The organism is Streptomyces sp. NPDC021020, from assembly GCF_044333285.1.
In the GTDB taxonomy this organism is placed as follows: domain Bacteria; phylum Actinomycetota; class Actinomycetes; order Streptomycetales; family Streptomycetaceae; genus Actinacidiphila.
Window position 1 is genome coordinate 56419 of sequence record NZ_JBIRQQ010000005.1, and the last position, 228850, is coordinate 285268.

Consider the following 228850-nt stretch of genomic DNA (forward strand, 5'->3'; position numbering starts at 1 on the left):
GCGGCAGGACGACGACCTGCGCCGCGAACGTGCCGTCCGGCTCGACGAGCGCGGGGTCGGTCCGGGCGGTGATCCCGCGGCTCCACGAGAGCGGGACGGCCGTGCCGGGCGGGAAGTCCGTGCCGCGCACCACGACCACGTCACCGGGGCGGACCACCGCCGGGGTGACCGTCAGCTTCGGCTGGAGGACGCGGACCGTGGCGGTCGCGGTGTTGTCGGCCGTCCGCGGGTCGGCGGGCGAGCCGTGCACGGCCACCTTCACCGTGCCGGTGAGCGGCACGTGGTAGACGGCCTGCTGGAGCAGCGTGACCCGGCCGCCGGGCGGGATCGTGCACGGCTTGGCGCTCGTGCACGCCGTCGGCGCCCCGACGCTGCTCCCGCCCGCGGCGGTGGCCGGCCACACCGACGACACGACGACGCCGGTCGCGGCCCGCGGGCCGGCGTTGGTGAGCGTGACCTGCGCGAGCGTACGGCCGCCGGTGTACGTCGGCGTGGGACCGACCCCGATGTGCACGGCGAGGTCCGCCTGGTCGGGGATGGGCTTGGGGAGGACCGTGAACGTCGCCTGCGCCGAGCCGGTGTTGCCCGCGCCGTCGGTCGCCGTGCAGGTGACGGTGGTGGCGCCGAGCGGGAAGAGCGAGCCGGAGGCGGGCGTGCACGCGACGGGGAGCGGTCCGTCGACGCCGTCCACGGCGGTCGCGGTGTAGCTGATGTGCGCGCCCCCGGAGCCCTGCGCCTCGACCGAGCGGCTGTCGAGGGTCACGACGGGGGCGGTGACGTCGCGGACGGCGATGCCGATGATCTCCTGGTAGTCGTTGGCGGGTTCGGGCGGCGGGGCCGCAAGGGCCGTACGGGCCGGGCCCGTTCCGGACCTGTTGCGTACGGGGGCGGCCGTCGCGACGGCGGGAGCGTCGGCGCCGGGCACCTTGCCGTCGAGCAGAAACTGCACCGCGCAGGTCAGTTCGGCGCCCTGCGGCGCGTCGGGGGCGACGGAGATCGTCTCGTCGAAGGACGCGGTCTCGCCGCTGGTGACCTTCCGGGAGGCGGGGGCGAGGCTCACCGTGAGGGCGGGGTCGCAGTTGACGGCCTCGTACGTGACGGTGGTGGGGAGGTTGGTCAGGCCGCTGCTGATGGCCTGGGTGACGGCGTTCTGGTCGACGCCCGACATCAGCTTGCCGCCGGTGGCGTTCACGACCTTGGTGGCCTCGTCGGGGTCGTGGGTGCCCTCGTGGTTCTCGGGGGTCTTGCCGTCGCCGTCGAGGCCGTCGCCCAGGTCCGTGTGGATGTCGATGGCGAGAACGCGCACGCCCGCGCTCTTGAGCGCGCCGATGGCGCTGTCGAGCGAGTGGTCCACGCTGGGGTCGTGGCTGGAGGCGTCGCCGATCAGGACGACGATCGGGCTGGCCTCCGGCCGGAAGGTGATCCGCCCGTCCGCGCCGTTGGCGATCTGCCAGAGCCCGTTGATCCAGTCCTCGGCGGGACCGTCGCTCTTGTAGCCGCGCTCCGCCGTGAGGTTGTGGAACCAGGTCTTTTCCATGTCGCTGACGTCCGAGGTCAGTTGGTGCTCCACGGTGAAGACGTCCGCGCCATCGGTCACGTCGCCGTACGCGGTGAGGGCGAAACGCGCGTCGGGCTGCTGCTTGAGGATGTCGTTCGCCACCCCCTGCATGGAACCGGCGACGTTGCTGATGCTGCCCTTCATGCTCCCGGTGTCGTCGATCATCAGCACCACGTCCGGCCGCGGCGGGATCGTCGGCGTGTCCACCGTCTTCGCCACGTGCGTGGACTCCCCGGGCGCGAGTGCCTGGTCCACCACCTGGGGCTGTACCGGTGGGCCGACGACCGAGGGGGACGCGGAGGGCCCCGCGGCCATGCCCGGGGCGGCTCCGGCGACGAGCAGGAGCCCGGCGACCAGGGCGCCGAGCCGCAGCGCGCGGCTCGCGGACCGGCCGGGCCGCGCCCCCGGGCCACCGGCACCGGCTTCCTTGCCGCCGACGTGCTGACGCATGCGCACCGAACCCCCAGCCCCCAGCTCCCGGAAACCGCACCAGCCGACACCGTCGCGTGCGCGGGCCGGAATGGGCAGCGCGGAGCGGGTCAAACCATCGGGTACGAAAGGGCTGCCTCTTCGGACACCCGCCCTCCGGGACCGCAGGACGATGGGCTGCCAACGCCTCTGTTTCTGCGGGGCGTTGACGCCTCTGACATGGGCGTGTTATTCAACTGGGGCGCACCCTTTGGACTAGACCATCTAGGCAAAGGACCCCCACCCATGGCATACCTCTCGAAACTGCTCGCGGCCGTCAGCGCCGCGGGTATGGCCGGTGCCGCCGGGCTGCTCGTCGCACCCGCGGCAGGCGCGGCGACCTCCGGGCCGATCACCGGGCTCGGCGGCAAGTGTGTGGACGTCGCCGCCGCGTCGACCGCCAACGGCACGGCAGTCCAGCTCTACGACTGCAACGGCACCTCGGCGCAGAGCTGGACCACCGGCAGCTCCGACAGCACGGTGCGGGCCCTCGGCAAGTGCCTCGACGTCGCCGCCGGTTCGACGGTCAGCGGCGCGAAGGTGCAGCTCTACGACTGCAACGGCACGGCCGCGCAGGCGTGGACGTACAGCGGCGGCCAGCTCGTCAACACAGGCTCGGGCAAGTGCCTGGACGCCACGGGCAAGTCCAGCGCCAACGGCACCCAGTTGCAGATCTGGACGTGCACGGGCGCGTCCAACCAGCAGTGGTCGGTGGGTGGTTCGTCGTCGCCCGGCGGCCGGCTCAACACGGGCGTGGCGCCCGGCGGGAATTTCGACCTCGGGGTGTGGGAGCTGCAGGAGCCGGTCGGCTCGCCCGGCTCGCCGACGACCATCTCCTCGTCCCGCCTCCAGGGCGCGGGCGGCTTCCAGGACTCGTACTTCTACACCGACGGGTCGGACGGCGCCATGACCTTCTGGGCGCCGGAGAAGGGCGTCACGACGCCGAACTCCAACTACGCGCGCTCCGAGCTGCGCGAGATGAACCGCAGCGGCAGCGCCGCGGACTGGTCGCTCGCCGGGTCGCACCGGCTGGACGCGACCCTTCGGGTGGTGTCGGTGACCTCCAACGTGTGCGTCGGCCAGATCCACCTCGGCTCCGGCGGCACGTCCACCAAGCCGCTCATCGAGCTCTACTACCACTCCAACGGCGACATCGTCGCGGGCGTGGAGAACTCCCCGGACGGCGGCCAGACCACGCACACGGTCGGGCACGTCGCGGTCGGGACGAAGTGGAGCTACACGATCGCCGTCTCGGGCGGCAACACGATCGACCTGACGGTCAACGGGAGCGTCACGCACTACCCGATCCCGTCGTCCTTCAACGCCTACAAGCAGTACTTCAAGGCCGGTTCGTACAACCAGTCGTCCTCGGACAGCACGACGAAGGGCGCGCGCGTCGCCTTCTACTCGCTCACCGTCGCCCACAGCTGACGGGAGCGGGCGAGACCGGCGGGCCGGGGACCGTACAACGGCCCCGGCCCCCCGGGCTGTTCAGGAGGCCTTCGCCGCGGGCGCGGCGCTGCCGAAGATGTCGACGGCGTGGTAGTACGTCCACGCCGTCGAGTCGCACGCGGACTTGGTCACGCCCGAGTAGCCGGCGCAGACCCGCTTGAGGTCGGCGTAGAGCATGTTGTCCAGCCGGGCCTTGTTGGCGGTGAAGGTGCCCGCCTTCTTGTAGTTGCGGTAGCCGAAGTCGTGGCGGGCGCAGGAGAGTTTGAAGGGGAAGCCGAGCGGGTTGTCGGGGGAGTCGGAGCAGTAGTCCGTCGACCAGTCGAAGCCGTAGGCCGACCAGGCGCCCTGGTTGTTGCGGGCGGCGAGCCAGGCGTTGTAGCTCGCGGCGCTGGTCTGCGTCCAACTGCTGAGCACCTGCGGCTTGTCGGCGGGCGCGGCCCCGGCGGGCGCGGCCGCGGTCAGGACGGCGGGCAGCGCGAGGGCGGCTGCGGCGAGGGGAAGGGCCAGACGGCGGGCGGGGCGCATGGGAACCTCCGGGCGGTGGTGGGGCACTGACGGGGTGTCCGGTTCTTCGCACGAGCCGACGAGTCAACGCGGTGGGGGTGACGTACGGGTCTACGCGCGAAGAGCCGCGCGGGAATGTTTCCCGTCATCTACGCGCCGGTAACCGGCCGGCGCGGGTGAATCCGCGAGAAGTTGACGTGCGGTCAGGAGCCGGTACGCGCCCGTGCGCGCCCGCCCGGCGCGATGTGCGCCGGGCCTTCCGGAGGGTCTTGCGGGGGCCTTGCGGGGGCCTTGCGGGAGGTCTTCCGGGGCTTTGTGCAGGCCGGGAGGCCGCTACTGCACCCGGTGGACCTTGTAGTTGGACGCCTGCGCGCGCGGGCGCAGCACCAGCAGGTCGACGTTGACGTGCGCGGGGCGGGTGACGGCCCAGCAGACGGTGTCGGCGACGTCGTCCGCGGTCAGCGGCTCCGCGACGCCCGCGTAGACGGCGTCGGCGCGGTCGGAGTCGCCGCGGAAGCGGGTGAGGGCGAACTCCTCGGTCTTGACCATGCCGGGCGCGATCTCGATGATCCGCACCGGGTGGCCGTTCAGCTCCAGCCGCAGCGTCTCGGCGATGACGTGGGCGCCGTGCTTGGCGGCCACGTAACCGCCGCCGCCCTCGTACGTCGCGAGGCCCGCGGTCGAGGACAGCACCACGATCGTGCCGTCGCCGGAGCCGCTGAGGGCGGGCAGCAGGGCCTGCGTGACGTTGAGCACGCCGAGGACGTTGACCTCGAACATCGCCCGCCAGTCGGCGGGGTCCGCGGTCGCGACCGGGTCCGTGCCGATGGCGCCGCCCGCGTTGTTGACCAGGACGTGCACGGGGGGCAGCTCCGCCAGATCCGCCGCGAAGGCGTCGACCGCCGCCCGGTCCGTCACGTCCAGGGCGTGCGTGGAGACGCTGTGGCCCGCGGCCGTCAGTTCCTTCGCGAGCGCGTCGAGGCGGTCGGTGCGGCGCGCGGTGAGCACCACGTGGAAGCCGGCGCCGGCCAGCCTGCGCGCGGTCGCGGCACCGATCCCGCTGCTCGCGCCGGTGACCACTGCGGTACGGGTGCTCATGGTGCCGCCTTCCGTGAGGGACGAGTGCGGTGCGTACGTGGGCTACGTGCGTCCTGCACGCAGCATATGCGGCGCGTCCGGCGGCCCCGGGCGCGGCCCCGGGCGATCACCGGCCCGCGGTCGCGGCCTGCTCCGCGCACAGGGCCCGCAGCATCACCCGCTGGTCGAAGGCCAGCAGCCCCACCGTGGCGGCGCACATTCCCACGGCGAAGGCCAGGTGCGCCCAGCCGGACGTCGCGTGCATGCCGATCGCGCCGAGCACGACGTGCATCCCGAGCCGCAGCGCGATCAGCCCGAGCGCGATCTTGCGGGTGCGCTTGCCCTTGAGCATCGCCTTGGCCATCTTCAGCCGGGGGCGCAGCACGGTGGCGGCCAGCACCATGTTCACGGCCGCGCACGCGGCGATCACCATCCACCCGTCGGGGTGGGCCTTGAGGATGTCGAAGGACGCGCCCATGAGGCCCTCGAAGGCGAAGAACCACACCGGGACGGGACGGAAGTCCGCGGTGGCGCTCGGCGCTTCGGCCTTGTCCATTGCCACGTCGTGGCCTATTGCCGAGCCGTTTGTGGTGGCGGTTTCGGCCGCGGCCGACAGGGCGTCAGGAGTGGTGTCCGTCGCGGGAAGTGCCTCGGTGATCGTCATGGCACGAGCATCGCCGCCGGCGGGGTGCCGGCGGCAGAGCCGTCCGTCCGGACCCGGCCATGACAGATGTCACGCCCGCGGTGCGACCTGCGTGCCCTCCGGGTGCTGCGCGGCCTCGGCCGCCAGGGCGGTGTGCCGCAGCAGCAGCGCGGTGGTGACCGGGCCGACGCCGCCGGGCACGGGGGAGAGGGCCGCGGCGACGCCCCGCACGGAATCCGCGTCCACGTCGCCGGTCAGGCCGCCGTCCTCGGTGGGGTTGGTGCCGACGTCGACCACGACCGCGCCCGGCGCGATGTGCTCGGCGGTGACGAGCCCGGCGCGCCCGGCCGCGGCCACCACGACGTCCGCGCCGCGCGTGACGGCGGCCAGGTCGGCGGTCCTGGAATGGCAGACGGTCACGGTCGCGTCCCGGTCCAGCAGCAGGTGGGCCAGCGGCTTGCCGACGACGGTGGAGCGGCCGACGACCGCGACCGTACGCCCCGCGAGCGCGAGCCCGTGCGCGTCCAGCAGCCGTACGACCGCCTCGGCGGTGGCCGGGGCGAAGGCAGGCAGTCCGGCGGCCAGCCGCCCCAGGCTCAGCGGGTTGGCGCCGTCCACGTCCTTGCCCGGCGCGATGGCCCCGGCCAGGTCCGCGGCGGACGCGCCGGGCGGCAGCGGCGTCTGCAGGATGATCCCGTGCACCGTGGCGTCGTCGCTCAGCGTCGCCAACTGCTTGCGGATGACGGCCGGTTCGGCGTCCGAGGGCAGGGTGACGGTGTCGCAGACGATGCCGGCCTTCGCGGCGGCGCGGGTGATCGAGCGTACGTACCACGCGCTGCTCTCGTCCTCCGTCGCGACGACCACCACCAGCCGCGGCGCCGCACCGCCCTCGCGTACCAGCCGCTCGGCGATCTCCTGCGCCTCCGCGCGGAAGCCGGCCGCGCACTCGGCGCCGGTGAGGGATGCGGTGGGGTCGCTCATGGGGGCGTCTCCTCGGGTACGGGGTGCGGGCGCGGCGCCGCCAGCGTATGCGCTCGGCGCTCCGCGGGTGGGTGACGGGGCGCCTCCCCGCGCCCGGCGTTTCCGGCGGGGGCCTCGCGCTTCCGCGTGCGGCGTGGAGCGTTTCCGGCGGGGCCGGGGCCTTGGGTTTGCGCGTGCGGCGCTCGGCGCTTCCGGCGGGGGCGGGCCCCTGGGCATACGTGCCCGGCGCGCGGCGCCTCCGGCGCGGGGATTCCCACCCCCACCACCCGTGCGGGTGGGACGTCGGCTTTCGGTTCGCCTGTGGGGGTGCGCCGCGGTTGGGGGCTGTGCCGCCGTGCGGGGTGGGGGTGGGTGCGGGTGGGACGTCGGCTCTCCGTCCACCTGTGGGGGTGCGCCGCCGTTGGGGGCTGTCCCGTCGGGCGGGGTGGGGGTGGGTGCGGGTGGGACGTCGGCTCTCCGTCCACCTGTGGGAGTGCCCCGCCGTCGGGGGCTGTCCCGTCGGGCGGGGTGGGGGTGGGTGCGGGTGGGACGTCGGCCTTCCGTCCACCTGTGGGAGTGCCCCGCCGTCGGGGGCTGTGCCGCCGTGCGGGGTGGGGGTGGTGCCCCGCGGTTGGGGGCTGTGCCGTCGTGCGGGGGTGCCCCGCCGTCGGGGGTGTCGCGTCGCGCGGGGGTGGGCGCGCGCGGGTGAGAGGAGGCGCAAGCCCTTCCGGGGTGCGGGCGTAGGGCGGCGCCGCCCCGCGGGCGCGGAACGTGGCTACGTCAGGGACGCGCGGACGGAGTCGGTTACCGCTGCGGCGCGGGTCGCGAGGGTGTCGACGTCGGTGACGGTTGCGGCGAGGTCCGCGCGGGTCGCGGGGTCCTTGATGCCGGCGAGGTTGATCTCGACGTTGACGCGGGCGGTGGTCGCGGCGGCGCGGGCGGCCTCCGCGGCGGCGGCGACGTCGGTGACGACGTTGCGGTTGCCGATCGGGAGCAGCTCCTCGGCGAGGGCGACGAGCCGCCGGGCCACGGCGACGACGGCGCCCGGCGGGTGGGCCGCGCCCACCAGGGCGCGCGCGATGGCCGCCGAGCGCGCGGCCTTCTGCGCGTCGTCCCCGCGCGGCAGCGCGTACGCGTCCGTCACGGCGGTGAAGGCGGCGGCGTCGGCCGCGGCCAGGTCGAGGGCGGTCGCGCGCAGCCGGTCGCTCTCGTCGGTGATCCGCGCGATCGCCTCGGCGTGGGCGGCGTACTTCTCGCCCGTCGAGTAGCGGGCGACCATCGCCAGCAGCGCGGCGCCCTGCGCGGCGTGCAGCGCCGCGGCGGCCCCGCCGCCGGGGGCCGGTACGCGGGCGGCCAGCCGCTCCAGATAGCCGCCGACCGTGTCGTCCTGGATCCGCGCCGACTCCGCCGCCGTGTCCACCGCGCCGTCCTCCCCTGCCGCGTGCCGCCGTCCGGCGGTCAGCCCGCCTGGTGCGTCCGAGCCTATCGTGCGCGCCGAAAGCGCTGGTGGCGGCGCATTGTCGGACCCGCGCGGCACAATCCGGGACAGGGATACCCAGATAGCGGAAGCGCGAACGCGGGGCGCGGCGGCGGAGAGAGGAGAGTGCGGGCGCGATGCGGAAAATCGTATACGCGATGTCGGTTTCACTCGACGGTTTCATGGAGGGGCCGCAGAGGGAGATCGACTGGCATCTCGTGGACGACGAGCTGCACGGATACTTCAACGATCAGCTGCGTGACATGGGCGCATTTCTCGACGGCCGCGTCACGTACGAACTCATGGCCGAATACTGGCCGACCGCGGACGAAGATCCGCAAGCCCCCGCCCCCGTCCGGGAATTCGCCCGGATCTGGCGGGAGATGCCCAAGATCGTGTATTCCCGCACGCTGGAGAAGGGGAAGGCGGCGTGGAACACGACGGTGGTACGCGAGGTGGTGGCCGCCGAGATCGAGGCGCTCAAGGCCCGGGCGGGCGGCGATCTCGCGCTGGGCGGCGCGGATCTGGCCGCCGCGTTCGCCGCGCACGACCTGATCGACGAGTACGTGATCTACGTCCACCCGGTGCTGCTGGGCTCCGGCAAACGCCTCTTCCCGGCGGCCGCCGACCGGACGCGGCTGCGGCTGACCGAGAGCCGGACGTTCGGGAACGGGGTGGTGCTGCTGCGGTACGCGCGCGAGCGCGGCTGACGGAAGGCCGGCGGTCGGCGGTCGGCGGAAAGATCACCGGAGTGACTGGGCGGGCTGTTCCCGTCCCGCGACCCGTGCGAGGTTGACGGCGACTTCGCCGGAATTGGGCGGGGGGATCTTTTCGAAAGCCTCACAACCGCCCCGCAATGCCTTACGGTGCCGCTGTTAGCGTTTTGTGGTCACCCCGAGGCAGCCAGAACGCATGGCAGGAAACAGGACGATGGACTACTGCTACCAATGCCGTCGCACCCTCAACGGGGCGTTGGTATGCCCGGATTGCGGTGCCTATGCGCCTGATATCGCGCCGCCCGCGTCCGCCTACCGGGCGCCGTATTTCGCGGACGGGCCGATACCGGAATCCGCCGCGGGTCCCGAGGTGCACCTGACTCCGGCCAGGTCGGCGCTGTCCGCGATACGGACGGAGGCACCGGTAGCGGAACCGCCGCTGCCGGCGCCCGCGTACAGGTACCCGATACCCGAGCCGCTCCCGTACGACGTGGAGCCCGGCGGTACGGACGCCTACGCGGCTGAGATCGAGCCGGAGCCCGAGCCCTTCGCGGCGCTGCCCGCCTCCGGCGGCCGGGCGGCCCGGCGGCACGCGCAGGCCCGCTGGCGGCGGAACCGCCGCCGGGCGGTCGCGGCGACCGCGGTCGCGCTGGCCGGCGGCGGCCTGGCCATCGCCGCGCTGCCGACCGGCGGCTCCGGCGACGCGACGAACGCCGCCACCGCCCCCGACGCCCCGGTAGGCGACACCCTGCCCACCGCGACCTCCCCGGCCGCCACCCCGCCGCCCGGCACCACGGCCCCGTCCCGCACCGGCACCCCGGCGCCCCCGCACCCGGCGGCCACGTCCACGCCCGGCCACACCCGCTCCGTCCCGCTCGTGCCGCGCACGCGGGCTCCGCAGCAGACGGCGGACCGCACGCAGCGGCCGCAACCGTCCCCGTCGGCGTCCGCGTCGCGGCCCGCCTCCACGACCCCGGCCCCGCAGCCCACGGCGACCACGCCCCCGCCGGAGACGAGCACGCCGACCGCCACGCCCACCGACCCGGTGACCCCGTCGCCCGCGAGCAACGGGACGACACCGCCGGGCGAGATCTGCGTCCTGATCCTCTGCCTGTAGCCCGACAGGGCCGTCCGGGTGGTGTACGCGACACGCTGCGGTTATGTGCGCCACGTCGCTCGTACAAACGTTCGACCGTGTGGTTGAATCCCGGGCATGCACCACCACACCTTTCCCGCCGACCTCGTCCAGGCGCAGCGCGAGTGGTACGTCACCTATCGCCAACTCGCCGCTTCCGCAGGCCCGCAGACCACGGTGCTGCGCCGCCGCCTGGTGCGGCTGTCCGTCCTGGTCGCCGCGCACCCCTTCTGGGCGACCGTGCCCGACTGCGGCCCCGCGGCCCGTATGCAGCTCAAGGCGCTCGCATGGGACGCGGCGGAGGAAACCCCGGGCACGGCGGCAGGCACCGGCGGGCGGTGAAGAACCCCGGAAGGCCGGAGGAGCGGTGAAGAACCCCGGAAACCCCCGGGGTGGGGATCAGGGCCAGACCAGGCAGTAGAGCTGGTGGCCGGATTCCTGGCAGCGGCGGGCGAAGTCCTGCCATTCGTGGAGCATCTGGTAGATGACGAAGGCGTCGCGCGGGCCGCGGCGGTCGGGGACCGTGGACCAGATGAAGGCGGCGGCGCCGAGGGATTCCTCGTTGGCGCTGCGCAGGGGTTCGACGACGGAGGCGGGGAGGCGGACGACGGCGTAGTCGGGGTGGAGGACGACGAGTTCGAGCGGGGGGACCTTGTGCGGGGGTATGCCCTCGATGCCGGTGAGAACCATCGCGGCCATCGTCTCCGGCTTGACCTTGGTGTACATGCCCTGGCCGAGTTCGTCGCCGCCGAGCTCCTCGGGGCGCATGGAGATCGGCACGCGCGCCGCGGTCGCTCCGTCGGGCGCGCCGAAGTACTTGTAGGTCACCCCCACTCGGCCACCCCTGCTCCTGCCCTCTGCGGTCGTTCGGCGTCCGTGCCCGCGCCCGCGCCGGTCTCGCTCGTCGCGCGGCTCGCGGTGTTGCTGTTGCTCGTGGTGTTCTGGATCGCGTGGTGCGGGACTGCTCGGCTTGATGTCTTCGGAGTCGGGTACGTGTTCTCCTGGCTCCTCGCCCGGAACGCCACCCCGCTGCTGCATTCCACTACCCGACCATCTGCCGCCCCAACCATGCAACCCGATCATCGTGTCAGATGCACGGTTGAGACGTTGTCGCGCAACGCCCGGCGTTTGAGACCATGTATCCGTGAGCTACCCGTACGAAGCACCAGTGTCCCAGGAACTGTTCGACCGCGCGGCGGCCGTGACCCCAGGAGGCGTGAACTCCCCGGTCCGTGCCTTCCGCGCCGTGGGCGGTACGCCCCGTTTCATGGTGTCCGGTACGGGTCCGTACCTGACCGACGCCGACGGCCGCGAGTACGTCGACCTGGTCTGCTCGTGGGGCCCGATGATCCTGGGCCACGCGCACCCCGAGGTCGTCGCGGCCGTACGGGACGCCGTGACGCGCGGTACGTCCTTCGGCACCCCCGGTGAGGGCGAGGTCGCGCTCGCCGAGGCGATGGTGGCCCGGGTCGAGCCGCTGGAGCAGGTGCGGCTGGTGTCGTCCGGCACCGAGGCGACGATGTCCGCGATCCGGCTCGCGCGCGGGTTCACCGGGCGCGCGAAGGTGGTGAAGTTCGCCGGGTGCTACCACGGTCACGTCGACGCGCTGCTGGCCGCCGCCGGTTCGGGCGTGGCGACCTTCGGGCTGCCCGACACCCCGGGCGTGACCGGCGCGCAGACCGGCGACACGATCGTGCTGCCCTACAACGACCTGGACGCCGTACGGGCCGCCTTCGCCGCCCACCCCGGCCAGATCGCCTGCGTCATCACCGAGGCCTCGCCCGGCAACATGGGCGTCGTCCCGCCCCGCGACGGCTTCAACGCCGGCCTCAAGGAGCTGTGCGCGGCCGACGGCGCCCTCTACGTCTCCGACGAGGTCATGACCGGCTTCCGGGTCAGCGCCGCCGGCTGGTACGGCCTGGACGGGGTGCGCCCCGACCTCATGACCTTCGGCAAGGTCATGGGCGGCGGCTTCCCGGCGGCGGCCTTCGGCGGCCGCGCCGACGTCATGGCCCTGCTCGCCCCGGCCGGCCCCGTCTACCAGGCGGGCACCCTGTCGGGTAACCCGGTGGCCACCGCCGCCGGCCTCGCGCAGCTGCGGCTGCTGGACGACGCGGCCTACGCGCGGCTCGACGCCGTCTCCGCCGAGATCCAGGCGCTGGTCACCGAGGCCCTGGCCAAGGAGGGGGTCGCGCACCGGATCCAGACGGCGGGCAGTATGTTCTCCGTCTTCTTCACGGACGAGGACGTCCGTGACTTCGAGGCGGCCAAGCGGCAGGCGGCGTACCGCTTCACCCCGTTCTTCCACTCGATGCTGGCGCAGGGCGTGTATCTGCCCCCGTCCGCGTTCGAATCCTGGTTCGTGTCCACCACGCACGACGAGCGGGCCGTGGAGCGCATCGCCGCCGCGCTGCCGGCCGCCGCACGAGCCGCAGCGGAGGCGCGCGCATGAGTTCCGGGACTGACGGGACCGACGGAATCGACCGGACCGACCGGACCGACGAGCTCACCGTGGTGCACCTGATGCGCCACGGCGAGGTCCACAACCCCGACGGGGTGCTGTACGGCCGCGCGCCCGGCTACCACCTCTCCGAGCTGGGCCGGAAGATGGCCGACCGGGTCGCCGAGCACCTCGCGGACCGCGACATCACGTACGTCGTCGCCTCGCCGCTGGAGCGCGCCCAGGAGACGGCGACGCCGGTCGCCGCCGCGCACGGTCTGGAGCTCGCGACGGACGGCCGCCTCATCGAGGCGGCGAACATCTTCGAGGGCAAGACCTTCGGCATCGGCGACGGGGCGCTGCGCCGCCCGGCGAACTGGAAGTACCTGACCAACCCCTTCCGCCCCAGCTGGGGCGAGCCGTACGTCGACCAGGTCGTCCGGATGAGCGCGGCGCTCGCGGCCGCGCGGGATGCCGCGCGGGGGCACGAGGCGGTGGCCGTCAGCCACCAGCTGCCGATCTGGGTCGTGCGCTCGTGGGCCGAGCGCAGGCGCCTGTGGCATGACCCCAGGCGCCGGCAGTGCACGCTGGCCAGCTTGACGAGTTTTACGTATCGGGGGGACGAGATCGTGTCCGTGGGCTATTCGGAGCCCGCGCTCGATCTTGTGCCTGCGCATCTGCGCGGGGGCGGGGCGAAGGCCCCGAAGGGGGCGAGCAAGGCGTTCGGGGCGTAGGCCCCCGGGAGCCCCCCTTACGCAGGGGCCGTGCCCCGTAGGGGCGCGGGGAACTGCGCGCTCAGCCCTCCACCGGCCGGTGGTCCGGTACGGACCGTACTGCCCCTTTGGGTCGGTGGCGACGTGACGGTACGTCGTGGCTGGTCGCGCAGTTCCCCGCGCCCCTAAAAACGCTCGCCCCGCGCCGCAGCGCAAAACGCTCACCCCGCGCGGCAGCGCATGTGCGTACCCCGGGAGGGGGAAGGGGTCCCGCCATGTGGGGGTAATTAATAGGATTTGACCACAATCATATAAAGCGTGAGGAACGTGTGGACGGCAAGGCGGGCGTCCACACGTAGACCGCCCGGAGCCGCACGGCAAGTGCATCGTGCCGAGAGACGGGACCCACGCATGAGTGGAATGAGCCGAAGGAGTCTGCTGACGACAACCGCGGGGGCCGCGGCCGGGCTGGCCGTCGCGGGGTGCGGGGCCGGGAAGGGTGGCGGCGGCGAGGGGGGCGGTGCGCGGCGGACGGGGGAGCCGTCGGGGGCCAGCGGGGCGCACGCCCCGACGCGGACGGTGACGCTCATCGGGGACGGGTCGACCGCGCACACCGGCGCGCAGCCGTACCAGCCGACGGTCGACCGGCTGGAGCCCGGGCAGACGCCGCCGCAGTTCGTGGTCTTCTCGTGGGACGGCGCCGGCGAGATCGGCAACGGGCTCTTCCCGCGGTTCCGCAAGCTCGCCTCCGACCACGGCGTGTCCATGACCTTCTTCCTCAGCGGGCTCTACCTGCTCCCGGAGGACAAGAAGCTGGACTACGCCCCGCCCAACAGCCCGCTCGGCGCCTCCGACATCGGCTACCTCGCCGACGACCACCTGCGGATGACGCTCGACAACATCCGGCAGGCGTGGCTGGAGGGCCACGAGATCGGCACCCACTTCAACGGCCACTTCTGCACCGGCACCGGCAGCGTCGGGCGGTGGACCCCGGCGGACTGGAAGAGCGAGATCGACCAGGCCAAGACCTTCGTGACCACCTGGAAGACGCAGACCGGCTGGCACGGCGAGGAGCCGCTGCCCTTCGACTACGAGAAGGAGCTGGTCGGCGGCCGCACCCCGTGCCTGCTCGGGCAGAACAGCCTGCTGCCGACGGCGGCGGCGCTGGGCTGGCGGTACGACGCCAGCTCGCCGGGCGGCAACCAGAGCTGGCCGTCGAAGAAGCTGGGCCTGTGGGATTTCCCGCTCCAGCTCATCCCCTTCCCCGGGCACACCTTCGAGGTGCTGTCGATGGACTACAACATGCTGGCCAACCAGTCGCACGCGGCGACGCAGTCCGACCCGCGCAACTACCCGTACTGGCGCGAGCAGGCCACCCAGTCGTACATCGCGGGCTTCGAGCGGGCCTACCAGACGAACCGGGCGCCGTTCTACATCGGCAACCACTTCGAGGAGTGGAACGGCGGGATCTACATGGACGCGGTGGAGGCGGCGTTCAAGTACATCGCGGCCGCCGGGCACGACGACGTGCGCATGGTGTCCTTCCGGCAGCTCGCGGACTGGCTGGACGCGCAGGATCCGGCGGTGCTGGAGCGGCTGCGCGGACTGGAGGTCGGGGAGAAGCCGTCGCAGGGCTGGAAGGAGTTCATGACGCTGCCCGCCTCCCGCACCACGCCGAAGCCCGCGGGCACCACCGCCTCGCCGCCCGCCCCCGTCGTCTAGCCGTCCGCCCGAAGTCCGCCCGGCGGCCATCACCTGGTCCTTACTTGGGGCGATTGCCGCTTTTGGTGCCGGTGTCGGGGGTGTGGAAGATCGCCCCGGGGCCCATGCGAAACTTTTCACATGAGTCCTACCCGCGCCCCCCGGCGCCGTACGCCGCGCCGTGCCGCGGCGCTCGCCTGTGTCGCGGCCGTGGCGTCGCTGCTGAGCGCGTGCTCGTCGTCGAGCGGGTCGACGTCGTCCAGCGGCTCGAACTACGTCAGCGGCAGCGGCGTGATCACGTACGTCAAGGCGGGCGACCGGCAGACGGCGCCCGAACTGGCGGGCAAGACCGTGGACGGCGGGCACGCGGACCTTGCGGCGTACAAGGGCAAAGTCGTCGTCATCAACATCTGGGGCTCGTGGTGCGCGCCCTGCCGCGCGGAGGCGCCGCACATGGCGTCGGTGTCGCAGGCCGACGTGTCCAAGGGCGTGCAGTTCCTCGGCATCAACACCCGCGACCTCGACATGTCGCCCGCGCAGCAGTTCGTGAAGCACTACAAGATCCCCTACCCGAGCCTGTACGACCCGGCCGGGAATCTGATCCTGAAATTCCCCAAGGGCAACGTCAACCCCGCCTCGCTGCCCGCCACGCTGGTCGTCGACCGGCACGGGAAGATCGCCGCGCGGGTGCTCGGCGCCCTCACCGAGGACGGGCTCAACGAGATGATCGACAAGATCGTCGCGGAGAAGTGACGTGGGCGGGAACGGCGCGCTGACCTCCCTGGCGTTCGACCAGACGCACACGGTCCTGACCGGTGCGCTGCTCGCCGCCATACCGGTCGCGATGTTCGCCGGCCTCATCTCCTTCTTCTCGCCCTGCGTCCTGCCGCTCGTCCCCGGCTACCTGTCGTACGTGACCGGCGTCACCGGCACCGACCTCGGCGACGCGCGGCGCGGGCGGACGCTCGCGGGCGCGGCGCTGTTCGTGCTCGGCTTCAGCGCGGTCTTCGTGTCCGGCGGGGCGCTGTTCGGCAACTTCGGGCAGACGCTGCAGGTGCACAAGGACGTCCTGACGAAGATCTTCGGGTCGCTGACCATCGTGCTGGGCCTGGCCTTCATGGGCATGGTCGGCGGGGTCACGCAGCGCGAGTTCCGCTTCCACGTCCGGCCCACGATGGGGCTGGCCGGGGCGCCGCTGCTCGGCGTGCTGTTCGGGCTGGGCTGGACGCCCTGCGTCGGGCCGACCCTGACGGCCGTCAACACGCTGGCCTTCAGCGACGCCAGCGCGGTGCGCGGCGCGGTGCTGATGGCCTTCTACTGCGCCGGGCTCGGCGTGCCGTTCATCGTGGCGGCCATAGCTTTCCGCCGTACGCTGGGCGCCTTCGCCTGGGTCAAGCGGCATTACGCGTGGGTCATACGGACCGGCGGAGTCATGCTCGTGGCGGTCGGCATCCTGCTGGTCACCGGAGTGTGGGAACACATCACCTACCAGATGCAGATCTGGTCGAGCGGCTTCACTTCAGGGGTCTGAACCCATGAGCATCACGGAGAAAACCGGGAACGCCGGGACGGACGGGGGCGCCCCTGGCGCCGACCGGTCCGAACGCGACGACCTCGGCGCGGCGGGCGCGCAGCTGAGCACCGCCCCCGCCGACAGCCTCAACGAGGCGCCGGGCCTCGGGGTGCTGGGCTGGCTGCGCTGGATGTGGCGGCAGCTGACCTCGATGCGGATCGCGCTGATCCTGCTCTTCCTGCTGTCGCTCGCGGCGATCCCCGGCTCGTTCTTCCCGCAGCACAACGACCAGCTCAAGGTCGACGCCTTCAAGGCGCGGCACACCGTGATGGCGCCGCTGTACGAGCGGCTCGGCCTCTTCCACGTCTACAGCTCGCCGTGGTTCTCGGCGATCTACATCCTGCTCTTCGTGTCGCTCGCGGGCTGCATCGTGCCGCGCACCTGGCAGTTCGTCGGCCAGCTGCGGGCCCGCCCGCCGGCCGCGCCGCGCAACCTGACCCGGCTGCCCGCGTACAGCACCTGGCGCACCGAGGCGAGCCCGGAGGAGGTCGCCGAGGCGGCCCGCAAGGTGCTGCGCGCGCGCCGCTTCCGCACCAGCGTGACCGGCACCTCGGTCGCGGGCGAGAAGGGCTACCTGCGCGAGTTCGGCAACCTGCTCTTCCACGTCTCGCTGTTCGGCCTGCTGATCGCCTTCGCGCTGACGTCGCTGGAGAAGGCCGAGGGCGGCAAGCTGATCGTCGAGGGCGACGGCTTCGTCAACAACCTGACGTCGTACGACGACTTCAGCGGCGGCACTTGGTACGGCGGGGACGACCTCCAGCCCTTCGGCTTCAAGCTCGACAACTTCGAGTCGAAGTACGCCACGAGCGGCCCGGAGAAGGGCACCGCCCTCAAATTCCAGGCGAACATCCGCTATTACACCGGCACCGACGACTCGAAGACGACCAAGGGCGCGATCTCGGTCAACCACCCGCTGAGCATCGGCGGCGAGAAGGTCTACCTCATCTCGCACGGCTACGCGGTCAAGGTCACCATCACCGACGGCCAGGGCAACGTCGTGCACACCACCGTGCCGTTCCTGCCGCAGGACTCCGCGCTCACCTCGGTCGGCGTCATCAAGGCCCCGGACGCGATCGGCAAGGACGGCAAGGAGGACCAGCTCGGCTTCCGCGGCATCTTCGCCCCGACCTTCGCCACCAGCACCACGCTCGGCATGTACTCGACCTTCCCGACGCTCCAGAACCCGCGGCTGGCCCTCAACGCCTTCCACGGCGACCTGGGCCTCGACTCCGGTCTCCAGCAGAACGTCTACAAGCTCGACGAGACGCACCTGAAGCAGTTCACGAACCCCGACGGCTCCCCGCTGTCCGACCTGCTCGGCGTGGGCGACACCATGAAGCTGCCGGACGGCGCGGGCACCCTGCGGCTCGACGGCGTCGCGACCTGGGCCAGCTTCACCGTCTCCCACCAGTCCGGCAACCTCGGCGCCCTGGTCAGCGGGATCGGCGCGATCCTGGGCCTGGCCGGCTCGCTGTTCATCCAGCGCCGCCGGATCTGGGTGCGGGCGAGCGCCGGGAAGGACGGCGGGACGGTTGTCGAGCTCGGCGGCCTGGGCCGCAGCGAGTCCGCGAGGATCGCCGACGAGCTGGGCGACGTGGCCGTCCAGATGCTGCCCGACGCGCCCGTCACGCCGGAACCCGGCAGCGACGGGGACGACGGCACGCCACCCACCGAGTCCAAGTCAGGACCTGACACCCCAGCGACCGACGACGAAGGAGCGCGCGCGTGAACATCGCGGCCGCGGTCAACGAGAACTTCGCGAACTACAGCAACTACATGATCCGCTCGGCGATGTTCGTGTACGCGCTCGCCTTCCTCGCCCACCTCGCCGAGTGGGTCTTCGGCGGGCGCAGCAAGGTCGCGGTGCAGTCCGCCGCGCTCACCGAGGAGGCGCGCGCCGAGCAGGCCGCCGCCGAGGCGGCCGAGACGGCCCGCAAGAAGGCGGCGCAGCAGGTCACGGTCAAGACCGCGGGCGGTACCGTCACGCTGGAGCGCCCGACCGTCGTCACCCGCGCCTCGGCGAGCGACCGCGGCATGGAGGACGGCCCCGGGGCCGCGGGCGGCGACGAGAAGGGCGACCTCTACGGCCGGATCGCGGTGTCCTTCACGGTGCTCGCGTGGCTGCTGCACGCCGGCGGCGTGGCCTTCCGGGCCGCCTCGGTGGAGCGCGCCCCGTGGGGCAACATGTACGAGTTCTCCACCACCTTCGGCGCGGTCGCCGTGGGTATGTACCTGCTGCTGCTCGCGCTGCGCAAGAACGTCCGGTGGATCGGCCTGTTCCTGACCACGTCAGTGCTGCTGGACCTGGGCCTGGCCCTGTCCGTCCTCTACACCAGCAGCGAGCAGCTGGTCCCGGCGCTGCACTCGTACTGGCTGTGGATCCACGTGTCGTGCGCGATCATCTCCGGTGCGATCTTCTACCTCGCGGCCGTGGGCACGCTGCTCTTCCTCTTCCGCGACCACTACGAGGTCGCGGTCGCCGCGGGCAAGGACGGCAACGGGCGCTGGGGCGACATCATGCGGCGGCTGCCGGCGGCGGCGACGCTGGACAAGTTCGCGTACCGGATGAACGCGCTGGTCTTCCCGCTGTGGACGTTCACCATCATCGCCGGCGCGATCTGGGCGCAGGCCGCGTGGGGCCGCTACTGGGGCTGGGACCCCAAGGAGACCTGGGCGTTCATCACCTGGGTCGCGTACGCCTGCTACCTGCACGCGCGCGCCACCGCGGGCTGGAAGGGCCGCAAGGCCGCCTACCTGGCCCTCGTCGCCTTCGCGTGCTTCCTGTGGAACTACTACGGCGTCAACATCTTCGTCAGCGGCAAGCACTCCTACGCCGGGGTCTGACCCGGCGCCGCCGGGCGGGATGCGAGACTGGGGCCCATGGCTTACGACGATCTCCGCTCGTTCCTCCGGGCTCTGGAGAAGGAGGGCGACCTGCGGCGGATCACCGCCGAGGTCGACCCGTACCTGGAGGTCGGCGAGATCACCGACCGGGTCAACAAGGCCGGCGGCCCCGCACTGCTCTTCGAGAACGTGCGGGGCTCGGTCGCGCCGCTCGCGATGAACGTCTACGGCACCGACCGGCGGCTGCTCAAGGCGCTCGGACTGAAGTCCTACGCCGAGATCGGCGAGAAGATCGCCGGGCTGCTCAAGCCCGAGCTGCCGCACGGCTTCGTCGGCGTCCGGGAGGCCTTCGGCAAGCTGTCCGGGATGCTGCACGTGCCGCCGAAGAAGGTCAAGGACGGGCCCGTCCAGGAGGTCGTGCTGACCGGCGACGACGTCGACCTCGACGCGCTGCCGGCGCTCTTCACCTGGCCGCAGGACGGCGGCTCCTTCTTCAACCTGGGCCTGACCCACACCAAGGACCCCGAGACGGGTGTGCGCAACCTGGGCCTCTACCGGCTCCAGCGGCACGACCGGCGCACCATCGGCATGCACTGGCAGATCCACAAGGACAGCCGCAACCACTACCAGGCCGCCCAGCGGCGCGGCGAGCGGCTGCCCGTCGCGATCGCCTTCGGCTGCCCGCCCGCCGTCACGTACGCGGCGACCGCCCCGCTGCCCGGCGACATCGACGAATACCTCTTCGCGGGCTTCGTGCAGGGCAAGCGGATCGAGCTGGTCGACTGCAAGACCGTGCCGCTCCAGGTGCCCGCGCACGCCGAGGTCGTCATCGAGGGCTGGCTGGAGCCGGGAAAGACGCTGCCGGAGGGTCCGTTCGGCGACCACACCGGCTTCTACACCCCGCAGGAGCCCTTCCCGGCGCTCACCGTCGACTGCGTGACGATGCGGAAGAAGCCCGTCGTGCAGTCGATCGTGGTGGGCCGGCCGCCGACCGAGGACGGGCCGCTGGGCCGCGCCACCGAGCGCTTCTTCCTGCCGCTGCTGAAGGTCATCGTCCCGGACATCGTCGACTACCACCTGCCGGAGGCGGGCGGCTTCCACAACTGCGCGATCGTCGCGATCGACAAGAAGTACCCGAAGCACGCCCAGAAGGTCATGCACGCGGTGTGGGGCGCCCACATGATGTCGCTGACCAAGCTGATCATCGTGGTGGACGCCGACTGCGATGTCCACAACCTGCACGAGGTCGCCTGGCGGGCGCTCGGCAACACCGACTACTCCCGCGACCTCACCGTCGTGGAAGGACCCGTCGACCATCTGGACCACGCCTCCTACCAGCAGTTCTGGGGCGGCAAGGCCGGGATCGACGCGACCCGCAAGCTGCCCGAGGAGGGCTACACGCGGGACGGGGGCTGGCCGGAGATGGTGCTCTCCGACCCGGAGACGGCGGCGAAGGTCGACCGCCGATGGAGGGAGTACGGCCTGTGAGCGCGGACCTGGCGACCCCGGATCTCGTCGGACCCCAGCCCCGGCCCGACGGCAGGGTGCGGGCCTTCCTGCGGCTGGTGATGATCGAGCACTCGGTCTTCGCCCTGCCCTTCGCCTACATCGCGGCGCTCACCGCGATGTTCCGCGACGACGGCCATGTGCACTGGGGCGAACTGCTGCTGGTCACCGTGGCGATGGTGGGCCTGCGGACCTTCGCGATGGCCTGCAACCGGATCATCGACCGGGAGATCGACGCCCGCAACCCGCGTACCGCGACCCGCGAACTCGTCACCGGCGCCCTGTCGGTGCGCACCGCGTGGACGGGCGCGCTCGTGGCGCTCGCGGTCTTCCTGGGTGCGGCCGCGCTGCTCAACATGCTGTGCCTGGCGCTCGCGCCGGTCGCGGTGGTGCCGATGGTCGTCTACCCCTACGGCAAGCGCTTCACGAACTTCCCGCACGCGATCCTGGGCCTGGCCCAGGCCATGGGCCCGATCGGGGCATGGCTCGCGGTGACCGGCTCGTGGTCCTGGCCGCCCGTCGTCCTCGGCCTCGCGGTGGGCGTGTGGATCGGCGGCTTCGACCTCATCTTCGGCTGCCAGGACGTGGCCGCCGACCGGGCGCACGGCGTGAAGTCCGTCCCCGCGCGCTTCGGCATCCCGGCGGCCCTGCACGGCGCCCGCGGCAGCCATGTCGTGACGACCGCGCTGCTCGTCTGGTACGGCACCCTGACCGACGCCGGGGGCTTCTGGTGGACGGGCCTGGCGATCGTCGCCGGGGCCTTCCTCTACGAGCACTCCATCGTCCGGCCGCACGACCTGAGCCGGCTCAACCGGGCGTTCTTCACCGTCAACGGCGTCATCGGCATCACGCTCTTCGCCTTCGCGCTGTGCGACCTGCTCGCGCGCGGCCTCGGCGGCTGAACCACCGGGACCGCGCGCGGGCGGCGACCGTCCGGGCTGTCAGGACAGTCCGGACCGTCCTGGCTAGAGGTTGCTGAAGTCGCCGAAGTCGCCGGTGTCGTCGGCGTTGTCCGAGCCGTCGTCGGAGCCGCCGAGCTGCGCCATGACCAGGCCCATCAGATCCTGCGGGTTGAGCTGCTGGGCGCCGGAGGGCGCGCTGACCGGGTCGGCGTCGCCGTCGATCGACAGGTCCAGCGGCAGCTTGCCGTGGATGGTGTCGTCGAGCTGCGCGAGGTCGACGGTGATGTGGGTGAGCTTGCCGCCCTTGATGGCCAGGTCCACGTTGACCGTCTTGTTCGGGACGTCGTCGAGGTCCTTGGTCACGTTGCCGGGCAGCGACTTGGAGAGCGAGCCGAGGCCGTTCTCCAGGTCCTTGACGAGGGTGCGGGCCGGGATGGACGCCTGGATGTGGTCCGCGCCGTCCGTCGTGCCGAGGTCGGTGAGCTTGGCGTCGCGGGTCAGCGACTCGCGCAGCGGGCCGATGAGCTGCGTGAGGCTCTTGCCGGCGAGGTCGGTGGGCAGCGCCGTCGGCAGGCCGCCGGGCAGGCCGAGGCCGGCCAGCGGGTCGTCGTCGCCGGAGCTGTCGGAGTCGCCGGAGGTGTCGCCGCCCTGCGAGCCGAGGGACTTGAAGAAGTCCTCGAAGGCCTTCGGGTCCAGCGACACCCAGCCGCCCTTGACGAGGGCCTTGACCGAGGCGTAGTTGGACGGCATCTGGTCCGCCGACCCCACGATGCTGTCGAGTTCCTGGAAGTCCTTGTCGGACGGGTCGAGCTTCGCGATGGCCTTCAGGTCCACCTTGACGTACACCTTCTGGTCCACCGACCGCAGGCCGACGAGCGTGGTGCCGTCCTTGCCGTCCGAGGCGCCGGAGGCGACGCTGAGGCCGAGGTTGCCGCCCTTGTCGCCCTGCTTGACCTGGGCGAAGGGCTTCGGGGAGCTGAGCGCGGCGCTGATCCTCAGCCCGGCGAGCATCTTGGCGTCGGACAGGTCGAAGTCGTCCTGGTCCTTCATCGCCGCGTAGATCTGCTGCGCCGAGCCGTCGAAGGACAGCCCGACGGTGACGGCCTTCTGGTCGCCGAGGTTGGTGAAGGCGTTGGTGACCTTGCCCTGCGGGGTGCTGGGCTCGTCGTTGCCGCAGGCGGCGGCGCCCGCGGTTATCAGTGCCACGACTGCGGCGGCGGCAAGACCCTTGCGGATGCTGTTGATGTCGAACTCCTCGTTCGCCGCCGAGCACTTCCGTACTCGCGGACTTTGCACAATCTTGACTGAAGGTTACCTGTGCGGGCGCTGTGCTTTCGACGGGATATGTGTGCTGATGTCACGCCCTTCCGCTGCCGGGACCCGGCAGCGGAAGCGGGCGCTCCGTCAGGGGGCCTGCGCCGCCGAGCGGTCGCGGAAGAGGAACGCCGCCGCGACACCGCCGGCCAGACCGAACAGATGCGCCTGCCAGGACACCCCGGTGGCCGTCGGCAGCACGCCCCACAGGATCGACCCGTAGAGGACGCCGACGATCAGGCCCACGATCACGTCCAGCGCCCGGTGGTCCACGAAGCCGCGCACCACCAGATAGCCGAACAGGCCGAACACGAGCCCGGACGCGCCGAGCGTGACGCTGTGCGCGGGAGCCGTCAGCCACACGCCGAGCCCGCTGACCAGCACGACCGTCAGGGCCACCGCGAGGTAGCGCGCTATGCCGCCGAGCGCGGCGATGAAGCCGAGCACGAGCAACGGCAGGCTGTTGGACGCCAGATGGGAGAAGCCGACGTGCAGGAAGGCCGCCGGGACGATGTCCAGCAGCTCGCCGCCCTGCCGCGGGGAGATGCCGTAGGTGTCCAGCCGCTGACCGCTCAGCGCGTTGACCACTTCGATACCCCACAGCAGCGCGAGCCAGCCGGCCATGAGGATGCCCGCGGCGGCCACTCGGCCGCCGGCCCGCACGGGGGCGAGCAGCGCGCCCGACACGCTCATGACCGCCCCCCGCCGTCCGCGGTGTGTCCGTGACCCACGGCCAACCCCCCTGACTCCCCCGAGACTCCCCGGCCGCTCCCCTTACCCCTGGAAGACGCGGGCAGCCCCCGCCGGGTTCCCTCCGCGGCGGCCCTCCGGCGCGCCGGTTACCCTCGTCGGCGTGGACGACGACCAGCAGGGGCAGCCCCGGGAGGGCCGGAAACCGCAGGCCGGACGGCCCCGCACCCCGTGGGTGGTGGGCATCTCCGGCGCCTCGGGCACCCCGTACGCCGCCGCCGTGCTGCGGGCGCTGCTGGCCGCGGGCGAGGACGTCGACCTCGTCGTGAGCCGCGCCGCCCGGCTCACCCTCCTGGACGAGACCGGCGGGCCCTTCCGCGACGCCCACTGGCGCGAGGACCTTGCCCGGCTGCTCGCCCGCGGGGCCGACGGCGACCCGGCCGCCTACCCCGTGCCCGGCCTGGACCGGGTACGCCACTGGCCGGCCGGCGACCTGGCCGCCGGACCGTCCTCCGGCTCGTACCCGGCCCGGGGCATGCTGATCGTGCCGGCCAGCACCGCGTGCGTGGCCGGGGTCGCGCTCGGGCTGTCCAAGGACCTGCTGCAACGCGCCGCGAGCGTGACCCTCAAGGAGCGCCGCCCGCTGGTCGTGGCGGTGCGCGAGACGCCGCTGAACGGCCAGACGCTGCGCCACCTGGTCGCCCTCGACGACGCCGGGGCCGCGGTCCTGCCCGCCTCGCCGGCCTTCTACACCGGCGCTGCGCACATCCAGGACCTCGTCGACTTCGTCGCCGGCCGCGTCCTGGACGCCGCCGGGGTGCCGCACACCCTCTACCGCCGCTGGCAGGGCGGCCTCGGACAGGCACATGCGCAGGGCGCGGGACCCGCCATGCCTTAGATTCGTGTCCAGCAGGCGCAGTCGCGGCACGAACAGGAGGGTCCCCCCTGATGGACGCGGTGGACAGACAGCTCATCCAGGCGTTGCGTGAGAACGGCCGGGCGTCGTACGCCGAACTGGGCCGGCTGGTGGGGCTGTCCGGCCCCAGCGTCACCGACCGCATCAACCGCCTGGAACAGGCCGGGGTGATCACCGGCTACCGCGCCACGGTCGCCCCTGCCGCCCTCGGCCTCGGTGTGACCGCGCTCGTCGGCCTCCAGCTCAGCGACGCGGCCGACCACGAGGACGTCGCCGAGCGGCTGCGCGCCCTGGACGAGATCGAGGACTGCTGGTTCATCGCCGGGGACGACTCGTACATGCTCAAGGTCCGGGTCAACGACGTGGACGGTCTGGAGGCCACGATCCGCCGGCTGTCCGGCACCGCGGGCGTGGCCCGTACCCGTACCACGATCGTGCTGTCCACGAAGTGGGAGAACCGGGTCGGGGCGCTGCCCGAAGAGACCGGAGCGTAGGGTCGGAGGCCGGGACGCCGGTCCCCGGCAGGAGGAGAAGCACATGGACGCGGGGCTCAAGCGGGAGCTGGAAGAGAAGGTCTACGCGGGCGAGCGGCTGACGCGTGAGGACGGTGTCGCCCTCTACGAGTCCGACGACCTGGCGTGGCTCGGCGGGCTCGCGCACCACGTGCGCACGCAGAAGAACGGCGACGTCGTCCACTTCAACGTCAACCGCCACCTCAACATGACGAACGTGTGCACCGCCTCGTGCGCGTACTGCTCCTTCCAGCGCAAGCCGGGCGAGAAGGACGCGTACACCATGCGCATCGAGGAGGCCGTCCGGCTGGCCAAGGCCATGGAGGGCGACAACCTCACCGAGCTGCACATCGTCAACGGCCTGCACCCCACGCTGCCCTGGCGCTACTACCCGCGCTCGCTGAAGGCCCTCAAGGAGGCGCTGCCGCAGGTCTCGCTCAAGGCCTTCACCGCGACCGAGATCCACCACTTCGAGACCATCTCCGGGATGTCCGCCTCCGACATCCTCGACGAGCTGATCGACGCGGGCCTGGAGTCCCTCACCGGCGGCGGCGCGGAGATCTTCGACTGGGAGGTGCGCCAGCACATCGTGGACCACCGCACCCACTGGGAGGACTGGTCCCGCATCCACCGGCTGGCGCACTCCAAGGGCCTCAAGACCCCCTGCACCATGCTCTACGGCCACATCGAGGAGCCCCGGCACCGGGTCGACCACGTGCTGCGGCTGCGCGAACTCCAGGACGAGACCGGCGGCTTCCAGGTCTTCATCCCGCTGCGCTACCAGCACGACTTCGTGGACATGAAGGACGGCAAGGTCCGCAACACCCTCCAGGCCCGCACCACGATGGCCACCGGCGCGGAGGCGCTGAAGACCTTCGCGGTCTCGCGGCTGCTCTTCGACAACGTGCCGCACGTCAAGGTCTTCTGGGTCATGCACGGCCTGTCCACCGCGCAGCTCGCCCTCAACCACGGCGCGGACGACATGGACGGCTCGGTCGTCGAGTACAAGATCACCCACGACGCGGACGACTACGGCACCCCCAACAAGCTCACCCGCGACGACATCCTCGACCTCATCCGCGACGCGGGCTTCCGCCCGGTCGAGCGCAACACGCGCTACGAGACCATCCGCGAGTACCCGGGCCCGGACGGCTCCCGCCGGGACTCCCCGCAGCCCATGCGGGTGTGACCCGCCTCACGGGGACCCAGCTCCGCGTAATGGTTACGCTGCATCTATGACCCTTACGTGCGAGCTGGACCCCGTGCTGGACGACGCGCTCCGCGAGGGCGTCCTCGCGCTCTGGACGGACGTGACCGAGGCGGGCGGCGCGGTCGGCTTCGTGCCGCCCGTCACCCCCGAGGACATCCGCCCCACCCTCGACGCCTCCCTCGCCGCGGTCGCGGCGGGCAGCCGCCGGCTGCTCGTCGGCCGCGACGAGGACGGCGAGATCGCCGGGACGGTCTTCCTCGCCTTCAACGAGCACCGCCTCATGCGGCACTGGCTCTGGCTCTACACGGTGATGATCCACCCCCGCCACCAGGGACGCGGCTACGGCCGCGTCCTGATGTCCGCGGCGGAGGCCGCCGCCCGCTCCTTCCCCGGCATCGAGGCGATCCGCCTCACGTGCCGGGGCGGCACGGGCGTCGACGCCTTCTACGCCGGGTGCGGCTACAAGGAGGTCGGGCGCGTCCCCGACGCGATCCGGGTGTCCCCGGGCGACGACCGCGACGACATCATGATGCTCCTGACGCTGTGAGCGCACGGCTGCGGCGCCGGGCGAGCGTTTTTAGGGGCGCGGGGAACTGCGCGGCCAGCCAGGACGTGCCGTCACGTCGTCACCGGCCCGAAGGGGCAGTTCGGTGCGTACCGGACCACCGGCCGGTGGTGGGTTGCTCGCGCAGTTCCCCGCGCCCCTGGTGGTGCCCGGCGCGGCAAGCGCATCCTCCCCGCGCCCCTAGAGTGCGCAACGCCCCGCGCGAGGGCGGGGTTCGGGGGGCCGCCCCCGGCGGGGAGGGGGCGGCGTGCTTCACTGGGAGCATGCTTAGGTACACCGCCATGCGCTTCGGCCTCATCGTCGCGAGCTTCGGTGTCATCTGGGGACTGGTCCGGCTGCGTGTCCTGCCGGCAGGGCTCGGTGACTCGAACTACCTGTGGGTCGCCCTGCTGGCCCTCGTCGTGTCCGCCCCGCTGAGCTTCGTCCTGCTGCGCAACGTGCGCGAGCAGGCCGCGACCCAGGTGTCGGACAAGGTCGAGCGCACCCGGCGCAACCTCGCCGCGAACCAGCAGCAGGAGGACGCGGCGGACGACGCCGCGCGGGACGGCGCCGCGCGCGCCGCCTGATGCCCGCGGCGGGGGGCAAGCGGGTCCCGCGGGCCGAGCGCGAGCGGCAGATGCTCGACGCGGCCGTCGCGGTCTTCGCACGCCGCGGCTTCCGCGCCGCGTCGATGGACGAGATCGCGGAGGCTGCGGGCGTCAGCAAGCCGCTGGTGTATCTGTACCTGGAGTCCAAGGACGCGCTGTTCACCGCGTGCATCCGGCGCGAGGCCGACGCGCTGACCGCGGCCGTACGCGACGCGGTCGAGGCGGACGCGCCGCCGGAGCGGCAGCTGTGGAGCGGGCTGCTCGGCTTCTTCGAGCACACCGCGGCCCACCCCGACGGCTGGACGCTGCTGCACACGCAGGCCCGTACGGTCGGCGAGCCGTTCGCCGCGGAGGTGGCGGGGCTGCGGGCGCGGATCGTCGACTTCGTCGCGGGGCTGGTCGCGGCGGCGTGCGGCGCGCCGGACACCCGGACCGTCGCACCGTACGCGTACGCGCTGGTGGGAGCCGCGGAATCGCTCGCGGCCTGGGCGTCGACCACCCCCGAGCCACTGCCCGCCCACGACCTGGCCGCCTCTCTCATGACCTTCGCGTGGACGGGCCTGGCCCAGGCGGTCTAGGGCGTCGGCTCCCCGGGTGGCCCCGCCGTCAGGGAGCCTTGGGCGGCCACCCGCCCGGACGCGTGGTCTGCCCCACTTCGATCAGGTACCCGTCGGGGTCCCGCAGGAAGCAGCGGATCTCCGGGTGGCCTCTCTCGATCGGGGGCGTGATGAACTCGGCGCCCCGCGCGGACCAGTCGGCGTACACGGCGTGGATGTCCGAGACCCGCAGGTTCAGGAAGCTGCTGACCCGGTCCGGGTCCTGCGGCGTCTCCAGTACGACGGTCGGCTTGTCGTCGGTGGGGCCGCCGCCTTCGTTGATGATGATCCAGCCGTTGTAGAACTCGACGATCGACGGGACGCCCGAGCGCAGGGCCCGGCCGCCGAGGACCTCGGTGTAGAAGCGACGCGAACGTTCGACGTCGTCGGACACGATGAAGTGCGTCATGGCGACGTCGTAGGCGGGTGCATTCTCGCCTGTCACAGTGCCTCCGGGGGTTCGTTCCGGCGTTCGAGGAATCAGGTCCCTTCCACCGTATCGATTCGCGGTGGTTCTGCCGATGACGCCGAGCGCCTAGTCCGGGGTGCGGCCCAGCCAGGAGAGGATGCGGGTGAGCGCGTCGGCGTCCGGCGCGGCAGGCCGCGGTGCGGCGAAGACCGGCGAGGCGGGCGGTACGGCCAGGGCGATCGGCAGCGCGGCCTCGGTGAGGTCGGCGTCCGGGGTGAAGGGCAGCCCGAGGGCCACCGCGACGTCCCAGGCGTGGACCACGTAGTCCAGGAAGTGGAAGCCGATCGCCAGGCGGGCGGGGAAGTCCGGTCCGGTGCTGAACTCCGGCAGCGTGAAGGGCTGTCCGGGGTCGGCGACCTCGGCGAAGGCGGTGACGACGTCCGCGGCGGCGGCCTCGTACGCGGCCGCCGGGTCGGCCTCCCGCGTGGCAGCCCAGACCGCGGCATCGCCGCCCGCCCCCCGTGCGGCGGCGGCGAAGCCGCGGTGCTGGGCCGTCATGTGCCCGAGCAGATCCGCGAGGTCCCAGCCCTCGCAGGGGGTCGGACGGCGCAGATCGGCTACGGTCGACTGCCGGACGAGCCCGGTGCTCAGGCGCACCGCGCGTGCGTCGAGGACACGGAGCCGTTCCAGTTCGATAGGCATGTGCTTATCGTCTGCGAGCGCTTATCATCTGTCAAGGGAGTTCCTGCGATGTCCGCTGCCCGCCGCCCGCCCCGCAAGGACCTCGCCGCGATGATCGTCCCCGTCGGCCGCGCGCTCGTGGCGGCGGAGCTGCCGTTGCTGCGCGAGCACGGGTTGAGCATGTGGGCGTACTCCGTGCTCCTCGGGCTCGACCCCGAGCCGCTGCGCAGCCAGGCCGCTCTCGCGGAGGCCATCGGCGCGGACAAGACCCGCATCATCGACGTGCTCGCCGAGCTTGAGGCCCGGGGCCTCATCACGCGGACGCCTGACCCGTCCGACCGCCGGGTCCGCCTGCTCGCCCTCACCGCGGAGGGCGTCCGCGTGCGCGATGCCGCGCAGGCCGCGATCCAGTCCCGCGAGGATGCGCTCCTGTCGCGCCACCTGCCGCCCGAGCAGGCCGCTGCGCTGCTGGCCGCGCTCTCCACCCTCTCCGCGCTTCCTGCGGAGGCTTTGGGGGCACCGTGAGCTCCCCTCCTGCGCAGGGGGGGCGCTCTGCGCCCGCGGCGCCGGGCTCTGCGCCCGCGGCGCGGGGAGGTTGCGCTTGCCGCGCCGGGCATCACCAGGGGCGCGGGGAGGCCGCGCTTGCCGCGCCGGGCATCACCAGGGGCGCGTGGAGGTTGCGCTTGCTGCGCCGGGCAACCACCAGGGGCGCGGGGAACTGCGCGCTCAGCCCTCCACCGGCCGGTGGTCCGGTACGGACCGAACTGCCCCTTCGGGCCGGTGACGACGTGACGGCACGTCGTGGCTGGCCGCGCAGTTCCCCGCGCCCCTAAAAACGCTCACCCCGCGCGGCAGCGCAGACGCTCACCCGGTGCAGCCTGAAAACGCTCGCCCGGCGCGGCGCGGGCCCCGGGGGAGGGGCCCGACCGGCGAGGTCAGCTCATCGTGCCCGCCACGTGCAGGTGGGAGCCTGACCTCACTTCGAAGCGGCCGCCGGCCATGGCGTATTGGACCGTCGAGGGCAAAAGCACCGGCGCCCGGAAGTCCGCGTCGAGCGCGTGCGCGTCGGGATCGAGCGACGCGACGCGCGCCGCCGTCCACATGCCGTGGACGATCGCGCGGCGGAAGCCGAAGGGGCGGGCGGTCGGGCCCGAGAGGTGGATCGGGTTGTAGTCGCCGCTCACCCGCGCGTGCCGGCGCCCGAGGTCGCCGGGCAGCTCCCAGGTCCCGACCGGCGGGAGGAGGGGCGCGGGGGCGGCGGCCCCCGGGGTGTCCTGGTCCGGCACCCGGTGCCTGGCCAGGTACGTGCTGACGTCCTGCCACGCCAGCTCACCGGCGAGGTGCGCCTCGGTCACGACGACGACCTCCGTACCGCGCCGGTGCGGCCGCAGCTCCTGCGTACGGACGGTGAGGTCCGGGCGGTCGGCGACCGTCAGCGCGTGCAGGCGGCGCAGCGTGATCGACGTGTGGACGAGCCCCAGCAGCGGCAGCGGGAAGGACCTGGCGGCCATGAGCCGCGCGGCGAGCGGGAAGCCCAGGATGTGCGGGTAGGTCAGGGGCAGCACGGGCCCGGGCGCGTACCCGCACACGCGGGCGTACGCGGCGGCTCGCGCGGGGTCGACGCGGACGGCCTCGCGGGTGAGCCGCGCGGGCGTGAGGCGGGAGTCGGCGGAGGGGCGCTTGGCGAGCCCGGTGAGCGCGCCGCGGCCCAGCGTCAGGATGAGCGGCGCCATGTCAGGCGCCCAGCAGCGACTGGCCGCAGACGCGGACGACCTGCCCGTTGATCCCGCCGGAGGCGGCGCCCGCGAGCCAGCTGACGGTCTCGGCGACGTCGGCGGGGAGGCCGCCCTGGCCGAGGGAGTTCATCCGGCGGCCCGCCTCGCGGATGACCAGCGGGACGGCCGCGGTCATCGCGGTCTCGATGAAGCCGGGCGCCACCGCGTTGGCGGTGATGCCGCGCCCGCGCAGCTCCGGGTCGGCGGCGAGGGCGCGTACCCAGCCGATGATCCCGGCCTTGGAGGCGGCGTAGTTGGTCTGGCCGACGTTCCCCGCGATGCCCGCGATGGAGGCCGTGCCGACGATACGGGCGTGGTCGGCGACCGCGCCCGCGGTGAGGAGCGCGGCGGTGGTGCGCAGGACGCTGCCGAGGTTGACGTCGACGACGGAGTCGAAGCGGTCGGCGGCCATGTTGGCGAGCTTGCGGTCGCGGGTGATGCCCGCGTTGTGGACGAGGACGTCCAGGCCGCCGGGCAGGGCGGCGGCGATGCGCTCGCCCGCGTCGGGGGCGGTGATGTCGAGCGTGAGGGCCTTGCCGCCGAGCCGGGCGGCGACCTGGGCGAGCGCGTCGCCCGCCTGCGGTACGTCGAGCAGGACGACGGCCGCCCCGTCGCGGGCCAGCGTCTCGGCGACGGCCGCGCCGATGCCCCGCGCGGCGCCGGTGACCAGCGCGGTACGCGGGCGCTCCGAAGCAGGAGCCGCGGGCCCCGCCGGGCCGACCTCGACGGCCTGCCCGCTGACGTACGCCGAGCGCGGCGAGAGCAGGAAGTCCAGCGCCGCGTCGGGCTCGGCGCCCGGGGCGAGCCGTACGAGGTTGACGGTGGCGCCCCGGCCGACCTCCTTGCCGAACGACCGGACGAAGCCCTCCAGCGCCTGCTGCGCGGCGGCCCACGCGAAGCCGCCGTCCTGCGGCCGCCCGCCGAGCACGACGACCCGCCCGCAGGGCGCCAGCGCGCGGGCGAGCGGGTGCAGGCTCCGGTGCAGCCCGGCGAGTCCGCCGGGCTCGGTGATCCCGGTGGCGTCGACGACGATCCCGCCGTAGCGCGTCCCGTCGCTCGCGGGCGGGGCCTCGCCCGCCGCCAGGCGCAGGACCGGGCCCGGCAGCTCGGGCGCCTCGGCGGAGTAGCGGCGCAGCGGGACGGGCAGGGGAAGGCCCAGGCGGCGGGCGAGGAAGCGGCCGGGGGCGGTGCCGGTGGCGCGGAGATAGCGGTCGGCCATTGGCCTTCTCCTTACTCTGGAGTAAGTTTACCGGCGGTAAGGCTACTGGTGAGTCACGCAGATCGGAAGATCGGGAGACCGCATGCAGACCGTCCGCCGCGTCGCCGTCGTCGCCGGCAACCGCATCCCCTTCGCCCGCGCCTCCCCCGGAGCTGCGCCCGGGGGTGCCCCCAGCCCCTACGCCACCGCGTCCAACCAGGACATGCTCACGGCGGCGCTGAACGGCCTCGCCGAGCGCACGGGTCTCGCGGGCGAGCGGGTGGGGGAGTTCGCGGCCGGCGCCGTCCTCAAGCACAGCCGGGATTTCAACCTCGCCCGCGAGACCGTCCTCGGCTCCGTCCTCGCCCCCGACACCCCCGCGTACGACGTCCAGCAGGCCTGCGGCACGGGCCTGCAAGCCGTCTTCGCCGTCGCCGCGAAGATCGCCCTCGGCGTCGTCGACAGCGGCATCGCGGGCGGCGCCGACACCACCAGCGACGCGCCGCTCGGCGTCAACGACCAGCTGCGCCGCACCCTCCTCGCCGCCCGCCGCGCCAAGACCCTCGGCGGCCGGGCCCGCGCGCTCGCCGCCGTACGCCCCCGGCACCTCGTCCCCGACATCCCGCGCAACGCCGAGCCGCGCACGGGCCTCTCCATGGGCGAGCACGCCGCGCTCACCGCCGCGCGGTGGGGGATCAGCCGCGAGGCGCAGGACGAGCTGGCCGCCGCCAGCCACCGGCGGCTCGCGGCCGCGTACGACCGGGGCTTCTTCGACCCGCTCGTCACCCCCTTCCGCGGGCTCACCCGCGACCAGAACCTCCGCCCCGACTCCACGCCCGAGAAGCTCGCCCGGCTCCGCCCCGTCTACGGCGGCCCCGACGGCACGATGACCGCGGGCAACTCCACGCCGCTCACCGACGGCGCCGCCGTCGTCCTGCTCGCCTCCGAGGAATGGGCCGCCGCCCGCGGCCTCGAACCCCTCGCCTTCCTCACCGCCTACGAGACGGCCGCGGTCGACTTCGCCTCCGGCGCGGAGGGGCTGCTCATGGCCCCCGCCTACGCGGTGCCGCGCATGCTCTCCCGTGCCGGGCTCGCCCTGGGCGACTTCGACTACTACGAGGTGCACGAGGCCTTCGCCTCGCAGGTGCTCGCCACGCTCGCCGCGTGGGAGGACAAGGACTACTGCGTGTCCCGGCTGGGGTTGGAGGGTCCGCTCGGCGCCGTCGACCGCGCCCGGCTCAACGTCGCCGGGTCCTCCCTCGCGACGGGCCACCCGTTCGCCGCGACGGGTGCGCGCATCGTTGCCACGCTGGCCCACCACCTCGCCGGTGAGGCTGGGCCTGCGCGCGGGCTCATCTCGATCTGCGCGGCGGGCGGCCAGGGCGTCACCGCGGTCCTGACCCGCCCCTGAGCGTGCTGCTGCGCAGGGCGAGCGTTTGGGGGCGCGGGGAACTGCGCGCTCAGCCCTCCACCGGCCGGTGGTCCGGAAACGACAGCAACTGCCCCTTCGGGCCGGTGGCGACGTGACGGTACGTCGTGGCCGGTCGCGCAGTTCCCCGCGCCCCTAAAAACGCTCGCCCGGCGCGGCAGCGCGAAACGCTCGCCCGGCACGGCAAACCCACCCTCAAGGAGCCGTACGTATGCCCATACGCAAAACGCTCCCCCCGCCGGGGGAAAGGCCCGAGGTCCAGGCCCAGGACGGCCGCGCCGTCATCGCCTCGGTCAGACCGTTGGCGGACCCGCCGCAGCGGGGCTCCCTCGCCGACATCCCGTTCACGAACGCCGACGAAGCCCCCGACGACGTCGTCCTCAGCCGTAAAGCGCCGGACGGCACATGGCACGACGTCACGGCGGTGGGCTTCCGCCGCGAGGTGGTGGCGCTCGCGAAGGGGCTGATCGCCGCCGGGCTCAGGCCCGGCGACCGGCTCGCGGTCATGGCGCGGACCTCGTACGCGTGGACGCTGCTGGACTTCGCGGCGTGGGCCGCGGGCCTGATCACCGTGCCCGTCTACCCGACGTCCTCCGCCTCGCAGACGGAGTGGATCCTCGCGGACTCGGGCGCCGCCGCCTGCGCGGTGGAGAGCGTCGACCAGGCGCGTACGGTCAGCGCGGCGCGCGGGCGGCTGCCGGAGCTGCGGGAGCTGTGGCAGCTCGACACCGGCGTGCTGGACCAGATCGCCGCGGACGGCCGTACGCTGCCGGACGCGCTGGTCACCTCGCGGCGGCAGTCGATGGCGCCGGACACGGTCGCGACGCTCATCTACACCTCGGGTACGACGGGCAGGCCCAAGGGCTGCATCCTCACGCACGGCAATTTCTTCGCCGAGGTCGACAACGCGATCGAGCTGCTGCACCCGGTCTTCAAGTCGGTGAGCAGCGAGCCCGCGTCCACCCTGCTGTTCCTGCCGCTGTCGCACGTCTTCGGGCGGATGGTCGCGGTGGGCTGCCTGCGGGCCCGGGTGCGGCTGGGGCACGCGCCGAGCATCGCGACCGAGGACCTGCTCGCCGACCTCGCGGGTTTCCGGCCGACCTTCCTGCTGGCGATCCCGTACGTGCTGGAGAAGGTCTACAACACCGGCCGCGCCACCGCGGAGAAGATCGGCCGGGCCGCGTCCTTCGACCGGGCCGCCCGCATCGCGCAGGCGTACGGGCGGGCGCAGGTCGCCCGGCAGACGGGCACGGGGGAGGGGCCGGGCCTGGGGCTGCGGCTCGCGCACGCGCTGTACGACCCGCTGGTCTACCTGGGGGCACCCCCGCCGAAGGCAGGGGGAGGATCCGGGCGGCGCTGGGCGGCAGGGTGCGGTACGCGATCTGCGGCGGCTCCCCGCTGGGCGCCCGGCTCGCGGCCTTCTACGCGGGCGCCGGGGTGATGGTCTTCGAGGGCTACGGCCTGACGGAGACCACCGCGGCCGCGACCGTCACCCCGCCGCTGCACCCGCGGCTGGGCACGGTCGGCTGGCCGCTGCCCGGTACGGCGGTGAAGATCGCCGGGGACGGCGAGGTGCTGCTGCGCGGCGGGCAGGTCTTCGCCGGGTACTGGAACGACGAGGGGCCTTATCCCGCGGTCGAAGGATGGTTCCCGACCGGGGACGTCGGCGAGCTGGACGCCGAGGGCTATCTGACGATCACCGGACGGAAGAAGGAGATCATCATCACCGCGGGCGGCAAGAACGTCGCCCCGGCCCCGCTGGAGGACCGGCTGCGGGCCCACCCTCCCCCTGCCTTCGACGGGGGGACCCCCAGTCGGCCAGTGCATGGTGGTGGGCGACAACCGCCCGTACGTCGGCGCGCTGCTCACGCTGGAGCCGGACGGGCTCGCGCACTGGCAGCGGATGCGGCACAAGGAGGGCCTGGGCCCGGCGGAGCTGGCCGGGGACGCGGAGCTGCTGGCCGAGCTGCAGAAGGCGGTGGACGACGCCAACGCGACGGTCTCGCGCGCGGAGTCCATCCTCCCCCAGAGCTTCGCCTGGGAGGTGCCCCCTGCTTCCGGGTGCTGGCGGTGGACTTCACCGAGGACGGCGGGCACCTCACACCGTCCATGAAGATCCGCCGCGCGGCGGTCGCCAGGGACTTCGCCGCGGACATCGACGCGCTCTACGCCCGCCGTGCCGAATGAGCCGGACCCGCCCGTAGAGCGGAAGGCAAAGGCAGGGGCCGCCTCACCGGAGTGAGGCGGCCCCTTGGTACTACAGGTTCTGGGCGCGGTGTTGCGCCGCCGGACTGACTAGTAGGTCAGGCGACCGACTAGGCGGGGGTGACGTTCTCCGCCTGCGGGCCCTTCGGGCCCTGGGTGACGTCGAACGACACGGCCTGGTTCTCCTCGAGGGAGCGGAAGCCGGAGGCGTTGATCGCGGAGTAGTGAACGAAGACATCCGGGCCGCCGCCGTCCTGGGCGATGAAGCCGAAGCCCTTTTCAGCGTTGAACCACTTGACGGTTCCGGTAGCCATTTAAAGCCCTCCTTGGGCCAAAGGGTCGCCCTGCTCCAGAACCTGCAACTGCGAAGCCTGAAAACGACAAAAGCCTGCGGGTTACATGCTCCGCAGGCTCTGTACTGCAAGGGAAACCAAACTGCAACTTGCGTTGAGCCTAGCATGACCCCTCCCGGCGGCGGAAGGGATCCATGATCGATTCTCCGGCTCGCGCGGGGGCTCGCGCAGGGGGGCCTGCGCGAGCTGCGGCGACACCAGGAGTAGCGTCCACCAGGTGGACACTTCAGCGCGCACCGACGGCCCCGGACCCCTCCGCCCCAGGGTGGGGCACATCCAGTTCCTCAACTGCGTCCCCCTCTACTGGGGCCTGGCCAGAACCGGCGCGCTGCTGGACCTCCAGCTCACCAAGGACACCCCGGAGAAGCTCAGCGCCCAGCTCGTCGCGGGCGACCTGGACATCGCCCCCGTCACGCTCATGGAGTACCTGCGGCACGCCGACGAGCTGGTCGCCCTCCCGGACATCGCGGTCGGCTGCGACGGCCCGGTCATGTCGTGCGTCATCGTCAGCCAGCTCCCGCTGGACCGCCTCGACGGCGAGCGCGTCGCCCTCGGCTCCACCAGCCGCACCTCCGTGCGCCTGGCCGAACTGCTGCTCACCGAGCGGTACGGGGTGCGGCCGGACTACTACCGCTGCCCGCCCGACCTGTCGCTGATGATGCAGGAGGCGCAGGCCGCCGTCCTGATCGGCGACGCCGCGCTGCGGGCCTCGCTGCACGACGCCCCCCGGCTCGGCCTGGAGGTCCACGACCTCGGCCAGATGTGGAAGGACTGGACGGGGCTGCCCTTCGTCTTCGCGATCTGGGCCGCCCGCCGCGACTACCTCGCCGCGCACCCGGAGACCGTGCACGAGGTCCACCGCGCCTTCCTCGACTCCCGGAACCTCTCGCTGGAGGAGGTCGAGAAGGTCGCCGAGCAGGCCGCCCGCTGGGAGGCCTTCGACGCCGACCTGCTGCGCCGCTACTTCACCACCCTCGACTTCTCGCTGGGCGCCGAGCAGTTGGCGGGCATCGCGGAGTTCGCCCGCAAGGTCGGCTTCCCCCGCGAGGCCGAGGTCACCCTCCTGCCCCCGAACTGACCGCTCGGGCGGCGTACGCTGGCCCGTGTCGTGCCCGTGCCGTCCGCGGCCCCCGCCTGCACCTTTCCGGAAGGGACTCCCTGGTGAGCGACCACGCTGCCGTCCTCGAACGCGCCGCCGCCGGCGGCCGGATCACCGCCGAGGAGGCGCTCGCGCTCTACCGCGACGCCCCCCTGCACGCGCTCGGCGCCGCCGCCGACGCCGTACGCCGCCGCCGCTACGCCGGCACCGAGCACATCGCGACGTACATCATCGAGCGGAACATCAACTACACCAACGTGTGCGTCACGGCGTGCAAGTTCTGCGCCTTCTACGCGGCCCCCAAGGACACCGCCAAGGGCTGGAGCCGGGGCCTCGACGACATCCTGCGGCGCTGCGCCGAGACCGTCGAGCTGGGCGGCACGCAGATCATGTTCCAGGGCGGGCACCACCCGGACTACGGCGTCGAGTACTACGAGGAGCACTTCGCCGCGATCAAGCGGGAATTCCCGCAGCTGGTGATCCACTCGCTGGGCGCCTCCGAGGTCGACCACATGGCCCGTATCTCCGGCGTCACCGCCGAGGAGGCCATCCGCCGCATCCACGCCGCCGGCCTCGACTCCTTCGCCGGCGCCGGCGCCGAACTCCTCCCCGAGCGCCCGCGCAAGGCCATCGCGCCGCTCAAGGAGTCCGGCGAGCGCTGGCTGGAGATCATGGAGACCGCGCACCGCCTGGGCGTGGAGTCCACCACCACGATGCTCATGGGCACCGGCGAGACCAACGCCGAGCGCATCGAGCACCTGCGGATGATCCGCGACGTCCAGGACCGCACCGGCGGCTTCCGCGCGTTCATCCCCTACACCTACCAGCCCGAGAACAACCACCTGAAGGGGCAGACGCAGGCGACCCTCTTCGAGTACCTGCGGATGATCGCCATCGCCCGGCTCTTCCTCGACAACGTCGCCCACATCCAGGGCTCCTGGCTCACCACCGGCAAGGAGGTCGGCCAACTCTCCCTGCACTACGGCGCGGACGACCTCGGCTCGGTCATGCTGGAGGAGAACGTCGTCTCCTCCGCGGGCGCCAAGCACCGCTCCAACCGCATGGAGCTGATCCACCTCATCCGCTCCGCCGGCCGTGTCCCCGCCCAGCGCGCGACGACGTACGAGCACCTCGTCGTCCACGACGACCCGGCCGACGACCCGGTGGACGACCACGTGGTCTCCCACCTGTCCTCCACCGCGATCCCCGGGGGCACCGCGCACCCCGAGCTCCAGATCACCCCCGCGTGACACCCCTTAAGGTGGGATCGTGACGCGAGCATCGCTGGAGAAGCAGCCGCAGGACGTCGCCGGGATGTTCGACGACGTCGCGGCGCGGTACGACCTGACCAACGACGTGCTGTCGCTGGGGCAGAGCCGGCTGTGGCGCAAGGCCGTGGCGCAGGCGCTGGCGGTCGGACCCGGGGAGCGGGTGCTCGACCTGGGCGCCGGGACGGGGACGTCGTCGCTGCCGTTCGCCGCCGCCGGAGCGACCGTCGTGCCCTGCGACTTCTCGCTGGGGATGCTGCGGGAGGGGAAGAAGCGGCATCCCGAACTGCCGCTCACCGCCGGGGACGCGACGCGACTGCCCTTCGCGGACGGGGTCTTCGACGCCGTCACGATCTCCTTCGCGCTGCGCAACGTCCAGGAGACGGACGCCGCGCTGCGCGAGATGCGGCGGGTCGTCAGGCCCGGCGGGCGGCTGGTGATCTGCGAGTTCAGCCAGCCGACCTTCCGGCCCTTCGCCACCGTCTACACCGAGTACCTGATGCGGGCGCTGCCGCCGGTCGCGAAGGCCGTGAGCAGCAACCCCGACGCGTACGTCTACCTCGCCGAGTCGATCCGCGAGTGGCCCGACCAGCGCGCGCTCGCCGGGCGGTTGCAGAAGGCGGGCTGGGGCGGTGTCGCGTGGCGGAACCTGACGGGCGGCATCGTGGCGCTGCACCGCGCGACACGCCCGGCGGTCTGAGCCGTCCAACTGCTTGCGGGAGTGGGCGAATCCGGTGTCCGGAAAGGGAACTGACCCCTAGGCTGCGGTGTCTGTGCTGGGGAGCGCGTATCCCCCCGACCGACGGAGTAGCCCCGTATGCTGTATTGCCCCACGTGTGGGAACCCTGTGTCGGACGCCTCCGCCCGCTTCTGCATGAAGTGCGGCCGCGAACTTCCCGCGGCCGCGCCGCCCGCGGCCGGTCCGGCGCCCGCGTCCCCGCCCCCGGTGCCACCGGCGGCGCCGCCCGTGTCCCCGCCCGCCGCACCGACGCCCACGCAGGTCACGCCCGTACCGCCACCGCCCCCACCGGCGTACGCCGCCCCCACCGCCACCTTCCCGGGGGCCGGGGGACCGCCGCCGGGGATGCCGGGAGTGCCGGGGGCGCCCGTACCGCCGTCGCCGGCCGCGCTGTTCGTCCGCCGGGTCTTCGCCGGTGGCTGGGGCCCGGCGGTGCTCGCCGCGCTCGTCCCTGCGGTGGTGCTGCTCGTCATCGCGGCCGGGCTCGGCACCTGGTCGCAGCACTCGCTGAAGAGCGACGAGGTCAGCTGGCAGACCCGCAGCCGGATAGCCCTGGCGCTGACCGTGCAGGGCCTCGGCGGGCACGCCTCCGTGCCGAATCCGGACGGTTCCCGCTACAGCGACGGCTGCTCGTCCGGCGACGACGACTCCGGCTCCGGCTTCTCGGACGGCGGTGACGACGGCGACGACTACAGCGACGGCGGCAGCGACTACGGCGACAGCAGCGGCGACGACGGTTACGACAACGGCGACGACTTCAGCGACGGCGGCAGCGACTTCGGTGACAGCAGCGGCGACGACGGCAGCGGCGACTACTTCGGTGACAGCAGCGGTGACGACGGCAGCGACTACTACGGCGACGACAGCGACGGCAGTACCTTCGGCAGCTACCGCACCGACAGCTCGCCCCGCCACTACTCCACCTACCTGGCCGCCGACAGCTGCTCCACGAGCGACGGCGCCGTGGCGCACCTGTCCGTCGTCCCGCTGGGCATCACGCTGGTCTGGCTGCTCGCGCTGATCCTCACGCTGCGCTCGGTGCGCGCGCGGTACGCCGGGCCCGAGGCGGCCGTCCGGGTCGCGCTGCTCAGCGGTGTCGCGTCGACGGCCCTGGCCTTCTACGCGCAGCCGTCCCTCAACGGTATCGAGCTGCACTCCGGCCCCTGGCGCGTCCTGCTGTGGTCCTTCCTGCTCAGCCTGGTGACCGCGATGGCGGTCCTCAACGGCCCCGCCCTGCGTACCCGTTTCGGCGCCGTCCACCGCGTGCTGAGCACGGCGCTGCTCGCGCTCGTCGTCACCGTCCTCTTCGCCGGTGTCGTCGTCTACGCGATCGGCCTCGGCTACCCCGACGAGCTGGAGACCCCCGGCTTCATCGCGGCCGCGCTGCTGCTGCCGAACCTCGGGCTGTCCGGCCTCGGCCTCGGCTGGGGCGCGCCCCTCAAGGTCACCGCGAGTGCCGAGGACCGGTCGCAGAGCGTGTCCTTCGGCCTGAGCAAGCTCAACGACTACTGGGACGGCTCGGCCACCCCGCTCGCCGTCCTCGGCGGCGTCCTGTGCGCGCTCGCGATCGGCCTGATCACGGCGCGCCGGATTCCGGACCGGGCCCAGCAGTTCGCGGTGGCGGGCGCCTTCACCGCGATGTTCTGGGTACTGATCATGATCGGTGGACTGGGGATGAGCGGCTTCTACGGCTTCCTCTCCGGCGGCTCCGGCGTCCACGAGCACCTCGGCACCGACGCCGGGCAGGCACTGCTGTTCGCGCTGCTGTGGTCCTTCGGCGGCATCCTGGTCGCGCCGTTCCTGCGGCGCGTCCTCGGCGGCGGCGGACCGGGCACCCCGGGGTACGCGGGCCCGTCACCGTACGCGCCCCCCTCGCCGTACGGTGGCGGGCAGGCGTACGGGCAGCCGCACGGCGGGGCGTACCTGCCGACGCAGCCCGCGCCCGGACCGGCCTCCCCGCCGGCTCCCGCTCCCGCCCCGGCCCCCGCGCCGCAGCCGCCCGCGCCGACGCAGGAGGTGCACGACCTCGGGGTGGTCCAGCCCGACCGGCTGACCAAGCGCGAGGCCACGCAGCGCAACGAGCCGGAGGACACGCCGCCGGAGGCGTGAGGACGGGTTCCCGTCCCCGGTCCCCTTGAGGACCGAAGCTGTCCGCAAGGGCTCCTAGCGTGGGTGTCGCACCCCAAGGAGAGCCCTTGCGGACAGCGGAAGGCGGACCACCATGACCGGGACCGGCACCCACGACCAGCAGCAGACCGGTGACGCGGCGGCCACCGCCCCCGTACCCACCGGGGAGCGCGCCGACCTGCTGGAAGTGCTCGGCAAGCACCGCCACTTCCTGCGCTTCACCGCCCGCGACCTCACCGACGAGCAGGCCGGGCGGCGGACGACCGCGAGCGAGCTGTGCATCGGCGGCCTCATCAAGCACGTGACGGTGTGCGAGCGCAGCTGGGCCGCCTTCGTCGCCGAGGGGCCGTCCGCGATGCCCGACTTCACGGCCATGACGGAGGCGGACTTCGCCCAGCGCGCGGACGAATTCCGCATGCTGCCCGGTGAGACGCTCGCGGGCGTCCTCGCCGCGTACGACGAGGCGGCGCGCCGCACGGACGAGCTGGTCGCGTCGCTGCCGGACCTCGACGCCTCGCACCCGCTGCCGAAGGCGCCGTGGTTCGAGGGCGACGCGCGGTGGAGCGCGCGCCGGACGTTCCTGCACATCGTCGCCGAGACCGCCCAGCACGCCGGGCACGCGGACATCATCCGCGAGGCCCTGGACGGCGCGAAGTCCATGGGCTGAGGCCCCGCGAACGGCGGACTCGCCCGGTCCGTACGCCCCCGCCGCCGCCCGGCCGCGGCGGGGGCTCATAGACTCGTGGGGAACCGGGCCCGCGGCCCGGCACCGTCATGCCGTCCTCGCCGCACTACGGGAGAGCCACCGTGCCCGACACCGCCCTGTCCGAGCGCACCGCCGACGTGATCGTCGTCGGCGCCGGCCCCGCCGGCTCGACGACCGCGTACTACCTGGCGAAGGCCGGGCTCGACGTCCTGCTGCTGGAGAAGACGTCCTTCCCGCGCGAGAAGGTGTGCGGCGACGGCCTCACCCCGCGCGCCACCAAGCAGCTCGTGTCGATGGGCATCGACATCTCCGAGGAGGCGGGCTGGCTGCGCAACAAGGGCCTGCGCATCATCAGCGGCGGCCTGCGCCTGGAGATGGACTGGCCGGACCTGGCCTCCTACCCGGACTACGGCCTTGTGCGCCGCCGCGAGGACTTCGACGAACTCCTCGCCCAGCAGGCCGTGAAGGCGGGCGCGCGGCTGTACGAGCGCTGCAACGTCTCCGGGCCGATCATCGACGAGCGCACCGGCCGTATCACCGGTGTGACGGCCAAACTCGGCGTCGAGAAGACCCCGCTGGCCTTCAACGCCCCGCTCGTCGTGGCCGCCGACGGCAACTCCACCCGGCTCTCCCTCGCGATGGGCCTGCACCGCCGCGAGGACCGCCCGATGGGCGTCGCGGTGCGCACGTACTTCACCTCCCCGCGGCACGAGGACGACTACCTGGAGTCCTGGCTGGAGCTGTGGGACCGGCGAGGCTCCGTCCCGCGCCAACTGCCCGGCTACGGCTGGATCTTCGGCCTCGGCGACGGCACCTCCAACGTCGGGCTCGGCATCCTCAACTCCTCCGCCGCCTTCCGCGAGCTGGACTGGCGCGAGGTGCTCAAGGCGTGGGTCGCCGGCATGCCCGAGGACTGGGGCTACACCGAGGAGAACATGACGCAGCCCATCCGCGGCGCCGCCCTCCCGATGGCCTTCAACCGCCAGCCGCACTACACCCGCGGCCTGCTGCTCGTCGGCGACGCGGGCGGCCTCGTCAACCCGTTCAACGGCGAGGGCATCGCCTACGCGATGGAATCCGGGCAGCTCGCCGCCGACGTCATCACCCAGGCGCACGCCCGCACCACCCCGGCGCAGCGCGAACTCGCCCTCCAGCGCTACCCGAAGATCCTCAAGGACACCTACGGCGGCTACTACACGCTCGGCCGCGCCTTCGTGAAGCTCATCGGCAACCCGAAGGTCCTCCAGCTGTGCACCGAGCGCGGCCTGACCCACCCGATGCTGATGCGCTTCGCGCTCAAGCTGCTCGCCAACCTCACCGACCCGACGGGCGGCGACGCGATGGACCGCATCATCAACGGCCTGACGAAGATCACGCCCCGCGCCTGACGCCCCCGGCGTGAGGCATCCGCGACCCCAACCGCCCCTTCGGCCACCGGCGTTCCACCGCCCGGCCGAAGGGGCGGTGTCCGTACGGAGAACGGCCGGAAAACGGCCACGGGCGACCGTTCCGTGCCCTATCGGTGATGTCGGGTGCTTCCTATCCTGTGCCTACTCGCCGGAGCGCCGCGCAAGCAGAGCCGCGGAAGATCCCGCAGACGCGCCCCGGGCGGGCAGTTCGCCGCACCCTGTACGCACGACCGTACGCATGACGCGCACGCGAGAGCCGCGCACGCGAGCCCCACCGGTCCCGAGTCATGGAGGCAGACGTATGCCCACGCACGCCCTTTTTGTCCCGCTGAGGCGGTTAATGTCCTTACGGTCGGCGGGACTTCTCCTGCTGTCCGTGCTGGCCGCCCTCGCGGCCGCGCTGGTGCCGACCGGCCGGGCCGCGGCCGCGGTGCCCGACCAGTGGGGCTTCGCCTACCTGGACGACGCGACCCCGCCCCCCGGCTACGCCCCGGACCCGACCCGGCAGTGGGGCAGTTGGCCCTCTCCCGCGAGCACCCTGGTCACCGTGGACCAGACCGGCCTGGGCACGTACACCGTGCACTTCCCGCAGATCGCCGGCAAGAACGGCATCGCGCACGCCACGGCGGTGAACTCCTTCGGAGATTCCTGCCAGGTGGCCGGCTGGGTCGTCAACGGACCCAACGAGGACGTCGGCGTGAGCTGCTTCTCCCCGGCGGGCGCCCCCGACAACTCGCAGTTCACCGTGCTGTGGACCACCAGCAGCGGCACCCTCCCGGCCGGCGCCACCGGCTACGGCTACGTCTACTCCGACATCTCGGGGAGCCTGCTGTCCACGTACAACTCGTCGGGCGGCGCCAACGCCGTCTCCAAGGGCGGTGTCGGCCAGTGGAAGGTGTGGCTGCCGAACCTCGGCGCTGCCACCCCGCTCGGCAACCTCCAGGTCACCGCGGTCGACCCGCGGCAGGACGCGCACTGCAAGCCGGTCGGCTGGTCGCCGACCGCCACCGGCCAGATCGTGAGCGTCGTCTGCACCGACGCCAACGGCAAGCCGTACGACACCCGGTGGACGCTCAGCTACGCCGTCCAGCGGGCCGTGCAGGGCCCGGCCTTCCCGCCGAAGTCCTTCGGCTACCTCTGGTACAACGGCTCCGTCCCGCCGGGCACCACGTACAACTCCACCGGCGCCGCCAACGGCCTGGCCACGGTGGGCGGGGCATGGCAGGTCACGCTGCCGAACGTCGCGGTGCCCTCCGACCACGCCCAGGCCACGGCCTACGGCAACGACCCGGGCTACTGCACCTTCCTCGCACCCTGGCTGCGGTCGTCCGGCACCGCCGTCCTCGACATCGCCTGCTGGCTGCCGGGCGGGGCGGCCGCTCCCAAGGAGCAGTTCTTCGCCGCCTTCACCTCGGCCTTCTGACCGCGCTTCCGGGGGCCGTGGGAAGCACCTGCTTCCCGCGGCCCCCTTCCCGCGGCCCCCGGCTACTCGTCGTCGTCGGACGGCGGGAGCGCGTTGCGCCACAGGGTGATGTCCAGCACCACGTACGTGCTCGTCTCGGTGGCCTTCGACGCGCTCTTGTAGGTGACCAGCGCGACCGTGCCCTGCGGGGTGCGGGCGCAGATCTGGCTGCCGGGGGACACCCGGGCGACGCTGATCTCCTGCGTGAAGCGGGTGTCGTGCAGGCACGTGTCGAGCGAGCCCTCCTCGCCGGTGTCGAGCAGCACCAGCTTGGTGTCGTACGCCTTCAGGCTGCACGGGTCGTTCGCGCAGCTGTAGGCGAAGTCGTTGTCGATGTCGTTCTTCGGGGTGATGTCGCTGTCGGCGAAGCTCAGGTGGTAACCGGCGGGCAGCTGGACGCCGTTGTGCGGCTCCGGCTGCGGATTGGGGTCGGCCTGGCTGGTCGGCCCGTCGGTCGGACCGTCCGTCTCCGTCGGGTCGTCCGTGGGCTCCGGCTCGGTCGTCCGCGGCGCGGTGGTGGCGGGGGCGGCGGAGTGCGTCGCCGGCTTGTCGGCCTCGTCGTCGCTCTTCCCGCCGCCGTTCAGCGCGACGGCGGCGCCGACCGCGGCCGCGATGACGACGACGGCGACGCTGACGGCGATCGCGACCCGCTTGCCGCGGCCCATGCGCTGGGGCGGCGGGGCACCCGCGCCGCTGCCGGTCGCGGGGGTGCCCGGGGCGTGCGGGGCGCCGAACTGGCCCTGGGGCGCGTAGGGCGAGCCGCCCTGCGGGTAGCCGTACGCCGGGGCGCCGCCCGGACCCGCGGGGTGCGCGGCCGGGTAGGCGTACGCCGCCGGGACGCCCTGCGCGCCGCCGGGCTGGGGCTGCGGGGAGGCGTACGCCGCGGGCTGCGCGGGCTGGACCGGTTGGGCCGGCTCGACCGGGGGCTGCGCGGGCTGGACCGCGGGCTGCTCGGCGGCGGGGGCCTGCGGCTGGGCCTGCGGTTGCGGCGGGGCCTGGGCCGGGGGCGGGGTCGGCGCGACGTCGGGGCGGGTCGGCGTGGGCACGGGTGCGGGCGTGGGCGTGGGCGCGGGCGTCGGCGGGGCGGCCTCCGCCGGGGTGGCCGCGGGGGTCACCGGAGCCGCCGCGGGCGGCGGGGGAGTGGCCGGGGCGGGCGGCACCGCGGGCGCGGCCGGCGGCGGGGTCGACGGGGCCGGCGGTGCGGCGGGCGACTCGGGCGCGACGTGCCGCGCCGGGATCTCCGCCGCCAGCGCCATCGGCAGCCACTGGTCCGGGCGGCGCAGCTCCGTCTGCTGCGAGGCCGCCCGGCACATCCCCACGACGTCGGCCAGCGACGGCCGTTCGGCCGGGTCCTTCGCCAGGCAGCGGCGCACCAGCGGGCGCAGCTCCTCCGGCAGCGTCGCCAGGTCCGGCTCCTCGTGCACGATCCGGTAGAGCACGGCGTGCGACGGCCCGTCCCCGTACGCGGGCGCGCCGAGGGCCGCGTAGGCGGCGACCTGGCCGAGCGCGAAGATGTCCGTGGCGGGCGTGATCTCCCGCCCGGAGGCCTGCTCGGGCGCCATGAAGGCGGGCGTGCCGATCGTGACGCCGCTGCCGGTCAGCGCGGTGGCGTCGGCGGCGCGGGCGATGCCGAAGTCGATGACGCGCGGGCCGTCGGAGGCCAGCAGCACGTTCGACGGCTTCAGGTCGCGGTGCACGAGCCCGGCGCCGTGCACGGCCTCCAGCGCCTCCGCGATCCCGGCGACCAGCAGCAGCACCGTCGGCACCGGCAGCGGCCCGTGCTCGGCGACCGCGGAGGCCAGCGTCGGACCCGGCACGAAGGCGGTGGCCAGCCACGGCCGCGTACCGTCCGCGTCGCTGTCGATGACCGGCGCGGTGTACAGGCCCTGCACGCGCTGCGCGGCCTGCACCTCCTGCTTGAACCGGCGCCGGAATTCCGCGTCCTCCGCGAATTCCGGCCGGATCACCTTGACGGCGACGGGCCGCCCGGCGGGCGTGTGGGACAGATAGACCTTGCCCATCCCGCCCGCACCCAGCCGCGCCGCGAGCCGGTACGCCCCCACCGACGCCGGATCGTCCGCCTCAAGCGGCTGGAAAACCTCGCCGGACCCTCCGGCCCCGCCCGCCCCGCTCATCCCTTGACCGCCTCGTCCCCGAAGTTGCTGCTGGCGGCATGGAGACTACCGGCCACGGCGCCGGACGCGGTGCGCTGTCTCCCAGTTGTGCCCTGACAGGCACTCACCGGTGACGCACCGCACCAGCCGCGGCCGGCTCCGCTTCACCCCCTGCGGGCGGGCGCGACGCAGAATTCGTTGCCCTCCGGATCTCCGAGGACGCAGTGGTCGTCGTCCTGCCACACCAGCCGGGCGCCGGCGGCGATCAGGCGGGCGGTCTCGGCCTCGATCGCCGGGCGGCCGCCCGATACGCGTATGTCCAGGTGCAGCCGGTTCTTCGCCGTCTTCGGCTCCGGTACGCGCAGGATCGACAGGCGGGGGCCGAGGCCGTCGGGGTCGCACAGCCACGCCCCGTCGTTGGCGGAATCCGCCGGGTCGATGCCGAACGAGGCCAGCCACTCGTCGCGCGTCGCGAACGGCGCGGGCGGCGGCTCGTCCACGTAGCCGAGCGCGGTCTTCCAGAACGCGGCGAGGACGGCGACGTCCCCGGCGTCCAGCGTGAGATCGATACGTGCACCCATGCCGACGACGCTACCCGCCGCCACTGACAGAGCGGCGCCGCCGCCTTCCGCTTCGGCCCCCGCGCCTCACCTTCCGCTCGGGCCCCGCGCCTCCTCGTTCCGGCCCGCGCGGGGCCGCCGCGTGAGTAGGGTTCGCGCCATGCAGCCCATGGAGCTTCCCCGGGTCGACGCGGCGCTGCTCGGCCAGTGGTGCGCGCGCCACCTCGCGTCGCCGGTCGCCGCCGAGCGCTTCCGCGCCGGGCGGCTGTCCCTCGTGGTCGGCGCCCGGCTCGCCGACGGGCGGCAGATCGTCGTGAAGGTCCGCGCGCCCGAGCCGCGGGTCGTGCACTGCTTCGCCGTCCACAGCGCGCTGTACGCCGCCGGCTTCCCGGCGCCCGAGCCGATCCTGCCGCCCACCCCGCTCGGACGGTGGACGGCCACGGTCGAGGCGCTCGTCGAGGGCGGCGGGCAGGCCCCGACCTCGGGCCGCGACCCCCGTCCGTACGCCGCCGCCCTCGCGTCGACGGTACGGCTCGCCGCCCCGCTGGCCGCCCGCGTCGACCTCGACCCGAAACCGTCCTGGAACCGCTGGGATCACGACGAGCCCGGCGTGTGGCCCACCGCCGCGGACGCTTTCCCCACGGCGACCGGCCCCGAATGGCTGGAACGCGCGGGCCGGGCCGCGCGCGAGCGCCTGGCGGCCTGCCGGGAGCCGTACGTCATCGGCCACGGCGAGTGGCTGCCGGAGAATTTCCGCTGGCGGGGCGAGGAGTTGTACGTCGCCTACGACTGGGACAGCCTGATCCTGGCCCCGGAAGCGGTCCTTGCCGGTTTCGCGGCGGCGTACGTGGCCCCGTCCGCCGAGGAGTCCGCCGCCTTCCTCGCGGCGTACGAGGCAGTGGCGGAACGGGAGTTCGGCCCGGACGAGCGCGCGGCCGCGTGGGCGGCGAACCTGTGGGTGCGCGGCGGGAAGGCGCTCCGCGAGGTGGTGGCGGGGGAGCCGGTGCGGGCGCTGGAGGAGGGCGAGGCGCGGCGGCTCGCGAAGCTGGCGGGGGCCTGAACCAGGTCTGCTCCGGCGGGCGTTGCGGTAGCGGAGGCCTGAACCGGGCCTGCTGCGGCGGGTGTTGCGGCGGCGGGTGCCGGGCGGGCCGGTTCTTTCCGCGGCGCCTCCTGGCGCGGTCAGCGGAAGTCCTTCCCGTCGCGCAACTCCCAGCTGTGCGCCCCCGGATGAGCTGCGAATTCGCAGCAGGGCTCGCACGCGGGCGGCGGGCCCGTACCCGTGCAGTCGGGCAGGACGAAGACGGTCGCGGGCCGCCGCCCGCGGATCCAGCGCGTCCACACCGCGCCGTGCGCGCGGCCCGGCAGCTCCATGACGAAGGCGTGGTGGTCGCCCAACGCGTGCCGTTCCAGCGTGCAGCGCAACTGCCGCTCCACGTCGTCCGGCACCGTGCTGGCGAAGGGCGCGAGCCGCCGGGCGGCGCCCACCAGCGCGGCGGGCAGTCCGACCCGCTCCCCGCAGATGACACGGACTTCGGTCGAGGTCATGCGGCGCCGCCCTCCTCGCGTGCTCCCCCCGCTGCCTCCCGCGGGGGACCCCGGCCGCGCGCGGTCGCGGCCGTCACCCTCCCAAACGATCACGCCCCGTCCGGGGGTACCGTCCCTCGCCCCTATGGCCGGTAGCGGACCATACGCGGCGTACGGATCCGGGGCCGGTCCGCGCCCTGCGGCTCCTGCGGCCCCCGCGGCTCCAGGAATTCGAGCCGGTTGCCGAAGGGGTCGGCGGCGTAGAAGCGGTCGTGCCCGGGGAAATCCCCGTCCCACGTCACGGCGTGCCCGCCCGCCTCCAACCGCCGGGCCAGCTCCGCCAGCCCCCGCACGAGGATCCCCGGATGCGCCTTGCGGGCAGGCCCGAAATCCGCCTCCACCCCGAGATGGACCTCCAGCCCCCCACCTCGGAACCAGCACCCGCCCCGCGCGGCGAGCACCGCCGGCTTCTCGACCTCCGCCATCCCGAGGACCCCGCCCCAGAACTCCCGGCACCGCTCCTCACCCCCCGCCGGAATGGCGAGCTGCACATGGTGGAGCCCCGCGAATCCGTACCCGCCGGATCCGGTCCCGTACGCGCTGGTCCCGCCCGTGCCCGTCCCGTCCGTGCCCGCGCCGCCCGTGCCCGTCCCGTCCGTGCCCGTCTCGCTCGCGCCCGTCTCGTCCGCCGTCATGGCCGCCTCCCTCTTCTGCGGGCCTGGCCGTCCAAGCTCGGCGGCATCCTGCCACGCGGGCTCCGCTCCCGGCTCGGCCGGCTGCGCGCCCGGCTCAGCTCCGCGGGCTCAGGCCCGCCACCGCCAGCCGGAACAGGCGGTCCGCCTGGGCGGCGGGGTCGGGGTAGTGCTCCGTGGCCAGGGTGATGCCGACGATCAGGGTGATCAGGTCGGCGCAGGTGATGTCCGCTGCCAGGGCGGCGCTGCGCAGCAGAGGCTCCGCGGCTTCCTCCAGTGCCGCTGAGCAGCCGTTCTCGTGCACCGGGCCGTCGTATGCGATCGCGGCCGCGAGCCCTCGGGCGGAGACGCAGTAGGCGACGACGTCGCCGAGCCACTCCAGGAGCGCGTTCCGGCTGTCGTCCCTGCCGGTCAGCTCGCGGGCGCGGGCGCACAGGGCCTCGATCCGCTCCCGGGAGACCGCCTCCAGCAGCGCGCGGCGGGTGGGGAAGTGGCGGCGCACCGTTGCCGAGCCGACCCCCGCGGTGCGGGCGATCTGCTCCAGGGAGGCGTCGGCGCCGTGGGCGGCGACCTCGTCCTCGGCCACGGCGAGGATGCGCGCGTAGTTGCGTCGGGCGTCCGCCCGTCGGCGCTCGGGCATGGCATCAGCTCCAGGATTGATAAGTGGCGGGCCCCGCCGTATCGTACCCGGAGCATAAACGGCGGGCCCCGCCGTTTAGCCGCCGTGCATCTCGGAGGAGCGTCATGTCCGCACATTCCGCACCCGTCCTGGTCACCGGCGCCACCGGCAGGCAAGGCGGCGCCACCGCCCGCGCACTGCTCGCGGCGGGCGTTCCCGTCCGCGCCCTGGTACGCGACCCGGCCGCCGACCGAGCCGAGGCCGTCCGGGCCGCCGGCGCCGAACTGGTCACCGGCGACCTCCACGACCGCGATTCCGTGACCCGGGCCGCCGAGGGCGCCCGCGCCGTCTTCTCCGTGCAGATGCCCGCCGCCACCGCGGAGGGCTTCGACTTCGAAGGGGAGGTGGCCCAGGCCGTCAACCTCATCGAGGGCGCGAAAGCCGCCGGGGTGCCGCAGTTCGTGCACACCTCCGCCTCCGGCGTCGGCCGGCACACCGAGACCCCCGGCTGGGCCGAAGGACGCTGGGCCTCGATGGAACCCGCGCTGGGCGCCAAGAGCGCGATCCAGGACCGGGTCCGCGCGGCCGGCTTCCCCCACTGGACGCTCCTCAAGCCGGGCTTCTTCATGGAGAACTTCCTCCCGTCCATGGCGTTCCTCTTCCCGCGCGGCATCGCGGGCGGCCTGGTGAGCGTCCTCCACCCGCGGACCCGGCTGTCACTGGTCGCGGTGGACGACATCGGCAGCGCGGCCGCGGCGGCCCTGACCGCCCCGGAGCGATTCGACGGGGTCGAACTGGAGCTGGCGAGCGACTACTTGTCGATGACGGAGATCGCGGACGTCCTCTCCCGCACGCTGGGCACGCCACTGTCCGCGCCGGACATGACCGAGGCCGAGGCCCTCTCCGCCGGAATGCCGCCGATGGGCGCCACCCACGAGTGGCTGAACGTCGCCGGCCAGCCGGGCCGCCCGCAGTACGCGAGGGACCTCGGCATCCCCCTCACCGGCTTCGAGGAATGGACGCGGCGGTACCTGCGCCCCACCCCCTGACGGCCCCGGGCCGTGCGGCGCGTCCGCCGCCCGCGGGCGGGAGCGGGCACCGGGTATCGTCGCTCTCTTCGGCCGGGACGCCGGCCGGAGTGTGACGGGATGCCGTATGACGCTCAGGAACGCCGACCCCGTTGGTACGGCCGTGGCCCGCGTGGCGGACGAGTTCGCGGGGATGACGGCCCGGCGGGACGAGGCCGGTTGCGGCCGGTGCTTCGACGAGGACGAGATCGCCCTGCTGCGGCGGCCCGCCGTTCCGCTGCCCGAGGATCTCGTCCGGCGGGTCGCGCAGAAGGAACCCGGGCACTGGGGCGACCAGGCGGCGGTCGTCCGCCGGGTGCTGCCCCAGCTCGTCGTGATGCTGTCAGACGGCGCGGACGAGCCGGAAACCATGGCCCGCGGACTGGCCGCTGCAGGCTGGCCCCGATGGCCTGCCGGGCAGGCGGACGCGGTAGCCGCATTCCTGGACGCATGGTGGGCGCGAACCCTGCGCACGGCGTCCCCGCCGACCCCGCCGTACGAGGTCTTCGCGACCTGCGCGACCGCGACGTCCACCGTCACCCCCTGGCTCGCCCGCTGGTCGGCCGAGCCGGGCCCGACCGCCCGCCACCACCTGCGGGAGTGCGTGGAGTGGTGGCAGGAGGACCTGGAGTCCGACACCTCGCCATTCTCGTGGTGGTGGGGGGACGAGACGGAACGGCGTGCGGCTTGGGCGGAGTTGATGACGTGGCTCGGCGTTCGGCCGTGAGGGAGCGGGGGTCCGCCTCGGTGCGGTGTCACCGCGCAGGGGGTGGGCCCAGAGGCCGGACGCGTCCGCTTCCAGTGTTTCGGCCCGCTTCGTGAGGCTCGCGGCGATGGCGTCCCATTCCGGGCCGTGCAGCCGCAGGTTCTGCGCGGCCTCGCGCAACAGGGCGGGGTCGTCGGGTTCGCCGTCGGGAACCGCGTCGCCGCGCCGGCGAGGCGCGCTCAGGCCGCCCGCAGGTCCGCCGCCGTCAGCAGGGCGTCGAGGCGGACGCCCTGCGCGGCGAGGGTTTCGGTGCCGCCCTGGGCGCGGTCGATGACGCAGAGGGCAGCGTCCACGCGGGCGTCCAACGCGCGGAGTTCGGCGGTGGACAGGACGATCTGACCGCCGCTCGTCACCACGTCCTCGACGACGAGCACCCGGCGGCCGGCGACCTCCGCTCCCTCGGCGAGACGGCACGTGCCGTACGCCTTCGCCTCCTTGCGGACGAACGCGCAGGGCAGGCCCGTGTGGCGGCCGAGCGCGGTCACGACGGGGATGCCGCCCATCTCCAGCCCGGCCAGCACCTCTGTTCCGGACGGCACGAGCGGGGCCATGCGGGCGGTGATCTCGTCGAGCAGGACGGGGTCGGCCTCGAAGCGGTACTTGTCGAAGTAGTCGGTGGCGGTGCGCCCGGACCGGAGCGTGAACCGCCCCGTGAGATGGGCGGCTTCGCGGATCCGGCGGGCGAGGTCGGCGTGCGTGGGGGGAGTGGTCACGAGCCCCTACCCTTTCAGGCTGCCCCGGGCCGCGCCACGCCGCCGCCGTACGTCCGGGCCGGGGCCGGTCCTGTTCGCGTTCGGGGGCAGGCGAGGGTTCGGCCCGGGGCCAGTGCGGGGCCAGAGCGGGTCCGGCCCGGGGGCCAGCGCGCGACCAACCGCGACTCCCGCCGCCCCCGCCCGGTCCGCGAGGGCGACCGCCTGCCCAGCCCCACCCCCCATAGACCAAGCACCGCGTGCGCGGCCTATTGACGTGGCCCTGCCACGGGGCGACACTCCACGGCAGTCGGGTTCTTGAGAGCGCTCTCAGGGGCCCGTGCGACCACCTCCCCCCACCGCCCGGAGAAAGGTCATCAGGCCATGAGCCCGCTCATGAGAGACCACGCAACACCTCGCCCGCCGCGCAGCGTTCGGGTCCGTGCCCGGCGCGGCCTCACCGCCGGACTCGGCGCGCTGCTGCTGGCGATCGGCGCCGCGCTCGGGGTGTCGCTGACCGGCGGGTCCGCCGCGGCGGCCGTGCCGAATCCGCCGTCCGGCTGGACCACCGTGTTCAGTGACGACTTCAACGGCGCCGCAGGCACCGGCCTCAACCGCGCGAACTGGCTCTACGACACCGGCACCGGCTACAACTACCCCGGCGCTGCCGGGAACTGGGGCACCGGTGAGATCGAGACGGCCACCGACTCGACCACCAACGTCTACCAGGACGGCTCCGGGCACCTCGTGATCAAGCCCGTCAAGGAGGCGTCCGGGCACTGGACGTCGGGCCGGATCGAGACCCAGCGCACCGACTTCGCCGCGCCCGCGGGCGGGCAGTTGGAGATCAGCGCGTCGCTCAAGCAGCCCGCACCGGCGAGCGGCCTGGGCTACTGGCCCGCCTTCTGGGCGATGGGCGCCGACGCCCGGCCGGTCGGGGCGACGAACTGGCCCGGCATCGGCGAGCTGGACATCATGGAGGACGTCAACGCGCTGAGCCAGCACTCGACGACCTTCCACTGCGGGGTGTGGGCCGGGGAATGCCACGACCCGGACGGCATCAGCAGCGGCCTCCAGCCGTGCGGCGGCTGCCAGAGCGGCTTCCACACCTACTCCGTGGTCATCGACCGCACCAACACCTCCGCCGAGCAGCTCCGCTTCTCCCTCGACGGCGCGGTGACGTACACGGTCAACGAGAACCAGGTGTCGACGGCGACCTGGCAAGCGGCCGTCGACCACGGCTTCTTCGCCATCTTCGACGTCGCGATCGGCGGCTCGTACCCGAACAAGGTGTGCGGCTGCACCTCCCCCTCCGCCGACATCAGCTCCGGCGCGGGCATGACGGTCGACTGGATCGCCGTCAACCGCACCACGAGCGGGAGCGGCACCGGCGGTACGTCGACCGGTACGTCCACGGGCACCTCGACGGGAACGAGCACGGGTACGAGTACGGGTACGAGCACGGGAACGAGCACCGGTACGTCCACCGGCACCAGCACCGGCACCTCAACCGGTACGAGCACCGGCACCACCGGCGGCAGCACCACCGCCCCCGACTACACCGCCGGGGCGTCGACCACCGGCACCGGCCAGGTGCGCATCACCTTCACCCCCACCACGCCCGCCGCGTACGTCGACGTCCACTACCTCGTCAACGGCGGGGGCCAGCAGAACTTCCGGATGGCCAACAGCGGCGGCACCTGGACGCAGACGGTCAGCGGCCTGTCGTCCGGCGCGGTGGTCACCTACTGGTTCACCTACGAGAAGAGCGGCCCGCAGTACGACACCCCGCACTTCACGTACACGTACACCGGGTAGCGCGGGGAAGGGGCGGGTGGACGGCGCGGCCACCCGCCCCCGACGCCCGGGGTGCGCTCACGCCTGCGCGTTCGCCCGGCTCAGGGCGGCGTGCACAAGAGGGAGGTCGAGGGCGGGTACGGCCAGGGCCCAGGGCGTGGCGGCGGCGGTGAAGGTCACGAGGGTGAAGGCGCGGCGCGGGGTGCCGGGGGTCACCGCGAGGACGTCGAAGGGGGCGGAGAGAGGGACGGGGGAGGGGCCGGGCCGGGGGCGCATGGTGCGGTGCCAGGTCACGGGGGTGGGGGACGCGGGGTCCAGGACGAGCAGGCCCTGCCGGAGGCGGCGCCCCTCGTGGGCGAACGCCGTCACCACCCGCGCCTCGCCCGCCGCGAAGGCCGCCGCGTCGGCGTCCGCGGCCCGGGCCGCACTGTCGCCCCCGAACCGCCCCAGCAGCCGCCTCGGCTGCCGCAGCAGGTCCGAGAACGTCACCGTCCCCGCTGCCCGCCGTATCGCCTCGCTCATCCGCCCGTCCCCTTCCGTGCAAGCAACTCTGCCCGGAATCATCGCGCCTGGGGCGGGAGGACGGGCCCGTTCCGCCGACGCCGCCACCGGCTACGTGTCGCCGCGCACGATGATCTTCCCGGTGTTCGTGCCGCGCAGCATGCCCAGGAAGGCGTCCACGATGTGGTCGAAGCCGTCCACCACCGTCTCGTCGAGGGCGAGCCGGCCGCTCTGGAGGTGCGGGACCGCGAATTCGTACAACTCCTCTTGGAGATCGCGGTAGTTGCTGACGAGGAAGCCCTCCATGCGGAGGCTCTTCTCCACGATCTGCGCGTGGTCGACGGCGGGCGGAGGTGCGTCCGGGGTGTTGTAGGTGCTGATGGTGCCGACTCGGACGATACGGCCGAACTCGCGCAACGCGCCGACCGCGGCGGCCAGTTGGTCGCCGCCGACGTTGTCGACGAAGACGTCGACGCCGTCCGGCGCGGCCTCGGCGAGCAGGGCGGCGGCGGGGCCTGCGTGGTGGTCGAAGGCCGCGTCGTAGCCCACCTCCCGGGTCAGGTGGGCGACCTTGGCCGCCGTGCCCGCGCTGCCGACGAGCCGGCCGGCGCCCAGCAGGCGGGCGAAGCGGCCGGTGGCCGTACCGACGCCGCCGGCTGCGGCGGACACGAAGAGGTCTTCTCCCGGGCGGAGTTGGGCGATGCGGGTGAGGCCGACGTAGGCGGTCAGCCCGGTGCCGCCGAGGACGCTCAGGAAGGCGGTCAGGGGGACGCCCTCGAAGCGCGGGAGGCGGCGGACCTCCTCGGGGCGGACCACGGAGTGCGTACGCCAGCCGCGCCGGTGGAAGACGATCTCGCCCTCGGTCAACTCCGGTGTCCGCGAGGCGACGACGCGCCCGATGGTCCGGCCTTCGAGCGGGGCGTGCAGCGCGAAGCCGCCGGGCACGTCGTCCATCAGCTCGCGGTGGTAGGGGTCGACGGACCAGTAGAGATTCGCCACGAGCGCCGTGCCGGGCGCGGGGGTGGGGACCGCCGACTCGACGAAGGCGAAATCCCCGGCGGTGGGGAAGCCGTGGGGGCGGGCGGTCTGCTGGACGGTGATCGCGTGCTCGCTCATGGCCGGACGGTAGGCCGGGAATGGCGCCCCGGGGCAGCGGGTTGGGCTCATACGACGGCCCGTTCCATGAGCGGTGCTCATACGTACGGGGAGGGTGCTCGGGCGTACGGCCCCGCGCGCCCGTTCCCCTTCCGCCCGCCCCCCGCACCTCCGAGGTGAGCGACCCGTGTCCCGTACGCCCGGCAACGGCACCCCCGCCCCCACCGGCGGAGCCGACGGCACCGACCTCGCCCCGCGTGAGCTGCGCGTCCTCGTCGCGGTCGCGGACACCGGCGGCTTCTCGGCGGCGGGCGCCGCGCTCGGCCTCACCCAGTCCGCGGTCTCCCACTCGGTGCGCGGCAGCGAGCGCAAGATCGGCGCCGTCCTCTTCGACCGCGGCCGCCGCGGTGCGAGCCCCACCGCGGCGGGGGATAAGGCGGTGGCGCACGCCCGCCGCGTCCTGCGCCTGCTGGACGTGCTCGCCGCCGAGGCGCGAGAGGCCGCCCGGCCGGAGGGCCCGAGCGGCCCGCTGCGGATCGCGGCCTTCCGCAGCACCGCGCTGCACCTGCTGCCGCAGGTCCTGGAGCGGCTGCGCGCGCGGCACCCGGGGATCGAGCCGCGGGTGCGGATCGTCCGCGAGGTGGGGCGCGGCACGGCGGGCGAGGTGGCCGACGGGCGCGCGGACCTCGCCCTCGCCACCCTGGGCGGCGCGCGGCTGCCCGCCGGGCTGGTGGCGGGCGGGCTCTTCGAGGAGGGCTACAGCCTGGTGCACCCGGCCGGACACCCGGCGCCGCGCTCGCTGCCGCTCGTCGACTGGGCCGAGAACTGCGGTTCGTACACCCGCGCCTGGTGGGCGGCGCAGGACTGGATCCCGCGGGCCACGGTCGAGGCCGAGGACGACGGCGCGGTGCTCTCCCTCGTGGGCGCGGGCCACGGGATGGCGATCATGCCGGCCCTCTCCCTGACCGGCGCCCCCGACACGGTCGAGCTCACCGACCTCGGCCCGCGCCGCCCGACCCGCCGGATCGGCTACGTGACCACGCCCGAACTCGCCGCCTCCGCCGCCGTACGCGCCCTGGTCCGCGAGTTGCGGGCGGCAGGTCACGCGGGCGGCCTACGCCCCGCGACCGATGTGCCCGGCGGTCGGCGGGGCTAGCGTCGTCCCGCATGACGACGAACGAGACGACCGGCGCGACCACTTCCACCTCCACCTCCACATCCGGCAACGGCAACGGCCCCCGCTCCCGCGCCGAGCGCAAGGCCAACGCCCTGCGGATCCTGGCGGAGGAGGGGGACGTGTGGGTCGCGACGGCCGACCCGGCGGGCGGTGGGCCGACGTTGATGCCGCTCGCGTTCTGGTGGGACGGCGAGGCCGTGTGGCTCTCGACCCGGCCGACCAACCCCACCGGCGCGAACCTCAGGGCGTCCGGCACCGTCCGGCTGTGCTTCGGGACGACGCGTGACGTCGTGCACGTCGAGGGGGACGTGACCGCCTTCACGGTGGACGCGCTCCCGCCCGGCGTCGGTGATGCCTTCGCCGCCAAGGACGGCTGGGATCCGCGCAAGGACCCGGACCCGTACGACTTCTACCGTGTCGCCCCGCGGCAGTTGCGCGCGTGGGGGACGGTCCCCGAGCTCAGGGACCGCCTCCTCATGAAGGGCGGGCGCTGGCTGCTCTGAACGCCTCCCGGCGTGCCGTTCCGTGGAGATGTGGTGTGTGCGCGGCCAACGAGGCACCTGTATCCGCCATTTGTCCTACAGTGAAAGACCGTCAGATTCCGGGGCCCGGTAGTCGGACCGCAGGGAGCAGGCATGGATCCGCAGTTCGCCGCCTTGTCGGCAGGTGCAAGCAGCACCTTGGTCACGCTCATGGTCACCGACGGGTGGCAGCGGACGCGGGACGGAGCCGTGCGGCTGTGGCGGCAGTTCCGGCCCGAGGGGGCCGAGGACGTCGCGGCGGACCTCGACACGGCGCAAGCCGCCGTCGTACAGGGCCGGGTGGCGGGCACGCCGGTCGACGAGGCGGCGCTGGGCGGTGAATGGGCCCGGCGGATCGGGGAGTTGCTCGCCGCGCGGCCGGACGCCGAGGCGGCGCTGCGGGCGGCCCTCGCCGACTGGGAGGCGGCGGCCCGCGGGCAGGCGGTGAGCGGCGGCATCCACCAGGAGGCGCGCGCGACCGGCAGCGGCCGCGTCTACCAGGCGGGCCGCGACCAGCACATCACCGAGCGGTGACCACGGGGGAGGGGCCGGTCCCGCCCGGCCGCGGACCCGACGGCGGGACGGAGGGCCCGCCGCCGTTCGTCCCGTACGCCCGCGCCTCGGACGAGGCGCGCGTCTACCAGGCGGGCCGCGACCAGTACATCGTCGAGGTACGCGATCTGCGGGCCACCTTCGTCATGGCCGAGGGCCGCCTCCACCGGGTGGGCCGCCCCGCGGAGGACGACGACTGCCCGTACCCCGGCCTGGAGCCTTTCGGACTCGACCAGGCCGACTGGTACTTCGGGCGGGAGGGGCTGGTCGCCGACCTGGTCGTACGGCTGGACGGCAGCGTCGCCGACCGCGCCCCGCTGGTGGTCGTCGCCCCCTCGGGCGCGGGCAAGTCCTCGCTGCTGCGGGCCGGTCTGCTGCCCGCGATCGGGCGCGGCGACCTGCCCGCGGCGGGCTCGCGGCACTGGCGGCGGCTGGTGTTCACCCCGACCCACAGCCCGATGCGCGCGCTGGCCGCCCACTTCGCCGTGCTGACCGGCGAGCCCGCGGCCGCCGCGCCGCCGGACTGGCGGGCGGAGGACCGCGACGCCCGCCGCTCCGCCCTGCGCCGGGCCCTCGGCCGAATCGACCCGCGCACCGATCCGCAGACCGACCCGCACACCGACCCCCGCACCGAGCCGCGGACGGGCCCGCGCCCCCGCCCCCACCCGCGCGTCATCGTCGTCGTCGACCAGCTCGAAGAGATCTTCACGCAGTGCGAGGACGAGGCGGAGCGGCGGGCCTTCGTCGAGGAGCTGGCGTGGCTCGCGGACCCGCGCGACGGGCAGGAGCCGCTCGGCCTCGTCGTGCTGGGCCTGCGGGCCGACTTCTACGCGCAGTGCGCCGCCTACCCGTGGCTGCGCGGCGCGGTGCAGCGCAACCAGGTCTTCCTCGGGCCGATGTCGCGCGCCGAGCTGCGGGACGCCATCGTGCTGCCCGCCCAGCGGGCCGGCCTCATGGTCGAGACGGGCCTGCCCGAGGTGCTGCTGCGGGACCTGGGCGCTCACGGCGCCGAGCCCGGCGGGCGGGCCGGGGCCGCCGAGAAGCCCGGGGATTACGAGGCGGGCCGTCTGCCGCTGCTGGCCCACGCGCTGCGCACCACCTGGACGCAGCGCGACGGCGGCGTGCTGACCGTCCGCGGATACCAGGCGACCCGCGGCATCGAGCACGCGGTGGCCGACACCGCCGAGCGCGCCTTCGCCCGGCTCGGAACGGCGGACGTCGACGACCAGGCGGACCCCGCGAGCCCCGCCTCCGCCCCCGCGAGCCCCGCCCCCGCGGCCCAAGCCCCCGCGCCTCCCGACGCCGGCGGCGCGAGCCCCGCCTCCGACGCGGCCCGCAGCCTCTTCCTCCGGCTGGTCACCGTCACCGAGGGCGCCGAACCCACCCGCCGCCGCGTCCCGCGGGACGACCTGCTGCGCTTCGCGGCCGATCCGCAGGCGGCCCGTACCGTTCTCGACACCTTCACCGCGGCGCGGCTGCTGACGCAGGACCGGGACACCGTCGCGATCACCCACGAGGTGCTGCTGCGGGCGTGGCCGCGGCTCAAGGGCTGGCTCGACGACGACCGGATCGGCACCGTCGTACGGCAGGAGCTGCGCGACGCCGCCTTCGCCTGGGAGCGGGCCGGCCGCCCGGGGGACCTGCTCTACCCGGCGAGCCGGCTGGAGGCCGCGGAGGGCGCGCTCGCCGCCCGCGACCCCGGCGACGACGCGACGACCGGGCCCTTCCTCGCCGCCTCCACCGCCCGCGTCCGGCGCACCGCGCGCGTCCGCCGCGCCGTCACCGCCGTCCTGGTCACCCTCGCCCTGCTGGCCAGCGGGGCCGCGGCGCTCGCGTACGAGCAGCGGGGCAAGGCCCTGGACGAGCGGAACACCGCGATCTTCAGCCAGATCACCGCGGAGGCCGACCGGCTGCGCAGCACCGACACCGCGCTCGCGGCGCAACTCGACCTGGTCGCGTACCGGATGCGCCCCGACGACGACCTGCGCGCGCATCTGGTCAGCAGCGCCGAGCAGCCGATGTCCGAGCCGCTCGCCTCCGGCATCGGGGGCGTCGTCTCGGTGGCGGTCACGCGCGACGGGCGCACGATGGCCACCGGCAGCAGCAGCAACGCGATCCAGCTGTGGGACATCGCCGATTCGCTGCACCCGGCGAAGCTGGGTCCGCCGGTCAAGGTGTTCGCCAACATCGTCGAGTCCCTGGCGTTCAGCCCCGACGGCCGCACGCTGGCGGCGGGCGGCAACGACCGGACGGCCCGGCTCTGGGACGTCACCTCCCCGGCGCACCCGGTCCCGCTGGGCGAGCCGCTGACCGGTTTCGCCAACACCGTGGGAGCGGTGGCGTTCAGCCCGGACGGGCGGGTGCTCGCCACCGGCGACGCCGACGGGAAGATCTGGTTGTGGAGCACGGCCGACCCGGTCCACCCGGCGCCGCTGGGCAAGCCGCTGACCGGCCACACCGACGCGGTCGACTCGGTCGCCTTCCGCCCGGACGGACACACCCTCGCCAGCGGCAGCTTCGACCACTCGGTCCGGTTGTGGAACGTGACCGACCCGGCGCACGCGGCGGCGCTGGGCAAACCTCTGTACGGACACGGCACCGACACCGTGGCGTCGGTGGCGTTCAGCCCGGACGGGCACACCCTGGCCAGCGGCGGCGGCGACTTCCGGGTGCGGCTGTGGAACACGACCGACCCCGCCCATGTCGTCATGCTGGGCGAACTCCTCGGGCAGAAGGGGATCATCACGTCGGTGGCCTTCAGCCCGAGCGGGCAGACCCTGGCCAGTGCCAGCTACGACGGCTCGATCGACCTGTGGAACGTCGCCTACCCCGACAACCCCGTCTCGCGCGGCACGGCCCTGGTCGGCCACACCGCGGCGGTCCTCGGGACGGCCTTCACCCAGGGCGGCAGCACCCTGGTGAGCGGCGGCGCCGACAGCACGGTGCGGGTGTGGACCTTCCCGCAGCGACTCCTCACGTCCGGCAGCCGCTCCCTGGACGGCGCCGTGTTGAGCCCCGACGGCCACACGATGGGCACCGCCGGCAGCGACGGCAAGGTCCGGCTGTGGGACGTGGGCGACCCGGACCGTACGACGGCGCTCGGCGTGCCCCCGGCCGTCGCCGCCCCCGCGTCGGTGCGGTCGCTGGCGTTCAGCGCGGACGGGAAGGTGCTGGCCGGCGGCAGTTTCACCAACGGAGACGTGGAGCTGTGGGACACCGCGAATCCGTCGCGTCCCACCCTGCTGGGCCGCAAACTGGACACGAAGATGAGCCATGTGTCGACCGTGGCTTTCAGCCCGAGCGGCCGGACGCTGGCCGTCGGCGGCCTGGACCTGCGGATCGAGTTGTGGGATCTGACCGACACGGCGGATCCGGTGTACCTGGGCAAGCTGACCGGCTTCGAGAACGCCACCGCCAAACTGGTCTTCAGCCCGGACGGGCGGACGCTCGCGAGTGCGAACGGCGACGGGACGGTGCGGCTGTGGGACGTGAGCGACCCCGCCCATGCGCACGCTCTCGGCAAGCCGCTCACCGGCCACACCGGGCTCGTCCTGTCGGTGGCGTTCAGCCCGGACGGCCGCACGCTGGCCAGCGGCGGCTACGACAGCACCGTCCGGCTGTGGGACGTGAGCGACCCCGCCCACGCGCACGCCCTCGGCGCGCCGCTGACCGGCCACGCCGCCCCCGTGGGCACGCTGGCGTTCAGCAAGGACGGCCGCACGCTGGCCACCGGCGCCATCAGCGACGGCACGATCCGGCTGTGGGACGTCGCCGACCCGGCCCGCGCGCACGCCCGGGGCGGGCCGCTGACCGGGGCGTCCGGCGACGTCGCCGCGGTCGCCTTCCACCGCGACGGCCGCCTGCTCAGCGCCGGGTCGGACGGCGTGATCCGGCTGTGGGACCTGGACCCCGAGCACGCCGCGCGGTGGATCTGCTCCACCACCCGCGACGTGCTCACCACCCAGCAGTGGAAGACGTACATCCCCCAGCTGCCGTACGACCCGCCCTGCGCATGAGCCCTACAGGACGCGGACGGCCCAGTCCGGCTCGGAGTAGGTCAGCGGCTTGATGCCCACCGGGGACGACGGGTTGGCCGCGTCCAGGTACTGGCCGTCGCCGATGTAGACGCCCACGTGGTAGGCGCTGCCCTCGCCGCCCCAGAAGACGAGGTCGCCGGCGCGCAGAGAGCTCATCGAGACGGGGGTGCCCACCGTCGACTGCTCCTGCGAGGTGCGCGGCAGCGAGATGCCGACCGTGGCGTACGCGGTCTGGGTCAGGCCCGAGCAGTCGTACGACGAGGGGCCGGTGGCGCCGTAGACGTACGGCTTGCCGATCTGCGCCTTCAGGAACGCGATGAGCTTGTCGACCTTGGAGGCGGAGGGTGCCGCGGCGCTCGACGAGGAGGACGCGGAAGAGGAGGAGGCGGCGGCCGGGGTCGCGGTGAGCTTCGCGCGCTTGGCGCTGCGCGAGGCGGCCAGCGCGGTCGCGGTGGCCCGCGCCTTCGCGGCCTTCGCGGCGACGGCGGCCTTGTGCCGGGCCGAGGCGGCGGCAGCGGCGGTGGTCGCGGCGTGCTCGCGGGCGGCGGCGAGGGTGTGGGCGAGCGCGTTCTGCGCGACGGCGTCGGCGGCCTGCCGGGAGGTCACCGCGGTCGACAGCGGGGAGGCGTCGAGCGCGGTCGGCTTGGCGGCGTCGGGACGCCCGTGGTTGTCGGCGAGGGCGGGTGCGCCCGCGCCGCCGAGTGCGATGGCGCTGACGACACCGCCGACGAGTCCGGCCCTGCGCGTCCAGTTGGGGCGCGCCGGCGCGGCGTGCCGCCGGCGGCCGCTATGGGACGGCGCGGCCCCGGGCGATATCTGCGGTCTGTTCTGGGACATGCGTCTCTGGCTATCAGGAACGAATGGTTCCGTTCAAGAAAGGTGGGATGCGCCACAGTTGACGTGCTCACGGCTCAAATGCCCGTTTCGCGATCTTGGTCTTCCGCCGGTTTGACGCGCTTTCACATGAGTGGCCCGATTTGCGCTCGTGCACGCTTTCACGCGGCGGATTCCCCGCCGCCGGACGGGCGGACGGCGCCCCTCCCGGTGTCCGTCCGCGCGCTATCACGCGGTCGCGTCCAACTCCAATTTGCCCGTCCCCACTCCCGCTTGATAATGAGCCCACCTCTCTGACCAGCGAGAATTAACAGGGATGTGACATGAAGTGATCGTTTGGGAGTGATCCGCCTCAAGATCACCGCTCATCCGACTTCATGATCATTGGCCGGGTGGTGGAGATCACAAAGGTGAGCCGGTACCCCGTGTCGCAGATCACAGACCGGGAGGCATAGGATGCAGGCGACTTGGGCTTGTGAACTGCCTCACATAGACGCGATCTTGGTCGTAAGGTGAGGCGGCTCACACCGCGAGTCGGTCCGTACATGTCAGTCACTGCCGACTGGAAGGAGCGGGGGACGGTGAACGCCTACGCGCCCATCCTCGTGCTGGGGGGCATCGCGGCCGGCTTCGCGATCTTCTCCGTTTTCATGGCCTCGATCATCGGGCCGAAACGGTACAACCGGGCCAAGTTGGAAGCGTACGAGTGCGGCATCGAGCCCACCCCGCAACCGGCCGGCGGCGGGCGCTTCCCGATCAAGTACTACCTGACGGCGATGCTCTTCATCGTCTTCGACATCGAGATCGTCTTCCTCTACCCCTGGGCCGTCACCTTCGACCGCCTGGGGATGTTCGGGCTCGTGGAGATGCTCCTCTTCGTGCTCACCGTCTTCGTCGCCTACGCCTACGTGTGGCGGCGCGGCGGCCTGGAATGGGACTAGGGACCGAGGGGACAAGGGGAGCCAACCCATGGGTATCGAAGAGAAACTGCCGAGCGGATTCCTGCTCACCACGGTGGAGCAGGCGGCCGGCTGGGTACGCAAGGCGTCGGTCTTCCCGGCCACCTTCGGCCTGGCCTGCTGCGCCATCGAGATGATGACCACCGGCGCGGGCCGCTACGACATGGCCCGCTTCGGCATGGAGGTCTTCCGCGGATCCCCGCGGCAGGCCGACCTGATGATCGTCGCGGGCCGGGTGAGCCAGAAGATGGCGCCGGTGCTGCGGCAGGTCTACGACCAGATGCCGAACCCCAAGTGGGTCATCTCGATGGGCGTGTGCGCGTCCAGCGGCGGGATGTTCAACAACTACGCGATCGTGCAGGGCGTCGACCACATCGTGCCGGTCGACATCTACCTGCCCGGCTGCCCGCCGCGCCCCGAGATGCTGCTCGACGCGATCCTCAAGCTGCACGAGAAGATCCAGGGCGGCAAGCTCGGCGTGAACCGCGAGGAGGCGGCCCGCGAGGCCGAGGAGGCCGCCCGCAAGGCGCTCCCCACCATCGAGATGAAGGGGCTCCTGCGATGAGCGACGCCAGCAACCCGGCCGCCGTTCCCGCGCCCCGCGAGCAGCAGCCCGGCGAGGTCGTCGGGGTGCGCCGCGGCATGTTCGGCGCCAACAACGGCGGTGACACCTCCGGTTACGGCGGCCTGGTCCGCACCGTCCGGCTGCCCGGCGCGAGCACGCGGCCCTACGGCGGCAAGGACGGGGTCTTCGACGAGATCGCCGACGAGCTGGAAGGCGCCCTGGAGGAGACGGGGCTGCCGCCGGCCGACGCGATCGAGAAGGTCGTCGTCGACCGCGGCGAGATGACGCTGCACATCGCCCGCGAGCACCTGGTGCGGGTCGCGCAGACGCTGCGCGACGACCCGGCGCTGCGCTTCGAGCTGTGCACGGGCGTCAGCGGGGTGCACTACCCCGGCGACGAGGGCCGCGAGCTGCACGCCGTCTACCACCTGCGGTCGATCACCCACGGGCGGCTGATCCGGCTGGAGGTGGGCGTGGCCGACGCCGACCCGCACATCCCCTCGCTCGTCGGCGTCTACCCGACGAACGACTGGCACGAGCGCGAGACGTACGACTTCTTCGGCATCGTCTTCGACGGCCACCCCGCGCTCACCCGGATCATGATGCCGGACGACTGGCCCGGCCACCCGCAGCGCAAGGACTACCCGCTCGGCGGCATCCCCGTCGAGTACAAGGGTGCTCAGATCCCGGCTCCCGACCAGCGGAGGTCGTACTCATGACGAACGGATACGCGTCCCCGCAGCAGGCCGAGGAGCGGGAGACCACCGAGGGCCGGGTCTTCACGGTCACCGGCGGCGACTGGGACGAGCTGGCCGAGCAGGTCACCGGCACCGACGACGAGCGCATCATCGTCAACATGGGCCCGCAGCACCCGTCGACCCACGGCGTGCTGCGGCTGATCCTGGAGATCGACGGCGAGACCGTCACCGAGGCGCGCTCCGGCATCGGCTACCTGCACACCGGCATCGAGAAGAACATGGAGTACCGGACCTGGGTCCAGGGCTCCACGTTCGTCACGCGCATGGACTACCTGACGCCGCTGTTCAACGAGACGGCCTACTGCCTCGCCGTCGAGAAGCTGCTCGGCATCGAGGACCAGGTCCCGGACCGCGCCACGGTCCTGCGGGTGCTGCTCATGGAGCTCAACCGGATCTCCTCCCACCTGGTGTGCATCGCCACCGGCGGCATGGAGCTGGGCGCCACCACGATCATGATCTACGGCTTCCGCGACCGCGAGCTGATCCTGGACATCCTGGAGCTGATCACCGGCCTGCGGATGAACCACGCGTACGTCCGCGTCGGCGGTCTCGCGCAGGACCTGCCGCCCGGCGCGGTCGACCAGATCCGCGAGTTCGTGAAGAAGTTCCGCAAGAACCTGCCGGAGTACGACAAGCTCGCGACCGGCAACCCCATCTTCAAGGGCCGTATGCAGGACGTCGGCTACCTCGACCTCACCGGCTGCATGGCGCTCGGCGCGACCGGCCCGATCGTGCGCGCCGCGGGCCTGCCGCACGACCTGCGCAAGTCCGACCCGTACTGCGGCTACGAGAACTACGACTTCGAGATCCCGACGGCCGACTCCTGCGACTCCTACGGGCGCTTCGTCGTCCGGCTCGCGGAGATGCACGAGAGCCTGAAGATCGTCGAGCAGTGCCTGGACCGGCTCGCGCCCGGCCCGGTCATGGTCGAGGACAAGAAGATCGCCTGGCCCGCGCAGCTCGCCCTCGGCCCGGACGGCATGGGCAACAGCCTCGACCACATCAAGAAGATCATGGGCACCTCCATGGAGGCCCTGATCCACCACTTCAAGCTGGTCACCGAGGGCTTCCGGGTGCCGCCGGGGCAGGCCTACGCGGCGGTCGAGTCCGCGAAGGGCGAGCTGGGCGTGCACGCGGTCAGCGACGGCGGGACGCGCCCCTACCGGGTGCACTTCCGCGACCCGTCGTTCACCAACCTGCAGTCCATGGCGGCGATGTGCGAGGGCGGCCAGGTGGCCGACGTCATCGTCGCCGTAGCGTCCATCGACCCCGTGATGGGAGGCGTCGACCGATGACCGACGTGTCACTGGGCATCCCCGAGATGCCCGCGCCCGACTACCCGGCCGACGTGCGCGCCCGGCTGGAGAGCGACGCGAAGGAGGTGATCGCCCGCTACCCCGGCTCGCGCAGCGCGCTGCTGCCGCTGCTGCACCTCGTGCAGTCCGAGGACGGCCATGTCACGCGCACCGGCATCCGCTTCTGCGCCGACATGCTCAACCTGACCACCGCCGAGGTCACCGCGGTCGCGACCTTCTACACGATGTACCGCCGCAAGCCGAGCGGCGACTACCAGGTGGGCGTCTGCACCAACACGCTGTGCGCGGTCATGGGCGGCGACGCGATCTTCGACGAGCTCAAGCAGCACCTCGGCGTCGGCAACGACGAGACCACCGCGGACGGCAAGGTCACGCTGGAGCACATCGAGTGCAACGCGGCCTGCGACTTCGCGCCCGTGGTGATGGTGAACTGGGAGTTCTTCGACAACCAGACGCCGGAATCCGCCAAGGCGCTGGTCGACGACCTGATCGCCGGCCGCGAGGTGCGGCCCACCCGCGGGGCGCCGCTCTGCACGTACAAGGAGACGGCGCGCATCCTGGCCGGCTTCCCCGACCAGCGCGAGGGCGCCGTCGAGGCCGGCGGCGGCGCGGGCCCCGCGTCGCTCGCGGGCCTGCGGCTGCACCGCGGCGAGGCCCCGGCGCACACCGTGCCGCAGCAGGCCGAGCCGCACCGCACCGAGAGCGGCGCCTTCGACACGCCGACCTCGCCCTCGCCCGCCGCGCACCCCAGCTCGCACGACGCCCCGCAGCAGACCGCGGTCTCCGACCCGGACAACCCGGCGGGCGGATCGACCGAATCGACCCGCGGGGAGGACGAGTGATGACCGTGGAATCGGCCGAGAAGCTGCTCGCGCCCGTCCTGTCGGCCTTCTGGGACGACCCGAAGTCATGGACGCTGGACACCTACCGCCGGCACGACGGCTACCAGGGCCTGGCCAAGGCCCTCGCGATGCCGCAGGACGACGTCATCGCGTACGTCAAGGACTCGGGCCTGCGCGGCCGCGGCGGCGCGGGCTTCCCCACCGGCATGAAGTGGCAGTTCATCCCGCAGGGCGACGGCAAGCCGCACTACCTCGTCGTCAACGCCGACGAGTCGGAGCCGGGCACCTGCAAGGACATCCCGCTGCTCTTCGCCAACCCGCACTCCCTCGTCGAGGGCATGATCATCGCGTGCTACGCGATCCGCTCGCATCACGCCTTCATCTACCTCCGCGGTGAGACCGTCCCCGTCCTGCGCCGGCTGCACGAAGCCGTCCGCGAGGCCTACGCGGCCGGCTACCTGGGCAGCAACATCCTCGGCAGCGGCTTCGACCTCGACCTCACCGTGCACGCCGGCGCCGGCGCGTACATCTGCGGTGAGGAGACCGCGCTGCTGGACTCGCTGGAGGGCCGCCGCGGCCAGCCCAGGCTGCGCCCGCCCTTCCCCGCCGTCGAGGGGCTCTACGCCTGCCCCACTGTGGTGAACAACGTCGAATCCATCGCGTCGGTTCCCGCGATCATGCTGCGCGGCAAGGAGTGGTTCCGCTCCATGGGCAGCGAGAAGTCCCCGGGCTTCACGCTCTACTCGCTGTCCGGCCACGTCGCCCGGCCGGGGCAGTACGAGGCCCCGCTCGGCATCACGCTGCGGCAGCTGCTGGACATGGGCGGCGGCATGCGCCCCGGCCACCGGCTGAAGTTCTGGACGCCGGGCGGCTCGTCCACCCCGATGTTCACCGAGGAGCACCTCGATGTGCCCCTGGACTACGAGGGCGTGGGCGCCGCCGGGTCGATGCTCGGCACCAAGGCGCTCCAGTGCTTCGACGAGACCACGTGCGTGGTGCGCGCGGTCACCCGCTGGACGGAGTTCTACGCCCACGAGTCGTGCGGCAAGTGCACGCCGTGCCGCGAGGGCACGTACTGGCTCGTCCAGTTGCTGCGCGACATCGAGGCCGGGAAGGGCTCGATCGGTGACCTGGACAAGCTGAACGACATCGCCGACAACATCAACGGCAAGTCCTTCTGCGCGCTCGGCGACGGCGCCGCCGCGCCGATCTTCTCCTCGCTCAAGTACTTCCGCGCGGAGTACGAGGAGCACATCGAGCGCAAGGGCTGCCCCTTCGACCCGGCCCGCTCCACCGCCTGGGCCGACAAGTACCGTACGGAGGCCCACGCGTGACCGTCACCACAAGCAGTGCGTCCTCCGGCGCGGGGCAGCCCGCGGTGCCGCCGGAGGACCTGGTCTCGCTGACCGTCGACGGCATCCCGGTGTCGGTGCCCAAGGGCACCCTGGTCATCCGGGCCGCGGAGCTGGTCGGCGTCGAGATCCCGCGCTTCTGCGACCACCCGCTGCTGGACCCGGTCGGGGCCTGCCGGCAGTGCATCGTGGAGATCGAGGGGCAGCGCAAGCCCGTCGCGTCCTGCACGATCACCTGCACCGACGGCATGGTGGTGACCACCCAGCTCACCTCGCCCGTCGCCGAGAAGGCGCAGCGCGGCGTGATGGAGCTGCTGCTCATCAACCACCCGCTGGACTGCCCGGTGTGCGACAAGGGCGGCGAGTGCCCGCTGCAGAACCAGTCGATGAGCCACGGCGACTCCGACTCGCGCTTCGACGGCAGGAAGCGCACGTACGAGAAGCCGGTGCCGATCTCCGCGCAGGTGCTGCTGGACCGCGAGCGCTGCGTGCTGTGCGCACGCTGCACGCGCTTCAGCAACCAGGTCGCGGGCGACCCGATGATCGAGCTGCTGGAGCGCGGGGCGCTCCAGCAGGTCGGCATCGGCGCGGGCGACCCCTTCGAGTCGTACTTCTCCGGCAACACCATCCAGATCTGCCCGGTGGGCGCGCTCACCTCGGCCGCGTACCGCTTCCGGTCGCGGCCCTTCGACCTGGTGTCGTCGCCGTCGGTGTGCGAGCACTGCGCGGGCGGCTGCGCCACCCGCACCGACCACCGGCGCGGCAAGGTGCTGCGGCGCCTGGCCTCGAACGACCCGGAGGTCAACGAGGAGTGGCTGTGCGACAAGGGCCGCTTCGGCTTCCGCTACGCGCAGCGGCCCGAGCGCCTCACCCACCCGCTGGTGCGCGGCGCCGACGGTGAACTCGCCCCCGCCTCCTGGCCGGAGGCGCTGGCCGCCGCCGCTGCCGGGCTCGGCGCGGCGCACGGCCGGGCGGCGGTGCTGCCGGGCGGCCGGGTCACGGTCGAGGACGCGTACGCGTACGCGAAATTCGCCCGGGTCGTGCTCGGCACCAACGACGTGGACTTCCGGGCCCGCCCGCACTCCGCCGAGGAGGCCTACTTCCTGGCCTCCGCGGTCGCCGGACGCGGCCTGGACCTGGACAGCACGGGCGTGACCAACCGCGCGCTGGAGGCGGCCCCCGCCGTCCTGCTCGCCGGACTGGAGTCGGAGGAGGAGGCCCCCGGCGTCTTCCTGCGGCTGCGCAAGGCCCACCGCAAGCGCAAGCAGCAGGCGTACGCGCTGGCCACCCACGCCACCCGCGGCCTGGAGAAGGCCGGCGGCATCCTGCTGCCCGCCGCCCCCGGCACGGAACCGGAGTGGATGGACGCGCTCGCCGGCGGCGTCGGCCTCGACGAGGCCGGGCGGGCGGCGGCCGACGCGCTCCGCAAGGAGGGCGCGGTCATCCTGGTCGGCGAGCGGCTCGCGACCGTGTCCGGCGGCTACACCGCCGTCATCCGGCTCGCCGCCGCGACCGGCGCGGCCCTGGCGTGGATCCCGCGCCGGGCCGGCGAGCGCGGCGCGGTCGAGGCGGGCGCGCTGCCCGGGCTGCTGCCCGGCGGCCGCCCGGTGAGCGACCCGCGGGCCCGCGACGAGGTCGCCCGGGTCTGGGGCCTGCCGACGCTGTCCGGCCGCTACGGCCGCGACACCGGCGAGATCCTCCAGGCCACCGCGAGCGGTGAGCTGGGCGCGCTGGTCGTCGGCGGCGTCGAGCTCGCGGACCTGCCCGACCCGGCGGCCGCCCGCGCGGCGCTGGACGCGGCGGGCTTCGTGGTGAGCCTGGAGCAGCGGCCGAGCGAGGTCACCGAGCGCGCCGACGTGGTGCTGCCGGTGGCCGCGGTCGCCGAGAAGGCCGGCACCTTCCTCAACTGGGAGGGCAGGGCGCGGATGTTCGAGACCGCGATCAAGCCCGACCAGGCCACCGCGCGCCACCAGCTCTCCGACGCCCGCGTCCTGACGATGCTCGCCGACCGGATGGACGTGGCGCTCGGCCTGGCCGACGTGCGGTCCGCGCGGATCGAACTGGACCGGCTCGCCGGATGGTCCGGCCCGTACGCGGCCGCGCCGCTGGACTCCTCGGTGCCGCTGCCCCGCCCGGAGCCGGGCCAGGCGGTGCTCGCCGGGCACCGGCTACTGCTCGACCGGGGCCGGCTCCAGGAGGGCGACGACGCGCTCGCCGCCACCCGGCACGCCGCGGTGGCCCGGCTGTCCGCCGCGACGGCCGCCGAACTGGGCGTCGCCGCAGGCGACTTGCTGACGGTGACGGGACCCGCGGGGGCGACCACGCTGCCGCTGGCCGTCACCCCGATGCCCGACCGCGTGGTCTGGCTGCCGCTCAACTCGACGGGCTCCGGCGTCGCTTCCGACGTGGGCGCCCTCCCCGGACAGGTCGTCGCGATCGCCGCTGCCGCGCAGGGCCAGGAGGTCACGTCATGAGCAGCCAACCGGCCGTCAGCCAACTGGCCGCCACCGCCGAGAACCTGTCGTTCTTCGGCGACGACGTGTGGTGGCTGATCCTCCTCAAGGCGGTCTTCTGCTTCGCCTTCGCGATGCTGACCGTGCTCTTCTCCATCGTGTGGGAGCGCAAGGTCGTCGCGTGGATGCAGCTGCGCATCGGCCCCAACCGGCACGGCCCCTGGGGCATGCTCCAGTCGCTCGCCGACGGTGTGAAGCTCATGCTCAAGGAGGACATCACCGTCAAGCGGGCCGACAAGGTGGTGTTCGTCCTCGCGCCGGTCGTGGCGGCGATCCCCGCGTTCATGGCCTTCGCGGTGATCCCCTTCGGCCCGGCCGACAACGAGGTCTCCATCTTCGGCCAGCGCACCGCGCTCCAGCTGACCGACCTGCCGATCGGCATCCTTTACATCCTGGCCACGGCCTCGGTCGGCATCTACGGCATCGTGCTCGCCGGCTGGTCGTCCGGCTCGACCTACCCGCTGCTCGGCGGCCTGCGCGCGTCGGCCCAGATGATCTCCTACGAGATCGCGATGGGCCTGTCCTTCGCCGCGGTCTTCCTCTACTCCGGGTCGATGTCGACGTCGACGATCGTCAACGCCCAGCACGACCGCTGGTACCTGGCGCTGCTGCCGGTGTCCTTCCTGGTCTACATCTGCACGATGATCGGTGAGACCAACCGGGCCCCGTTCGACATGCCCGAGTCCGAGGGCGACCTCGTCGGCGGCTTCAACACCGAGTACAGCTCGATCAAGTTCGCGCTGTTCATGCTCGCCGAGTACGTCAACATGGTGACGGTCTCCGCGGTCGCGACGACCCTCTTCCTCGGCGGCTGGCGCGCCCCGTACCCGATCAGCAGCTTCTGGGAGGGCGCCAACCACGGCTGGTGGCCCATGCTGTGGTTCGTCATCAAGGTGCAGCTGCTGCTCTTCTTCTTCATCTGGCTGCGCGGCACGCTCCCCCGGGTGCGCTACGACCAGCTGATGAAGATCGGCTGGAAGATCCTCATCCCGGTCTCCATGGTGTGGCTGATGCTCGTCGCCGCTGTCCGCGCGATGCGCAACGAGGACTACAGCTCCACCAAGATCGTGCTGTACGTCGGCGGCGCCGTCCTTGTGCTGCTGCTGGTCTCGCTGCTCGCCGACCTCTTCCGCGAACGCGAGGAGCAGAGCCGGCCGCCCGAGGGCGGGCAGCTCGCCCCGCCGGAGCGGTTCGACCCGATGGCCGGCGGCTACCCCGTACCGCCGCTGCCCGGACAGCAGGTGCAGCGGGCGCCGCGGCGACCCAGCCGCGCGGAGCCCCAACTCGTCGGAGCATCCGGCCAGGACGCCCCGGAGCAGGAGAAGCAGGAGGACGGCGATGCCTGAGTTCCTCGGCCCGGTCGCAGGCTTCGGCGTGACCTTCAAGGCCATGTTCAAGAAGCGGCTGACCGAGCAGTACCCGGAGTACAAGAAGCCCACGGCGCCCCGCTTCCACGGCCGTCACCAGCTCAACCGGCATCCGGACGGGCTGGAGAAGTGCGTCGGCTGCGAGCTGTGCGCGTGGGCCTGCCCGGCGGACGCGATCTACGTGGAGGGCGCGGACAACACCGACGAGGAGCGCTACTCGCCCGGTGAGCGCTACGGCCGCGTCTACCAGATCAACTACGCCCGCTGCATCCTGTGCGGGCTGTGCATCGAGGCGTGCCCGACCCGCGCGCTGACGATGACCAACGAGTACGAACTCGCCGACCGCACCCGCGAGTCGCTGATCTTCACCAAGGAGCAGCTGCTCTCCGGCCTCACCGAGGGCATGGTCGAGTCGCCGCACGCGATCTTCCCCGGCATGGACGAGGGCGACTACTACCGCGGCCTGGTCACCGAGGCGGCGCCCGGCACCGAGCGGCAGGTCGCGGTCTCCAAGGGCGAGAAGCCCGACGAGAGCGTGGCCGACGTCAAGGACGCCGAGGTCGCCCCGGCCCCCGGCGGTGCGGCCCCGGCCGGAACGGGGGCGGAGGCATGAGCGCCGCCACCGCTGTGACCCTCGCCGCGGACGCCGCGTCCAAGACCTCCACCGGCGAGGCCGTGCAGTTCTGGATCCTGGGCACGGTCGCCGTGCTCGGGGCCCTGGCCACCGTGCTGATGAAGAAGTCGATCCACAGCGCCCTGTCGCTGGCCGGCACGATGATCGTGCTCGCCGTCTTCTACCTGGCGCAGGGCGCGTACTTCCTCGGCATCGTGCAGATCGTCGTCTACACCGGCGCGATCATGATGCTCTTCCTCTTCGTCGTCATGCTCGTCGGCATCACCGCGGCCGACTCGCTGAAGGAGACGCTCAAGGGCCAGCGCTGGATGGCCGCGCTGTGCGGGATCGGCTTCGGCATCCTGCTCATCGCCGGCATCTCCAACGCCTCCCTCGACACCTTCGAGGGCACGGGCGCGGCGAGCGCCGCGGACGGCGGCAACGTCCAGGGCCTCGCGCACCTGCTCTTCTCGCAGTACGTGTGGGCCTTCGAGCTCACCGGCGCGCTGCTCATCACCGCGGCCGTCGGCGCGATGGTGCTCACCCACCGGGAGCGCACCGAGGAGCGCCGCACCCAGCGGGAGCTGGCCGAGGCCCGCTTCCGCGAGGGCGGCCACGTCACCCCGCTGCCGGCGCCCGGCACGTACGCCCGGCACAACGCGGTCGACATCCCGGCGCTGCTGCCGGACGGCTCGATCTCCGAGCTGTCGGTCAGCGCGACGCTGCGCGAGCGCGGCCAGATCCGCGACGTGTCCGGCGACGCGATGGAGCGGCTGGCCGGTCTCGACCAGAGCGCGACCCGCTGGCTGGAGCGCGAGGTCGACCTGCCGTCCCGGCCCGCGGTCACCTCGGGCGCGAAGGCCAACGGCAGTGACGGGGCGGACAACGACCAGGCCGAGGAGGGTGCCAAGTGAATCCGGCCAACTACCTTTACCTGGCCGCGCTGCTGTTCACCATCGGCGCCGCCGGGGTCCTGATCCGGCGCAACGCGATCGTGGTCTTCATGTGCGTGGAGCTGATGCTGAACGCCTGCAACCTGGCCTTCGTCACCTTCTCCCGGCTGCACGGCAACCTCGACGGGCAGGTCATCGCGTTCTTCACGATGGTGGTCGCCGCGGCCGAGGTCGTGGTGGGGCTCGCGATCATCGTGTCGATCTTCCGTTCGCGCCACTCGGCCTCGGTCGACGACGCCAATCTGATGAAGCTGTAGAGGGGCTGCGACAGTGGAAACCCTGATCGGACTGCTCGTCGCGGCGCCGCTGCTCGGCGCGGGCGTGCTGCTGACCGGAGGCCGGCGGCTGGACCGCACCGGCCACCTGCTCGGCACGCTGCTCGCCCTGCTGTCCTTCGTCCTCGGTGCGGTCCTGTTCGTCAACATGCTGGGCAAGAGCGCGGACGACCGCGCCCTGCACTCCCACCTGTTCACCTGGGTGCCGGTCGACGGCTTCCAGGCCGACGTCGGCTTCCAGCTCGACCAGCTGTCGATGACGTTCGTGCTGCTGATCACCGGCGTGGGCACGCTCATCCACGTCTACTCGATCGGCTACATGGCGCACGACGAGCGCCGCCGCCGCTTCTTCGGCTACCTCAACCTCTTCCTCGCGGCGATGCTGCTGCTGGTCGTCGCCGACAACTACCTGCTGCTGTACGCGGGTTGGGAGGGCGTGGGCCTCGCCTCGTACCTGCTGATCGGCTTCTGGCAGCACAAGCCGAGCGCGGCGACCGCGGCGAAGAAGGCCTTCATCGTCAACCGCGTCGGCGACATCGGCCTGTCGGTCGCGATCATGCTGATGTTCACCACCTTCGGGTCGTTCGCCTTCAACGAGGTGCTGCCCAGGGCGCAGGACGCGTCGGCCACCCAGCACGCGACGATCACCGGTATCGGCTTCATGCTGCTGCTCGCCGCGTGCGGCAAGTCGGCGCAGGTGCCGCTGCAGTCCTGGCTCGGCGACGCGATGGAGGGCCCGACCCCGGTCTCGGCCCTCATCCACGCCGCGACCATGGTGACCGCGGGCGTCTACCTCATCACCCGCTCCGGTGCGATCTTCAACGCCGCGCCCGCCGCGCAGACCGCGGTGGTCACCGTCGGCGCGGTCACGCTGCTGTTCGGTGCGATCGTCGGTTGCGCCAAGGACGACATCAAGAAGGCGCTCGCCGGATCGACGATGTCGCAGATCGGCTACATGATCATGGCCGCGGGCCTCGGCCCGATCGGCTACGTCTTCGCGATCATGCACCTGGTCACGCACGGCTTCTTCAAGGCCGGGCTGTTCCTCGGCGCGGGCTCGGTCATGCACGGTATGAACGACGAGGTCGACATGCGCCGCTACGGCGGCCTGCGCAAGTACATGCCGATCACCTTCTGGACCTTCACCTTCGGCTACCTCGCGATCATCGGCTTCCCGGGCCTGTCCGGCTTCTTCTCCAAGGACAAGATCATCGAGGCCGCCTACGCCAAGGGCGGCACCGAGGGCTGGATCCTGGGCAGCGCGGCCCTGCTGGGCGCGGCGATCACCGCGTTCTACATGACCCGCGTGATGCTCATGACCTTCTTCGGCGAGAAGCGCTGGCAGCCGGACGCGGAGGGCCACGAGCCGCACCCGCACGAGTCGCCGTCCTCGATGACGATCCCGATGATCATCCTGGCCTTCGGTTCGGTCTTCGCCGGTGCGATCTTCAGCCTCAACTCCCGCTTCCTGCACTGGCTGGAGCCGGTCACGGGGCACAACGAGGGCGACTCGCCGCTCAGCACGCTGACGGTGACAGCGGCGACCATGGTGTGCCTGGTCGTCGGCGTCGGCATCGCCTGGCTGATGTACGGGCGCCGGTCCGTCCCCGAGGTCGCGCCGCGCGGCTCGCTGCTGACCCGGGCGGCCCGCAGGGACCTGCTCCAGGACGACTTCAACCACGTCGTACTGGTCCGCGGCGGCGAGCACCTGACCCGCTCGCTCGTCTACCTCGACCACTCGCTGGTCGACGGCGTCGTCAACGGCACCGCCGCCTCCGTCGGCGGCCTGTCGGGACGGCTGCGCAAGCTGCAGAACGGCTACGTGCGCTCGTACGCCGTCTCGATGCTCGGCGGCACCGCGGTGCTGGTGGCCGCGACTCTTCTCATGAGGGCGGTCTGACGATGTCCTTCCCACTCCTGACCGTGACCGCCGTGGTCCCCGCGGCCGGTGCCGTGGTCACCGCGGCGGTGCCGGCGGCGCGGAAGACCGCCGCCAAGTACACGGCGCTGCTCTTCGCACTCGCGACGCTGGTCCTCGCGGCCGTCGTCCTGGTCCGCTTCGACCCGGACGGCGCCCGCTACCAGCTGACCGAGTCGCACGCCTGGATCAAGGACTTCGGGCTCCGCTACGACCTCGGCGTCGACGGCATCGGGGCGGTGATGGTCGCGCTCACCGCGCTGCTCATCCCGTTCGTGATGCTCGCCGGCTGGCACGACGCCGACCCCCTGGAGGAGACCAGCAGGCGCTGGCGGCCCACACAGGGCTTCTTCGCGCTGATCCTGCTCGTCGAGGCCATGGTGGTGCTGTCGTTCGAGGCCACGGACGTCTTCCTCTTCTACATCTTCTTCGAAGCCATGCTCATCCCGATGTACTTCCTCATCGGCGGCTTCGGCGACCGGGCGCACGCGGCTGGCGAGGAGGAGGCGGCCCGCCAACGCTCCTACGCGGCCGTGAAGTTCCTGCTCTACAACCTCGCGGGCGGCCTGATCATGCTCGCCGCGGTGATCGGCCTCTACACCGTCACCGCGCACCAGCTCGGCACCGGCACCTTCTCCCTCCCGGAGATCCTCCAGGCCCGCGCCGACGGCAAGCTCGACATCGCGACCTCCACCGAACGCTGGCTCTTCCTGGGCTTCTTCTTCGCCTTCGCGGTGAAGGCCCCGCTGTGGCCGCTGCACACCTGGCTGCCCAACGCGATGGGGGAGTCCACCGCGCCGGTCGCCGTCCTCATCACCGCGGTCGTCGACAAGGTCGGCACCTTCGCGATGCTGCGCTTCTGCCTCCAGCTCTTCCCGGAGGCGTCCAAGTGGGCCACGCCGGTGATCCTGGTGCTCGCGCTCATCAGCATCGTCTACGGCGCGCTGCTCGCCGTGGGCCAGCGCGACATCAAGCGGCTGATCGCGTACGCGTCCGTGTCGCACTTCGGCTTCATCATCCTGGGCATCTTCGCGATGACCAGCCAGGGCCAGTCCGGCGCGACGCTCTACATGGTCAACCACGGTATTTCCACCGCCGCGTTGATGCTCGTCGCGGGCTTCCTCATCACCCGGCGCGGCTCGCGCCTGATCGCCGACTTCGGCGGGGTGCAGAAGGTCGCCCCGGTGCTCGCCGGCACCTTCCTGATCGGCGGGCTCGCCACCCTCTCGCTGCCGGGGCTCGCGCCCTTCGTGAGCGAATTCCTGGTGCTGGTCGGCACGTTCAGCCGCTACCCGGCGATCGGTATCGTCGCCACGCTGGGCATCGTGCTCGCCGCGCTGTACGTGCTGGTGCTCTACCAGCGCACGATGACCGGCCCGGTCAAGGCCGGCATCGAGGGCATGTCCGACCTCAAGGCACGTGAACTGCTGGTGGTCGCACCGCTGATCGCGCTGCTGCTCTTCCTCGGCGTCTATCCGAAGCCGGTCACCGACATCGTCAACCCGTCGGTGCACCACACGCTCTCCGACGTGCACAAGACCGACCCCAAGCCCGCGCTGGAGGCGAAGAAGTGAGCGCAAGTGCCACGGGCCCCGCTGTCCACAGCCTGTGGACGGCGGCGGCATCCACCGACAAGTTCCCCTCCCCGCACATCGAGTACGCCCAGCTCTCGCCGGTCCTGATCGTCTTCGGGGTCGCGGCGCTCGGCGTCCTGGTCGAGGCCTTCCTGCCGCGCCGCTCCCGCTACACCGCGCAGGTCGGCCTGGCCGCGGTGGGCCTGGCCGCGTCCTTCGCGGCGGTCGTGGCCCTCGCCGAGAAGGGCTACGGCACCACCAAGGCCCACATCGCGGCGATGGGCGCGGTCGCGGTGGACGGCCCCGCGCTGTTCCTCCAGGGCACGATCCTGCTGGTCGGCCTGGTCGCCGTCTTCACCTTCGCCGAACGCCGCCTGGACCCCCGGGCGCACGGCAACCGCGTCGACTCCTTCGCCGCGCAGGGCTCCGCCGTCCCCGGCAGCGACCAGGAGAAGGCCGCCGTCCGGGCCGGGTTCACCAGCACCGAGGTCTTCCCGCTGCTGATGTTCGCCATCGGCGGCATGCTCGTCTTCCCGGCCGCGAACGACCTGCTGACGCTCTTCGTCGCCCTTGAGGTCTTCTCGCTGCCGCTGTACATCCTGTGCGCGCTGGCCCGCCGCAACCGCCTGATGTCGCAGGAAGCCGCCGTCAAGTACTTCCTGCTGGGCGCCTTCTCGTCGGCCTTCTTCCTCTTCGGCATCGCGCTCCTCTACGGCTACTCCGGCACGGTCACGTACAGCGGCATCTCGTCCGTCGTGGACGGCACCGCGCCCATGACCCCGGCGCTGGCCAACACCACCGGCAACGACGCGCTGCTGCTCATCGGCCTCGCGATGGTCGCCATGGGCCTGCTCTTCAAGGTCGGCGCGGTGCCCTTCCACATGTGGACCCCGGACGTCTACCAGGGCGCCCCGACGCCGGTGACCGGCTTCATGGCCTCGGCCACCAAGGTCGCCGCGTTCGGCGCGCTGCTCCGGCTGCTCTACGTCGTCCTGCCCGGCATGCGCTGGGACTGGCGCCCGGTCATGTGGGGCGTCGCGATCCTCACGATGCTGGCCGGCGCGGTCATCGCGGTGACCCAGACCGACGTCAAGCGCCTGCTGGCCTACTCGTCGATCGCCCATGCGGGCTTCATCCTCGCGGGCGTCATCGCGACAACGCCGAACGGCATCTCCTCCGTCCTCTTCTACCTCGCCGCCTACTCCTTCGTGACGCTCGGCGCCTTCGCCGTCGTCACCCTGGTCCGCGACGCGGGCGGCGAGGCCACCCACCTCTCCCGCTGGGCCGGCCTCGGCCGCCGCTCCCCGCTGGTCGCGGCGGTCTTCGCGGTCTTCCTCCTCGCCTTCGCCGGCATCCCCCTGACGTCCGGCTTCGCGGGGAAGTTCGCCGTCTTCAAGGCGGCCTCGGAGGGCGGCGCGATGCCGCTGGTCATCGTCGGCGTGATCTCGTCCGCGATCGCGGCGTTCTTCTACATCCGCGTGATCGTCCTGATGTTCTTCAGCGAGCCCAAGCCGGACGGCCCCACGGTGGCCGTCCCCTCCCCCCTGACGTCCACCGCGATCGCCCTGGGCGTCGCGGTGACCCTGGTCCTGGGCCTCGCCCCGCAGTACTTCCTCGACCTCGCGGACAAGGCGGGGGTGTTCGTCCGGTAGCGGCTGTTCTCCGTCCGCACGGGGCGCGGGTCCTCCGGGACCCGCGCCCCGTCGGCGTTCAGGCGGCCCACTCCCCGAAGGTGAACGCGCCGCCCGCGCGGCGGACTTCTACCGCCCCCGCACCGGCGAAGTGCGCGGGGACGAGCAACGCGCGGGTGTCCGCGGCACGTTCGAGGATGCGGCGGCGGGAGGTGGCGGCCCGGGCCGGGGCCAGGCAGAGGCAGCTGCTGCACTCGGGGGCGAGGATCTGGACGGGGGAGTGCAGCAAGTCGCCTGCGAAGACGGCGCGTTCGCCCGCGGAGTCGAGGTGGAGGACGGACGAGCCGGGGGTGTGGCCGGGGGTGGACTCCAGGGTGAGGCGGGCGTCGATGCGGTGGGTGCCGTGCCACAGCTGGGCCTGTCCGGCCCGGTGGAGCGGGGCGATGCTGTCCTGGTAGAGGAGTCGGTCGTCGAGGCGCCGCCCGCCCCCGTAGGAGTTCGACGGGCCGAAGTGGAAGTCGTCGGCGGCGGGCAGCAGGTAGCGGGCGTTGGGGAAGGCCGGGGTCCAACCGCCCGCGGGGCCGGTGGTGTTGCCGCCGACGTGGTCGGCGTGGAGGTGGGTGTTGACGACGAGGTCGACGTCCGCGGGGCGGATGCCCGCCTGCCGGGTCAGCCGGTCGAGGAGGTCGCTGCGGCGGTGGTGGAACATCGGTGAGCCCGGCCGCTCGCGGTCGTCGCCCACCCCCGGGTCCACCACGATCGTCGTGCCGCCGCTGCGCAGGACCCACGTCTGGAGCGCGACCACCGCCTGGTCGCCGTCCGGCCGCCAGTGGTCCGGGGCGAGTCGGTCCTCGTGCTCCTTCCACAGCCGCGCCGGGGCGTCCGGGACCAGCGTGCGGGCGGGCGCGTACGGCCCCTGCCACTCCACGAGCCGGATGATCTCCACGTCCCCCAGCCGGAGGCGCTGTGCGTTCTCGGTGTCCATGCGAGCGACCCTAGGAAGCGCGGGGTGATGCGCTCAATGCCCGTCCGGCTCATGCGGATACGTGTACGTCTCACGCCTGCGGCGCCTCGGTACGCTGGCGCGATGGATGTCGTGAGCGACGCGATCGCCGCCGTACGCCTCGGGCGTGCGTCCTCGACCCGTGTGGAGGCCGGCGGGAGGTGGGCCACCCGGTTCGCCCCGTACGCCGGGGCGGGCTTCCACGTCGTGCTCAAGGGGGGATGCCGGCTCGTGCCCGAGGACGGCGGGCCCCCGCTGCCGCTCGGCACGGGTGACGTGGTGCTGCTGCCGCACGGTGCGGGGCACGTACTCGCCCACGCCGGTGGCGAGGCCGTCGTACCGGAGGAGGCCGTGCCCTTCGAGCGATGGCGCGAGACGGGTGCCCCGGGCGCCGGGGAGGTGCAGATGCTGTGCGGGAAATACCGGCTCGACCGCAGCCGGATGCACCCGCTCATGGCCGAACTGCCGCAGGTCGTGCACCTCCCGCACAAGGTCGGCGGGCATCCCGCGCTCCGGGCCGCCGTCGACCTGCTGGGGCAGGAGCTGGGGGAGCGGCAGCCCGGGGCGTGCGTCGCGGTGCCGAGCCTGCTGGATCTGCTGCTCGTCTACATGATCCGCGCGTGGCTGGCCGAGGACACGAAGGGCGTCTGGCCCGCGGTGCTCGGCGACCCGGTGGCCGCCGCCGCGCTCCGCGCCCTGCACTCGAACCCGGCCGCCGGATGGACCAACGACCGCCTCGCCGCCGGGATCGGGGTCTCCCGCGCCACCCTCGCGCGCCGCTTCACCGGCCTGGTGGGCCGCCCTCCGATGGGCTACCTGACCTGGTGGCGCCTCACCCTCGCCGCCACCCTCCTGCGCGACACCTCCGACCCGCTGGCCGCGGTCGCCCGCCGGGTCGGCTACGGCACGCCGTACGCCCTCTCGCACGCCTTCAGCCGCGAGTTCGGTACGACGCCGGGGCGCTACCGGGAGGCGGCCCCGGCGGGGTGAACGCTACGTTCAGGGAGCGGCGGGCGGGCTCGCCGGCGGAGGCGTGCCGACCGTCACGTCACCCATGCGCAGGGCGGCCACCGAGCCCGCGCCCTCCGCCCGGACCGTGACGTCGCCGCCGACCGCGATGCCGTCGCCCGACGCGCTGACGGACGTGCCCTGCGCGGCCTTCGCGGCGGCCACCGCCTCCTGAAGGGCCTGGGCGAAGGCGGGGTCGCGCTCGACCTCGTCCTCCAGGGCCAGTTGCAGCCGCTGGCGGGTGCGCGGGGACAACTCCGCGGCGCCGGAGGCGGCTTCCTCCTCCACGCGGGCCAACGTGCCGTCGCCGCAGATGCGTTCGGTCACGAGCCGGTGCACGCGCTCGATGCCCGCGTCCACCGCCTGGTCCACGATCTCGTCGGCCGTACCCGCCGCCCTGCGGGCCTTGCGGACCGCCCACGCGAACACGTACCCGACCGCCAGCTCCAACCCGAACATCCGGCTCCCTCCAACGCCCGCCGCTCCGCCCTTCGTTGAACCGTAGCGCCGTACGGTGGCCCGGCGCGCCCGAAACGCGCACCCGGCGGCGGTCCTCAGCGGCGGACCGCGTACGCGCCCAGCCCGTTCTCCACGAGCGCGAAGACCTCCTGCGCGAGCGCGGCCACGACCGGGTGGATGTCGTCGACGGACTCGCCCTCGCTGCGGCGCCGGTGGATCTCGTCCTGGAGGGAGACGCGGGCCGCGGCGATCTGCATGGCCGCGCAGCGCGCGAGCGCCTCGTCCGCGGGCTCCCCGCCCGCCTCGGCGACGAGTTCGTCCGCGAGCAGGCGCGTGCTCCTGGCGCTCCAGGCGTAGGTGCGGGTCAGCAACGCCGGTGTCGCCAGGATCAGTTCGCGGACGCGGACGTTCAGCGGGTCGGGGCTCATCCCGATCGACGCGTCGCGCTCCGCCAGCTTCTCCAGGAAGTGCCGGTGCACCGCCGCCACCGCGGATTCGCCCGGCGGCCGTTCGCGTACCGCGCGGGCCAGGTCGCCGGTGTGCTCCTCCATGGGCCGGAAGATCAGGTCTTCCTTGGTGCCGAAGTAGTTGAAGACCGTCATCTTCGAGACGTCCGCGGCCTCGGCGATCTCCGCCACCGACACCTTGTCGAAGCCCCGCTCGATGAAGAGGGCGATGGCGGTCCGCCAGATCCGCAGCGCGGTCTCCCGCTTCTTGCGCTCGCGCAGCCCCAGGGGTTCGGTCATGAAGCTCACCTTACCAGGATCAAATTTGAGCCCGGATGAAATATTGACCCGGTACACAAATATCTGCCAGGGTGGCCGCATGGCCCCTTCACCCATGACTCCCGCCCAGCGGACCGTCGCCCTCGTCGCCTGCCTGGCGACCGTGATCCTCGCCGTCCTGGACATGCAGATCGTCTCGGCGGCGACCGTGCCGATCGCCCGCGACCTCGACCCCGTCCACGGGGTGGACCGCATCCCCTGGCTGATCAGCGCGTACAGCCTGGCGGCCACCGCCGTCCTGCCGCTGTACGGCAAGCTCTGCGACGTCATCGGCGCCAAGCGCGTCCTGCTCGGCTCCCTGACGGTCTTCCTCGCCGGTTCCGCCCTCTGCGGCGCGGCCCGGACGATGGGCGAGCTGATCGCCTTCCGGGCGCTGCAGGGCATCGGCGGCGGCGGCCTGATGAGCGTCACCCTGGTCGTTCTGGCCCAGCTCATGGCCGCCGCCGGGAAGAAGGGCTCGAACGGCGGCAACATGGGCGGCGTGATCGCCGGAGCGGGCATGGCGCTCGGCCCGGTCCTCGGCGGCACCCTCGCCGACCACGCCGACTGGCGCTGGATCTTCTACATCAACCTGCCGTTCGGCGTCGCCGTCGTCGTCGCCCTCGCCTGGGCCCTGCGCCTGCCGCGGCAGACCGTCGCCCGCCGCATCGACTTCCTCGGCGCCGCCCTCGCGGCCGCCTTCGCCGCCGCGCTCCTGCTGGTGACGGAGTGGGGCGGCACGCAATACGCCTGGTCCTCGGCCGTGATCCTCGGGCTCATCGGCGCCGCGATCCTGCTCCTCGCGCTCTTCCTCCGGCGGCAGGCGACCGCGCCGGAACCGATCCTGCCGCTGTCGCTCCTCAAGCACCCGGTGCTGCGCAGCTCCTTCGCACTCCAGGGCCTGCTCGGCGTCGCCCTGACCGGCTCGATCGTCTACGTCCTGATGTATCTGCAACTCGCCCGGGGCGTCGCCGCGACCCAGGCGAGCCTGTACCTGATCCCCATGGCGCTCGGCATGGCCGCCGTCGGCCTCACCTCGGGACGGCTGGCCCGCCGGGGCTGGACCACCCGGACCTTCGTGGTGTCGGGCACGGCGACCGCGACGCTCGCCCTGGCCCTGCTGTCGACGAGCGGCGCGAGCACCGGCCTGTGGTTCCTGCGCGGCGAGATGCTGCTGCTCGGCCTCGGCTTCGGGCAACTCCTCGGCCAGCTCGTCCAGCTCGCCCAGGAGACCGCCCCGGCGCACCAGTTGGGCGTGGCCACCACCGCCACCCGCTTCTTCCAGACGCTGGGCAGCGCGCTGGGCACGGCCCTCTTCGGTACGGTGCTGGCCCGGGTGTACGCGGCCCACGTGCCCGGCTCGACGACGGGCGCGATCACCCACCTCACCGGCGCGGCGCGGACCGAGGCCGTACACGGCTTCGTCACCGCCACCCACTGGGTGTTCCTCTGCGCGGCCGGCGTGATGGCGCTCGCCCTGCTCCTGTCCGTCCTGCTGCCGAAGCAGACCGGTCCGGCGCGGCGGGAGCCGGAGCCGCAGCCGCAGTCGGAGCGGGAGCCGCAGTCCGAGCGGGAGCCGCGGTCGGCGTCGCAGTCGGCGCCGGGGCCGGAGCCGGAGCGCGAGCACGCCGGTACGGTCGCGGCCGAGAGGGGCTGAGAGGGGCTGAGGGCGCCCGCCCGTACGCCCCGCCCGTACGCCCCCGGTCGGCGGAGGACCGTCAGCCGGGGGCGAGGAGACCGGCCACCAGGGCCCGGAGCCCGTCCCGGTAGGTGTCCTCGGCGGTCAGCGCGGCCCAGCGGTCCGCGACCTGCGCCAGCCGGGGCAGCTCGTCCGGGTCGATCTCGCCGAAGACCTGCTCCCGGTAGGTCGCGCGGTCGTCGCCCTCGCGCCGCCGGGCCGCCGTCGCCCGGACCACGATCTCTCCGGCGGTGTAGTACCAGATCGCCCGGTAGCCGTGCACGGCCCGCTCGGGGGACAGCCCGCAGCCGACCAGGCCGTCCACGATCTGCTCGACGAACCACAGCGCCGATGTCGACATCAGGTCGTCGGCCGTGAGCACCTCCACGATCCAGGGGCAGGCGGCGAGCGCCTCGTGGATCGCGGCGGCGGCGACGACGACCCGCTCGCGCGGATGGTCGGGCAGTTCGGGACGGCGCAGCGCCCGCGCGGCGTAGTCGTCGAGCAGCAGGACGAGGAGTTCGTCCTTGTCGCGGACGTGGTGGTAGAGGGCCATCGGCGTGCTGCCGACCTCCGTGGCCAGCCGCCGCATGGTCAGCCGGTCCACGCCTTCCTCGGTCACGATCCGGCGGGCCGTCGCGATGACCTCCGCGCGGGAGATGCGGGGAGGTCGGCCGGGGGATCTGCGCGGTACGGACGGCTGCGGCATGCCCCCATCCTTCCCCAGGTGTCGACAGCGGCGGTCACCGGCGCTAGTTTCTATACATGTATAAAAACTCACGGGGGCGACCCGGCGTGGTCCTTGCGGCAGCGGCCGTCGCCCAGTTCGCCTTCGCCCTGGACATGTCGGTGGTCAACGTCGCACTGCCCGCGATCCGCACCGCGCTGGGCTTCGCGCCGCTCGACCTGTCGTGGGTCGTGCACGTCTACGCGCTCACCTTCGGCGGACTCCTGCTCCTGGGAGGCCGCGCCTGCGACCTGTACGGCCACCGCCGGTTGTTCGTGGCGGGCCTGGCCGTCTTCGGACTGTGCTCGCTCGCGGGCGGGCTGGCCCAGGCGCCCTGGCAGCTGATCGCCGCACGCGCCGGTCAGGGGATCGGCGCCGCCGCGGCCGCACCCGCCGCGCTGGGCATGCTCACCACGACCTTCTCCGAGGGGCCCCGGCGGGTCCGGGCGCTCGGCGTGTGGAGCGCAGTGAACGCGGCGGGCGGAGCGCTGGGCGTGCTGGCGGGCGGCCTGCTGACCCAGTACGCCGGGTGGCGCTGGGTCATGCTGATCAACCTGCCCATCGTGGCGGCGGCCCTCGCGCTGGTCCTGGCGGGCGTGCCCGCCGGAGCGCGGCCCGGCCGGCGCGAGCGGCCGGACGTGCTCGGCGCGGTCCTGGCGACCGGCGGAATCGGGCTGCTGGTGTTCGGCGTCGTCCGCACCGACACCCGCGGATGGGGATCCCCGGCCACCGTGGCGACCCTCGCCGCCGCGGCCGCGCTCCTGGCCGCCTTCGTCCTCGCGGAATCCAGAACCTCCGCGCCGCTGCTGCGCCTCGGCCTGCTGCGCAGCCGCTGGGTGGCCGGGGCCAACGTGCTCGTCTTCCTGGCCGCGGCCGGGCAGTTCACGGCGTTCTACTTCGTGTCCCTGTACATGCAGCAGGTCCTGGGCATGGGCGCCGCCGCGACCGGCGCCGCGTTCCTGCCGTTCTCCGCGAGCCTGGTCGCGGGCTCCGTCGTCGCGACCCGCGTCACCACGGCACGCGGCCCCCGGGCCGCCCTGGTGCCCGGCGCCCTGCTGGCCTCCGCCGGTCTGGGCTGGCTGGCCTTCATCAGCCCCGGCGGCGGCTTCCTCACCGACGTGCTCGGCCCCTGCGTCGTCTCCGGTGTCGGCGTCGGGCTGGTGCTGGCCCCGGTCGCCGCGGCCGCGACCACCGGCGTGGCCGCCCGCGAGGCGGGCATGGCCTCCGGCCTCTTCAACAGCGCCCGCCAACTCGGCGCCTGCGTCGGCCTGGCGGCCCTGGCCACCGTCGCCGCACACCGCACCGGCGCGGCCGCCGACCCCAGCACCCCCGCCGCCCTCAACGACGGCTATGCGCTGGGCCTGGCCGTCACCGCCTGCCTTTTCGTGCTCGCGGCGGCCGTGGCGATCGTGGTGCTGCCCCGCCGCCGGGCCGCGCCGCCCGATCCGGCACCCGCCGTCCCCGCGGGGAATCGGCTGGAGGGGACACCGTCATGACGCTCCCGGCGACCTGACGCCGTCAGCCCCCGCGACGGTCCTCGCGGGGGGCCACCGCGCCCTCGCCGAAGGACGCGGTGAGCGCGCGGGCGATGAGGTCGGGCAGCGCTGTCCGCCCGTCGTCCTCGGCCCAGCGGGTGAGCGCCGTGTGCATCGCGGCGAGGCAGGCGCTGGTCGCGGCCTGGGCGCGGAAAGCGGCGTCGGGGTCGGCGGTGGGGTCGGGGTCGGGGCCTGAGCCACGGTCGGCCTCGGGGCCTGAGCCACGGTCGGGGTCGGCGGCGTCGGGGTCGGGGCCGTCGGGGTCGGGGGCGGAGCCCGAGCTGCCGAGGGCGTCGACGATCGCCTGCTGGAGGGCGTACTGGCTGTCCAGGTGGCGGGCCCGCAGTGCAGGGGTCGCGACCATGAGGCGGAGGCAGTCCAGCAGGAAGCGCTCGTCCGCCTCCCGGCTGTCTCCGCCGTCCCCGCCATCCCCGCCGGTGAGGGCCCTCGCCGCCTCGACCAGCGCGCCGCCGACGCGGCGTACCAGCGGCTGCGACGGGGGAGAGGCCGCGACCAGCTCGGCGATGATCCGGGCGGGCCGGTCGACGAGGACGAGGTCCTCCTTGGTGGGGAAGTGCCGGTAGACGGTCATCGCCGAGACACCCGCGGCCTCGGCGACGTCGGCCACCGTCACCTCGTCGTAGCCGCGGTCGGTGAACAGCCTTACCGCGTGCGCCTGGATGAGGCCGCGCGTCTCAAGTCGCCGCCGTTCGCGCAGAGTTGGGTGCCGCTCGCTCATGTGGTAGACACTACCATTATGTTAGTGACTCACATATGGGCGAGGTGGCGACGTGGGTGAACTCATGGGCAGAACAGCCCTGGTGACAGGCGCGTCGCGCGGCATCGGGCAGGCGGTCGCGGTCCGGCTAGCGGCTGAAGGGGCCACGGTCGCCGTGCACTTCGGGACGGACGTGGGCGGGGCGGCGGCGACGGTCGAGGCGATCGAGCGCGAGGGCGGGACCGCGTTCGCCGTCCAGTCCGAACTGGGCCTGGACGGCGACGTGGACAGGCTCTTCGACGGTGTCGAGGCGGGGCTCGCCGGGCGCCCGCTCGACATCCTCGTCAACAACGCGGCGGCCGCGCCCGCCGGTCCGCTCGGCGCGACGACCCGCGAGCAGTTCGACCACCTCTTCGCGGTGAACGTGCGGGCGCCGTACTTCATCGTCGAGCGCGCGCTGCCGCTCATGCGCGAGGGCGGCCGGATCGTCACCGTCTCCTCGGTGGCGACCCGGATGGCCAACCCGACACAGACGTCCTTCGCCATGACGAAGGGCGCGGTCGAGACGATGAGCCGGACCCTCGCCGCCCAACTCGGGCCCCGGGGCATCACGGTGAACGCCGTCGCCCCCGGTGCCACCAGGACGGCGACCAACGGGGTCGTCTTCGACGCGGTGCCGGGCCTGTCCGAGATGATCGTCGGCATGACGGCTCTCGACCGGCTGGGCGGGCCCGACGACGTGGCCGACATCGTCGCCTTCCTCGCCTCCGACGCCTCCCGGTGGGTGACCGGCCAGGTGATCGACGCGAGCGGCGGCCTGTTCCTCGGCCCGCGCGTCTGACCCGCCCCGGCGCGTCCGGTTCTTTGTCGAGCGCGGCGCCCCGGAGGGGGAGGCGTCGCGCTCGACGGGGGGCTACGGGCGGGGCGTCCGCGCGGAGAGGCGGGCGTGCGCCTTGGTCAGCGCCGGGACGAGGACGTACGCGGCGACGGGGACGACGATGCCGGTCAGGATCAGCGTGCGCAGCAGCAGCGGCAGGGTCGCGATCCGCGGCCCGAGCAGGCCCAGGACGAGGGTGATCACGGGGTAGACGGCGAGCCAGGTGATGAGCGCGCGCCGGTGCGCCGAAGGGGCCGGGGCGGCGGCGGGAGCGTTCGCGGACATGGCGGATCTCTCCTCGGGGGTCGTGATCGGAGTCCATCTCCAACCGGACGGTTGGAAGTGTGGCACAGTCGCGCCCAGAATTCCAACCACCCGGTTGGGATTGGGCTAGACTGCCTCCATGGCCTGGGACACAGCACGGACGAAGCAGCTGCTGCTCGACGCCGCCGTGGCGGAATTCGCGGAGTACGGCCCCGAGGGCGCGCGGGTGGCGCGGATCGCCGAGCGGGCGGGCGTCAACAAGGAGCGGATCTACCCCTACTTCGGGGACAAGCAGAAGCTCTTCGAGGCCGTGCTCGCGGCCGAGCTGGAGAAGATCGCGGCGGCCGTCCCGCTGACCCCCGACCACGCCGCCGACCTCGGCGACTACGCGGGCCGCGTGTACGACTACCACCGCGCCCACCCGCACTTCGTCCGCCTCCTGGCGTGGGAGGGCCTCCAGGCCACCCCGCACGTCCCCGCGGAGCCCGCCCGCGCCGCGCACTACGCGCAGAAGGTCGCCTCCGTGGCCGCGGCCCAGCAGTCCGGCGCCCAGGCCCCCGACCTCACCGCGGGCCAGCTCATGCACGCGGTCATCGCCCTCACGGCCTCCTGGTTCACCCTCCCCCAGCTCGCCCGCATGCTCCTCCCCGAGATCACCGCCGCGGGCCCGGCCTCCGAACGCGACTCCCTCGTCACCCTCGTCCGCCGCCTGACGGCTCACTGAGGCGCGCGCGACGGGGGCGGTCCCCTTCCTGTGGGAGCCGGCGGCGACCGGCTCCGTCACCCGCCGCCCGGACGTGATCCAGCTCCTCCGGAGGATCCTCGCCCACGGCAACCCGCCCCGCTTGACCTTGCCCCTGGGGCAGGGGCGAACGTGGCCGTGTCGGTCGCATCAGCGGGAGGAGAGCGGATGACCTGCGTCATTCTCGACATCGGCGGCGTGCTGGAGATCACGCCGGACACCGGCTGGGTCCGGCGCTGGGAGGAACGGCTCGCCCTGCCGCCGGGCGCGGTGGGAGAGCGGCTCGCCGACGTGTGGCGGGCGGGCAGCGTCGGCCGCGTCCGCGAGGACGAGGTCCACGCCGAAGTGGCCGCCCGCCTGGGCCTCGACGCCCCCGGGACGCAGTCCTTCATGGCCGACCTCTGGACGGAGTACCTGGGTACGCCCAACACCGAGCTCATCGCGTACGTCCAAGGTCTCCGCGGACGCTGCCGGTTGGGCATCCTCAGCAACAGCTTCGTCGGCGCCCGGGAACGGGAGACGGCCCGCTACCACTTCGACGAACTGGTCGACCACATCGTCTACTCGCACGAGATCGGCATCGGAAAACCCGACCCCCGGGCCTACGCCGCCGCGTGCGACGCGCTCGAAGTCCCACCGGAAAGCTGCCTGTTCGTGGACGACACCCCGGTCAACGTGGCGGCGGCCCGCGCTGCGGGCCTGTACGCCCACCTCTTCGAGGACACCGCCGGGACGATCCGGCGGATCGCCGCCCACCTGGACCGAGCACTGCTACCGGGAAGTGCCGCGGGTCCCGCGGTGCGCGGGGCCTACGCGTTCAGCACCGCGGACAGCGCCTGCTCCAGGTCCGCGAGGGTGCGGTAGTGCAGGCCCGTCATGCCGAGGGCGGTGGCCGCGGTGACGTTCTCCTCGCGGTCGTCGACGAACAGGCAGCGCGCGGGAGGGACTTCGGCGCGGCGGGCGGCGATGCGGTAGATCTCCGGGTCGGGTTTGACCACGCCGACGCGGGCGCTGCTCACCACGTGGTGGGGGAGGTCGGACAGGCCCAGGGTGTCGAGGTCGGCTTCGAGGGTGAGGTCGGCGTTGGTGACCAGCACCAGGGGCATGTGGGGGCGCAGGCGGCGCAGGAGGGCGACCACCGCGGGGTCGGCGCGGAAGGGGGAGCGCGTCATCGCGGCCGCCAACTCCCTTGCCTGCGCCGGGGATACGTGCGCGGTGAGCCCCGCGGCGATGGCGGTGGCCCACTCCGCCCTGGTGATCCGGCCCAGCAGCAGCGGCCCGTCGACCTCGGGGGCGAAGGCGACCGCGGCGGTGGTGCCCTCGGGCAGGCCCGCCGCCCGCTCCAGGGCGGTGAGCGCGGACGTGTCGAAGAAGCGGATCACGTTGTCCAGGTCGCACAGGACCGCGTCGAAGGGCCTGGCCGGGGTTGCTCCGTGGGGCGTCACGGAGCATGCATAGCACGGCTCAGGAGCCGTTGCCCCGGGTCAGGCGGTACGTACGCGGGTCGGCGATGCCGTGGACGTCCTCGGCGGTGAGGGCGCCGGGGCCGCCGCGGAGCTGGAGGTGGCGCTGCTCCCGTACCGGGTGCAGGCCGAAGGAGGACTCCAGCTCCAGGTCGAGGCGGGACGCGGCGGGGGTCGACCACCAGCGGCCGGTGAGCCTGCCCTCCAGGCCCGCCCGGCGGTGCACGCCGGTGAGGTGGCCGCTCTGCTCGGCGCTGGAGGAGCCGTCGCCGTCGGAGGAGCCCGTCAGCTCGGCCTCCAGCACGTCCCCGTCCCGCGCGTCGCTCTCGATCGTCCAGCGGCCCGGCCCGACCGCCGTACCGTCCTCCGCGGGCGGCGCGTCGGAGGGCTGCCTGTCCAGCAGTTGGTGGACGGCGGCCGCCGCGTCGTCGGCCGAGCTGCCCGGCGGCATCTGCTCGGCCCCCTCGGGCGCGTCCGTGCCGTCGAGCGGCCACACCAGGCACGGCTTGCCGAAGTCGGCCGCGTACGTGCGCTGTTCGGCCACGTGCGCGTCCTCCGCCGCGGCCGACGACCAGACGACGAGCAGCACGTCGCAGGCCCCGAGGTCCTGGAGCACCGGCTCGGCGGGCAGTTCGTCGGACAGGTCACGGGATTCGTCCACGGCGGTGCGGGCGCCCCCGGCGCGCAGCAGCGCGTCCAGCGCGTCGGCCTGCGCGGAATCCGCGGGCGCGTGGGCGAGGAAGACCCCGGGGGGCCGTGGGGTGGCGGGTTCTTCGGGCACGGGTGCCTCAGACCTCCGCGTCGTAGGAGTCGGCGTCGCTGCTGTGGTACCAGGGGGCCGCGGGGTCGTAGGACGCGAGGTAGTAGTCCGCCGCGCAGCTGTACGTCTCGGGGAAGAGCTGGTGCGCCCGCTGCCTGAGGATCGCCATGGCCGCGAGTTCGTTCTTCAGCCCTTCCTGGTCCTGCTGGTTGGCGGGCTTGGCCTTCTCGTCGTCCACGAGCTGCTGCGCCGCCTGGAGGTTGTCCTTCAGGAACTGCGGCCATTGTGCCGGATTGCTGCTGTACGTGTAATTCGGTGTCACCCGGTAGTGGATGAGCTTGGGCCATCTGCCCAGCGGCTTGTTCAGCGGCGCCGCCGGGTCCAGGACGTGCGTGACGGTCGGGTGCGTCTTCTCGTACGGCTTCAGCGCCTTCGCGCTCGTCTCGGCGCCCTGGACGGTCTGGCCCGGCGCGATCCAACCGAGCTTGCCGTCGGGCAGGTTGACCGGCGGGTTGCCGGTGATCCACTGCTCGTAGGAGGCGACGAGACCGTGGGTGCCGCTCTGCATCGCGGCGCGGATGGGGCGTTCGACCTTGTTGTAGTGCTCCTGGGTGTTGGATTTGGCCGAGCCCATGAAGATGTTCCAGGCCGTGTCGTCGGCGCCCGCGGTGAAGGCGCTGTTGATCGCGTGCATCGCGGTGGCCGCGTTCTGCTGGCCGTTGGCGCGGACGAGGTTGACGTCGGCGGCCTTCATCGTCGAGAAGTCGGCGGGCTCGCCGGGCGAGGAGCCGCCGCCGGTGTTGCTGAGCATCCGCTCCAGGTAGAGGGAATTGCCGAGCGTGCCGCCGTTCGGGTAGACGTAGCCCTGCCCGGCGATCGTGTCCGTCGCGAGCGAGCCGAGCGTCGCCGCGGAGGCGGACATGCCAGAGAACGGCTCGAAGACGACGGCCCGTTGCACTGCCCCGCCGCCCGACCACGGCTCCGCGCAGTCGTGCTCGTCCTCCCCGGCATGCTGCTCTCCGCCTGCCGCCGGTGCCGAACTGCGCATCACCCGTACGGCGTTGGCCTCGGCCGCCCGCTCGAAGCGGTCGGCGGGGTCGGAGACGCTGAGGCCCGCGCCGTTGTCGGTGCCCGCGACCGGGCCCTGCCGCTGCTGCAGCACATGCGTCAACTCGTGGGCCAGTGTGTGCCGGTCGCCACCGCCCTTGCCGAGCACGACATGGCTGCCCGAGGTGTACGCGCGGGCGCCGACCTCGGCCGCGGAGACGGCCGCGGCGCTGTCGTCGTGGATCCGCACGTCCCCGAAGTCCGCCCCCATCCGGCCTTCCATGTCCGAGCGGACGGCGGCGGCCAGCGGGCGCCCGGGCCTGCGCAGCACGTCCTGCACGGTGGAGCGCTGCACTGCGCCGCCGCCCTGCCCGCCCGACGCGGCCCGCCGCAGCATCTGCACGACGGCCCGGTTCCCGCTGCCCGCCTGCATCGCCTTCAGCCCGGGCAGGGGCGCCCCGCCGCTGCCGCGCCGGACGGGCGCGGCCGTCCGGGCGTCGCGCTCGGCGGAACGGGACCTGTCATTGTCTCGGGCGTGCACAAGGGGCCCCTTCCCGCTGGGTACGGCAACACCCTCTTCTCTACGCACCCGGCGCACGCCGCACCAGGGACCGGAGGGCAGAACCGGGGGCACGCGGGGGCACCGCGGGGTGCGGGAGTTGCCGCGGCACCCGGGCGCTCGGCGCAGGTGCCGGGCCACACCGTACGGGGCCGGGGCGGCTCGTCGGGGGGAGCAGCAAGCGGGGCCCACCGGGAGCGGTCCTTGCCCCGAACCCCAGCCCTGCGCTGGGGACTTCTGGCACAGTGGGCGTATGGGGGAGTACCCGGCCCGGAGCCACGGAGAGCAGCACCGCCACCCGTACGCCCACCCGGCCCCCGCCGCCCAAGCACCCGCCACCGGCGTGCCGTTGGAGCCCTCCGAAGACGCCCGGACGCTGCCCGGAGCCGCGGTGCCGCCGCCGTACGGCTCCCCGCGGGTGGCGGCCGAGCCGTCCGTCCCGTCGGCACCGGTGAGCCCGGCCCTCGCGGGGCCGCCCGCGCCCGTCGCCGCAACGGGACACGCCGCCGCGAGGCCCGCCGACCCCGACGCGCCCCTGCGCGCCGCCTGGGTCGCGGTGTGCTCGGCCCTGGACGGGACGCTGGTCGGCGCCGGGGTGGTCGTCGCCGAGGGCGTCGTCCTCACCTGCGCCCACGTCGTCAACTCCGCCCTCGGCCGGGACCGGCTGGCCGCCGCGGAGCCCGGGGACGCCGACCTCGCGGCGGTCGCGCTCGTGCTGCCCTCGGCCGGGTCGGGCCGCCACCGGCCCACGCTCGTGCGGTGGGACGCCCCGCGCGCGTCGGCCCGCTCCGGAGTGTGGGACGGCGACCTCGCGCTGCTCAGGCTCCCCGCGGACGCGCCCGCGGTGGCCCCGGTACGCCTCGGCGAAGCGCCCTTCGGCGGCAAGGCGTGGGCCTGGTACGCGAGCGGCGACGGGCGCACCGCGGTCGACGTGCACGTGCAGAAGGCCCTCGGCCCGTGGCTGCTGCTCGACCCGGGAAGCGCCCAACTCGCCGTCCGGCGCGGCTACAGCGGCGGTCCGCTGTGGGATTCGGCGGCGGGCACGCTCGTCGGCGTCATGGTCAGCGCCGAGAGCGAATACCGGCGCTATTACGCGATCGGGCCCGACGCCCTCCGCGCGCTGCTGGCCGGTGCGGGCCTCGGCGAGGCGGGCCCGCGCACCCCGCACGACGCGTGGCTGCACACCCGGCTGACCGGGGCCCTCGGCGCCCTCCCGCCCGAACGCCACGCCCGCGGTGCCGAGTTGCTCGGCTGGGCGCTGCATCTGCCCGGCGGCCCGCCGCGCACCGCGCAGGAGGCCGCGGACGCCGCGCTGGCCCATCCGCGCGGCCTGCCCGCCCTGCGGGACGCGTTCGCCGACCCGGCCGCGTCCGAAGCGGGCCCTTTCGAACGGGAGTTGGCGGACGTCGCCGCCCGGAGCACGCCCGTGCGGCTGCTCGGCCCCGACGACCACGCGCGCCTGGGCGCGCTGCTCGCCGCCGTACCGCTGCCGGAGCTGCTCGCCGCGGCGCGCGCCGCCGTACCGTATCTGCCGCTGTCCGCCGACCGGTTGCCGGACACGGCCGCGCTGCTGGACCACCTGGAGGACCGCGCCGCCGATCCCGGCGTGACGCCGCCGCTGCTCCAGATGGTGGAGGAGACGGCGGCGCGGCGCGCCGACGTGCGCGCGGAGCTGCACGAGTGGAGCGGGCGGGTCGCCGCGCGGCTGCGGGTGCGGCCCGGCGCGCTGGAGCAGGTCAGGGCCGACGCCAGGGCCCGCTCCCGGACCGGGGGCCCGGCCCTGCCCGTGCTGCGGGTGTGGCTGTGGGAGCGCGGCCGGGACGCCTTCGGCTACGTCATCCGGCTCTACGACGGCGACGACCGCCTGCTCGACACCTGGTCCGCGCACGACACCCCGCGCGGGCACGCCGACCTGTGCGCCGAACTCGCCGACGCCGTACGGACGCTGGCCGACCAGGGCCCCAACGCGGGGGTCGAATTCCTGCTGGAGCACGGCTCCTTCGGGCTGCCCTTCGACCGCTGGCCCCTCCCCGTACCGGAGGTGGGGCCGCGCATGCTCGGCACGGACCACGTGGTGGTGCTGCGCGGCCAGCGCCAGCCGTCGCGCGGCCCGTGGGAGCGCCGCTGGGGCAGCCTCGCGTCGGCCGCGAACGTCGTCGGCGACGCGGACGACGCCGACGAGCTGCTGGGCGAGGACCTGGACGCCGCCCTCGTCCTCGCCGCCTGCGCGCCCGCCGACATCGACCAGGTCGTACGGCTGTGCAGGTACTACGGGGTGCCGGTCGTCCTGTGGCACCGGCAGGGCGAGGGCGACGCGGGCGCGCTGCTCGACATCGTCGGCCACGACTGGCGGCGCTCCCTGCGCGAGGCGGTGCGGCGCCACCGCGTCAGGGCCCGCAACGACGACCGCAAGATCGGCGCCCACCTCGCCCTGCTCTGGGAGGACCCGCGCTGGGACCCCCGCCGAGCGGGCCTGGCCGAGCCCGTCCCCCTCAACTGACCCCGCTCTGAGACCTTTTCAGAACCGACCACGTCCCGAAAGGCGGTCCCCGTGACCGGCACCCCCGCAGACCCCGGCGAGCCCGGCACGCCCGCGACGGGCGCCCGTCCCGGCGACGGCGCCGAGCCCGGCGGGGTCGGCAGCGCGGGCCTGCCCGGCGGATTCGGCGCCGCCGACACCTCCGACAGGTCCGTGGGGCCAAGCTTCTTCGGGTCCCCCGCACACATGAACATTCACGCCCCCCTGCCCGTAAGCGGACCCTCCGACGCCCCGCCCCCGCGCGAACGCCTCTTCCGCGGGACCGGCGAGCGCTACGCCGACGACGTCCCGCTGCCCGAGCCGCCGCCCTGGCGGAAGGCCCGCGCGGACGGCACCGCGCGCACCTCCCGGCCGTACCTGATCGGGCCCGAGCAGGTCGAGGTCGTCAACGCGGCGCTGCGGCTGCGCCGGCCGCTGCTGGTCACCGGCAACCCGGGCACCGGCAAGTCCTCGCTCGCCTACGCCGTTGCCGACGAGCTGGGCCTCGGGCCGGTCCTGGTGTGGCCGGTCAACACCCGCTCGACCCTTACCGACGCGCTCTACCGCTACGACGCGATCGGCCGCCTGCGCGGCGACGGCGGGCGGGCCGGTACCGGGGCCGCTGCCGGAGCCGAGTCCGACGCGACGGCGGGCGTGGGCAGTTACGTACGGCTCGGCCCGCTCGGCACCGCGCTCGCCACCCGCCACGAGGGCCGCCCCCGGCTCCTGCTCATCGACGAGCTCGACAAGAGCGACGTCGACCTGCCCAACGACCTCCTCCATGTCCTGGAGGAAGGCGAGTTCACCATCCCCGAGCTGGCCCGGCTGCCCGAGAGCCCGCACGGCGTTCCCGTCCACACCGAGGGCTCGCACGAACGCGTCACCGTCCACCGCGGCAGCGTGCGCTGTGCCGACTTCCCGCTCGTCGTCATGACCAGCAACGGCGAACGCGAATTCCCGCCCGCCTTCCTGCGCCGCTGCGTCCGCCTGGAGCTGCCCGACCCGGGCCCGCGCCAGCTCCAGGACATCGTCCGCGCGCATTTCGCCGAGGCCGGGCCCGGCGCGCTCGCGGCGCAGTGGCCCGCGATCGAGGTCCTGATCGAGAACTTCGTCGCCCGGCGCGACCTCGGGGGCCTCGCCACCGACCAACTCCTGCACGCCGTCCACCTGTTGCGGCAGGGCATCCAGCCCGACGAACGCCACCTGCGGGAGGCGGTGCTGCGTGAACTCCACGACCGGGGAGGGCGGTGACCCGGGGCGCCACCGGCCCGCACCGCCGTTCATCGGTAGCGAGGCGTGGCCGGGAGCGCAGGCGTGGCCGGAGGAGCCCTGGGTGGGAATCGGGACCATCCACGCGGGCGGGTCGGCGCTCGTGGAGCCCCTGCCCGGCGACGGGGGGAGCAGGCGCGTACAGCATCTCCACGACATCCTCGCCGGAGCCGGAGTCGACCTGACACCGGGCGAGTTGGCGGACGCGCTGTGGCTCGCCCTCGCGCAGGGCGCCCCCGAGCCGGTGGCGCCGACCCCACTGCCCACGCCGCCCCCGCAGTTCGAGCGGCCGCCCGAGCCGGGGTACGCCGGGCCCGCCCGCTCCGGCTCCGGCCTCCCGCGCCCGCCGGAGAACGCCCGGATCCTGCCCCCGCCGGTCCGGCCCGCGCCTGCGCCCGTCCCCGAGCCCCCGCCCAAGCCCCTCCCCGAGCCGCTGCCCGCGCTCCCACCCGCCACCGGCCCCGCCGCCCCGCGCCACCACCCCGTCTTCGCCCTCGCCCACGCCCGCCCCGGCCGCGGTGCCGCGCCCGTCCGTGTGCCCGGCGTGCCCGGCCTGCCCAACCCCCTCGATGTCGTACGGGCGTTGCGCCCCCTGGGGCGCCGAGTCTCCTCCCTCCACCGCTTCGAGCTGGACGAGGCCGCGACCGCCGAGGCCATCGCCGACAGCGGCGGCCCCGGTGTCGTCCTGCGCCCGGAGCGGGCCCGCTGGCTCGACCTCGTCCTCGCCGTGGACGACGGGATCGGCCTGCGCGTCTGGCAGGACACCCTCACCGAACTCACCCGCGTGCTCGGCACGTCCGGCATCTTCCGCACGGTCCGCCGTGTCGGCTTCGCCACCACGCCGGTCAACTCCGCCGTGGTGGACGGCAATCGGACGGCCGTGCTCGCCGTGACCGACGGCGTCGGCCCCGCGTGGCGCTCCGGCGCCGCCCACCGCACCCTCGCCGCCTGGGCCCGCAAGGCCCCCACCGCCGTCCTGCACCCGCTCCCGCTGCGCCTCTGGCCGGGCACCGCCCTCCCCGCCGAGCGCCTGCGCGTCCGCAGCGGCCGCCCCGCCCCCGCCAACCACCTGCTGCGCGCGTACGACCCGTGGCTCCCGGCGCATCTCGCCGAGCCTCTCGAACTCCCGGTTCCGGTCCTGGAGTTGGGTGACTGGTCGCTCGCCCCCTGGGCGTCCCTGATCGCCTCCCACGGCGGCACCGCGCAACTCCACGTCGTGGACGCGGCGGCTCCCACCCCGCCCGCCGCCCCCGCGGTCGCGGGCCGGCCCGCCGACCGCCTGCGCGCCTTCCAGGAGACGGTCAGCCCCGAGGCGTACGAACTCGCCGCACACCTCGCCTCCGTGGACCCCCTCACCCTCCCCGTGATGCGCGTCGTCCAGTCCGCCGCCCTCCCCGGCACCAGCCCGTCCTGCCTTGCGGAGGTCCTGCTCAGCGGCCTCCTGCGGGTCGACACCCCACTCGCGGGCTTCGACGTCTACACCTTCGCCCCCGAGGTCCGCGCCCTCCTCCGCATGGCCGTCCCGGCAACCGACGCCCGCCGCACCCTCGACGCCGTCACCGCCTTCATCACCCCGCGCCTGGGCCGCGCCCCCGACTTCCCCGCGCTGATCGCGACCCGCAGCGGCACCCTGGCGCTCCCGCTGGGGGCCACGCCCTTCGCAGAACTGCCCGCGCCCGCGCAGGAGCCGGACCCGTACGCGGGGCTGCCGCCGCACCCGGCGGAGCGGTACGTGGTGGCCGTGTGGAATCCGGACGGCGGCGACCCCCGGGCGGGCTACCTGGTCGCCGACGGCCTTGTCCTCACCACGTCGCGCAGGCTCCCCGGGGAACCCCCCGCCATTGTCGCGGTGGAGATGCCGGGTTGGGAGGACCGCGCCCGTGCGCACCTGGTGACCGGGGGAAACTCCGACGCCCTGCTGTACCGGATCGAGGGCGAGCAGGCGTCCCGTATCCGTGTCCCCCCGGTGGTGTTCAGCTTCGTGACGGAGTCCGGCGCCACCGACGCCTCCTTCCCGGCCTCCGTGGCGTACGGCGCCCTCGTCCGCGGCCTGCCGGGGGAGTCCGGCGAGGAGGCGGACCAGGACGCAACGCACTTCCACCCCTGTCTGGACCCGGTGACCGTCGTTCCGCTGTCGTATCTGCCGGGCCCGGTCGTCTACGGTCTCGGCCCGTTCCGGAACCGTCTGCACACCGCCGTCGCCGTGATGTCCGGCGGCGCGGTCTTCCACGAGAAGGCGCTGTGCGGCATCGCCCTGGGGCCCAAGGTCGAGGACGTCAGCGTGGAGGAACCCACGATGACGCCCGCGCCGTACTTCCTCTTCGACGACGAGTTCTACGCCGCCCTCGGCTCACCGGCGACCGACCTGGACCTGCCGGGCCGCCCCTTCCTGCGCCCGCGCCGCCCGCAGACCGCGGACCCCCGGGCCCCGCAGGCGGAGCCGCCCGCCTCCGCCCCGCCCGCCCCCGCGTCCCCCGGCACCTCCCCGCTGTCGCCCGAGGCGGTGCCGCGCGATCTCGCCCCGCCCCCGGCCCCCGCAGGGCTGACGCTCGACGAGGCGGACGCCCTGCGGGAGTTGAGGAGAGCCGCGCTGCCCGCCGACGGGTACGCCTCGGGCACGCTCGTGCTGCGGGGGGCGGCGGGCGGGCCGCGCGCGGTGGCCGCGGCCTTCGTTGCCGAGCACCGGGCGTACTTCTCCGGCGTCCTCTGGTACACCCGGGTCGCCCACCCGCTGCCCGCGAGATACCCCGCCCTGGGCGAAGCCCCCCTGCTGGCCGTCCTGGAGGATTGCGAGGACCAGCTGTTCCTGCCTCCCGAACGCGGCCTGCTGGTGCTGGCGTTGGGCGACCGGGTGGCGGGACGCGGCTTCCGGGAGATCAGGATCGGTTCGGGTTCCGCCGCCTCCCGGGTCGACCACCCGGTCCACGTCACCCCGGAGGCGCTGCCCAGGCCGCCCGGCGGAGGTCAGCGGGTGAACCCGCCGGTGCGGGTGTCCGGGACCATGCCGGATCAGGTCCTGGACGATCTGCTCCGGATGCTGCCCTGGCTCGCCCCGGAGGTGTCCTTCGACCTCCTCGAAGTGCTCTGGCAGGCAGGCGCGTTGAGCGGGGCCCTCGGCGCGCTGACCGGGAACCGCTCCCTCGGTGTCAGCTGGGGACGCCGCGAGGTGAGCCTGCGGGACGGGCAGCGCAGGGCCCAGGACGCCCGCGGCAGGGCGCTGGCCGAGCGGATGCTGCTGGGCGCGTACGGGGAGGAGTGGTCCGGTCACCGGCCGCGCCGCGCACCGGGCGCGACCGAACTCGCCCGCCATGTGGTCGCCTTGTCCGCGGCCGTCCCGCCCGAGGACGACGACGAGTACAGCGTCCGGCTCTTCGCCCGCGCGGCGAGCCACATGCTCCAGTACGGCGACGGGCCCGTCGGCGTCCGCCTCGCCGAGCGGGCGCTGGAGTACGCCGAGCGGGAGCCCCGGCCCCGTGGGCCGCGCCCGCTCGCGGTGGAATCCCGCGGCGAACTGGCCCGCCTGGCCGTCGAGTCAGGCGTGGACGCCTTCCTGGCCCTGTCCCGCAAGTCAGCCGGTTCGTACGCACTCGAAGCCTCCGGATCCACCGCCCTGCGGTGGAGCATCCAGAGCCGACTGGCCTCCGCCGTCGCGGCGCAGGAGGCGGGCGACCGGACCGGCGCCCTCCGGTCCTACGAGCGGGCGCACGAGTTGGCGGTCGACCTCTTCGGCCGCTCCGACCCGCTGGCGGAGGCCATCAGGTCGGCCACTCCGCTGGGCCCCGCGGACTGAGGGAACGCTGCCCCGCCGGGGTACACACCCGGCGGGGCACGCGCGCCCTACAAACACGCGCCCCGCGGGATCAGTTGGGCACCGCCAAGAGCAGCGCGAACCGCTCGTCCGGGTCCGTCCACCACTGCCTCACCGTGAAGCCCCCTTCGCGCAGCTCCTGCGTGAGCGATTCGCGGCGGAATTTGCACGACAGCTCCGTGCGCAACTCCTCGCCCGCGGCCAGCGAGAGGCCCAGATCCACGCCCGGGATCTTCACGGACTGGGCCGCGCGCGAGCGCAACCGCATCTCGATGCGCTCCTCGTCCGCGTTCCAGAGCGCGACGTGCTCGAAGGCGTCGGGGTCGAAGTCGGCGCCCAACTCCCGGTTCAGCACGTGCAGCACGTTCTTGTTGAACTCCGCGGTGACGCCCTGCGCGTCGTCGTACGCGCGCACGAGCACGTCCGGGTCCTTGACCAGGTCCGCGCCGAGCAGGAGTACGTCGTCGCTGGTGAGGGAGAGCGCGAGGGTGCGGTAGAAGGCCTGGCGTTGGGCCGGGTCGAAGTTGCCGATCGTGCTGCCGAGGAAGGCGAGCAGGCGCGGGCCGGGCTCGTCCGACAGCGGCAGGCCGCCCTCGAAGTCGGCGACGGTCGCGCTGACGGTGAGGCCGGGGTAGTCGCGGCAGATGGCCTCGCCCGCCTCGGCCAGAGCCGCCCCGCTGACGTCCAGCGGGGCGTAGCGCAGCAGCGTGCCACCGGCAGTGAGCGCGTCGAGCAGCAGCCGGGTCTTGCGGGAGGAGCCGGAGCCCAGCTCCACCAGGGTGGCCGCGCGGGTGATCGCGGCGATCTCGGGGGCGCGGCGGACGAGGATCTCCTGCTCGGCCCGGGTCGGGTAGTACTCCGGCAGCCGGGTGATCTCCTCGAAGAGGTCGCTGCCGCGCTTGTCGTAGAACCACTTGGGCGGCAGTGTGCGCGGCGCGTCGGCGAGGCCCGCGCGGACGTCGGCGTGCAGCGATTCGGTGAAGTAGTCGGCGGGCAGCCGGTCGTCGAGGGTGAAGCGGCTCTTCTGCACAGGCATGTGGTCTCGCTCCTTGCGGTCGGCGGCGGCCCCCGGGGGGCGCAGCGGGATGGGACGCAGCGGGATGATCCGTACTCCTGCGGTGGTGGCCAGCAGCAGCGAACGGTCGGGGACTTCCCGCCATTCGCCGAACCCGGCAGCGGCCCCGTACGCGACGGGGCCCGCGGGCTCGTCGTCGGGCTCGGAGGCGACCAGCACCGCACCCGCCCCCGTGCGGTACCAGAGGGTGTCGCCCCACGCGGTGGCCGCGATCGTGCGGCCGTCCGTGGCCAGGAAGTTGAGCCGCGCGCCCGGCCGGACGGCGGCGACCTCCCGGACGACGGACGCGAGCGCCCCGCCCGGCGGCTGGCCCTGCCGCAGCCGGGCGGCGACCATCGCCCACAGCACCCCCGAGTCGCTGCGGGTCTCCAGGCTGAGGAGTTCGGCCTCGCTCAGCCCGGTCGGCAGCCGCGTCCAGTCGGCGACGGCCCCGTTGTGGCTGAAGAGCCAGTGCCGGTCGCGGAAGGGCGCGGCGGCGGTCTCCTCCTGCGTGGTGCCCTCCGTGGCGGAGCGGACGGCCGCGAGGACGGCCGCGCTGCGGATCGCGCCCGCCAGCTCGGCGAAGTTGGCGTCCGCCCATACGGGCAGGGCCCGCCGGTAGCGCGTGGGCTGCGTGAAACCGTCGTCGTCCTGCGCGGCCGGCGGATACCAACCCACGCCGAAACCGTCCGCGTTGACGGTCCCGTGCCGCTGCCTGCGCGGGTGCCACGACTGCTCGTACAGCCCGCCCGCGGGCCGCCGCAGCAGCCGCTCCAACGGCAACGGCTGCCCGACGTATGCCAGATGACGGCACATCAGCCCTGCTCCGCGGGCGGCGTCGCGGTTTCGTCCCGAGCCGTGCGGAAGCCGGAGAAGATCTGCCGGCGGATCGGGTAGTCCCAGTTGCGGAAGGTGCCGCGGGCCGCGACCGGCGAGACGCCGAACGCGCCGCCGCGCAGCACCTTGTAGTCGGGGCCGAAGAAGACCTCGGAGTATTCCTTGTAGGGGAAGGCCGCGAAGCCGGGGTAGGGCGCGAAGTCCGAGGACGTCCACTCCCACACGTCGCCCATGAGCTGCCGGGCGCCGCTGGGGGCCGCGCCCTCGGGGTAGCTGCCGGCGGGGGCCGGGCGCAGGTGCCGCTGGCCGAGGTTGGCGTGCTCCGGGCCGGGGTCGGCGTCGCCCCACGGGTAGCGGCGGGAGCGCCCGGTGGCCGGATCGTGCCGGGCCGCCTTCTCCCACTCGGCTTCCGTCGGCAGCCGCCGCCCGGCCCAGCGGGCGTAGGCGTCGGCCTCGTACCAGCACACGTGCACCACCGGCTCGTCGGCGGCGACCGGCTCGGTGCGGCCGAAGACCCGGCGCGTCCAGCCCTCGCCGTCGCGCTCCCAGAACAGCGGCGCGACGAGATTCGCCTCGCGGACGTGCCGCCAGCCCTCGGGCGACCACCACGCGGGGTCGTCGTAGCCGCCGGCGGCGATGAAGGCGGCGTACGCGCCGTTCGTGACCGGCACCGTGTCCAGCCAGAAGCCCGGCACCTCGACCTGGTGCGCGGGCAGTTCGTTGTCCAGGGCCCACGGCTCGGTGCTGGTGCCCATGGTGAAGGGGCCGCCGGGTATGTGCACCTCGGGCGGGAGCAGGGCCGCGTCGGCGGGCGCGGGCGGCGGCGCGGGCGCGTCGAGCACGGGTGGGCCGCTGCGCAGTTGGTGGGTGGCGAGCATCGTCTCGTCGTGCTGCTGCTCGTGCTGCGCGAGCATGCCGAAGACGAACGCGCCCGCGAGGAGCCGCTCGGGCTGGTCGGGCGAGGTGTCGACGGTCGCGAGGACGTCGGCGGTCTGCTCGCGTACGGCCGCGATGTACGCGCGCGCCGCGTCGGGGCCCAGCAGCGGCAGCGCGGGACGGTCGGCGCGCGGCGTCCTGAACGCGTCGTAGACGTGGTCGAGGTCGGGGCGCAGCCCGGGGCGCCCGCCGGCCTCCCGGACCAGCCACAGGTCCTCCTGGTTGCCGATGTGCGCGAGGTCCCACACCAGGGGGGACATCAGCGGGGAGTGCTGGGCGGCCAGGTCCGCCTCGTCGACGCTGTCGGTCAGCAGCCGGGTGCGGCGGCGCGCCGTCTCCAGGGCGTCGAGGGCCCGCGCGGCCGGGGTCCGCGCGGCCGGTGCCTGTGCGGCAGCCGGGGCGTCAGTGGTGGATGTGCCGGAAGTGGCGGATGGTGCCTCGGTCGAGGCCGTGCCGGTGGTGCGAGGGTTTGTCACGACATACCTTCCGGAAGGTCAGACGCGGGAGAGCGCGTCCAACTGGTCGTGTGCGGGACATCGGCCGCGCTCGGCGTAGCGCTCGGCGAAGTCGGTCACCGCCGTGCGCAGGGCCAGGGGCGCGGCGGAGCGCGCGAGGGCGCTCTCCGCGGCCGAGAAGCAGGCGCGGACGGCCTTGCCGATCTCCGGATCGGCGGGTCCGATACGGGCGGCGCGCCGCCAGATCTCGTCGGAGGGCAGCGGCTGTGCGGGGTCCTGGCACAGCGCCTCGGTGGCCGCGAAGGCGGCGTCGGCGGCGACGGGGTCGTCCAGCAGGGTCGCCGCGAGCGCGGTGGCGACGGTCCAGTCGTCGCCGTCCTGGGCGTCGGTCATCCGCAGCTCCAGCCAGCCGCGCGGTCTGACCGGGGGGAAGAGGGTGCTGAGGTGGTAGTCGAGGTCGGCGAGCGTCGGCCGGCGGAGCCACGGTGCTCCGCCGCGCAGCCAGCCGCGGAAGGTCAGGCCCGGGGGCGCGGTCCAGTCGGCGCCCTTCCCCGGGGCGGGGGCCGTACCGTCACCGGACGTGTCGCGTACGCACAGCAGGCGCGCGTCCAGCGCGTAGCGGGACCAGGCGGCCCGGGGGTCGGAGTGGTGGGCGGGCTGCCGGGTGCGGCCCGGGTCCATCGCGGCCCAGTTCGCCTGCCGGGTGGAGACCCAGCCGGTGGGGCGCCCGTCGCGGAGCGGGGAATTGGCGAAGGCGGCGACCATGACCGGGCCGATGCGGTGCGCCAGCTCCCAGCGCCGCCGGTAGCCGGTGATGCCGTGCGTGTCCTCGCCGCCGTCCAGGTTGACCTGGAGCGACGCCGTACGGCGCATCATGGCCCGGCCGTGCGGGCCGTCGCGGTCGAAGAAGCGCTCCATCGCCGCGTAGCGCGGCTCGTCCAGGATCCTGGGCGGGTCGCGGTAGGGGTCGAGGCCGCGGCCGACGAGGACCAGTCCCGTACGGTCCATCGCCCTGCGGAGGGCCGCGACATCGGCGGCCATCGCCTCGACACAGGCGCTGAGCGAGTCGGCGGGCCGGGAGCTCAGCTCCACCTGCCCACCCGGTTCGCGGGTGATCCTGCTGCCCTGCGGCATACCGCCGGGCACTTCCACCGGGGCGAGCGCGGCCCGCAACCGGTCGGGGGATATCAGCATGTGCGGATCGGAGCCGTCATGGACCAGCCACTCCAGCTCCACCCCGGTCCGCGCGGGCGGCCCGGTCTTGAAGCAGACGCCCTGGACGTGCGCTTCCGCTTCCTCTTCGAGCAGATCCAGCACCTCGGCTGCCATCGATCCACCTCCTCATCGGTGACTCGTGGGTGATTCCGGCGGGAATCGGATCCCGGCGGGGGCCGCCGGGATTTTTCCCGTTGGGGTCTACCCAGATGCGAGGACATGTCACATGGTGCTGCCGTGATTTTAGGTCGTTGTGTGACGAGCCGGTCTTACGGGACAGTGAACGTTCGCCACGGGGCGAGTAGGGGCGAGCAGGGGTGAATGCGGTGATCGCCGTAGTCGCGATGATATGTCGCGCCCCTCCCGGTGGCCCGCGATTTATACCGCCGTCCGGGCGTACGGCGGTCTCCTCCCGCGGGCGTACGGCGATGCGGGCGCCGTCCGTACGCGGGGGCGGGCGCGGGGTGTACGGCGGGGCGGGGGCGCGGGCGTAGGGCGGGCGGGCTCCGCCCGTACGGGGGTTCGGGCAGGCGGGCGTACGGGCGTACGGTGCGCGACCCGGCCCGTATCCGCGCGGTGCCCTGATAAGGCCATGCCCCGGCGGTGATCCACAGCCGACCGGCTAGGCTGCCCGTGTAAGGAAGACCAGCCGAGCACCACGTCAGCGCCAGCGGAGCCGCCCGCGAAGCGCCCCTCAGGACCGGGCCGCAAGCCAGATCAGCGACAGGAGCACCCCTCGTGAACGTCGTCGGGCCACCCTTCGGGCTGAGCGTGTGGGACGCCGCTCTCGATGCCGACCTCAGGGCCGGCCTCGCGGCGGTCGAGGAGGGACTGCTCGACGCCACCAAGAGCGACGTCCCTTTCATCACGGACGCCGCCCGGCATCTGCTCCAGGCGGGCGGTAAGCGCTTCCGGCCACTCCTGGTGATGCTCGGCGCCCAGTTCGGCGACCCGCACTCGCCCGGCGTCGTGCCCGCCGCGGTCGTCGTCGAGCTGACGCACCTGGCCACGCTCTACCACGACGACGTCATGGACGAGGCCGACGCGCGCCGCGGGGTGCGCAGCGCCAACGCCCGCTGGGGCAACTCGGTGGCCGTCCTGACCGGCGACTTCCTCTTCTCCCGCGCCTCGCACATCCTCGCCGACCTCGGACCCGAGGCGGTCCGGGTGCAGGCCGAGGCCTTCGAGCGGCTCGTGACCGGCCAGATCCTGGAGACCGTCGGCCCGCGCGACGGCCGCGACCCGCTGGACCACTACATGGAGGTGCTGGCCGGAAAGACCAGCTCCCTCATGGCGGTGTCCGGGCGCTTCGGCGCGATGATGTCCGGCGCCGACGAGTCGGTGGTGCACACCCTGACCCAGTTCGGCGAGCGCATCGGCATCGCCTTCCAGCTCGCCGACGACGTCCTCGACATCGCCAGCGACCACCACGAGTCCGGCAAGACCCCGGGCACGGACCTGCGCGAGGGCGTCCCGACGCTGCCCGTGCTGCACGTCCGCAAGATGTACGCCCAGGCGCTCGCCACCGGCCAGCACGTCTCGGCCGAGGACCGGCGGCTCAACGAACTGCTCGACGGCGACCTGTCCGCCGACGCCCCGCACGCCGAGGCGCTGGCCCTGCTGCGCGCCCACCCCGCCCTCGACCAGGCCCGCGCCGACTCCCGGCGGTACGCCACCGAGGCGCTCGCCGCGCTGTCGCCGCTGGCGGAGGGCCCGGCGAAGGAGGCGCTGGCGGGGCTGTGCGACGCGGCGGTCGACCGCGCGGGCTGAGCTTTCGCCGGGGCCGGGCCTCCGCGGGGGCTGAGGCTCCGCGCGGGCCGGGCCTCGGTCGGGCTGAGGGCGCGTCAGGGTCGCGGTAATCCTGGGCGCGTACGCCGGACGGGTTCCGTCATCCCGCTGATGTACGCGGAGTTGGCCCCCGGGGCTGATGTGGCGGGACGGCCGAATTGGTGAGATGGATACACACCACTTCGGGGCGGACCGGGCGACAATGGCCGGGGGAGTGGACGAGTGCGACCTGCAAAACCGCCGCTGACAACGGAGGTAGAGACGTCATGGCACTGATCCAGCCGGCGAGGCCCGAGCAGCCGGAAGAGTACGAGCACGGGGGAGGGCGGCGCGGCCGCAAGGCGCTGCGCTATGCCGTACCGGCGGCGCTCGTGGGGGTGACGGCGGCGACGGTGAGCCTGGTCCCCGCGCTCGCGGACAGCGGTGACCCGTCACTGCCCAAGCTCTCGGCGGAGCAGATCCTCACCAAGATCGCCGCGTCCGACACCCGGACGGTGGACGGGACGGTGAAGTTCACCACCGACCTGGGCCTGCCCTCGGCGCTGTCCGCCACGACGGGGAGCAGCCTGTTCGGCGGGGCCATGGCGCCACCGTCGCTGGGCTCGCCGGACGCCTCGCGCGCCGAGCCGCAGCGCCAGTTCGTGCAGCTGCTGGTCGGCAGCCACACCCTGCACGTCTCGGCCGACGGCCCGGACCGGCAGAAGGTCTCGATCATCCAGCCCGCCGCCGAGTACAGCGTGATCCACAACGGCACACAGGTGTGGGCGTACGACAGCTCGTCCAACGAGGCCTACCACGCGACGCTGCCCGCGCACGACGCGTCCGCGGCGCCCGCGGCGAAGGACCGGCAGCTTCCCGAGGATTTCCCGGCCACCCCGCAGGATGCCGCGCGGCAGATCATCGAGGCGGCCGACGGCAATGCCTCGATCACGACGGACGGCACGGCCCGGGTCGCAGGGCACAGCGCGTACGTGCTGGTCGTCCGCCCGCAGCACACGTCCGACACGACGATCGGCGCCGCACGTATCGCGGTCGACGCGACGACGGGCGTACCGCTGAGGTTCACGCTGGACGCGGCGTCGGGCGGCAAGCCGATAGTCGAGGTCGGCTACACCCGGGTGAGCTTCGCCAAGCCCGCGGCCTCCACCTTCGACTTCACGCCGGGCAAGGGCGTCAAGGTCACGGAGGGCGGCGCCGACACCGGCAAGAAGCAGACCCCGGAGCTTGCCCCGGCCTCCGGTGCGCCGACGTTCGTGGGCTCGGGCTGGGACACGGTGGCGGTCTTCCGGACGAAGGACGCCCTGGCGCCGGGAGCCGCGCGCAACGACTCGGCCAAGGCGTGGAAGGACGCGCAGGGCAAGGACGGCAAGCGCGGTGGCCATGACCGCGGCCCGGCGGACGTCGGCTCGATACTGAGCGGCTTCGGCAAGCACGTGACGGGCGACTTCGGCTCCGGCACCCTCTTCCACACCCGGCTGGTCAACGTCCTGCTGACCCAGGACGGCACGGTCTACGCAGGAGCGGTCACCCAGTCCGCGCTGGAGGCGGCGGCGAACGCTGCCGCGGGCTGAGCCCGTACCTTGCCGGTGGCTGGTCCGGGCGGGTAGGTGGAGTGGGGGCCTGCGCGAGCAGCACCCCCTACCGTTGGGTGGTCCGGGCCGGTGGGCGGGGTGAGGCCCAGGAGGTGCCCGGCCAGGGGCGCGGGGAACTGCGCGAGCAACCCCCACCCGCGGCTGGTCCGGCCACGACTGCAACCGCCCCTCCGGGCCGGTGCCGGAGCGGAGCGACGGGTTGGCCGACCGACAACGAAACCGAAGCGAAGCGAGGAGTGCGATGGAAGACCCGCCCACCGCGAAGGTGCCGCCGCAGGGTGAAACCGCGGTCGGCGGGCCGCTCGGCGGGTCGGCCGGCGACGACGAGACGGCGGCGGGTCCGCCGCCCGCGGGATCTCCGCAGCCCCCCGCGGCGCACGCCGCGGACGTCGTGATCGAGACCCGCGGGCTGGCCAAGCAGTACCGGGGCACCCTCGCCGTGGACGGCCTGGATCTCCGGGTGCCGCGCGGCAGCGTCTTCGGCTTCCTCGGGCCCAACGGCTCGGGCAAGACGACAACGATCCGGATGCTCATGGGCCTGATCGAGCCGACCGCGGGCAGCGCGCGGGTGCTGGGGCGGCCGATGCCGCAGTCCACCCGTAGCGTGCTGCCGAAGGTCGGCGCCCTCATCGAGGGCCCCGCGCTCTACGGCTTCCTGTCCGGCCAGGACAATCTGCTGCGGCTCGACGCGGCGGACCCGACCGCGGATCCGCGCACCCGCAAGGCCCGGGTCGCCTCCGCGCTGGACCGGGTGGGCCTGACCGCGGCGGCGGCCAAGAAGGCCAAGGCCTACTCGCTGGGCATGAAGCAGCGGCTCGGCCTCGCGTCCGCCCTGCTCCAGCCGCGCGAACTGCTGGTGCTGGACGAGCCGACCAACGGCCTCGACCCGCAGGGCATGCGGGAGATCCGCGGCCTGGTCAGGGAGCTGGCCGACGACGGCACGACCGTCTTCCTGTCCTCGCACCTGCTGGACGAGATCGAGCAGGTCTGCACGCACGCCGCGGTCATGGCCCGCGGTCGGCTCATCACCCAGGGCCCGGTGGCCGAACTGTCCGCCGGGACCCGCGGCCGCCTCGCGGTCACCACGCCGGACCGGGAGGAGACGATACGGGTCCTGACCGAGCACGGCGTGACCGACATCGCGGCCGATCCGCACACCGCCGAGGTGACCGGCGAGTTGCCCGCGGATCCGCCCGACCTGGCCGAGCTGAATGCCGCGCTGGTGGCGGCGGGCGTCCGGGTCCGCGGCTTCGGCCTGCGCCGCGCCTCGCTGGAGGACGCGTTCGTGGCACTGACGGGGGAGGGTTTCAATGTCGCAGGCTGAGACATCGACGGAGCAGGGCGAGGCGGCGGGCGCCGCGACGGAAGCGGCCCCGCCGTCCGAGAAGAGCCCGGTCCCCGCGGCCCCGGCCGCCCTGACCCCCGAGGCCCCGGCCGCCCTGACCCCCGAGGCCCCGGCCGCCCCGGCCCCCGAGGCGCAAAGCCCCGCGCCCCCCGCCCCGCGGGAAGCCGCGGACCCGGGCGCGGGCTTCGCCGCCACCGCCCCCGCCCCTGCTACGCGGGCGCCGCGCGCGGCCTGGTCGCTGGGCCTCTTCCGCTCCGAGCTGGTGACCGTCTTCCGCCGGGCGCGGACGATGGCGCTGCTCGGCGTGCTGGCCGGGGTCCCCCTGCTGGTGGGCATCGCGATCCGGATCGAGACCCGGGACGGCAGCTCGGTCGGCGGCAGCGACGGCGGCGGCCCCGCCTTCCTGGAGCAGGTCAGCAACAACGGCCTCTTCCTCGCCTTCGCCTCCCTCGCCGCAACGCTCCCCTTCTTCCTCCCGATGGCCATCGGCGTGGTGGGCGGCGACGCCATCGCGGGCGAGGCCGCGACCGGCACCCTGCGCTATCTGCTGGTCGCCCCGGCCGGCCGCACCCGTCTGCTGCTGGCCAAATATGCCTCGGTGCTGGTCTTCTGCGCGGCCGCGACGGTCACGGTCGTCCTGTCCGCCGTGATCGTCGGCTTCAGCCTCTTCCCGGTCGGCGGCGTGACGCTGCTGTCCGGCAACACGGTCTCCCTGACCAACGGCATCCTGCGCGGCCTGCTCATCGCCCTGCTGGTGGCGGCCTCCCTGATCGGCCTGGCCGCCCTGGGCCTGTTCATCTCCACCCTCACCGACAGCGGCATCGGCGCGATGGCGGCGACGGTCGGCCTGCTCATCACCGTCCAGATCGTCAACAGCATCCCCCAGCTGCACGCCCTCCAGCCCTACCTCTTCCCCCACTACTGGCTGAGCTTCGCCGACGTGATGCGCGCCCCCGTCATATGGGACGGCATCCTGAAGAACCTCGCCCTCCAGGCCGTCTACGCGGCGGTCTTCGGCTCGGCCGCCTGGGCCCGCTTCACGACCCGCGACATCACGGCGTAGGCCGGACCCGGGCGGCACACCCGAAGTCGTCCAAGGGGCAACAAACTCCCCCCTTCTGCGGATCGAGCTGTTTACATGCCCCTGATCTGCTGTTAGCTTCACGCAGTGGGAGCGCTCCCATGAGTGCTCCACGTCACAGTTCTCCCCCCACTCCGCCCCTGAGGACCCGGCTGCGGTGGACCACGGCCTCGGGGACGTCGCCGGAAAGGTCACCACTGTGCAAAAGAAGAGGCAGCTCTCTTTACTCGCCGTCCTGGCGACGCTGCTCTCGGCCCTCGGCATCGTCTTCCTGACGCAGGGCCAGGCCCAGGCGCACGGCGTCGCGATGATGCCAGGCTCCAGAACGTACCTGTGCTACCAGGACGCGAAGACCCCCTCGGGCGCGCTCCAGCCGACCAACCCGGCCTGTGCCGCCGCGGTCGCGCAGAGCGGCACCACGCCGCTCTACAACTGGTTCGCCGTCCTGGACTCGAACGCGGGCGGCAAGACCGTGGGCTACGTGCCCGACGGCACGATCTGCAGCGCGGGCAACAAGTCGCCGTACGACTTCTCCGCCTACAGCGCCGCCCGTGACGACTGGCCCAAGACGCACCTGACGTCGGGTTCGACGATCCAGCTCCAGTACAGCAACTGGGCGCAGCACCCGGGCACCTTCCACGTCTACCTCACCAAGCAGGGCTGGTCCCCGACCACCCCGCTGGCGTGGGCGGACATGACCGAGATCAGCACCAGCACCAACCCGCCCGCTGTCGGCTCGCCCGGCACGGACGGCGGCCACTACTACTGGGACCAGGCGCTGCCCGCGGGCCGCTCCGGCAGCGCGATGCTGTTCATCCAGTGGGTGCGCTCCGACAGCAACGAGAACTTCTTCTCCTGCTCCGACATCGTCTTCGACGGTGGCAACGGTGAGGTGACGGGCATCCACAACGGCAGTGGCACGACCGGTGGCAGCACCACCGGTGGCACCACGACCCCGCCCACCACCCCGCCGACGACGCCCCCCACCACCCCGCCCACGACCCCGCCGACCACTCCGCCCACCACGCCTCCGACCACCATGCCGCCGGTCGACGGCGACTGCATGGCGCTCTACTCGGTGACGAACTCCTGGAGCGGCGGATTCCAGGGCTCGGTCGAGGTCATGAACCACGGCACATCCCCGTCCGGCCACTGGACGGTGAACTGGACACTCGGTGACGGCACCACACTCAGCCAGGTGTGGAACGGCACCCTGACCACCAGCGGCAACAAGGTGACCGTGAAGGACGCCGGCTACAACGGCACGATCCCGGCGGACGGCACCACGACATTCGGCTTCACCGCGAATTCGTCGCAGAACATCAACACCCCGAACGGCTCCATCACCTGCTCCTTCTCCTGACCGGCGCGCCCGAGGCGGCCCCCGGGACCCACGTCCCGGGGGCCGCCCCCTACCGCACCTCTGGCGGCGGCAGATCTTCACAACCGGAAGCCGCCGCGGAGTGAACGTCGCGCCGGATTCCTGCATCTGCCATACGTGCGCCCTTCACGAAACACGTCTCCCCGCCCGCCCGTATGGCTGATTCCCGTCCTGTGGACGCTGGCCCTCGGCCTGTGGGGGCTCTCCCGGCAGCACAGCATGTGGCGGGACGAGGCCGCGACCTGGCAGGCGGCCCAGCGCCCGCCCGCCGACCTGTGCCGCATGCTGCGCTCCATCGACGTCGTGCACGGCCTCTACTACCTGCTGATGCACGAGCTGTTCGCGTGCTTCGGGGCGAGTACGACGACGCTGCGGCTGCCCTCGGTGCTGGCCATGGCGGTGGCGGCCGGCTGCGTGGCCGTCCTCGGCCGGCGGCTGGCGGGCCCGCGGGCCGGCCTGGCGGCCGGGACGGTGTTCGGGCTGCTCCCCGCCGTGCAGTTCTACCTCCAGGAGGGCCGCCCGTACGCGCTGGTCACCGCCGGGGTGGCGGTCGCGACCCTGCTGCTGGTGACGCTCCTCCAGGGCCACGGCGGCACGGGCCGCTGGGCGGCGTACGGCGGGACGGTCGCCCTCTGCGGCCTGCTGAACTGGCTCTCCCTGCTGATGCTGCTCGCCCACGCGGCGACCCTGCTGTGGACGCGCGCCGGGCGCGGCCCCGCGAAGCGCTGGGCGGCGGCGTCCGCGGCCGCCACCGCCGCGGTGCTCCCGCTGATCCTCTACAGCCGCACCCAGCAGCACCAGGTGGCCTGGATAGCGCCGCTGACCTGGTCGAAGCTGATCGCCCCGGCGGTGCTCCTGGTGATCGGCGCCCTCGCGGCCGCCGCGCTGCGCCCGGCCGCCGGGCGGCTGTCGGCGGCGACCGTCGGCCTGCCGCTGCTGGCGGCCCCCCAACTCGCCCTCCTGGCGATCTCCCTGTCCCACCCCCTCTATCTCGACCGCTACGTCGTCTTCAGCCTGCTGGGCCTGGCCCTGCTGATCGGCGCGGCCCTGGACGCGGCAGCCCGCGCGACCGCGCGCGGCTGGCTCGTCCCGGCGGCCGTCACCGCCCTGACGCTGGCCCTCCTCCCGCAGTGCGTGGCCGAGCGCTCCCCGTCCAGCCGCGTGGACGACGTCCTGGCGGTCGCGGCCCACGTCCAGCGCCTCAAATCCCCCGACGCGGCGGTGCTCTTCCTCCCGTCCTGGCGCCGCGACACCGCCTACGTCTCCCCGGACGCCTTCGCGGGCCTGCACGACATAGCCCTGTCCGAGGACCCGCTGCAATCCGCGACCCTGGAGGGCGTCGAGGCGCCCCCCGCCCGCATCCGCACCGCGATGCTGGCCCAGCACCGCATCCTCCTGGTGACGGACGCGGATTTCACCGCCGAGGCGAACGCGACGGCCCGCGACCGTACGAAGATGTCCGTCCTCCACTCGCACTTCACGAAGGTGGCCGACATCAGCGCCCGCGGCCGCCGTGTGCTGGTCTTCGAGCGCCGTACGCCAAAGGCCCCCGGAATCCGCCCAGCGGCTTCCAGGGGCCTTCCCCTTGCTCACACAACCGACCTCAGCGGTCGAACTCCCCGTCCCGCGCCCCGGCGAGAAACGCTCCCCACGCCTCGGCGCTGAACCGCAGACTCGGCCCCGCCTGGTCCTTGCTGTCCCGCACGGCCCGGCCCCCGCCCGCCGTGGCGGCGACCTCTACGCAGTTGTTTTCGGCTCCGGAGTAGGAGGATTTGCGGAAACGGCCTTCAACGTCGTCCACTGCGTGCCTTTCTTGCCTTCCCGCAGCGCACTCTGGATCAGCCGCACGCTGTCGTCGGGTGATAGTGCAGCCGATCGTAGCTTGTCGAAAACGTTGGTGTAGGCGGCAAGATCGGCGGGCGCTTCCAGGACGGAGGTGCCGCGGACGTTGTCCATGGTCACCGCCTCGACGATCGGCTCGTCGTCGAAGCTGAAGCTGGAGAAAGCGGAAGCCGCCCCAGCCAGCGCGCCTGCTGCAAAGGGCATGACCTGCACGGTGACGTTCTGCCGTTCCGTCACCGTGAGGATGTGCTGCAACTGTTCGATGTGTGCTTTCGGGTCCACCAAGGGGTGGACGACGACCGGCTCCCAGACGATGGCGGTGTAGTTCGCGGCGCCTGGTGCGATCTTCGCCTGTCGGGTCTGACGCACCCTGATGAGGTGCTCCACTCGCTCGGGAGCAACGAAGGACGGGCTCGCCGTGATGACGGCCTCGGCGTAGGCGGGAGTCTGCAGCAGCCCGGGGACGACTACCGGCTGCCACTCCCGGATGTACGTCGCGTCGTCCTCCAGCGAGATGTGGTCCAGGTAGTCCGGCCGGAGGTACGCGGAGTGCTCCAGCCACCAACCGCGCCGATACGAGGCCCGGGACATGTCCTCCAGCTTCTTGCGGATGTCCAGGTCCGCGACGCCGAAGGCGTCGAGCATCGCGCGGATCTCGATCGGCCGGGCGGTGACGTGCCCGGTCTCTATCCGGCTGACGCGCGTCTGCGATGCGGCGATGACCTCGGCGACCTGGAGCTGTTCGAGTTTGGCGGCGAGGCGGTACTCCCTGAGAGCCGCGCCAAGTCGCCTGCTGCGCACGGTGGGACGTCCTCCAGCGGGCATGACCCCTCCTTTCTCCGGGTTACGCCAAGTGAGTGTACGTCAGATGTCACCGTACGGGACTCGTTAGAACACTTGAGTGATCGCATATATGCGTCGCAGTGAATTCGAGGGGATGGGTTGCGCTAGGCGTGAAGGGCGTCCTACGCTCATGACTGTCAGTCAGCGACCGTGTCGTTGCTGATGATCATTCAGTCATCCCCTCAACTCCCGTGCCGCGTCGGCACCGCCGTCTCAGTCGGCGCGGCGCGGGTGCAGAGGACTCCCGGCCCGGCGCAGCCCCCGCAGCGCACGCGTGCCGGTCGAGCCCTCCGTCAGGGGTCCCCGCGTGGCGACCGCCGGGGACCCCTGACGTCCACTCGTCACCCCCAGTCGAGGAAGGGCACGCACATGCACGAGCAGTCCGAAGGCGACCCGAAGGCCGAAGACGTCCCGCCGAGCGTGACGACGTTCTGGCCCCGGACCCCGCGCACCGTAGGCCGCGCGCGACGCGAACTCGCCGGTGTCCTCGCCGAATGGGGCCTTGCGGAGCTGAACGAGACGGCCGGCCTGGTGCTCTCCGAGCTGCTCACGAACGCCGTCGTCCACACCCGCATCGCGGGCCGCGGCGTCCAGACCTGCTACGCCCGTACCCCCAACGGCGTCCGCATCGAGGTCCACGACGCCGACGCGGCCCACCGCCCGGAACCCCGCGCGGCCACCGACGACGACGAACGCGGCCGCGGCCTCACCCTCGTCGCCGCGCTCACCGGCCCCGAAGGCTGGGGCGTCGCCGACCGCAAGGGCGTCGGCAAGCTGGTGTGGGCGACGCTCGCCTGCGCCGCCCCGCAGGGCTGACCAATCGCGGCGGGGCCGGAGTGATACGGCCCCCCTCACGGAACGAGCAGACTCCATGGACAATCGCGTCGGCTGGGACGAGCTTCCCGACGAGCTTCGCGGCGCGGTGGAAGCCCGCGCCGGGAAGGTGTATTCCGCGCAGCAGGTGGGGGCCGGGCTCAACAGCCCGGCGGCGTTCGTCGTGGCCACGGCCAGGAGTGGCCCGCTGTTCTTCAAGGGCGTGCGCACCGAGGACCCCGAGGGTATGCGCGCGATGCGGACGGAGGAGCGCATCAACAACGCGGTGGCCGGGGTGAGCCCTTCCGTGCGGTACAGCTTCACGGCCGCGGGCTGGTACTGCCTGGCGTTCGCCTACCTCGACGGGCGGCACGTCGACCTGACCCCCGGAACGCAGGACCTCGGCGCGCTGGCTTTCGTGATCAACACAATGCGGCGACTCGCGGTCGACGACGCCTACGTGGCGCGTACCGGCCTGGAAATCCCCCGGCTCGCGGACCGCCTCCGCGGCTTCCTGACGGAGCGGGAGGCCGGTCTGCTCGACGGTCCCCACCTCCTGCACACGGACACCAACCCCCACAACATCCTGATCACCCGCCACGGCGGCAACGCCCACGTCGTCGACTGGGCCATGCCCGCCCTCGGCCCCGCCTGGGTGGACGCGGCGAACACGGCCGTCCGCCTCATGGAGTCCGGCCAGCCCCCCACCGCCGCCCTGACCTGGCTGGACACCACCGACGCCTGGCGCGCGGCCGCCCCCGAAGCCGTCGCGGCGTACGTGCAGGCGACCTGCCGCCAGTGGTCCGCCCGAGTGGGCGAGACGGCCGCGCGCCCGAACAACGCCCGCTTCTCCGCACTACTGCCGCACCCGCGCCCGGCGGCGTGACGCCATGGGCGCGGCGCCCCCGGGGCGTCCTCCCGCTCAGCCAACCGACCTCAGCGGTCGAACTCCCCGTCCCGCGCCACGGCGAGGAACGCGCCCCACGCCTCGGCGCTGAACCGCAGACTCGGCCCCGCCTGGTCCTTGCTGTCCCGCACGGCCCGGCCCCCGCCCGCCGTGGCGGCGACCTCTACGCAGTTGCTCTCGGGCCCGGAGTAGGAGGATTTGCGGTAAGGGCCTGCGATGTCGTCCATGACGCGCCTTCCTTGCCGTTCGGCCGTGCCTTGCCGTCACGCGTGATGGTGCATCAGGCCCGGGTCCGGGCGCCAGACCGCCCCGCGTTCGGCGCTCGTTCGGGCAAACCCCTTGTGCAATGGTCAAGAAACGTTGACCATTGGCCCCATGCCTAGCGACGACGAGCTTCCCGAGACCTTCCGTGTCACCACCGACGAGCAACTGCGGGCCGTTTCCAACCTCACGCGGCATCGGATCATGGCCGTGCTGCGGTTCGAGCCCGCGACGATCACGCAGATCGCCGAGCGGGTGGGGCTCGCCAAGGGGAGCTCCAGCTATCACGTGCGGCTGCTGGAGCGGGCGGGGCTGGTGAAGGTGGTGCGGACGCGGAAGGTGCGGGGGGTCACCGAGCGGTATTACGCGATGGCCGCGCGGTCGATCGAGCTGCCGGATCCGGGGGACGGGGGGCCTGACGTGCTGATGCGGCACGCGGTCGCGGATCTGGAGGCGGCGCCGGAGGAGGGGGAGCGGCATGTGCGGATGGCGCATCTGCGGCTCACCGACGAGCAGTTCGCGGAGCTGGGGGCGCGGCTGGAGGCGCTCGCGGACGAATACCGGGAGCTGTCCGACCCCGCGCTGCCGGACGCGTCGCTCGTCTTCGCGCTGTTCCACCCGGGCAAGGGCCCGCAGGCCGAAGGGAGCGCCAAGTGACCACACGCGTGAGCAAGGCGCCCGCCGGGTTCGGGCGGCTGTGGACGGCGCAGGGGATCTCCTCGCTCGGCGACGGGGTGACGCACGCCGCGCTGCCGCTGCTCGCGCTGGCGCTGACGCGCGATCCGCTGGCGCTCGCCGTCGTCTCGGCCGCCGGGACGCTGCCGTGGCTGCTCTTCGGGGTGCTCGGCGGGGCCCTGGTCGACCGCTGGGACCGGCGGCGCACGATGTGGGTCGCGGACGTGGCGCGTGCGGCGCTGCTCGCGATACCGGCGGGCGCGGCCGCGTACGACGTGCTGAGCATTCCGCTGCTCGCGGCCGTCGCCTTCCTGCTCGGCCTCGGCGGGCTCTTCTTCGACACGGCCGCCACGGCCTACCTGCCGGATCTGCTCGGCCGCGACCCCGCGCTCCTGGAGCACGCCAACTCCCGCCTGCGCGGCACCCAGACCGCCGCGTCCGGCTTCGCGGGCCCGCCCGCGGGCAGCGCCCTGCTCGCGCTCGGGCGGGCGGCGCCGCTGCTCGCCGACGCGGTGTCGTTCGCGCTGTCCGCGCTGCTCGTACGGTCGCTGCCCGCGACACCGCGCCCCGCCGTCGCGGCCCGCGAGTCGCTGCTGCGGCAGGCGCGGGCCGGTGCCTCGTACGTCTTCCGGGACCGGCTGCTGCTCGGGCTCGCGCTGCGCCCGGCGGTCGGCAACATCGCCTTCCTCGCCGTCGAGACCGTCCTCGCCCTCTTCGCGCACGACCGCCTCGGCATCGGAAGCCTCGGCTTCGGCCTGCTCCTCACGGCGGAGGCCACCGGCGGTCTGCTCGGCGCGGGCATCGCCTCCTTCCTCGGCCGCCGGCTCGGCACCGGCACCGCGCTGACCTGCACGGCCACCATCGAGGGCCTTGCCGTCCTGGGCCTCGCCGCCGCCCCGAACGCCTACGCCGCCGGGCTCGCGCTCGCCGTCTGCGGCGCGGGCATGGGCGCCACGATGGTGCTCGCGCCCTCCCTCCGGCAGGCGGTCGTCCCCGCCCACCTGATGGGCCGGGTCGCCTCCACCTCCCGCATGCTCGCCATGTGCGCCGCCCCCTTCGGCGCCTTCCTCGGCGGCTGGCTGGCCACCGCCTACGGCGTCCGCACCCCGCTCTTCGCCGCGGGCGGCCTGCTGCTCGCGATGACCGCCGTCACGGCGACCATGACCGGCAACCACCGGGTGGAGGCGGCGCTGCGTGCGGCGGCACCCAGCAGGGCCGCGGACGCGCTTCGCCCGGAAGTCCGGGAGCCGGTCGCGGAGAACGCCTAGGCGAAGAGCTTCCAGTGCCCCTCGGAGACGACCTCGACGGCTCCGTCGACGACCGTGACCGCCGTCTCGTCGTCGATCGCGTACCCCGGGCAGGGCAGCCGGGCAGCCCAGCCGGTCGCGTCGGCCGTCGAGTTCTCCGGCAGGAGGGGGTGGTCCAGGTGCGGGAAGATCGCGAAATCGACGATTCCCAGGGCCTCGTCGCCGCCCGTCGGCGGGCGCCACTCGACGAACTCCTCGCCGACGTGCGGAGCCATCACCATGCTCCCCGCGCTGACGCCCACGCAGACCCCCTCCCACGAGGGCAGCAGCTCCGGCAGCCCGGACTCGCGCGCCCAGTGGGCGAGGTAGAGCGCGTCGCCGCCGGACAGCAGCAGGGCGTCGGCCTCCTCGACCCACGGGAGCCACGTGTCCCGGCCGAGGCTGGGCAGCGCCGTGAGTTCCAGCACGCCCAGGGACTTCCAGCCGATCTCCGACAGGGGTGTGCGGCTCTGCCCGGTGATCACCCTCCAGGCCGCGGCCGGACCGCTCATCGGATAGACCGCGGTGGGGATGACCAGCGCGTGCGCTTCGGAGACGGGCTTTCCGAGGAGTTCGACCAGGGCGCTGCGGATGCTCGCGTTCGTGACGCCTGCCGAGGTGAGAAGAAGCTTCATGGGGCCCTTTCGCGGTCGGCGCGGTGCTCAACAGCCTTGCGGGGCCGCCACACTAGCCCCCCGCACTGACACCGCGGCGGAGCGGCCGAGGGCCGCCGAAATCGCCAAACCCGCCGGGAGCCCCGCCGATCCCGAAGGCCCCGCCGGGAGCGCCGCTCACGCCGTGAAGAACCTCTTCGCCCGCAGCGCCGCGTCCTCGTCCTCCGTGACCTGCCCGGGACGGGTCGCGCTGGCCAGGAGGGTGCCGCGGAAGTCCATGCCCATGTAGCGGGCGGTCTTCTCCAGGGTGCCCACCAGGGGGTCCGCGTCGGAGTGGTCGGCGCCCGCGAGGGCGGTGACGCCCCACAGGCGGCGGCCCGCCATGCGGGAGCGGAAGTCGACGCCGGGGACGCGGAGCCAGCCCGACCAGTGGTCCAGGTACTGCTTCGTCGGCGTCGAGAGGGAGTACCAGTAGAGCGGCGAGGCGATGACCAGGTCCGTCGCGTCGAGGGTCGCGTCCAGCAGGGTGCGGGCGTCGCCCGTGGGCTCGGGGTAGGAGCCGTCGCCGGAGTGGCGGACGTCGGTGAAGGCCGGGAGCGCCAGCTCCGTGAGCCGCACCCAGTGCTGCTCGGCGTCGGGGGGCAGCGCGGCCGCCGCCTGCTGCGCGAGCGCTTCGGTGTTGCCGCCCGCGCGGGTGCTGCCGAGGAGGAAGAGGAAGCGTCGGCCCGTAGAGTCATGCATGTGCATATATTGCGTCCGCGCATTACTGACGTCAACCGGACCCGGCGGGATCCGCGTCACACCCCGCCGGTGAACGGACCGCGCGGCATCCGCGTCCCACCCGCCCGCGGCGGATACCCGTACGGCCCGGCGTCAGGACCGGGCCGCACGGGTGGTCGAGGGGGAGCTCCTGAGCCCCCTGGGGGGGCGCTCAGGAGCGCGAGGGCTCCAACTCGCGGGTACGGTTCGGCTCCCCGGTGCGCAGCACCCCCGCGCCCGCCGCCGTCACCGCGCACAGCAGCGTCAGCAGCAGGAACGTGTGGTTCAGAGCCGTCACATGGGTCAGCCAGCCGATGACGGCGGGGCCTGCGAGCATGCCGAGGTAGCCCAGGCCCGCGACGCGCGAGACGTTGGCGCCCGCGGCCGCGGGGTCGGCGTGCCCGGCGGCGCTGAAGAGCTGCGGGACGCACCCCGACAGGCCCAGGCCGAACAGCGCCCAGCCCGCGAAGGCCGCCCACAGCCAGGGGGTGAGGGCGGCGACGGTGATTCCGACGGCGGCCAGCGCGGAGCCGTAGCGCAGGATCGCCAGGGAGCCGAAGCGCGCGGAGACGCGGTCCGCGAGCAGCCGCCCGACCGTCATCGCGGCCGCGAAGGTGCCGTAGCCGAAGGCCGCGGTGCTCGACGGGGCGCCGAGGACGTCCTTGAGGTGCAGCGCGCTCCAGTCGTTCGCGGCGCCCTCGCACAGCATGCTCATGAAGGCCAGCGCGGCGAGGACGCGGATGTAGCGCGAGCCGCCCCGGCGTTCGGCCTCCGGCGCGGCAACCTCCGCAGCCTCCGCCTCCTCGTCCTTCGCCACGGCACCCGACGGCAGCAGCAGAGGCGCCGCCGCCAGCGCGACCAGGACGCCCACGCCGCCCGCCACCGCGAGCACCGCCGCCGTGCCCATGCCCGCCGCCGACGCGGCCGCCGCGACGAGCGAGGCCAGCACGCCGCCCACCGAGAAGGTCGCGTGGAAGGCCGACATGACCGGCCGCGCGTACGCCTTCTCCACGTGCACGGCGTGCGCGTTCATGCTCACGTCCAGGGAGCCGTTGCAGAAGCCGAAGACCAGCAGCGCCCCCGCGAGCGTCCACGGACTGCGGGACAGGCCCGGCAGGGCCAGCGCTGCCCCGCACAGCACGCCCGAGGCGGGGACGACGACGCGTGTCCCGAGCCGGTCGGCCAGCGGCCCCGCCACCCGCATGCCGAGGAACGCGCCGAGGCCCAGCAGCACCAGCAGCCCGCCCAGCGTGGCGTGGCTGATCCCCACCCGGTCCTCGATCGCGGGGATGTGCACGACCCAGATGCCCATGAGGGTGCCGTCGAGCACGAAGTAGACGAAGGTCGCCACGCGGGCGGCCCGGAGAGCGCGTTCCATGTCCGCCACCATAACGAACACATCTGATGTGCGAAATAGCCGCCAGCGAACAGCTTGTGTGTGCGCAAGCACGTGGTGTTCAATCACCGTATGAGCAACACCGACCGTCACGGGCTGATCGCCCAGGCCGTACGGGACGCGGGCAGCGCCACGGTGCAGGCGCTCGCCGAGCTGACCGGCGCCTCGGAGATGACCATCCGGCGCGACCTCGACGCGCTCGCCGCGCAGGGCGTTCTCGAACGCGTCCGCGGCGGCGCCCGCACCCTGCTGCTCAGGGGTGACGAGCCGCCCTTCGCGCTGCGCGCGCACGAGGCCGTGGAGTCCAAGCAGCGGATCGCCGCCGCCGTGAACGCGCTGATCGCGGACGGCGAGAGCGTCCTGCTCGACAGCGGCACCACCTGCCTGGAGGTCGCCCGGCTGCTGCGCGGGCGCCCCGTCACGGTCATGCCGCTGTCGCTCCAGGCCGTCCACCTGCTCAGCGACGCACCCGCCCCCACCACGCTCATGGTGCCCGGCGGCAAGCCGCGCGCCGCCGAGGGCGCCCTCACCGGCCCGCTCACCCTCGCCTCGCTCGCCGCCCTGCGCTTCGACACCGCCGTCCTCGGCTGCTGCGGCCTCAGCGCGGCCGAGGGCCTGACCGCGTACGACCTGGACGAGGCCGCGGTGAAGAAGGCGGCGATCACCGCGAGCCGCCGCGTCGTCCTCGCCACGGACGGCAGCAAGTTCGGCCGCACGGCCTACGCGTACGTCGGCCCGACGCCCCTCCTGCACACCCTGGTCACCGACGCCGCCGCCCCGGCGGACGAGCTGGCCGCACTCGAAGCGGCGGGCACGGCGGTCCGCACGGTGTGACGGCCTACGCGCCGGCGGCTTACGCGCTGAAAGCTCACGCGCTGACGGCTCACGCGAGCGCCGCCGTCCAGGCAGTGTGACGGCTCACGCGGGCAGCAGCTCCGCCAGCCGCGCGCCCAGCACCGGGGTCAGCGCCGCCGCGAAGCCCTCCGCGATGTGGCTGTCGTCCCGGTAGACCATCGTGTTGCCGACCAGCACCGGGCACGTCCCGTCCGGCGCACACAGCCACGGGGCAGGGTCGATCAGCGTGGCCCCCTCGTCCCGCGCCGCCTCCGTGAGGGCCAGCCGCCGGGTGTCGTCCAGCGCGCGGTCCCGGGGCTCGGCGCAGTCCGCCAGCTCCAGCGGGTGGTCGGCGGCGCAGTCCACGGCGTCCGACTTCGGCGTGGGCGTGTCCAGTACGGCGGCGATCCGCGCCCCGTCCGCGCGCAGTTGCGCGAAGGTCTTGTCGAAGCCCTCGGCCCACTGCTCGCGCAGATCGCGCTCGGGGTCCACGGGGTCGCCCTCGTCCGAGGCCGAGACCAGGACGAGGTCGGGGTGCAGCGCGGCGATACGGGCCAGCGCGTCCTGCCGCCAGGTGTCGCACGCGGTGTACGGGGCGTGCTGGGCGATGATCGTGACGTCGGCGGCCTTGCAGGAGGCCTTCGTGAACGACACGACCCGCCAGTGCCGTTCGCGCCCCAGCCGGTCGAGCGCCGGGAACCACTGGGCGGCGTGCGAGTCGCCGAAGATCACGACGACCTTGTCCGCGCCCGTGTCGCCGTACGCGCAGCTCTGGTCGGGTACGCGGGTCGCGACGTATTCGACGTGGCAGCCGTCCCGGTAGACCGCCGACCGCTCCGGTTTGACGTCCGTGAGCGGCGGTGCGAGGTTGCTCGGCAGCTTGGCGGCGGACGCCGCGAGCAGCTGGGTGAGCCGCTGCCCCGGGTCGGGCGCGGTCCTCAGCGCCTGCGCGAGGCCGGGCGCGGGCCCGCCCGCGCTGATCGGCGGGGGGAAGAGCGACGCGGTGAGCGCCACCGCCGCGGCCCCCGCCGACAGGGCGCCGCCCAGCCGCAGCGCCCGGCGGGGCCGACCGCGGAAGGCCGCGTGGAAGCGCACCGGATTCTCCACCACCCGCAGCGTCACCCACGCGAGGCCCAGCGCCACCGCGCTCAGCGCCAGCCCGAGCCGTACGCCCGCGGGGCGGCCCAGCGCGGCGGGGCCGATCACCAGCAGCGGCCAGTGCCACAGGTACCACCCGTACGACAGCCCGCCGACCCGTACGGCCGGCCGCCGCGCGAGCAGCAGCCCGGCCCCGTACCGTACGGGCGCGTCCCCGGCCCCGCCCGCGAGGACCAGCACCGTGCCCAGCACCGGCAGCAGTGCGTACCGCCCGGGGAAGGCGGTGCCGTCGTCGAAGCGCACCGCCGCGAGCAGCACGCCCGCGAGCCCCGCCCAGCTCATGGCCGCCGCGGCCCACCCCGGCAGCCGCCCCAGCCGCCGGGCGCCCAGCGCGAGCAGCGCGCCCGCGCCCAGCTCCCAGAAGCGGGCGTGCGTGCCGAAGTAGCCCCAGGAGGGCGACCCGGCCGTCAGCGTGGTGTTCAGCCGGTACGACACCAGGCACAGCGCGGCCAGCACCACTGCGGGGGCCGCCAGCGGGCGCCCGTACCGCCGCCCCAGCCGCCATGCGAGGGCCAGCAGCAGCGGCCACACCACGTAGAACTGCTCCTCCACCGCGAGCGACCAGAAGTGCTGGAAGGGGGAGGGCGGGCTGTCGGCGTTCAGGTAGTCCGTGCCGGCCTTCGCGAGGCGGAAGTTGACGGCGTAGAGCGAGCTGGCCAGCGCGTCGCCCGCGTATTCGGTGAAGCGCACCTTCGACAGCCACAGCCGCGACCCGGCGAGCGTGACCAGGACGACGAGTGTGGCGGCGGGCAGCAGCCGCAGCGCGCGCCGGGCGTAGAAGCCGCGCACGGACACCCGGCCGGAGGCGGCGAGCTCGCGCAGCAGCAGCGAGGTGATGAGGAAGCCGGAGACGACGAAGAAGACGTCCACCCCGACGTAGCCCCCGGCGACCGCGCCCACCCCGCAGTGCGCGAGCACCACGAGGGTGACGGCGACCGCGCGCAGCCCCTGGACGTCGAGCCGGACCGGTGGCCGGTCCTTCCCGGTGGCCGGCGTGACGTGGTGGGCGGGGGAGAGGGTGGTCACGACATGCGTTCCTTGCGTCGGGTGCGGCCGTACGGTTCGGCCCCATTCCGCTCCTGGACAGGAACGACCAGTTCACGCCCCCTGAACGGGAAAATCTTTGGCGAAAGCCTGTTGCCGTTCTCACACCGGCCCGGCGTGCCTCACGCCGTCCCGGCGGTCTCCCCGGGGATGTCCGCGGGCGAGACCTTCGCCGCCGCGGCCTTGGCCTGCGCCAGTTGCGCACGGGAGCGGCGCGCGGTCCGCAGCGCGTCGCCGGTCAGCAGCACGAGCGCCACCCACACCAGCAGGAAGCCCACCCACTGCTCGCCGGACATCGTCTCGTGGAAGTGCAGGATGCCGATCAGGAACTGGAAGACCGGCGCCAGGTACTGGAGCAGGCCCAGGGTGGACAGCGGCAGCCGGTTCGCCGACATGCCGAAGCACACGAGCGGCACCGCGGTCACGAAACCGGCGAGGGCGAGCAGGGTCGCGTGGCCGGCGCCGTGCGAGGCGAAGGTCGCGTCGCCGCGTCCGCCGAGCACCAGCAGGAAGCCCAGCGCGGGCAGGAACTGCACGGACGTCTCGGCGGCCAGCGACTCCAGACCGCCCATCGCGATCTTCTTCTTCACCAGCCCGTAGCCGCCGAAGCTGAAGGCGAGCACGAGCGCGATCCACGGCAGCCGCCCGTAGCCGACCGCGAGCACGCCCACCGCGAGGCAGCCGATGCCGACCGCCGCCCACTGCACCGGCCGCAGCCGCTCGTGCAGCACGAGCACCGCGAGGGCGATCGTGACCAGCGGGTTGATGAAGTAGCCGAGCGAGGTCTCCACGACATGGCCGGCGTTGACGGCCCAGATGTACGTGCCCCAGTTGACCGACACCGTCACCGCGGCGACCGCGACCAGTGCGAGCCGCCGCGGCTGCCGTATCAGCTCGCCGATCCACGCCCAGCGGCGCAGCACCAGCAGCAGCGCCGCGACGACCACCAGCGACCACACCATCCGGTGGGCCAGGATCTCCCCGGCCCCGGCCGGTTCCAGCAGCGGCCAGTACAGCGGGAAGAGGCCCCACATGCCGTACGCCGCGAAGCCGTAGACCAGCCCTGCGCGCTTGTCGCCCATCGCCCCGACCCGTCCTCCCCGCACCCTGGGTGCGCGCCGTGCCGCCGTCGTACGTGCTCTCCGGCGAACGGACGCGGTACGGACCCCGATACGGGTGCGGCCCTTACGACGGTAGCGGTCGACGGCATGCCCACGCCAGGGGCTATTCGCGGATCGGTCCTGACACCCTCGCCGCGGCCTACGCGAGCGCCCCGAGCCCGCGCAGCTCCGTCTCGACGGTCTCCCGCAGCGTCGTCGTCGGGCGGCCGGTGAGCCGGGCCAGGTCGCCGCTCGTGCCCGCGAGGCGGCCGCGCGCGATGGCGTTGTCGACGTCGACCAGCACCTCGGCGAAGGCCGCCGGCACGCCGACGCCCGTCAGGATCTCCAGCCGCTGCTCGCCGCTGATGTCCTGGTACGCCACCGGCCGCCCCGACAGCTCCGCGACCACGGCCGCGTACTCCGGGAAGCTCCACGCGGTGTCGCCGCTCAGCTCGTACGCCCGGTTCTCGTGCCCGTCGGTCGCCAGCACGACCGCGGCCGCCGCCGCGTAGTCCGCGCGGGCCGCCGACGCGACACGGCCCTCGCCGGCGTTGCCGATCACCACGCCGTGCTCCAGCACCGCGGGCAGGTTCGCGGTGTAGACCTCGGTGTACCAGCCGTTGCGCAGCAGCACGTACGGCACGCCCGAGGCCGTGATCAGCTCCTCCGTCGCCCGGTGCTCGTCCGCGAGCGTGAAGTCCGCCGCGGGCCCGCCCAGCACGCTGGTGTACGCCAGCAGGGCCGCGCCGGCCTTGGCCGCCGCGTCGACCACCGCGGTGTGCTGCGGCCTCCGGCGGCCGACCTCGTTGCCCGACACGAGCAACACGCGGTCGCCCGGGGCGAACGCTCCCGCGAGGGAGTCGGGGGCGTCGTAGTCGGCGACGCGGACCTCGACGCCCTGGGCGGCGAGGTCCGCGGCCTTGCCGCTGTCGCGGACCACCGCGGCGATGCTGTCCGGGGCGACGCCCCGGGCCAGCAGGTCCGCGATGACCAGCCGGCCGAGCTGGCCGGTCGCTCCGGTGACGGCGATACTCACGTTTTCCCTCCGGGGGGCTCAGCACAAGGTGGCTCGCCCTCACCGTATCCGGGCTCGCCGCCCGCGGCCCGCCCGCGGGGAGGTGGCGCCTGCGGCGCCGGGCAACCCCCAGGGGTGGTGCTTCCGTTAAACGCAGGTGACTGCGGGGACGGAGCGTCGGATCATGGGCGACATGCTCACGACGGAGTATGACGGGTGCGGGCGGTGCATGGTGGGGGTGCGCCGGTTGAGCCGGAAGACGGATGCGACCAGCAGTCCGGCGCGGCAGGGGGAGCAGGTTCTTGCTGCGGTGGCGGGTATGGGTGGGCATGTGATCGCGTGGGCGGACGACTGGGAGGTGTCGGGGGCGACGAACCCGCTGGAGCGTAAGGGGTTCGGTCCGTGGCTGCGCGGTGAGATGGGGCCGTACGACGGGGTCGCGTCGGCGAGTGTGGACCGGGTGGGGCGCAATGTGCGGGACACGCTGAACACTCAGGAGCTTCTGACGGGTCAGGGCCGGTTGATCGTGACGGCCGACCACACGGGGGTGTGGGACTTCCATGACCCCAACCAGGAGAATGAGTGGATGGCCAAGGCGTGGGGGTCGCAGATGGAGTTGCGGGCGATCCAGAAGCGCAACCGGGATGAGACGCTGCGGGCGCGGGCGGCAGGCCAGCCGCGGCAGATGCCCAGCTACGGGTACCAGTACATCCGGCTGGTTCCCATGGGGAAGGTCGATCACGTGGAGATCGACCCGGTGGCGGCCGGGGTGATCCGGGAGGTTGCCCGCCGGTTGCTGGCGGACGGGACCGGGACGGTCACGGCAGCGTCGGAGGCGGCACGGTTGACGCGTGCGGGGGTTGCGTCGCCGTCGGACCGTCGGGCCGAGCTGTACGGGCGGCCGAGGAAGGGCGGGATGTGGAACCGCAAGACTCTCCACGTGATCTTGACCAGCCCGGCGGCGCTCGGCTACCTCATCCACGACGGACGCCCGGTGATCGGTCCGGACGGAGAGCCGGTCAGGCTCGCGGAACCGCTGTGGGACAGGGCCACGCATGACGCCCTGGTGGAGAAGCTGAGGCCGCGCCGGGACGGGGCGCGAACGCAGAAGGGCACGCATCTGCTGTCGGGGCTGGCGTTCTGCGGGGCGTGCGGGCGGCGCCTGTACATCGTGACCCGCAACACCAGCGCGGGCCCGCACCCGGGGTACGGGTGCAACGGCCGGGTACGCGGTGTCCCCGCCTCGCAGCACTGCAAGCCCGCCCCCACGATGGCCACCACCGCTTTGGATACGGCTGTCGGGGAGTGGTTCCTGGCCCGGTACGGGTCGGGCCAGGTCATGGAGAAGATCTACGACCCGGGCACGGGTTACGCGGCAAGGGTCGCGGAGGCGGAGGCCGCCCGTAAGCGCCTGCGCGACGACCGGGCGGCCGGGCTGTACGTGGACGAGGACGACGCGGAGTGGTTCCGTGCCCAGTACGCCCGGCTCGGGCAGGAGATCCGCGAGCTTCGCGCACTTCCTGAGCGACCGGCGGGCATGCAGCTCGTACCGACCGGCCAGACCATTGCAGACCATTGGGCCACGGCCCCGGACGGTGCCGCCCGCCGAGAACTCCTCCACGGCTACGGGGTACGCGTCACGCTCTGGCCCCGGGGCGCCGGGCAGCGCTGGCAGGCCACCGGGCTGAGCCTGCACGACCTGTTGGCCGACCACGCCGCACCCGCCGAGGCATAGCCCGCGACCCAGCACGGTCTCCGGCCCGGTCCGGCAGACCGCAGCAACCCGCTCGCGCCGACCGCCCCTCGCCCCTCACGCACACGCCCCGGGGGGCGGGTATCGGCGATCGGTCTAAACTTTCTTCACTTACTCAAGGGGTGCGCCCTGCGGGCGCACCCGGGCGGCCCGCCGCCCTCCGGACGGGCGTGCGGCCTGACGGCCGGTCCCGTCCGGAGCGGCAGCCGCCCGGCACCACGAGCACCCCCCGAGGGTGAGCCGTTTCCCGGCAGCCTTCCCCGCGCTCAGGCGAGGGCGTTCGGGCTGGGGCGGGCAGCCTCCCGGGTCTTGAGCCACCTCCCCGGGCGGGGCCCCTCGCCGGGCAAGCCCAGGGGGCCACTCGGACACATTGCGGGCAGGCTCAACGACCTGCCCGAGCTGCCGGGAAGCGTACGGCCCCCTGGCCATGCCCGGCCCCCACCCGGGCAGGACACCGGCCCAACACCCTCCGGCAGCCCGCGAGCCAACACCGCACCCCGGGGGGCACATCCGCTACGGATGCGGGTACGGGTCGCTGACGACGACCAGCGGCACGATCACCAGCGCACAGAACACCACGATCCCGATGCAGAACCACACCTGTCTCATGTGGCACCGCCCGCCCGGCCGGTCCATGCGGTGGCGGCCGTCACCGGATGATCTCCCGGTCGATCACCGCGTCCGCCGCACGGGACGCCGCGTCGTCGCCCGGCGGTACGGGCAGGCGGTCCCCCCGGCAGTTCGCGATCCGCACCAGATCCCGTACCGACTGGCACAGCGACGCGATCATGCCGCGCAACTCCGTCTCCGACACAAACCCTTCCGACAGCACGTCGTCGACGTACTCCAGGAGGTCGGAGGCCATACCGACCTGGACCTCCTCCAGGTTGTCGGCCAACCGGGTCAGAACCGACCCCGCCTCACCGTCCGTGATGAGGTAGGACGGCTTCCCGCCCTCGCCGGACCAGGGCAGCAGTCGCATGCTCATCAGCGCGCCACCTGCCCGCGGGCCCGCATCGGGCCGAAGACGATCATTACCCGCTCGAACCGAAGTCCGATAAAGTCATGCATGTTTGGCGCTCCCAATCAGCGTCGAGCCACGCCCCCGGGCCGACTCCACGGCCGCGGGGGTCTACTGAGGCACACGCTAGGAATTGCCGACCGCCCGTCACAGCGGCGTATTGCCCTACCTTTGTGATCAAGTAGGGCACAGCGTCCTACCCGATGAGTCCGAGGCGATCCGCCAGCGCCAATACCGGCGCATCCCGGCGCCGAACCCGGCCCCGCAGATCCTCCACCAGGCGGCGTGAGGTGGAGTGGTAACGCATCCACTCGGGAGCGTCCTGCTCAGCCAGCAACAACGCCCGCGTCGCAGCCGGGTCGTCATCGAGGTCGGAGTAGGCCAAGGCCCGGTCAACGTGGAAACGGGCCCGCCACGTCGGTGGCAGGGAATCGAGGGCCGGAACCGTACGTGCAGCACGAATTGCCTCGTCGCTGCGCTCCAACTCGACGAGGAAGTTCACCTTGGCCACCCCGGCATTTGTCGGGCCGAAGGGAGTTGCGTACACCATCAGATCCGCACCAATACTCGCGGCCGCACCGGTCGCCATGTTCAGCAGATCATTGACCTGACGCTCCTGCCGCACCGCCGCCGTGGCTGCGCGCAGGAGCAGCACACCCCACAGCGCCAGGTCCTTGGGAGCGGACCGGAAGCCCGGCTCGATCTGCTCAGCACGCAGCACGGCAACGCGCTCGGCGTCTTCGAGCCTGCCCTGTTTGGTGAAGATCCACGACAGAGTGGACGCGGCGAGCGTCTCCAGGTCCGGGTCGTCACAATGCCTTATGGCGGCCCAAGAACGCTCCATCGCCGTGAAGGCCGCATCCTCCTTGCCGAGGGCCGTCAAGGTAGTGGCAGCCACCTGGTAGGCCACGGCCAAGACCGATTGCGCTGCTGCGGCGTCGGCACCGGTGGAGGCGTGAACGACAGCACGCGCGTCACGGATCAGCTGGGGCAGGAGTTTCCCGATCTCGCCCATACGGCCCTCGCGTCGGATGACCTCAGTTGATGCGAGCGACGCTTGCAGTTCAGCAACGGTCGGCGGATCTTCCGGGTCCGCCTCCCCACCCATGAGATCCGAAAGCGGCGACACTGCCTGCCGCAAGGCAAGCACCGAAGGCAGCTCCGATTCCGTGTGGTGGTTACCCTCAAACGTCGAAGGCTGGCCCACGAGAAACGAAGGCTCCGTGTCCAAGGCCCTGGCCAAGGCGTTGATCGTGGTCAACCTCGCCGATGTCCGCCGCCCCTGCTCCAGCTTCCGCACCACATCGACCGAGACCCCGGCCTCATGGGCCAGCTCCTCCTGCGTGAAGTTCCGCCGGAGCCGCAACTCCGCCAGACGGTCGCCGATTCCGGACTCAAATACGCCCACGCTTACCCCCGGGCAAAGGATGGTCCCTCCACGGTACGCCGGTCGGCCCCGACGGCCGAACGACCGCACAGACCAGGGCGGCAGTTCAGAGCCGCCCACTCCGCCAATTCCCCCGGAACACCGGAAGTCACACGCTCCAACCGGCTCCATCCTCACCGGGCCCCTACTCCCTCAGCACCTCCCTCGATAGAGTGTGTGTTTGAGAGAAGCACCAGGGGCGCGGGGAACTGCGCGCTCAGCCCTCCACCGGCCGGTGGTCCGGTACGAACCGAACTGCCCCTTCGGGCCGGTGACGACGTGACGGCACGTCGTGGCTGGTCGCGCAGTTCCCCGCGCCCCTAAAAACGGTCACCGCCCTGCGCAGAGGGCAGCCCCCCGCCCCGGGGGGCGAGGTCAGGACACCGTCCAGGTGTCGCTCCCGGCGAGGAGGCTCGCCAGATCACCCTCACCCGTAGCCGCGACGGCCGAGTCGAGCTGCTCGGCCATCTGCGTGTCGTAGACGGGCCGCGCCACATCGCGGAAGATCCCGATCGGCGTCGGCTCGTCCAGGCGCGACAGCGCGAACGCGGTCGACGGACCGCTCGCGTGCGTGTCGTGGACCAGGGCCTGACCGGCAGGATCGCTCAGCTCGGTGAAGGCCAGCTCACCCGTGGCGGGGTCGCGGACGACCCCGTGGCCCTCGCCGAGGGTGATGGGCTGCCCGTGCTCCAGCCGGATCACCGCGTCGCCGGAGTCCTTGATCGCGTCGAACGCCCCGTCGTTGAAGATGGGGCAGTTCTGGTAGATCTCCACGAGCGCCGTGCCGTGGTGCTGGGCGGCGGCCCGCAGCACGGACTGCAGGTGCTTGCGGTCGGAGTCGATGGTGCGCGCCACGAACGTGGCCTCCGCGCCGAGCGCGAGGGAGACGGGGTTGAAGGGCGCGTCCAGCGAGCCCATCGGGGTGGACTTGGTGATCTTGCCCGTCTCGGACGTCGGGCTGTACTGGCCCTTCGTCAGACCGTAGATCCGGTTGTTGAAGAGCAGGATCTTGAGGTTGACGTTGCGGCGCAGCGCGTGGATGAGGTGGTTGCCGCCGATCGAGAGGGCGTCGCCGTCGCCGGTGACGACCCACACGGACAGGTCGCGGCGCGAGGTCGCCAGGCCCGTCGCGATGGCGGGGGCACGCCCGTGGATGGAGTGCATGCCGTAGGTGTTCATGTAGTACGGGAAGCGCGAGGAGCAGCCGATCCCGGAGATGAACACCACGTTCTCGCGGGCGAGTTCGAGCTCGGGCATGAAGGACTGGACGGCGGCCAGCACGGCGTAGTCACCGCAGCCGGGGCACCAGCGCACTTCCTGGTCGGACTTGAAGTCCTTCATCGTCTGCTTCGCGGTCGCCTTGGGGACCAGCGTCAGCGCCTCAGACATCTGCGTTCTCCTCTGCCTTCGCGATGATCGCCTGCGCGAGCTGTTCGGCCTTGAAGGGCAGGCCGGTCACCTGGGTCAGGGACCGGGCGTCCACCAGGTACTTCGCCCGCAGCAGGTGGGCGAGCTGGCCGAGGTTCATCTCGGGCACCACGACCTTGTCGTAGCCGGCCAGCAGGGTGCCGAGGTTCGCCGGGAAGGGGTTCAGGTGGCGCAGGTGGGCCTGGGCCACCGACAGCCCCGCGGCGCGGATCCGGCGGACGGCCGCGGTGATCGGGCCGTAGGTGGAGCCCCAGCCGATGACGAGCGTGCGGGCGTTGCCCGACGGGTCGTCGACCTCGACGTCCGGCACCTTGATGCCGTCGATCTTGGCCTGCCGGGTGTGGACCATCAGCTCGTGGTTGGCCGGGTCGTACGAGATGTTGCCCGAGCCGTTCTGCTTCTCGATGCCGCCGATGCGGTGCTCCAGGCCCGCGGTGCCGGGGACGGCCCAGGGGCGGGCGAGCGTCTCCTCGTCGCGGACGTACGGCCAGAAGACGCGGGAGCCGTCGGCGGCCGTGTGGTTCGGCTCGGTCGCGAACTCGACCCGCAGGTCCGGGAGTTCGTCGACGGACGGGATGAGCCAGGGCTCGGAGCCGTTGGCCAGGTAGCCGTCCGAGAGGAGGAAGACCGGGGTGCGGTAGGTGAGCGCGATCCGGGCGGCCTCCAGGGCGGCGTTGAAGCAGTCCGCCGCGGTGGCGGGCGCGACGACCGGGACGGGCGCCTCGCCGTTGCGGCCGTACATCGCCTGGAGCAGGTCGGCCTGCTCGGTCTTGGTGGGCAGGCCGGTGGAGGGGCCGCCGCGCTGGATGTCGACGACGAGCAGCGGCAGTTCGAGGGAGACGGCGAGGCCGATCGTCTCGGACTTCAGCGCCACGCCAGGCCCGGAGGTCGTGGTGACGGCGAGCGAGCCGCCGAAGGCCGCGCCCAGGGCCGCGCCGATCGCCGCGATCTCGTCCTCGGCCTGGAAGGTGCGCACACCGAAGTTCTTGTGCCGCGACAGCTCGTGCAGGATGTCGGAGGCCGGGGTGATCGGGTACGAGCCGAGGTAGAGCGGCAGTTGGGCGCGCTGCGAGGCGGCGACGAGGCCGTAGGCGAGCGCCAGGTTGCCGGAGATGTTGCGGTAGGTGCCCTGCGGGAAGGCCGCCGAGGCGGGCGCGACCTCGTAGGAGACCGCGAAGTCCTCGGTGGTCTCGCCGAAGTTCCAGCCCGCGCGGAAGGCGGTGATGTTCGCCCGCGCGATGTCCGGCTTCTTGGCGAACTTCTTGAGCAGGAAGGCCTCGGTGTTCTCCGTCGGGCGGTGGTACATCCACGACAGCAGGCCGAGCGCGAACATGTTCTTGGCCCGCTCGGCGTCCTTGCGCGCCAGGCCGCTCTCCTTGAGGGCCTCCAGCGTCAGCGACGTCAGCGGCACCCGGTGCACCGCGTACGCGGCGAGGGTGTCGTCGTCCAGCGGGTTGGCGGCCCAGCCGACCTTGGCGAGCGCGCGCTTGGTGAACTCGTCGGTGTCCACGATGATCTCGGCGCCGCGCGGCAGGTCGCCCAGGTTCGCCTTCAGTGCCGCCGGGTTCATCGCCACCAGCACGTCCGGCGCGTCGCCGGGGGTGAGGATGTCGTGGTCGGCGAAGTGCAGCTGGAAGGACGAGACACCGGGGAGCGTGCCTGCGGGGGCCCGGATCTCGGCGGGGAAGTTCGGCAGCGTGGACAGGTCGTTGCCGAAGGACGCCGTCTCCGACGTGAAACGGTCACCCGTCAACTGCATGCCGTCGCCCGAGTCGCCGGCGAAGCGGATGATCACGCGGTCGAGCCGCTTGGTCTCCTTGGCCGGGCTGCGCTGTTCGCCGAGTACGTCGACCACTGCGGGTGACTCGTCCGCGGTGGCCGCGGCAATGGGGCTGCTGACCTGGCTGGTCACGGGTTGGGCCCTCCTTCGAGGCTGCGGCTCACCGTCATCGTACGGGCGTTAGGGTGCCCTTCCCGGGACGTCCCGCTATCTGGAAGGGCCACGTAACGCCAATTCTTCCGCATGATGAGACGGTGTCTCATCATGCGGGACGTGCGAGTGGTGGGAGGCCGCGTACCTCAGGAGTTGAGGTACGTGAGCACGGCAAGCACCCGACGGTGATCCCCGTCACTAGGGGCCAGCCCCAGTTTCAGGAAGATGTTGCTGACGTGCTTCTCCACCGCTCCATCACTTACCACGAGCTGCTTGGCGACGGCTGAATTGGTGCGTCCCTCGGCCATGAGGCCCAGTACCTCGCGTTCTCGCGGAGTGAGACGGACCAGGACGTCCTGCTTACGGCTGCGGCCGAGCAGCTGGGCCACCACCTCGGGGTCCAGTGCCGTACCCCCCTCGGCCACCCTGACCACGGCATCCACGAATTCGCGGACGTCCGCTACACGGTCCTTGAGGAGGTATCCGACGCCCCGGCTGCTGCCCGCGATCAGCTCCGTCGCGTACTGCTCTTCCACATACTGAGACAGCACGAGCACGCCGACCTGCGGATGGTCCCGGCGCAGCTGCACCGCCGCCCGGACGCCTTCGTCCGTATGGGTCGGCGGCATCCGCACGTCGGCGACCACCACATCGGGCGCCGCGCCCGCCGCCGCCAGCTCGTCGACCGCCTTGATCAGGCCCACCGCGTCGCCGACACCGGCCACCACCTCGTGGCCCCGGTCGGTCAGCAGCCGCGTCAGGCCCTCCCGCAGCAGTACCGAATCCTCGGCGATGACCACTCGCACCCTGTCCTCCACCGTCGCGTTCCCCCGTGTCCGTCTGACCTGACCAGCATCCCAGCATCCGCGCCCGGATGGGGAATACGGTTTCTCCAGGGCAAGGTTGCGCCCCCGAATGCCGGGTGGCCGCCGCGACCGATGTCGCCGGCGGCCGGGGAGAGGAGTGCGTGTGCACGCGGTGGGATTCGATGTCAACGGCGGCCCCGAGGTACTGCGGCCGCAGGAGGTGCGGACCCCCGCGCCGGGGCCCGGCCAGGTGCTGATCGAGGTCGCCTGGGCGGGCGTCAACTACGGCGAGCTCCAGCACGTCCTGGGCGACTTCGGGCCGCCCGAGGGGCCCGGCGGCGTCGACGTGCCGGGCCTGGAGGTCTCCGGCGAGATCGCCGCGCTCGGCTCCGGCGTCAGCGGGCTCGCGGTCGGCGACCCGGTCGCCGCGTATCTGCCCGACGGCGGCGGCTACGCCGAGTACGCCGTCGCGCCCGCCGAATTCGTCTTCCCGCTGGACGGCATCCCGCTGCGCGAGGGCGGCGGCGCGGCGCTCGTCCTCACCACCGCCTACGGCGTGCTCACCGGCGCGGCCAGGCTGCGGGCCGGCGAGACCGTCCTCATCCACGCCGCCGCCGGCGGGGTCGGCTCGGCCGCCGCGCAGATTTCCCGGGCGCTCGGGGCCGCCGTCGTGCACGGCACGGTCGGCTCCGCCGAGAAGGCCGAATACGCCAAGCGCTTCGGCTACGACGCGGTCCACCTGCGCTCCGACTTCGCCGACCGGCTGCGGGACATCGACGTCGTCCTCGACCCCGTCGGCGGCCAGACCCGGCTCAGCAGCCTGGCACTGCTCGCGCCCTTCGGCCGCCTTGCCGTCTACGGGGAGGCCGCGCGCGAACCCGACCTGACGCTGCCGGTGCTGCCGTTCTGGAAGAGCAACCGGTCGCTGGCCGGCTACAACATCGGCGACCTCGCCCGCCGCGCCCCGCGTACCGTCCGCGGCCACGCGCTGTCCGCGTTCGCGCTGCTCGCCGCCGGGACGATCCGGCTCGACATCTCCGCCGAGCTGCCCCTGGACCGCGCGGCCGAGGCGCACGAGGCGATGCGCGCGGGCCGCAACGTCGGCAAGACCCTGCTGGCGGTGAACCCGCGGCTGGGCTGAGCGGCTTTCCCGCGCGGGCGCCGCGGGGGAAGGGCAGCACCCTCCGCCCAGGGGGATGGGCGGAGGGTGCGGTCTTTACGGGCGCAGCCCCTGCGAGTGCGGCCAGGGCGCGGCCCCGGGTCAGGCGCGCCAGGGGAGTTCGGCGGTGATACGGGTCGGGCCGCCCGCGGGGGAGTCGACGGCGAGGACGCCGTCCACCGAGTCCAGCCGCTCGGCCAGCCCCGCCAGGCCCGAACCGGCGTCCAGGCCCGCGCCGCCGCGGCCGTTGTCCGTGACGTTCACCATCAGCCGGTCCTCGACCTGCCACACGTCGACCGTCGCCCGCGACGCCCCGCTGTGCTTGCTGACGTTCTGCAGCAGCTCCGACACCGTGAAGTACGCGATGCCCTCGATCGCCGGCACCGGCCGCGCCGGCAGGTCCACCGTCACCGCGACCGGCACGGTGCAGCGGGCAGCGACCGCGGACAGCGACGGGCCCAGGCCCCGGTCGGTGAGGATCGCCGGGTGAATGCCGCGGGCCAGGTCGCGCAGCTCCTGGAGGGCGATCTTGACCTCGCCGTGCGCCTCCTCGACCATCACCGCGCCCGCCGCCGGGTCCTCCAGCAGCTTCTCCTTCGCCAGGCCGAGGTCCATCGCGAGCGCCACCAGCCGGGCCTGCGCCCCGTCGTGCAGGTCGCGCTCGATACGCCGCAGGTCCGCCGACGCGGTGTCCACGACCGTCCCGCGGTCCGCCTCCAGCTCCGTGACCCGGTCGTCCAGCCGGGACGGCCCGAGCAGCCCCAGCACCAGCAGCCGGTCGACGTGCGCCATCCCGCGGATCAGCCACGGCGTGAGCAGCACCAGCAGCGCGCCGACCACCACGGCCAGCGCGAGGTCCGCCGGGGTGTGCAGCGACCAGCCGTGCGTGCCGTTGTCGTAGATCTCCAGGCCCTGCTGATCGGTGTACGTCGGGAAGACCCACTGCCACAGCGGGTACGTCAGCAGGCCCCAGCCGTACACCATGAAGTTGACCGAGACGCAGAAGCTGATGACGCCCCACGGGAAGTGCACCAGCGTGTAGACCGCGTGCCGCCAGTTCACGCCGCTGCCGACCTGGGCGCCGACGCGGGCGAGGAAGCCCTTGCCCTTGGTGCGGACGGGGCCCGGCTCGTCCACCTCCAGCCACAGCAGCCGGCGGGCCCGCGCCCGCTCCGTCCGCCCGATCGCCCGGCACCCCAGCAGCGACACGACGAGCAGCGGCAGCCCGACGAACGTGATCATCAGGCCCGCGCTCAGCGCGAGCATCGTGACCGTCCAGACGAAGCCGACGATCGCGACCGGGAGGTTCAGCAGCGAGTAGCCGAACTCGCGCCACGTCCGCGCCTGGAACGGTGCCCTCAGCGGGAGGGGGAGGCGGTGCGTCTCCCTCTCGGGGGATGACTGCGACGCGGGGCCGTACGCCATGATCGGTACCGTCCTCTCGGGGATCGTGCTCATGTCTCCACCTTGGCCTTTCGGCCCGCTCCCGCCCATGCGGCGGCCCGCCCTTTCCGGGGTGGGGCTATCCCCCCACCACCGGGACCACGGGCGTCAGGAAGGCCGCCCGGTCCCCGTGCGTCAGACCGGGCGCCCGCGCCACGGGAGCTCCGCCGTGACGACGGTGGGCCCTCCGGCGGGGGAGTCGACCACGAACAGCCCGTCGACGGAGTCGAGCCGCTCCGTCAGCCCGGAAAGCCCTGAGCCGCCCGCGAGGCTCGCCCCGCCGCGCCCGTCGTCGCGCACCTGGATCATGAGGCGGTCCTGCGACTGCCACACGTCCACCGAGGCCCGCGCGGCGCCGCTGTGCTTGCTCACGTTCTGCAAGAGTTCCGACACCGTGAAGTACGCGATGCCCTCGATCGCCTCCGCCGGCCGCGTCGGCAGGTCCACCGTCACCGCGACCGGCACGGTGCAGCGCCCGGCGACCGACGACAGCGCCGCGTCGAGCCCGCGGTCGGTCAGGATCGCGGGATGGATCCCGCGCGCGAGATCGCGCAGCTCCTGGAGCGCGACCTTGACCTCGCCGTGCGCCTCGTCCACCATGCGCGCCGCGGCCTCCGGGTCCTCGAGCAGCTTCTCCCGCGCGAGACCGAGGTCCATCGCGAGGGCGACGAGCCGGGCCTGCGCCCCGTCGTGCAGGTCGCGCTCGATGCGCCGCAGGTCCGCCGACGCGGTGTCGACGACGACCCCGCGGTCCGCCTCCAGTTCGGCGATGCGCCGCTCCAGCTCGTCGGACGGCTGGAGCAGCCCGCGCACCAGCGCCCGGTCGACCGAGGACATCCCGCGGGCGAGGAAGGGCAGGATCGGCCACGCCACGAACAGCGAGGTCAGCGTCACGCTGAAGGTGAAGACGCCCCACGGCAGCCGGATCGCCAGATAGAGCGCGGTGCGCCAGGCCACCGGGTCCTTGAGCACCATCCACAGCCACTGCAGGAAGCCGAAGGTGCTGGGCCGCAGCGGGCGCGGCGACTCGACGTGGACGCCCAGCAGCGTGCGGGCGAGCGCCCGCTCGACGGAGCCGAGGACGCGGCAGCCGACCAGCCCGAAGGCGAGCAGCGGCAGGCCGACGACCGTGACGGACAGGCCCGCGCCGATCGACAGCGTCGTCACGACGTAGACGAAGCCGACGATCCCCATCGGGAGGTTGAGCAGCAGGTTCAGGATCTCCTTCCACGTCACCGCGTCGAAGGCGAAACGCGGGGGCGGAAGGGGCGCGTCGGCCGCGGCGGGGCGGCCGTACAGGTCGTCGGCGCGGCCGGCTCCGCGCGCGCCGGTCGCGGTGGGTGGCGAGGCGTTCATGTCCCCAGCCTGCCGGGCGGGGGCGGTTTCGCGCCATGGGGTGGGTGGGTGGGCCGGGGTGGGGTTATCCCCAGGTGGCCGGGCCGGGCGGGGGGCACGGGGAGGGACGCGGCGGGGAGCGGCGGAAGGGCCAGGGCCTAGACTCCCTCCGTATAGATCGGCTAAAGATCCCGCTGGATCGGCAAAAGAATGCGCGGAACGCTGGACAGCGCGGGTTTCCGGCCGATCGGTGAACGAGCGTACGAGTCAACGAGGGGCGGACGGACGTGGACTACTTCCACGGCTACGCGGTCGTCGGCCTGGTCGCGGTCGTCGGCGTGCTCTTCGTGTCCGTCGCCTTCGCGTCCGGCCGCCTGCTGCGCCCGGTCGTGCCGACGCCGGAGAAGCTGCTCACGTACGAGTGCGGGGTCGACCCGGTCGGCGGCGACTGGGCCCACACCCAGGTCCGCTACTACGTCTACGCCTACCTCTACGTGATCTTCGCGGTCGACGCGATCTTCCTCTTCCCGTGGGCGACGGTCTTCGCGGCGCCCGGCTTCGGGACGGCGACGCTGGCGGAGATGTTCGTCTTCCTGGGCTTCCTGGCGGTCGGGCTGCTCTACGCGTGGAAGAAGGGCGTGCTGGAATGGACCTGACCCCGGCGGAGAGCGCCCCTGCGGAGCCCGGCCCCGCGCCCGAGCTGCTGCCCGAGCCGCGCCGGCTGGGCCCGCTCGCCCGGCTCGCGCCCGAGCCGCTGAAGGTGGTCCTGAACTGGGGCCGCCGCTACAGCCTGTGGGTCTTCAACTTCGGCCTGGCCTGCTGCGCGATCGAGTTCATCGCGGCCTCCATGGCCAAGCACGACTTCATCCGGCTCGGCGTCATCCCCTTCGCACCCGGCCCCCGGCAGGCCGACCTGATGGTCGTGTCCGGCACGGTGACCGACAAGATGGCCCCGGCCGTCAAGCGGCTCTACGAGCAGATGCCCGAGCCGAAGTACGTGATCTCCTTCGGCGCCTGCTCCAACTGCGGCGGCCCCTACTGGGACTCGTACTCCGTGACGAAGGGCGTCGACCAGATCATCCCCGTCGACGTGTACGTGCCCGGCTGCCCGCCGCGGCCCGAGGCGCTGCTCCAGGGCATCCTCAAGCTCCAGGAGAAGATCGCCCGCGAGTCGACGAGCGAGCGCTACGCCGCGCCCCGCCCGTCCGCGGGCGCGCTGGCCTCCGGCCTGGTCACCCCGCCGACCGCGCCCGGCCCGGCCGAGGGCCCGGCATGACGGGGTGGCTGCCGCGCGAGGCCGCGGAGATCTTCGGCCCGGACGCCGTTGCCGAGGAGGCGTACGACCTGCTCACGGTGGACGTGCCCGCCGCCTCCTGGGTCGCGGCGCTGACCACCGCGCGCGACGAGCTGGGCTGCACCTTCTTCGACTGGCTGAGCGCCGTCGACGAGCCGGGCACCGGCTTCCTGGTGTGCGCGCACCTGGCCGCGCTGAGCGACGGACCCGGCCCCGTACGGCGGCTGCTGCTGCGGACGGCGGTCGGGCACGACGCGCCCGCGCTCGACACCGCGACCGGCGTCTACCCGGGCGCGGACTGGCACGAGCGGGAGACGCACGAGATGTTCGGCGTCGCTTTCACCGGCCACCCCGGGCTCGCCCCGCTGCTGCTCCCGGAGGAGTTCGAGGGGCACCCGCTGCGCAAGGACTTCGTGCTCGCCGCCCGCGTCGCCAAGGCGTGGCCCGGCGCGAAGGAGCCGGGGGAGTCGCACGACGGCGGGCCCAAGCGGCGGCAGATGCAGCCGCCGGGGGTGCCGGACCCGAACGAGTGGGGCCCGCTCAAGGGGCAGCTCCCGGCCGCCCCGGCGCGCCCGGCCCGCACCGCCCGCCCGCCCCGCGCCGCAGGGGCCGCCGGGGCCTCCGGTACGGGTACGGCCGAGCGTCCGCCGCGGCGCAACCGCAGCGCGAGCGACGGCTCCGCGAGCCAGGCCCGCCCGGAGCCCCCCGCGGAGCCGCAGGCCCCGCCCGCGCCCCCGACCCCGGACGCCCCCTGGCAGCGCCCTGTCCGCCCGGAACGCCCGGCCCCGGAACGCCCCGCCCCGGGTGAGCCGCCCGCCCCGGAACGCCCCGCCCCGAACGAACCGCCCGCCGAAGGAGGCGACAGCGCATGAGCGACCCGCTCGACGTCGTCCTGCGCCTCGTCGCCGTCCTCGTCGTCTTCCTGGTCCTCCCGCTGCTGGTCGGCCAGACCGAGCACAAGGTCATGGCGCACATGCAGGGCCGGCTCGGCCCGATGTACGCGGGCGGCTTCCACGGCTGGGCGCAGCTCGTCGCGGACGGCGTGAAATTCGCCCAGAAGGAGGACATCGTCCCGGCCGACGCCGACCGGCGCGTCTTCCAGCTCGCACCCGCGGTGGCGCTGCTGCCGTACCTGCTGGTGCTGATCGCGATCCCGGTGGGCCCGAACGGCTTCGTCGGCGAGGCGGTGGACGCCGGGCTGATCTTCGTCCTGGCCGTGATGGGCATCGGCGTGCTCGGCTCGCTCATGGCGGGCTGGGCGTCGGCCAACAAGTTCTCGCTGCTCGGCGGCCTGCGCACAGCCGCCCAGCTGCTGGCGTACGAGCTGCCGATGCTGCTCGCCGCCGCCTCCGTGGCGATGGCGGCCGGCACCCTGTCGCTGCCCGCGATCCTGGACGGCTACCACTGGTGGTGGACGCCCTGGCAGCTCGTCGGCGCCGTCGTCTTCTTCACCGCGGGCCTCGCCGAGCTGCAGCGCCCGCCGTTCGACATGCCGGTCGCGGACTCGGAGATCATCTTCGGCGCCTACACCGAATACACCGGTCTGCGCTTCGCGCTGTTCCTGCTCGCCGAATACGCCGGGATCGTGGTGCTGTGCGCCCTGACCACGGTGCTCTTCCTCGGCGGCTGGCACGGTCCGGGCCCGGACGCCGTCGGCTGGCTGTGGACGCTGCTCAAGACCGCACTGCTGTCCTTCGTCGTCATCTGGCTGCGGGTCAGCTACCCGCGGCTGCGCGAGGACCAGCTCCAGAAGCTCGCGTGGACCGTGCTCATCCCGCTCGCCCTCGCCCAGATCGCCCTCACCGGCGTCGTGAAGGTGGTGACCGCGTAAGCCATGGCGCCCGCGTCCCGTATCCCCGGATCCGGCCTCGCCAAGGGCCTGGCCGTCACCCTGCGCACCCTGACCCGGCGCACCGTCACCGACCAGTACCCCGACGCGCTGCCCGACCTGCCGCCGCGCAGCCGCGGCGTCATCGCGCTGTTCGAGGAGAACTGCACGGTGTGCATGCTGTGCGCGCGCGAGTGCCCGGACTGGTGCATCTACATCGACTCGCACAAGGAGACCGCGCCGCCGGCCGCCCCCGGCGGGCGCGAGCGCAGCCGGAACGTCCTGGACCGTTTCGCGATCGACTTCTCCCTGTGCATGTACTGCGGTATCTGTATCGAGGTGTGCCCCTTCGACGCGCTGTTCTGGTCACCGGAGTTCGAATACGCGGAAACCGACATCCGGGACCTCACGCATGAGCGCGACAAGCTGCGCGCGTGGATGTGGACGGTGCCCGAACCGCCCGCGCTCGACCCCGCGGCCGAGGAGCCGAAGGAGATCGCCGCCGCCCGCAAGGCCGCGGAGAAGGCCGCGGCCGCGCGGGACACCGGCGACTCCGGCGCCCCCGGAGGCGGCCCCGCGTGAACCACTCCTCCGCCTCCCTCGCCTCCTTCACCGCCGCGGCGTCCCACCCCGGCTTCCTCTCCCCGACCGGCGTCGAGATCACCTTCGTCCTGGTGGGCCTGGCCACTCTGGGCGCGGCCGTGCTGACCGTCAGCACCAAGCAGCTCGTGCACGCCGCGCTGTGGCTGGTCGTCGCGCTCGGCGGCACGGCCGTGGAGTACCTGCTGCTCACCGCGGAGTTCATCGCCTGGGTGCAGGTCCTCATCTACGTCGGCTCCGTCGTCGTCCTCCTGCTCTTCGGCCTGATGCTCACCAAGGCGCCGATCGGCCGCTCGCCCGACGCGGACTCCGAGAACCGGCTCGTCGCCCTCGGTGTCGCGCTCGCCTCCGCCGCCACCCTGGTGTGGGTGGTGCTGGACGGCTTCCGCAGCAGCTGGATCACCCCGCACACCCAGCAGGGCACCGACAGCGAGGGCGAGCCCGTCACCGTCACGATCACCAAGGGCTCCACCCGCCTCACCGGGGAGAGCCTCTTCCGCTACTGGGTGCTGCCCTTCGAGGCCCTGTCGGTGCTGCTGCTGGCCGCGCTGGTCGGCGCGATCGTGCTGTCCCGCCGCGGCAAGGCCGCGCCCGCGCCCCGGCCCGAGGAGCAGCGCTGATGCACGTCGCCTACCCCGCCGTCCTCGCCGTCCTCCTCTTCTGCGTCGGCCTGTACGGGGTGCTCGCCCGGCGCAACGCGATCCTCGTCCTGATGTCCGTCGAGCTCATGCTCAACGCCGTCAACCTCAACCTCGTCGCCTTCGACGCCTGGCTCGGCGACACCCTGCACTCCGGCCAGGCACTCACCCTCTTCACCATCACCATCGCCGCCGCCGAGATCGGCCTGGGCCTGGCCATCGTGCTGCTGGTCTTCCGGCACCGCGGCAGCTCCGACATCGACCGGCTCACCGCCCTCGCCGAACCCCCGCTTCACGGCGGGACCGGCGCCGGACCCCAGCCGCCGGACACGCCGCCCGCGGGAGCCACCGCCACCGCCGGCGACGGGAAGGCAGAGGCCACCGCGTGACCCTGACCGCCACCGCCGCGCTCGTCCCCCTGCTGCCCTTCCTGGGCGCGGCCGCCGGACTGCTGCTCGGCCGGCGCGCACCCGGCTTCGTCCGGCCGCTCGCCGTCCTGCCCACCGCGGCCGCCTTCGTGCTCGCCGCGATCACCGCCGCCCGGCAGGGCACCGGCGCGCCCACCGACGCCGCCCACCGGCTGACCGTCACCGGCTCGGTGCCGATCGACCTCGCCCTGCACCTGGACGGTTTCTCGGTGCTGGTCGCCGTCCTCGTCGGCCTGGTCGCCACCTGCGTGCAGCTCTACTCCGTCTCCTATCTGCGGCACGACGCGCGCTACCCGTCGTACGCCGCGCTCGTCTCGCTCTTCACCGCGGCGATGCTGCTCGTCGTCTACACCGGCGACCTGATGGTGCTGCTCGTCGGCTGGGAGGTCATGGGCATCTGCTCCTACTTCCTGGTCGGGCACTACTGGGAGACCGAGGCCGCGCGCGCCGCCTCGATCAAGGCCTTCCTCGTCACCAAGCTCGGCGACGTCCCCTTCCTCATCGGGGTGTTCGCGCTCGCCGCCGACGCGCACACCTTCCGGATCACCGGCATCCTCGACGCGACCGCGCACGGGCAGCTGCATCACCCGACCGTGATCGCGCTGCTGCTGCTCGCCGGGGTCGCCGGCAAATCCGCGCAATTCCCGCTGCACACCTGGCTGCCCGACGCGATGGCCGGCCCGACCCCCGTCTCGGCGCTCATCCACGCCGCCACGATGGTCGCCGCGGGCATCTACCTGGTGGCCCGGCTGCTGCCGGTCTTCACCGCGTCCGCCGCCGCGCTCGCCGTCCTCGCCGTGATGGCCGCCGTGACGATGGTCGGCTCCGCGCTCGCCGCCCTCGCGCAGGACGACATCAAGCGCGTGCTCGCCTACTCCACGATCGGCCAGCTCGGCTACATGGCCGGCGCGCTCGCCGTCGGCAACCGCGACGCCGCCGTCTTCCACCTCCTGTCCCACGGCGCCTTCAAGGCGCTGCTCTTCCTGGGCGCGGGCGTCGTCATCCACGCCGCCGGCACCAACTCCCTCACCGCCATGTCCCGCATGGGCAAGCTGAGCAAGCGCGTGCCCGACGCGATGTGGACGATGGGCCTGGCGCTGGCCGCGCTCGCCGCCCTGCCGCCGCTGTCCGGCTTCTTCTCCAAGGAGTCCGTGCTGCGCGCCGCCGAGCACGCCGCCTCCGGCGACACCGCGCACGTCCCCTCCGCGGTGGGCTGGACCGTCCTCGTCGCCGGCCTGCTGACCGCGCTGCTCACCGCCGCCTATGCGAGCCGGCTCTTCCTGCTGGCTTTCCGCGGCAGCGGCCCCGACGCCCCCGACCACGGCCGCCAGCCCTTCGTCATGACCGGCGTGCTGTGGGTGCTGGCCATCCCCACCGTCGCCTTCGGCGGCCTGGCCTACCGCGAGCTGCCCGACTGGTTCGGCGGCGCCCCGCTCGGCCCGACCCTGCTCACCTCCCTCCTCGGCACCTTCCTGGCCCTCGCCGGGGTCGCCGTCACCTACGCCGTCTGGTCCCGCGCGGCCGCGACCCGCCGGGCCGTACCCGCCGGGGCCGTCGTCACCGCCGACCCCGACGACGAGCCCGCGCTCGTCGAGGCCGAGGCGATCGCGACGCACAAGGAGATCTACGGCGACATCGCCGCCGCCGACGACCCCGCCGACCCGGGCCGCACGCTGCTCGGCCCGCTGCACCCGCTCGCCGCGCACGGCTTCCGGCTGGACGCCGTCTACGCCGCGCTCTTCGTCCGCCCCGTCCTGGCCGCCGCCTCGCTCGTCCGCTTCCTCGACCGGCAGGTCGTCGAGACCTACGTCCGCGGTGCGGGCGGCGCCCCGGGGCTGCTCGGCGCGGCCGTCCGCAAGGCGCAGAGCGGGAACGTCCAGACCTACCTCAGCGCGCTGCTGGCCGGTGCCGTGGTGCTCGCCGTCCTCGTCGCCGTCGGAGGCTGAGAGAAACCCGTGAACGACACCGCCCTCCAGTACGTCCTCGTGGCGCTCGTGGCGATCCCGCTGCTCGGCGCGGCCGGCGCCCTGCTCCCGCCGCCCCCCGGCCTGAAGGGCCGCGGCCCCGACCAGGCCGTCCTGCGCCACGGTGTGACCGTCACCGGCGCCGTCCTGATCCTCGCGATCGTCCTCGCGGCCGGCTTCGACCACGACCACCCCGCGACGATGCAGGCCAGTACGGACGTCAGCTGGATCCCCGCACTGCGGATCCACTTCCACCTCGGTGTCGACGGCATCTCGCTCCCCCTCCTCGTGCTGACCGCGCTGCTGACCTTCCTGTGCGCGCTCTACTCCTACTTCCACCTGCCGGCCGGCGGCTCGGCGAAATCCTTCGTCGCCCTGCTGCTCCTGCTGGAGACGGGCACGCTGGCCACCTTCGCCGTCCTCGACCTGATGCTCTTCTTCCTGGCCTTCGAGACGGTCCTCATCCCGATGTACTTCCTGATCGCCCGCTGGGGCGGCGGCGACCGCGAACGCTCGGCCCTGCGCTTCATCGTCTACACGCTCCTCGGCTCCGTGATCATGCTGCTCGGCCTGCTCCTGATCGGGATCAAAGCGGGCACATTCGACATGGTGGCACTCGCCACTGACAACGGGTCACACCTCGGTCACTCCACGCAGGTCATCGCCGTTCTGGCCATCGGCACCGGCCTCGCGATCAAGGCCCCGATGTGGCCCCTGCACAGCTGGCTCCCGGACGCCCACACCGCGGCCCCCACCGTCGGCTCCGTGCTGCTCGCGGGCGTGCTGCTCAAGATGGGCACGTACGGCCTCGTCCGCATCGTGCTGCCCGACACGCCGGGCGGCATACAGACGTTCGCCCCCTACCTGGCCGCCTTCGCGGTCGTCGGCATCGTCTACGGCTCGCTCGCCTGCCTCCAGCTCGCCCGCCAGGGCAACGGCGGCGACCTCAAGCGCCTCATCGCCTACTCCTCCGTCGGCCACATGGGCTTCGTGCTGCTCGGCATCGCCTCCCTCAACCCGACCGGCGTCAACGGCGCCCTCTTCGCCAACATCGCCCACGGCCTGATCACCGGCCTGCTCTTCTTCCTCGTCGGCGCGCTCAAGGACCGCTACGGCTCCTCCGACCTCGACCAGCTCGCCGGCCGCACCGGCGCCGCCCTCTACGGCCGCGCCCCGCGCCTGGGCGGCCTGCTCGCCTTCGCCGCCGTCGCCTCGCTCGGACTCCCGGGCCTGGCCGGCTTCTGGGGCGAGATGCTCGCGATGTTCGGCTCCTTCAAGCCCGCCGCCGACCTCAGCCGCCCCGCGTACCTGGTCTTCACCGCCGTCGCCGCCTTCGGGACGCTGCTCACCGCGGCCTACCTGCTGACCGTCGTCCGCCGGGTCTGCATGGGCGACAAGGAGACCACCGAGCTGCGCCCCGCCCTCGCCGACGTCCGCGGCTACGAATTCGCCGCCTGGACGCCGCTGGCCGTCCTCACCGTGCTGGCCGGGCTCTGGCCCGCGGCCCTCCTCGGGCTCACCGACCCGGCCGTACGCTCCCTGCTCGGAGGCCACTGATGGCATTCGCCCACGTCCCGGCGCCCGCGCACCTCCCGGCCCCCGCCGTCACCCAGGCCGCCGGCTTCGCGCAGCACGTCGACTGGAGCCCGCTCGGCCCCGTTCTCATTCCGGCCGCCCTCGCCGTCGCCGTCCTGGTCGCCGACCTCTTCCTGCCGCCCGCCCGCAAGGTGCTGCTCGGCTGGATCACCGCGGCCGGCCTGCTCGCCGCCGGGCTCGCCCTCGTCCCGCTGCGGGGCGGCCCCAGCGCGACCTTCTGCCAGACGCGGAGCCAGAGCCCGCACACCGCCGACTGCTCCTACGTCACCGACCACTTCACGCTGGCGATCCAGGCGCTGGTGCTCGGCGGCGCCCTGCTCACCACGCTGCTGTCGATCAGCACCCTCGACGAGATGCCCGCCGGCGAATACTGGTTCCTGCTGCTGTCGTCCGTCACCGGCGCCGCGCTGCTGCCCGCCGCCCGCGACCTGGCCACGCTCATCGTCGCCCTGGAGGTGACGACGCTGCCCGCCTTCGCGCTCGTCGGCCTGCGCCGCGACGACAGGCACTCCAGCGAGGCCGCGCTCAAGTTCTTCCTGACCTCGGTCACGGCCACCGCGGTCGCGCTGCTCGGCGTCAGCTTCGTCTACGCCTCCTCCGGCACCCTCTTCCTCGCGCAGATCGGCTCCGCCCTCCCGCTCACCGACGCCGGCCCGCTCTACACCGTCGCCCACGTCGGCGTCGCCCTCACCATCGTCGGCTTCGCCTTCAAGCTCGCCGTCGCGCCCTTCCACTTCTGGGTGCCCGACACGTACGCGGGCGCGCCGCTGCCGATCGCCGCGTACCTGTCGGTCGTCGGCAAGGCCGCGGGCTTCTCCGGGCTGATCCTGCTGGTCGTCGTCGGCTTCCGCCCGTACGCGCACGCGTGGGGCCCGGCGATCGGGGTGCTGGCCGCGCTCACCATGACCGTCGGCAACGTCGGCGCCCTGCGGCAGCGCCCCGACGTCTCCCGCGGCGCCGTACGCCTGCTGGCCTGGTCGTCGATCGGGCAGGCCGGGTATCTGCTGGTGCCGATGGCCGCGGCCGCGTCCGCCGACGACCCCGCGCACGAGATCGGCACCACCGTCGCGTACGCGCTCATGTACGCGGTGGTCAACCTCGGCGCCTTCGCCGTCGTCGCCCTCGTCGAGCGCACCGCGCCGCTCAGCCGGCTCGCCGACTACCGCGCCCTGCACGCCCGCCGCCCCGCCGCGGCCCTGGCGCTCGCCTTCTTCCTGCTGTGCCTGGCCGGGCTGCCGCCCGGCGTGATCGGACTGTTCGCGAAGGTCGCGGTCTTCTCCACAGCGGTCGGGACGCAGCACGGCTGGCTCGCGGTGGTCATGGCCGTGAACGTCGTCATCGCGCTCGTCTACTACCTGCGCTGGACGGCCCTGCTCTTCGCCCGCGCCCCGGAGTCCGCACCGGTGGCGGTGGGGGAGGCCGCCGTGGTCCGTACGCCCTTCGCGCTGGGCGCCGCGGTCGCGCTCACCGCGGCCGCGGGCCTCGCGCTGTCCGGCGCCCCGCAGCTCGTCCTGCGCTTCGCGCAGGGCAGCCTGCTCTGAGCCGGGCCCCGTGGCGGGCGCGGCGCGTGCGTGCCGGAACGCACAAGGGAACTAGCGGCTGCCGGGTGGCGTTGAGCAGGGCAGGAGGTTTTCCTTAGGGGGAGGTCCCCCGGGGCACACACCGCAGAATGTGGAGGGCGCACGTGCACCGCCGGCACAACGGGTTGAAGACCGCCGTACTCCTCGGTGGACTGTCCGCACTCATCCTGGTCATCGGCAGCTTCTTCGGCCGCACCGGGCTCATCGTGGCTCTCGTCATCGCCCTCGGTACGAACGCGTACGCGTACTGGAACAGCGACAAGCTGGCGCTGCGCGCGATGCGCGCCCGCCCCGTCAGCGAGATCGAGGCCCCCGCGCTCTACCGGATCGTGCGCGAGCTGTCGACGACCGCCCGGCAGCCCATGCCGCGGCTCTACATCTCGCCGACCGAGGCGCCCAACGCGTTCGCCACCGGCCGCAATCCGCGAAACGCCGCGGTGTGCTGCACGGACGGCATCATGCGCATCCTCGACGAACGCGAGCTGCGCGGTGTCATCGGCCACGAGCTGAGCCACGTCTACAACCGCGACATCCTCATCTCGTCGATCGCGGGCGCGCTCGCCTCCGTGGTGATGTTCCTGGTCAACTTCGCGTGGCTGATCCCGGTCGGCCGCTCCGACGACGACGACGGCCCCGGCATCCTCGGCATGCTGCTCATGATGATCCTCGGCCCGCTCGCCGCGTCCCTCATCCAGCTCGCCGTCTCCCGCTCCCGCGAGTACGAGGCCGACGCGTCCGGCGCCCGCCTCACCGGCGACCCGCTCGCGCTCGCCTCGGCCCTGCGCAAGCTCGACGCGGGCACCAAGCAGCTCCCGCTGCCGCCCGAGCCCCGGCTGGAGACGGCGAGCCACATGATGATCGCCAACCCCTTCCGGCCCGGCGACGCGTCGAAGCTCTTCTCCACCCACCCGCCCATGGCCGAGCGCATCTCCCGGCTGGAGGAGATGGCCGGCCGCCGCTGAGCCCCGGCCCCCGGCCCCTCGGCCGGGGGCGCTCGGCGGGAGTGGCGCTCAGCTGGAGTGGCGCTCAACTGGGGTACGCGAAGGCGCCCTCGTCGGACGGCACGATCTCGCGGCCCAGCGGCATCAGCGAGACGGGGATGAGCTTCAGGTTCGCCCAGCCGAACGGGATGCCGATGATCGACACGAAGAGCGGGATGCTGGTGAGCAGGTGCCCCAGCGCCAGCCACCAGCCCGCGAAGACCAGCCAGATCACGTTCCCGACGCAGGACGGCGCCCCGGCGTCCGGCCGCTCCACCGTCGTCCGCCCGAAGGGCCACAGCACATAGCCCGCTATCCGCAGCGAGGCGATGCCGAACGGGATCGTCACGATGAGGACGAAGCAGATCAGCGCCGCCACGACGTACGCCAGCGCCATCCACAGCCCGCAGAAGACCAGCCAGATCACGTTCAGAACGAGTCGCAACACACTCATGGCCTGCACCTTTCCAGGTCCGTACGGCTCCATGCGCCCCACTGCGTCCAGTATCGGGCCGCGCACTGACAGAGGGAAACGGAAGCGGCGCGCGGCGGTGCGGTACGTGACGGCCGGGATGGCCGGTTCCCGACGGTCGTGCGGGGACAAGCGGGCGGCGCGCGGCGGCGCCCGGCGGGTCGCCCGGGAGGTGCCGTCACCACAGCGTGACCCGCAGGGGCGCTGGTCAGACGGCTGCCCTTTGCTAGTCTCGCGATCGGAGGTGCACGGTGGTGAAGGGTGACGCGCTCGGCAGCGGGACCTCGGCCGCGGTGCTGACCCCAGGGCTCGCCGTCTACACCGCCTACCTCCTGCGTCGCGCCCATGCCCTCGCCGGCGCCTGCGCACCGGAGCGTGACGAGGCCGCGGACGGCGCGTGCAGCGCCCGCGACTTCCAGGTCCTCGACGCCATCGGCGAGCCCGGCGCGGCCTACTCCCAGCAGGATCTCGGCGACCGGCTCGGCATCAACCGCACCACCATGGTCAAGCTCATCGACCGCTTCGAGGCCGCCGGACAGGTCATACGCACGCGCAACCCCGACGACCGCCGCTCCTACGCCCTGGCCCTCACCGGTGAGGGGCGCGCCGCGCTCCAGGCGATGGATCCGGCCATTTCCGCCGCCGATGCCCAGCTCGCCGCGGGCCTGACCGGCGCCGAACGCGACCGGCTCGGCGCCCTGCTCGCCGCGCTGCTGTCCCGCCCCGCCGCCGCGCCCGGCGGCGCCCGCCGCACCGGTGCGCTGATCGCCGAGGCCCACCACCTCACCCGGCACCGCATCGAGGCCGCCCTCGCCGGCAGCGGCCTGCAGGCCCGCCACTTCGGCGCCCTCACCGTGCTCGCCGAGGCGGCCTGCTCGCAGCAGCAGCTCGCCCGGCGGCTGGCGATCAGCGAGCAGGCCGTGCTAGCCGTCGTCGACGACCTGGAGCGCGCGGGCCGCGTCGTCCGCGAGCGCGACCCCGCCGACCGCCGCCGCTACGCCCTGCGCATCACCGACGAGGGCCGCCGCGCGCTGGCCGCCGCCCGCGAGGTCGTGGAGGCCGCGGAGGCGGAGCTGGGCGAGTCGCTCGGGGCCGCGGGCCGGGCGGAGCTGGCGCGGCTGCTGGGCGCGCTCGTGGCGGGGCAGTGCGCGGGGCAGGGCGGGGAGCAAGGCGCGAGGCAGGGAGCTGCGCCCCGGGACGGCGGCTGAACCTCCCGCGGCCCGGGGCCGTACCATCGCCGGACAGGGCAACGCGGCCGAGACGTCGAGGAGATGGCCATGGGCACCTTGCAGGTCGGCGACAAGGCACCGGACTTCACGCTTCCCGATCAGACGGGCAAGCAGGTGACGCTCAGCGGCATCCTGGGCGAGAAGGTCGTGGTGCTGTACTTCTACCCCAAGGACAACACGCGCGGCTGCACCGCCGAGGCGTGCAGCTTCCGTGACAGCTACGAGAGCTTCACCGCCGCGGGCGCCGAGGTCGTCGGCATCAGCTCGGACTCCGTCGCCACCCACGAGGGCTTCGCCGGACGCCACGAACTGCCGTTCGTCCTGCTGTCCGACCGCGGCCGCGAGGTGCGCAAGCTGTACGGCGCCTCGGCGCTCGGCCTGCTCCCCGGCCGGATCACCTTCGTCATCGACAAGGAGGGCGTCATCCGGCACGCGTTCTCGTCGATGACGAACATCGGCGGCCACATCGACGACGCGCTGAAGGTCGTCCGCGAACTCCAGGCGGCGTAGCGGTCGCCGCGGGTACCCGGCGTGCCGCGGCACGCCGGGTACGTTATGCACCTATTTTCGGCTCATGCGCCGATATCTCTCCGACCCTGCCGCGGCCGTACCGCCCCCGGTCGCGGGCTGAGCCGGCATGGGCGTCCTCAAGGACCATCCCGAACTGGTCCTCTTCCTCAGCCTCTCGCTGGGCTACCTGCTCGGGAAGGGCCGGATCGGCCCGATCACGCTGGGCGGCATCTGCGGCACCCTCATCGTCTCGCTGCTCCTCGGTGCCTGGACCAAGGCCACGGTCGCCGACGACGTCAAGACGGTCTTCTTCGCGCTGTTCATCTTCGCGCTCGGCTACATGGCCGGACCCCAGTTCTTCCGCAACCTCAACCGCAAGAGCCTGCGCTTCTTCGCGCTCTGCGCGATCGAGCTGGTGTGCGTCCTGACCATCGCGCTGGTGCTGGCGAAGTGGTTCGACCTCGACGTCGGCACGGCCTCCGGCATCCTCGCCGGCGCGGCCACCGAGTCCGCGGTCGTCGGCACCGCCACCGAATCCATCGGCAAGCTGTCCGGACTCACCCAGGCGCAGATCTCCCACTACCAGGGCAACGTGGCGACCGCCTACACCGTCTGCTACCTCTTCGGCCTGATCACCATCGTGCTCTACGCCAGCCAGATCATGCCGATGATCATGCGGATCAACCTCGCCGACGCCTCCCGCGCACTGTGGCAGCGCAGCCGGGACAAGGGCGACCTGGAGCCGGACGAGCGCGAGGGGCTGCCCGGTGTCGTCGGCCGCACCTACCTGGTGGCGCAGGCCTCCGGCGAGGGCATCGCCCGCCTGCGCGCGCTCAGCGACCGGGTGAGCGTCGAGACCGTGCGCCGGGGCGGCAAGGTCAGCACCCCGGTCCCCGACGACTACGTCGCCACCACCGGCGACGTCCTGCTGCTGGTCGGCCGCCGCGCGGACGTCATCGACGTCGGCCACCAGATCGGCCCCGAGGTGCCGTCCGCCCCCGGCATGGACACCCCGATGGCCACCGAGGAGGTGTCGGTCACCCGCAAGGAGAACGACGGCAAGTCGATCGACCAGCTGCAGCGGGAGAACCCGGAGTTCTACCGCAGCGGCGTCTACGTGACCGAGGTCGTACGGGCCGGCAACGCGATGCCCGCCTCCGGCGAGACCGTGGTGCACCAGGGCGACGTGCTCAGCCTCGTCGGGCTGCGCTCCGGGCTGAAGACCCTGGTCGCCAAGCTCGGCCAGGTCGTCAGGAACGACACCACGGACTTCATCTACCTCGGCCTGGGTATCGCGCTCGGCTCGCTGCTCGGCCAGGTTGAGATCAAGATCGGCTCGGCCCCGCTGTCACTCGGCACCGGCGGCGGCTGCCTCGTCTCCGGCCTGGTCTTCGGCTGGTTCCGCTCCCGCACCCAGACCTTCGGGGCCTTCCCGCCGCAGGCCGCCGCCACCATCAAGGACATGGGCCTCGCGGTCTTCATCGCCTGCACCGGCCTCACCTCCGGACCGCAGGCCTGGCCGCTGCTCAAGAAGTACGGCGCGCTGCTGCCCTGCGCGGGCATCGCCATGGTGCTGGTGCCCGCGACCATCTCCCTCTTCGTGGGCCTCAAACTGCTGAAGATCGAGAAGCCGCTGCTGATCGGCGCGATCGCCGGCCAGCAGTGCTCGACCCCGGCCATCACCGCGGTCACCCAGGTCGCCGACTCCTCCGTCCCCATGCTCGGCTACACGATCACCTACGCGCTCTCCAACTTCCTGCTCCCGCTGACCGGCCCGGTCCTGGTCGGCATCCTGGGCCCCTGACCCGTATTTCCCCGCCCCCCCCGCAACCGTCCTCGCGCCCCACGGAAGGCCGCCCCCGATGCCCGCACGCAGCTTCACCCGTGACGAGATCAAGCGGTACGCGCAGCTCTCCCCGTTCGAGCTCAAGAACGTCTTCATCGACATCGCCCGGCAGGCGCAGGGCGACCAGCCCGGCCACAAGGACACCAGCTCCGTCCAGATGCTCAACGCCGGCCGGGGCAACCCCAACTGGATCGCCACCAGCCCCCGCGAGGCCTTCTACGCGCTCGGCTACTTCGCCCTCACCGAGTCGCGCCGGGTCTGGCACGGCGACGACCTCGGCGGGATGCCGGAGAAGCCCGGCGTCGCCACCCGCTTCGACCGCTGGCTGCGCGAGCACCCGGAACTGCCCGGCACCCTCCTGCTCGCCGACTGCGTCGACCACGCGACCGGCGAACTCGGCCTGGACCGCGAGCACTTCCTCCACGAGCTGACCGACGCCGTGACCGGCGACAACTACCCCGTGCCGGACCGCTCCCTCGCGGACACCGAGCAGGTGGTGCGCGAGTACCTGCGCCGCGAGGTGTACGGCGGCGAGCTGCCGGCCGGCGGCCTCTCGCTCTTCCCGACCGAGGGCGGCACCGCCGCCATGTGCTACGTCTTCGACTCCCTCATGCAGAACGGGATCCTGCACAAGGGCGACCGGATCGCCCTCATGGTGCCGGTCTTCACCCCGTACGTGGAGATCCCGCAGCTGGACACCTACGAGTTCGACGTGGTGTACGTCAAGGCGGACCTGATGGCGGGCAAGGGCGTGCGGGAATGGCGCTACCCGGAGTCGGAGGTCGCCAAGCTCGCCGACCCCTCGATCAAGCTGCTCTGCCTCGTCAACCCGTCCAACCCGCCCTCGCTGGCGCTCAGCCGCCGGGTCGCCGAGCAGATCACGTCCGTCGTGGGGCAGCAGAACCCGAACCTGGTCGTCGTCACCGACGACGTCTACGGCACCTTCGTCGACGGCTTCCGCTCGCTCGCCGCCGACCTGCCCCGCAACACCCTGCTGGTCTACTCGTACTCCAAGCACTACGGCGCCACCGGCTGGCGGCTCGGCGTGATCGGGCTGGCCGACGACAACGTCGTCGACGACATGATCGCCGCGCTTCCGAAGGCCGAGCAGGACCGCCTCGCCCGCCGGTACGGCTCGATCACCCTGGACGTCCCCGGCCTGCGGTTCATCGACCGGCTCGTCGCCGACTCCCGGCAGGTCGCCCTCAACCACACCGCGGGGCTGTCCACGCCGCAGCAGGCGATGATGGCGCTCTTCTCGCTCTTCGCGATGCTCCCCGAGGGCCGGGCCTACAAGGAGCAGCTGCGCGCCATCGTCCACCGCCGCCTCGACCTGCTCGTGGAGGGCGCCGGGATGAAGATCGCGGAGGACCCGGACCGGGCCGCGTACTACGTCGAACTCGACCTGCTCGCCGAGGCGGAGCGGGTGTACGGCAAGGAGTTCGCCGCGTACCTCCAGGCGCAGTACGAACCGGTGGACCCGCTCTTCCGGCTGGCCGCCCAGACCGGGGTGGTGCTCCTCAACGGCGGCGGCTTCGAAGGCCCCGAGTGGTCGGTGCGCGCCTCGCTGGCCAACCTGGACGACCTCGACTACCTCAAGATCGGCCACGGCCTGCACCGCATCTTCGAGGAATACCACCAGGAGTGGCGGAGCACGAAGGACGCCTGAAGCGTGGCGCCGGGCTCGCCCGGCGCCTTCAGGCACCGCCGTACCGACTACCGGTAGTTCACGAACTGCAGGGGCGCCGCGCTGACCTGCGATTTTTCGGCGATCATGGTGCTGACCTGGGAAAACTCTTGTATGGAGCTTTCGCTGGTCAGCGCCGCTTTCCGCCCCCATGTGCCCTGGATGTACCCTCACTTTGCACTGGTCGTCAGTGCTATGTGCCCGCCTCGAAGGGCCAGCCGGTCGACTCGTCCTCGGCGCTGGCGCGGAGGTAGCCCGACCGCCGCGTCGAGCACCAGATCGCCTGGACGGAAGCCGCTTTCACCGCCCGCACCGTCGGTGCCGTGGAGCTCCATGACCCGCTGGCCGAGGTGCAGTTCGCCAACTCCACGCCGCGTGCCGCACGGTGTGGAGCTGGTCGGTGGCCGGGTTGCCGAGAGGGATCTCGTCCGTGACCCGGGTGACGACGGCGTTCGCCTGCGCGAGCCGCTGCCGCTCCAGGACGAGTCGGCCGTCGTGGTACCTGCTGGGAGGCTTCATCATGGCGCCGCCCATGCTGGCAGGGTCCGTCCGACAGCCCGTCACCTCGGCCCACAGCCCGTACCGAGGGAGACCAGCGAGCGGTGCGAGTACCGGCGGCAGCGCTGGTGGCGGGCGTTGCTACAGATCACCGGATGAGGTCTGCGGTGATGTCGCCGGCGTTGACGAGTGCCTCTCGTAGCTCGGTGATCTGCGAGTGCCCTCCGAGACTCGCGGTCGCGGCCGTGAGGAGGGCTCGGGCGTGGTCGCGGATCTCGCGGTCGTCGTAGGGGTCAGCGGGGTGGGCCACGAGGATGGCCATGAGCGAGAAGGCCGCCGGGACGTGCGGAAGGCGGGCGGCGCGCTCGGCGACCTCCACCGCGTGGCGCAGTTGGGGACTGTGCTGGGCGGACGCGAGGGTGAGCGGCAGCCAGTCGGTGGTGTCCAGACCGGTGTCGGTTGCGAACGCTCCGGCACCCGCCATGCTTCCGGCGGGCAGATCGGCGGCGAGGGCCTGGCGCCAGAGGTCGAGGGCCCGGCCGGGCCAGGTGGCGGATGCCGCGGTGCGCTGTTGCTGGACGGCGGTGAGCTCGAGGAGGAGGGCGACGGCGGTGGGCCCGCAGGGGTGGCTGGCGAGGTCGGTGAAGAAGGCCCTCGTGTCGCCGAGCTGGGCGGGGTCGTCCAAGAGGGCGAGCGCGGTGTGGGTGAGGCTGGAGCCGCCGGTGACGCGCAGGTGCTGCAGGAGCTGGGGCCGGTCGAGGTCGGCGAGCAGCGGAGCGTGTGCCGGGCCCCAGTGGAGCCAGGCGGCGGCGGGACTGGGCTGGCCTGCCGGCAGTGTCAGCAGGGTGTCGGCGTGGTCGCGGACCCACTGGGCGGCTGCGCTGTGAAGGAAGGGGAGGTGGGGGGCGAGCGCGTAGGCGGTGCGCTCGTCGGTTCCCGTCGCGGTGAGGACCTCGTGGAGCAGGTCCAGGATCCCGTTCGGGAGCGTACCGGTGATGGTGTGGTGGTGGCTGGCGTGGTTGAGGAGGCAGTTTAGCGCCCGGGCGACCGGGTCGAGGGCGGCCGGGGTGTCCTGGCTGGGGCCGGTGGCCGGGGGTTGGGTGAGGGTGTCGGTGCGCTCGCGCAGGTGGGTGAGGGCGGGGGCGAGCTCGGTGCTGTCGGTGTGTCCGCGGTCCCAGGCGATGTTGAGGAGGTCGATCAGGGTGTGTTCACTGTTCTGCCGCAGCCCGACTTCAGCATCGGCGGCTGCCAGCGCCTGGAGCGTGGTGAGCGTTGCGGCGGCCGCGCTCACCACGGCACCGCCGGGGAGGACGCCAGGCGCACGGTGAGCCTCTGCCGCGGCCGAGAGGTAGACGGTGGCGAGCGCGGGGTTGCCGAGCGCCTGGGTGATGGCGGACGGGTCGGCCGTCCAGGCCGCCGGGTCGGCCTGGACGAGCTGGCGCAGCGTCAGGAAGTAGGGCCGACCGTCCGCCGCGTCGGTGGCGGCGGTGAGCTGGCGGGCGGCGGCAGCCGGACCGTCGACGGCCGCAGTGGCGGCGAGGTCCTCGACGGTGAGGGCAGGCTGCGGAGCTGCGCTGATCGTGACGAAGTCCTCGGCCTGGCGTGGGTCACGAGGGCCGGCCGGAGCGATGCTCCGCAACGTGGCGAGGACATCGGACCAGGGCGCCAGGATCTCGGCCGGCAGCACGGGAGACCAGTCCCAGGCGGTGAGCCAGCTGGCCGGGGGCCGCTCGTCGGCGACCAGGGCTGCGCGCCCGTCGGCGAGCTCTGCGGCGGTGGGAGCGGGGCCGAGCGCTGCGGCCACGCTCCCATGCAGGACCTCGACGTCCTGGGCGGGGCAGGTGCGCAGGACGATCTCGACCAGCTGCGCGTTCTCCGTCGGCGGGCGCTCGGTAACCGCGCGGGGCACGAGGTCGAGCGCGGCCTGCCACCAGTCGCCGTCCCTCGCCGGAGCGTGCTGCTCGTCCATGGTTCGGCACTCGACCAGGTGGGCGGCCAGAATCCGGTTGTGAAGGGCGGCATCTGCGGGGGCGAGCTTGGCGGTCCACATCTTGGTGCGTTCGGCTAGGGGGACGCCTGCCCTCGCGTCGGCTGCGGCGAGGTCGAGCAGGGCGCGGGCCAGGCGCGGCCCCAGGCTGGGCGCCGTGTCGTCCAACCGGACATCGAAGAGGGCTTGGTGGAACCGGATGGGCCGGCTCTCAGGGTCGGTGGCGGCGATCTCGTGTGCAAGCAGTATCCCGGTGACCGTCCGCAGCAGCCGCACGTCCGGGTGTGGCTGGAGCGCTCCGTCGTCAGCGGGCCGGTAGGCGCTTCGGACGAGGGCCTTCAGGAGCTGGCCACCCTGGTGGTCGGGCAGTTGCAGGTCGTGGATCTGCTTGATCACCTGCTCTCGGTCGTCGAAGTGCAACGTGGTGTCGTGGGCCGACCACAGGTGGATGTCCTGCACGTCCCGGTGACCCGCGATCGCGTGCTTGATCAGCTTCTCGACGGTGAGGATCCAGGACCGGTCCCGGTCGGGCAGCCTGACGGTGAGCGCCCAGTCCGCGGCGACGGCCAGCAGGCGCCCCGGGGTGTCGGGCCGCGCGAGGAGCGACTCAACCAGGTCGGCGGTCTCCGTGTTCAGGACCGCGCCGATGCGCCCGGCCAGGGACAGCCAGCTCGCCTGGGCGTCGGGGCCGCACGCGGTGACCCGGGCTACACGCGGGCACAGCCACGCGGCTGCCGCTGCGGGGTCCTCGGTCGTCAGGTGCCACAGGTAGGGCCAGGCTGGCCAGGTGCCGGTGCCCGGGTCGGGGAGCAGCCAGATCTCGTCGAGCAGGTCGAGCCAGGCCGCATGTGGTTGCGCCTGGAAGAAGTACGCCATCGCGCGCGGGTCGGCCCAGCCGTTGACCTCGGCGGCGTCCTCGGCAGTCGGGGTGGCGAGCGCGGTGAGTTCGAGGACACGCTGGGCCCGGGCGGTCAGCGGCACGAACACCTCGCGGACCGCGGCGAGGGCCTGGCGGTAGAGGTCGGCGCACCGCCGGGTCTGCGCTCCGTCGCCTTGGCCGTGGATGAGGGCGGAGGTGTTGTTGTACAGCTGGCCCCACACGTCGACGGCCTCCTCCTGGCCGGGGCCGAGCTGCTGGCCGGTCAGGCGTTCGGCAATCCGCATCGCCTGACGGCGGCGCTGTCCGCCGGGCCGGTCGACTTCCTTCTGGAGGGCGTCGACTGCGGTGAGCAGCTCGGCGGTGTGCTGGGGCAGGGATGCGGGGTCGGCGTTCAGCTGGGCGGAGACTGCACTGATGACGTCCTTCGCCGCCGCCTTGATGCCGAAGGCGTTCGGTTCCTTGGCGAGGTAGAGCAGGGACTCGATCGCGCCTCGTACGCATGCTGCGGCGACCTGCGCTGGGCACTCCAGAGTGGTGTCGCCGAGAATCCTGCGGGCGTCCCGGAACAGGGCGAGGGCAAGCTCGCCCTCGTGCCCTTGCGCGGTGAGGGCCTGAGCGATGGCGTCAGGCACCTCCTCGACCGGCGAGGTGGACTCGGGTGCGGGGGTGGTGGCCTCGGTCACACGCGCCACCGTAGCGGCGCGGGGCGATCCGGCTCCACCTCTCGCGGCTTCTCGGCGACGTCCCAACGTCTACGACGGATCACCGTCCGTGCACCCGATGCCTGGGACTCCGGCATGCTACTGAGGGACTCAACTCCAGCGGGAGGGTGTATTCGGATGGGCGTGGCGCATTGCTACCACTGCTGTCGGTCTAGAGCGGTGATGCCCTCCGCCGACAGGATCTCTTCCCAGCGCTCGGCCAGTGGTGCTGACCAGTCCCTGTCGACGCCCCGCGCATAGCGAAGCAGGCCATCGACGTGTCGGACGAAACCCCCGAGTGAGCTGAAGGCTGCATGTTCGACGTGAGCGGCGAGGCCGAAGGTGGCGACGCCGCGGATGTGGCCCTCGATCCGCTTCCGGGTTGGAATGGGGACCCGCAGCCGGTTGCCGTCCACGAGTAGACCAAGAACAAGCTTCCGCTGGCCGGGCGGCACGATGCGAGTCTTCTTGTGGTGCACCTGGAAGTGGGACTGATAGATCGCTTGGGTGATGTCCGATACACAGCGGCTTATCGTGGCATGGTCGAGCCTGTGAAGCGCCGAGAAGGCCAAGTCGTCTGCGTACCGCGTGTAGGTTAGGCCGTGGTTCTCGGCGATCTCCCATAACCGGTCGTCGAGGGCGCGGGCCGCGAGGTTTGCGATGGCTCCGCTGGTTGGTGAGCCCTGTGGAAGGAAGCCGGGACGGCTCCCGTTGTAGGAACGGATAATCGCATAGCGTCCCCAGGTGGCGCGGGCCAGCTGCTGGGGGAGCCGGGTGCAGACACGCGAGATTTCGAAGGCGACGAGTCTGTTGTAGCCGACTGCCTGCAGGATTCTGTAGACCTCTCGCTCGCTGATGGAGTGAAAGAAGTCGTGCAGGTCGAACTTCAGTAGCCACGTAGCACCCAGGTGGCGCTCAGCGCACTGCACTGCGGAGCGGCCCTGCTGATAGGCGAAGCTGGCCTGATGGGGGCTCATGCGCTCGAAGATATTTGTGAGGAGCCATCTCTGAATGTCCATCAGAACAGGGTTCGGCGAGGAGATGAGCCGGACCTTGCCTGGCTCCCGCTTGGGCCGCGAGAACTCGGTATACGGGTCGAGCTGTCGCTGGACGATCCCACGCAGGTACGGGTACTCCGCGCCCGTCAGGTGCGAAAGGTGGCGCAGCGTCAGGACGGCTGTGACTGAGTAGCTTTCGGACCGCTTGATCTGGCGCAGGGCCTCGTCCAGCACTGCCGGATCGACACCAGCGGCCAAACCGTGCCGTCGATAGGTGGCGGGGGAGTCGATGACGGCCTACCTTCGGTGTATCCCGCGAGGGCTCTTGGAATCCGGTGCCAGTCCCACGTAGGGCACGCCGGCTTCCAGGATCCAGGCGATCGACAGCTTGCTCACAGCTGCAGCCAGGGCCGCAGCCTGGTCCGCACATGAGCGGACTGCTGACTCGGCGATGAACTCGCCGATGCTCTAGGCGTCACCGACTCCCCTTAAGCGCCTGAGGATAGTAGGGGTCGCTGTTGCCCTGCAAACCGCCGGCAATGTGTCGCGGCTTTGCCTTTGCCTTGCGCAGCTCCTGCCAGCCCGAGTCGGTGAGCCGCCGTTCCTCGTCTAGGAGGCCCAGCCGCTGTGCCAGTTCGGTGAGCGTTACAGCGGTTGGGACGGGGACGCGCAGCGCAGGTGCCAACTGTTCGGGGTGCCGTCGTCTTCCGGCCGCGTGCGCGAGCAGGTCGACGAGTAGCTCGAGTTCGGGCCGGCTCATGCTGTGCAGGTTCGTCGCTGCTGCTAGCCGGTGCTGTCGGACGGCCTGGAGCTGTTGCTGCCGGTTGGGGAGCGGTCGGTAGTCAGCCAGGGCATCCATCAGTTCAAGCGGTGCCGTGCGGTGTTTGAAGAAGGGGACCCATTTCCCTGACTGCGCACGGCCCTTCGTCTGCCGCACGATGTTCGGGAGGTTGTTGGGAACGGTATGTTCGAACACGAGCAGGCCCTCGCTGCCGCCCCATCCCAGCCCGCCCGTGTTGGCGGCCGCATACCGTTCGCAGATGAGTCTGATCGCTTTGCGTTGCGCTGGTTCCCATGGGGCGGACTCGAAGTCGATGCCGGCGTGGATCGTATGCACAGAGTCGTACACCGCGCTCGACTTGAGCCGCCTGAGCGCGGCAGTCGACGCAGCGAAAAGCACCAGGTGGAGCCTGATGAGTTTGAGCGAGCGCCAGCTGCGGATGGTGGGGTTCCGAAGCCATGCCTTCGCGTAGTCGATGGCTTCGTCGCCCGAGCCGGCATAGTCGGACACGAACACCAGACTGCGCACGCGCCTGTCCCGTAGGTGTTCCAGCTTCCAACTCTGGCGTGACACCACCTTCGTGTCGAACGCCTGCTCCGTCGAGCGGAGGATGTTCTGGACGATGAGCTCGCTGCCGCCGGTGGCCGGCACCAGGGGCACCTTCTCATCGATGAACATCGTTTCGTTCAGCTCGCAGGAGCGGACGCTATACAAGGCAGCAGGGCCGGGCACGCGCGAGGGGTCCGCGAGCAAGGAGTGCAGGTGCCGCGAGAGCCGCTGACGAAAGGATGTCGACGACACGAAGTGAAGGCTGTCGATGAGGAGTCGTGCATGCGCAGTATCCGATGGGCGGAAGTTTGACAGCCAAGCTTCGCCCTGCTGAGTGGCACTCGGTCGCAACTGATGCACGGCGCTAATACTAGCGCTCGGGTGCGGACTGCCACACAGCGATGAAGGACTGAACTCGTTGCCGCGAGGCCCTTCGCGGCCTGTGGGGAGTTGGCCCTGCCGTCAGGCCATACGGTCGATGGCCCGGTCTGCCAGCCACGTCTCTACCTCCGTCCAGCGGTAGCGCAGGTGTACCGTCCGACCTTGTGGGCGCGCGGGCCCTGTCGATGGTGGTTCCAGGCGTAGACCGTGGCGAGCGGCACGCCGAGGAAGTCGGCCAGTTCCTCGGCAGTCAGCAGCGGACGGCGGCCCTGCACGGTGGCCGGGCGGTTGGTGGGTCGTCCCACAAGCACTCCAGATTCGGTAGGCGGCGAATTCCCGGAACGCCACCGACATGCGGGGCGGGCCAGGCATGAGAGACGATCCACGAAGTCCGGCCGGAAACCTAAAAAGAGCCCAGCTCCCCGTCGGAGAGCTATTGGGCTGTTGTCCGGATTGTCCGAAATGAATGCTCGGCTGGGCGAAGCGGGTGGCACTATTGGGACTCGTGGCAGCCGATTGGGACGAACTGGCATCACCAAATCGTGACCACTGGCTGAGGGTTTGAACTGGGCAGACGTGCCTCCAGGCCACCCTTCGCCCCGCCCTGCTGCGCCTCCAGATGCCCGAAGATGCTCATTTTTTGTTCCCGGCCCGGCGCTGGTTACTGTCGCCGTCGACCTGATCGGTTGCCTTTTACTCGATGTCATCTGGGGTCGCCCCAAGGCCCACCGATGGAATGTTGTACCAAGGTGTTTGACATCCGCCGCGACGGGGATCAACATTCCGGACACCGACACCGCCCATAAATCGGCAGGCCATGCCCCGGCACGCGCCGCTGGGCTGAGCGGTCCGTCTCTGACTCTTTCAATACCCTCGAAATGGAGTGCCTCTTTGGCAAGCGTCTACGACCGATGGCACAAGTCCCGCCCGAAACCGGGCGAGGCGGAGTGCCCTGAGCACAAGGGGAAGGTCCCGTCAGCCGAGCACGCCATCGGCATGCGCTGGCAGGTCCGCTACCGCGACCCTGCCGCCACTCCCCGCAAGGAGCCCTTCGAGCGGAAGGTCGACGCCGAACGGCGCGCGGCCGAACTCCAGTACCACATCACGACCGGAAAGTTCGTCGCCCCGGCGGTCGGCAGGGAGACCTTCCGTGAGGTTGCTGGCGCTGGCGCGAGGGGGCGGTGCACAGCGCTGTCACTGTCGAGCGCGTCGGACGGGCGCTCAGGATCCACATCCTGCCCATCCTCGGGGACTACGCGATCGCCTCCACCCGGACCTCGGGCCTACAGGCGTGGGTGAAGGACCGCAGCGCTCACCTTGAACCCTCGACCTTGAGGGTGACCTGGAGCTACGTCACCGCGACGTTCCGTCTGGCCGAGCTGGACTGGCAGGTGGGGTTCCATCCCTGTCGCGGGGTGAAGCTGCTGGCGGTGCGAAAGAAGGAAATCGTGCCCCTGGGGGTTGACGTGGTCGCTGCGATCGTGTTTGCATCTCCCGGTTGGTACCAGGGCGCTGCTTCTCCTCGCCGCCGCCTCCGGACTGCGTCAAGGCGAACTGTTCGGCCTGGAGGTCGAGAAACTCGACTTCAAGGCGGGGGCGGTGCGCGTGCGGCAGCAGCTCGTCGGACCGGATATCGGTGAGCCTTACCTCGCCGGGCCGAAGACCCACGAGAGCTACCGCACGGTCGGGCCAAGATCGCCATGGACGCAGTGGCGGCTCACCTGGAGCGCTACCCGGCACAACGGGTCGACATCGAGGACCGGACCAACCTGCGGAAGCCCAAGCGCCGCAAGGCGCTGCTCGTCTTCACCAACGAGCGCAGGAAGGCGATACGCCGTGCGGCCTGGGCGTCGGTGTGGGCCAACGTCGAGAAGGTCGCCAACAAGGCGTTCCGGCGTGACCACGAGGCCGCCCTGAAGAAGTGGGAGCGGCGGGGGTGCCCGGAGGACAAGGACCCGGTTCTATAGCTGGTTCCGGCGGACTCGGGAATGCACGACCTCCGACACTTCTACGCCTCGGTGCTGATCAAGCACCGGGAGAGCGTGAAGACCGTGCAGAAGCGGCTCGGCCACTCCAAGGCGTCGATCACCCTCGACACCTATACCCACCTGTGGCCCAACGACGAGGACACAACGAGGGCGGCAGTGGAGTCGGTCCTCGCCGGAGTGCCCTCGTCGTGCCCTGCGGCCGCCTAGCTGACGCGTTTCCGCAAGTCAGTGCGGTGTTCTAGCGGTAGTTGACGAACTGCAGCGCGAAATCGAGGTCCTTGCCCTTGAGTAGCGCCTGCACGGCCTGCAGGTCGTCCCGGCTCTTCGAGGTGACCCGCAGCTCGTCCCCCTGCACCTGGGCCTTGACGCCCTTGGGACCCTCGTCCCGGATGATCTTCGCGACCTTCTTGGCGTTGTCCTGCGAGATGCCGTCCTCGATGGAGGCGAAGATCTTGTACTCCTTGCCGGACAGCTGCGGCTCACCCGCGTCCAGCGCCTTGAGCGAGATCCCCCGCTTGACCAGCTTGGTCTCGAAGACGTCCAGGATCGCCTTGACGCGCTCCTCGGAGTTGGCCTCCATGAGGATCTTCTCGCCCGACCACGCGATCGACGCCCCGACGTTCTTGAAGTCGTAGCGCTGCGAGATCTCCTTGGCGGTCTGGTTGAGGGCGTTGTCGACCTCCTGCCGCTCGACCTTCGAGACGATGTCGAAACTGGAGTCGGCCATCTTCAGTGGGCTCCTTGACTGTGTTCCATCGGCGATCACGTCGACGGCCCGTTCCCCGAACCGTCCGCGACCAGCCTAGCCACCGCCCCCCACCCCCGCACCGACCCGATCCCCTGATCAACCCGGTGGCGAACCACCCCCCTCCATCAGGTATCGTTTACCCCGTCGCCAAGGACCCCGCGCCCCGCGCGGACCCCGTCCCCAGCGACATCCCATGGCGGTATGCCCGAGTGGCCAATGGGAGCGGACTGTAAATCCGTCGGCTTAGCCTACCGTGGTTCGAATCCACGTGCCGCCACATGGTTGAAGGGCCCCTGACCAGCGTTTTGCTGGGTAGGGGCCCTTCGTCATGTGTGAGGTGGAGGCCGGCCTGTCCCGTCGGGACCCGGTCTGTCTCCGTGTTTCCCGTCCTGCGGCACGTCCCGGCTGCTGGGACGACGTCGTGCGGAGGTGCAGGCCGTGTCCTGGCCGACTGTGATCATCCTTGCGCCCACAGGGCGTCGACCGATGCTCGAAGAGCGGTTCCGTTCCTTTGAGCTGGAGCCGGAGCCTCCTACGGGGGACGAGAGGATCTACTGGCAGGGCTACTCGTACTCCGTAGACCTCTCGGGCGGGATCCTGGCGGAGTATGAGTCAGACGAGCTTGAGCTGGTGACGACCCGAATCGGCGAGCCGTATGGGGTCTGTGTCTCGTGCGAGTCCATGGACGCGGCCCGGGCCTTGCTCCGCCATGTTCTTGATGGGTTCGACGGTCTCATCGACACCAACCATGGAGAGATCCTGTGGGCGGACGAGTTTCTTGCGCTGCTGGACGAGCACCCGGCATGGGATTGGCGTCGTCAGCCCAGTGCAGCCCTGCGCTAGTGGGTCTTCCGCCCGCCGACCGGACGAGGACGGCGGAAGAGGCGGCTGTCGGGCGCGTAGCCGTAGACGGTCACGTGCCAGCGGAGGACGGCAACCAGGTCGGGTGGGATGGGCACCCAGCGCACGGCCTGCACGCCCCGTCGTCGCCGTACCTCGCGGACGCGTACAAGCTGGACGCAGACGACCAGCTGACCCCCGGCGCCCTCGCCCGCGGCGTGGCCCTCCTCGAAGGGTCAGGCCACAGCCCAGGCCAGCCACACCGACGCGGCTGAGCGCGACGCCCGCATGGTGGTCATCGAGGCCCGAACACTCGCCCTGACACCTCTTACCTGGAATCCACCGCATTGAGCTGAGCGCCTTTTGCCGCGGTCTGTGTGGCGTTCAGCTTCCTGCCTCAGGACCAGACGAGGACGTCGATGGTCAGGACACCGTCGCTTCCACCGAACTGACCGGTGTTGGAAACGATGGTGACCAGTGCTTCAAATCCCCCGGGAAAGACGCAGAAGCGATCACCGGGATTGAGGCCGTTGAGGCTCGGGTCACCGCCTCTGGTGGCGCTCTTGCAGGCCTGGTGCGTGTTCGGCGCGGAGGTGCCAAGAACGGCGACGCTGTCCGCCCCACCCGAGATGCCGAAGCTGTCGCCGCCGTGGTCGTCCTTGCCGCCCCACGAGAAGTTCTGCGTGGTCCACGACCCCGTCGTCGCCTCGTGGGAGGCGCTTGTCGAGCCCAGGTTGATCGCATAGCCCTGGTGAAGCGCGTATCGGTAGTGGGCTGCACCGTCGTTCGGCGGAGCCGGCTTGGGGGCTACGGAGTGCTGGTGGCGCGTGGAGGTCGGTAGCGGCGGTGGTGCCACCGTGGTTGCTGGCGCGGTCGGGTCCTCGGAGACGGAGGAGGTGCTGGAGGGCGTCGCGGGATCTGCCGAGTCCGTGTCGGTGCTGGTGACGGTGCCGCCGGATTCTGTGGCGGTGGGCCCTGTCGTGAGAGGTACGGTCGCTGAGGGCTTGGCGCCGTCTCCGGCCCCTGTGGCGGATCCGGAGTCGGAGTGCGACGCGAAGACGGTGATGACCGTCCCCAGAAGGGCGATGAGGGCCGCCCATATGGCCGCGTCCAACCGGAGCCTTAAGCGGAATCGCGGCCCGGCTGCCGTTGTCTGACCCGCAGGGTCGGTGTCTCCAGGCGTCGCGCTACCAGTCTCGGTCTCCGGCGTCGCGGTCGCGGCCAGCGTCCTGGCGTCGTCCGTCGGAGGATGCTCAGTGAGGTCGGCCCCGTCACCGCCACCTGTTTCGGCATTGACGTTTCCAGGACCCGCGGTCATGTTTCCTCCAGCAGAGTGCCTCGCGCGGCCAGTGGGCGCGGCACGAACGTGAATGAGGCGGAGAGCGGGACGAGCCCAGATAATTGTGGACTCTCACCCGGGGCGCGCATGGTGGAACGCCCGATGTTTCCAATTCGATACCCGAACCACATGCCTGGTCCGGGCATATCCACAGGAGCGTCATTTCGCCCCGTAGAGCTTCTGGAGTCTCATTGCGACGCAGTATTGCCTGCGCGGCCGCCGACCTCAGGTCGTCGCTGGCGTCAACCGCCTCGACCGGTCAGGGCGAGCATCGGCATCCAGGCCAGCAGGGTCCAGGGCGAGCTGGACGATCTCCAGCCAGACCTTGTTACTCGCGGCGTGGTGCAGGAGGAGGTTGCGCAGTCCGGCGTCTCGGGCGCCTCGGATGCTGTCCTCTGCGCAGGCGCGTTGGCGGTACCGCAGTTCGAGTGCCGCGATCGGAGTGCTGGTGGTGTTGGTGGCGAAGCAGGTCAGCCGCATGCCGCCGGCGGAGTCGGTGCGGATCAGCGTCGAGCGGCCCCGCCGATGGGTTTGGGCAGCTGGGCCAGGGCCGGTTTGGTGGGGGTGATGTGGTCGGCGGCGGTGTTGCTGCCTGCGTTGCATCGAACGCATGGCAGCGATCAATGGCGATGGCTGCTGTGTCAGGTTTTCGTCCGTGGAGAATTTGACGGTCCGTGGACTGCCTCTGCCCGGGCGGTTGACGTCGCTACTCGCCCAGGATCGGTGGCGCCAACCCGACCCGGCCGCACTCGCAAGGGTCATTCCGTGGTTCCAGGACCCGCTCAACTTCCTGACCAGTACGGCGGCGATGGAGCAGCAGTCAGGTTCGATGGACATGTTCGCCGATGACCCCTACTGCGCCTTCTTTCGTGAGACGCGGGGAAGTGGTAGTAGCACGCCGGTGGAGTTGCCGTGGCGAACCCGAGTCTGTGCGAGTGGCGCACAGTGGCCCCTGCATTCTCCGTCTTCGCCGCCGACCTGGGCCTCTAGGGGCGGCAGGGGATCCGCCATCGATGCCTGCCGCACCCAGCAGGTGCAGAACCAGAACCCACTGACGCGGTGAAGTGGGTGGGTGGTGGGGGCGTTGGGGCTTGGGGGAACGGGTGGGGACGGATAGTGATCATGCTGTGATCTCGCGGCTGGAGCGCTCGGCGTTCGGGGGCCACTAGGTTTCGTCCGTGCCGACGAATGACGATATGCCTGCAGGTCAGGGTCGTGTGAGTGACGACGAGTGGAACGACTTCGTCGAGCGCTTCGCCAGGGAGACCGCCACCGCCGCCGTTCCTGATCCTGTGTCGGCGGGGAGGCGGAGGCGGCGGTGGCCGTGGGCTGTCGGGGCGGCGACGGTGGTGGCGGCAGCGGTGGTGGCCTCCGTCGTACTGAGGCATGCGAGTCCTTCGCGGGGGGACGTCGTTGCGACCGGGGCGCCCGCCGCGCCCGCGTCCGCTTCCGCTTCGGCGGCTCCCGCCGCGGAGCGGGCGATGGTGCCGTTGGCGGAGGCGTTCCCGGAGCAGGTCGGGAGTGGTAGCGGCGCGTACACCAAGGTGGCCGCGGCCACGTTGGAGTCCTGCACCGAACCCGACCTGGTCGGGCCGCGGCTGATCGGCATGATCGAGGCGAGTGCGGGGTGTGTCGGCGAGGAGACCGCCCTCTACAAGGACGCGCACGACAACCAGTTCAGCCTGGCCGCCTTCACGATGAAGGACCCGGTGGACACGGTGAAGCTGGTGACCGAGCTGGGCATGGCCTTTGACGACTACGAGGTGGGCACACAGGCCCCGCCGCCGGGTTCCGGTCTGCGCACCCTTCCCGCGGACAGCGGCCTGGTGCAGTCCTTCACCGGGCAGGGCCGGACGATGGTGGTCGGGCTGGCCCAGTGGTCGGACGGCCGGGTCGGCGATTACCAGACGCTTGAGAACACCCTGCAGCCGCTGCTCAAAGCGGTCTCGGCGAACGTCGCGGACTACGAGACCGCGCGGTAGGCCGCGGGCACGGGCGAAGGCCCACGGACGCGCGCCGCGGATTCAAACAGCCGTTTGGGGGCACCGGATCGGCAAGGGCGTCCGGTACGGCCGAGCGAGGGCTCGGCTGCCCGCCGGGGCCGACCGTTCGTCGTCAAGGAGGGCATCCGATGCTGGCAGCCGTGGGCGCCGTCATTCTCGCCATCGCCTATCTCATCAATGTCACCAGCACGCACACGGACGCGGCGTTCACGCCGTTCAGCCTGCTGATCGCCGGGGTGTTCTTCGTCGCCCTGCACCTGGCCGGGTTCGGCGGTGTCCGATCCACCTCCGGCAGACGCCGCTGGCGGCGCTGAACCGGCCGCCGCGCCCGCGGTCCCGTCAGGGGGCGTCCACCAGGCGGTGGCCGTGGGCGGTGGACAGGGCCTGGACGTCGGGGTCGCCGAAGATGCGGCGGAGGTCGGTGAAGGCGTCGGCCTTGGCGTCGCCGAAGCGGCGGACGGCGGTGGTGTACGCGGCGGGGGTCAGGAACTTGGGGGACGAGCTCTTGCTGTGGAATTTGTCGGCGTACATCACGAGCTGCTCCTCCGGGGACTCCGCCAGGTAGTCGGCGGGCGGGAGGGGGAGGTTCTGCCGGGTGACGTCGTCCTTCGTGAGGCCCACGCCGGTGTGGTGGGAGCAGAAGCGGCACAGGGCCTCGGGGAGGCCCTCGGCGGCGAGGATCTCGTGGCCGAGGAGGCCGTGGCGGATGTAGCCGGCCCTGTCGAAGCCGCCGTCGGCGGTGTGGAGGCGGTAGACGCCGATGTCGTGGACGAGGCAGCCCGCGCGGACGAGGTCGCGGTCGACGGCGGCGGGGGTGCCGCGGGCGGCGAGGGCGTCGAGGAGCTGCTCGGCGATGCGCCAGACGATGACGCAGTGGCCGTGGACGGACTCGAAGGCCTGGGGCGAGGGGGCGTACCGCTCGTGCAGGCGGCGGATGTCCTCGGGAGTGGGGAGGGGCGTGAGGTCGGTCATCGTCCGTCGATTCTCCCGCAGCCGGTGGGCCGCGACTGCCTAGGCTGGGCTGACGGCCGTCGAGCAGGCAGCCGGGCAGGCAGCTGGGCAGGCGGGCAGGCAGGCGGGCGGAGGGGGAGCGGTGGCGGATTCCGAGCGGCGGCGCGAGCTGGCGGAGTTCATCAGGAGCAGGCGGGAGCGGCGCAGCCCCGAGGACGCGGGGCTGCGGGTGGTCGGGCAGCGGCGGACCCCGGGGCTGCGGCGGGAGGAGGTCGCGACCCTCGCGGGCCTCAGCATCACCTGGTACACGTGGCTGGAGCAGGGACGCGAGATCAAGGTCTCGCGGCAGGTGCTCGGCAGCCTCGTCCCCGCGCTCGGGCTCGACACCGTGGAGCGCGACCACCTCTACCGGCTCGCCGGCGAGGTGCCGCCCGCGGACCCGCCCGCCGATCCGCCCGCACCCTCCGGGATACCCCGGCCGTACGAGCTGCTGCTCGCGCACCTGGACCCGAACCCGTCCTTCGTCGTCAACCGCCGCTTCGACGTCCTCGCCTGGAACGCCGGCTGCGAGCTGATCCTCGGCGACCTCGCCGCCCTGCCCGCCGAGCGGCGCAACATCCTGTGGCTCCACTTCACCTCCCCCGAGGCGCGCGCCATGTCCCTGGACTGGGAGGAGGAGGCGGCCCACACCCTCGGCCTCTTCCGCGCCCAGGTCGGCGAGCACATCCTGGACCCCGACGTCGTCGCCCTGCTGCGCGGCCTGGAGCGCGCCAGCCCCGACTTCGGCCGGCTGTGGCGGCGCAAGGACCTGACGCCGTACGTCCCGCAGCCGCGCACCCTCGCCCATCCGCTGCTCGGCCGGGTCACGTTCGAGTACGCCAAGATGCACATCGCGAACGACGACAAGACCGTGGTGTCCTACCTGACCCCGCCCGGCTCCGACCTCGACCGCCGACTGCGCGAGGTGCTCGCGGCACGCGGGCAGGGCGGCTGAGGGGGCGTCAGGACGCGGCGTCCCGGGTGCCCGCCGCCCACCCGGCCAGCGTCTCGAAATCCGCGGAGCGCAGCCCGACCCGCGGGTTGACGTGGTGGAGCAGCGCGGGAGCCGGGTGGTGCCCGGTGACGTACTCCCCGTCCAGGGCGCTCTGTTCGTCGTCGACCCACGCGAAGGGGCGGCCGTCCGCGTGGTCGACGAGCGCGGCCGTCTTCCAGTGGACGCCGTCGGGGCGGTCGGCCAGCAGCGCGTCGCCGAAGTCGACGTACGGCAGCTCGGGCAGGCCCAGGACGGGGGCGATCCACCGGTTGGCGTCGGCCATCCACGTGGTGGCCCACCACAGCTCGTAGTCGAGGTCGAGCAGGGCGGGACCGTGCCAGGGGGCGAGCCATACGCGCAGGGTGCGCCCGGCCAGGGCGGTCCCGTTCGGGCCGACCGTGACCCGGAGGGTGGTGTAGCCGGGCGGGCGGCGCTCGGGCTGCGCGGCGTACGGGTTGAGGGGGCCGTCGACGTCGAGGTAGAGCAGCGGTCGGCTCACGTACGTCATCGTGCCACGGGGGTCGGACAGCGGCGGGGGGGCGCGGGACCCCCCACGCGCCGGGGGCCGGGCCCCGGTTGCGCACCCGGCCCCCGACCCCCGTTCCCGCCGGGCCCCCGTTCCAGTCGACGGCCCCCGTTCCCGCCGCTCAGGCGACCGTGGCGCCGCCGTCCACCGGCAGCACCGTGCCGGTCACGTACGTCGCCCCGATGACGTACGCGATCGCCTCCGCCACGTCCTGCGGCGTACCCACCCGCTTGGCGGGCGTGTCCTTCACGAACTCGGCGAGGGTCGCCTCCCGCGACTCGGCGGGCAGGAAGGACCACCAGGCGGTGTCCACCACACCCGGCGAGACGGCGTTCACCCGTACCGGCGACAGCTCGGCCGCCAGCGGGGAGACGATCCGCTCGATCGCCCCGTTGACCGCCGCCAGCGCCACTGTGCCGGGCAGCGCCGCGCGCGCGGACACGGCGGACACCATCGTCACCGAACCCGTCACCCGCGCCTTCTGCACGGCGTGCAGATAGCCGAAGAGCTTGCCCTCGAACGCGCCCCTGACGTCGGCGAGATCCACCTCCGCCAGCGGCCCGAGGCCCAGCGCGCCCGGGCTGAACGCCAGGACCAGGTGGTCGAAGTCGCCCACCCGCTCGAAGAAGGCGGTCACCGCGCCCGCATCGGTGCCGTCCACCTGCTCGGCCGCGGCCACACGGTCCTTCACCGCCGCGAGGCGCGCCTCGTCGCGCCCGGTGACGATCACCTCCGCGCCCGCCGCCGTCAGCTTCTCCGCTGTCGCCAGCCCTATGCCGGACGTGCCGCCCATGATCACCACACGCATTTTCCGCGCCTTCCGTCGTTCCTCCGTTTGCTCCTCGATCTTCGAAGGCATGGCGGCGGACAACCAGTTGGGAGTTCTGCTGGTGGTCCTGACACCAGGAAGGGCGGGGTCGGGCGGTGTGACGTCAGCGCAGGGCGGCGACCGCCGCGGGGATCTGGGTGGAACCGCCGATCAGCTCCAGCGTCTTCCCGGCGGCCTGCGGTGCGTCCAGCAGCTCGACGAGGACGGCGGCCACGTCGTCGCGCGGCACCGAGCCGCGGCCGGTGCTCGCGGTGAGGGCGACCCGGCCGGTGCCGGGGTCGTCGGTGAGCGAGCCGGGGCGCAGGATCGTCCAGTCCAGGGACGTACGCGACCGGACCGCGTCGTCCGCGGCGCCCTTGGCCCGCAGATACGCCTGGAAGCCCGGGTCCTCGTACGTGGACTGCGCGTCCGCGCCCATCGAGGAGACCACCAGGAAGCGGCGTACGCCGGCGCGTTCGGCGGCGTCGGCGAGCAGGACGGCGGCGTCGCGGTCGACGGTCTGCTTGCGGTCCACGCCGCTGCCCGGGCCCGCGCCCGCAGCGAAGACGGCGGCGTCCGCGCCCGCGAGGGCTGTCGCCACGGATTCGGCGGGCGTGGCCTCCAGGTCCAGCACGACGGGCTGGGCGCCGGCCGCACGCAGGTCGTCGGCCTGGTCGGGATTGCGGATCAGGCCGACCGCGTGGTCGCCCCGGTCGGCTAGCAGGCGTTCCACGCGGCGGGCGATCTGGCCGTGGCCTCCGGCGATGACGATTCGCATGCCTGCGACGGTACGGGGTGGGGCCCCGTCGCGCCGCCGGGCGCGCCGGGGCCCGGCGGCGGCTTGGTCCCTGTCCCCCCGGACGGGGGGCGCGCTTGCGGGGGCCGCGGGTTGCCGCTTGCGGTGGGTTGCGCGGCCTTCTGGCGGTGGGGGTTGTTCGCGCGGTTCCTCGTGCCCCTTGCGCTGCGGGGTGCCTCTCGCGGTGGGTTGCGCGGCCTTCTGGCGGTGGGGGCTTGTCGCGCAGTTCCTCGCGCCCCTTCGCTCCGGGTTGCCGCTTGCGGTGGGTTGCGCGATCTTCTGGCGGTGGGGGTTGTTCGCGCGGTTCCTCGTGCCCCTTGCGCTGCGGGGTGCCTCTCGCGGTGGGTTGCGCGATCTTCTGGCGGTGGGGGTTGTTCGCGCGGTTCCTCGCGCCCCTTGCGCCGCGGGGCGGCTCTCGCGGTGGGGTGCGCGCCTTCTCGCCGTCGGGGCGGACGCGGCCCCTTCGAGCCCCCCGCAGGGGATTGCTCAGGGTTCGCGGTGGGACTGGCGGGGGAGGTCCAGGGCGGGGTCGGTGGAGGTGTCGCAGAATTCGCGGACCGCGCTGGTGCGGGAGACGACGCGGCCGTGGTGGATGACGACGCGGCTGTAGGCGAGGGCGAGCACGCCCTCGACGGATTCGCCGCGCACCGCGAGGAGTTCCGCCGGGAAGCCCGCCTCGACGCGGACCTCGGGGAGTGCGAGGACGGCGCGGGCCCGCGTGCTGATGAGCTCGTACGCGCGCAGCGGCTCGCACTCGCCGTACGAGGCGAGCAGGAACGCCGCTTCCAGCGGGTCGCCGCGGCCGACCGGGTTGGCCAGGTCGGCGAGGGCGCCGCTTCCCGCGGCGACCGGCACTCCCGCGCGGCGCAGCAGCCGTACGGGCGTGTGGAGGCCCGCGGCGCCGCGGCGTACCGTCTCCAGGCCGCCGCAGCCGCCCTGCGGGAGGGCCACGACGGAGACGCCCGCGGCGGCGAGGCGTTCGGCGGCGCGCATTGCCGCGTCACGCGGCAATGTACCGAGCCCGTGGCAAGGGCCGAGCGTGACGCCCGGACGCAGGCCGCCGGCCATCGCGGCGAGGCGCGCGAGGCGGGCGGGGTCGTCGGCGGCGGTGTGCAGGTCGACCGGCACCCCGAACTCCGCCGCGAGCGCGACGACCGCCTCGGCGTGCCCGCTCGGGTCCGGGTCGAGGTCGGGGCAGCCGCCGACCGCGGAGGCGCCCATCTTCAGCGCGTCCCGCAGCACGTCGAGGCCGTCGGCGCCCGCCGCGCCGGTCAGCAACCGGGGGACGGCCACCACCTGGACGTCGATCAGGCCGCGCAGCGCCCGCCGGGCCTGGAGCACCGCTTCGAGGGCGCGCAGCCCGTGCACGTCACCGACCCGCACATGGCTGCGGACGGCGGTCGCGCCGTGCCCGAGCTGGAGGAGCGCTGCCTCGGTGGCGCGGCGCTGGACATCGGCGACGTCGTCGGCGGGCGGGCCCGCGCAGCCCGCGGTGAGGGCGAGGTCCAGATGGGCGTGCGGCTCGGCGGGCGCGGGCAGCAGCAGATAGCCGCGCAGGTCGATACGCGTGCCCGCGCCGGAGCCCTGCCGTGCGGCGGCGCCGGGCGGCCCGGCGAGGCTGCCCGCGGTGCCGACCGCCTCGATCCGCGGGCCGCTCAGCCGTACGTCCACGGTCCGGCCGTCGGTGAGGCGGGCGCCGCACAGCAGCAGGGTGGCGGTCTCGGCGGCGGTGCCGCGCGGGCTGTCGCTCATCGGGCTCCTCCGGTGCCTGGTGCCTCCCGCGGGCCCGCCGGCGCCGCCGGGGACGGAAGAGCGGGGGAAGCAGTGGAGCGGGCGCGGACCACCGGGGCGTCGGGACGACCGGGAAAGGCCGGTCGGAAACGGCCGGTCGGGACGCCCGAGCCGCCGGGACGATCACGCATGGTCGAGCCTAGGGCCACGCCGCGCGCCCGTCCGGTAAGCGGCGTCGGGACACCCGGCACGAGTGCATTACTCGTACTGTCGTACGCATCTTGGGCCGCTCGCCCGTTGGGAGTCGCGGCGCCCTCCTCCACCACTGCCACGCCCCGACAATGTCCGGTGGGGAGGCCGCCGAGGGGGCGCCGAGGGCCCGCCCGGCGCGCCCGGGAGCCGCTGCGCACGCGGTGTCCGCTGAGCCCGATGTGCCCCGCCGGATACGGATTTCACGTATCGCAGCGGACCGTGTAATGTCTTCCTCGCTCGCCCCAATAGCTCAGTCGGTAGAGCGTCTCCATGGTAAGGAGAAGGTCTACGGTTCGATTCCGTATTGGGGCTCTGATGGATCGGTTCCCCGCCCTCGTGGCGGGGGTCGGTTCGTCGAAGCGGCGTAGCTCAGTCGGTAGAGCAAGCGGCTCATAATCGCTGTGTCACCGGTTCAAGTCCGGTCGCCGCTACTCTGCGTAGCCGATTGCGGGATCGGTCCCTCAATCGGCTACTCTTCCTATGTTCAGATACCCGTTCGTCAAGGAGCACTCACGTGGCCGCCACCGACGTCCGCCCGAAGATCACGCTGGCCTGCGTGGAGTGCAAGGAGCGGAACTACATCACCAAGAAGAACCGGCGTAACGACCCGGACCGTCTTGAGATGAAGAAACACTGCCCGCGTTGCAACGCGCACACCGCGCACCGCGAAACGCGCTGACTTCGCCGCCTCTGCGCCGCACCACCAGCAGCACCATCAGGCCGTAACACCGCGAGGCCGTCCCCCGTCGCAGAACAGGGGACGGCCTCGCGGTGCGTCCGGCCCCGGTCGGCAGCGGCGGCGGGGGCGGGGCGTGCGCCCCGGCGTGCACCGGGCCGCGTACGCTGCGGCGCACACCCGTACACCCACACACCGCGCAGCCGCCCGTGCACCCGCGCGCCCCGCGCCCGCCGCGCACCCGCGCGCCCCTCCCGAACACCCGTGATCTGCCGCACACTCCGAGGTGACGATGGCTCTCGACCAGTCCTACGTCGGGCGGACCTACCCGCCCACCCCCGCCTACGAGGTCGGCCGGGAGAAGATCCGCGAATTCGCCGAGGCGATCGGCGACCCCAATCCGGCCTACGTGGACCCGGAGGCTGCCAAGGCCCTCGGCCACCCGGACGTCATCGCGCCGCCCACCTTCGCCTTCGCGATCACCTACAAGGCGGCCGGCGTCGTGATCTCCGACCCGGAGCTGGGCCTGGACTACAGCCGGGTCGTGCACGGCGACCAGAAGTTCGCCTACACCCGCCCGCTGCGGGCCGGTGACCGGCTGACCGTCACGTCCACGATCGAGGCCGTGAAGTCGATGGCCGGCAACGACATCCTGGACGTCCGCGGCGAGGTCCACGACGAGTCGGGCGAGCACATCGTCACCGCCTGGACGAAGCTGGTCGCCCGCGCGGCGGACCCCGAGCAGGGCACCCCCCAGGACGGAGGCGCGTGATGGCCGCGGCCGTGGCGTACGACGAGGTCGAGGTCGGCACCGAGCTGCCCGCACAGAGCTTCCCGGTCACCCGGGCGACGCTCGTGCGGTACGCGGGCGCGTCCGGCGACTTCAACCCGATCCACTGGAACGAGAAGTTCGCCCGCGAGGTCGGGCTGCCGGACGTCATCGCGCACGGCATGTTCACCATGGCCTCGGCGGCCCGTGTGGTCACCGACTGGGCCGGCGACCCGGCCGCGGTCGTCGAGTACGGGGTGCGCTTCACCAAGCCGGTCGTGGTCCCCAACGACGGCGAGGGCGCGCTGATCGAGGTCACGGCCAAGGTCGCCGCCAAGCTGGACGACAACCGGGTGCGCGTGGACCTGACCGCGATGTCGGCCGGCCAGAAGGTGCTGGGCATGGCCCGCGCGGTGGTCCGCCTCGCCTGAGCGTACGGCGGCGCATATTGCCGCGCTGGGGAGCACGCCGGGGAGCGCGCCGGAAGCACGTGTAAGGACCGCCTGCCCATGGCAGGCGGTCCTTACGTTTCGGCCCAACTGCCCCCGCCGTCCTCCCGCGTTGACAAGGTAGTGATTGGCCACTAACTTATGGCCCATGGTCAGGATGAGCGCAGAGGAGCGGCGCGAGAGCGTCGTCCGCGCGGCAATGAGCGAGTTCGCCCACGGCGGCTACCACGGCACGTCGACCCAGGCGATCGCCGACCGGGTGGGCGTGTCGCAGCCGTACCTCTTCCGGCTCTTCCCGAACAAGCAGGCCATCTTCCTCGCCGCCTCCCGCCACTGCATCGAGACGACCACGAAGGTCTTCTCGGACGCGGCGGTCGGCGTGCCCGTCGAAGGGCGGCTGGAAGCGATGGGCAAGGCGTACCAGGCGATGATCCACGCCGACCCCGAGCGCCTGCTGATGCAGATGCAGACGTACGTGGCGGTCGCCGCGGCGGAGGCCGCCGGGGACCGCGCGTTCGGCGAGGAGATCCGCGCGACCTGGATGCAGCTGTGGGAGGCCGTGCGGATCGCGCTCGGCGCCGACGTCAACGAGACCACCCAGTTCTTCGCCTACGGGATGCTCGTCAACACCCTGGTGTCGCTGGGGTTTTCCTCGGGGGACCCGATCTGGGAGGGCTTCTACGAATCCGCCCGTCCGGAGGGTGCGGAGGGGGCGGAGGGCTCGGAGGCTTCTGCGGCCCCGGAGGCTCCGAAGGGCCCGCAGGTCCTGGACTGCCTGGAGGCCCCGTGGCGCCCGGGCTCATCGCAGCACCCGGAGCGCCCGGAGGATTCCGAGTAGCGGCGGCCCGGTCGGGGCCAGGCGCCCCGGGCGGGTTTTTTTCGGCTCTCAAAAGTTAGTCATCGATAACTAACCCATCGGTACCGGTCCATCGGTACCCGTACAGCCCGTACGACATCTCGACAGGGGACGAAGGAGATCAGGGCAATGACCACCGCAGACAGCGCGCGTCCCGCGGACAGCGCACCCACCACGGACAGCACGCCGCCCCGCGGCAAGGCCACGGCAGGCTGGGCCCTGCTGATCACCAGCATCGCGGGCTTCATGGCGTCCCTCGACAACCTCGTCGTCACCACCGCGCTGCCGTCCATCCGCAAGGACCTGGGCGGCGCGCTGTCCGACCTCGAATGGACGGTGAACGCCTACACGCTCACCTTCGCCGTCCTGCTCATGTTCGGCGCGGCGCTCGGCGACCGCTTCGGCCGCCGCAAGCTCTTCGTCACCGGTCTGACGATCTTCACGGTGGCGTCCGCCGCCGCGGCCATGGCGCCCGGCATCAACGAGCTGATCGCGGCCCGCGCGATCCAGGGCGTGGGCGCGGCCATCATGATGCCGCTGACGCTCACGCTGCTGACCGCGGCGATACCGCCCGAGCGCCGCGGCGCCGCCTACGGCATATGGGGCGCGGTCAACGGCATGGCCGTGGTGTCCGGGCCGCTCATCGGCGGCAGCCTGACCGAGCACATCTCGTGGCAGTGGATCTTCTGGCTGAACGTCCCGCTCGGCATACTGCTGCTCCCGCTGGCCCGGCTGCGCCTGGCCGAGTCCACCGCACCCGGCGCCCGGCTGGACGGCCGCGGCACCGCGCTCATCAGCCTCGGCCTGTTCGGCATCGTCTTCGCCCTGGTCAACGCGACCGAGCACGGCTGGACCAGCGCCCGCGTGCTCACCGGCCTGATCGTGGGCGGCGCCCTCGTCCTGGCCTTCGTCCGGCACGGCATGACGGCGCGCCAGCCCATGCTGCCGATGCGCTTCTTCCGCCGCCGCGCCTTCAGCGCGATCAACGCCGCGACCATGCTCATGTTCGTCGGGATGTTCGGCTCGATCTTCCTGCTCAGCCAGTTCCTGCAGACGGTGCTCGGCTACTCGCCCACCGAGGCGGGGCTGCGGATGCTGCCCTGGACGGGCATGCCGATGATCGTCGCGCCCATCGCCGGCTACCTCTCCGACCGCATCGGCGGCCGCCCCGTCGTGGCCGCGGGCCTGGCGCTCCAGGCGATCGGCCTCGGCTGGTTCGCGGTCGTCGCGTCGCCGGACGTCTCGTACGCCACCCAGCTGCCCTCGCTGATCATCTCCGGCATCGGCATGGCCCTGTACTTCCCGGCCTCCACCAGCCTGGGCATGTCCAGCGTCGAGCCGCACGAGCAGGGCGTCGCCTCCGGCGCCAGCAACGCCCTCCGCGAGGTCGGCGGCGCCCTCGGCGTGGCCCTGCTGGGCTCGATCTTCGCCGCGCACGGCGGCTACGCGTCCGGCTCGGCCTTCGTCGACGGCCTCGTCCCCGCCCTGTGGGTCGGCGCCTCCATCCTGGTCGTCGCCTTCCTCGCCGCCCTCGCCCTCCCCCGCCGCCGCTCGACCGCCACCCCCCTCGCGCAGGGCGCCCCCACCCCCGCCTCCCTCCAGAAGGTCGGCTGACCTCCACCCCTCCCCGCACGCGGGCGGCCGGGATCCCCCCGGCCGCCCGCGCGCGTACCGGAGCGAAAGGCCGTGTACGCAGGTCAGCCCGACGGGATACGATCCGCGCACCGTCGGCCCGCACGTTGGCCGGCTCGTGTCCTGTGGGGGGACCATGAGTTTCCGGCTCCGGGCCGCCGGCGTCTTCGCGCTGCTGATCGGCTTCTTCCTGATGGGCATCGCCCTCCTCGCCGCGATGGCGGCACTCGACTGGGTGCTGGCGGCCCACCGCGAGGACGGCCAGGGCTCCGCCTACAAGGGCGCCTTCATGGTCATGACCGTGCTCGCGGCCGCCGGGATCCTGCGCGGCATGTACGCCTTCCTGCGGGCCGGCCGGCTCGGCACCCCGGACGGCGTGGCTGTCACCCAGCAGGACGAGCCCGAACTGTGGGCGGAGGTGCGGGCCGTCGCGGACGGGCTCGGCGAGCGGCCGCCGCAGGAGCTGTACCTGACCTTCGACGTCAACGCGTCCGTGGCCGAGCAGAGCAGGCTGCTCGGGCTGCTGCCCGGACGGCGCCGGCTGACGGTGGGCGTGCCGCTGCTCGTCGGCCTGGACCGGGCGGAGCTGCGGTCGGTGCTCGCCCACGAGTTCGGCCACTACACCAACGGCGACACCCGGCTCGGCGCGGCCGCGCTGCGCGGGCGGGCCGCGATGGTGCACACCGTGCGGATCTTCAGCCGCGACCTGGTGTGGTTCGACCGCGTCGTCGGAGCGATCTACCTCGGCTATGCGCGGATGTACCTGCGCAGGTCCTTCGCCCTCTCCCGCGAGCAGGAACTCGCCGCCGACCGTGTCGCCGCCGGGCTCGCAGGAGGCGCCGCCACGGCCGCGGCGCTGCGTGCGGTGCCCGTACTCGACGCTGCCCACACGTACTACCTGGAGACGTACGCGACCATGGGCGCTCCCCTCCGCGCGCTGCCGCCTGCCGGGGAGCTCTACGGGGGCTTCCGGCGGATGGCCGCCGCCCGGCCCGGCGAGCGGCTGGCCGCACTCGCCGAGGGGCGGCGCCCGAAGCCGCCGCACACGTACGACACGCACCCCCCGGTCGCCGAGCGCCTCGCCCGCCTCGAAGCGCTGCCCGCACCGGACGCGGCCCCCGCTACGGCCGAACCCGGGCCCGCGGCCGTGCTGCTGCGCGACCCCGAGCGCGTCCTCGCCGCGCTCGAACCGCCCGTGCCCGCCGACGTGCCCCGCCTGAGCTGGGACGACCTCGTCCTGGCCCGGGCCGCCCACGACGCCGAGGACTTCTCCCGCCCGCTGCGCCGGGCCGTCGCCCGGATGCGGCGCACCGGGCCGGACGCGGAGCTGCCCGGCCTCGAAGAGGTGCTGGACGCCTTCGACGAGGGGCTGCTGTGGGCGGGGATCTCCGACCGCATGCCGCGCCCCGAGTCGGCCGCCCGGCTCGCCGGCCCGTCCGCCCGCAACTACCTGCGCCCCGCGGTCTTCGACGCCCTCGCGGGCATGGTCCAGCTCCGGCTGCTGGCCGCGGGACAGGCCGTCCCGCACATCGCCTGGGCCGGCACTCCCGGCATAGGCCTCCCCGGCGCGTGGGAGAAGGGCTTGGACGCGGCCCTCGACGCGGCGACCTCCGACACCCCCGACACCAAGCCCCTGCGCGCCCTCCTCGCCGAGCCCGCGCCGGCGCCCGCGTCGGCGTAGCGGACCGGCCGGGCGGCCCCACGCGGGGGGCGGTCATAAGCTGGGGGCGTGACATCTGACGTTCTCGCCCCGTACACGACCCTTCGGCTCGGGGGGCCCGCTCGGCGGCTGGTTGCCGCGGTGACGGATGACGAGTTGGTCGGTGCCGTGCGGGAGGCGGACGCGCGGGGGGAGCCGGTGCTGCTGCTGGGCGGGGGGAGCAACCTGGTCGTGTCGGACGACGGGTTTCCCGGGACGGCCGTGCGGATCGCCACGCAGGGGGTCGAGCTGCGGGGGAATGTGCTGGAGCTGGCCGCGGGTGAGGTGTGGAGCGACGCGGTGGCCGCGACCGTGCGGGCGGGGCTGGCCGGGGTGGAGTGCCTGGCCGGGATCCCGGGGTCCGCGGGGGCCACGCCGATCCAGAACGTCGGGGCGTACGGGCAGGAGGTCTCCAGCACGATCACGCAGGTCGTGGCCTACGACCGGCGGGCCGGGGAGACGGTCACGCTCGACAACCGGGAGTGCGGGTTCTCCTACCGCAGCAGCCGCTTCAAGGAGGAGCCCGAGCGCTTCGTCGTCCTGCGGGTGCGCTTCGCGCTGGAGGCCGCCGCGGGAATGTCCGCGCCGCTGAAATACGCCGAGACCGCCCGCGCGCTGGGCGTGGCCGTCGGGGAGCGGGTGCCGCTGGAGAAGGCCAGCGCGACCGTGCTGGCGCTGCGGGCCGGCAAGGGCATGGTCCTCGACGCGGCCGACCACGACACCTGGTCGGCCGGCTCGTTCTTCACCAACCCGGTGCTGACCGCCGCCGCCTTCGCCGCCTTCCTGGACCGCGTGCACGACCGCCTCGGCCCCGACGCGGCCCCGCCCGCCTACCCGGCGGGCGAGGGCACCAAGACCAGCGCGGCCTGGCTCATCGACAAGGCGGGCTTCACCAAGGGCTACGGCACCGGCCCGGCCCGCATCTCCGGCAAGCACACCCTGGCCCTCACCAACCGGGGCTCGGCCACCACCGCGGACCTGCTGGCGCTGGCCCGCGAGGTGCGCGACGGCGTGCACGCCGCCTTCGGCGTGACGCTCGTCAACGAGCCCGTCATGGTCGGGGTCGCGCTCTGACCCCCGGAATCCGCCCTAACCCCCGGGAGGCGGCTCCGCCAGCCACGCGTCGATGCCCTCCAGAAGCCCCTGACGGACCTCCTGCGGGGCGCGCGAGGCACGGACGGACTGGCGGGCCAGTTCGGCCAACTCCGCGTCCGTGAAGGCGTGCACGTCGCGCGCGATCTCGTACTGCGCCGCGAGCCGCGAGCCGAAGAGCAGCGGGTCGTCGGCGCCGAGGGCGAGCGGCACACCCGCGTCGTACAGCGTGCGCAGCGGGACGTCCTCGGGCTTGTCGTAGACGCCGAGGGCGACGTTGGAGGCCGGGCAGACCTCGCACGTGACGCCCGTGTCGGCGAGCCGGCGCACCAGGTGCGGGTCCTCGGCGGCGCGCACGCCGTGGCCGACGCGCTGCGCGTGCAGGTCGTCCAGGCAGTCGCGGACGCTCGCGGGCCCGGCCAGCTCGCCGCCGTGCGGGGCCGCGAGCAGCCCGCCCTCCCGGGCGATGGCGAAGGCGCGGTCGAAGTCGCGGGCCAGGCCCCGGCGTTCGTCGTTGGACAGGCCGAAGCCGACGACCCCCTGGTCGGTGTAGCGGACCGCGAGCCGGGCCAGCGTACGGGCGTCCAACGGGTGCTTCATGCGGTTGGCGGCGACGACCACCGCCATGCCCACGCCGGTGTCCCGCGAGGCGGTGTGCACCGCGTCGAGGATCACCTCAAGAGTGGGGATCAGGCCGCCGAGCCGGGGCGCGTACGACGTCGGGTCGACCTGGATCTCCAGCCAGCCGGAGCCGTCCGCGGCGTCCTCCTGGGCCGCCTCGCGCACCAGCCGGTGGATGTCGTCGGGGGTGCGCAGGCAGCTGCGGGCGGCGTCGTAGAGCCGCTGGAAGCGGAACCAGCCGCGCTCGTCGGTGGCCCGCAGCTTGGGCGGCTCGCCCGAGGTCAGTGCGTCGGGCAGCCGGACGCCGTCCCGGTCGGCCAGCTCCAGCAGGGTCGCGGGGCGCATGGAGCCGGTGAAATGCAGGTGCAGGTGGGCTTTGGGGAGCTTGCGGACATCCCGGCGGCCGGGACCGCCCCCCGACGTACGTACATCGCGTGCCATCCCAAGATCCTGCCAAACGCGAGCCCCCGCTCGGAACCGGATTCTCCGAACGGGGGCTTGCCCGAATGCATCATCGGGCCGGATCGCGGGTACGGGCGGGCGGGTACGGGCGGACGCGGGCGCGTCAGTCCCGCGCTTCGCCCAGCAGCTTCTGCAGCCGCGAGATGCCCTCGACCAGGTCGTCGTCGCCCAGCGCGTAGCTGAGCCGCAGGTAGCCCGGAGTGCCGAAGGCCTCGCCCGGGACGACGGCGACCTCGGCCTCGTCCAGGATCAGGGCGGCCAGCTCCACGCTGCTCGCGGGCCGCTTGCCGCGGATCTCCTTGCCGAGCAGGCCCTTGACCGACGGGTAGACGTAGAAGGCACCCTCGGGCGTCGGGCACACCAGGCCGTCGATCTCGTTGAGCATCCGCACGATCGTGCCGCGGCGCCGGTCGAAGGCGGTGCGCATGTCGGCGACGGCGTCCAGGTCGCCGCTGACGGCGGTCAGGGCGGCGGCCTGCGCCACGTTGTTGACGTTCGAGGTGGCGTGCGACTGGAGGTTCGTCGCGGCCTTGACGATGTCCTTGGGGCCGATGATCCACCCCACCCGCCAGCCGGTCATGGCGTACGTCTTGGCCACGCCGTTGACGACGATGCACTTCTCCCGCAGCTGCGGTACGACCTGCGGCATCGAGGTGAAGACGGTGTCGCCGTAGACCAGGTGCTCGTAGATCTCGTCGGTGAGCACCCACAGGCCGTGCTCGACGGCCCAGCGGCCGATCGCCTCGGTCTCGGCCGGGCTGTAGACCGCGCCGGTCGGGTTGGACGGCGACACGAAGAGCACCACCTTGGTGCGCGCGGTGCGGGCCGCCTCCAACTGCTCCACCGTGACCCGGTAGCCCGTCGTCTCGTCCGCGACGACCTCGACCGGCACGCCGCCCGCGAGCCGGATCGACTCGGGGTAGGTGGTCCAGTACGGAGCGGGCACGATGACCTCGTCGCCCGGGTCGAGCACCGCGGCGAAGGCCTCGTAGATCGCCTGCTTGCCGCCGTTGGTGACCAGCACCTGCGAGGCGTCGACCTCGTAGCCGGAGTCGCGCAGCGTCTTCGCGGCGATGGCGGCCTTGAGCTCGGGCAGCCCGCCGGCGGGCGTGTACCGGTGGAACTTCGGATTGCGGCAGGCCTCGACGGCGGCGTCGACGATGTAGCCGGGCGTCGGGAAGTCCGGCTCTCCTGCGCCGAAGCCGATCACCGGGCGCCCGGCGGCCTTGAGGGCCTTGGCCTTGGCATCGACGGCGAGGGTGGCGGACTCGGAGATCGCACCGACACGGACCGACACGCGCCGGTCGGTCGCCGGTGGTACTGGGGGAGTGGCTGCGCTCATACCTGCATCGTCCCAGACACCAACCGCCCCCGGCACCGGGGTTTGGGGGCCGGAAAACGCGTTCGGAGGCAATCCGAGGCAAGGCGTTCGACGAGATGCCTCCGAGCACGTACACTCAACGCTCGATGGCCTCCCGGCGATGTCGCCTGCGGTACGTTGGGAGTGTCTGTCGAAGGGTCGTAGCTCAATTGGTAGAGCACTGGTCTCCAAAACCAGCGGTTGGGGGTTCAAGTCCCTCCGGCCCTGCTCCACACGTCCTCCCCGGACGTGGGCAGGCAGATGCAGGCAATAGGCACTCGCCGTACCGCGCGACGGGCGCGGCACGGCCACGACCCGGAGTCAGGTGAGGACGAGTGACTGAGATCACGGACTCCATCGAGGTCCCTGAGCCTGACGCGTCTCAGGACGACAGCGACGCCGAGAAGAAGCCCCGCCGCGGTGGCAAGCGCGCGAAGAAGGGGCCGCTCGGCCGCCTCGCGCTCTTCTACCGCCAGATCGTCGCGGAGCTCCGCAAGGTCGTCTGGCCCACGCGCGGCGATCTGACCACGTACACCACTGTGGTGATTGTCTTCGTTGTGGTCGTCATCGCGTTCGTGAGCGTGGTTGACTGGGGTTTCAGCAAGCTCGTTTCCGCCGTTTTCGGCTGAGCCGTCCGCTCTTGCCGGGCCGGTTTCGGGCCGGGTTCCGCGTCCCGCCTGTCCGCGCGGAGGGCGCCGGGCGCTGGTCGCCCCGCCCGCAGTGCCACCCTTGAAGTCAGGAAGAAGCTGTCACCGTGTCTGACCCGAACGTGTACGACGCCGACGAGTCCGTCGAGGGCGAGGAAGCCGCACTCGACGCCGTCGAGGCCGCCGAGGAGCCCGCCGACGCGCAGGACCCGGCCGAGTCCGAGTCGGCGGAGGACGCGGCGGACGCGGACGCCGAGGGCGAGGACGAGGCGGAGGACGCCGAGGAGTCGGACGCCGAAGAGGCCGAGGACGCTGCCGAAGAGGACGCTTCCGACGAGGCCGAGGCCGAGGCCGACGAGGCGGGCGACACCGAGGAGCCGGCCGCTCCGGTCGACCCCGTGGCCGCCTTCCGCGAGGAGCTGCGCACGCTCCCCGGCGAGTGGTACGTGATCCACACCTACGCCGGGTACGAGAACCGGGTGAAGTCCAACCTGGAGCAGCGTGCCGTCTCGCTGAACGTCGAGGAGTACATCTACCAGGCGGAGGTCCCGCAGGAGGAAGTCGTTCAGATCAAGAACGGCGACCGCAAGACCATCCGGCAGAACAAGCTCCCCGGCTACGTCCTGGTCCGCATGGACCTGACGAACGAGTCCTGGGGCGTTGTCCGCAACACCCCCGGCGTCACGGGCTTCGTCGGCAACGCCTACGACCCCTACCCGCTGACCCTGGACGAGATCGTCAAGATGCTCGCCCCCGAGGTCGAGGCGGCCGCCGAGGCCGCGGCCATCGCCGAGGGCACCGCGGTCCCGCGCAAGATCGAGGTCCAGGTCCTGGACTTCGAGGTCGGCGACTCCGTCACCGTCACCGACGGCCCCTTCGCCACCCTCCAGGCCACGATCAACGAGATCAACCCCGACTCGAAGAAGGTCAAGGGCCTCGTCGAGATCTTCGGCCGCGAGACCCCGGTCGAGCTCAGCTTCGACCAGATCCAGAAGAACTAGCTTCTCGTACGACCGAGCCCCTGCCCCCGCTCAAGGGGGGCAGGGGCTCGGTCGTGTGCGGAAAGCGCCGCCGGTCAGTCGTTGGCGTTCAGAAGGGGGAGGTAGCCGGCGGAGTGGCCGGTGGCGGTGGGGTGGTAGGACTCCCAGCTCGGGGAGATGACGAGGGAGTGCAGGTAGTCGTCACCCGAGCAGAGCTCGTGGCCCTTGAAGGTGCTGCGCACGTCGCCGAAGGCGAAGCCGTGGGAGGCCGCGACCGAGGCGATCGTGGTGTCCAGGACGTCCGCGGCCTCGTTTATCTTCTGGTGCTTGGTGTCGCTGAGGCCGACGCAGATCCACGCCGACAGGTCGTACATGTCCGGGTAGCCGAGGACGACGACCTTCGCGTTGGGCGCCTTGGCGCGGATCGCGTTGTAGGTGGTGTTCAGGCGGCCGGGCAGGGTGTTGCGGATGTACGTCTCGGCCGTGTTGATCCGGCTGACGCACGTGCTGTCGGAGCCGGTCACGCAGGTGGTCATGGCGTCGGCGAAGCCCGCGTCGTTGCCGCCGATGGTGAGGGAGACCAGGCCGGTGGAGGAGTTCAGCCCGCCGAGCTGGCTGTTGGTCACATCCGTGGTGACCGCGCCGGAACAGGCGGCGAAGGTGAACGAGGACGGGCTGTGGGCGGCGGCCCACAGCGCGGGGTAGGCGCTGTTGCTGCGGTGGCAGTCGCCACTGGAGCTGATGTAGTTTCCGGCGCCGTTCCCGGCGGAGTACGAGTCCCCGAGCGCGACGTAGGCGGGCCCGGCCGCCTGTGCCGGGCCGGAGAAGACCAGCGCCGCCGTCAGGGCGGACGCCAGCGCGGTAAGAGCGGTGAGGGGCCTGCTCAGCTTCACGGAACCTCCTGGGTGAGGGCTTCCTGCAGCACTTTGGTACCAGCCGGTAGGTAGCCACGGGAAGTGTCCATGCCAAAAATTCTTCCCGCGTAGACCAGAACTTCAGGTTCCGCTACGGCGGTTGACGGTGACACGGGTGCAACTCGTGCTTCTCGGGGGCAATCTGAGGCAGCGACAGCAAGCGTACCGCTCGTGACCGCGCGGCTACCCGGAGTGGCGCCCGGAGGCAGCGGAAAGGGCGGACCCCGCGGTGTGCGGAGTCCGCCCGTCGTGCTCGCTCAGGAAGGGGAGGTGGTGGCTACTGGGGGGCGCTGACCGTGGCCCTGCCCGTGCCGTAGTCGGTCGCGGTCTTGCTCGCCCGGACGGTGACGTACCCGCCGACCGTCGCGGTGGAGGGGATGTGCAGGTCGATGTGGAATTGCCCGGCGGTCGGTGTGCACATGAGGAATTCGACGTCGAAAACGCACGACGAAGGGTCCCAGGTGAGGGTGTCGAATTTCGCGCCGAAACCCGCGGTCACGGTGGTGAGGCTGATTTGCAGCGGGGTGTCGTCCGGTGCAGTGACATTGATGGTGGCGAACGAACCCGCGGGAATTACCGTGTCCTCCACGGTGATCCCCGCGGTGGTCGGCGCGGTGGAAGCCGAGGCCGGACTGGTGCTGGAGAGCTGGGTGGCCGCCACGGCCACGCCTGCGGCGGCGAGCGCGACAAGGCGGCTCTTCGAGGGGCTCAGGAGAATACGACGCATACCAAACCCTTTTTTCCGGGAATGTTGGAACGAGCCTATCGGATTTCGCCGGTGCGGCCCACCGGTTTTTCCGGGGAACCGGAATCCGGAATTTCGCTCGGGGAGGGCCGGCAATTCTCCGGCGACATCCGGGCGTACGGTGGCAGGGCCCGGCTCGCGCGGGTGCCGGGGGCGCGGGTCGCCCCGGCGCGACCTGCGCCGCACCCGCCCGCCGGGGGCCGTCGGGGGCGGTGGCGCGGAACGGATTTCGGGGCCGGGGGCTGTACCCGCTATCGTGGTGCGGTATGCCTGCTCGCAGGCATGGAAAAAACTCTCAACAGGACCCGGAGAGAGCAATGCCTCCCAAGAAGAAGAAGATCACGGGGCTGATCAAGCTCCAGATCAACGCCGGTGCGGCCAACCCGGCGCCGCCGGTCGGCCCCGCGCTGGGCCAGCACGGCGTCAACATCATGGAGTTCTGCAAGGCCTACAACGCGGCGACCGAGTCGCAGCGCGGCATGGTGATCCCGGTGGAGATCACGGTCTACGAGGACCGCTCCTTCACCTTCGTCACCAAGACCCCGCCGGCCGCCAAGCTGATCCTCAAGGCCGCGGGCGTCGACAAGGGATCCGGCACCCCGCACACCAAGAAGGTCGCCAAGCTCACCCGCGACCAGGTGCGCGAGATCGCCACGACCAAGATGCCCGACCTGAACGCGAACGACCTGGACGCGGCGGAGAAGATCATCGCCGGTACGGCGCGCTCCATGGGCATCACGGTCGAGGGCTGACGCACGAGCTCGCGCAGTGGCCGGCCGAGGTACGAGGCCGTCCGCGGAGCGAGTGAGCAGGAAGCCCGAGCGGCAGGACGAGGGCTGACCGCCGCTCACGCAGCAGCACCTGTGGAAGGGCCTGCTCGGTCCGCACCACGAACTCCATCGAAACAGCTACAGGAGTAGTTCCATGAGCAAGCGCAGCAAGTCTCTCCGCGCTGCGGACGCGAAGATCGACCGGGAGCGGCTGTACGCGCCCCTGGAGGCCGTCCGTATCGCCAAGGAGACCGCGTCGACCAAGTTCGACTCGACCGTCGAGGTCGCCTTCCGCCTGGGTGTGGACCCGCGCAAGGCCGACCAGATGGTCCGTGGCACCGTGAACCTTCCGCACGGCACCGGCAAGACCGCCCGGGTCCTGGTCTTCGCGACCGGTGACCGTGCTGCGGCCGCGGAAGCCGCGGGCGCCGACATCGTCGGCTCCGACGAACTGATCGACGAGGTCGCGAAGGGCCGGCTGGACTTCGACGCCGTCGTCGCCACCCCGGACCTCATGGGCAAGGTCGGCCGCCTCGGCCGTGTCCTCGGCCCGCGTGGTCTGATGCCGAACCCGAAGACCGGCACCGTGACGCCCGACGTGGCCAAGGCCGTGACGGACATCAAGGGCGGCAAGATCGAATTCCGCGTCGACAAGCACTCCAACCTGCACTTCATCATCGGCAAGGTGTCCTTCGACGACGCCCAGCTGGTGGAGAACTACGCGGCGGCGCTGGACGAGGTCCTGCGTCTGAAGCCGTCCGCGGCGAAGGGCCGCTACCTGAAGAAGGCGGCCTTCTCCACGACGATGGGCCCCGGCATCCTGGTCGACCCCAACCGCACCCGCAACCTCCTCACCGAGGAGGACCCGGCCGCGGTCTGACCCGAGCCGACATCCTGCGGACGCCCCGCATCCCCCGAATTCCCGGGGGATGCGGGGCGTTCCGCGTCTACGATGCCCCGTGGCGCGCTGGGGAGCGCGCCCGACAGGGGGGCACATCATGCGTACGACGACGGCTGCCGCGGCGGTCATCGCGCTCGCGCTCGCGTTCGCAGCCGCGGGCTGCGGCGGCTCGCACCACGCGGACGCGAAGGCGACGCGGACCGGGACGGCGAAGCCGCCCGCGGCCGATCCCGACCCCGACAGCGCGGCGGCCAAGGCGGTCGTGGCGATGGTCGACCGGGCCGAGACGATGCACTCCGTCCACATCGCCTCCGTGCAGCGGCGCGGCAGCTCGACGCTCACGGAGACCGGGTTCAGCTCCTGGGGCGGCCCGGACCCGGGGACGGTCCTCACCGCGGCGCCCGCAGCGTTCGGCATGCAGGGGGTGAACCACCACGACCGCATGGAGACGCGCATGCTGCACGGGTTCGAGTACGTCCAGATCGATTCGCCGGCCGGGGGCCCGAACAAGGGGAAGAGCTGGCTGCGCTTCACCGTGACCGCCGTCATGGGCGAGGAGGTGGCGGCGGCGATGTCGGAGCAGATGGACCACAGCCCGGTCCACCGGCTGCTCCTGATGCCGTCCAGCGGCCCGGTCACGTTGGTCGGGCACGAGACGGTGGACGGTCGTGCGACGGCGCACTACCGGGGGACCGTCCCGGCGGACGCCCGGATCGTGGCGGCGCGCAAGGTGCCGGAGTCGGCGCGCGTCGATGTGTGGGTGGGCGCGGACGGCCTGCCGGTGCGGATGGTCAGCGACGACGGGAAGCAGCGCACCACCGACGATTTCAGCGACTTCGGCGGCGTCGTCCACATCCAGGTGCCGCCGGCCGCGCAGACCGTCGTTCCCGTAGCGCCCACGCCCGCCGCGGTCTGACCTGGGGCGGGGCGCCCGCCGGGGTGTCGGCGGGGTCGCCTAGGATTCCGCTGATTCGCCAGGGGCACGCGGCCCCCGCGAGGGGGGTAGGGGAACATGAACGGCTCCACCGCACGACGCTCCAGGCACGTCGCGACCGCGGTGCTCGCAGCCGCCTCGCTGGTGGCCCTCGCGGGCTGCGGGGGGTCGGGGGACGACAAGGCCGCGGGGAAGCGCGACAAGGGCGCCACGGCCGCGCCGACGGCCACCGCGACGGCCACCGCCGGAGGGTCGCCGCTCAGCGGGGCGGTGAACGCGCTCACGGCGCTGGACCTGGTCAGGAAGACCACCGACGGCGCGCACTCGGCGCGGGTCGAGACCACGCTCTCGGTCGGCACCACCATGTCCATGCACCTCAAGGGCTCCCTGGACTGGGCCGACGGCCTGCAGGGCGCGATGACGATCGACTACTCCGGCGGCGCGGTGGACCAGGCACCGCAGGGCGGCCTGCCGACGAGCATCCAGGCCCGCTACCTCAAGGACGCCTACTACGCCAACATGGGCGACGAGATGGCCGGGTACCTCGGCGGCAAGCACTGGATCCGGTACGACTACGACGACCTGGCCTCGCTCGCCGGCAGCGCCGGCGCGAGCATGAAGGACACGATCCAGAACGGCAACCCGGTCAAGGGCCTCGACGTCGTCCTCGCGTCGCCCGACATCAAGAAGGTCGGCACGGCCACGGTCCGCGGTGTGACGGCCACGCATTACCACGGCACGCTCGACCTGGCCGGCATCGGCAAGGCGGTCGCCCTGAGCGCGCAGAGCCGCAAGACGCTGCTGGACTCGTTCACCCGGACCGGCATCTCCTCGGAGACCGTCGACCTGTGGGTGTCGCAGGACAACCTGCCGGTGGAGGCGGCCACCACGGCGAACAGCAAGTCCGGTGCGGTGCGGTCGACCACCTACTACACGGACTACGGGACGCCGGTGCACGTGTCGGCCCCGAGCCCGTTCGACACCGTCGACTTCTCCGAGGCGATGAACGGCCTGACGAACAGCTGAACCGGCCGGGCCGGCCAGGCCCCCGCGGGCGATTTGCCCCGCGGGGGCGCGGTCCCGTACGCTGCCGGGGAAGCCAAAGACCGCTGGTTGCCGTCGTGTCCGGATCTCCGGGCGGGGCGGCCGAAGGATCCGCTGATGCGGACGGCCCGCGCAGGTGATCGTGGATGGACTCCGAGGCCGTTGGGGAAACCCAGAGGGCAGCGTCGAGTCACGCCCCGTGCGCCTGCGCCGGGGCGTTTGTTTTGCCCGGGGCACACCCGCCTCGTCCTTCGTTCCGTGCGGTCCATCACCCCGGAAGGAGGCCGAGACTCAATGGCGACGCCTGACAAGGCTGCCGCGGTTGCCGAGTTGACGGACCAGTTCCGCGCCTCGAACGCCGCTGTGCTGACCGAGTACCGCGGTCTCACCGTCGCGCAGCTCAAGACGCTGCGCCGCTCGCTCGGTGAGAACGCCCAGTACGCCGTGGTGAAGAACACGCTGACCAAGATCGCGGCCAACGAGGCCGGGATCACCCAGCTCGACGACCTGTTCGCGGGTCCGTCGGCTGTCGCCTTCGTCACCGGTGACCCGGTGGAGGCGGCGAAGGGTCTGCGCGACTTCGCCAAGGACAACCCCGCTCTCGTCATCAAGGGCGGTGTCCTTGACGGCAAGGCGCTGTCCGCCGACGAGATCAAGAAGCTTGCGGACCTCGAGTCCCGCGAGGTTCTGCTCGCCAAGCTGGCGGGTGCCATGAAGGCCAAGCAGTCGCAGGCTGCCGCGCTCTTCCAGGCGCTCCCCTCGAAGTTCGTCCGCACCGCGGAGGCGCTTCGTGCCAAGAAGGCAGAGGCCGAGCAGGGCGGTGCCGAGTAATTCGGCTCGCACGATGACCGGGGCCTGACGGCTCCGGTCGGGGCCGGCGCGCGACCGCACCACGCACCAGCGCACCGGCTTACGCGGGCCGACCGTACGCCCGCCGACTTGTACGACATTCCGGCACCAGCCGATTTAGTGGAAGGACCGCCATCATGGCGAAGCTCAGCCAGGAAGACCTGCTCGCCCAGTTCGAGGAGCTCACCCTCATCGAGCTCTCCGAGTTCGTGAAGGCGTTCGAGGAGAAGTTCGACGTCACCGCCGCCGCCCCGGTTGCCGTCGCCGCCGGTGGCGCGGGTGTCGCCGCTCCGGCCGAGGCCGCTGAGGAGCAGGACGAGTTCGACGTCATCCTCACCGCCGCGGGCGACAAGAAGATCCAGGTCATCAAGGTCGTGCGTGAGCTGACCTCGCTGGGTCTGAAGGAGGCCAAGGACCTCGTGGACGGCGCCCCGAAGCCCGTCCTGGAGAAGGTCGCCAAGGAGGCCGCGGACAAGGCTGCCGAGTCCCTCAAGGCCGCCGGCGCCTCGGTCGAGGTCAAGTAACACCTCACCCGTCACACACCGTGACATAGGAGCACTCGCTGCTCCACCTACCGCAGGGCGGTCACCCGGAAGGGTGGCCGCCCTCGGTCGTTCGTACGCCCCTCGGCGGGCCGCGCCGGGGGTTGTCGTACCCGCCGGGTAGGGTGATCCCTCCTGCTGGGAACGGGTGTCCGCGCATGTGTGCGGGGCCGGGGCCTTGACGTTTGGCACGCGGCGCGCAATTCTCAGGACGCGCCACGACGTTGGTCGCGATCCCGGCGGGGCGGGGCGCGGTCCACCGCCGATCCGATGCATGATCCGATGCATGGATCGTCGGCGAGGCGGGAATGCATGGCTATGCAGCAGGACGCAGGACGACGGCAGCGTTGACGGAGGCGGTTCCAGGTTCCGAGGCTTGGGGTCGCGAGACGGGCAGAGGGGGCGACGATTCGGTACTCCGAATCTCAGCCTGGACATCAGTGTGCCAAGTGGCTACACTGACCCTTTGCGCTGCCTGTTAGCTGCTGCCTGGCCCGTCACCAGGAGCATGCCCACGTCTGAGAGCTGCTGAGAAGGCCCTTCCATCAGGGCTTTCCCTCTGGTCCTCAGGGGCGGACCGGTACGCGCGTAGTGAGTCCGAGCCCTCGGAAGGACCCCCTCTTGGCCGCCTCGCGCAACGCCTCGACTGCCAATTCGAACAACGGCGCCAGCACTGCCCCGCTGCGCATCTCTTTCGCGAAGATCCGTGAACCGCTCGAAGTTCCGAACCTCCTCGCGCTCCAGACCGAGAGCTTTGACTGGCTGCTCGGCAATGCGGCGTGGAAGGCTCGGGTCGAGGCGGCGCTGGACAGTGGGCAGGACGTCCCCAGGAAGTCCGGTCTGGAGGAGATCTTCGAGGAGATCTCCCCGATCGAGGACTTCTCCGGGTCGATGTCCCTCACGTTCCGTGACCACCGGTTCGAGCCCCCGAAGAACTCGCTGGACGAGTGCAAGGAGCGCGACTTCACGTACGGCGCCCCGCTCTTCGTCACCGCCGAGTTCACCAACAACGAGACCGGCGAGATCAAGTCCCAGACGGTCTTCATGGGCGACTTCCCGCTGATGACCTCGAAGGGCACCTTCTGCATCAACGGCACCGAGCGTGTCGTCGTCTCGCAGCTGGTCCGCTCGCCGGGCGTGTACTTCGACTCCAGCATCGACAAGACGTCCGACAAGGACATCTTCTCGGCCAAGATCATCCCGTCCCGGGGTGCCTGGCTGGAGATGGAGATCGACAAGCGCGACATGGTCGGTGTCCGCATCGACCGCAAGCGCAAGCAGTCGGTCACGGTGCTGCTCAAGGCGCTCGGCTGGAGCACCGAGCAGATCCTGGAGGAGTTCGGCGACTACGAGTCGATGCGCGCCACCCTGGAGAAGGACCACACCCAGGGCCAGGACGACGCGCTGCTCGACATCTACCGCAAGCTGCGCCCGGGCGAGCCGCCGACCAAGGAGGCCGCCCAGACGCTGCTGGAGAACCTGTACTTCAACCCCAAGCGCTACGACCTCGCGAAGGTCGGCCGCTACAAGGTCAACAAGAAGCTCGGCAGCGACGCGCCGCTGGACGCCGGTGTGCTCACCACCGAGGACATCATCGCGACCATCAAGTACCTGGTGAAGCTGCACGCCGGCGAGACCGAGACGACCGGGGAGAACGGCTCCTCCATCGTGGTCGAGGTCGACGACATCGACCACTTCGGCAACCGCCGCCTGCGCAACGTCGGCGAGCTGATCCAGAACCAGGTCCGTACCGGCCTCGCGCGTATGGAGCGCGTGGTCCGCGAGCGCATGACCACCCAGGACGTCGAGGCGATCACGCCGCAGACCCTGATCAACATCCGGCCGGTCGTCGCCTCCATCAAGGAGTTCTTCGGCACCAGCCAGCTGTCGCAGTTCATGGACCAGACCAACCCGCTGTCCGGTCTGACCCACAAGCGCCGCCTGTCGGCGCTCGGCCCCGGCGGTCTGTCCCGTGAGCGGGCCGGCTTCGAGGTCCGTGACGTGCACCCGTCGCACTACGGCCGGATGTGCCCGATCGAGACGCCGGAAGGCCCGAACATCGGTCTGATCGGCTCGCTGGCCTCCTACGGCCGGGTCAACGCGTTCGGCTTCGTCGAGACGCCGTACCGCAAGGTCGTCGGCGGTGTCGTGACCGACGACGTCGACTACCTGACCGCCGACGAGGAGGACCGCTTCGTCATCGCGCAGGCCAACGCGCCGCTGACCGACGACCTGCGGTTCGCCGAGTCCCGCGTGCTGGTCCGCCGCCGTGGCGGCGAGATCGACTACATCCCCGGCGACGACGTCGACTACATGGACGTCTCGCCGCGCCAGATGGTGTCGGTCGCGACCGCGATGATCCCCTTCCTGGAGCACGACGACGCCAACCGCGCGCTCATGGGGTCGAACATGATGCGCCAGGCCGTGCCGCTCATCAAGGCGGAGGCCCCGCTGGTCGGCACCGGCATGGAGTACCGCTGCGCGGTCGACGCCGGCGACGTCATCAAGGCCGAGAAGGACGGCGTGGTCCAGGAGGTCTCCGCCGACTACGTCACGGTGACCAACGACGACGGCACGTACAACACGTACCGCATCGCCAAGTTCTCCCGCTCCAACCAGGGCACGTCCTTCAACCAGAAGGTCGTCGTCAACGAGGGCGACCGCGTCGTGGTCGGCCAGGTGCTCGCCGACGGTCCGTCGACCCAGGAAGGGGAGATGGCGCTCGGCAAGAACCTGCTGGTGGCGTTCATGCCGTGGGAGGGCCACAACTACGAGGACGCGATCATCCTGTCGCAGCGCCTCGTGCAGGACGACGTCCTGTCCTCGATCCACATCGAGGAGCACGAGGTCGACGCCCGCGACACCAAGCTGGGCCCCGAGGAGATCACCCGGGACATCCCGAACGTCTCCGAGGAGGTGCTCGCCGACCTCGACGAGCGCGGCATCATCCGGATCGGCGCCGACGTGGTCGCCGGCGACATCCTGGTCGGCAAGGTCACCCCGAAGGGCGAGACCGAGCTGACGCCGGAGGAGCGGCTGCTGCGCGCGATCTTCGGTGAGAAGGCCCGCGAGGTCCGCGACACCTCGCTGAAGGTCCCGCACGGCGAGGTCGGCAAGATCATCGGCGTCCGGGTCTTCGACCGCGAGGAGGGCGACGAGCTGCCGCCCGGCGTGAACCAGCTGGTCCGCGTCTACGTCGCGCAGAAGCGCAAGATCACCGACGGCGACAAGCTCGCCGGCCGGCACGGCAACAAGGGCGTCATCTCGAAGATCCTGCCGGTCGAGGACATGCCGTTCCTGGAGGACGGCACCCCGGTCGACATCATCCTCAACCCGCTCGGTGTGCCGTCCCGGATGAACCCCGGCCAGGTGCTGGAGATCCACCTCGGGTGGCTCGCCAAGCAGGGCTGGGACGTCTCGGGCATCGCCGACGAGTGGGCGCGCCGGCTGGAGGCCATCGACGCGCACCGCGTCGAGCCCGGCACCAACGTCGCCACCCCGGTGTTCGACGGCGCGCGCGAGGACGAGATCCGCGGGCTCTTCGAGTCCACGATCCCCAACCGCGACGGCGACCGGCTGGTCCTGCCGTCCGGCAAGGCCCGGCTCTTCGACGGCCGCTCCGGCGAGCCGTTCCCGGACCCGATCTCGATCGGCTACATGTACATCCTCAAGCTGCACCACCTGGTGGACGACAAGCTGCACGCCCGCTCCACCGGTCCGTACTCGATGATCACCCAGCAGCCGCTGGGTGGTAAGGCGCAGTTCGGCGGGCAGCGATTCGGCGAGATGGAGGTGTGGGCGCTGGAGGCGTACGGCGCCGCTTACGCCCTCCAGGAGCTGCTGACCATCAAGTCCGACGACGTCCTCGGCCGCGTGAAGGTCTACGAGGCCATCGTCAAGGGCGAGAACATCCCCGAGCCGGGCATTCCCGAGTCCTTCAAGGTGCTCATCAAGGAAATGCAGTCGCTGTGCCTCAACGTGGAGGTGCTGTCCTCGGACGGCATGTCCATCGAGATGCGCGACACCGACGAGGACGTTTTCCGCGCCGCCGAGGAGCTCGGTATCGACCTGTCCCGGCGCGAGCCGAGCAGCGTCGAAGAGGTCTGACGGGTTCCGCCGGGCCCCGGCCGTACAGCTCGTACGGCCGGGCCCGGCGGCCCCCACGACCCGTTCAGACCATTTGAGAATCAACCCTGAGAGGGATTGACGACACAGTGCTCGACGTCAACTTCTTCGACGAGCTGCGGATCGGCCTGGCCACCGCGGACGACATCCGGACCTGGTCGCACGGCGAGGTCAAGAAGCCCGAGACCATCAACTACCGCACCCTCAAGCCGGAAAAGGACGGGCTCTTCTGCGAGAAGATCTTCGGCCCCACCCGGGACTGGGAGTGCTACTGCGGCAAGTACAAGCGCGTGCGCTTCAAGGGCATCATCTGCGAGCGCTGCGGCGTCGAGGTCACCCGCGCCAAGGTGCGCCGCGAGCGGATGGGCCACATCGAGCTGGCCGCGCCCGTCACGCACATCTGGTACTTCAAGGGTGTCCCGTCGCGCCTGGGCTACCTGCTCGACCTCGCCCCGAAGGACCTGGAGAAGGTCATCTACTTCGCGGCGTACATGATCACCTGGGTCGACGACGAGCGCCGCACCCGCGACCTGCCGTCGCTGGAGGCCCAGGTCTCCGTCGAGCGCCAGCAGGTCGAGCAGCGCCGTGACTCCGACGTCGAGGCCCGGCAGAAGAAGCTGGAGGCCGACCTCGGCGAGCTGGAGAACGAGGGCGCCAAGGCCGACGTCCGCCGCAAGGTCCGTGAGGGTGCCGAGCGCGAGATGAAGCAGCTGCGCGACCGCGCGCAGCGCGAGATCGACCGCCTCGACGAGGTGTGGGCCCGCTTCAAGAACCTCAAGGTCCAGGACCTGGAGGGCGACGAGCTGCTCTACCGCGAGCTGCGCGACCGCTTCGGCACGTACTTCCAGGGCTCGATGGGTGCCGCGGCGCTGCAGAAGCGCCTGGAGTCCTTCGACCTGGACGAGGAGGCCGAGCGCCTCCGCGAGATCATCCGCACCGGCAAGGGCCAGAAGAAGACCCGCGCGCTCAAGCGCCTCAAGGTCGTCTCCGCCTTCCTGCAGACCACCAACAAGCCCAACGGCATGGTGCTGGACTGCGTCCCGGTGATCCCGCCGGACCTGCGTCCGATGGTGCAGCTGGACGGTGGCCGCTTCGCGACCTCCGACCTGAACGACCTGTACCGCCGCGTCATCAACCGCAACAACCGCCTGAAGCGGCTTCTCGACCTCGGCGCGCCCGAGATCATCGTGAACAACGAGAAGCGCATGCTCCAGGAGGCCGTGGACGCGCTCTTCGACAACGGCCGCCGCGGCCGCCCGGTCACGGGCCCCGGCAACCGCCCGCTGAAGTCGCTGTCCGACATGCTCAAGGGCAAGCAGGGCCGCTTCCGGCAGAACCTGCTCGGCAAGCGCGTCGACTACTCCGCCCGTTCGGTGATCGTCGTCGGCCCGCAGCTCAAGCTGCACCAGTGCGGCCTGCCCAAGGCCATGGCGCTGGAGCTCTTCAAGCCGTTCGTGATGAAGCGCCTGGTGGACCTGAACCACGCGCAGAACATCAAGTCGGCCAAGCGCATGGTCGAGCGCGGCCGTACGGTCGTGTACGACGTGCTGGAAGAGGTCATCGCCGAGCACCCGGTGCTGCTCAACCGCGCGCCGACCCTGCACCGCCTGGGCATCCAGGCCTTCGAGCCGCAGCTGGTCGAGGGCAAGGCGATCCAGATCCACCCGCTGGTCTGCACCGCCTTCAACGCGGACTTCGACGGCGACCAGATGGCCGTGCACCTGCCGCTGTCCGCGGAGGCGCAGGCCGAGGCCCGCATCCTGATGCTGTCCTCGAACAACATCCTCAAGCCCGCCGACGGCCGCCCGGTCACCATGCCGACCCAGGACATGGTGCTCGGTCTGTTCTTCCTGACCACGGACTCCGAAGAGCGCACGATCATCGGGGAGGGCCGCGCCTTCGGTGCGACCGCCGAGGCGATCATGGCCTTCGACAACCGTGAGCTGTCGATGCAGGCGCCGGTCGACATCCGCTTCCCGGTGGGCACCGTCCCGCCGCGCGGCTGGACGCCGCCGGAGCCCGTCGAGGGCGAGCAGCCGTACCAGGTCGGTGACAGCTTCCGGCTGCGCACCACGCTGGGCCGGGCGCTCTTCAACGAGCTGCTGCCCGAGGACTACCCGTTCGTGGACTACGCGGTCGGCAAGAAGCAGCTCTCGGAGATCGTCAACGACCTCGCCGAGCGCTACCCGAAGGTCATCGTGGCGGCGACGCTCGACAACCTGAAGGCGGCCGGCTTCCACTGGGCCACCCGTTCCGGCGTCACCGTCTCCGTCACCGACATCGTCGTGCCGGAGGCCAAGAAGGCGATCATCGCCGCCTACGAGGCGCAGGACGAGAAGGTCCAGAAGCAGTACGAGCGCGGCCTGATCACCAAGCAGGAGCGGTCGGACGAGCTGATCGGGATCTGGAACAAGGCGACCAACGAGGTCGCCGTGGCGATGAACGCCAACTTCCCGAAGACGAACCCGATCTTCATGATGGTCGACTCCGGCGCCCGCGGAAACATGATGCAGATGCGTCAGATCGCGGGTATGCGAGGCCTGGTCTCCAACGCCAAGAACGAGACCATCCCGCGGCCGATCAAGGCGTCCTTCCGTGAGGGCCTGTCCGTGCTGGAGTACTTCATCTCCACCCACGGTGCCCGTAAGGGTCTGGCCGACACCGCGCTGCGTACCGCCGACTCGGGTTACCTGACCCGTCGTCTGGTGGACGTCTCGCAGGACGTCATCATCCGCGAGGAGGACTGCGGCACCGAGCGCGGTCTGAAGCTGCGGATCGCCGAGCGCGGCACCGACGGCGTACTGCGCAAGGCCGAGGACGTCGAGACCAGCGTGTACGCGCGCATGCTCTCCGAGGACGTGGTGGTGGACGGCAAGGTCGTCGCGCCCGCCAACGTCGACCTCGGCGACGTGCTCATCGACCAGCTGGTGCGGCTCGGCGTCGAAGAGGTCAAGGTCCGCTCGATCCTGACCTGCGAGTCGGCCGTCGGCACCTGCGCCTACTGCTACGGGCGCTCGCTGGCCACCGGCAAGCTGGTGGACATCGGCGAGGCGGTCGGCATCATCGCCGCCCAGTCGATCGGTGAGCCCGGCACCCAGCTGACGATGCGTACCTTCCACACCGGTGGTGTGGCCGGTGACGACATCACCCAGGGTCTGCCGCGTGTCGTCGAGCTCTTCGAGGCCCGGGTGCCCAAGGGTGTCGCCCCGATCTCCGAGGCGGCCGGCCGGGTGCGGGTCGACGAGACGGAGAAGACCAAGAAGCTGGTCGTCACTCCGGACGACGGCTCCGAGGAGCTGGCGTACCCGATCTCCAAGCGCGTCAAGCTCATGGTGGGCGAGGGCGACCACGTCGAGGTCGGCCAGAAGCTCACCTACGGTGCCACCAACCCGCACGACGTGCTGCGGATCCTGGGCCAGCGCCAGGTGCAGATCCACCTGGTGGCCGAGGTCCAGAAGGTCTACAACTCGCAGGGTGTGTCGATCCACGACAAGCACATCGAGATCATCATCCGGCAGATGCTGCGCCGGGTGACGATCATCGAGTCCGGCGACGCCGAGCTGCTGCCCGGCGAGCTGGTCGAGCGCGGCCGGTTCGAGACCGAGAACCGGCGGGTCGTGTCCGAGGGCGGTCACCCGGCCTCGGGTCGTCCGCAGCTCATGGGTATCACCAAGGCGTCGCTGGCCACCGAGTCGTGGCTGTCGGCGGCGTCCTTCCAGGAGACGACCCGGGTGCTGACGGACGCGGCGATCCACGCGAAGTCGGACTCGCTGCTGGGTCTGAAGGAGAACGTCATCATCGGCAAGCTCATCCCGGCCGGTACGGGTCTGTCCCGCTACCGCAACATCCGGGTGGAGCCGACCGAGGAGGCCAAGGCCGCGATGTACTCGGCCGTCGGCTACGACGACATCGACTACAGCCCCTTCGGCTCCGGCTCCGGCCAGGCCGTCCCGCTGGAGGACTACGACTACGGCCCGTACAACGGCTGAGGCGTAGCCCGCGCACAGCGCAGAGCGGCCGTCCCCCGCGCGGGGGCGGCCGCTCTGCGGCATCCTGGGACAGGGTCGCTGAGCTGGCGGAATCCGGCCGGTATGCATGTGTTTTGACCGCGGCCGATGCGGTAGGTACGCTCTGACCTTGTGCCTGGGGTGTGCCCGGGTTCTTGCGCGTGCCATGCGACCGCGCGGGAAGCCCGAGGCCGCGGCATCCGACGATACGCACGTCCCGCTGTTCCGGGGGATGTGCGGGGTCCGCGACACACCCGACCGCGTGGGTCGGAGCCCAGGTTAGTTTTATCGAGATCGGCACAGAGAAACCGGAGATACGGTGCCTACGATCCAGCAGCTGGTCCGGAAGGGCCGGCAGGACAAGGTCGACAAGAACAAGACGCCCGCGCTGAAGGGTTCCCCCCAGCGTCGCGGCGTCTGCACGCGTGTGTACACGACCACCCCGAAGAAGCCGAACTCGGCCCTCCGTAAGGTCGCCCGTGTGCGCCTTACCAGTGGCATCGAGGTCACCGCTTACATCCCGGGTGAGGGCCACAACCTGCAGGAGCACTCGATCGTGCTCGTGCGTGGCGGTCGTGTGAAGGACCTGCCGGGTGTTCGCTACAAGATCATCCGCGGCTCCCTCGACACGCAGGGCGTCAAGAACCGTAAGCAGGCCCGCAGCCGCTACGGCGCCAAGAAGGAGAAGTAAGAATGCCTCGTAAGGGCCCCGCCCCGAAGCGCCCGGTCATCATCGACCCGGTTTACGGCTCCCCGCTGGTGACGTCCCTCGTCAACAAGATCCTCCTGCACGGCAAGCGCTCCACCGCCGAGCGCATCGTGTACGGCGCTCTGGAGGGCCTGCGCGAGAAGGCCGGGGTCGACCCGGTCATCACGCTCAAGCGCGCTCTGGAGAACATCAAGCCGACCCTGGAGGTCAAGTCCCGCCGTGTCGGTGGCGCGACCTACCAGGTCCCGGTCGAGGTCCGCCCGGGCCGGCAGAACACCCTGGCGCTGCGCTGGCTGGTCGGGTACTCCCGCGCCCGCCGCGAGAAGACCATGACCGAGCGGCTCATGAACGAGATCCTCGACGCCAGCAACGGCCTCGGGGCTTCCGTGAAGCGCCGTGAGGACACGCACAAGATGGCCGAGTCCAACAAGGCCTTCGCGCACTACCGCTGGTAGTCGCTACCCCCATCGAGACCGAGAGAAGACTGAGCCACATGGCCACCACTTCACTTGACCTGGCCAGGGTCCGCAACATTGGGATCATGGCCCACATCGACGCGGGCAAGACGACCACCACCGAGCGGATCCTGTTCTACACCGGTGTCTCCTACAAGATCGGTGAGGTCCACGACGGCGCTGCCACGATGGACTGGATGGAGCAGGAGCAGGAGCGCGGCATCACCATCACGTCCGCCGCGACGACCTGCCACTGGCCGCTCGACGAGGTCGACCACACCATCAACATCATCGACACCCCCGGGCACGTCGACTTCACGGTCGAGGTGGAGCGTTCGCTCCGCGTCCTCGACGGTGCCGTCACCGTGTTCGACGGTGTCGCCGGTGTGGAGCCCCAGTCCGAGACGGTGTGGCGGCAGGCCGACCGCTACGGCGTTCCCCGCATCTGCTTCGTCAACAAGCTCGACCGCACCGGCGCCGAGTTCCACCGCTGCGTCGACATGATCGTGGACCGCCTCGGCGCGACCCCGATCGTGATGCAGCTGCCGATCGGCGCCGAGGCCGACTTCAAGGGCGTGGTCGACCTCGTCCAGATGAAGGCCCTGGTGTGGTCCGCCGAGGCGACCAAGGGCGAGATGTACGACACCGTCGACATCCCGGCCACGCACACCGAGGCCGCGGCCGAGTGGCACGGCAAGCTGCTGGAGACCGTCGCCGAGAACGACGAAGAGATGATGGAGCTGTACCTGGAGGGCGTCGAGCCCACCGTGGAGCAGCTGTACGCGGCGATCCGCCGTATCACCATCCACTCCGGCAAGGGCGGCGCCACCACCGTCACCCCGGTGTTCTGCGGTACCGCGTTCAAGAACAAGGGTGTGCAGCCGCTGCTCGACGCCGTCGTGCGCTACCTGCCCTCCCCGCTGGACGTCGAGGCCATCGAGGGCCACGACGTCAAGGACGCCGAGGTCGTCGTCAGCCGCAAGCCGTCCGACGACGAGCCGCTGGCCGCCCTGGCGTTCAAGATCATGAGCGACCCGCACCTGGGCAAGCTCACCTTCGTCCGGGTCTACTCGGGCCGCCTGGAATCCGGTTCGGCCGTGCTGAACCCGGTGAAGGGCAAGAAGGAGCGCATCGGCAAGATCTACCGGATGCACGCGAACAAGCGTGAGGAGATCGAGGCGGTGGGCGCCGGCGACATCGTCGCCGTCATGGGTCTGAAGCAGACCACCACCGGCGAGACGCTGTGCGACGACAAGGCGCCGGTGATCCTGGAGTCCATGGACTTCCCGGCGCCGGTCATCCAGGTCGCGATCGAGCCCAAGTCCAAGGGCGACCAGGAGAAGCTGGGTATCGCCATCCAGCGGCTCGCGGAGGAGGACCCCTCCTTCCAGGTCCACTCGGACGAGGAGACCGGTCAGACGATCATCGGCGGTATGGGCGAGCTGCACCTCGAGGTGCTGGTCGACCGTATGCGGCGCGAGTTCCGCGTCGAGGCCAACGTCGGCAAGCCGCAGGTCGCGTACCGCGAGACCATCCGCAAGACGGTCGAGCGGGTCGACTACACCCACAAGAAGCAGACCGGTGGTACCGGTCAGTTCGCGAAGGTGCAGATCGGCATCGAGCCGATCGAGGGCGGCGACGCGTCGTACGAGTTCGTCAACAAGGTCACCGGTGGCCGCATCCCCCGGGAGTACATCCCGTCGGTGGACGCGGGTGCGCAGGAGGCCATGAAGTTCGGCATCCTCGCCGGCTACGAGATGGTGGGCGTCCGCGTCATCCTGATCGACGGCGGCTACCACGAGGTCGACTCCTCCGAACTCGCGTTCAAGATCGCCGGTTCGCAGGCCTTCAAGGAGGCCGCGCGCAAGGCGAGCCCTGTGCTCCTCGAACCGATGATGGCCGTCGAGGTCACCACCCCCGAGGACTACATGGGCGACGTGATCGGCGACCTCAACTCCCGCCGTGGCCAGATCCAGGCCATGGAGGAGCGCAGCGGCGCCCGGGTCGTCAAGGGCCTGGTTCCGCTGTCGGAGATGTTCGGCTACGTCGGTGACCTGCGGTCGAAGACCTCGGGCCGGGCCAGCTACTCCATGCAGTTCGACTCCTACGCCGAGGTTCCGCGGAACGTCGCCGAGGAGATCATCGCGAAGGCCAAGGGCGAATAACTCGCTCTAGGCTTGAAATCCAGCAAAGATCACCTGGCGCCGATGAAGCAAGGCGTACAGATCCATCCCCAGGAGGAACCCAGTGGCGAAGGCGAAGTTCGAGCGGACTAAGCCGCACGTCAACATCGGCACCATCGGTCACATCGACCACGGTAAGACGACCCTTACCGCGGCGATCACCAAGGTGCTGCACGACGCGTACCCGAACCTCAACGAGGCCTCGGCGTTCGACCAGATCGACAAGGCTCCCGAGGAGCGCCAGCGCGGTATCACCATCTCCATCGCGCACGTCGAGTACCAGACCGAGTCGCGCCACTACGCCCACGTCGACTGCCCCGGTCACGCGGACTACATCAAGAACATGATCACCGGTGCCGCGCAGATGGACGGCGCGATCCTGGTGGTCGCCGCGACCGACGGCCCGATGCCGCAGACCAAGGAGCACGTGCTCCTGGCCCGCCAGGTCGGCGTTCCGTACATCGTCGTCGCCCTGAACAAGGCCGACATGGTGGACGACGAGGAGATCCTCGAGCTCGTCGAGCTGGAGGTCCGTGAGCTGCTGTCGGAGTACGAGTTCCCGGGTGACGACCTTCCGGTCGTCCGGGTCTCCGCGCTCAAGGCCCTCGAGGGCGACAAGGAGTGGGGCGAGAAGCTTCTCGGTCTGATGAAGGCCGTCGACGAGGCGATCCCGACCCCCGAGCGCGACGTCGACAAGCCGTTCCTGATGCCGATCGAGGACGTCTTCACGATCACCGGTCGTGGCACCGTCGTCACCGGTCGTATCGAGCGCGGTATCCTCAAGGTCAACGAGACCGTGGACATCATCGGTATCAAGACCGAGAAGACCACCACCACGGTCACCGGCATCGAGATGTTCCGCAAGCTGCTCGACGAGGGCCAGGCCGGTGAGAACGTCGGTCTGCTGCTCCGCGGCATCAAGCGCGAGGACGTCGAGCGCGGCCAGGTCATCATCAAGCCGGGTTCGGTCACGCCGCACACCGACTTCGAGGCCCAGGCCTACATCCTGTCGAAGGACGAGGGTGGCCGCCACACCCCGTTCTTCAACAACTACCGTCCGCAGTTCTACTTCCGGACGACCGACGTGACCGGCGTCGTGACCCTCCCCGAGGGCACCGAGATGGTCATGCCGGGCGACAACACCTCCATGAGCGTTCAGCTGATCCAGCCGATCGCCATGGAGGAGGGCCTGAAGTTCGCCATCCGCGAGGGTGGCCGGACGGTCGGCGCCGGCCAGGTCACGAAGATCGTCAAGTAGTCCTTGACGTGACACCGTGAGCTGAGGCTCTGCGAGCCGGGCTTTACGCGGAAGGTCCCGCATCCCCTCGGGGGTGCGGGACCTTCTGTGCGTGGGGGCTGCGCCCGACGTCTTTAGGGGCGCGGGGAACTGCGCGAGCAACCACCCACCGGCTGGTGGTCCGGATCGGACCGAAGAGACCCTTTGGGTCGGTGGCGACCCGCGCCCCGGTGGGGGCTGAGCGCGCAGTTCCCCGCGCCCCCAAAACGCTCGCCGCCCCCGCAGAGGGGAGGCTCTAGCGGAAGAGGCGGTCCGAGGCGCGACCCGCGAGCAGCGCGAGCCCCGCCGCGAGGGCGAGGGCGACGACCACGGCCTGGGCGGGCGGCCCGGCGAGGGCCAGGGCGAGGCCTCCGCACGCGAGGAGGGGCCCCGCGGCGTACCAGGCCAGATAGATGAGCGGGCCCGGATCGCCCGCGGGCGTGGCCAGCCCCAGGAAGAGCAGCTGCGTCCGGGCCGGCCCGCGGGCCGCGGCGACCAGCGACCCCGCGGCGAGGGCGGGCGCGCACGCGGGCAGCAGCACCAGCGCCACCGGATGCCCCGCGGCGGCGTACGGTACGGCCGCGAGCAGCCCCAGCCCCGCCCCCAGGACCGCCGGCACCACGCCGTGCAGGAGCATCAGCCGGCGGAAGCGGTACGGCGCCCAGGCGGCCCGCCGTACGTCGTCGGTCTCCAGCCGCGCGGGCTCCGCGAGCGTCCCCACGGCCAGATACCCGGCGAGCAGCCCGATCACGAGCCCGACCCAGCGCCGCTCGCCGCCCAGATCCGCCCCGGCGCCCGCGGCGAGCGCGCTGACCGCCGTCCAGACGGCGGCCTTGCCGAGCCGCCCCGGGGTGCGCAGCAGCGTCAGCAGATCGCGCCACGGCACGAGGAGATGCCGCCCGAGGCGGCCGCGCGGCGGGCGGAAGCGCAGCGTGCGGACGGCCGGGCCGCCCCCGTCCGCGGCCATGATCGCGAGCTTGGCGGCGCGCAGTTCGAGGGACCAGGCCACGGCGGAGACGGCCGCGGCGGTCGCGGCCCGCTCCCGCAGCCGGGCGGTGGGCACCCGCCCGGCGTCCCGGTGGGCGGCGAGCAGCGCCGCGGCGGTCGCGACCGCGAGCAGCGCGACCGCGGCGGGCCAGCCCGGCGCGCGCCCCCCGACGGCGTGCACGACCGGCTGCCCGGCCCAGCCCCACGGCCCGCTCCACAGCTCGGCCTGCTCGACCGCGGGGGAGCGGTGGCCCTTGGCGGCGAGCGCGGCCTGCGCGGCGAGCGCGGCGAGCAGCAGCACCGCGGGCGCGGTCCAGCGCCGTACGGCCCGGCCCCACGCGGGCCGCCGCTCCACCGCCATCCCCAGCGCGACCGCGAGCAGCGGCAGGCACACCGCGCCGGGCAGGACGGCGAGCAGCGCGCCGCCGAGCGAGGCGAGCCGTGTGACGTCCAGGACGGCCGCGAAACCGAGTCCGGCGAGCAGCCCGGCGAGCGGCGCGAGCCCCGCGGTGAGCCAGAACCACGGGCGTAGTACGCGCTCGCGCCGGACCGGCTGCGCCAGCAGCCACCCGGCGGTCGGCCCCGGCACGACGACGGGCCCGCGCCACAGCGCGTCCCGCGCGGCGAGCACCCCGAGCGCGAGCGCCCCGAAGGCGGCGAGCGCGGGCATCGCCGCCCGCAGCTCCCGGGCGACGGCGCCGTGCGCGCCCCCGTCGTCGAGCCCGCGCAGGAAGCTCACGACGAAGCTGCTGCCGTACCCGGCGAGCGCGATGACCACGGTGTACGCGGCGACCGCCATCTCCCGCCCCTTGGCCCGCCGCCGCGCCCGCCGCTTGTTCCGCAGCCACGCCATGACCTCGCCGGTCCGGTCGTCCTCCTCCTCGGACCAGGGGGCGTCGTCGGGGTCGTCGGGGTCTTGGAGGCTGTCGGGCCCTTCGCACTCGGCGAGGTCGGGCTCGCCCGGCTCGTCCAGCGGCTCGGTGCGGGGCTCGTCGACGTTGGGGTGCGTGTCGCCGCTCATGCCCGTACGCCCAGCTCGCGCAGGACGTCCGCGGGCGGGCCGTCCGCGATGACGCGGCCGTCCTCCAGGGCGACGAGCCGGTCGGCGACGGCCTCGGCGAGGTCGGGCTGGTGCGTCGCGAGCAGGACGGCGGTCCCGTCCTCCTTCTCCGCGACCAGCAGCTCCGCGAGCCGGACGCGTGCGGCGGGGTCGAGCCGCTGCTCGGGCTCGTCGAGGATGAGCAGCTCGCGCGGCCGTACCAGGGCGGCGGCCAGCATGAGGGACTGGAGCTGCCCGGAGGACAGGGAGCCGGGCAGCGCGCGGGCGTGGTCGGCGAGGCGCCGGTCGGCCAGCACCTGGTCGATCCAGGCGTCGGCGTCGTCCACGGCGTGCGCGATCGTGACCAGCTCCAGGTGCTCGCGCACGGTCAGATCCGGGTAGCAGGCGGCGGCGTCCCCGACGACCGCGACCCTGGCCCGTACCTCCGGGTCGTCCTCCCGCACCGTCCGCCCCGCGAACAGCGCGTCCCCGCTCGTGGGCGTGTCCCGCCCGGCCGCGATCCGCAGCAGCGTCGACTTGCCGGAGCCGTTGCGCCCGTAGAGCGCCACGCACTCCCCGCGCCCGACCTCCAGGTCCACCGGCTCCAGCGCCCGCCGCTCCCCGTACGTCCGGCCGACCTTCCGCAGCCGCAGCAGCGCACCGCCGCCACCGCCCGTCGCGCGCATGGGGCCTCCGTACGGGTGAAGTGATTCGTGTCCGCCCGACCTTAATACGGGCGGGTCGCCCGCCCCGCCCCCAGCTGCGTCAGCGCGGATCCAGCAGGCCCTCGGCCCGGGCCCAGTCCAGGAACTCCTCCCCGCCGCACGGCAGGTACGCTTCGGCATCACGCAGAGCGTCCACCACGGCGCACGCATGCTCCTCGGCTATGAGCCCGCCGCGCAGCCCGTGGCACAGCAGATGCAGCGAGCTGGACAGTGGGACGCCGTGTGCCGCACCAAGATTCCGCCCGGCCTTGTCATCGATGACGGCGGTGCAATGGTGCAGGACCGCGTAAGCGAGCGTCGTGGCCTCGCCGATGTCCTTCCCCTCGCGTTCGCTGCCACCCAGGCGGTTGTGGAAGGAGGAGAAGAGGCTCAGGAAAGGCAGTGAGTCGTCGTTGACCTCGCTGAGCCAGGGCTGGAAGCCGATCGCGTGCAGGCGGCTGTGCCGCGAGGCGCCGCGCCGCAGCTCGTGAGCGACCGCGTTGGTCATGAGGCACGTACGACCGTCCACGATCTTCTCCAGGACGTCGAGGTGGCCGATGCGGGCGAAGTAGTTCAGTGGCGAGCTGTCGAACACCAGCCGGGCACGCAGGTCCGCGGCCGTCACGGCAGGTCCTCACCCAATTCGCCGCGCAGTGACTCCAGGGGCAGCGGGTCCGGCTGCCCCAGGTCCTCGGCACGCAACCGGTCGTCGCGGATGATCTCCAGCGCGCGGGTGGCCGAGATCTTGTACGTGCGGTACGCGCGGACCGCCGCCGCCCTGAGACCTGTGGGCGTGTGTCCCTCGCGCAACTCCTCGACCACCCTGACGCCGGCTTCCATGTAGTCGGCGCGCGTCGGTGAGGCCCGGTCGAGTCGGCGCCACTCGTCCTCGCTGATCGCCTCGTACGTGCGGAGCTGCCGAAGCGCGGTCGACCAGCTCACCCGGTATTCGACGGCGAGAACGATGGCCGCGGTGCGCAGCGGGTGCTCGCCGCGCAGCTGCCGGTATGTCTCCGCCGCGCCCGGGGGGAGGAGGAAGGCTGCCGCGAAGGCCTGGAGGGCACGCTCGTGGGCGCTCGTGTCCGCTCCCCAGTCGGCGGAATACGCGTCGGCCAGGATGTGGTGCCCGAACTCGTGGGCGAGCGTGGAGCGCCTGCGCCCGGCGTCCATCGTGCTGTCGATCACGGCGGCGCCGAGGTCGCCCACGGCGACGTAACCGCCGTCGAACCCTCCCGGTCCGAGAGGAGCCGACCACGTGAAGAGCCCCGCGCTCTCCAGCATGTCCGCGAGGCCCGGCAGCGGTCGGCGGGCGTCGGCGCCCACGAGACGGCGGGCATCCACGGCAGCCCGGACGACGGCCGCAGTGTCCTCCGCGGCGAACGGCCGCACGGGAGTACGCGGGCCGGTGGGTCTGAGAACGCCCGCCTCGACGAGTGTGCGCAGGTCGCGCGCGCGGTCCTCCAGCGCGTGCTCACTGGCCTTGTCGCCGCGCTGCCCCGGCTCGGCCCGCCGACTGGCCACGGCGGCTTCCGGCGGCCTGACGAACCAGGAGAGCGGCCGGCCCAGGGCCGTACCGAGGGTGGCGAGTTCCAGCGAGTTGAGCTGCCGGCCGCCCGTCTCGATCTTCGCCAGCGCCGTCCGGGCGATGCCCGTCAGCTCGGCCAGCTGTTCCTGGCTCAGCCCCCGGACCGCGCGCGCCTCCGCGACACGGGCGCCCACGTCACTCCATGTCCACTGATCGTCCACTGTGCCAATATCGCACAATGCCCGAGAGGTGGGCCAGCAGTGCGGCGTCCGAAGCCGGAGACTCGGGCCGTCACTCGCCCCTGGCGAGCAGCGGTGGGTCGCGCTGTCGATGTCGTTCGCTGCACGCACGTGTCTTGACGTGCGGGCGGCGGCGTCGTTTCGTCTATGGGAGCGCTCCCATAGATGTGGGGGCGCCCGATCCCCCCTCCCGGAAGGACACCGGACATGTCCCGTGGAATCCCTCTCGCCCGGCCCGTGTGGCGGGCGCCGAGATTACTGCTCGCGCTGCTTCTGCTCGCCCTCGGCGCGGTCGCAGCGGTGGGCGGCGCGCGCTCGGCGTCGGCCACCGTGCCCGCCGTTGCGGGCGCGCCCGTCAAGGTCATGCCGCTCGGCGACTCGATCACCGGCTCGCCCGGCTGCTGGCGGGCCCTGCTCTGGAACCAGCTCCAGACCGCGGGCTACACGAACGTCGACTTCGTCGGCACCCTCCCGCCGCAGGGCTGCGGGGTCGCGTACGACGGCGACAACGAGGGCCACGGCGGCATCCTCGCCACCAACATCGCCAACCAGAACCAGCTCCCGGCGTGGCTCGCCGCCACCACCCCGGATGTCGTGCTCATGCACCTGGGCACCAACGACGTCTGGAGCAACATCCCGCCCGCGCAGATCCTCGCCGCGTTCACGACGATGCTCGGGCAGATGCGCGACAGCAACCCCGACATGCAGGTGCTCGTCGCGCAGATCCTGCCGATGAACCCCAGCAACTGCGCGGAGTGCGCGCAGCGCGTCGTCGCCTTCGACGCGGCGATCCCGGCGTGGGCGCAGTCCGTCAGCACGGCGCGCTCGCCGGTGACCGTCGTCGACCAGTGGACCGGCTTCGACGACGCGACGGACACGGCGGACGGCGTCCACCCGAACGACGCGGGCATCGCGAAGATGGCCGCGCGCTGGTACCCGCCGCTGGCGGCGCTGCTGGCGAAGGACGGCGGGACGTCGGGCGGTACGTCGGCGGGTACGTCCGCGGGAACGTCGTCCGGTACGTCGTCCGGTACGTCCGCGGGCACCTCGGCGGGCACCTCCGCCGGTACGTCGACAGGGACGTCCACGGGTACGTCCGCGGGCACCTCCAGCGGCTCCACCGGGGGCACCGGGGGCGCCGACTGCTCCGCCGCGCTCACCGTCAGCAACTCCTGGCAGGGCGGCTACCAGGCGTCCGTCACCGTCACCGCGGTGCGCGCGATCACCAGCTGGACGGTCACGCTCACCGGCGTCACCGTCAGCCAGGGCTGGAGCGGGGTCTTCACGACCAACCCGGACGGCTCGGTGACCGTCCACAGCGAGTCGTGGAACGGCACCCTCGGCGCGGGCGCGTCCACCACCTTCGGCTTCCTCGCGACGAGCAGCCCGAGCCCGGCGCCGACCGTCACCTGCTCCACGCCCTGACACCGCCCCTGCGTGCGGGGGCGTTGGCGGGCTGTTGGCAGCGCGTTGGCGGCCTCGCACAGGATCGGGTCCGACGCCGGTCACGGGGGCCGGCGTCGGATTCGGGAAGCGGGGAGACATGACGAAAGCGAAGAGCGTACTGCGCAGGGCCGCCGTGGTGGCGGGCGCGGTGGCCGGTGCGGGCGTGCTGGTGCTCGGCGGCAGCGGGGTCGCGTCCGCCGAGACCGCGCGGTACGGGGTATGGAGCGCGAGCTGCCACGGCACGATGATGACCGAGAACAACTCTGTCGTCGGCTGGCAGGTGCGCAACCAGGTCGACAACTACGGCGACGCGGAGTGCTCCGGCTGGATGGACTGGGCCCCCGAGGGCAACACCAGCCACTTCTACGGCCTCCAGGCCCGCATCTGGGTCCCCGGGCACAACTCCCTGGAGAGCGGCTTCGTGCCCGACAACAGCCCGGCCCTGACCCGGGTGTGCGTCCAGGCGGCCAACGACGGGACGGCGCGCTGCTCGTCCTGGTGGTAGCCGGACCGTGGTAGCCGGACCACCACCGGGGCGGCGCTGACCGTTCCGGTGGGGCGGCGGGGGAGTACGTGGGTGGGCCGCGGCGAATCGACCATTCGCCGCGGCCCTTTGCCGTGCCCGGGGCCGGAGCCCGTAGGCAACCCCGCCCCGCACCGCGCCTCGCGCTCAGACGGGCTTGTGCGCGAACAGGTCCAGGTGGCCGCAGGAGGTGCAGCGGAAGGCCTCGATCTGCCAGCGCTGCTTGCCCATCCGCCGCGCACCGCCGAATATGCCGCGTTCCAGCGGGCCCGCGATCCAGCGGGCGTAGCCCTTCGCGCCTTCGCCGGAGTCCTCGATGAAGCCGGGCTCCAGCGCATTCCCCCCGCAACTGCTGCACTTCGGTGACCGGCCCGCGGCCGGAACGTCCCCCGTATAGCTGTCCATGACGCCCGATCGTGGCGGATCGCCCGCCGCTCCGGCAAGACGCACACGCGGTTGACAGCGAGAGTCGGCACGTGCAAATAATTTCTTGCACGTGCAGGAGGAGCTTATGGAAACCACGGATCTGACGGGCGAGGACCTGGTGAAGGTGCTGGCGACGCTCGCCAGCCCGCACCGGGTGCGCGTCCTCGCGGCCCTGTCGGCCGGTCCCACCTACGTGAGCCAGCTGGCCCGCGACCTCGGGATCAGCAGGGCGCTGCTGCAGGTGCACCTCAAGCGTCTGGAGGCGGCCGGGCTGGTCGCGGCGCGGATCGAGGTGTCCGACGACGGCAAGGCGATGAAGTTCTACGAGGTCGCGCCGTTCGACCTGCACCTCACCCCGCGGACGCTGACGGCCGCGGCCCGCACGCTCCCGGACATCGCAGAGCGCGGCGAGGCCGCGCAGAAGGAGTTGTGACGCACATGCCCAACTGGCTCATCGAAGAAGTCGTCGTCCTCGCGATATTCGGCGCCGTGCTCGTCACGGTCATCCGGCAGCTCGGCGCGCACCTGCGGGCGAGGGCCCAGCTGACGCAGGAGAACGCGTTCCGCACGCTCGGCGAGCGGTCGGTCGCGACGCAGGAGGCGACGCAGCGCAGCCTGGCGGAGATCTCGGTGCGGATGGCGAAGATCGAGCGCGTCCTCCAGGAGGTGGAATAGGCCGCCCGTCCACCGGCGGCGGCGCTTTATCGGTGGCGGGCAGTGCGCGCGGCTGCGAGCATCCCGGCATGCTCAGCCTGCCGCCCGGGAAGGGCGCTCTCCGCTATGTCGTCGAGGGCCGGGAGGCCGGGGGAGTGCCCCTCGTCCTCGTCCACGACGGCCTGACCGACCACCACGTGTGGGACGAGGTCGCGCCCGCGCTGGCCGCGGACCGTACGGTCGTCCGCTACGACCTGCGCGGCTTCGGCCAGTCCCCGCCGCCGGACGGCCCCTTCGAGGAGGTCGCCGACCTTGCGGCGCTGCTCGACCACCTCGGGTTCGCCCGGGTGAAGCTCGCGGGCCTGTCGTGGGGCGGGCGGATCGCCGTCGAGTTCGCGCTGACCCACCCGGAGCGGGTGAGCGCCCTCGCCGCCTTCTCCCCGCCCTGGCCCGGCTTCGACCGCTCGCCCGCGCTGCGCGCCTACGACGCGGCGGAGGCGGCGGCGCTGGCGGCGGGCGATCTCGACGCGGCGGTCGCGCTCAACCTCGACATGTGGCTGCGCGGCCCCGCCCGCCCCTGGTCCGCGGTCCCGCCCGCGCTGACCGCGCGCGTCCGCGCCCCCCTCCGTACGGCCCTCGCCCACCAGCCCGCGGTGGAGACCCACTCCCAGCCGGGCACCTCCCTCCCCGCGACGGCCCTGACCATCCCCACCCTGATCGGCGTCGGAGATCTTGACACCCCCGACTTCGTCGCGATGGCCCACCGCTACGCCTCCGCGATCCCGAACGCGACCCTCGTCCTCTTCCCGACCGCGGGCCACCTCGTCGCCCTCGAAGCCCCGGCTGCCGTCGTCACCGCGCTGCGCGGGGCGGGTTTCTAGCGGGTGTGTCGGACCACGCCGCTACGATGGCCGCCGCTGGGGGGAGAGGCTGGGGGGCCGGGGTGGGAATACTGTCGTGGGGCGGTCGGCGGCGGCCGCCGGGCGCGGACGCCGAGCTGAAGGAAGCGACGGCGCTGCTCCGTACGGGCGAACTGGCCGCCGCGGAGCAGCGGTTGCGTGAGCTGCTGGCGGTGCGGGAAGGCGCGCGGAAGCCGGATCCCGGCACGGTGGTGCCGGTGCAGACGGTGCTCTGGCTGGTCGAACTGGCCCTGGGCCGCCCCGAGGAGGCGCTGCGGCTCGCCGAGGCGGCAAGCTCCCTGGTGGAGTCGGACCGGCGGCCGCCGCTCAACAAGGTGCTGGCCCTGCGCACCATGGCCGCGACCACGCACATGCTGTGCGGCCGGTTCGCCCTGGCTGAAGCCGGGCTGGCGGACGTCGCGCAGCGCTACGGCGCGTGCTCCGCGCCGACGCCGTCGACCGTGAAGGCGTATTTCGCCAGCCGGATCGTGCACTGCCGGCTGCTGAGCGTCCAGGCTCGCTTCGGCGAGGTCGTCGCTGCCGTGGACGAGCTGATGCCGCGGCTGGTCATGGTGCTGGGCGCCGCGGACAAGCTGGTCTACCGCGCCCTGCTGCTGCGTGCCGAGGTCCTGGCCATGCTCGGCCGCTACGAGCAGGCCGCATCGGAGTGCGGGGCCCTGCTGGCGGTGCGGCCCGACTCCGTCCCCGAGAAGGAGCGCGCCGGTGCCGCCCGCGGCCTGGCCTACTGCCTCGTCGAGACCGGCCGCGCCGCCGAGGCGGAAACGGTCCTGCGCGACGTGCTGGCCTCGTCCGAGCGCAGCAGCCCGACCGGCTCCGTCACGTGGGCCCTACGCCGCGAGCTGGCCAACGCACTGTCGCGGCAAGGCCGTTACGACGAGGCGCTGGCACTCGTGGAGGGCCCGCCGACCAGGGCGCTGGACGCCCCGGGGGAGCACCAGCTCCAGCGGGCGACGGCCCTGCTCGGCCTCGGCCGCCGCGCGAAGGCCGAGGCCGCGGCCGAGGAGGCACTCGCGGCCGCGGCCGCCGTCCTGGCACCCGCCCACGTCAACGTCCTGGAGATCCGTACGGTCCTGGCCCGTGTCCGCGACACCCCCGAGGAGTGGGCCGCCCTCACCGCCGACTGGAACACCCACTACGGCCCCGACCACCCCCGCGCCCGCGCCGCCGCGGACCACTGACGCGGTCAGCCCGCCGCGAGCAACCGGCGGGACAGCTCGCGGAGTTGGGCGTCCGGGTGCGGCTCCTCTGCCGTGGACGGGCCCAGGAGGCGGTGCGGGGAGGTCGCGAACTCATGCAGCTGAGCGCGGAGTTCGGCGGGGGCGGGGCCCATCGTGGCGAGGGTCTTGAGTGCGTGGAGGCCGGTCGGGGTGGGGGCGACGGCCGCGGTCAGGACGGGGGTTGCGCGGGTCGGGTCGCCGGTGAGGTGGAAGGCGGCCGCGGCCGCGGCGACGCGGGTGGGCTCGTAGGAGTCCGTGAGCAGGGATTCGACGCGGGGGAGGAGCCGGGAGGCCGCCGGGCCCAGGGCCTGGAGGAGGGGCAGGAGTACGGGGGCCTCGCCGGGGGAGGCCAGCAGCGGGGCCAGGACGTTCACGGCGGCGGTGGGCTCGCCGGTGAGCTGGGAGTACGCCACGGCCGCGGTCGCCCGCGCGCGGGTGTCCCGATGGTGCAGGGCCATCCGCAGCAGGCCCAGGATCTCCGGCGAGCCCACGCCCGCGGCGCCCAGGGCCCGCGCCGCCGTGAGCCCGGCGCGGTCCGCGCGCAGGCACTCCGTCAGCTCCTCCTGGGCCTCGCGCACCGCGGCCGGGCCGAGCGCGGCCAGCGCCTCGACGAGGGTGACGGCGTCGCCGCCCCAGAGCTGCGGCGCCGCCAGCTCCCGGCGCAGCAGCGGCACGAGCCGCGCGGACTGCGCGGGGAAGTGCACGGCCGCCGCCCGCAGCGCCGCGGGGCCTGGCCGGTCCGCGAGCAGGTCGAGGGCGCGCGGGTCGCGGGCGCGGACGAGGGCGAGCAGCGCCTCCTTCGCGGGCTGCGCCTCCGTACCGGACGCGTGGGCGTGGAGCGTGTCGCGCAGCCGCGCCCCGGGCGCGGGGTCCAGCGCGACCCACCGGGTGATCGCGCCGATCCGGTTCGCCAGCTCGCCAGGGCTCTCCGCGTGCGGCAGCGCGTCGAGGGCGAGCGCGAGGAAGGCGGGTTCGCGGTCCCGCCACTCGTGCAGGACGCTCTCGGCGAGGGCGCTGCCGCGCCGCTCCTCGTCGCCGTCCGCGATCCAGCGGGCCGCGACCTGGAAGGCGGCGTCCGGGTCCGCCGCGAGGACATCGACGAGGGCGCTGAGCCCGGTCCCGGGCAGGTTCGTGCCGGGCCAGGGGAAGTCCACCGCGGGCCGGTCGTACGTGTCCTGCGCGGCCCGGGCGCCGCCGTCCTCCCACGATCCGTCCGTCGCCTCTTCCCACAGGTCGGCGAGGGCCGACAGTTCCGCCTCCTCGTCCCCGTCGTCCTCCGGCTCCCCCTCCGGCTCGGCCTCCGCGAAGACCCGCACCACCTCCGGGGCGTACGGCGGGCCCGAGGTCAGCGCCGTCAGGATGGCCGCCGCCAGGCGTATCGGGGGCCGCGGGCTGTCCAGCGGCAGTGCGCCGCCGCCGCCCAGCAGCACGCGGAGCGCCAGCGCGTCGGCCCGGACGGCGACCGAGGGGTCGTCGGCGTGCAGCGCGTCGGCCGCGGCGAGGGCCAACTGCCGTACGTCCGGGGCCAGCAGGTCGGCCGCCGCCGCGGGCAGCCGCAGGGCCGCGCAACGGACGGCGGGAGCCGCGTCGCGCAGGCAGGGCAGCAGCCCCTCGACCTCCCGGGCGACCGCGGCCCGTACCGCGGCGTCCTCGTTCGGCTCGGCGAAAAGGGCCAACAGCATCAGCGCGCCGTCCCGCTTGCGGGTCGGCGAGTGGAGCGCGGCGTGCGCGAGGAAGGGCACGGTCTGGAGGGCGGACGACGCGTAGACGGGCGCGTCCCCGTGGAAGGCCCCGTCCAGCTCGAACAGCGCCCCGCTCACGGCCTCGTCGTCCCCGTACAACCGCCTGAGTATCCCCGGCAGATCCTCGGCGGAGCCGTACGCATGTGTGAGGTCCTGCCACCGGACCCGGTCCAACTCGTTCGGCGGTCGCATGGCACGGCTCCTCTCGTGGCCTCTCCGGCGGCACCGACCCTAGCGTTCGCGGCGGATGCCCGCGCCCCCTCCCTCAGCGTGACCCGGCGGCCCCAACCACCTTCCAGGAGACGGCACTTCCCTCATCACGTGTCCGCCAGCAGCGCCGCCACGAAGCGGTCGCGGTTGGCGGTCAGCCAGGACTGGAGGCGGTCCCAACGCTGCCAGCCGCCCAGTTCTGCGTGGGCGCGGGTGTACACCGGGTCGTTCGAGGCGAGGCGGCGGGTGACGAAGGCGCGGCCCGCGGCGGTGGTCTGCTCGACGAGGGTGGGGAGGGCGGGGCGGTCTTCCCGGGAGAGGCCGTACGCGTCGGCGAGGATGCGGAGGCGGGGGAACGGGTCGGGGGCGGTGGGGTATTGGGTGGTGGCGGTGGTGGGGTCGAGGGTGGGGACCCAGTAGCGGGCGGTCATCGCAAGGTCCCAGAGGGGGCGGCCGGGGGCGGCGAGGTCGAAGTCGATGAAGGCGGCGGCGCGGCCGTCGCGGAAGACGACGTTCTCCGGGCAGATGTCGTTGTGGCACAGCAGCGGGCCGCCCGCCGGGTCGGAGAGTTCGCGCGGCCAGTCGGCGCCGCGGTCGACGGGGATCTGTGCGGCCGCGTCGTGGAGTTGGCGCAGCAGCCGCCCCACGGACGCGAGCGCGTCGTCCGTCATCACCCACGCGGGGAAGGGCGGCAGCGCCACGTCGCCGGGCACGAAGGTCAGCTGCTCGCGGCCGTCCCCCGTGAGCCGTACGGGAGTCGGCGCCCCCGTGAAGCCGCGCGCGGGCAGCGCCCGCAGATGCGCGTGCAGCGCGGCGGCGGTCCGCGGCGCGGGCCGGTCGACGACCTCCCCGCGCCGGAAGACCGCGCCCGCGTTGGCCAGCCCCCCGGCCAGCGCCTCGCCCGTACCGCCGCCGTCCGCGCGCCCCGTCGTCATGTCGGCCAGGCTATCCGCGTGCCGTGCGGGTGGGTTACGTGTAACGGGGGAGATTCTCCGTGGAGATCGTCCACTCCCCGATCGTCACGTCCTCGCCGTAGACGAAGTCCGTACGCGTCGCGTAGCGCGGGCCGTTCGGCGTCGGGTGGATGTCGCTCAGCACCGCGCCCTCGCCGGTGCGCGGGTCGAACAGGACGTAGACCGGAATGCCGAGAAGCGGGTAGTCGCGCATCTTGCCGACCCAGTCGTTGTCCGGGTTCGACCGTGAGACCACCTCGATCGCCGCGAGCAGGGTGCCGGGGTCGAAGGACCCTTCGACCTCCATGTCCGCCTCGGCGATGACCATGACGTCCGGGTGGCGCATGACGCCCTCGTGGACGTCCTCCACGTCCGGCGTGCCGGTGTGCGCGAGCAGGCCCTCCGGCATGACCTTCTCCAGCCTGCGGCTGACCCGCGCGGCGGTCAGCTCGTGCGGGCCGCCGGGGGCGGACGCGTCGTGGACGATCCCTTCCCTGGTGATCTCCAGCTTGCCGGGTACGGCGTGCTGCGTCTGCTCGACGATGTCCCGCATGGCCAGGTACGGGAGCGCGTTGCGCTGCGGGTCGCCGGGGACGATGGTCATGGCGTCCGCTCCTTCCGCAGGGGTGACCCGCTGGTCGCGCTCCCCTCACTCCTCCGCCGCGGGCTCCTCCGGCGGGGTGGGCGGCTGCGGCGGGGTCGGGGGCATGGGCGGGGTCGCGGGGGGCGGCGGGGTTGTCGGGGCGGGGGGCTCCGCGGGCGGCGGGGGAGGTGTCGCGGGCTTGGTGGGCGGCGCGGGCTCCTCCGGTGACTCCGGGCTCGGCTCTTCCGTAGCCGCCACCGGCGCGGGCTCCTCCGGCGCGGGCGGCGCCGCGGGCAGTGGGTCCTCCGGCGCTGGGAGCGGCCGCGCCGCTCGCAGCATTGCGTCCACCAGGCGTTCCGCCGCGTCCGGGCGGCCGTGCGTGCGGGCCGCCTCCGCCATCGCGGCGCGGCGCGCGGGGTCGGCCAGGAGCGGGGCCACCGCCGTCGAGAGCGTGTCGGGGGTCACCGTGTGGACGAGGGCCACCGCCGCGCCCGCGTCCGCGAGGTGCTGCGCGTTGTGGACCTGCTCGTTGCCCGCCGACGAGGCCAGCGGCACCAGGACCGACGGCTTGCCCAGCGCGGTGAGTTCGGCGAGCATGCCCGCGCCGCTGCGCGAGATCACCACGTCCGCGAGCGCCAGCACGTCCGGCAACTCCGCGCTCACGTACGGCGTCAGCAGATACCGCCCCGCCAACTCCCGTGGCAGCAGCGCCGCGGTGGACCGCAGCGACGCGAAGTTGCCCGGCCCGCACTGGTGGATGACGTTCGCCTGCGCCAGCAGCCACGGCAGGACGGTCACGATCACGTCGTTGATCTGCTGCGAGCCCTGCGCGCCGCCGGTCACGTACACGGTCGGCAGCGAACGGTCGAAGCCGCCGAGCCCCAGCGACTCCACCGCCTTGTCGGCGCGCCCGGCCAGCACCTCGGGCCGTACCGGGTTGCCGGTCACGGCCGCCGCCGCCCGCGCCCGCCTCGGCAGCAGCGGCAGCGTCGACTCCGACGACACCGCGAAAGCCGTCGCCACCCGCGCCAGCAGCCGGTTCGCGAGCCCCAGCCGTACGGTCTGCTCGTGCACCACCAGCGGCCGCCGGTTGGCCTTCGCCGCGAGCCCCAGCGGCACCGCCACGTAACCGCCCGTCGCGAGCACCACGTCCGGCCGGAAGTCGGCGACCACGCGCCGCGCCTGGAGCACGCCGAGCGGCACGCGCCCCATGTCCCGCAGGTTCGCGAACGACAGGAGCATCAGGGGATTGGCCGAGCGGCGCACCTTGCCGGTCGCGACCGCCCGGAAGGGTATCGCCTCGCCGGTCGCGACCCGCTCCTCCAGGCTGTCCCTGGTGCCGACCCACAGCACCTCCAACGCCCGCCCCTCGCCCGCGAGTCGGGCCCGCAGCGTGCGTATCGCGGTGAGCGCGGGATACGTGTGCCCGCCGGTCCCGCCACCGGTGACGATGAGGCGGAAGGGCCGGGTGTCCGCCGGACGCGGCGCGACGAGGTCAGGGTCACTGTGCACGAGGTGGCTCCCCTTCTGGCGGGGCCCGCGCCCCGGTGGTGCTGGTCACACTAACCGCAGGCCCGGCGCACAGCCGAGGGGGACGGCGACAGGCTCGGATACCCTTCCACCGCACGCGACCTGTAGGACGTACCAAGGGGGACAAGTGCCGCGTATTTCAAGGCCGTTGGCAGCCGTGCTGCTTCCGCTGACCATCGTCACCGCGCTGAGCGCCTGCTCGTCGTCGAAGGACAAGGACGACGACAGCAAGCCGACCTCCACCGCACCCGCGTCGAGCGCGCCCGCCGCGACGACCAGCGCGAGCGCCGCCTCCGACGGCGGCACCCACGGCCGCCTCGACTACACCGGCTCGGCCACCGGCGGCTTCGACGTCACCATGAGCGTGTCCTGCGCGACCGCGAGCGGCAAGGTCATCGCCGTCACCGCCCCCGCGCCCGACAGCGGCGAGTCCACGACGCCCTCCTTCGTCGCCACCATCGGCGACCAGGCCATGGCGACCCTCGTCACCGCCGACAAGAAGACCTTCGTCAAGCTCGGCGCGGACGGCATCTCCGCCACCGAGCAGTCCGGCACCTACACCGTCAAGGTCTCCGGCACCGAACTCGGCGCCGTCGACACCTCCGGCGGCTCCGTCACCGTCAACGGCACCCTCACCTGCACGAAGGTCTCCGGCACCTAGCCCCTCGCGGGCGTACCACCGGCCCACGGCGGTACGCCCGCGCGCCGGGCCCCTACGCGAAATCCACCTCCGCCCACACCGTCTTCGTCGGGAACGGCCCCGACGTCACCCCCCACCGCGCCGCCAGCACCGTCACGAGCAGCAGCCCCCGCCCGGACTCCGAATCCGCCGCCCCCGCGTCCCGCGCGATCACGGGCAACCGCTCCGCCCGCGCGTCCGTCACCTCGATCCGCAGCGTCCCCGGACTCTTGTCGGCGTCGAGCATCAGCCGGAAGTCCCGCCCGGGCACCCGCCCGTGAACCGCCGCGTTCGCCGCGAGCTCCGCTACTACGTGCGCCGCCGGATCCGGCGGCAGCCCCCACCGGTCGAGCTCCGCCGTCGCGAGCAGACGCGCGCGGTGCGCACCGCGCCGGGTGGAGGGCAACTGGACGCTGAACCGCCGCGCGGACGCGTCCACTTCTTCTTCGGGGGGAGTGTCATTCGTCACGTCTACGAGATTGGCGCTCCCGCCTACCACCTGACCAGCGCGTTCGACCGCCAGGGCGCGGGCTGTGCGGGTCGCTGTCCGGGCGGGGACGTCTCTTGTACGGGTCCGCGCCGTGCCCGGCGCTCGCTTGTACGGGTTGTACGGGTCGGTGTGCGCCCCCTGCGCTCCGGAGCCTCCTCCCGGACAGGTGACTTTCAGTCAGTTTTCCGGACACGCGAACCTGCGGGCGCTTAGCGTGCGCAGTACGAACCGACAGTAATGGTGGTGGTCACGATGGCATCAGGCTCAGGCCCCAACTACACAATGGACGGCTCCGACACCCCTGACTGGGACTCGGGCGCCGAGGACGACTCCGCAGGCGTCCTGCGCGCCCTCGGGCGCCAGATCAAGCTGTGGCGCGAGTCGACGGGTCTCACGCAGACGGATTTCGGCGCTGCGATCGGCTACAGCGAGGAGATGGTCTCCAAGGTCGAGCGCGGCGTGCGTGCGCCGAAACCTGCCTACCTGGACAACGCGGACCGGATCGCGAAAGCGGGAGGCAAGATCTCCGCCATGAAGCCGGACCTCGGGGAAGTCCGGTACCCGAAGAAGGTTAATGACCTGGCCAAGCTTGAGGCTGAGGCGGTCGAGCTGGGCGCCTACTGCAATCACAACATCCACGGGCTGTTGCAGACCGAGGAGTACACGCGGTCCCTCTACGGCATGCGGCGCCCCTCGTACACCGAGGACCAGATCGAGCGGCTCATCGAAGGGCGTATGGCCCGGCAAGCGATCTTCGAGCGCACGCCGTTCGCGCTGCTGACGTTCGTTCTGGAGGAGGTGACGCTGACTCGCCCGCTCGGCGGCAGGGCGGTTCTGCGTCGCCAGCTCGAACGCATCCTGGAAGTTGGCCGGTTGCGACACGTGGAGATCCAGGTGATGCCGACTGACCGCGAAGATCATGCGGGGATGGGCGGTCAGTTGCAGGTGCTCAAGCTCAAAGACGGCTCAACGGCGGGTCACTGGGAGGGGCAGCTCTACAATCGTGTGATCACCGAACCGCGTGAGGTTCAGATCCTAGAGATGAGGTATGGGATCATCCGATCGCAAGCTCTCACGCCACGCGAGTCGCTGGCCTTCGTCGAGAAACTGCGGGAACAGACATGAGCCTCAAGCCCATCGCAGGAGCCGCTTCCGTGCTGGAGTGGACCAAGAGCAGTTACAGCAGCAACGACGGTCCCGAGTGCGTCGAGGTCGCCTGGATCAAGAGCAGCTACAGCGCTGGCAACAACAACGACTGCGTCGAGGTCGGCTGGACCAAGAGCAGTCACAGCACCAACGACGGACCGGAGTGCGTCGAGGTGAAGGTCAGCGACGAGGAAATCCTCGTCCGGGACTCCAAGGACCCGGAAGGCCCCCGCCTCAGCGTCACGCCCCACGCTTGGGCGGCGTTCCTGATGTACGCGGCGGCGTACGAGGTCTGACGGGGGCGGCGTCGCGGAGGGAGCGCCGGTAGCGGACTTCGGGGACGGGGACGGGGACGCCGTCGTAGTCCTCCCTTGGGGGGTGGGGCAAGCCCTACCTCTGTCGGCCAGCTAGCAGGTTGGGCGGGGCCGTGCGAAACCGGCACCGTGGTGCCATGACTTCGATCGCCTCGCTCACCGTGCCGCAAGCGTCCACCGAGAACGGGCCCGTTGCCCACCGGTTCCGCCGGGAGTTGGGCTATCTACTGTCCGGACTGCCTCTCGGGGTGGCGGCGTTCACCGTCGCGGTCACCGGCTTCGCCCTGGGAGTGTCCACCCTCGTGGTCTGGATCGGACTGCCGATCCTGGCCGGGACCCTGCACGCGGCACGGGCCCTGGCCAACAGGGAACGGCAGCGGGTGACGGCCGTTACGGGCCGCCCGTTGCCGGTGCAGCACCCCCGGCCGACCGGCACGGGATGGGGCAGGGCGCTGCGCGCGGTGCGAGAACCACAGCCCTGGCGCGACCTGGCCCATCTGGTCGTCGCCTTCCCGCTCCAGGTCACCACCTTCAGCGTGGCGCTGACGTGGACCCTCGGCGGTGTCGGCGAGCTGCTCTACGGCACCTGGTCGTGGTCCCTGCCACAGGGACCGGATGACCACGGACTGGTGGAGCTGGTATTCGACAACGCCTCGCGGACGGCGGACATCGGCGTCAACACCGCCCTGGGGGTGCTCATGCTGGCCACCGCGGTTCCGGTGGTCCGCGGGCTGGTCGCGGTACAGACCCGGCTTGCCCGCGCCCTGCTGACTGACCGGGCCGTGTAGCCATGGGCCGGGCCCGTACCCAGCTGCTCGTGGAGGATGCCAGCCCCCGTCCTCTCGTCTCCTGCCACGGCCGGGATGAGAGCTGCCGTGGTCGGTGCCGTCGACCACCCCCTCGGCGACCAGGAAGTCGGCCGGCCTGATCAGGCGCGTCCCGGACCCGGTCCGCGCTGGTGAAGGTGACCTCGGCGATCTTCGGCGATCTTCGTCGCCGACATGCCCGGTGCCGACAGCAAGACCATCCGGGCCCGGCGCCAGGTCACGACCGACCCCGTGCCCCGGCGGACGATCCGCACCCGGCGTCGCGGTTTGCGGGCTGTCGTTCCGGTTAGCCGACTCTTGTGGCTTTGGCGGCGATTTCGTCGGCGCCAGGAGCGAAGGAGGCTGCCGTGACCACGATGCACAAGCCCCCGGCGGAGGAGACCGAGCGGGCCACGTCCGGCCCGGCCCACGCCCGGCCCCGGGACCCCCGGGTGCGGATGGCGCTGATCATGGCGCCCCTCTACCTGATCACGTCCGCGCTGCTCGCGTGGTGGGCGTCGGACTCGATCACCGACCACAAGTGGTTCCTGGAGATACTCGCCGGGGTCGCGCTGCTGCTCTTCGTGATCCAGGTGGTGCGCGGCTACGCGGCGTGGCGCAGGTCGCGCCACTGAGACGCCCTGCTCCCCGCACGGGAAGCCGCCCGACCGGCCTGAAGGGGACGATCCGGGGGTGCCCCCGGAGGACCGCGCACGACAGTCCGGCACCGGATACGTCGTGAGGTCATGGTGCGCGGTCCGAGGAGGTGCCCCCGGAGTGGCCCCGACCCACCCACCGCGCGTACGCGCCGCACTCCGCCGGTTACCGGTTACCGGTGGCCGCTTCCGCCGAAAAGAGCTTCCAGCAGCGCCGCGCCCTCCGCCGGGGCGCGGACCTCCAGGTGGAGGACGGGGCCGTCGAGGTGGAGCCGGAAGTCGAAGAAGGGGCAGCAGTGCTGCTCGGCGGACGCGAGAGCCGCGATCCGCGCGGTGCGGTCGGCGGGGAGGGTGAGCCGCAGGCCGTCCGGGATCGCCACCGGAGGCGCAGCCCCGTCGAGAGCCGCGCGCCAGTCCGCGCCCCGCCGGGCGAGGCCGTCCCCGCCGAGGGAGCACGCGACGGGAGCGGTACGCCACCGCTCACCTCGGGGCCGGGCCCCGTCCCCCGGACCCGACTCCGGAGCCCCCGCCCCCGCCCCGCGAGGGAACCCGCACTCCGCCCCGCACCGCCCCTCCCGCTCGGGTAGCGCCTCCAGCCGCGCGAGCGCCCCGCGCAGCACCGCCGCGAACGCCGCCGCCCGCGCCGCGCGCCCCTCCGCCTCCGCGAGCCGCGCGGCCACCCGGGGCCGCAGCTCCGCCCTGACCTCGGCGCACACCCCGCCCGCCCAGGCCGCGCACACCGCCCCGACCTCCTCCAGCGCGAGCCCCAGCCCCTTCGCGGCCCCGATGACGGCCAGCCGCTCGACCGCGTCCTCCCCGTACACCCGGTATCCGCTCCCCGTCCGCCCGGCGGCGGGCAGCAGCCCGAGCCCCTCGTAGTAGCGCAAGGTGCTCGCGGCCACCCCGCTCCGCCCGGCCAGCTCCCCGATCCGCATCCCGCTCGCCCTCCTCCGATCGACGGCCCCCGCTCCCGCCCAGTCAAGACCTTCAACCCGGCTCGAAGGTCAAGCACTTCGCGGACCGGTAGCGTCCCGGCATGAGCTTTCCCACGGTGATCTTCGACTTCTACGGCACCCTCACCCCGAGCACGCCCACCGCCGTCTGGGACGGGCACGCGGCGCGGGGCGCGGTCCCGCTGGGGATTCCCGCGGAGCGGTGGCGGGAGGCGCTGAACGCGTCCTTCCCGGAGCGGGCGGTCGGCGCGCTCGGCGACCTGCCGGAGACCATCCGTACGCTCGCCCGGCGCTGCGGGGTCGAACCCGGCGAGGACGCGGTCGCGGCGGCCGCCGAGGTCAGGCTCGCCTGCCAGCGTGAGCTGTTCGTCCTGCGCGAGGACGCGGTCGGGACGCTGGAACGCCTGCGCGGCGCGGGCGTACGCATCGGCGTCCTGAGCGACTGCACGGTCGAACTCGCCGACACCTGGCCGGAGTTGCCGCTGTCCGGCCTGGTGGACGCGGCCGTCCTGTCGTGCAGCGAGGGCCACCGCAAGCCCGCCCCGGAACTCTTCCGGCGGATAGCCTCGGCCCTGGACACCGCCCCCACCTCCTGCCTCTACATCGGCGACGGCGGCGGCGGCGAGCTGACCGGCGCGACGGCCCACGGCATGACCGCGGTGATGCTCCGCGCCGACGACTGGGCGGCGAACGACGCCCACGCCCGCGAGGACGACTGGCCGGGCCCGTACGTCAGCTCCCTCTCCGACGTGGTCGCCGCCGCCACCGGCCCCTCGACGGCAGGCGCCTGACGCGGAGCGCGCGACCGGTGACCCGCTGTTGTTTTCATTGGGCGCACGATATACTGCGCCCAATGAAAACGTCGCCCAGCCTGCTCCCGCTGCTCCGCTCCCGCGCCCAGGGCGAGGTGCTGGCGCTGCTGCTCCTGCACCCTGAGCGGGAGTACAGCCTCAGCGAGCTGGCCGAGGAGATGGGGGTGACCCCCACGACCGTGCTGCGCGAGGTGGAAAGGCTGACCGTCGCCGGTATTCTGGCCGACCGCAGGGTGGGGCGCAGCCGGTTGGTGCGCGCACGGACGGACACGGTCCTCTACCAGCCGCTCAGCGACCTCATCGCCGCCTCCTTCGGACCCCTGCCCGTCCTGACCGACGCGCTCGCGGCTCTGGGCGGGGTGCGGAGGGCGTTCATCTACGGATCCTGGGCGGCCCGCTACACGGGACAGCCGGGGCCACCACCCGCCGACGTCGACGTGCTCGTCATCGGCGAGCCGGACGCGGACGAACTGTTCGACCTCGCGGAGGAGGCGTCCCGGCGGCTTCACAGGGCCGTCAACGTCCACCGGCTGTCGGACGAGGCGTGGCAGTCGCCCAGCGACGACCCGTTTCTCACCAGCGTGCGCGAACGCCCGCTGGTCGAACTGAAGCTTGCCCGGGAGACAGCGTGAGCCGGTGGAATCAGGGACGGTCGACGATCGACGCCCTCGTCGTCAGCCGCGAACTCGAACGGGTCCCCGCGTCCCGGCAGGCGGCCGAGGCCGAGCTGAGCCGGGCGCGCACCCACGTCGAGTCCGCGCGGCAGCTGCTCGGGACGGACCCCGAGGGCGCCTACACCCTCGCCTACGACGCCGGCCGCCGGGCCCTCGCGGCGGTCCTTCAGAACCAGGGCTTGCGGGCCACCAGCCGCGGTGGCCACACGGTGGTCTACGAGGCCGTGCGTGCTCAGCTCGACCCTCCGCTCGGTTCGATCCTGCGGCCGTTCAACCGCATGCGGGCACGGCGCAACGAGATCGAGTACCGCTCCTCGGAAGGCCCCGCGATGACGTCCGACGAGGTCGCGGCCGACCTGGTGAAGGTGGAATCGCTCATCGAACTGGCGGAGAAGGCCGTCCCGAACATGCCGCCCTACTGACGTCGCCGACCGGTCGCCGTCATTGCTTGAACCTCACGTCGCGTGAGGGGCGACAGTGGGGGCATGGACGGGAAAAGGGACGACGGCGGCGCGGTGACGTGGAAGGTGGGGCGGCTGGCCGAGGCCAGTGGGCTCACTGTCAGGACGCTGCACCACTGGGACGAGATCGGGCTGCTCAGCCCCTCCTCGCGGAGTGCGGGCGGGCACCGGGAGTACACCGGGGACGA

The 228850-nt window shown here is 72.5% G+C and carries 204 protein-coding genes, 4 tRNA genes and 8 pseudogenes (2 of these 216 running past the window's edge); 136 read left to right on the top strand and 80 right to left on the bottom strand.

The window, feature by feature from the left end:
* A protein-coding gene (locus ACH4SL_RS15370) for an HYR domain-containing protein (RefSeq protein ID WP_398445463.1) crosses the window boundary here: on the bottom strand, positions 1-2008 show its 5' portion. Its footprint begins 122 nt before the window's first position; only the first 2008 of its 2130 coding nucleotides appear in the window; it begins with the start codon at positions 2006-2008; the stop codon falls past the left edge of the window.
* A 309-nt stretch (positions 2009-2317) separates the two neighbouring features.
* Between ACH4SL_RS15370 and ACH4SL_RS15375 the strand changes: the two are divergent.
* Together ACH4SL_RS15375 and ACH4SL_RS15380 are read left to right on the top strand one after the other, a co-directional pair.
* A pseudogene (locus ACH4SL_RS15375) lies at positions 2318-2728 on the top strand (ricin-type beta-trefoil lectin domain protein); the annotation flags it as partial.
* A 51-nt stretch (positions 2729-2779) separates the two neighbouring features.
* Positions 2780-3457, top strand: a pseudogene (locus ACH4SL_RS15380) (polysaccharide lyase family 7 protein); the annotation flags it as partial.
* 60 nt (positions 3458-3517) lie between these two features.
* Here the strand turns inward: ACH4SL_RS15380 and ACH4SL_RS15385 are convergent.
* From ACH4SL_RS15385 to ACH4SL_RS15405, 5 genes are all read right to left on the bottom strand, one after another.
* Positions 3518-4003, bottom strand: coding sequence for a phospholipase (locus ACH4SL_RS15385; protein ID WP_398445465.1), 486 nt, complete (start codon positions 4001-4003; stop codon positions 3518-3520).
* A gap of 312 nt (positions 4004-4315) precedes the next feature.
* Complete coding sequence (locus ACH4SL_RS15390; protein ID WP_398445467.1) at positions 4316-5080, bottom strand: SDR family NAD(P)-dependent oxidoreductase; 765 nt, start codon at positions 5078-5080, stop codon at positions 4316-4318.
* Between the two features lie 106 nt (positions 5081-5186).
* Positions 5187-5723, bottom strand: coding sequence for a hypothetical protein (locus tag ACH4SL_RS15395; protein ID WP_398445469.1), 537 nt, complete (start codon positions 5721-5723; stop codon positions 5187-5189).
* 69 nt (positions 5724-5792) lie between these two features.
* A complete protein-coding gene (locus ACH4SL_RS15400) occupies positions 5793-6683 on the bottom strand; it encodes a bifunctional 5,10-methylenetetrahydrofolate dehydrogenase/5,10-methenyltetrahydrofolate cyclohydrolase (protein ID WP_398445471.1) in 891 nt (296 codons plus the stop codon).
* Positions 6684-7437: 754 nt separating this feature from the next.
* A complete protein-coding gene (locus ACH4SL_RS15405; protein ID WP_398445473.1) occupies positions 7438-8082 on the bottom strand; it encodes a cyclodeaminase/cyclohydrolase family protein in 645 nt (214 codons plus the stop codon).
* A 194-nt stretch (positions 8083-8276) separates the two neighbouring features.
* On the opposite strand from ACH4SL_RS15405, the gene ACH4SL_RS15410 reads away from it, so the two are divergent.
* The 3 genes from ACH4SL_RS15410 to ACH4SL_RS15420 all read left to right on the top strand — a co-directional run bounded on the left by ACH4SL_RS15410 (position 8277) and on the right by ACH4SL_RS15420 (position 10332).
* The gene (locus tag ACH4SL_RS15410; RefSeq protein ID WP_398445475.1) at positions 8277-8849 is read left to right on the top strand and encodes a dihydrofolate reductase family protein; all 573 of its coding nucleotides are present in this window, start codon (positions 8277-8279) and stop codon (positions 8847-8849) included.
* A 376-nt stretch (positions 8850-9225) separates the two neighbouring features.
* Positions 9226-9972 (top strand): hypothetical protein, encoded by a 747-nt coding sequence (locus ACH4SL_RS15415; protein WP_398445477.1) that lies wholly within the window; start codon positions 9226-9228, stop codon positions 9970-9972.
* A 96-nt stretch (positions 9973-10068) separates the two neighbouring features.
* Positions 10069-10332, top strand: a complete 264-nt coding sequence (locus ACH4SL_RS15420) for a hypothetical protein (protein ID WP_398445479.1) — start codon at positions 10069-10071, stop codon at positions 10330-10332.
* Between the two features lie 57 nt (positions 10333-10389).
* Here the strand turns inward: ACH4SL_RS15420 and ACH4SL_RS15425 are convergent, their stop codons facing one another.
* On the bottom strand, positions 10390-10818 hold the full coding sequence (locus ACH4SL_RS15425; RefSeq protein ID WP_398445481.1) for a hypothetical protein: 429 nt from the start codon (positions 10816-10818) through the stop codon (positions 10390-10392).
* Positions 10819-11134: 316 nt separating this feature from the next.
* Here ACH4SL_RS15425 and hemL point away from each other — a divergent pair, with 316 nt between their 5' ends.
* The 9 genes from hemL (at position 11135) to mqnP (ending at position 21669) form a co-directional block, all read left to right on the top strand.
* A complete protein-coding gene (gene hemL / locus ACH4SL_RS15430; RefSeq protein ID WP_398445483.1) occupies positions 11135-12442 on the top strand; it encodes a glutamate-1-semialdehyde 2,1-aminomutase in 1308 nt (435 codons plus the stop codon).
* On the top strand, positions 12439-13164 hold the full coding sequence (locus ACH4SL_RS15435; protein ID WP_398445485.1) for a histidine phosphatase family protein: 726 nt from the start codon (positions 12439-12441) through the stop codon (positions 13162-13164). The genes hemL and ACH4SL_RS15435 overlap by 4 nt, the downstream gene beginning before the upstream one ends.
* A 390-nt stretch (positions 13165-13554) precedes the next feature.
* The gene (locus tag ACH4SL_RS15440; RefSeq protein WP_398445487.1) at positions 13555-14865 is read left to right on the top strand and encodes a hypothetical protein; all 1311 of its coding nucleotides are present in this window, start codon (positions 13555-13557) and stop codon (positions 14863-14865) included.
* A gap of 120 nt (positions 14866-14985) precedes the next feature.
* Entirely contained in the window at positions 14986-15597 is a 612-nt protein-coding gene (locus tag ACH4SL_RS15445) for a TlpA family protein disulfide reductase (protein ID WP_398445489.1), read from the top strand.
* A gap of 1 nt (position 15598) precedes the next feature.
* Positions 15599-16375 carry a cytochrome c biogenesis CcdA family protein gene (locus ACH4SL_RS15450; protein WP_398445491.1) on the top strand — a complete coding sequence of 259 codons (777 nt, stop codon included), beginning with the start codon at positions 15599-15601 and terminating at the stop codon, positions 16373-16375.
* Positions 16376-16379: 4 nt separating this feature from the next.
* The gene (locus ACH4SL_RS15455; RefSeq protein ID WP_398445493.1) at positions 16380-18146 is read left to right on the top strand and encodes a cytochrome c biogenesis protein ResB; all 1767 of its coding nucleotides are present in this window, start codon (positions 16380-16382) and stop codon (positions 18144-18146) included.
* The gene (ccsB, locus tag ACH4SL_RS15460; RefSeq protein ID WP_398445495.1) at positions 18143-19261 is read left to right on the top strand and encodes a c-type cytochrome biogenesis protein CcsB; all 1119 of its coding nucleotides are present in this window, start codon (positions 18143-18145) and stop codon (positions 19259-19261) included. The genes ACH4SL_RS15455 and ccsB overlap by 4 nt, the downstream gene beginning before the upstream one ends.
* A 36-nt stretch (positions 19262-19297) precedes the next feature.
* On the top strand, positions 19298-20749 hold the full coding sequence (locus ACH4SL_RS15465) for a menaquinone biosynthesis decarboxylase (RefSeq protein ID WP_398445497.1): 1452 nt from the start codon (positions 19298-19300) through the stop codon (positions 20747-20749).
* A complete protein-coding gene (gene mqnP, locus ACH4SL_RS15470; RefSeq protein WP_398445499.1) occupies positions 20746-21669 on the top strand; it encodes a menaquinone biosynthesis prenyltransferase MqnP in 924 nt (307 codons plus the stop codon). The genes ACH4SL_RS15465 and mqnP overlap by 4 nt, the downstream gene beginning before the upstream one ends.
* Before the next feature lie 63 nt (positions 21670-21732).
* Here the strand turns inward: mqnP and ACH4SL_RS15475 are convergent, their stop codons facing one another.
* Both ACH4SL_RS15475 and ACH4SL_RS15480 read right to left on the bottom strand, forming a co-directional pair.
* Complete coding sequence (locus ACH4SL_RS15475) at positions 21733-22965, bottom strand: hypothetical protein (RefSeq protein ID WP_398445501.1); 1233 nt, start codon at positions 22963-22965, stop codon at positions 21733-21735.
* 108 nt (positions 22966-23073) lie between these two features.
* Positions 23074-23676 carry a rhomboid family intramembrane serine protease gene (locus ACH4SL_RS15480; protein ID WP_398445503.1) on the bottom strand — a complete coding sequence of 201 codons (603 nt, stop codon included), beginning with the start codon at positions 23674-23676 and terminating at the stop codon, positions 23074-23076.
* A 160-nt stretch (positions 23677-23836) separates the two neighbouring features.
* Between ACH4SL_RS15480 and ACH4SL_RS15485 the strand changes: the two genes are divergently transcribed.
* From ACH4SL_RS15485 to ACH4SL_RS15510, 6 genes are all read left to right on the top strand, one after another.
* Positions 23837-24571, top strand: coding sequence for a UbiX family flavin prenyltransferase (locus ACH4SL_RS15485; protein ID WP_398445505.1), 735 nt, complete (start codon positions 23837-23839; stop codon positions 24569-24571).
* A 50-nt stretch (positions 24572-24621) separates the two neighbouring features.
* Complete coding sequence (locus ACH4SL_RS15490) at positions 24622-25083, top strand: Lrp/AsnC family transcriptional regulator (protein ID WP_398445507.1); 462 nt, start codon at positions 24622-24624, stop codon at positions 25081-25083.
* A gap of 43 nt (positions 25084-25126) precedes the next feature.
* Positions 25127-26290, top strand: a complete 1164-nt coding sequence (gene mqnE, locus ACH4SL_RS15495; protein WP_398445510.1) for an aminofutalosine synthase MqnE — start codon at positions 25127-25129, stop codon at positions 26288-26290.
* Between the two features lie 46 nt (positions 26291-26336).
* On the top strand, positions 26337-26858 hold the full coding sequence (locus ACH4SL_RS15500) for a GNAT family N-acetyltransferase (protein WP_398445512.1): 522 nt from the start codon (positions 26337-26339) through the stop codon (positions 26856-26858).
* Positions 26859-27139: 281 nt separating this feature from the next.
* Complete coding sequence (locus ACH4SL_RS15505; protein ID WP_398445514.1) at positions 27140-27442, top strand: DUF4229 domain-containing protein; 303 nt, start codon at positions 27140-27142, stop codon at positions 27440-27442.
* Entirely contained in the window at positions 27442-28041 is a 600-nt protein-coding gene (locus ACH4SL_RS15510) for a TetR/AcrR family transcriptional regulator (RefSeq protein WP_398445516.1), read from the top strand. Before ACH4SL_RS15505 ends, ACH4SL_RS15510 begins: the two co-directional genes overlap by 1 nt.
* Before the next feature lie 28 nt (positions 28042-28069).
* Here the strand turns inward: ACH4SL_RS15510 and ACH4SL_RS15515 are convergent, their stop codons facing one another.
* Positions 28070-28468 (bottom strand): VOC family protein, encoded by a 399-nt coding sequence (locus tag ACH4SL_RS15515; protein ID WP_398446623.1) that lies wholly within the window; start codon positions 28466-28468, stop codon positions 28070-28072.
* Between the two features lie 126 nt (positions 28469-28594).
* Positions 28595-29170 (bottom strand): TIGR03086 family metal-binding protein, encoded by a 576-nt coding sequence (locus tag ACH4SL_RS15520; protein ID WP_398445519.1) that lies wholly within the window; start codon positions 29168-29170, stop codon positions 28595-28597.
* A gap of 48 nt (positions 29171-29218) precedes the next feature.
* On the opposite strand from ACH4SL_RS15520, the gene ACH4SL_RS15525 reads away from it, so the two are divergent.
* Complete coding sequence (locus ACH4SL_RS15525; RefSeq protein ID WP_398445521.1) at positions 29219-29674, top strand: MarR family winged helix-turn-helix transcriptional regulator; 456 nt, start codon at positions 29219-29221, stop codon at positions 29672-29674.
* Positions 29675-30084: 410 nt separating this feature from the next.
* On the opposite strand, the gene ACH4SL_RS15530 is transcribed toward ACH4SL_RS15525, so the two are convergent.
* Together ACH4SL_RS15530 and ACH4SL_RS15535 are read right to left on the bottom strand one after the other, a co-directional pair.
* Positions 30085-30882, bottom strand: coding sequence for a MaoC/PaaZ C-terminal domain-containing protein (locus ACH4SL_RS15530; protein ID WP_398445523.1), 798 nt, complete (start codon positions 30880-30882; stop codon positions 30085-30087).
* Between the two features lies 1 nt (position 30883).
* A complete protein-coding gene (locus ACH4SL_RS15535) occupies positions 30884-32143 on the bottom strand; it encodes a 3-oxoacyl-ACP reductase (RefSeq protein ID WP_398445525.1) in 1260 nt (419 codons plus the stop codon).
* 82 nt (positions 32144-32225) lie between these two features.
* On the opposite strand from ACH4SL_RS15535, the gene ACH4SL_RS15540 reads away from it, so the two are divergent.
* Together ACH4SL_RS15540 and ACH4SL_RS15545 are read left to right on the top strand one after the other, a co-directional pair.
* Complete coding sequence (locus ACH4SL_RS15540) at positions 32226-33533, top strand: acetyl-CoA C-acetyltransferase (RefSeq protein ID WP_398445527.1); 1308 nt, start codon at positions 32226-32228, stop codon at positions 33531-33533.
* 229 nt (positions 33534-33762) lie between these two features.
* Positions 33763-35738 (top strand): annotated as a pseudogene (locus ACH4SL_RS15545) (AMP-dependent synthetase/ligase).
* A 128-nt stretch (positions 35739-35866) separates the two neighbouring features.
* Here ACH4SL_RS15545 and ACH4SL_RS15550 read toward each other — a convergent pair.
* Positions 35867-36070 carry a cold-shock protein gene (locus ACH4SL_RS15550; protein ID WP_031518800.1) on the bottom strand — a complete coding sequence of 68 codons (204 nt, stop codon included), beginning with the start codon at positions 36068-36070 and terminating at the stop codon, positions 35867-35869.
* A gap of 256 nt (positions 36071-36326) precedes the next feature.
* Between ACH4SL_RS15550 and ACH4SL_RS15555 the strand changes: the two genes are divergently transcribed.
* The 8 genes and pseudogenes from ACH4SL_RS15555 to ACH4SL_RS15590 all read left to right on the top strand — a co-directional run bounded on the left by ACH4SL_RS15555 (position 36327) and on the right by ACH4SL_RS15590 (position 44880).
* On the top strand, positions 36327-37187 hold the full coding sequence (locus ACH4SL_RS15555; protein ID WP_398445529.1) for a menaquinone biosynthetic enzyme MqnA/MqnD family protein: 861 nt from the start codon (positions 36327-36329) through the stop codon (positions 37185-37187).
* Between the two features lie 80 nt (positions 37188-37267).
* Positions 37268-38458, top strand: coding sequence for a cyclic dehypoxanthinyl futalosine synthase (gene mqnC / locus ACH4SL_RS15560; RefSeq protein WP_398446625.1), 1191 nt, complete (start codon positions 37268-37270; stop codon positions 38456-38458).
* Positions 38459-38477: 19 nt separating this feature from the next.
* Entirely contained in the window at positions 38478-39176 is a 699-nt protein-coding gene (locus tag ACH4SL_RS15565) for a demethylmenaquinone methyltransferase (RefSeq protein ID WP_398445532.1), read from the top strand.
* Between the two features lie 117 nt (positions 39177-39293).
* Positions 39294-39365, top strand: a pseudogene (locus ACH4SL_RS15570) (zinc-ribbon domain-containing protein); the annotation flags it as partial.
* Positions 39366-39560: 195 nt separating this feature from the next.
* Positions 39561-41324 carry a hypothetical protein gene (locus ACH4SL_RS15575; protein ID WP_398446692.1) on the top strand — a complete coding sequence of 588 codons (1764 nt, stop codon included), beginning with the start codon at positions 39561-39563 and terminating at the stop codon, positions 41322-41324.
* Positions 41325-41436: 112 nt separating this feature from the next.
* Positions 41437-42009 carry a DinB family protein gene (locus ACH4SL_RS15580; protein ID WP_398445534.1) on the top strand — a complete coding sequence of 191 codons (573 nt, stop codon included), beginning with the start codon at positions 41437-41439 and terminating at the stop codon, positions 42007-42009.
* Between the two features lie 107 nt (positions 42010-42116).
* Positions 42117-43436, top strand: a complete 1320-nt coding sequence (locus ACH4SL_RS15585; protein WP_398445536.1) for a geranylgeranyl reductase family protein — start codon at positions 42117-42119, stop codon at positions 43434-43436.
* Between the two features lie 361 nt (positions 43437-43797).
* Positions 43798-44880, top strand: coding sequence for a hypothetical protein (locus ACH4SL_RS15590; RefSeq protein WP_398445538.1), 1083 nt, complete (start codon positions 43798-43800; stop codon positions 44878-44880).
* 62 nt (positions 44881-44942) lie between these two features.
* Here the strand turns inward: ACH4SL_RS15590 and ACH4SL_RS15595 are convergent, their stop codons facing one another.
* Together ACH4SL_RS15595 and ACH4SL_RS15600 are read right to left on the bottom strand one after the other, a co-directional pair.
* On the bottom strand, positions 44943-47054 hold the full coding sequence (locus ACH4SL_RS15595; protein WP_398445540.1) for a protein kinase: 2112 nt from the start codon (positions 47052-47054) through the stop codon (positions 44943-44945).
* 143 nt (positions 47055-47197) lie between these two features.
* Positions 47198-47614, bottom strand: a complete 417-nt coding sequence (locus ACH4SL_RS15600; protein WP_398445543.1) for a VOC family protein — start codon at positions 47612-47614, stop codon at positions 47198-47200.
* A 139-nt stretch (positions 47615-47753) separates the two neighbouring features.
* On the opposite strand from ACH4SL_RS15600, the gene ACH4SL_RS15605 reads away from it, so the two are divergent.
* Positions 47754-48653 carry a hypothetical protein gene (locus tag ACH4SL_RS15605; RefSeq protein ID WP_398445545.1) on the top strand — a complete coding sequence of 300 codons (900 nt, stop codon included), beginning with the start codon at positions 47754-47756 and terminating at the stop codon, positions 48651-48653.
* Between the two features lie 119 nt (positions 48654-48772).
* On the opposite strand, the gene ACH4SL_RS15610 is transcribed toward ACH4SL_RS15605, so the two are convergent.
* The 3 genes from ACH4SL_RS15610 to ACH4SL_RS15620 form a co-directional block, all read right to left on the bottom strand.
* Positions 48773-49138, bottom strand: a complete 366-nt coding sequence (locus tag ACH4SL_RS15610; protein WP_398445547.1) for a hypothetical protein — start codon at positions 49136-49138, stop codon at positions 48773-48775.
* A gap of 122 nt (positions 49139-49260) precedes the next feature.
* The gene (locus ACH4SL_RS15615; RefSeq protein ID WP_398446627.1) at positions 49261-49668 is read right to left on the bottom strand and encodes a VOC family protein; all 408 of its coding nucleotides are present in this window, start codon (positions 49666-49668) and stop codon (positions 49261-49263) included.
* 238 nt (positions 49669-49906) lie between these two features.
* Entirely contained in the window at positions 49907-50449 is a 543-nt protein-coding gene (locus ACH4SL_RS15620) for a TetR/AcrR family transcriptional regulator (RefSeq protein ID WP_398445549.1), read from the bottom strand.
* 104 nt (positions 50450-50553) lie between these two features.
* Between ACH4SL_RS15620 and ACH4SL_RS15625 the strand changes: the two genes are divergently transcribed.
* Both ACH4SL_RS15625 and ACH4SL_RS15630 read left to right on the top strand, forming a co-directional pair.
* On the top strand, positions 50554-51477 hold the full coding sequence (locus ACH4SL_RS15625; RefSeq protein ID WP_398445551.1) for an NmrA/HSCARG family protein: 924 nt from the start codon (positions 50554-50556) through the stop codon (positions 51475-51477).
* A 106-nt stretch (positions 51478-51583) separates the two neighbouring features.
* Positions 51584-52222: a hypothetical protein gene (locus ACH4SL_RS15630; protein ID WP_398445553.1), complete on the top strand. Its 639-nt coding sequence runs from the start codon at positions 51584-51586 to the stop codon at positions 52220-52222.
* Positions 52223-52440: 218 nt separating this feature from the next.
* Here the strand turns inward: ACH4SL_RS15630 and pyrE are convergent, their stop codons facing one another.
* The gene (gene pyrE / locus ACH4SL_RS15635; RefSeq protein ID WP_398445555.1) at positions 52441-52974 is read right to left on the bottom strand and encodes an orotate phosphoribosyltransferase; all 534 of its coding nucleotides are present in this window, start codon (positions 52972-52974) and stop codon (positions 52441-52443) included.
* Between the two features lie 372 nt (positions 52975-53346).
* Here pyrE and ACH4SL_RS15640 point away from each other — a divergent pair, with 372 nt between their 5' ends.
* Entirely contained in the window at positions 53347-54768 is a 1422-nt protein-coding gene (locus ACH4SL_RS15640; RefSeq protein ID WP_398445557.1) for a glycoside hydrolase family 16 protein, read from the top strand.
* 57 nt (positions 54769-54825) lie between these two features.
* On the opposite strand, the gene ACH4SL_RS15645 is transcribed toward ACH4SL_RS15640, so the two are convergent.
* Both ACH4SL_RS15645 and ACH4SL_RS15650 read right to left on the bottom strand, forming a co-directional pair.
* Entirely contained in the window at positions 54826-55269 is a 444-nt protein-coding gene (locus tag ACH4SL_RS15645) for a hypothetical protein (protein ID WP_398445559.1), read from the bottom strand.
* 90 nt (positions 55270-55359) lie between these two features.
* Complete coding sequence (locus ACH4SL_RS15650; RefSeq protein WP_398445562.1) at positions 55360-56364, bottom strand: NADP-dependent oxidoreductase; 1005 nt, start codon at positions 56362-56364, stop codon at positions 55360-55362.
* 166 nt (positions 56365-56530) lie between these two features.
* On the opposite strand from ACH4SL_RS15650, the gene ACH4SL_RS15655 reads away from it, so the two are divergent.
* The 4 genes from ACH4SL_RS15655 (at position 56531) to ACH4SL_RS15670 (ending at position 62609) form a co-directional block, all read left to right on the top strand.
* A complete protein-coding gene (locus ACH4SL_RS15655; RefSeq protein WP_398445565.1) occupies positions 56531-57499 on the top strand; it encodes a LysR family transcriptional regulator in 969 nt (322 codons plus the stop codon).
* An 11-nt stretch (positions 57500-57510) separates the two neighbouring features.
* A complete protein-coding gene (locus ACH4SL_RS15660) occupies positions 57511-58023 on the top strand; it encodes a pyridoxamine 5'-phosphate oxidase family protein (protein WP_398445567.1) in 513 nt (170 codons plus the stop codon).
* A 132-nt stretch (positions 58024-58155) separates the two neighbouring features.
* A complete protein-coding gene (locus tag ACH4SL_RS15665) occupies positions 58156-58575 on the top strand; it encodes a hypothetical protein (protein WP_398445569.1) in 420 nt (139 codons plus the stop codon).
* Complete coding sequence (locus tag ACH4SL_RS15670; protein WP_398445571.1) at positions 58572-62609, top strand: hypothetical protein; 4038 nt, start codon at positions 58572-58574, stop codon at positions 62607-62609. Before ACH4SL_RS15665 ends, ACH4SL_RS15670 begins: the two co-directional genes overlap by 4 nt.
* 3 nt (positions 62610-62612) lie before the next feature.
* Here the strand turns inward: ACH4SL_RS15670 and ACH4SL_RS15675 are convergent, their stop codons facing one another.
* Positions 62613-63467 (bottom strand): C40 family peptidase, encoded by an 855-nt coding sequence (locus ACH4SL_RS15675; RefSeq protein ID WP_398445573.1) that lies wholly within the window; start codon positions 63465-63467, stop codon positions 62613-62615.
* Positions 63468-64045: 578 nt separating this feature from the next.
* Between ACH4SL_RS15675 and ACH4SL_RS15680 the strand changes: the two genes are divergently transcribed.
* The 14 genes from ACH4SL_RS15680 to nuoN are packed head-to-tail and all read left to right on the top strand — an operon-like array spanning position 64046 to position 80121.
* The gene (locus tag ACH4SL_RS15680) at positions 64046-64405 is read left to right on the top strand and encodes an NADH-quinone oxidoreductase subunit A (protein WP_031518860.1); all 360 of its coding nucleotides are present in this window, start codon (positions 64046-64048) and stop codon (positions 64403-64405) included.
* 28 nt (positions 64406-64433) lie between these two features.
* A complete protein-coding gene (locus ACH4SL_RS15685; protein ID WP_398445575.1) occupies positions 64434-64988 on the top strand; it encodes a NuoB/complex I 20 kDa subunit family protein in 555 nt (184 codons plus the stop codon).
* Positions 64985-65707 carry an NADH-quinone oxidoreductase subunit C gene (locus tag ACH4SL_RS15690; protein WP_398445577.1) on the top strand — a complete coding sequence of 241 codons (723 nt, stop codon included), beginning with the start codon at positions 64985-64987 and terminating at the stop codon, positions 65705-65707. Before ACH4SL_RS15685 ends, ACH4SL_RS15690 begins: the two co-directional genes overlap by 4 nt.
* Entirely contained in the window at positions 65704-67041 is a 1338-nt protein-coding gene (locus tag ACH4SL_RS15695) for an NADH-quinone oxidoreductase subunit D (RefSeq protein WP_398445579.1), read from the top strand. Before ACH4SL_RS15690 ends, ACH4SL_RS15695 begins: the two co-directional genes overlap by 4 nt.
* Positions 67038-67904, top strand: coding sequence for an NADH-quinone oxidoreductase subunit NuoE (gene nuoE, locus ACH4SL_RS15700; RefSeq protein ID WP_398445581.1), 867 nt, complete (start codon positions 67038-67040; stop codon positions 67902-67904). Before ACH4SL_RS15695 ends, nuoE begins: the two co-directional genes overlap by 4 nt.
* Positions 67904-69238 (top strand): NADH-quinone oxidoreductase subunit NuoF, encoded by a 1335-nt coding sequence (nuoF, locus tag ACH4SL_RS15705; RefSeq protein WP_398445583.1) that lies wholly within the window; start codon positions 67904-67906, stop codon positions 69236-69238. Before nuoE ends, nuoF begins: the two co-directional genes overlap by 1 nt.
* A complete protein-coding gene (locus ACH4SL_RS15710; RefSeq protein ID WP_398445585.1) occupies positions 69235-71730 on the top strand; it encodes an NADH-quinone oxidoreductase subunit G in 2496 nt (831 codons plus the stop codon). Before nuoF ends, ACH4SL_RS15710 begins: the two co-directional genes overlap by 4 nt.
* The gene (gene nuoH / locus ACH4SL_RS15715) at positions 71727-73115 is read left to right on the top strand and encodes an NADH-quinone oxidoreductase subunit NuoH (RefSeq protein ID WP_398445587.1); all 1389 of its coding nucleotides are present in this window, start codon (positions 71727-71729) and stop codon (positions 73113-73115) included. Before ACH4SL_RS15710 ends, nuoH begins: the two co-directional genes overlap by 4 nt.
* Positions 73108-73749: an NADH-quinone oxidoreductase subunit NuoI gene (nuoI, locus tag ACH4SL_RS15720; RefSeq protein WP_398445589.1), complete on the top strand. Its 642-nt coding sequence runs from the start codon at positions 73108-73110 to the stop codon at positions 73747-73749. The genes nuoH and nuoI overlap by 8 nt, the downstream gene beginning before the upstream one ends.
* Complete coding sequence (locus ACH4SL_RS15725) at positions 73746-74663, top strand: NADH-quinone oxidoreductase subunit J (protein WP_398445591.1); 918 nt, start codon at positions 73746-73748, stop codon at positions 74661-74663. The genes nuoI and ACH4SL_RS15725 overlap by 4 nt, the downstream gene beginning before the upstream one ends.
* Positions 74660-74959, top strand: a complete 300-nt coding sequence (nuoK, locus tag ACH4SL_RS15730) for an NADH-quinone oxidoreductase subunit NuoK (protein ID WP_031518880.1) — start codon at positions 74660-74662, stop codon at positions 74957-74959. The genes ACH4SL_RS15725 and nuoK (ACH4SL_RS15730) overlap by 4 nt, the downstream gene beginning before the upstream one ends.
* 13 nt (positions 74960-74972) lie before the next feature.
* Positions 74973-76877: an NADH-quinone oxidoreductase subunit L gene (nuoL, locus tag ACH4SL_RS15735; RefSeq protein ID WP_398445593.1), complete on the top strand. Its 1905-nt coding sequence runs from the start codon at positions 74973-74975 to the stop codon at positions 76875-76877.
* Between the two features lie 2 nt (positions 76878-76879).
* Positions 76880-78469: an NADH-quinone oxidoreductase subunit M gene (locus ACH4SL_RS15740; RefSeq protein ID WP_398445596.1), complete on the top strand. Its 1590-nt coding sequence runs from the start codon at positions 76880-76882 to the stop codon at positions 78467-78469.
* Positions 78466-80121 (top strand): NADH-quinone oxidoreductase subunit NuoN, encoded by a 1656-nt coding sequence (gene nuoN / locus ACH4SL_RS15745; protein WP_398445598.1) that lies wholly within the window; start codon positions 78466-78468, stop codon positions 80119-80121. The genes ACH4SL_RS15740 and nuoN overlap by 4 nt, the downstream gene beginning before the upstream one ends.
* A 58-nt stretch (positions 80122-80179) precedes the next feature.
* Here nuoN and ACH4SL_RS15750 read toward each other — a convergent pair whose 3' ends face one another.
* Complete coding sequence (locus tag ACH4SL_RS15750; protein ID WP_398445600.1) at positions 80180-81085, bottom strand: MBL fold metallo-hydrolase; 906 nt, start codon at positions 81083-81085, stop codon at positions 80180-80182.
* 102 nt (positions 81086-81187) lie between these two features.
* On the opposite strand from ACH4SL_RS15750, the gene ACH4SL_RS15755 reads away from it, so the two are divergent.
* A complete protein-coding gene (locus tag ACH4SL_RS15755; protein WP_398445602.1) occupies positions 81188-82093 on the top strand; it encodes an AraC family transcriptional regulator in 906 nt (301 codons plus the stop codon).
* A 9-nt stretch (positions 82094-82102) separates the two neighbouring features.
* Here ACH4SL_RS15755 and ACH4SL_RS15760 read toward each other — a convergent pair whose 3' ends face one another.
* Together ACH4SL_RS15760 and ACH4SL_RS15765 are read right to left on the bottom strand one after the other, a co-directional pair.
* Positions 82103-82570, bottom strand: a complete 468-nt coding sequence (locus tag ACH4SL_RS15760; RefSeq protein WP_398445604.1) for a hypothetical protein — start codon at positions 82568-82570, stop codon at positions 82103-82105.
* A 95-nt stretch (positions 82571-82665) separates the two neighbouring features.
* Complete coding sequence (locus tag ACH4SL_RS15765; RefSeq protein ID WP_398445607.1) at positions 82666-83316, bottom strand: TetR/AcrR family transcriptional regulator; 651 nt, start codon at positions 83314-83316, stop codon at positions 82666-82668.
* A gap of 79 nt (positions 83317-83395) precedes the next feature.
* Here ACH4SL_RS15765 and ACH4SL_RS15770 point away from each other — a divergent pair, with 79 nt between their 5' ends.
* Positions 83396-84991: an MFS transporter gene (locus tag ACH4SL_RS15770; RefSeq protein ID WP_398445609.1), complete on the top strand. Its 1596-nt coding sequence runs from the start codon at positions 83396-83398 to the stop codon at positions 84989-84991.
* 61 nt (positions 84992-85052) lie between these two features.
* On the opposite strand, the gene ACH4SL_RS15775 is transcribed toward ACH4SL_RS15770, so the two are convergent.
* On the bottom strand, positions 85053-85721 hold the full coding sequence (locus ACH4SL_RS15775) for a TetR/AcrR family transcriptional regulator C-terminal domain-containing protein (protein WP_398445611.1): 669 nt from the start codon (positions 85719-85721) through the stop codon (positions 85053-85055).
* A 56-nt stretch (positions 85722-85777) separates the two neighbouring features.
* On the opposite strand from ACH4SL_RS15775, the gene ACH4SL_RS15780 reads away from it, so the two are divergent.
* Positions 85778-87235 carry an MFS transporter gene (locus ACH4SL_RS15780; RefSeq protein ID WP_398445613.1) on the top strand — a complete coding sequence of 486 codons (1458 nt, stop codon included), beginning with the start codon at positions 85778-85780 and terminating at the stop codon, positions 87233-87235.
* A 22-nt stretch (positions 87236-87257) separates the two neighbouring features.
* Here the strand turns inward: ACH4SL_RS15780 and ACH4SL_RS15785 are convergent, their stop codons facing one another.
* Complete coding sequence (locus ACH4SL_RS15785) at positions 87258-88013, bottom strand: helix-turn-helix domain-containing protein (protein ID WP_398445615.1); 756 nt, start codon at positions 88011-88013, stop codon at positions 87258-87260.
* Between the two features lie 52 nt (positions 88014-88065).
* On the opposite strand from ACH4SL_RS15785, the gene ACH4SL_RS15790 reads away from it, so the two are divergent.
* The gene (locus ACH4SL_RS15790) at positions 88066-88833 is read left to right on the top strand and encodes an SDR family oxidoreductase (RefSeq protein WP_398445617.1); all 768 of its coding nucleotides are present in this window, start codon (positions 88066-88068) and stop codon (positions 88831-88833) included.
* Between the two features lie 72 nt (positions 88834-88905).
* Here ACH4SL_RS15790 and ACH4SL_RS15795 read toward each other — a convergent pair whose 3' ends face one another.
* Positions 88906-89154 carry a hypothetical protein gene (locus ACH4SL_RS15795; protein WP_398445619.1) on the bottom strand — a complete coding sequence of 83 codons (249 nt, stop codon included), beginning with the start codon at positions 89152-89154 and terminating at the stop codon, positions 88906-88908.
* A 118-nt stretch (positions 89155-89272) separates the two neighbouring features.
* On the opposite strand from ACH4SL_RS15795, the gene ACH4SL_RS15800 reads away from it, so the two are divergent.
* Together ACH4SL_RS15800 and ACH4SL_RS15805 are read left to right on the top strand one after the other, a co-directional pair.
* Positions 89273-89857: a TetR family transcriptional regulator gene (locus ACH4SL_RS15800; protein WP_398445621.1), complete on the top strand. Its 585-nt coding sequence runs from the start codon at positions 89273-89275 to the stop codon at positions 89855-89857.
* A gap of 186 nt (positions 89858-90043) precedes the next feature.
* Complete coding sequence (locus ACH4SL_RS15805; protein WP_398445623.1) at positions 90044-90739, top strand: HAD family hydrolase; 696 nt, start codon at positions 90044-90046, stop codon at positions 90737-90739.
* Here the strand turns inward: ACH4SL_RS15805 and ACH4SL_RS15810 are convergent.
* The 3 genes from ACH4SL_RS15810 to ACH4SL_RS15820 are packed head-to-tail and all read right to left on the bottom strand — an operon-like array spanning position 90685 to position 93686.
* On the bottom strand, positions 90685-91320 hold the full coding sequence (locus ACH4SL_RS15810; RefSeq protein WP_398445625.1) for an HAD family hydrolase: 636 nt from the start codon (positions 91318-91320) through the stop codon (positions 90685-90687). The two genes, ACH4SL_RS15805 and ACH4SL_RS15810, sit on opposite strands and share 55 nt — an antisense overlap.
* A 19-nt stretch (positions 91321-91339) precedes the next feature.
* Complete coding sequence (locus ACH4SL_RS15815; RefSeq protein ID WP_398445628.1) at positions 91340-92119, bottom strand: hypothetical protein; 780 nt, start codon at positions 92117-92119, stop codon at positions 91340-91342.
* 7 nt (positions 92120-92126) lie between these two features.
* Positions 92127-93686 (bottom strand): DUF4157 domain-containing protein, encoded by a 1560-nt coding sequence (locus ACH4SL_RS15820; protein WP_398445630.1) that lies wholly within the window; start codon positions 93684-93686, stop codon positions 92127-92129.
* A 271-nt stretch (positions 93687-93957) separates the two neighbouring features.
* Here ACH4SL_RS15820 and ACH4SL_RS15825 point away from each other — a divergent pair, with 271 nt between their 5' ends.
* The 3 genes from ACH4SL_RS15825 to ACH4SL_RS15835 all read left to right on the top strand — a co-directional run bounded on the left by ACH4SL_RS15825 (position 93958) and on the right by ACH4SL_RS15835 (position 101281).
* A complete protein-coding gene (locus ACH4SL_RS15825) occupies positions 93958-96204 on the top strand; it encodes a trypsin-like peptidase domain-containing protein (protein ID WP_398445632.1) in 2247 nt (748 codons plus the stop codon).
* Between the two features lie 225 nt (positions 96205-96429).
* A complete protein-coding gene (locus tag ACH4SL_RS15830; protein ID WP_398446630.1) occupies positions 96430-97473 on the top strand; it encodes an AAA family ATPase in 1044 nt (347 codons plus the stop codon).
* Between the two features lie 82 nt (positions 97474-97555).
* Positions 97556-101281, top strand: a complete 3726-nt coding sequence (locus ACH4SL_RS15835; RefSeq protein ID WP_398445634.1) for an SAV_2336 N-terminal domain-related protein — start codon at positions 97556-97558, stop codon at positions 101279-101281.
* A 70-nt stretch (positions 101282-101351) separates the two neighbouring features.
* Here the strand turns inward: ACH4SL_RS15835 and egtD are convergent, their stop codons facing one another.
* The 4 genes and pseudogenes from egtD to egtA all read right to left on the bottom strand — a co-directional run bounded on the left by egtD (position 101352) and on the right by egtA (position 105910).
* Complete coding sequence (gene egtD, locus ACH4SL_RS15840; RefSeq protein ID WP_398446632.1) at positions 101352-102335, bottom strand: L-histidine N(alpha)-methyltransferase; 984 nt, start codon at positions 102333-102335, stop codon at positions 101352-101354.
* A 117-nt stretch (positions 102336-102452) separates the two neighbouring features.
* Positions 102453-103169 (bottom strand): annotated as a pseudogene (gene egtC, locus ACH4SL_RS15845) (ergothioneine biosynthesis protein EgtC); the annotation flags it as partial.
* The gene (gene egtB / locus ACH4SL_RS15850; RefSeq protein WP_398445636.1) at positions 103169-104602 is read right to left on the bottom strand and encodes an ergothioneine biosynthesis protein EgtB; all 1434 of its coding nucleotides are present in this window, start codon (positions 104600-104602) and stop codon (positions 103169-103171) included. The gene egtB and the pseudogene egtC, both read right to left, overlap by 1 nt.
* Positions 104603-104620: 18 nt before the next feature.
* A complete protein-coding gene (gene egtA, locus ACH4SL_RS15855; RefSeq protein WP_398445638.1) occupies positions 104621-105910 on the bottom strand; it encodes an ergothioneine biosynthesis glutamate--cysteine ligase EgtA in 1290 nt (429 codons plus the stop codon).
* 624 nt (positions 105911-106534) lie between these two features.
* Between egtA and ACH4SL_RS15860 the strand changes: the two genes are divergently transcribed.
* From ACH4SL_RS15860 to ACH4SL_RS15885, 6 genes are all read left to right on the top strand, one after another.
* Positions 106535-107566, top strand: a complete 1032-nt coding sequence (locus ACH4SL_RS15860; RefSeq protein ID WP_398445640.1) for a polyprenyl synthetase family protein — start codon at positions 106535-106537, stop codon at positions 107564-107566.
* 284 nt (positions 107567-107850) lie between these two features.
* Positions 107851-109155: an outer membrane lipoprotein carrier protein LolA gene (locus ACH4SL_RS15865; RefSeq protein WP_398445642.1), complete on the top strand. Its 1305-nt coding sequence runs from the start codon at positions 107851-107853 to the stop codon at positions 109153-109155.
* Positions 109156-109417: 262 nt separating this feature from the next.
* Complete coding sequence (locus ACH4SL_RS15870; protein ID WP_398445644.1) at positions 109418-110500, top strand: ABC transporter ATP-binding protein; 1083 nt, start codon at positions 109418-109420, stop codon at positions 110498-110500.
* Entirely contained in the window at positions 110487-111584 is a 1098-nt protein-coding gene (locus ACH4SL_RS15875; RefSeq protein ID WP_398445646.1) for an ABC transporter permease, read from the top strand. Before ACH4SL_RS15870 ends, ACH4SL_RS15875 begins: the two co-directional genes overlap by 14 nt.
* Positions 111585-111801: 217 nt before the next feature.
* The gene (locus ACH4SL_RS15880; protein WP_398445648.1) at positions 111802-112965 is read left to right on the top strand and encodes a lytic polysaccharide monooxygenase; all 1164 of its coding nucleotides are present in this window, start codon (positions 111802-111804) and stop codon (positions 112963-112965) included.
* 135 nt (positions 112966-113100) lie between these two features.
* Positions 113101-114648, top strand: coding sequence for a glycosyltransferase family 39 protein (locus ACH4SL_RS15885; RefSeq protein WP_398445650.1), 1548 nt, complete (start codon positions 113101-113103; stop codon positions 114646-114648).
* On the opposite strand, the gene ACH4SL_RS15890 is transcribed toward ACH4SL_RS15885, so the two are convergent.
* Positions 114587-114784 carry a DUF397 domain-containing protein gene (locus ACH4SL_RS15890; protein ID WP_398445652.1) on the bottom strand — a complete coding sequence of 66 codons (198 nt, stop codon included), beginning with the start codon at positions 114782-114784 and terminating at the stop codon, positions 114587-114589. The two genes, ACH4SL_RS15885 and ACH4SL_RS15890, sit on opposite strands and share 62 nt — an antisense overlap.
* A complete protein-coding gene (locus ACH4SL_RS15895) occupies positions 114721-115650 on the bottom strand; it encodes a helix-turn-helix domain-containing protein (RefSeq protein ID WP_398445654.1) in 930 nt (309 codons plus the stop codon). The genes ACH4SL_RS15890 and ACH4SL_RS15895 overlap by 64 nt, the downstream gene beginning before the upstream one ends.
* A gap of 387 nt (positions 115651-116037) precedes the next feature.
* Here ACH4SL_RS15895 and ACH4SL_RS15900 point away from each other — a divergent pair, with 387 nt between their 5' ends.
* Together ACH4SL_RS15900 and ACH4SL_RS15905 are read left to right on the top strand one after the other, a co-directional pair.
* Positions 116038-116484 (top strand): ATP-binding protein, encoded by a 447-nt coding sequence (locus ACH4SL_RS15900; RefSeq protein WP_398445657.1) that lies wholly within the window; start codon positions 116038-116040, stop codon positions 116482-116484.
* 55 nt (positions 116485-116539) lie between these two features.
* Entirely contained in the window at positions 116540-117367 is an 828-nt protein-coding gene (locus ACH4SL_RS15905; protein WP_398445659.1) for a phosphotransferase, read from the top strand.
* A gap of 50 nt (positions 117368-117417) precedes the next feature.
* Here the strand turns inward: ACH4SL_RS15905 and ACH4SL_RS15910 are convergent, their stop codons facing one another.
* Complete coding sequence (locus ACH4SL_RS15910) at positions 117418-117615, bottom strand: DUF397 domain-containing protein (RefSeq protein ID WP_398445661.1); 198 nt, start codon at positions 117613-117615, stop codon at positions 117418-117420.
* A gap of 148 nt (positions 117616-117763) precedes the next feature.
* Here ACH4SL_RS15910 and ACH4SL_RS15915 point away from each other — a divergent pair, with 148 nt between their 5' ends.
* Both ACH4SL_RS15915 and ACH4SL_RS15920 read left to right on the top strand, forming a co-directional pair.
* Complete coding sequence (locus ACH4SL_RS15915) at positions 117764-118306, top strand: ArsR/SmtB family transcription factor (RefSeq protein WP_398445663.1); 543 nt, start codon at positions 117764-117766, stop codon at positions 118304-118306.
* Entirely contained in the window at positions 118303-119592 is a 1290-nt protein-coding gene (locus tag ACH4SL_RS15920; RefSeq protein WP_398445665.1) for an MFS transporter, read from the top strand. Before ACH4SL_RS15915 ends, ACH4SL_RS15920 begins: the two co-directional genes overlap by 4 nt.
* Here ACH4SL_RS15920 and ACH4SL_RS15925 read toward each other — a convergent pair.
* The 3 genes from ACH4SL_RS15925 to ACH4SL_RS15935 all read right to left on the bottom strand — a co-directional run bounded on the left by ACH4SL_RS15925 (position 119589) and on the right by ACH4SL_RS15935 (position 122361).
* Entirely contained in the window at positions 119589-120245 is a 657-nt protein-coding gene (locus tag ACH4SL_RS15925) for a Type 1 glutamine amidotransferase-like domain-containing protein (protein WP_398445667.1), read from the bottom strand. The two genes, ACH4SL_RS15920 and ACH4SL_RS15925, sit on opposite strands and share 4 nt — an antisense overlap.
* Before the next feature lie 156 nt (positions 120246-120401).
* Positions 120402-120965, bottom strand: a complete 564-nt coding sequence (locus tag ACH4SL_RS15930) for a flavodoxin family protein (protein WP_398445669.1) — start codon at positions 120963-120965, stop codon at positions 120402-120404.
* A 190-nt stretch (positions 120966-121155) separates the two neighbouring features.
* Complete coding sequence (locus ACH4SL_RS15935; RefSeq protein WP_398445672.1) at positions 121156-122361, bottom strand: MFS transporter; 1206 nt, start codon at positions 122359-122361, stop codon at positions 121156-121158.
* A gap of 90 nt (positions 122362-122451) precedes the next feature.
* On the opposite strand from ACH4SL_RS15935, the gene ACH4SL_RS15940 reads away from it, so the two are divergent.
* Positions 122452-123213, top strand: a complete 762-nt coding sequence (locus ACH4SL_RS15940) for a DeoR/GlpR family DNA-binding transcription regulator (RefSeq protein ID WP_398445674.1) — start codon at positions 122452-122454, stop codon at positions 123211-123213.
* An 84-nt stretch (positions 123214-123297) separates the two neighbouring features.
* Here ACH4SL_RS15940 and ACH4SL_RS15945 read toward each other — a convergent pair whose 3' ends face one another.
* From ACH4SL_RS15945 to ACH4SL_RS15955, 3 genes are all read right to left on the bottom strand, one after another.
* On the bottom strand, positions 123298-125397 hold the full coding sequence (locus ACH4SL_RS15945; RefSeq protein ID WP_398445676.1) for an acyltransferase family protein: 2100 nt from the start codon (positions 125395-125397) through the stop codon (positions 123298-123300).
* A 140-nt stretch (positions 125398-125537) separates the two neighbouring features.
* Positions 125538-126497, bottom strand: a complete 960-nt coding sequence (gene rarD / locus ACH4SL_RS15950) for an EamA family transporter RarD (RefSeq protein ID WP_398445678.1) — start codon at positions 126495-126497, stop codon at positions 125538-125540.
* A 178-nt stretch (positions 126498-126675) separates the two neighbouring features.
* Positions 126676-127551, bottom strand: coding sequence for an NAD(P)H-binding protein (locus ACH4SL_RS15955; protein WP_398445680.1), 876 nt, complete (start codon positions 127549-127551; stop codon positions 126676-126678).
* A 163-nt stretch (positions 127552-127714) separates the two neighbouring features.
* Here ACH4SL_RS15955 and ACH4SL_RS15960 point away from each other — a divergent pair, with 163 nt between their 5' ends.
* Entirely contained in the window at positions 127715-129265 is a 1551-nt protein-coding gene (locus ACH4SL_RS15960) for a recombinase family protein (protein WP_398445682.1), read from the top strand.
* A gap of 667 nt (positions 129266-129932) precedes the next feature.
* Here the strand turns inward: ACH4SL_RS15960 and ACH4SL_RS15965 are convergent.
* The 5 genes from ACH4SL_RS15965 to ACH4SL_RS15985 form a co-directional block, all read right to left on the bottom strand.
* On the bottom strand, positions 129933-130271 hold the full coding sequence (locus tag ACH4SL_RS15965) for a hypothetical protein (protein WP_398445684.1): 339 nt from the start codon (positions 130269-130271) through the stop codon (positions 129933-129935).
* A 229-nt stretch (positions 130272-130500) separates the two neighbouring features.
* Positions 130501-131712, bottom strand: coding sequence for a helix-turn-helix domain-containing protein (locus ACH4SL_RS15970; RefSeq protein WP_398445686.1), 1212 nt, complete (start codon positions 131710-131712; stop codon positions 130501-130503).
* A gap of 393 nt (positions 131713-132105) precedes the next feature.
* Complete coding sequence (locus ACH4SL_RS15975; RefSeq protein ID WP_398445688.1) at positions 132106-133119, bottom strand: 2-oxoacid:ferredoxin oxidoreductase subunit beta; 1014 nt, start codon at positions 133117-133119, stop codon at positions 132106-132108.
* A complete protein-coding gene (locus ACH4SL_RS15980; RefSeq protein WP_398445690.1) occupies positions 133112-135070 on the bottom strand; it encodes a 2-oxoacid:acceptor oxidoreductase subunit alpha in 1959 nt (652 codons plus the stop codon). Before ACH4SL_RS15980 ends, ACH4SL_RS15975 begins: the two co-directional genes overlap by 8 nt.
* 167 nt (positions 135071-135237) lie before the next feature.
* Complete coding sequence (locus tag ACH4SL_RS15985) at positions 135238-135897, bottom strand: response regulator (RefSeq protein ID WP_398446634.1); 660 nt, start codon at positions 135895-135897, stop codon at positions 135238-135240.
* A 163-nt stretch (positions 135898-136060) separates the two neighbouring features.
* Between ACH4SL_RS15985 and ACH4SL_RS15990 the strand changes: the two genes are divergently transcribed.
* Positions 136061-137038: a zinc-binding alcohol dehydrogenase family protein gene (locus ACH4SL_RS15990; protein ID WP_398445692.1), complete on the top strand. Its 978-nt coding sequence runs from the start codon at positions 136061-136063 to the stop codon at positions 137036-137038.
* A gap of 120 nt (positions 137039-137158) precedes the next feature.
* Here the strand turns inward: ACH4SL_RS15990 and ACH4SL_RS15995 are convergent, their stop codons facing one another.
* Positions 137159-138481 (bottom strand): sensor histidine kinase, encoded by a 1323-nt coding sequence (locus ACH4SL_RS15995; RefSeq protein ID WP_398446636.1) that lies wholly within the window; start codon positions 138479-138481, stop codon positions 137159-137161.
* 153 nt (positions 138482-138634) lie between these two features.
* The gene (locus tag ACH4SL_RS16000) at positions 138635-139855 is read right to left on the bottom strand and encodes a sensor histidine kinase (protein ID WP_398445694.1); all 1221 of its coding nucleotides are present in this window, start codon (positions 139853-139855) and stop codon (positions 138635-138637) included.
* Between the two features lie 266 nt (positions 139856-140121).
* Here ACH4SL_RS16000 and ACH4SL_RS16005 point away from each other — a divergent pair, with 266 nt between their 5' ends.
* The 11 genes from ACH4SL_RS16005 (at position 140122) to htpX (ending at position 150724) form a co-directional block, all read left to right on the top strand.
* Positions 140122-140490 carry an NADH-quinone oxidoreductase subunit A gene (locus ACH4SL_RS16005; RefSeq protein WP_398445697.1) on the top strand — a complete coding sequence of 123 codons (369 nt, stop codon included), beginning with the start codon at positions 140122-140124 and terminating at the stop codon, positions 140488-140490.
* Positions 140481-141110, top strand: coding sequence for an NADH-quinone oxidoreductase subunit B (locus tag ACH4SL_RS16010; RefSeq protein WP_398445699.1), 630 nt, complete (start codon positions 140481-140483; stop codon positions 141108-141110). The genes ACH4SL_RS16005 and ACH4SL_RS16010 overlap by 10 nt, the downstream gene beginning before the upstream one ends.
* Complete coding sequence (locus ACH4SL_RS16015) at positions 141107-142000, top strand: NADH-quinone oxidoreductase subunit C (RefSeq protein WP_398445701.1); 894 nt, start codon at positions 141107-141109, stop codon at positions 141998-142000. Before ACH4SL_RS16010 ends, ACH4SL_RS16015 begins: the two co-directional genes overlap by 4 nt.
* Positions 141997-142959: an NADH-quinone oxidoreductase subunit H gene (locus ACH4SL_RS16020; protein ID WP_398445703.1), complete on the top strand. Its 963-nt coding sequence runs from the start codon at positions 141997-141999 to the stop codon at positions 142957-142959. The genes ACH4SL_RS16015 and ACH4SL_RS16020 overlap by 4 nt, the downstream gene beginning before the upstream one ends.
* Before the next feature lie 3 nt (positions 142960-142962).
* Positions 142963-143538 carry a NuoI/complex I 23 kDa subunit family protein gene (locus tag ACH4SL_RS16025; protein WP_398445706.1) on the top strand — a complete coding sequence of 192 codons (576 nt, stop codon included), beginning with the start codon at positions 142963-142965 and terminating at the stop codon, positions 143536-143538.
* The gene (locus ACH4SL_RS16030) at positions 143535-144176 is read left to right on the top strand and encodes an NADH-quinone oxidoreductase subunit J (protein WP_398445708.1); all 642 of its coding nucleotides are present in this window, start codon (positions 143535-143537) and stop codon (positions 144174-144176) included. Before ACH4SL_RS16025 ends, ACH4SL_RS16030 begins: the two co-directional genes overlap by 4 nt.
* Positions 144176-144583 (top strand): NADH-quinone oxidoreductase subunit NuoK, encoded by a 408-nt coding sequence (gene nuoK, locus ACH4SL_RS16035; RefSeq protein WP_398445710.1) that lies wholly within the window; start codon positions 144176-144178, stop codon positions 144581-144583. Before ACH4SL_RS16030 ends, nuoK (ACH4SL_RS16035) begins: the two co-directional genes overlap by 1 nt.
* Positions 144580-146568: an NADH-quinone oxidoreductase subunit L gene (locus ACH4SL_RS16040; RefSeq protein WP_398445712.1), complete on the top strand. Its 1989-nt coding sequence runs from the start codon at positions 144580-144582 to the stop codon at positions 146566-146568. Before nuoK (ACH4SL_RS16035) ends, ACH4SL_RS16040 begins: the two co-directional genes overlap by 4 nt.
* Before the next feature lie 9 nt (positions 146569-146577).
* Positions 146578-148143, top strand: coding sequence for a NuoM family protein (locus ACH4SL_RS16045; protein ID WP_398445714.1), 1566 nt, complete (start codon positions 146578-146580; stop codon positions 148141-148143).
* Positions 148143-149723, top strand: a complete 1581-nt coding sequence (locus ACH4SL_RS16050) for an NADH-quinone oxidoreductase subunit N (protein ID WP_398445716.1) — start codon at positions 148143-148145, stop codon at positions 149721-149723. The genes ACH4SL_RS16045 and ACH4SL_RS16050 overlap by 1 nt, the downstream gene beginning before the upstream one ends.
* 143 nt (positions 149724-149866) lie before the next feature.
* On the top strand, positions 149867-150724 hold the full coding sequence (gene htpX, locus ACH4SL_RS16055) for a zinc metalloprotease HtpX (RefSeq protein WP_398445718.1): 858 nt from the start codon (positions 149867-149869) through the stop codon (positions 150722-150724).
* Positions 150725-150788: 64 nt separating this feature from the next.
* On the opposite strand, the gene ACH4SL_RS16060 is transcribed toward htpX, so the two are convergent.
* Entirely contained in the window at positions 150789-151196 is a 408-nt protein-coding gene (locus tag ACH4SL_RS16060; RefSeq protein WP_398445720.1) for a YccF domain-containing protein, read from the bottom strand.
* Positions 151197-151468: 272 nt separating this feature from the next.
* On the opposite strand from ACH4SL_RS16060, the gene ACH4SL_RS16065 reads away from it, so the two are divergent.
* From ACH4SL_RS16065 to ACH4SL_RS16080, 4 genes are all read left to right on the top strand, one after another.
* Positions 151469-152422 carry a MarR family transcriptional regulator gene (locus ACH4SL_RS16065; protein WP_398445722.1) on the top strand — a complete coding sequence of 318 codons (954 nt, stop codon included), beginning with the start codon at positions 151469-151471 and terminating at the stop codon, positions 152420-152422.
* 69 nt (positions 152423-152491) lie between these two features.
* Positions 152492-152953, top strand: a complete 462-nt coding sequence (locus ACH4SL_RS16070) for a peroxiredoxin (protein ID WP_398445725.1) — start codon at positions 152492-152494, stop codon at positions 152951-152953.
* A 127-nt stretch (positions 152954-153080) separates the two neighbouring features.
* Complete coding sequence (gene aspT / locus ACH4SL_RS16075; RefSeq protein ID WP_398445727.1) at positions 153081-154757, top strand: aspartate-alanine antiporter; 1677 nt, start codon at positions 153081-153083, stop codon at positions 154755-154757.
* Positions 154758-154815: 58 nt separating this feature from the next.
* On the top strand, positions 154816-156468 hold the full coding sequence (locus ACH4SL_RS16080; protein WP_398445730.1) for a bifunctional aspartate transaminase/aspartate 4-decarboxylase: 1653 nt from the start codon (positions 154816-154818) through the stop codon (positions 156466-156468).
* A 664-nt stretch (positions 156469-157132) separates the two neighbouring features.
* Here ACH4SL_RS16080 and ACH4SL_RS16085 read toward each other — a convergent pair.
* The 4 genes from ACH4SL_RS16085 to ACH4SL_RS16100 all read right to left on the bottom strand — a co-directional run bounded on the left by ACH4SL_RS16085 (position 157133) and on the right by ACH4SL_RS16100 (position 163572).
* Positions 157133-160534, bottom strand: a complete 3402-nt coding sequence (locus ACH4SL_RS16085) for a hypothetical protein (protein ID WP_398445732.1) — start codon at positions 160532-160534, stop codon at positions 157133-157135.
* A 173-nt stretch (positions 160535-160707) separates the two neighbouring features.
* Positions 160708-161784 carry a reverse transcriptase family protein gene (locus ACH4SL_RS16090; RefSeq protein WP_398445734.1) on the bottom strand — a complete coding sequence of 359 codons (1077 nt, stop codon included), beginning with the start codon at positions 161782-161784 and terminating at the stop codon, positions 160708-160710.
* A gap of 241 nt (positions 161785-162025) precedes the next feature.
* Positions 162026-163240 (bottom strand): hypothetical protein, encoded by a 1215-nt coding sequence (locus ACH4SL_RS16095; RefSeq protein ID WP_398445736.1) that lies wholly within the window; start codon positions 163238-163240, stop codon positions 162026-162028.
* 143 nt (positions 163241-163383) lie between these two features.
* On the bottom strand, positions 163384-163572 hold the full coding sequence (locus tag ACH4SL_RS16100) for a helix-turn-helix transcriptional regulator (protein WP_398445739.1): 189 nt from the start codon (positions 163570-163572) through the stop codon (positions 163384-163386).
* Between the two features lie 1389 nt (positions 163573-164961).
* Between ACH4SL_RS16100 and ACH4SL_RS16105 the strand changes: the two genes are divergently transcribed.
* Entirely contained in the window at positions 164962-165228 is a 267-nt protein-coding gene (locus ACH4SL_RS16105; protein WP_398445741.1) for a hypothetical protein, read from the top strand.
* A gap of 21 nt (positions 165229-165249) precedes the next feature.
* On the top strand, positions 165250-165456 hold the full coding sequence (locus tag ACH4SL_RS16110; protein WP_398445743.1) for a tyrosine-type recombinase/integrase: 207 nt from the start codon (positions 165250-165252) through the stop codon (positions 165454-165456).
* A gap of 31 nt (positions 165457-165487) precedes the next feature.
* On the opposite strand, the gene ACH4SL_RS16115 is transcribed toward ACH4SL_RS16110, so the two are convergent.
* Positions 165488-165976 carry a YajQ family cyclic di-GMP-binding protein gene (locus ACH4SL_RS16115; protein ID WP_398445746.1) on the bottom strand — a complete coding sequence of 163 codons (489 nt, stop codon included), beginning with the start codon at positions 165974-165976 and terminating at the stop codon, positions 165488-165490.
* Positions 165977-166192: 216 nt separating this feature from the next.
* Here ACH4SL_RS16115 and ACH4SL_RS16120 point away from each other — a divergent pair.
* Positions 166193-166274 (top strand) — tRNA-Tyr (locus ACH4SL_RS16120).
* Positions 166275-166435: 161 nt separating this feature from the next.
* A complete protein-coding gene (locus ACH4SL_RS16125; RefSeq protein ID WP_398445748.1) occupies positions 166436-166840 on the top strand; it encodes a hypothetical protein in 405 nt (134 codons plus the stop codon).
* A 394-nt stretch (positions 166841-167234) separates the two neighbouring features.
* On the opposite strand, the gene ACH4SL_RS16130 is transcribed toward ACH4SL_RS16125, so the two are convergent.
* The gene (locus ACH4SL_RS16130; protein WP_398445750.1) at positions 167235-167951 is read right to left on the bottom strand and encodes a hypothetical protein; all 717 of its coding nucleotides are present in this window, start codon (positions 167949-167951) and stop codon (positions 167235-167237) included.
* A gap of 476 nt (positions 167952-168427) precedes the next feature.
* Positions 168428-168775 (bottom strand): annotated as a pseudogene (locus ACH4SL_RS16135) (transposase); the annotation flags it as partial.
* 618 nt (positions 168776-169393) lie between these two features.
* Here ACH4SL_RS16135 and ACH4SL_RS16140 point away from each other — a divergent pair.
* Together ACH4SL_RS16140 and ACH4SL_RS16145 are read left to right on the top strand one after the other, a co-directional pair.
* On the top strand, positions 169394-170158 hold the full coding sequence (locus ACH4SL_RS16140) for a hypothetical protein (protein ID WP_398445752.1): 765 nt from the start codon (positions 169394-169396) through the stop codon (positions 170156-170158).
* Positions 170159-170307: 149 nt separating this feature from the next.
* Positions 170308-170493, top strand: a complete 186-nt coding sequence (locus ACH4SL_RS16145; RefSeq protein WP_398445754.1) for a hypothetical protein — start codon at positions 170308-170310, stop codon at positions 170491-170493.
* A 25-nt stretch (positions 170494-170518) separates the two neighbouring features.
* Here ACH4SL_RS16145 and ACH4SL_RS16150 read toward each other — a convergent pair whose 3' ends face one another.
* On the bottom strand, positions 170519-171151 hold the full coding sequence (locus tag ACH4SL_RS16150; protein ID WP_398445756.1) for an HD domain-containing protein: 633 nt from the start codon (positions 171149-171151) through the stop codon (positions 170519-170521).
* A gap of 121 nt (positions 171152-171272) precedes the next feature.
* Between ACH4SL_RS16150 and ACH4SL_RS16155 the strand changes: the two genes are divergently transcribed.
* Positions 171273-172124 carry a helix-turn-helix transcriptional regulator gene (locus ACH4SL_RS16155; protein ID WP_398445758.1) on the top strand — a complete coding sequence of 284 codons (852 nt, stop codon included), beginning with the start codon at positions 171273-171275 and terminating at the stop codon, positions 172122-172124.
* Positions 172125-172131: 7 nt separating this feature from the next.
* Here ACH4SL_RS16155 and ACH4SL_RS16160 read toward each other — a convergent pair whose 3' ends face one another.
* From ACH4SL_RS16160 to ACH4SL_RS16175, 4 genes are all read right to left on the bottom strand, one after another.
* Positions 172132-172662 carry a hypothetical protein gene (locus tag ACH4SL_RS16160; protein WP_398445760.1) on the bottom strand — a complete coding sequence of 177 codons (531 nt, stop codon included), beginning with the start codon at positions 172660-172662 and terminating at the stop codon, positions 172132-172134.
* 148 nt (positions 172663-172810) lie between these two features.
* On the bottom strand, positions 172811-173497 hold the full coding sequence (locus ACH4SL_RS16165; protein WP_398445762.1) for an SDR family oxidoreductase: 687 nt from the start codon (positions 173495-173497) through the stop codon (positions 172811-172813).
* 124 nt (positions 173498-173621) lie between these two features.
* The gene (locus ACH4SL_RS16170) at positions 173622-174275 is read right to left on the bottom strand and encodes an NAD(P)H-binding protein (RefSeq protein ID WP_398445764.1); all 654 of its coding nucleotides are present in this window, start codon (positions 174273-174275) and stop codon (positions 173622-173624) included.
* Positions 174276-174779: 504 nt separating this feature from the next.
* Positions 174780-176045, bottom strand: a complete 1266-nt coding sequence (locus tag ACH4SL_RS16175; protein WP_398445766.1) for an amidohydrolase family protein — start codon at positions 176043-176045, stop codon at positions 174780-174782.
* 470 nt (positions 176046-176515) lie between these two features.
* On the opposite strand from ACH4SL_RS16175, the gene ACH4SL_RS16180 reads away from it, so the two are divergent.
* The 9 genes and pseudogenes from ACH4SL_RS16180 (at position 176516) to ACH4SL_RS16220 (ending at position 183431) form a co-directional block, all read left to right on the top strand.
* Positions 176516-176588 (top strand) — tRNA-Thr (locus tag ACH4SL_RS16180).
* Between the two features lie 46 nt (positions 176589-176634).
* Positions 176635-176707, top strand: a tRNA-Met gene (locus tag ACH4SL_RS16185).
* 83 nt (positions 176708-176790) lie between these two features.
* Positions 176791-176955 (top strand): 50S ribosomal protein L33, encoded by a 165-nt coding sequence (gene rpmG / locus ACH4SL_RS16190; RefSeq protein ID WP_004571794.1) that lies wholly within the window; start codon positions 176791-176793, stop codon positions 176953-176955.
* 289 nt (positions 176956-177244) lie between these two features.
* On the top strand, positions 177245-177724 hold the full coding sequence (locus ACH4SL_RS16195) for a MaoC family dehydratase N-terminal domain-containing protein (RefSeq protein WP_398445768.1): 480 nt from the start codon (positions 177245-177247) through the stop codon (positions 177722-177724).
* Positions 177724-178152: a MaoC family dehydratase gene (locus ACH4SL_RS16200; protein ID WP_398445770.1), complete on the top strand. Its 429-nt coding sequence runs from the start codon at positions 177724-177726 to the stop codon at positions 178150-178152. The genes ACH4SL_RS16195 and ACH4SL_RS16200 overlap by 1 nt, the downstream gene beginning before the upstream one ends.
* A gap of 166 nt (positions 178153-178318) precedes the next feature.
* Positions 178319-178873, top strand: a pseudogene (locus ACH4SL_RS16205) (TetR/AcrR family transcriptional regulator); the annotation flags it as partial.
* A 282-nt stretch (positions 178874-179155) separates the two neighbouring features.
* Positions 179156-180640 carry an MFS transporter gene (locus tag ACH4SL_RS16210; protein ID WP_398445772.1) on the top strand — a complete coding sequence of 495 codons (1485 nt, stop codon included), beginning with the start codon at positions 179156-179158 and terminating at the stop codon, positions 180638-180640.
* A 154-nt stretch (positions 180641-180794) separates the two neighbouring features.
* Positions 180795-182339: a M48 family metalloprotease gene (locus tag ACH4SL_RS16215; RefSeq protein WP_398445774.1), complete on the top strand. Its 1545-nt coding sequence runs from the start codon at positions 180795-180797 to the stop codon at positions 182337-182339.
* A 48-nt stretch (positions 182340-182387) separates the two neighbouring features.
* Positions 182388-183431 (top strand): UDP-N-acetylmuramate dehydrogenase, encoded by a 1044-nt coding sequence (locus ACH4SL_RS16220; protein WP_398445776.1) that lies wholly within the window; start codon positions 182388-182390, stop codon positions 183429-183431.
* Between the two features lie 15 nt (positions 183432-183446).
* Here ACH4SL_RS16220 and ACH4SL_RS16225 read toward each other — a convergent pair whose 3' ends face one another.
* Both ACH4SL_RS16225 and ACH4SL_RS16230 read right to left on the bottom strand, forming a co-directional pair.
* Entirely contained in the window at positions 183447-184511 is a 1065-nt protein-coding gene (locus ACH4SL_RS16225; protein WP_398445778.1) for an adenosine deaminase, read from the bottom strand.
* 124 nt (positions 184512-184635) lie between these two features.
* Positions 184636-185874 carry a pyridoxal phosphate-dependent aminotransferase gene (locus ACH4SL_RS16230; protein ID WP_398445780.1) on the bottom strand — a complete coding sequence of 413 codons (1239 nt, stop codon included), beginning with the start codon at positions 185872-185874 and terminating at the stop codon, positions 184636-184638.
* A gap of 173 nt (positions 185875-186047) precedes the next feature.
* On the opposite strand from ACH4SL_RS16230, the gene ACH4SL_RS16235 reads away from it, so the two are divergent.
* The 3 genes from ACH4SL_RS16235 to nusG all read left to right on the top strand — a co-directional run bounded on the left by ACH4SL_RS16235 (position 186048) and on the right by nusG (position 187540).
* Positions 186048-186120, top strand: a tRNA-Trp gene (locus ACH4SL_RS16235).
* Between the two features lie 116 nt (positions 186121-186236).
* Positions 186237-186521 (top strand): preprotein translocase subunit SecE, encoded by a 285-nt coding sequence (gene secE, locus ACH4SL_RS16240; protein ID WP_398446638.1) that lies wholly within the window; start codon positions 186237-186239, stop codon positions 186519-186521.
* A 125-nt stretch (positions 186522-186646) separates the two neighbouring features.
* Entirely contained in the window at positions 186647-187540 is an 894-nt protein-coding gene (gene nusG, locus ACH4SL_RS16245) for a transcription termination/antitermination protein NusG (protein ID WP_398445782.1), read from the top strand.
* Positions 187541-187614: 74 nt separating this feature from the next.
* Here nusG and ACH4SL_RS16250 read toward each other — a convergent pair whose 3' ends face one another.
* Both ACH4SL_RS16250 and ACH4SL_RS16255 read right to left on the bottom strand, forming a co-directional pair.
* Positions 187615-188412, bottom strand: coding sequence for an SGNH/GDSL hydrolase family protein (locus ACH4SL_RS16250; protein ID WP_398445785.1), 798 nt, complete (start codon positions 188410-188412; stop codon positions 187615-187617).
* Positions 188413-188710: 298 nt separating this feature from the next.
* On the bottom strand, positions 188711-189160 hold the full coding sequence (locus tag ACH4SL_RS16255; RefSeq protein WP_398445787.1) for a hypothetical protein: 450 nt from the start codon (positions 189158-189160) through the stop codon (positions 188711-188713).
* A 335-nt stretch (positions 189161-189495) separates the two neighbouring features.
* Here ACH4SL_RS16255 and rplK point away from each other — a divergent pair, with 335 nt between their 5' ends.
* The 12 genes from rplK (at position 189496) to tuf (ending at position 206955) form a co-directional block, all read left to right on the top strand.
* Positions 189496-189930 carry a 50S ribosomal protein L11 gene (gene rplK / locus ACH4SL_RS16260; RefSeq protein WP_031519757.1) on the top strand — a complete coding sequence of 145 codons (435 nt, stop codon included), beginning with the start codon at positions 189496-189498 and terminating at the stop codon, positions 189928-189930.
* Between the two features lie 172 nt (positions 189931-190102).
* Positions 190103-190828, top strand: coding sequence for a 50S ribosomal protein L1 (gene rplA, locus ACH4SL_RS16265; RefSeq protein WP_398445790.1), 726 nt, complete (start codon positions 190103-190105; stop codon positions 190826-190828).
* 118 nt (positions 190829-190946) lie between these two features.
* Positions 190947-191765, top strand: coding sequence for a hypothetical protein (locus ACH4SL_RS16270; protein WP_398445792.1), 819 nt, complete (start codon positions 190947-190949; stop codon positions 191763-191765).
* 96 nt (positions 191766-191861) lie between these two features.
* The gene (locus ACH4SL_RS16275; RefSeq protein WP_398445794.1) at positions 191862-192809 is read left to right on the top strand and encodes a hypothetical protein; all 948 of its coding nucleotides are present in this window, start codon (positions 191862-191864) and stop codon (positions 192807-192809) included.
* A gap of 312 nt (positions 192810-193121) precedes the next feature.
* Positions 193122-193658, top strand: a complete 537-nt coding sequence (rplJ, locus tag ACH4SL_RS16280; RefSeq protein WP_398445797.1) for a 50S ribosomal protein L10 — start codon at positions 193122-193124, stop codon at positions 193656-193658.
* A 155-nt stretch (positions 193659-193813) separates the two neighbouring features.
* Positions 193814-194200, top strand: a complete 387-nt coding sequence (gene rplL / locus ACH4SL_RS16285; protein WP_398445799.1) for a 50S ribosomal protein L7/L12 — start codon at positions 193814-193816, stop codon at positions 194198-194200.
* Positions 194201-194839: 639 nt separating this feature from the next.
* Positions 194840-198325 carry a DNA-directed RNA polymerase subunit beta gene (rpoB, locus tag ACH4SL_RS16290; RefSeq protein ID WP_398445801.1) on the top strand — a complete coding sequence of 1162 codons (3486 nt, stop codon included), beginning with the start codon at positions 194840-194842 and terminating at the stop codon, positions 198323-198325.
* 107 nt (positions 198326-198432) lie between these two features.
* Positions 198433-202332, top strand: coding sequence for a DNA-directed RNA polymerase subunit beta' (locus ACH4SL_RS16295; protein ID WP_398445804.1), 3900 nt, complete (start codon positions 198433-198435; stop codon positions 202330-202332).
* Positions 202333-202669: 337 nt separating this feature from the next.
* On the top strand, positions 202670-203041 hold the full coding sequence (rpsL, locus tag ACH4SL_RS16300) for a 30S ribosomal protein S12 (protein ID WP_031519741.1): 372 nt from the start codon (positions 202670-202672) through the stop codon (positions 203039-203041).
* Between the two features lie 2 nt (positions 203042-203043).
* Positions 203044-203514: a 30S ribosomal protein S7 gene (rpsG, locus tag ACH4SL_RS16305; RefSeq protein ID WP_031519738.1), complete on the top strand. Its 471-nt coding sequence runs from the start codon at positions 203044-203046 to the stop codon at positions 203512-203514.
* A 38-nt stretch (positions 203515-203552) separates the two neighbouring features.
* A complete protein-coding gene (gene fusA, locus ACH4SL_RS16310) occupies positions 203553-205679 on the top strand; it encodes an elongation factor G (RefSeq protein WP_398445806.1) in 2127 nt (708 codons plus the stop codon).
* A gap of 82 nt (positions 205680-205761) precedes the next feature.
* Positions 205762-206955 carry an elongation factor Tu gene (gene tuf, locus ACH4SL_RS16315; protein ID WP_398445808.1) on the top strand — a complete coding sequence of 398 codons (1194 nt, stop codon included), beginning with the start codon at positions 205762-205764 and terminating at the stop codon, positions 206953-206955.
* A gap of 274 nt (positions 206956-207229) precedes the next feature.
* Here the strand turns inward: tuf and ACH4SL_RS16320 are convergent, their stop codons facing one another.
* The 4 genes from ACH4SL_RS16320 to ACH4SL_RS16335 all read right to left on the bottom strand — a co-directional run bounded on the left by ACH4SL_RS16320 (position 207230) and on the right by ACH4SL_RS16335 (position 211449).
* The gene (locus ACH4SL_RS16320; RefSeq protein WP_398445810.1) at positions 207230-208981 is read right to left on the bottom strand and encodes a hypothetical protein; all 1752 of its coding nucleotides are present in this window, start codon (positions 208979-208981) and stop codon (positions 207230-207232) included.
* Positions 208978-209685 carry an ABC transporter ATP-binding protein gene (locus tag ACH4SL_RS16325; RefSeq protein WP_398445812.1) on the bottom strand — a complete coding sequence of 236 codons (708 nt, stop codon included), beginning with the start codon at positions 209683-209685 and terminating at the stop codon, positions 208978-208980. The genes ACH4SL_RS16320 and ACH4SL_RS16325 overlap by 4 nt, the downstream gene beginning before the upstream one ends.
* 79 nt (positions 209686-209764) lie before the next feature.
* On the bottom strand, positions 209765-210328 hold the full coding sequence (locus ACH4SL_RS16330) for a hypothetical protein (protein WP_398445814.1): 564 nt from the start codon (positions 210326-210328) through the stop codon (positions 209765-209767).
* Positions 210325-211449, bottom strand: coding sequence for a helix-turn-helix domain-containing protein (locus ACH4SL_RS16335; protein WP_398445816.1), 1125 nt, complete (start codon positions 211447-211449; stop codon positions 210325-210327). Before ACH4SL_RS16335 ends, ACH4SL_RS16330 begins: the two co-directional genes overlap by 4 nt.
* 225 nt (positions 211450-211674) lie before the next feature.
* Here ACH4SL_RS16335 and ACH4SL_RS16340 point away from each other — a divergent pair, with 225 nt between their 5' ends.
* Together ACH4SL_RS16340 and ACH4SL_RS16345 are read left to right on the top strand one after the other, a co-directional pair.
* The gene (locus tag ACH4SL_RS16340; protein WP_398445818.1) at positions 211675-212892 is read left to right on the top strand and encodes a GDSL-type esterase/lipase family protein; all 1218 of its coding nucleotides are present in this window, start codon (positions 211675-211677) and stop codon (positions 212890-212892) included.
* 118 nt (positions 212893-213010) lie between these two features.
* Complete coding sequence (locus ACH4SL_RS16345) at positions 213011-213418, top strand: hypothetical protein (protein ID WP_398445820.1); 408 nt, start codon at positions 213011-213013, stop codon at positions 213416-213418.
* Positions 213419-213583: 165 nt separating this feature from the next.
* Here the strand turns inward: ACH4SL_RS16345 and ACH4SL_RS16350 are convergent, their stop codons facing one another.
* The gene (locus ACH4SL_RS16350) at positions 213584-213841 is read right to left on the bottom strand and encodes a hypothetical protein (protein WP_398445822.1); all 258 of its coding nucleotides are present in this window, start codon (positions 213839-213841) and stop codon (positions 213584-213586) included.
* 106 nt (positions 213842-213947) lie between these two features.
* Here ACH4SL_RS16350 and ACH4SL_RS16355 point away from each other — a divergent pair, with 106 nt between their 5' ends.
* From ACH4SL_RS16355 to ACH4SL_RS16370, 4 genes are all read left to right on the top strand, one after another.
* Positions 213948-214295: an ArsR/SmtB family transcription factor gene (locus ACH4SL_RS16355; protein WP_398445824.1), complete on the top strand. Its 348-nt coding sequence runs from the start codon at positions 213948-213950 to the stop codon at positions 214293-214295.
* A gap of 5 nt (positions 214296-214300) precedes the next feature.
* Positions 214301-214537, top strand: a complete 237-nt coding sequence (locus ACH4SL_RS16360; protein WP_398445826.1) for a hypothetical protein — start codon at positions 214301-214303, stop codon at positions 214535-214537.
* Positions 214538-214605: 68 nt separating this feature from the next.
* The gene (locus tag ACH4SL_RS16365; protein ID WP_398445828.1) at positions 214606-215397 is read left to right on the top strand and encodes an alpha/beta fold hydrolase; all 792 of its coding nucleotides are present in this window, start codon (positions 214606-214608) and stop codon (positions 215395-215397) included.
* Positions 215398-215459: 62 nt separating this feature from the next.
* Positions 215460-216614: a tetratricopeptide repeat protein gene (locus tag ACH4SL_RS16370; RefSeq protein WP_398445830.1), complete on the top strand. Its 1155-nt coding sequence runs from the start codon at positions 215460-215462 to the stop codon at positions 216612-216614.
* 5 nt (positions 216615-216619) lie between these two features.
* On the opposite strand, the gene ACH4SL_RS16375 is transcribed toward ACH4SL_RS16370, so the two are convergent.
* The 4 genes and pseudogenes from ACH4SL_RS16375 to ACH4SL_RS16390 form a co-directional block, all read right to left on the bottom strand.
* Entirely contained in the window at positions 216620-218587 is a 1968-nt protein-coding gene (locus tag ACH4SL_RS16375; RefSeq protein ID WP_398445832.1) for a hypothetical protein, read from the bottom strand.
* Positions 218588-218712: 125 nt separating this feature from the next.
* Positions 218713-219540 (bottom strand): phosphotransferase enzyme family protein, encoded by an 828-nt coding sequence (locus ACH4SL_RS16380; RefSeq protein ID WP_398445834.1) that lies wholly within the window; start codon positions 219538-219540, stop codon positions 218713-218715.
* A 34-nt stretch (positions 219541-219574) separates the two neighbouring features.
* On the bottom strand, positions 219575-220162 hold the full coding sequence (locus ACH4SL_RS16385; RefSeq protein ID WP_398445836.1) for a Uma2 family endonuclease: 588 nt from the start codon (positions 220160-220162) through the stop codon (positions 219575-219577).
* A gap of 303 nt (positions 220163-220465) precedes the next feature.
* A pseudogene (locus ACH4SL_RS16390) lies at positions 220466-221593 on the bottom strand (UDP-N-acetylglucosamine--N-acetylmuramyl-(pentapeptide) pyrophosphoryl-undecaprenol N-acetylglucosamine transferase); the annotation flags it as partial.
* 226 nt (positions 221594-221819) lie between these two features.
* Between ACH4SL_RS16390 and ACH4SL_RS16395 the strand changes: the two are divergent.
* A complete protein-coding gene (locus tag ACH4SL_RS16395) occupies positions 221820-222332 on the top strand; it encodes a hypothetical protein (RefSeq protein ID WP_398445838.1) in 513 nt (170 codons plus the stop codon).
* Between the two features lie 52 nt (positions 222333-222384).
* On the opposite strand, the gene ACH4SL_RS16400 is transcribed toward ACH4SL_RS16395, so the two are convergent.
* Positions 222385-222819: an ATP-binding protein gene (locus ACH4SL_RS16400; RefSeq protein ID WP_398445840.1), complete on the bottom strand. Its 435-nt coding sequence runs from the start codon at positions 222817-222819 to the stop codon at positions 222385-222387.
* A 273-nt stretch (positions 222820-223092) separates the two neighbouring features.
* Here ACH4SL_RS16400 and ACH4SL_RS16405 point away from each other — a divergent pair, with 273 nt between their 5' ends.
* The 4 genes from ACH4SL_RS16405 to ACH4SL_RS16420 all read left to right on the top strand — a co-directional run bounded on the left by ACH4SL_RS16405 (position 223093) and on the right by ACH4SL_RS16420 (position 225741).
* A complete protein-coding gene (locus ACH4SL_RS16405) occupies positions 223093-223965 on the top strand; it encodes a helix-turn-helix domain-containing protein (RefSeq protein WP_398446640.1) in 873 nt (290 codons plus the stop codon).
* Positions 223962-224282 (top strand): DUF397 domain-containing protein, encoded by a 321-nt coding sequence (locus tag ACH4SL_RS16410; RefSeq protein WP_398445842.1) that lies wholly within the window; start codon positions 223962-223964, stop codon positions 224280-224282. Before ACH4SL_RS16405 ends, ACH4SL_RS16410 begins: the two co-directional genes overlap by 4 nt.
* A 155-nt stretch (positions 224283-224437) precedes the next feature.
* Positions 224438-225088, top strand: coding sequence for a sensor domain-containing protein (locus ACH4SL_RS16415; RefSeq protein ID WP_398445844.1), 651 nt, complete (start codon positions 224438-224440; stop codon positions 225086-225088).
* A gap of 386 nt (positions 225089-225474) precedes the next feature.
* On the top strand, positions 225475-225741 hold the full coding sequence (locus ACH4SL_RS16420) for a hypothetical protein (protein WP_398445846.1): 267 nt from the start codon (positions 225475-225477) through the stop codon (positions 225739-225741).
* Between the two features lie 194 nt (positions 225742-225935).
* On the opposite strand, the gene ACH4SL_RS16425 is transcribed toward ACH4SL_RS16420, so the two are convergent.
* Positions 225936-226697, bottom strand: a complete 762-nt coding sequence (locus tag ACH4SL_RS16425; protein WP_398445848.1) for a MerR family transcriptional regulator — start codon at positions 226695-226697, stop codon at positions 225936-225938.
* A 101-nt stretch (positions 226698-226798) separates the two neighbouring features.
* Here ACH4SL_RS16425 and ACH4SL_RS16430 point away from each other — a divergent pair, with 101 nt between their 5' ends.
* The 4 genes from ACH4SL_RS16430 to ACH4SL_RS16445 form a co-directional block, all read left to right on the top strand.
* Entirely contained in the window at positions 226799-227506 is a 708-nt protein-coding gene (locus tag ACH4SL_RS16430) for an HAD family hydrolase (RefSeq protein ID WP_398445850.1), read from the top strand.
* Positions 227507-227568: 62 nt separating this feature from the next.
* Positions 227569-228159 (top strand): ArsR family transcriptional regulator, encoded by a 591-nt coding sequence (locus tag ACH4SL_RS16435; RefSeq protein ID WP_398445852.1) that lies wholly within the window; start codon positions 227569-227571, stop codon positions 228157-228159.
* Complete coding sequence (locus ACH4SL_RS16440; protein WP_398445854.1) at positions 228156-228623, top strand: hypothetical protein; 468 nt, start codon at positions 228156-228158, stop codon at positions 228621-228623. Before ACH4SL_RS16435 ends, ACH4SL_RS16440 begins: the two co-directional genes overlap by 4 nt.
* A 63-nt stretch (positions 228624-228686) precedes the next feature.
* A protein-coding gene (locus ACH4SL_RS16445) for a MerR family transcriptional regulator (protein ID WP_398445857.1) crosses the window boundary here: on the top strand, positions 228687-228850 show its beginning. Its footprint extends 613 nt past the window's final position; only the first 164 of its 777 coding nucleotides appear in the window; the start codon lies at positions 228687-228689; the stop codon falls past the right edge of the window.

Coding starts and splice junctions, on each gene's coding strand:
- ACH4SL_RS15645 (WP_398445559.1), bottom strand. CDS start 55,269: ATGAGCGAGGCGATACGGCGGGCAGCGGGGACGGTGACGTTCTCGGAC.
- ACH4SL_RS15760 (WP_398445604.1), bottom strand. CDS start 82,570: ATGTTCGGGTTGGAGCTGGCGGTCGGGTACGTGTTCGCGTGGGCGGTC.
- ACH4SL_RS16060 (WP_398445720.1), bottom strand. CDS start 151,196: ATGAGTGTGTTGCGACTCGTTCTGAACGTGATCTGGCTGGTCTTCTGC.
- ACH4SL_RS16105 (WP_398445741.1), top strand. CDS start 164,962: ATGGACGCAGTGGCGGCTCACCTGGAGCGCTACCCGGCACAACGGGTC.
- ACH4SL_RS15390 (WP_398445467.1), bottom strand. CDS start 5,080: ATGAGCACCCGTACCGCAGTGGTCACCGGCGCGAGCAGCGGGATCGGT.
- ACH4SL_RS15830 (WP_398446630.1), top strand. CDS start 96,430: ATGAACATTCACGCCCCCCTGCCCGTAAGCGGACCCTCCGACGCCCCG.
- ACH4SL_RS15490 (WP_398445507.1), top strand. CDS start 24,622: ATGGACGCGGTGGACAGACAGCTCATCCAGGCGTTGCGTGAGAACGGC.
- ACH4SL_RS15585 (WP_398445536.1), top strand. CDS start 42,117: ATGCCGTCCTCGCCGCACTACGGGAGAGCCACCGTGCCCGACACCGCC.
- ACH4SL_RS16195 (WP_398445768.1), top strand. CDS start 177,245: ATGGCTCTCGACCAGTCCTACGTCGGGCGGACCTACCCGCCCACCCCC.
- ACH4SL_RS15875 (WP_398445646.1), top strand. CDS start 110,487: ATGTCGCAGGCTGAGACATCGACGGAGCAGGGCGAGGCGGCGGGCGCC.
- ACH4SL_RS16410 (WP_398445842.1), top strand. CDS start 223,962: ATGAGCCTCAAGCCCATCGCAGGAGCCGCTTCCGTGCTGGAGTGGACC.
- ACH4SL_RS15400 (WP_398445471.1), bottom strand. CDS start 6,683: ATGAGCGACCCCACCGCATCCCTCACCGGCGCCGAGTGCGCGGCCGGC.
- ACH4SL_RS16150 (WP_398445756.1), bottom strand. CDS start 171,151: ATGACCGACCTCACGCCCCTCCCCACTCCCGAGGACATCCGCCGCCTG.
- ACH4SL_RS16200 (WP_398445770.1), top strand. CDS start 177,724: ATGGCCGCGGCCGTGGCGTACGACGAGGTCGAGGTCGGCACCGAGCTG.
- ACH4SL_RS15910 (WP_398445661.1), bottom strand. CDS start 117,615: ATGGACGACATCGCAGGCCCTTACCGCAAATCCTCCTACTCCGGGCCC.
- ACH4SL_RS15925 (WP_398445667.1), bottom strand. CDS start 120,245: ATGAAGCTTCTTCTCACCTCGGCAGGCGTCACGAACGCGAGCATCCGC.
- ACH4SL_RS15550 (WP_031518800.1), bottom strand. CDS start 36,070: ATGGCTACCGGAACCGTCAAGTGGTTCAACGCTGAAAAGGGCTTCGGC.
- ACH4SL_RS15870 (WP_398445644.1), top strand. CDS start 109,418: ATGGAAGACCCGCCCACCGCGAAGGTGCCGCCGCAGGGTGAAACCGCG.
- ACH4SL_RS15915 (WP_398445663.1), top strand. CDS start 117,764: ATGCCTAGCGACGACGAGCTTCCCGAGACCTTCCGTGTCACCACCGAC.
- ACH4SL_RS16010 (WP_398445699.1), top strand. CDS start 140,481: ATGGACCTGACCCCGGCGGAGAGCGCCCCTGCGGAGCCCGGCCCCGCG.
- ACH4SL_RS15695 (WP_398445579.1), top strand. CDS start 65,704: ATGACGAACGGATACGCGTCCCCGCAGCAGGCCGAGGAGCGGGAGACC.
- ACH4SL_RS15940 (WP_398445674.1), top strand. CDS start 122,452: ATGAGCAACACCGACCGTCACGGGCTGATCGCCCAGGCCGTACGGGAC.
- fusA (WP_398445806.1), top strand. CDS start 203,553: ATGGCCACCACTTCACTTGACCTGGCCAGGGTCCGCAACATTGGGATC.
- ACH4SL_RS15455 (WP_398445493.1), top strand. CDS start 16,380: ATGAGCATCACGGAGAAAACCGGGAACGCCGGGACGGACGGGGGCGCC.
- aspT (WP_398445727.1), top strand. CDS start 153,081: ATGGGCGTCCTCAAGGACCATCCCGAACTGGTCCTCTTCCTCAGCCTC.
- ACH4SL_RS16255 (WP_398445787.1), bottom strand. CDS start 189,160: ATGCGTCGTATTCTCCTGAGCCCCTCGAAGAGCCGCCTTGTCGCGCTC.
- ACH4SL_RS15750 (WP_398445600.1), bottom strand. CDS start 81,085: ATGGACACCGAGAACGCACAGCGCCTCCGGCTGGGGGACGTGGAGATC.
- ACH4SL_RS15795 (WP_398445619.1), bottom strand. CDS start 89,154: ATGTCCGCGAACGCTCCCGCCGCCGCCCCGGCCCCTTCGGCGCACCGG.
- ACH4SL_RS15575 (WP_398446692.1), top strand. CDS start 39,561: ATGCCGGGAGTGCCGGGGGCGCCCGTACCGCCGTCGCCGGCCGCGCTG.
- ACH4SL_RS16340 (WP_398445818.1), top strand. CDS start 211,675: ATGTCCCGTGGAATCCCTCTCGCCCGGCCCGTGTGGCGGGCGCCGAGA.
- ACH4SL_RS15620 (WP_398445549.1), bottom strand. CDS start 50,449: ATGCCCGAGCGCCGACGGGCGGACGCCCGACGCAACTACGCGCGCATC.
- ACH4SL_RS16350 (WP_398445822.1), bottom strand. CDS start 213,841: ATGGACAGCTATACGGGGGACGTTCCGGCCGCGGGCCGGTCACCGAAG.
- ACH4SL_RS16275 (WP_398445794.1), top strand. CDS start 191,862: ATGAACGGCTCCACCGCACGACGCTCCAGGCACGTCGCGACCGCGGTG.
- ACH4SL_RS16345 (WP_398445820.1), top strand. CDS start 213,011: ATGACGAAAGCGAAGAGCGTACTGCGCAGGGCCGCCGTGGTGGCGGGC.
- nuoF (WP_398445583.1), top strand. CDS start 67,904: ATGACCGTGGAATCGGCCGAGAAGCTGCTCGCGCCCGTCCTGTCGGCC.
- ACH4SL_RS15440 (WP_398445487.1), top strand. CDS start 13,555: ATGAGTGGAATGAGCCGAAGGAGTCTGCTGACGACAACCGCGGGGGCC.
- ACH4SL_RS15765 (WP_398445607.1), bottom strand. CDS start 83,316: ATGACCGAACCCCTGGGGCTGCGCGAGCGCAAGAAGCGGGAGACCGCG.
- ACH4SL_RS15935 (WP_398445672.1), bottom strand. CDS start 122,361: ATGGAACGCGCTCTCCGGGCCGCCCGCGTGGCGACCTTCGTCTACTTC.
- ACH4SL_RS15535 (WP_398445525.1), bottom strand. CDS start 32,143: ATGGCCGACCGCTATCTCCGCGCCACCGGCACCGCCCCCGGCCGCTTC.
- ACH4SL_RS15800 (WP_398445621.1), top strand. CDS start 89,273: ATGGCCTGGGACACAGCACGGACGAAGCAGCTGCTGCTCGACGCCGCC.
- ACH4SL_RS16375 (WP_398445832.1), bottom strand. CDS start 218,587: ATGCGACCGCCGAACGAGTTGGACCGGGTCCGGTGGCAGGACCTCACA.
- rplJ (WP_398445797.1), top strand. CDS start 193,122: ATGGCGACGCCTGACAAGGCTGCCGCGGTTGCCGAGTTGACGGACCAG.
- ACH4SL_RS16435 (WP_398445852.1), top strand. CDS start 227,569: ATGAAAACGTCGCCCAGCCTGCTCCCGCTGCTCCGCTCCCGCGCCCAG.
- ACH4SL_RS16210 (WP_398445772.1), top strand. CDS start 179,156: ATGACCACCGCAGACAGCGCGCGTCCCGCGGACAGCGCACCCACCACG.
- ACH4SL_RS15445 (WP_398445489.1), top strand. CDS start 14,986: ATGAGTCCTACCCGCGCCCCCCGGCGCCGTACGCCGCGCCGTGCCGCG.
- ACH4SL_RS15510 (WP_398445516.1), top strand. CDS start 27,442: ATGCCCGCGGCGGGGGGCAAGCGGGTCCCGCGGGCCGAGCGCGAGCGG.
- ACH4SL_RS15640 (WP_398445557.1), top strand. CDS start 53,347: ATGAGAGACCACGCAACACCTCGCCCGCCGCGCAGCGTTCGGGTCCGT.
- ACH4SL_RS16110 (WP_398445743.1), top strand. CDS start 165,250: ATGCACGACCTCCGACACTTCTACGCCTCGGTGCTGATCAAGCACCGG.
- ACH4SL_RS15865 (WP_398445642.1), top strand. CDS start 107,851: ATGGCACTGATCCAGCCGGCGAGGCCCGAGCAGCCGGAAGAGTACGAG.
- nuoK (WP_398445710.1), top strand. CDS start 144,176: ATGCACGTCGCCTACCCCGCCGTCCTCGCCGTCCTCCTCTTCTGCGTC.
- ACH4SL_RS15465 (WP_398445497.1), top strand. CDS start 19,298: ATGGCTTACGACGATCTCCGCTCGTTCCTCCGGGCTCTGGAGAAGGAG.
- ACH4SL_RS15755 (WP_398445602.1), top strand. CDS start 81,188: ATGGATGTCGTGAGCGACGCGATCGCCGCCGTACGCCTCGGGCGTGCG.
- ACH4SL_RS15435 (WP_398445485.1), top strand. CDS start 12,439: ATGAGTTCCGGGACTGACGGGACCGACGGAATCGACCGGACCGACCGG.
- ACH4SL_RS15805 (WP_398445623.1), top strand. CDS start 90,044: ATGACCTGCGTCATTCTCGACATCGGCGGCGTGCTGGAGATCACGCCG.
- ACH4SL_RS15420 (WP_398445479.1), top strand. CDS start 10,069: ATGCACCACCACACCTTTCCCGCCGACCTCGTCCAGGCGCAGCGCGAG.
- ACH4SL_RS15675 (WP_398445573.1), bottom strand. CDS start 63,467: ATGTCCCAGAACAGACCGCAGATATCGCCCGGGGCCGCGCCGTCCCAT.
- ACH4SL_RS15515 (WP_398446623.1), bottom strand. CDS start 28,468: ATGACGCACTTCATCGTGTCCGACGACGTCGAACGTTCGCGTCGCTTC.
- ACH4SL_RS16025 (WP_398445706.1), top strand. CDS start 142,963: ATGGCGCCCGCGTCCCGTATCCCCGGATCCGGCCTCGCCAAGGGCCTG.
- ACH4SL_RS16115 (WP_398445746.1), bottom strand. CDS start 165,976: ATGGCCGACTCCAGTTTCGACATCGTCTCGAAGGTCGAGCGGCAGGAG.
- ACH4SL_RS15605 (WP_398445545.1), top strand. CDS start 47,754: ATGCAGCCCATGGAGCTTCCCCGGGTCGACGCGGCGCTGCTCGGCCAG.
- mqnE (WP_398445510.1), top strand. CDS start 25,127: ATGGACGCGGGGCTCAAGCGGGAGCTGGAAGAGAAGGTCTACGCGGGC.
- ACH4SL_RS16365 (WP_398445828.1), top strand. CDS start 214,606: ATGCTCAGCCTGCCGCCCGGGAAGGGCGCTCTCCGCTATGTCGTCGAG.
- ACH4SL_RS15685 (WP_398445575.1), top strand. CDS start 64,434: ATGGGTATCGAAGAGAAACTGCCGAGCGGATTCCTGCTCACCACGGTG.
- ACH4SL_RS16215 (WP_398445774.1), top strand. CDS start 180,795: ATGAGTTTCCGGCTCCGGGCCGCCGGCGTCTTCGCGCTGCTGATCGGC.
- ACH4SL_RS15600 (WP_398445543.1), bottom strand. CDS start 47,614: ATGGGTGCACGTATCGATCTCACGCTGGACGCCGGGGACGTCGCCGTC.
- ACH4SL_RS16000 (WP_398445694.1), bottom strand. CDS start 139,855: ATGAACGCCTCGCCACCCACCGCGACCGGCGCGCGCGGAGCCGGCCGC.
- ACH4SL_RS16230 (WP_398445780.1), bottom strand. CDS start 185,874: ATGAGCGCAGCCACTCCCCCAGTACCACCGGCGACCGACCGGCGCGTG.
- ACH4SL_RS16225 (WP_398445778.1), bottom strand. CDS start 184,511: ATGGCACGCGATGTACGTACGTCGGGGGGCGGTCCCGGCCGCCGGGAT.
- ACH4SL_RS15410 (WP_398445475.1), top strand. CDS start 8,277: ATGCGGAAAATCGTATACGCGATGTCGGTTTCACTCGACGGTTTCATG.
- ACH4SL_RS16175 (WP_398445766.1), bottom strand. CDS start 176,045: ATGAGCGACAGCCCGCGCGGCACCGCCGCCGAGACCGCCACCCTGCTG.
- ACH4SL_RS16425 (WP_398445848.1), bottom strand. CDS start 226,697: ATGCGGATCGGGGAGCTGGCCGGGCGGAGCGGGGTGGCCGCGAGCACC.
- nuoE (WP_398445581.1), top strand. CDS start 67,038: ATGACCGACGTGTCACTGGGCATCCCCGAGATGCCCGCGCCCGACTAC.
- ACH4SL_RS15385 (WP_398445465.1), bottom strand. CDS start 4,003: ATGCGCCCCGCCCGCCGTCTGGCCCTTCCCCTCGCCGCAGCCGCCCTC.
- ACH4SL_RS15740 (WP_398445596.1), top strand. CDS start 76,880: ATGTCCTTCCCACTCCTGACCGTGACCGCCGTGGTCCCCGCGGCCGGT.
- ACH4SL_RS16050 (WP_398445716.1), top strand. CDS start 148,143: ATGGCATTCGCCCACGTCCCGGCGCCCGCGCACCTCCCGGCCCCCGCC.
- ACH4SL_RS15900 (WP_398445657.1), top strand. CDS start 116,038: ATGCACGAGCAGTCCGAAGGCGACCCGAAGGCCGAAGACGTCCCGCCG.
- ACH4SL_RS15975 (WP_398445688.1), bottom strand. CDS start 133,119: ATGTCTGAGGCGCTGACGCTGGTCCCCAAGGCGACCGCGAAGCAGACG.
- ACH4SL_RS16355 (WP_398445824.1), top strand. CDS start 213,948: ATGGAAACCACGGATCTGACGGGCGAGGACCTGGTGAAGGTGCTGGCG.
- ACH4SL_RS16320 (WP_398445810.1), bottom strand. CDS start 208,981: ATGAGCGGCGACACGCACCCCAACGTCGACGAGCCCCGCACCGAGCCG.
- ACH4SL_RS16015 (WP_398445701.1), top strand. CDS start 141,107: ATGACGGGGTGGCTGCCGCGCGAGGCCGCGGAGATCTTCGGCCCGGAC.
- ACH4SL_RS15395 (WP_398445469.1), bottom strand. CDS start 5,723: ATGACGATCACCGAGGCACTTCCCGCGACGGACACCACTCCTGACGCC.
- rarD (WP_398445678.1), bottom strand. CDS start 126,497: ATGGGCGACAAGCGCGCAGGGCTGGTCTACGGCTTCGCGGCGTACGGC.
- nuoI (WP_398445589.1), top strand. CDS start 73,108: ATGCCTGAGTTCCTCGGCCCGGTCGCAGGCTTCGGCGTGACCTTCAAG.
- ACH4SL_RS16325 (WP_398445812.1), bottom strand. CDS start 209,685: ATGCGCGCGACGGGCGGTGGCGGCGGTGCGCTGCTGCGGCTGCGGAAG.
- ACH4SL_RS15690 (WP_398445577.1), top strand. CDS start 64,985: ATGAGCGACGCCAGCAACCCGGCCGCCGTTCCCGCGCCCCGCGAGCAG.
- ACH4SL_RS16430 (WP_398445850.1), top strand. CDS start 226,799: ATGAGCTTTCCCACGGTGATCTTCGACTTCTACGGCACCCTCACCCCG.
- ACH4SL_RS15630 (WP_398445553.1), top strand. CDS start 51,584: ATGACGCTCAGGAACGCCGACCCCGTTGGTACGGCCGTGGCCCGCGTG.
- ACH4SL_RS15905 (WP_398445659.1), top strand. CDS start 116,540: ATGGACAATCGCGTCGGCTGGGACGAGCTTCCCGACGAGCTTCGCGGC.
- rplK (WP_031519757.1), top strand. CDS start 189,496: ATGCCTCCCAAGAAGAAGAAGATCACGGGGCTGATCAAGCTCCAGATC.
- ACH4SL_RS15665 (WP_398445569.1), top strand. CDS start 58,156: ATGGATCCGCAGTTCGCCGCCTTGTCGGCAGGTGCAAGCAGCACCTTG.
- ACH4SL_RS15895 (WP_398445654.1), bottom strand. CDS start 115,650: ATGCCCGCTGGAGGACGTCCCACCGTGCGCAGCAGGCGACTTGGCGCG.
- ACH4SL_RS15480 (WP_398445503.1), bottom strand. CDS start 23,676: ATGAGCGTGTCGGGCGCGCTGCTCGCCCCCGTGCGGGCCGGCGGCCGA.
- ACH4SL_RS15725 (WP_398445591.1), top strand. CDS start 73,746: ATGAGCGCCGCCACCGCTGTGACCCTCGCCGCGGACGCCGCGTCCAAG.
- ACH4SL_RS15960 (WP_398445682.1), top strand. CDS start 127,715: ATGGGCGACATGCTCACGACGGAGTATGACGGGTGCGGGCGGTGCATG.
- ACH4SL_RS16145 (WP_398445754.1), top strand. CDS start 170,308: ATGCTGGCAGCCGTGGGCGCCGTCATTCTCGCCATCGCCTATCTCATC.
- ACH4SL_RS15785 (WP_398445615.1), bottom strand. CDS start 88,013: ATGAGCGAGCGGCACCCAACTCTGCGCGAACGGCGGCGACTTGAGACG.
- ACH4SL_RS16020 (WP_398445703.1), top strand. CDS start 141,997: ATGAGCGACCCGCTCGACGTCGTCCTGCGCCTCGTCGCCGTCCTCGTC.
- ACH4SL_RS16415 (WP_398445844.1), top strand. CDS start 224,438: ATGACTTCGATCGCCTCGCTCACCGTGCCGCAAGCGTCCACCGAGAAC.
- ACH4SL_RS16070 (WP_398445725.1), top strand. CDS start 152,492: ATGGGCACCTTGCAGGTCGGCGACAAGGCACCGGACTTCACGCTTCCC.
- ACH4SL_RS15930 (WP_398445669.1), bottom strand. CDS start 120,965: ATGCATGACTCTACGGGCCGACGCTTCCTCTTCCTCCTCGGCAGCACC.
- rplA (WP_398445790.1), top strand. CDS start 190,103: ATGAGCAAGCGCAGCAAGTCTCTCCGCGCTGCGGACGCGAAGATCGAC.
- egtA (WP_398445638.1), bottom strand. CDS start 105,910: ATGGCAGCCGAGGTGCTGGATCTGCTCGAAGAGGAAGCGGAAGCGCAC.
- ACH4SL_RS16270 (WP_398445792.1), top strand. CDS start 190,947: ATGCGTACGACGACGGCTGCCGCGGCGGTCATCGCGCTCGCGCTCGCG.
- ACH4SL_RS16170 (WP_398445764.1), bottom strand. CDS start 174,275: ATGCGAATCGTCATCGCCGGAGGCCACGGCCAGATCGCCCGCCGCGTG.
- ACH4SL_RS15580 (WP_398445534.1), top strand. CDS start 41,437: ATGACCGGGACCGGCACCCACGACCAGCAGCAGACCGGTGACGCGGCG.
- ACH4SL_RS15520 (WP_398445519.1), bottom strand. CDS start 29,170: ATGCCTATCGAACTGGAACGGCTCCGTGTCCTCGACGCACGCGCGGTG.
- ACH4SL_RS16080 (WP_398445730.1), top strand. CDS start 154,816: ATGCCCGCACGCAGCTTCACCCGTGACGAGATCAAGCGGTACGCGCAG.
- rplL (WP_398445799.1), top strand. CDS start 193,814: ATGGCGAAGCTCAGCCAGGAAGACCTGCTCGCCCAGTTCGAGGAGCTC.
- ACH4SL_RS15590 (WP_398445538.1), top strand. CDS start 43,798: ATGTCCTTACGGTCGGCGGGACTTCTCCTGCTGTCCGTGCTGGCCGCC.
- ACH4SL_RS15540 (WP_398445527.1), top strand. CDS start 32,226: ATGCAGACCGTCCGCCGCGTCGCCGTCGTCGCCGGCAACCGCATCCCC.
- ACH4SL_RS15775 (WP_398445611.1), bottom strand. CDS start 85,721: ATGCCGCAGCCGTCCGTACCGCGCAGATCCCCCGGCCGACCTCCCCGC.
- egtD (WP_398446632.1), bottom strand. CDS start 102,335: ATGCCTGTGCAGAAGAGCCGCTTCACCCTCGACGACCGGCTGCCCGCC.
- ACH4SL_RS16380 (WP_398445834.1), bottom strand. CDS start 219,540: ATGACGACGGGGCGCGCGGACGGCGGCGGTACGGGCGAGGCGCTGGCC.
- ACH4SL_RS15525 (WP_398445521.1), top strand. CDS start 29,219: ATGTCCGCTGCCCGCCGCCCGCCCCGCAAGGACCTCGCCGCGATGATC.
- ACH4SL_RS15500 (WP_398445512.1), top strand. CDS start 26,337: ATGACCCTTACGTGCGAGCTGGACCCCGTGCTGGACGACGCGCTCCGC.
- ACH4SL_RS15625 (WP_398445551.1), top strand. CDS start 50,554: ATGTCCGCACATTCCGCACCCGTCCTGGTCACCGGCGCCACCGGCAGG.
- ACH4SL_RS15770 (WP_398445609.1), top strand. CDS start 83,396: ATGGCCCCTTCACCCATGACTCCCGCCCAGCGGACCGTCGCCCTCGTC.
- ACH4SL_RS15995 (WP_398446636.1), bottom strand. CDS start 138,481: ATGGCGTACGGCCCCGCGTCGCAGTCATCCCCCGAGAGGGAGACGCAC.
- ACH4SL_RS16405 (WP_398446640.1), top strand. CDS start 223,093: ATGGCATCAGGCTCAGGCCCCAACTACACAATGGACGGCTCCGACACC.
- ACH4SL_RS15780 (WP_398445613.1), top strand. CDS start 85,778: ATGTATAAAAACTCACGGGGGCGACCCGGCGTGGTCCTTGCGGCAGCG.
- ACH4SL_RS16360 (WP_398445826.1), top strand. CDS start 214,301: ATGCCCAACTGGCTCATCGAAGAAGTCGTCGTCCTCGCGATATTCGGC.
- rpsG (WP_031519738.1), top strand. CDS start 203,044: ATGCCTCGTAAGGGCCCCGCCCCGAAGCGCCCGGTCATCATCGACCCG.
- nuoH (WP_398445587.1), top strand. CDS start 71,727: ATGAGCAGCCAACCGGCCGTCAGCCAACTGGCCGCCACCGCCGAGAAC.
- ACH4SL_RS16385 (WP_398445836.1), bottom strand. CDS start 220,162: ATGACCATCGTCCCCGGCGACCCGCAGCGCAACGCGCTCCCGTACCTG.
- ACH4SL_RS15825 (WP_398445632.1), top strand. CDS start 93,958: ATGGGGGAGTACCCGGCCCGGAGCCACGGAGAGCAGCACCGCCACCCG.
- ACH4SL_RS15660 (WP_398445567.1), top strand. CDS start 57,511: ATGACGACGAACGAGACGACCGGCGCGACCACTTCCACCTCCACCTCC.
- ACH4SL_RS15595 (WP_398445540.1), bottom strand. CDS start 47,054: ATGAGCGGGGCGGGCGGGGCCGGAGGGTCCGGCGAGGTTTTCCAGCCG.
- ACH4SL_RS15965 (WP_398445684.1), bottom strand. CDS start 130,271: ATGAGCATGCGACTGCTGCCCTGGTCCGGCGAGGGCGGGAAGCCGTCC.
- ACH4SL_RS15530 (WP_398445523.1), bottom strand. CDS start 30,882: ATGGCGCCGCTCATCCTGACGCTGGGCCGCGGCGCGCTCACCGGGCTC.
- ACH4SL_RS16165 (WP_398445762.1), bottom strand. CDS start 173,497: ATGCGTGTGGTGATCATGGGCGGCACGTCCGGCATAGGGCTGGCGACA.
- ACH4SL_RS15610 (WP_398445547.1), bottom strand. CDS start 49,138: ATGACCTCGACCGAAGTCCGTGTCATCTGCGGGGAGCGGGTCGGACTG.
- ACH4SL_RS15650 (WP_398445562.1), bottom strand. CDS start 56,364: ATGAGCGAGCACGCGATCACCGTCCAGCAGACCGCCCGCCCCCACGGC.
- ACH4SL_RS15505 (WP_398445514.1), top strand. CDS start 27,140: ATGCTTAGGTACACCGCCATGCGCTTCGGCCTCATCGTCGCGAGCTTC.